Raw genomic sequence first — 202,215 nt, forward strand, 5'->3', positions numbered from 1 at the left:
AGTTCCTGCAGCTCGATCATCCGCGGACCGCCGAGACCACCAGGTCGGCCACCGCGCGCATACCGGCGGCGTTGGGGTGCAGCGGCGCCGGCCGGCCGGGCAGCGGCCAGCCGAACGGGGTGGTCCACGGCCGGGTCGACCACGCATGGTGATCCCGGCTGGCGGCTCCGGCGCGCACCAGCCCGCAGCCGGTCGCGGACGCGGCGTCGGCGGTCAGGTGTTCGAGACGCTCGGCGAGGTGACGGGCCAGCGCAGCGTCGGCCTCCCGGAGCGGCGGCTCGTCGGGAAGGAAGGTCAGGTAGTCGACGAACAGCACGGTCGCCTTCGGTGCGCGCGCCCGCAGCGTCTGCCCCACCTCGATCAACGACTCCCCCAGCTCGTCGATCGCGCGCTGACGCACCTGCGGGTCGAGCAGATCGCGGATTTTGGCGCCCACCAGCGGAATGGACTGCACCCACCGGGGCAGCCCGGCCGCGAACAGCATCGGCACGTACCCGATGTCGTTGCCGCCGATCGTGACCGTCACCAGCGTCTCCGACCCGTCGAGCGCGTCGGCCTGCGGGGGTGCGCCGTTCTGGCGTTCGGTCAGCACGTGCGCGGTGGTGGCACCGGAATACGTCACGTCGACCAGATGCAGCCCGAGCCGCTCGGCGACCAGGTGCGGATAGTTGCGCGCCGACCGGCCCGCCCGGCGGGGCGACCCCGGCGCGCGGGGCCGGATGCCGGGCCCGGCGGCCATCGAACTGCCCAGCGCCACATAATGATCCATCGCTACAGCGCCGGGCTCGAGGCGTGCGCCCAGAACCGCTTGGGAATCCGTCCCGCTTGCCGGGCCAGGTGCCCGGCCCGCACCGCGGCCGCCATGGCGGCGGCCATCGCCGGCGGGTCGGCCGCGCGGGTCACCGCGCTGGCCAGAAGCACGGCGTCGCAGCCGAGTTCCATCGCCAGGGCGGCGTCGCTGGCGGTGCCGATGCCGGCATCGAGGATGACCGGCACGGAGGCGGCCTCGACGATCATCTCGATGTTGTGCGGGTTGGAGATCCCCAGACCGGTGCCGATCGGCGAGCCCAGCGGCATCACCGCGGCGCACCCGGTGTCTTCGAGGCGCCGCGCCAGTACCGGGTCGTCGTTGGTGTAAGGCAGCACGACGAAGCCGTCGTCGACGAGTTGTTCGGCGGCGCGGACCAGCTCGACGGCGTCGGGCAACAGGGTGCGTTCGTCGGCGATCACCTCGAGCTTGACCCAGTCGGTGCCCAGCGCTTCGCGGGCCAGGCGGGCGGTCATCACGGCTTCGGCCGCCCCGCGGCATCCGGCCGTGTTGGGCAGCGGGGTGATGCCGAGCCTGGTGAGCAGATCGAGGACACCGGTGCCGCCGTCGGCGTCGACGCGGCGCATCGCGACGGTGGTCAGCTCGGTCTCCGATGCGACGAGCGCCTCTTCGAGGACGGCGAGGTTGGCGGCCCCGCCGGTGCCGAGGATCAGCCGCGACCCGAACTCGCGTCCGGCGATGCTGAGTTTCGCGGTGGCCTTCGTGGTGGACTCAGCCACCCTGCACCGCCGCCACCACTTCCACCTTCGCGCCGTCGACCAGGGCGGTGTCCCATTCCGAGCGCGGCAGCACCGACCAGTCGACCGCCACCGCGATCCCCTTCTCCGGGTAACCGAGGTGGTCCAGCAGCGCCGCGACGGTGATGCTCTCGGCGACGTCGACGGCTTCGTCGTTGACTGTGACTTTCACGAGGTCACTCCTACTTTCGTTCTCCACTGGTCGTCGACCAGTTCTTCACCACGCAGGTGCGCCGCGATCGTCTCTGCGGTCCACGGCGCCAACAGGAATCCGGACCGGCCGTGGCCCGTCGCGACCAGCGTGCGGTCGTCGAGCCGCCCGACCAGCGGCATGTTGTCCGGTGTCATCGGACGTAAACCCGCGGCGCACTCGGCGAGTTCGTATTCGCCCAGCGCGGGCATGACCGCGCACGCGTCGTCGAGCAGTTCCCGCACCCCGGTCACCGCCGGGGCGGTATCGCGGCCGTGTTCGTACTGGGTCGCACCGACCACCACGCCGTCGGCGCGCGGCACCAGGTACACCTGCCGGCCGTGGACGCGGGCGCGAATCACGCGCTGCGGCACCGGCATACAGCCACGTCGCCACCGCAGCCGCAGGACCTCGCCCTTGACGGGACGCACCGCCAGTCCCGGCCACAGCGCCGGGGCGTCGATGCCGTTGGCGATCACCACCGCATCCGCGTCGGCGGCGTCGTCGAGGGATTCCACCGCCGCAACCCACGTCACGCCGAGCCGCTCGCAGTGCGCGGCCAGCGCGGCCACCACGGCACGGTTGTCGACGGCGAGTTCGGTGTCGGCGATGAAACCGTGCCGGATGCCCTGAGCCAGAAGCGGTTCCACGTCACGCGCGGCTGTCGTCAGCGAGACCGGATGCCCCTGCGCGGACAGCCACTCCCCGACCGTCCGGAGGTCCTGGGCGTCCGCGCGGTCGACGGCGACCACCAGTGAGCTGCGGGCGGTGACCACCGCATCCGGCATGCCGTCGAGAAATCCGTTGCGCCACAGCTGGAGTGACGCCAGGCCCAGCATCAGCAGACGCTCCTCGCCGGGCCAGCCCTCGCTGTGCGGGGCCAGCATCCCGCCGGCCACCCAGGACGCCGCCGGCCCGTCGCCGCGGTGCACCCGGACCGACCAGCCGTCCTGCGCGGCGCGGCGCGCGACTGCCAGGCCGATGACGCCGCCGCCGATGACGGCCAGCGACCCGCGTGCCGAGTCGGGACCTGCGGTGGTCATGGGGTCCTCCCTTCGCCGGCATGACCCGGATCAGGTGTGACGGTCAGAGCCGGCGCGCTCACTCTCAGTCCCCGGACCCGGGACTCCCGTGTGGGTGGTGTCGTTCGGGTACCAGCCTACTGACCGTGCCTGGGCCGGGCTAACGTTCGGGCTGTGCCTGCCGCCGCGTCCCGCCTCCAGTCCTGCCGCCTGTACCTGTGCACCGACGCCCGCCGCGAACGGGGCGACCTCGCCGATTTCGCGGAGGCGGCGCTGGCCGGCGGCGTCGACATCATCCAGTTGCGCGACAAGAACTCCTCCGGTGAGCAGAAGTTCGGGCCACTGGAGGCGCGGGAGGAACTCGAGGCGCTCGAGGTGCTCGCCGACGCGGCGCGCCGCCACGGGGCGCTGCTGGCCGCCAACGACCGCGCCGACATCGCGCGGGCGGCCGGCGCCGACGTGCTGCACCTGGGCCAGGACGACCTGCCGCTGTCAGTGGCCCGCGAAATCGTCGGATCGACGGTGATCGGCCGGTCGACCCATGACATCGACCAGGTCGAACGCGCGATCGCCGAGGATGTCGACTACTTCTGCGTGGGCCCGTGCTGGCCGACGCCGACCAAGCCGGGCCGGCCGGCGCCGGGCCTGGACCTGGTGCGCGCCGCGGCGGCGCGCGACACCGCCAAGCCGTGGTTCGCGATCGGCGGCATCGACGCCCAGACCTTGCCCGAGGTGGTGGCCGCCGGCGCGCAGCGTGTCGTGGTGGTGCGCGCCATCACCGGCGCCGAGGATCCCCGGGCGGCGGCGGCAGATCTGCGGGCCGCGCTCTAGGAGCGGCGCTCGATCGGCAGCGGGATCGACGCGACGACCTCGCGCAGGCGCGCCCAACTGGCCGCGAAACCCGGGTGCAGCGGCAGGTCGGCGACGTCGTCCTCGGCCACCCAGCGCAGCTCGGCGCTCTCCCGGTTGGGCACGGTGTCGAGCAGTTCGTCGGCGTCGGCGATGACCGTGGTGTAGGACCACCCGGTGACTTCGGCGGTCACCACCGTGGTCCGCACCGTCAGACGGTCCGGCGGCAGGCCGGCTTCCTCGATCGCCTCGCGGATGGCCGCCTCCTCGGCGGTCTCGTGGCTGTCACGCGCGCCGCCGGGCAGTCCCCACGTGCCGCCCTGATGGCTCCACGGCGCGCGGTGCTGCAGCAGCACTGCTGCGGTGCCGTCCGGTCGCGGGGCCCGTAACAGCAGTCCCGCCGCGCCGTGCCTGCCCCAGTAGGCAGCACCGTTGGAAGAGACCACCCATCCGTCACCGTCCCCGCGCACGCGTTCAGGATAGGGAACTGAATTCCCACACACCGCACGGTCAGCTCTTAGACTTCTTTCATAGAGTTGGCCGAGTCGGAACCGAGATCGAGACCAAGGTGAGGTCCGCCCAGACGTGACTGTGGAGTTGGCGCATCCCTCGACCGAACCTCTGGCGTCGCGGTCGCCGACGGGCCGAGCCCATCCACGCTGGTGGTTCCTGTGGACCACGCCCGGCCGGATCCTGTCCATCGGGCTGGTGCTGGTCGTCCTCGTCATCGCGAGTGCGTTCGCGACGTCGACCACGATCAACGACCGCCAGCAAGCGTTGACCACGGTGCTCAACCACACCGAGCCGTTGGCGTTCGCCGCCGGGCAGCTCTACACCACGCTGTCGGTCGCCGACGCCGCCGCGGCCACCGCGTTCATCGCCGGCACCGAGCCGCGCGCGGTCCGGCAACGCTACGAGCAGGCCATCACCGACGCCGCGGTCGCGGTCACCCGCTCGTCGAGCGGTCTGACCGACGAGGATCTGGTGCAGTTGCTGGGCCGGATCAACGCGCGCCTGGCTGTTTACACCGGCTTGGTGGAGACCGCCCGGACCAACAATCGCGCGGGCAACCCGGTCGGCTCGTCGTACCTGTCGGAGGCGTCGTCGATGATGCAGCAGGAGATCCTGCCCGACGCGCAGTTGCTCTACGAGGAGACCTCGGCGCGGGTGGACGCCGAGACGACGGCGTCGGCGCGCATCCCGGCCCCGGTGATCCTGGTGGTGGTGGCGACCCTGCTGTTCGGGGTGTTCGCCAACCGGTGGATGGCCAAGCGCACCCGGCGGCGCGTCAACATCGGTCTGGTGGCCGGCGGGCTGGCGGTGCTGATCATGTTGATGTGGGTGGGCACCGCGTTGATCATGTCGACCGGCGACAGCCGCTCGGCCAAGGAGACGGCGGCCGAGTCGCTCAAGACGGTGACCACGATGGCGATCACCGCGCAGCAGGCTCGGGCCGACGAGACGCTGTCGCTGATCCGGCGCGGCGACGAGAACGTGCGCAAGCAGTCTTACTACGAGCGCATCGATTCGATGCAGGAGCAGCTGACCCGCTACCTGGAACGCGAAGACTCGATCGACAAGACCGGCCTGGCCGACGCCCGGGAACTGCTGGACCGGTGGCGCGCCGCCGACGACCGCATCAGCGCCTACATCGCGGTGGGCAACTACCAGGCCGCCACCCAGGTGGCGCTGGGGACCGGGGAGGACGACTCCACCCCGGCGTTCGACAAGCTCGACGAGGCGCTCACCAAGGGCATCGAGCAGAGCCGCAGCCAACTGCGCAACGAGATCCTCAACGCGCGCCGGGTGCTGTCCGGGGCGACGGTGGGTGCGGCGGCGTTGTCCATCGTGGCGGCGATCGCGGTGGCGTTGGGGATCTGGCCGAGGCTCAGTGAGTACAGGTGATGAGCCGCTTGCGCGAAGAACAAACGGGGATGAGGAAGATTTTGGACGCGAGGAAGCTGGGCGCGGTGGTCGCCGCCCTGGTGCTCAGCGGATGCGGGCAGTCCGCCCCGGTGGTGCCGACGCCCAGTGTGACGCTGGCCCCGCCCACCCCGGCCGGGATGGAGGAGCTGCCCCCGGCCCCGGCGCGCCCGCCGAGCACCGACGACGAATCCTGCAACCGCACCGAGAGCCTGCGTCCCTTCGCCACCCGCGCGGAAGCCGACGAGGCCGTGGCCGGCATCCGGGACCGCGGTCGGCTGATCGTGGGGCTCGACATCGGCAGCAACCTGTTCAGCTTCCGCGATCCGATCACCGGGGAGATCACCGGTTTCGACGTGGACATCGCCGCGGAGATCTCCCGCGACATCTTCGGTACGCCCTCGCAGGTGGAGTACCGCATCCTGTCGTCGGCGGACCGCATCGAGGCGTTGCAGAACAACGAGGTCGACGTGGTGGTCAAGACGATGACCATCACCTGTGAGCGCAAGAAGCTGGTGAACTTCTCGACGGTGTATCTCACTGCGCGGCAGCGGATCCTGGCGCCGCGCAGCTCCACGATCCGTCAGTCGTCGGACCTGTCGGGCAAGCGGGTCTGCGTCGCCAAGGGCACCACGTCGCTGGAGCGGATCCAGCAGATCGCGCCGCCGCCGATCATCGTCGGCGTGGTCAACTGGGCCGACTGTCTGGTGGCGCTGCAACAGCGGCAGGTCGACGCGGTGAGCACCGACGACTCGATCCTGGCCGGTTTAGTGTCCCAAGATCCCTACCTGCACATCGTGGGCCCGACGATGAACGAGGAGCCCTACGGTATCGGGGTCAACCTCGACAATCCGGGTCTGGTGCGGTTCGTCAACGGCACCCTGGAGCGGATCCGCCGCGACGGCACCTGGTACACGCTGTACCGCAAGTGGTTGACCGTCCTCGGTCCGGCACCGTCCCCACCGGCGGCGAGGTACTCGGACTGATGGCCGACGACTACAACGACGAGACGACCGGCGACGTCATGCCGGATCCGGGTACCCAGCCCGCCAGCTTCGACGACCTGAACATGGACTCGACGCTTCGGCCGATGGCCACCCAAGCCGTGTTCCGGCCGCACTTCGACGACGACGCCGACGACGATTCCGTGCACACCGGTGACACCGAGCCGCAGGACACCACCATGACGTGGACGCGGGCGTTGTCGCGGACCCGGCGTCTCGGCGGTGGGCTGGTCGAGATTCCACGGGTGCCCGCGCGGGATCCGTTGACCGCGTTGATGTCCGATCCGGTGGTGGCCGAGTCGAAGCGGTTCTGCTGGAACTGCGGCCGGCCCGTGGGACGTTCGACCGGTGGGCAGAAGGCACCGTCGGAGGGTTGGTGCCCGCACTGCGGTTCGGCGTACTCGTTTCTGCCCCAGTTGTCGGTCGGCGACATCGTCGCCGACCAGTACGAGATCAAGGGCTGCATCGCCCACGGTGGGCTCGGATGGGTGTATCTGGCGTTCGACAAGAACGTCAACGACCGACCGGTGGTGCTGAAGGGCCTGGTGCATTCCGGCGATGCGGAGGCCCAGGCCATCGCGATGGCCGAACGCCAGTTCCTCGCCGAGGTCACCCATCCCGGCATCGTGAAGATCTACAACTTCGTCGAGCACGACGACAAGCACGGCAATCCGGTCGGCTACATCGTGATGGAGTACGTCGGCGGCACGTCGCTCAAGCAGGCGATCCAGCAGTCACGCGGGCAACGCAGCCGACTGCCGGTCGCCGAGGCCATCGGCTTCATGCTCGAGATCCTGCCCGCGCTGGGCTATCTGCACTCGCTGGGGCTGGTGTACAACGACCTCAAGCCCGAGAACCTGATGGTCACCGAGGATCAGCTCAAGCTGATCGACCTGGGCGCGGTGTCGCGGATCAACTCGTTCGGATATCTGTACGGCACACCGGGGTACCAGGCTCCCGAGATCGTGCGCACCGGCCCGACCGTGGCCACCGACATCTACACGGTGGGCCGCACGCTGGCCGCGTTGACGCTGCGGCTGCGCACCCGCAAGGGCCGTTACGTCGACGGCCTGCCCGAGGACGACCCGGTCCTGACCGAGTACGACTCGTTCGGACGGCTGCTGCGCCGGGCCATCGACCCGGACCCGCGGCGGCGTTTCCAGTCCGCCGACGAGATGTCGAGCCAGCTGATGGGTGTGCTGCGGGAGGTCGTGGCCAAGGACACCGGTGTCCCGCGTCCCGGCCTGTCGACGGTGTTCAGCCCGTCCCGGTCGACGTTCGGTGTGGATCTGCTTGTCGCCCATACCGATGTCTATCTCGACGGGCAGGTGCACTCGGAGAAGCTCACCGCCGCCGAGATCGTGCGGGCCCTGCCGGTGCCGCTGGTCGACCCGACCGACGTCGGCGCGGCGGTGTTGTCGGCCACGGTGCTCAGTCAGCCGGTCCAGACCCTGGATTCGTTGCGCGCGGCGCGCCACGGCGCGCTGGACTCCGAGGGGGTGGATCTCAGCGCGTCGGTGGAGCTGCCGCTGATGGAGGTGCGGGCGCTGCTCGACCTCGGCGACGTGGCCAAGGCCACCCGCAAGCTCGACGATCTCGCCCAACGGGTCGGACGCCCGTGGCGGCTGGTCTGGTTCCGCGCCGTCTCGGAGCTGCTGACCGCCGATTATGACTCGGCCACAAGGCATTTCACCGAGGTGCTGGATATGTTGCCGGGCGAGCTGGCGCCGAAGTTGGCGCTGGCCGCGACCGCCGAACTGGCCGGGACCGCCGACGAACGCAAGTTCTACAACACGGTGTGGTCGACCGACAACGGGGTGATCTCCGCCGGATTCGGGCTCGCGCGGGCGCAGTCGGCGGCCGGCGAACGGGACGCGGCCGTGCGTACCCTCGACGAAGTACCGGCCACCTCAAGGCATTTCACCACCGCACGACTGACCAGCGCGGTGACGCTGCTGTCCGGGCGGTCCAGCAGCGAGATCACCGAACAGCACATCCGCGACGCGGCGCGGCGCGTGGAGGCGCTGCCCGACACCGAGCCGCGCGTGCTGCAGATCCGGGCGCTGGTGTTGGGTACCGCGATGGACTGGCTGGCCGACAACAACGCCAGCACCAACCACATCCTGGGCTTCCCGTTCACCGAGCACGGTCTGCAGCTGGGTGTCGAAGCTGCCCTGCGCAGCCTCGCGCGGGTGGCGCCGACCCAGGCCCACCGCTACGCGTTGGTGGACCTGGCCAACAGCGTGCGACCGGTCTCGACGTTCTGATACGGATTCCGTCGCCCCTGCCGCGCAAAGTACACGATTGTGCTTCACCGTCGACCGGCACGGCTGTAAGTATTTGCCAAGATTGCAGGTGAGAGCACGGTTTTCGAGGCGGGAACAACCGTATGGTCAAGCCACTGAATCCGTAGTAAGGTGTGTCCACTGGTTGACCCCCAGCCAGTTTCGGTGACGTCATCGGCGACAGCCGCGCAGCGACTGTCGTGGCGGCTTTGAGAATCTAGGGCCCGATCCCCTGACGGCACCCACAGTGCGAATCGGATGCGAATCCAGAACGTTTCGTCTGAGGGAGGCCACCGTGTCCTTGTCTGAATATCGTCCCGCTCCCAGCACACAGCGGGTGTTTCGACCGGACCCCACGTCCTTCGCGTTGCGCGAGGAACACCACCGGGCGACCTTCTCGGCCACCGAGGTCCCGCCGTCCACCGTCCTGGTGACCGTGCACGGGGATATCGACGCAACCAACGCCACCGCCCTGGCCCGCTACGTCGAAAAGCGACTGGGTGCCGCGCGCAGGCTGACACTGGACCTGCAGACCGTCGAGTTCTTCGGCGGCTCCGGATTTGCTGCCCTGACCAACATCGACGTCGCCTGCGAACACGCCGGAGTGCGCTGGACCCTGCTGGCCGGCTCCGAGGTGTACCGGCTGCTGCGAATCTGCGACCCGGACCACGAGCTACCCGTCGCCGCTCCCGCCGCCAAGTACTTCCGCACACGCCCGCGCAATCGCCAGCTCCTCGTCGGTGGGGATCACTAGGACCGTCGTCGGCGCCCCGTCCGGGGAAATCCGTCGCGCCCCCGACGCCGGGCTGGCGTTGAGATGTTCGTCGACCTCGATGCCGAACACCCCCAGCCCCGACAGCGCGTCCCGACGGACCGCAGCGTCGTTCTCCCCCACACCCGCGGTGAAGGTGATGACGTCGGCACCGCCGAGCACCGCCAGATACGCCCCGACGTACTTGCGCAACCGGTGGATGTAGACGTCGTAGGCCAGCTGCGCGGCAGCGTCGCTGGCTTCCATCCGTCGGTGCAGCACGCGGAAGTCGATCTCACCGCCGAGACCCCGGACACCCGACCGGCGGTTGAGCATCGACTCGATGTCGTCGACGCTCATGCCCGCGCTGCGGTGCAGATAGGTCAGCACCCCGGGATCGATGTCGCCGGAACGGGTTCCCATCACCAGACCCTCCATCGGGGTCAGACCCATCGACGTGTCGACCGGTCGGCCACCGACGATCGCCGACGCGGAGGCGCCGTTGCCCAGGTGGAGCACGATCTGCCGCAGCGCCGCCAATGGCCGGTCCAGGAACACGGCGGCCTGTTCGCTGACGTACTGATGCGAGGTGCCGTGGAAGCCGTACCGCCGGATGCGGTGCCGGTCGGCGACGTCTCGGTCGATCGCGTACGTCGCGGCCGCCGGGGGAAGGTCGTGGAAGAACGCGGTGTCGAACACCGCGACGTGCGGCACGTCGGGCAGCGCTTTGCGCGCCACCTCGATACCCAGGATGGCCGGCGGATTGTGCAGCGGGGCAAGCGGAGACAGTTCCCGCAGCCGGTCCAGCAGAGCGTCGTCGACCACCGTCGGGCGGTACAGATCCGGGCCGCCGTGCACGACACGGTGCCCGACCGCCATCAGGTTCTGGTCGGCCAGGCGGATGCCGGCCTCCTCGAACAGGCTGGTCACCGTCCGCAGCGCAGCCTCGTGGTCGGCCACCCGGTCGCCTCGCTCGAGATCGATGGTGCCGGCCGTCAGCGCCGCGGCCGAAGAGTCCTCACCGATGCGCTCGACGATGCCCTCGGCGCGGGACCGGCCCGCATCCGGTTCCAGCAGTTCGAACTTGACCGAGGACGACCCGGAGTTGATGACCAGTACGCTGCCACCCACCGCGCTCACCCCTGGGCCTGAATCGCGGTGATCGCGACCGTGTTGACGATGTCCTCGACCAGCGCGCCGCGGGACAGGTCGTTGACCGGCTTGTTGAGTCCCTGCAGCACCGGGCCGATGGCGATGGCGCCGGCGCTGCGCTGCACCGCCTTGTAGGTGTTGTTGCCGGTGTTGAGGTCGGGGAAGATCAGCACGGTGGCGTGTCCGGCCACCTTGGAGTCCGGCATCTTGGAAGCCGCCACGGACGGCTCCACCGCGGCGTCGTATTGGATGGGCCCCTCCACCAGCAGCTCGGGATCTCGTTGACGCACGAGTTCGGTTGCCTTGCGGACCTTCTCGACGTCGGCACCGGTCCCGGAGTCCCCGGTCGAGTAGGACAGCATGGCCACCCGCGGCTCGATCCCGAACCGGGCGGCGGTGCGTGCCGAGGACAGCGCGATGTCGGCGAGCTGCTCGGCTGTCGGATCGGGCACGATCGCGCAGTCCCCGTAGGCAAGCACCTCGTGGGCCAGGCACATCAGGAAGATGCTCGACACCGTCGACACCTCGGGCTGGGTCTTGATGATCTCGAACGCCGGCCGCACCGTGTGGGCGGTGGTGTGGCGGGCACCGGAGACCATCCCGTCGACCATGTCGTTGTAGACGAGCATGGTGCCGAAGTACGAGACATCGTGGATGATCTCGCGGGCTTCGTCGACGGTGACGCCTTTGTGTTTGCGCAACTCGGCGTACTGCTCGGCGAACTGGTCGCACAGCTCGCTGCGTCGGGGGTCGAGCACGGTGGCCGCCGACAGATCCAGTCCGAGTTCGGCTGCCCGCGCGCGGACTTCGGCCTCCGCACCCAGGATGGTCAGCTCGGCCACGCCGCGGCGCAGCAACCGTCCCGCCGCGGTCAGGATGCGGTCGTCGTCGCCCTCCGGCAGCACGATGTGCTTGCGGTCGGCGCGCGCCTGATCGATGAGCTGGTAGGTGAACATCTGCGGGGTGACCACCGACGGGATCGGAATGGTCAACTGCGCCAACAGTTCTGCGGTGTCGACATGGTTCTCCATCAACGCGATCGCGACGTCGACCTTGCGGTGCGATCCGGAGGTGACCCGGCCGCGGGTGGCCGCGACCCGGCTGGCGGTCTCGAAGGTGCCGAACCTCGTCTCGATCACCGGCACGTTGAGGCCCAACCCGTTCACCAGCGACTCGATGGCCGGATGCATCTGCAGGCCACCGTTGAGGATCACACACGACAGCGACGGAAAGCCCGCTGCGGCATGGGCGCTGAGCACCGCCAGCACCACATCGGAGCGGTCACCCGGAGTGATGACCGCGACACCTTCGGTCAGCCGCTCCAGGACGTGTTCGGCGGTCATTCCGGCCACCAGCACGTCGAGGGCCTCACGTGACATCAGCGCGTCGTCACCGCGCACCCGGGTACCTTCGACCGCGGCTTGCAGTTCGGCCACCGACGGCGCCACCAACAGGGGTTCCTCGGGCAGGACGTAGGTCCGCGGCGTGCAGTCCCGCACCGCCTCCACCAGCGCGTCGAACCGGTCGGGATCGCAGCGGTTGACCACCACGGCGGCGGTGTGCGCGTGCTGGGCGGCGATCTCGTCGACACAGACCTCGACGGCGGCGAGCACCTGTTCGGGTGTGCGTCCCTTGCCCTTCACCGCGAGGACCACCGGGGCGCCGAGGTTGGCCGCGATCCGCGCGTTGGTCGACAACTCGCTCGGGGTGGCGATGTCGGTGTAGTCGCTGCCGACGATCAGTACGGCGTCACACCGGTCGGCGACGTCGTGGTAGCGGTCCACGATCTCGCCGAGCGCCGCGTCACGGTCGTCGTGCAGCTGCTGGTAGCCGACCCCGACACAGTCCTCGTAGGACAGACCGGCGGTGGTGTGTCCGAGCAGCAGTTCGAGGATGTAGTCGCGTTCCTCCCCGAGCCGGGTGATCGGCCGGAACACCCCGACCCGCGCGACCGTGGCCGCCAGCCGGTGCAGGATGCCCAGGGCGATGGTGGACTTCCCAGTGTCGCCCTCGGGGGAGGCGATGTAGATCGCAGTGGTCCCCGACTTGGCGTTCGACGTGTCGGTCGGCGCTGCGGTCACACGGGACAGCGTACTTATCGACCGCTGCCGGTGATGTCCACCGGCACACGCACGGTGGCCAGCAGCGCGCGGTGATCGGCTCCCGGTACGTCCACCGCACGGGTGCTCGACGCGGTGGCGTTGCGCACCAGGATGTGGTCGATGCCGATGAGCGGCGGGATCTTTCCCCGGCCCGGATAGGTGCGGGCGGTCCCGCCGCCGGCCTGCAGCGACACATCCTCGTAGCCCTCGTTCAGCAACGCCCGGAACGGCGCCATGTCGGCGGTGGAGTTGAAGTCTCCGGCCACGATCACCGCCCCGGCGCCCGCGCGGTCGGCCATGTCGCGCAATGTCTCCGGGAACGCCTCGATGTCGTTCTTCCAGTGCCAGATCGGTTGCGGCCACGGCGCGGCGAGATGCACCGAGAGCACGGTGGTGTCCACCGCCACGCCCGGGATCCTGATCCGGGTGCCGAGCATCGGTAGGGAGTACCCGTCGATGCGACCGGAGTGCACGATCGGGTGTCGGCTCCAGATGCCGATCCCCGAGGCCACCGGCGCCGGCAGGATCACGCGATACGGGAAGGTGGCGTCGATACCGGCCGCCGACAGGCCGTCGGCGGCCTCCTGCGTCATCTCCTGCACGGCCACGACGTCGGCCGATGCGTTCGCCTCGGCCACGAAGGCTTCCGAATCAGCCTGCCCCATACCGAGATTGGCGGTCAGAACCCGCACATCGACGGCCGGGACGTCTGGATCGGGCGGGCCCAGGTAGCGCGGGACGTACACCCACAGGGTCGCCAGCGTCACGACGACGGCGACCAGCGTCATCACCCACCGTCGGCTGATGGCCAGCGTCAGCATCGCCACCGGCGCGGCCACCGACGAAAACGGTGCGGCGACCGCGACGATCATCGTGGCGTGCCCGGTGATCGGCAGGTGGCGGGCAGCCAGCGCCACCACCGCGACGGCGAGGGCTGCGATCCCGAGCACCGTCGCGAGAATTCGTGTCATCTCCCGCGGAAACGTCAGCCGAGGCGCCGCAGCCTCGGCTCGAGGTCGCGCTGGAACAGCTCCAGGAAGCGGCGCTGATCGTGACCCGGCGCGTGGAAGACCAGGTGGTTGAGCCCCCAGTCGACGTAATCCTTGACCTTCTCGACGGCCTCGTCGGGGTCCGACGCCACGATCCAGCGTTTGGCGACCTGTTCGATCGGCAGCGCGTCGGCGGCCTTCTCCATCTCGATCGGGTCGTCGATGCTGTGCTTCTGCTCGGCGGTCAGCGACAGCGGCGCCCAGAAGCGGGTGTTCTCCAGCGCGAGGTCGGGGTCGGTGTCGTAGGAGATCTTGATCTCGATCATCCGGTCGATGTCCTCGACGTTGCGGTCGGCCTTCTCGGCGCCTTCCTTCACCGCGGGGATGAGTTTGTCCTTGTAGAGCTCCTCGCCCTTGCCGGACGTGCAGATGAACCCGTCGCCGGCGCGGCCGGCGTACTTGGCCACCACCGGCCCGCCCGCGGCGATGTAGACCGGCACGCCACCCTCGGGGACGTCGTAGATCGACGCGCCCTTGAGCCGGTAGTACTCGCCGTCGAAGTCGACCCGGTCGCCGAGCCACAGTTCCCGCATGAGCTTGACCGATTCGCGCAGCCGCGCGAAGCGCTCCTTGAACTCGGGCCACTCGCCCTCGTAGCCGGTGGCGATCTCGTTGAGCGCCTCACCGGTGCCCACCCCGAGGAAGATGCGGCCGGGGTACAGGCACGCCATGGTCGCGAACGCCTGCGCGATGACGGCCGGGTTGTAGCGGAACGTCGGGGTCAGCACCGACGTGCCCAACGTGAGGTTTTTGGTGCGCTCCCCGACCGCGGTGATCCAGGCCAGCGAGAACGGTGCATGCCCGCCTTCGTGCCGCCACGGCTGGAAGTGGTCGCTGACCGTCGCGCTGTCCATGCCGTGCTCTTCGGCGGCGACAGCCAGTTCGACGAGTTCGCGCGGCGCGAACTGCTCCGCCGACGCCTTGTAGCCCAGTTTCAGTTCAGCCATGACTATGTTTCTACACTCGCCGGATGGCACCGGGCCTGACAGCCGTCACCGATCGCGTCCACTTCGTCGAGACCGACCTGGTGAACTGGACGCTGGTCGCCGACGATTCCGGCGTCCTGATGATCGACGCCGGCTTCCCCGGCAGCCGCGCCGATGTGCTGGATTCGCTGGGCCGGCTCGGGTTCGGACCCGCCGACGTGCGCGCGATCCTGCTCACCCACGCCCACGTGGACCATCTCGGCACCGCGATCTGGTTCGCCGAGACCCACAGGGTGCCGGTGTACTGCCACGCCGCCGAGGTCGGGCACAGCCGACGCGACTATCTCGAGCAGGCGGCACCGCTGCAGATCGCGGCGCACGCCTGGCAGCCGCGCTGGCTGAAGTGGTCAATGGCGATCATGCGCAAGGGCGCGCTGACCCACGGCGGCGTCCCGACCGCGCAGGCGCTGACTCCGCAGGTGGCGGCGGCCCTGCCGGGCGCGCCGGTGGCCGTCCCGACACCCGGACACACCGGCGGGCATTGTTCGTATCTGGTCGACGGGGTGCTGGTCAGTGGTGACGCACTGGTCACCGACCATCCGGTGGCGGCGCGGCCCGGCCCGCAGCTGCTGCCCTCGGTGTTCAACCACGACGAGCCGGCGTGCCTGCAGAGCCTGCAGACGCTGGCGGCGCTCGAGTCGGAGGTCCTGCTGCCCGGGCACGGCCCGCTGTGGCGCGGACCGGTGCGCGACGCGGTGACCGCGGCTCAGGCCAGAGTGTCGTAGCCCAGCAGGAACAGCGCGGTCAGGCACAGGCCGGACGCGATCACGATCGCGGGCATCAGGATCATGATGTCGAGTTCGTCGTCGTCGAGCACGTCGTCGTCGAAGCGGCCGAAGAACACGCGGGCGATCCCGGTGCGGCGGAACACGTGGACCAGACCGCGCACCGCCCGGCTGTCCCGGTACCGGCCGACGAGCACCCGCGACAGCCCGCCGATCACGAATATCAGCGCGGCAGCCCCCAGTAAGAGGACTCCGACTCGCGCCTCGGACACCGTGTCAGCCTATCGACGTCACGGGAGCTCTTTGAGGAATGCGACCGGGTAGTTCTCCTCGCCGGCGGCGGGCAGCGGCTGCGCCAGACGGGTGTAATTCAGGGACTCGTAGAGCGCTACCGCCTCGGGTTGGCGATCGCCGGTCGTCAGGTAGACGCACCGATACCCGGCGTCGGCGATGTCGGCCTCCAGCCGGGACACCAACGCCCGGGCCAGCCCGCGCCGGCGATACCGGCCGTCGGTCCAGATCCGTTTCAGCTCTGCGGTGGTGGCGTCGAACCGGCGGAACGCACCGCCGGTCACGGGTTGCCCGTCGAGCAGGCCGATCAGCAGGGCGCCGTCGGGCGGCTCGAACTCGCTGGGCGGGTAGCTGCGCAGCCACGCATGCACGCGCTCGCGGCGGCCGCCGTAGCGGTCGGCGTATTCGATCGCGAGCTCGTCGATCAGCGGCGCGGCGCGGGGGTCGTCCTGGTGGACCGCCACGAAGTGCAGTTCGTTCGGGAACGGGTGCATCCGCTCCAGTGTCACCCGCCCGCTCCGGGCTTCAGCTAAAAGGGCGGCGGATCGGCACCGAAGCGCATTCGATTTCGGTTGCGCTCCCATTCGATTCGGTACGCGCGCTCGGCCGCGCGGCTGCGACGTCGCAGCGGCATGGCAAGAGTGCGGCGGTCCGCATCAGCAGGAGGGTCACCGCGGAGTACGACCGTTCCCGTGGGTACGGCGAGTTGCGGGAAGAGCAGTGCGCCAAAAGGTTTCGAGACATGGCGCCGACCGGTCGGCGAGATGAATTCCATCGTCCCGTCCGGCAATTGCCTTTCCCGCCACCAGCCGCTGCCCGAAAAGAACGTCTTCACCAGATGATGCCGACGGCAATACAGCTTGCAGTTGGAGGGATGGGTCGGCCCAAACGGATAAGGAATCGTGTGGTCGATGTCGCACCGCGCGGCAGGCGCTCCGCACCCTGGCCACCGGCACGTCATGTCGCGGAACCGCACGAACGCCGCCAGTGCGGCCGACGGCCGGTATTGCGGCTCCTCCCCCAGGCTCTCGGGGTTCGGAAGCTTGCGCACCCGCGCCGTCTTCGCCAGGGCAGCGACGTTCGCAGCGGGCACCGCGCCGACGCCAGGCTGGAACCCGGGCTTGTCGCTGACCCCGTCGACCGTGGCCTGCTCGGCAAGGACGTAGACGACGGTCTGAGACGAGGCCGGTCCCGGGCTCGCCCCTGCCGGGCAATCCTCCGAACCACACAGGCACGGCAGCACCGACACGCCCTCGGTCAGCGCATCGACGGCGTCGGCCCGACGCTGGACTCTCGTGCGGGGATCATCCCTGCAGACGGTGTCGGCGATCTGGTCGAGTTTCTTGTCGAAGGCGAGACCTTGCGGCCCGCGGACTGCCCCCTCGATATACGCCATGCCATCGCGGCCGGGGTTGACGTCGATGTAGCGGTCATCGTCGCTTTGGCGGCCGCGCCGGACCGCTTCCGGGTCGAGATTGGAAACCAGCCAGTCGATCGCCTCAGAGGTCTTGTCCCGGGACAGCGCGTTCCAGGTCGGGGCCTTCGCCGCGAGTTTCTCGTCGAGGAGGGCCAGCACGTGGGGGTCTTCCACGAGACCGGTGCGGTGATCGATCTGGGTGACGACGCGGTAATCCACGTCGCCGTTCCACACCACTTCGGCGAGTTTCGGGAACGCTTCGAGGAGCCGTAACCCGTAGCCCATCTGCGAGGATGCGCGTCCGCGGCTGACACCCAACTCGGCACCGACCTCGGCGGCCACCAGGTCCCAGTTGTCGATGCACCACTGGTTCGTATCTTCGGCGCCCGACTGCGCGATGCGACGCTGGGTCAACCGACCGGCCGCGACCAGCCGACGTCCGACACTCCTGCGCTCGTGACGCAGAGCATCGGACATCTCGGTGAGCAGCGCACCGTCATCGAGATTTGCCAGGGTGTCGAACATGCGTTCGATACTAGAGGCCGGCGCCGACAATCTCGTGGCACGGCCCCTTCCCCGACAAAACTTGACACGTGTAAATTCGGCGGCATGGACAACATCCGCGGCAAGACCATCGCCATCACCGGGGCGGCGCGGGGCATCGGCTATGCGACCGCTGAGCACCTGATCAAACGCGGCGCGCGGGTCGTCATCGGCGACCGCGACGTCGCGCTGCAGGAGTCCTCGGTGGCCAAGCTCGGTAACCTCGGGCCGGTGTCGGGCTACCCGCTCGACGTCACCGACCGCGAGTCCTTCGCGACCTTCCTGGACAAGGCCCGCACCGACGGCGGCGGGCACATCGACGTGCTGATCAACAACGCCGGTGTGATGCCGATCGGGCCGTTCCTGGAGCAGTCCGAGCAGTCGATCCGTTCGTCGATCGAGGTCAACCTCTACGGCGTGATCACCGGATGCCAGCTGGCCCTGCCCGACATGATCGCGCGGCGACGCGGGCACATCATCAACATCGCGTCCCTGTCGGGCCTGATCCCGGTTCCGGGTCAGGTGACCTACGTCGGCACGAAGTTCGGTGTGGTCGGGCTGTCGGCCGCTCTGGCCGACGAGGTCGCCGTCCACGGTGTGCACGTGTCGGTGGTCATGCCGCCGTTCACCCGGACCGAGCTGATCTCGGGCACCAAGGACCCCTCGGCGGTCAAGCCGGTCGAGCCGGAGGCGATCGCGGCGGCAGTTGCCAAGACCCTCGACAAACCCAAGACGCATGTGTCGGTGCCGCCGGCGCTGCGCTTCACCGCCCAGGCCGCGCAGATGCTCGGCCCGCGTGGCCGGCGCTGGCTGAACAAGAAGCTGGGCCTGGACACGGTGTTCCTGGACTTCGACAAGAACCAGCGGCAGGCCTACGAGCAGCGGGCGCAGTCCGCGCTCGGGGTCGTCGAGGACAAGAACTAGGAGAACACCGGCAGGGGCGCACCCAGCCGGTAGGCCTCGATGGCGTCGAGGTGCTCGAAGAGCTCCTCGAGGTTGAACTGGTAGTCGTCGGCCGTGCCGACGAAGACGACGTGCGCGATCTCGCCGCCGTCGTCAGCAGTCAACAGGATCACCGTGACGTTGACGGTCTCGTCCTCGTCGGCGACCTCGGCCTCCGACGGCGGCCAGTACCACGCCACACCGGTGTCGTCTTGGTCGTCGAGCGAGAACTCCCACCCGCGTTCGGTCAGTCGCGCGTCGAAATCCTCGAGCTCCGAGGCGATCTGGAGTTCCTCGGCGACATGGTCGGGAAGCCACGTCTGCTCCCGGGCGGCCAGCCGCTTCCTGCGGCGGGCCTTCTTCTGCTCCGCGGTTCTCCTGTTCTTTCCGCGTCCCACTTATCCCAGCGCCCGGTCCAGGTCGGCGATCAGATCCTCGACACCCTCCAGGCCCACGGAGATCCGGACGACGCCGTCGCCCAGGCCGATCGACGCGCGCCCCTCCGGCCCCATCGCCCGGTGGGTCGTGGTGGCCGGATGTGTGATCAACGTCTTCGAGTCGCCGAGGTTGTTGGAGATGTCCACGAGCCGCAGCTTGTCGAGCACCTCGAAGGCCCGGTCTTTCGTGCCGCCGGTCAACTCGAACGTGATCACGGTGCCGCCGCCGGTCATCTGGCGCTTGGCCAGGTCGTACTGCGGATGCGACTCCAGGAACGGGTAGCGCACCCAGCTGACCGCCGGGTGCTGCTCGAGGAACTCGGCGATGCGTAGAGCCGACGAATTCTGGTGTGTCACACGCAGAGCCATCGTCTCCAGACCCTTGAGCAGGGTCCACGCGTTGAACGGGCTCAGCGCGGGCCCGGTGTGGCGCATCAGTTTCTGCACCGGCTCGTCGATGTACTCCTTGCTGCCCAGGATCGCCCCGCCGAGCACGCGGCCCTGACCGTCGATGTGCTTGGTCCCCGAGTACACGACGGCGTCGACGCCCAGCGGGAAGCCCTGCTGCAGGATCGGGGTGGCGAAGACGTTGTCCAGCACCACCTTTGCGCCAGCGGCATGGGCCATTTCCGAGACCGCGGCGATGTCGACCAATTGCTGCATCGGGTTCGACGGGGTCTCGAAGAACACCGCCTGGGTGGGCACCGAGAGGGCCTGCTCCCACTGGTCGAGGTCGTCGCCGTCGACGAACACCGTCTCCACGCCCCAACGGGGCAGGATCTCGTTACAGACGACGAAGCAGGAACCGAACAGGCTGCGCGCGGCCACAAGTCGGTCGCCGGCGGCCAGCAGCGCACCGAGGGCGGTGAACACCGCCGACATGCCGGTGGCGGTGGCGAAACAGGCCGGTGCGCCCTCGATCAGGCGCAGTCGCTCCTCGAACATCGCCACCGTCGGGTTGCCGTAGCGCGAGTACACGAACCGGTCCACCTCGCCGGTGAACGCCTGCTCGGCCGCACTCGCGCTCTCGTAGACGTAGCCGGAGGTGAGATACATGGCCTCGGCGGTCTCTTCGAAACCTGAGCGCAGCAGACCGCCGCGGACCCCGATGGTCTCCTGACTGACGCCGTCGGGCAGCGGTTGCGGCGTCCGGATGCTCATGACTGCTTCCAGGGGAGGCCGACGGCCTTCCACCCGACGGTGCCGCGATGGCGTTGCTCGTCGAGGTCGCCCTCGAAGCCGTCGAGCACGTTGTAGGACGGTCCGATACCGGCGGCGGTGGCCGCTTCGGCGGCCCCGATGGAGCGGTTGCCGGAGCGGCACAGGAACACCACCGGCCGTTCGCCCGGGGCGATGCCCGCGGCCTTGAGGTCGTCGACGAATCCGTCGTTGCGGGTGCCGTCGGTGCGGTTCCACTCGATGAACACCACGTCGCGCTGCAGGGACGTCAGATCCGGCACCCCGACGAAGCGCCATTCCGCGTCGGTGCGCACGTCAACCAGCGCGGCATCGGCATTCTCGCTCAGCAGCTTCCATGCCTCTTCCGGCGTGATGTCTCCGGCATAACTCACGGTCAGGAGTGTCGCACAGCTAGCTCGGGCCGGTCGAACAGACCTTCCAGGCGCCGTCCTCGCGCACGAAGCTCATCGGTACCTTCTCCTCGGCCTCGGGGTCACCCTCGAAGGAGTAGGTGACCTCGGAGGTGGCGCGGTCGCCGGCGATGCTGACCGCACCCATGTCCTCCAGCACGCGGTTGCCGCGCTCGGCCTCCGATTTGTCTTGCCGCTCAACGAATTCGGCCTCGGTACCGTGCCGGGCCACACACGTGTAACCGCGGTAGGCGGCGTAGTCGCGGCGCTGCAGCGCGTCGTTCTGGCCCACCGCCGCGCGCGCGACCTGCTGCTCGTCGCTGAGTCCCGGTCCCGGACCGGAGAAGACGCTGAACAGCCACATTGCGATCAGGACGGCCACAATGATCGCCAGCGCGCCCAGAATCGGTCCGACACTGCCGCCGGTGTCGTCGTCCTCGGTCACCGAAGCCCTCGCAGAGCGGCCGCGATGCGCCGCACCCGGTCGCGAGCGACGATGACGTCGGGCGCGGTGGCAGCGGCCAGCGACCGCCAGGGACGCCCGGAGGACTGGTCGGATCCGTCGAGCAGCCGGACGTCGCTTTCGGCGACCACGAGGGCCTCGGCCAGGACCTGCCGGCGACGCGCCGCATCGGTGGTCGCGGCGGGCTCGGCGCTGCGGTAGGACACCTCGACAGCGCCCGGCGAGATCATGATCGTGTCGACGGGCAGGCCGAGGATGGCCCGGGCATGCAGCTCGAACTGGGTGAGCCGCTGGGACCGTGACGTCACCATCCCGGTGTCGTGCGGACGTGGGCGGACGTCGGCGAAGTACACCTCGTCGCCGCGCACCAGCAGTTCGACGGCGAACACGCCGCGACCGCCCAGTGAGTTGACGATGCGGGCCGCGATCGACTTCGCGGCGTCGAGTGCCGCGGCGGACAGCTGCTGGGGCTGCCACGCCTCGACGGAGGTGCCGTCGAGTTCCTGGTGGCCGATGGGCTCGCAGAACGACACACCCGGCCCGGCGGGGCCGGTGGTGCGCACGGTCAGCAGGGTCACCTCGACGTCCACGTCGACGACGGATTCGGCCATCACGCGGTGCATGCTCAACCGGCCGCCGGCCACGGCGCGCCGCCAGGCCGGCTCGATGTCCTCGGGCCGCAGCAGGACCGACTGTCCTTCCCCGGGGGCGGCTGCGACGGGCTTGACCACCAACGGGAATCCGGCGTGCGCCGCGATCGCGGACAGCTCGTCGACCGAACCGGCGAACCAGAACGGCGCGGTGGGCAGGCCGAGTTCGTCGGCGGCCAGCCGCCGCAGCCCTTCACCGTCGAGTGCCAACCGCGCGCTGCGCGGCGTCGGGACCACCTCCACCTCGCCGCGCTCGGCGACGGCGATCAACGCGTCGGCGGCCACCGCACCGGTGTCGGCCACCACGATGTCCGGTTTCTCCGCCTCGATTAGCGCGGTCAGCGCCGCGGCGTCGGTCAACGTGAGCACCGCGGACCGGTCGGCCACGGTGTGGGCGGGTGCGCCGGGATACTCGTCGACGGCCAGGACCCGGGCACCGAGCCGCTGGAACGCCAACGTCAGCTCGCGGCTGCGTTCACCGGCGCCCAGCAGCATCACCGACGCCACGCCGGCATCGGCCACGTGTTCGGCGTCCGTGGCGCCGTCCGTCGTGTCACTCATCGACGATCCAGCCTGCCAGACCCGGCCGAACCGTGCGGGACGCCGGGCTCGGGAACGTCTTCGATGTCGGCCCGGAACCGCTGCATCGCGTCGATGAGCGCGTCGAACACGCGGTGCGCGGCCTGCAGATCGTCATCAGAGACCTCCGCCAGGGCCACCGAGGTGTGCTCGGCGAGCGGGGTGAAGAACTCCCGGGCGACGGCGGCGCCGTGGCCGGCCACCCGCAGCAGCACCTTGCGGCGGTCGGCGGGGTCGGACCCGCGGACGATGTGGCCGGACGCGATCATCCGCTCCACGAAATACGTGATGGCCGCGCCGGAGACACCCATGCGCCGGCTCAGTTCGCCCGCGGTCAACGGCTCCCCGGCGGTCTCGGCGACCAGCACGTGGAGCATGGCGCGAAAGTCGTTGGCGGTCAGCGAATGCAGGGCGGCGAAGTCGTGGGCGATCTGATCGGAGGCCAGTGTCAGCGCGCGGACGTCCGCACCGATGAGCGCTTCGAGGTCCTTCCGCCGGCCGTCCACGCCCCAACCCTATCGAACTTCAATTGCTTAATCATTAATTATCTGAAATATTGGGGTGCATGTCGCGTCGCTTGTCGTGGGTCATCGCCCTGGCCATCACCCTCGTCTCCGGAGCCCTGATGGGCCTGCTCGGTGGCGGCGATTCCGCGCAGCAGTCCCCGGTGGCCGTGCCGGCCGGCGCCGAGTCCGCCCGCGCGGACGCGGCACGGGCGGCGTTTCCGGGCGGGGACCGGGTACCCGCAATCCTGGTTGTCACACGCGCCGACAGATCACGGCTCACACCGGACGACCGGACCGCCGTGGACGCGGCCCGCGAGCGCATGTTCGCCGTCGCCGAAGCACCGCCCGCCGGACCGCCGCCGGTGATCTCCGAGGACGGCGCCGCCGCGGTGGTGACCGTGCCGCTGACCACCGAGCTGTCCGGCTTCGCGCTGACCGACAAGGTCGACGAGCTGCGCGCGGCCGCCGACGACGGACTTCCCGGGCAGCTGCGGGCCGAGGTGACCGGCGGGCCCGCGTTCGGCGCCGACATCGCCAACTCGTTCTCCGGCGCCAACTTCACGTTGCTGGCCGTCACGGCCGCCGTGGTCGCCCTGTTGCTGATCATCACCTACCGCTCGCCCGTGCTGTGGTTGGTCCCGCTGCTGGTGATCGCGTTCGCCGACCGGGTGGCCGCCGTCCTGGGAACCGCGATCGCCGACGCGTTCGGCATGACGCCCGACGGGTCGACGTCGGGCATCACCTCGGTGCTGGTGTTCGGTGCGGGCACCAACTACGCGCTGCTGCTGATCTCTCGGTACCGGGAGGAGCTGGGTCGTCGGGAGTCGCACCGGGAAGCGCTCGACACCGCGGTACGCCGCGCCGGGCCGGCGATCATCGCCAGCAACGCGACCGTGGTGCTGGCGCTGCTGACGTTGTTGCTCGGTACGTCGCCGAGCACCCGCAGCCTCGGCGTGCAGGCGGCTTCTGGCGTGGTGGTCGCGGCCGTGTTCGTGCTGCTCGTCCTGCCGCCGCTGCTGGGCTTCTTCGGCCGGAAGTTGTTCTGGCCGTTGATCCCCCGGGTGGGAGCCAAGGCGCTGACCGACACGGGGGTGTGGCACCGCATCGCCTCCGCGGTGGCGCGCCGTCCCGCGGTGGTCTCGGCGGTGTCGATCGGGGCGCTCGCGCTGCTGTGCACCGGCATCTTCGGCACCCCGGTCGGGCTGTCGCAGACCGAGCAGTTCCGGGTGGAGGCCGAGTCCGTCGACGGGTACCAGCGCCTCGCCGAACACTTCCCCAGCGGCGTCACCGACCCGACCCGCGTCATCGCCTCGACCGAGCGTGGCGACGACGTGCAGCGCGCGATCGAGGAAACCCCGGGCGTGGTCTCGGCCGCTCCCGCCGGCACCGCACCCAACGGCCTGAGCCAGTGGTCGGTCGTGCTGTCGGCGGAACCGGCCTCCGACGAGGCGTTCGACACCATCGACGCGCTGCGCGACAACGTCCACGCCGCCGATGCCGAGGCCCTGGTCGGTGGCTCCGACGCGCAGGCACGCGACTCGGCGGCGGCCGCCGCGCGCGACCGCGCCGTGGTCATCCCGGCGATCCTGGTGGTGGTCCTGGCCGTGCTCTACGTGCTGCTGCGGTCGGCGCTGGCGCCGCTGATCCTGGTCGTCGTCACGGTGCTGAGCTCACTGGCAGCGCTGGGACTCGGGGGTTGGGCCAGCGTGCACGTGTTCGGCTTCCCCGCACTCGACGTCACCGCGCCACTGTTCGCGTTCCTGTTCCTGGTCGCCCTCGGCGTGGACTACACGATCTTCCTGGTCACCCGCGCCCGCGAGGAGACTCCGGACCACGGCAACCGGGAGGGGATCGTGCGGGCGGTGTCGGCCACCGGAGCGGTGATCACCAGCGCCGGCATCGTGTTGGCCTCGGTGTTCTGCGTGCTCGGGGTGCTGCCTCTGATCGTGCTGACCCAGATCGGCATCATCGTCGGCCTCGGCATCCTGCTCGACACGTTCGTCGTGCGCACGGTGATCATCCCGGCGTTGTTCACGCTGATCGGCCCCAAGATCTGGTGGCCTGCCCGACGCGAACCGTGATCCCCGTCAGCTAAGGTCTGGCATCGTTGAAGGTCACCTGGTGACCACGAATGCGCGGGGGATGACATGGATTCCGAGCACGGGATGAAGGTGGCCGCGGACCGTGACGTCTGCATTCAGGCCGGCAACTGCGTGATGGTCGCACCCGAGGTCTTCGACCAGGACGACGACGGCATCGTGGTGGTGCTCACCGAGGAGGTCACCGGCGAGTCCATCGAGCGCGCCCGCGACGCGATCAACCTGTGTCCGGCCAACGCGTTGCGCTTCGAGGACTGAACCCGGCTCACGCGGCCGGATCGGCCTCGGCGATCACGGTCCGGTTCCCGCCCGCACCCTTGGCCTGATACATCGCGTGGTCGGCGCGTTCCACGAGCAGCCGTACCGCCTCCCGCACGTCGTGGCCGTCGAGCTGCATCGTCGCGACACCGACGCTGATCGTCACCGGAACCGCGTGAAAGGCCCGATCAGCCAGCTCCTCGTGCAACAGCCGCGCCAGCTGATCCATGGTGGACGGGTCGGCGTCGGCGACGATGACGAACTCCTCGCCGCCGGTGCGGGCGGTCACCGACCGCACGCCCAGTCGCGTCACCGCATCGCGAGCCGCGTCGGCCACCGCCACCAGCACGCGGTCCCCGGCGTCGTGGCCGAAGGTGTCGTTGATCGCCTTGAACTTGTCGATGTCGATGGCCAGCACGCCGATCCGGCCGCTGCCGGTGGGGACCAGTTCGAGCACGTCGATGTCGAAGCCGCGCCGGTTGTACAGCCGCGTGAGCGGGTCGTGCAGCGCGTCGACCGCGCCCATGCGCAGCGCGAGCAGGTAGGACTGCACGATCACCTGCACGCCGATGACCGTCGGCAGCAGCACCAGCAGCCGCACGGTGGTGACCGTCGGTGACGCGGTGCCCTGCCACAGCGCCATCCCGTAGACGTAGGCGAAGGCCACCGCGGTGAACATCAGGTGCGCCAGCAGCGCGCGGGGGCCGTGGACGACCACGACGTAGATGCCGTTGGCGGCCAGCAGCGCCAGACCCGGCATCGCGGTGAATGCGTCGCCGCAGCACACGATCACCGCCACCACCGCGAAGTCGGCGTAGAGCGTGAACGCCGCCGACTGGTGCCGGGTGGGCCACGGACCGACGATCCACAACACCCCGAGCGCGGCCGAACTCAGCGCGATCGCGAGCACGATGAAACCGCCGCCGGGCGGCCCGCCCTCGAGCAGGCCACCGGCAAACGTCAGCGTCGCGGTGACGCCGTAGAGCAATGCGAACGAACCGATGAACACCTGGTGCACGCGCAGCAGACCGCGGGCGCGCAGATGCCTTGCAGTCCAGTCAAAGTCGAACGGCTGCCGCCACCAGAGGGAGAAGAACTCGCGGAAACCTTTCTCCATGGGGGGTCACGGCTGTCCCGGCAGGAGACGGATCATCAGACCGTTGGCCTCGGCGAGCAGACTGCCGTCGGGGTGACGCAGTTCGGCGTTGACGAAAGCCTTGCGGCCCTCGGCCTCCCGCACCCAGCTGCGCGCGGTGAGCGTGGTATCGATCGGGGTGACCTTGCGATAGTCGACGTGCAGGAACGCAGTCCGGCTGATCGGCCGCCCGGTGGCATGGATGACCATCCCGAACATCGAGTCGAACAGCAGCGGCAGCACCCCGCCGTGCACGGCCTTGTTGCCGCCCACCGAGAACCGGCTGAACTGTACTTCCAACTCGACGCCGTCGGCCTCGAACTTGGTGACCCGGTACGGGGGCATGAGCAGGCTGCCGGCACCCGGCAGCGTCGGCACCCGGTTGGCCGGCCCCTCGCCCTCGGCCGCCTCGTGCGGGCCGAGCAGCTCGACCAGTCCTTCCACGAGATCGGCGGCCTCATCCCAGGTGCCCGAGTCCGGATTGGCCGACACCGCAAGGTCCTGCGCGCGGCGCATCGCGGTGAGGAACCGTTCGAAACCCGGACCGGGATCGGCCCGTTCGTAGACGGGGAAACCGCCGTGGCGGTCGTAGTCGGGGTCGACCCGGCGGGGATCCAGGCCGTAGTCGCTGACGCTCACCGGGCCGCCAGGACATCTCGGCGCACGATGGTCTGGTCCCGGCCGGGACCGACACCGATGCACGAGATATACGCTCCCGCAAGTTCTTCCAGACGCAATACGTAGTCGCGCGCCTTGGCGGGCAGATCGTCGAACTCGCGGGCGCCGGAGATGTCCTCCCACCAGCCGGGCATCTCCTCGTAGATCGGCTCGGCGCGGGCGATGTCGGTCTGGGTCATCGGCATCTCGTCGGTGCGCTTGCCGTCGACGGTGTATCCGACACAGATCGGCACCGTCTGCAGGCTCGACAGCACGTCGAGCTTGGTCAGGAAGTAGTCGGTGATGCCGTTGACCCGCGTGGCGTAGCGCGCGATGACCGCGTCGAACCATCCGCAGCGGCGCGCCCGGCCGGTGGTGACACCGACCTCCCCGCCGGTCTTGGCGAGGTACTCGCCGTGCTCGTCGAACAGCTCCGTGGGGAACGGCCCCGACCCCACCCGGGTGGTGTAGGCCTTGAGGATGCCCAGCACGGTGGTGATCCGGGTCGGGCCGATGCCCGAGCCGACGGAGGCTCCGCCGGCGGTCGGGTTCGACGAGGTGACGAACGGATAGGTGCCGTGGTCGACGTCGAGCAGGGTGCCCTGCGAGCCTTCCAGCAGGACCGTCTCGCCACGCTCCAGTGCGGCGTTGAGCAGCAGTCGGGCGTCGGCGATGCGGTGCTTGAAACCCTCGGCCTGCTCGAGCAGGTTGTCGACCACCTCGGCCGGATCCAGCGCCTTGCGGTTGTAGACCTTGACCAGCACCTGGTTCTTGAACTCCAGGGCGCCCTCGATCTTCTCGGCCAGCACCTGGGGGTCCTGCACGTCGGCGACCCGGATGCCGATGCGGGCGACCTTGTCCTGGTAGCAGGGCCCGATGCCGCGGCCGGTGGTGCCGATCTTCTTGCTGCCGGCGTAGCGCTCCACGACCTTGTCGATCGCGACGTGGTACGGCATCAGCAGGTGCGCGTCGGCCGAGATGAGCAACCGGTCGGTGTCGACGTTGCGCTGCTCGAGGCCGTGCAGCTCGGTCAACAGCACGCCGGGGTCGACCACCACGCCGTTGCCGATCACGTTGGTCACGCCCGGGGTGAGGATGCCCGACGGGATCAGGTGCAGCGCGAAGTTCTCCCCCGTCGGGAGCACCACGGTGTGTCCGGCGTTGTTGCCGCCTTGATAGCGGACCACCCACTGGACGCGGCCACCGAGAAGATCAGTAGCTTTCCCTTTGCCCTCGTCACCCCACTGGGCGCCGATGAGGACGATTGCCGGCATGCGTCGTCTCCCGCTGTCTTCCGAGCATTCAGCCCTCGATAATGTGTGCAGCCGGTGAGCTACCTTATCTGATCCCGGCCCTGCCAAGGAGCGGCGTGGACTCCTATCCCCTCGCGGTGCGTTGCGGCGCGGACCGGCGGGTCCCGCGGGCGCTGCGTGATCTGCCCGTGCTGGACTCCGTCGACGACGTCACGAAGTGCCGGCGCGTCCTGGTCGTCGGCACCTACGCCGAGCTCGGCGCGGTGCTGCGCGTGCTGCTGCGCGCGGAGCGACTCGACGTGGAGGTGGCGCACGTGCGCCGCTGGTGGCACGCCCGACGCGCACGTCGGGCGCCCGCGGTGCGCACGCCGCTGATCCGCGACGAGAGCGCGGCCGTCCTGACCCGCGCCGCGTACTGGCTGCCTCCGCCCGACCAGGACACCATCGTCGGGGAGGGCATCGTCGACGACCATCGCCTGTTCGACGGGGACTGCGCCGCCGTGCGGGTCGAACCCACGGGCACGCTGCCCGGTTTGCGCGCAACGGTGTGGCACGGCCGCTGGCGGCCGAGACGATGGGTGGCCGGCCGCGCCGCCCAGCTGGGAACGACCGGCGCCCTGGTGGTGCGCGACGGCGAACCGGGTCCGCGGCCGGTGCGCCGCTCGACGTTCTACCGCCACATCCAGGGCTGGATGCGGGTGCCGACCACGCGGTTCGGCGCGTGACGGTGCCGCCGCTGCGCCGTGCGGTGCGGCCCAGCCCGGTCTTCTGGCTGCTGGTGGCGGTCACGATCGCCGGTGGTGTGCTGGCGTGGCTGTCGGCGCAGCGTGTGCAGCCGCTGGCCTATGCCGGCGTGTTCGTCCTGGTGCTCGGCGGCTGGCTGGTGTCGCTGTGCCTGCACGAGTTCGGGCACGCCTACAGCGCGTGGCGGTTCGGTGACCGCGATGTCGCTCTGCGCGGCTACCTGACGCTGAACCCGCGCAGGTACACCCATCCGCTGCTGTCGCTGGGGTTCCCGGTGTTGGTCATCGCGCTGGGTGGGATCGGGCTGCCCGGCGGGGCGGTGTACCTGCAGACCGCGTCGATGACCCGGCGCCAACAGACGGTGGTGAGCCTGGCCGGCCCCGCCATGAACGTGGTGCTGGGCCTCGTGCTGCTCGTGGCGGTGCGGGTGTGGTTCGACCCGGCTCACGCGGTGTTCTGGGCGGGGCTTGCGTTCCTGGCGTTCCTGCAGGTGACCGCGGTGCTGTTGAACCTGTTGCCGATTCCGGGGCTGGACGGTTACGGCGCGTTGGAGCCGCATCTGAGCGCCGAGACGCGGCGGGCCGTCGCGCCGGCCAAGCAGTGGGGGTTCGTCATCCTGCTGGTCCTGCTGCTGGCGCCGCCGCTGAACCAGTGGTTCTTCGCCGCCGTGTACTGGGTGTTCGATCTGTCCGGGGTGCCCGCCGGGCTGTCGTCGCTGGGCGGTGGTCTGACCCGGTTCTGGTCGGCCTGGCTGTAACCCAGGGGGCGCACCACCCCTTGCTTATATGCGAAACTCTGCATATATTGAGCCGCATGGGTGCGGGTCACGATCACAGCCACGCCGACACCCGGGTCTCCCGGATGGTGCTCGCGGCGATCGTCCTGACCGTCTTCTTCCTCGTCGAACTGATCACCGCGCTGTCGATCAACTCGATCGCGCTGCTAGCCGACGCCGGACACATGCTGACCGACCTGGTGGCGTTGTTCATGGGTCTGACGGCGGTGTTGCTGGCCCGCCACGGCAGCGCCTCACCCGCGCGCACCTACGGCTGGCACCGCGCCGAGGTGTTCACCGCGGTCGCGAACGCGGGCCTGCTGCTGGCGATGGCCGGGTTCATCCTGTACGAGGCCGTGGACCGGATCGGCGACGCGCCCGACGTGCCGGGTGTCCCGCTGATCGTGGTCGCGTTGGCGGGCCTGCTGGCCAACCTCGTCGTGGTGCTGCTGCTGCGTTCCCACTCCGAGCACAGCCTCGCGGTCAAGGGCGCCTACATGGAGGTGCTCGCCGACACCGTGGGCAGCGTCGGCGTCCTGATCGCCGGCGTCGTCACGGTCACCACGGGGTGGCCCTACGCCGACATCGTGGTCGCGGTACTGGTGGCGCTGTGGGTGCTGCCGCGCGCGATCGCCCTGGCCCGGGCCGCGCTGCGGATCCTGTCGGAGACCTCGCCCAGCCACATCGACGTCGAGGAGCTACGGGCGGCGCTGTGCGCGGTCGACGGTGTCACCGAGGTGCACGACCTGCACGTGTGGACCCTGGTGCCCGGTAAGGACATGGTCACCGCGCACCTGACCAGCCGGCGGGACTCCGCCGAGGTACTCGACGACGCCCGCGCGGTGCTCAACGCGCGGGGACTGGCACATTCGACGGTCCAGGTCGAACCGCCCGACGCCGCCGCCGACTGCGAATGCGAGACGCAGACCCGCTGACGTCAGGGCAGGCCCAGCGCGCCGCGCGCGGCCGGGTCGCAGTCGTCGAGCAGGTCCAGGCAGCGCTGGTATTCGTCGACCTCACCGATGGAGTCGGCCGCGCGGGCCAGCGCGGCCACACACCGCAGGAAGCCGCGATTGGGCTCGTGCGCGTACGGCACCGGCCCGAACCCCTTCCACCCGTTGCGGCGCAACTGGTCGAGCCCGCGGTGGTATCCGGTGCGTGCGTAGGCGTAGGCCGTGACGGCCCGGTCCTCGTCGAGGGCCTGCTCCGCCAGGACCGCCCAGGCGATCGAGGCCGACGGGTGCGCCGCGGCGACGATGGCCGGGCTCTCCGCCGCGTCGAGTTCGGCTTCGGCGTCGGGGTCGCCCGGGAGCAACACCGGGTCGGGTCCGAGAAGATCACCCATCCGAGTCATGGCCTCATTGTGCCGTGTGGGCGCGCGCGGACGTCACCGCGGATCGCTAAGCTTCGGCCGTAGCACCGTCAGGGAGGACCGCAGCATCGATGTCGAACCCCACAGGGCCGGAGCATCCGGACAGGCCCTCCGAGGAAGAGGTCCCGCAGGGCGTCGACCCGGTCGGTGACGCAGAGACCGAGGTGCTGCCCGGGTCGGACCACGATCACGAGCCGGTCACCGAGGTCATCAACTCGCCACAGACGCCCGAGCAGGGGTATCCGTCGGACCCGTCGGAGCGGCGCTTCACCGCGCCGTCCGGTTTCGACGCCGGCTCCACCCAGATCATCAACCGCCCCAACGAACCGGCCACCGAGGTGTTCGCGACCCAGAAGAACGCCGGGCCGCAGGTGATCCCGCCTCGCGGGGAGGTTCCGCCACCACCCAAGCAGAAGCGCCATTGGGGGTGGGTGGCCGCGATCGTGGTGATCATCGCGGCGCTGGCGGCCATTGCGATCCTGGGCACCATCCTGTTGACGCGCGGCGGGGTCTCCGGCGCCTCGCGCGAGGAACAGGTCCGCACCACGATCCAGAACTTCGACACCGCCGTGCAGAACGGCGACCTGGCCACCCTGCGCAGCATCACCTGCGGAACGAAGCGCGACAGCTACGTCGACTACGACGACAAGCGGTGGGCCGACATCCACCAGCGGGTCGCCGCGGCCAAGCAGTACCCGGTGGTGGCCAGCATCGATCAGGTCGTCGTCAACGGTGACCACGCCGAGGCCAACGTCACCACCTTCATGGCCTACGACCCGCAGACGCGGTCCACGCGCAGCTTCGACCTGCAGTTCCACGACGACCAGTGGAAGGTCTGCCAGACCGACTGACCGTCCCTCACATCGTGAGGACCATGCGGTAGCGCGCGCGGTTCTCGTCCATCGCGGCGAAGGCTTCGGCGGCCTCGGCCAGCGGACGCTCCTCGACCATGGCCCTCACCCCGGTCTGCAGCGCGAAGTGCAGCGTCTCCTCCACGTCGCGCGCGGTGCCGGACGGGTGACCGGTCACCGACAGTCCGTTGGTGATCAGATCCAGCGGGCTGATCGGCAGGTTCTCGGCGGAGACGCCGATGACGACCAGTTCGCCGGCCGGCCCCAACCCCGCCACCGTCTCCGCCATCGCCGCGGCGCTGTTGGCCGTGGCCAGCACCACCGCCGCGCCACCGAGTTTCTTCAACTCGGCGGCGACATCCTGCGCGGTGGAGTCGATGTAGTGGTGCGCCCCGAGCCGGGTGGCCTCTTCGGCCTTGGCGGCGCCGCGCGCGATCGCGACCGTCTCGAAGCCCATGGCGCGGGCGAACTGCACACCGAGGTGGCCCAGACCGCCGACGCCGAGCACGGCCACCACGTCGCCGGCCTCGGCGCGGGTGCGGCGCAGCCCGTTGAACGTCGTCACCCCCGCACAGCCCATCGGCGCGGCCTCGACGAACGACAGACCTTCCGGGATGCGGGCCAGGGCCGTCGCGGGGACCGTCACGGATTCGGCGTACCCGCCGGGATAGTGCCAGCTGGGGACCTGCAGGCGCTCGCACTGCATGAAGAAGCCGCGCCGGCACGGCACACAGCGATTGCAGTTGCCGCCGAACCAGCCGACGGCCACCCGGTCCCCGGCGGTGAAATCCTGCACCCCGTCGCCGGTCTCGGCGACGGTGCCGGCGATCTCGTGGCCCAGCGTGACCGGCCACTGCAGACCCGGGAAGTGGCCGGCGTGGAACTCGCGGTCGGTGCCGCAGACACCGCACGCGGCGACGGCGACGCGCACGTGACCAAGCGGTGGTGACTCGGTGACGACCTCGACGAGCGCCAGCGGCGCGTTCGCGGACTCCACGTGGACGGCGCGGTGTGTCGGCATGACTCACTGTAAGCGCCGGTACTCTTGGGACCCGTGGTTGTCGACAATCTCGCCCTGATGCCCGATTTTCTGGACCCCATCAATCTTCTGAGCTACTTCGGCACCTGGGCGCTGATCGGCCTGCTGCTGGTCGTGTTCGTCGAATCCGGCGTGCTGTTCCCGATCCTGCCCGGGGACTCGCTGCTGTTCGTCGCGGGCATGCTGGCCGCCGGCACCGCGGCCGCCGCCCAGGACGGCACGGTGCAGGGCAACTTCGAGCTGTGGCAGCTGCTGGTGTTCATCCCGATCGCCGCGGTGCTCGGCGCGCAGGTCGGGTACTGGATCGGCCGCAACATCGGCACCACGATGTTCAAACCCGACGCGCGGTTCCTCAAGCAGAAGTACCTCGACGAGGCGCACCTGTTCTTCGAGCAGCGCGGCCCGTTCGCGATCGTCATCGCCCGCTTCGTTCCGATCGTGCGCACCCTGGCGCCGATCACCGCCGGCGCGGCCCGCATGAACTACGCGGTGTTCACGCTGTACAACGCGGTCGGCGCACTGGTCTGGGGTGTGGGCCTGACCGTCCTGGGTTACTGGCTGGGCCGCTTCGAGATCGTGCAGAAGCTGCTGGAGCCCATCGTCATCGGCATCGTGATCCTGTCGGTCATGCCGATGGCCTACGAGTGGTACAAGCGGCGCAAGACCGCCCGCGCCGCCGGTGAGACACCCGAACCCACCATCTAGCCCCGCGCGGTCTCCAACGCACGGATCAGGCTCGCGGAGTCCCACGGGCCCCGGTGCCGCACCCCGTTGACGAACAACGTCGGGGTCGCGTTGAGGTCCATCTCCTCGGCATCGTCGGCGTCGTCGGTCACCCGGTGCAGCACCGTCGACGAGTGCACCCGCACGTCCTGGTCGAACCGGTCGATGTCGCAGCCGACGGCCACCGCGTACCGGTACATGTCCGACCATTCCAGGTCGTCCTGGTGGGCGAACAGTTCGCGGGCCATCTCCCAGAACCGGCCCTGCAGCGCCGCGGCCTCGCAGGCGCGCGCCGCGTCGAAGGCCCGGGGATGGGCGCGTTCGAGCGGGAAGTGCCGCCACACGTAGAGCAGGTCGTCGCCGAAATGCGCGCGCACCTCGTCGATCATGCCGGTCACGCGACTGCAGAACGGGCACTCGAAATCGCCGTACTCGACGAGCACCAGCGGAGCGTCCGGATTACCCCGGACATGGTCGCGGTCCGGGTCCACCGGACGCAGCAGCCTCTGCCCGACGGGCTCCGGTGGACTGAGTCGGTCGGTGACCCGAAAGATCAGCCACCCCAACAGGAATGCGAGGACCGACGCGGTGAGCACGCCGATGCGCGCCTCGTCCTGGCGCTGGGGTTCGGCGATCGCGATGTCGATGATGAACAGCGAGATGGTGAAGCCGATCCCGGTCAGCGCAGCGCCGCCGGCGACCCGGCGCAGCGACAACCCCGGTGCGAGCTCGCCGAGTCCGGTGCGCGCCATCACCCAGGTGGCCGCGGTGATGCCGACGAACTTGCCCACCACCAGGCCGGCGATCACACCCCACGTCAACGACGACTGCAGCGCCGCCTGCAGGGTCTGCGCATCGAGCCGGACACCGGCGTTGACCAGAGCGAACAGCGGCAGGATCACGAAGGACACCGCGGGCCCGATCGCGGTCTGCATCCGCTCGTTGATCGAGATCGATTCCCGCAGAGAGCGACTGGCCGCCCGGGCGTACTGCGAGTTCGGTGACTGGCGGAACGCGCGGATCTGCTCGACCGCGCGTTCCACCGGCTGCCGTTCCGGGGTGAATACCGGAATCGACAACGCGACCGCGACACCGGCCAGCGTCGGATGGATCCCGGCCAGGTACAGCGCGATCCACAAGGCCACGCCCAACACGGCGTAGGCCGGGCCCCGCACACCGGGCAGCCGACGCACCAGGACCAACGCGGCGATCAACGCCACCGACACCAGGAGCGGGCCCACCTGGATGGCATCGGAGTAGAACACCGCGATCGCGATCAGCGCGCCGACGTCGTCGACGACGGCCAAGGTGAGCAGGAACAGCCGCACCCGCGCCGGGAACATCGGCTTGATCAGCGCCAGCGCACCCACCAGGAACGCGGTGTCGGTCGAGATCACCACACCCCAGGCGTGGGCGTTCGCGCCGGACGGGTTGAACGCCAGGAACACCAGCGCCGGCACCACCAGCCCGGCGGCGGCCGCGACCACCGGCACCGCGGCCCGCGACCGGTCGGTGAGCTCACCGATGGTGAACTCCCGGGTCACCTCCAGGCCGACGATGAAGAAGAAGAACGCCATCAGCGCGTCGTTGACGAGATGCTTGACCGACATGTCGAAGTGCCGGTCACCCACGGCGACGCTGACATGCGTCTCCAGCAACGCCCAGTAGCTCGCCGCCCACGGCGAATTGGCCCACGCGATCGCGATCACCGTGCTGGCCAACAGGACCGCCGCGGCGGTGTTGTCGGAAGTCCTGGTGGCCTTGCTACCGCGGTTGAGCCGGGACGGGAGCAGCGGGAAACCCCGCGGGCCCTCTCGGTCGGTCACACTCACCCGCGGTCAGGCCGCGCCGGACCGGCCGGCTTCGACGGCGTGCGCGGCTTCGAGCACCATCCATCCCGCCAACTGCACCGACAGGTCGCGTTCGGGGATCGCCGAGGAGTGCACGGCCCCGTCGACCGATCGGGCCTCCTGCGCGGCCGCGGTCGGCACCTCGGCCGGACGATCCCAGAACGCACCGAAAAGCGGTGTGCCGTCCACGGTTTGGCGGTTGTCCCAGGCGGCTTGCGCCGAGGTCACGACCAGCGAGCGCGCGGTCTCGCGGGCTGCATCGTCGTCGGGGTCCGCGACCGGCAGGTCGGTGGCCACCAACGCCAGATAGCGCGCCAGGATGCCGTTGAACAGGCCGCCGTCACCACCCCCCGCGCCGCGGATGACGCCGTCGGGTGCCATGTGCTCGGCAACCGCGGCCACCAGCCGGTGCACCCGGCGCCGGTGCCGGTCGTCGTCGGTGCGGGCGGCCAGCTCGGTCTCGAGCCCCAGCACCACGCCCTGGCAGTAGGTGTACTGCGCGCGCACCAGTGACCCACCCTTGATGCCGTCGAACACCAGCTTGCTGTCGGGGTCGATCAGGGTCTCGTCGATCCAGTCGGCCATCTGCTGCGCGCGCCGCAGCCGGTCGCCGTGGCGGGCCAGGAAGATGCCGGCGGGCCCGTTGGCGGGGGCGTTGAAGAACTGGTCCTGCTTGCGCCACGGGATGCCGCCGCCGTCCTCGGGCACCCAGGAACTCAGGAACTGATCGGCGAAGGTGTCCAGCGCTTTGGTCCGGTGCACACCCACCAGTCGACCGCTGCGTTCGAGGGCCAGGGCCAGCCACGCCATGTCGTCGTAGTAACTGTTGGTCCAGCGGCCGAGGTTGCGCAGGCGGTGGCCCCGGATCTGGCGTGCGATGGACTTCAGGCGTTCCGGCTTCGGATCGCGCAGTTGCGCGTCGACCAGGTTGTCCAGCAGGTGCGCCTGCCACCAGTAGTGCCAGGTCCCGAATCGGCGGTGCGCGCCGGTGGCCGGCCACGCGACGACACCCAGTTGGGTCCCGGGCAGGCCCCACAGGCGGCGCAGATGACGCCGGGTGACGGCCGCCTCCGCGCTGGCCGCGCGGTTGGCCCACATCTGATCCATGCGTCGATCCTGCCTCACCCGGCGCCTCGGTGTGGCGGGCCGCAGAGGAATTCGATGAGACATTTTCGTCTCATCTGATCTAGTCTCGTCTCATGGCCGTGGAGCGCGAGGACCTGCTACGGGCCGCGGCGGACTTCCTCGGCCGACGCCCCAACGCCACCCAGGACGAGATCGCCGCCGCCGTCGGGGTCAGCCGCGCCACCCTGCACCGCCACTTCGCCGGTCGGCCCGCTCTGTTCGCCGCGCTCGAGGACCTCGCGATCGCCGAGATGCGCCGTGCCCTCGACGCCGCGGACCTGTCCCGCGGATCCGCTGCCGAGGCGTTGGGCCGACTGGTGGCGGCCTGCGAACCGGTCTCGCCGTTTCTGGCGCTGCTCTACAGCCAGAGCCAGGATCTCGACGCAGAGCATTCCCTGAAGGCGTGGAGGGAAGCCGACGCGGCGATCAACGGGCTGTTCGAACGCGGTCAGCGCAGCGGCGAGTTCCGTCCGGACATGACGGCGGCCTGGCTGACCGAGGCGCTCTACAACCTGATCGCGGGCGCCGGGTGGGCCATCTCCAACGGCCGGGTGGCCGGCCGCGACTTCACCTTCATGATCGTCGAGCTGCTGCTGAACGGAGTGCGCACCGCATGACGCGACGATGGGTTGCGTTGAGCGTCCTCATCCTCGCCGTGCTGCTGGTCGGCATCGACGGCACCGTGCTGGCGCTGGCGACCCCGTTCATCAGCCGTGATCTGGACGCCACCGGCACCGAGATCCTCTGGATCGGTGACATCTACTCGTTCGTGCTGGCCAGTCTGCTGATCAGCATGGGCAGTCTCGGTGACCGCCTCGGGCACCGACGGTTGTTACTCTGGGGCGCAATCGGTTTCGCCGGTGTCTCGGCGCTGACCGCCTACGCGCCGACCGCCGAGCTGCTGATCGCCGGGCGCGCCCTGCAGGGGGTGGCCGGTGCGACGCTGGCGCCCGCCACGCTGGCGCTGATCCGCGGGATCTTCACCGATGCGCGCGAACGTTCGCTCGCCGTGGGTATCTGGGCGGCGACGTTCTCGGCCGGCGCCGCACTGGGTCCGGTGCTGGGCGGGGTCCTGCTGGAGCACTTCTGGTGGGGTTCGGTCTTCCTGATCAATGTGCCCGTGATGGTGCTGCTGGTGATCGGCGGACTGACCCTGGTTCCCGAGCACCGCGATCCCGAGCCGGGCCCGTGGGACCTGCGGTCGGTCGTCCTGTCGATGATCGGCATCCTCGCGGTGGTCTACGCGGTCAAGGAAGCCGCGGTGTCCGGGCTACGCGCCGATGTCGCGGGCGCGGCGGTGATCGGAGCGGTCGCACTCGCCTGGTTCGTCCGGCGGCAGCTGCATCTGCCCAGCCCGTTGATCGACGTGCGGCTGTTCGCCAACCGCGCGTTCTCCGGTGTGGTGTCGGCGAATCTGCTGTCCGTACTCGGGCTTTCGGGTCTGGTGTTCTTCCTGTCGCAGTACTTCCAGCTGGTCAAGGGCTACGGGCCGCTGCAAGCCGGGCTGGCCGAGCTGCCGGCGGCGGTCACCGCCACCGTGTTCGGGGTGCTGGCCGGGCTCGCGGTGCGCTGGTTCAGTCCCCGCTCGGTGCTCACCGTCGGTCTGGCGATGGTCGGGGTGGCGATGGCGACGCTGACGACCATCGAACCCGACACCGCCTACCCGCGGTTGGGTGTGGCGCTGTTCGTCGTCGGTGTCGGTCTGGGCCTGGCGTTCACGATCGCCAGCGACTTGATCCTGGCCAGCGTGCCGAGGGAACGCGCGGGTGCGGCCGCCGCGGTGTCCGAGACCGCCTACGAACTCGGCATGGCGCTGGGGATCGCGCTGCTGGGCTCCATCGTCACCGCGGTCTACCGCGGCCTGGCCGTGCCGGCCGGTGTCCCGGCCGACGTCGCGATACATGCCCGCGAGTCGCTGGCCGCGGCGACCGTCGAAGCATCGGATCTTCCTGCGGTACAGGCAGAACCGCTGCTGGCTGCGGCGCGGGAGGCGTTCACCTCCGGGCTGGCCATCGCCGCGGGTGCGGGCGCGGTGCTGATGCTGGTCTCGGCGCTGGCGGTGTGGCTGGTGCTGCGCGATGCCCGGCTACCAGGCGGCGTCGAGGTCGGCGTGCTGGACGAGCCAGGTGTGCATGGCGATACCGGCGGCGACGGCGGCGTTGATGCTGCGAGTGGAACCGAACTGGGCGATCGACACCGTTAGCGTCGCACCGAGTTTCGCGTCCTCGGTGATTCCCGGACCCTCCTGACCGAAGATCATCAGACAGTCCCGCGGCAGGGCGGTGCGTTCGATCCGTTCGGCGCCGGGGACGTTGTCCACCGCGACCACGGTCAGGCCCTCCTGCGCGGCGTAGGTCAGCAGGTCGACGGTGGTGTCGTGATGACGCAGCCGCTGGTAGCGGTCGGTGACCATGGCGCCGCGCCGGTTCCAGCGCCGACGTCCGACGATGTGCACGGTGTCCACCGCGAACGCGTTGGCGGTGCGCACCACCGCACCGATGTTGGCGTCGTTGCCGAAGTTCTCGATCGCGATGTGCAACCGGTGTCGTCTGGTGTCGATGTCGGCGACGATCGCCTCCCGCGTCCAGTAGCGGTAGGCGTCGACGACGTTGCGGGAGTCCCCGTCGCGCAACAACTCCGGGTCGAACCGCGGGTCGTCGGGAACGTCCCCGACCCAGGGCCCGACACCGTTGCCGTCGCCCCATTCGGTCGGGCCGGGCAGCTCAGCGTCGCTCATCGACCGTCCACAGTGCGGCGTGGGTGCCCACCACCGACACCGTCGCGTACAGCAGGGCCTGGTTGATCTCACCCTGGGCGCACAGAGATGCGTTGACCTGCACGGTTTCTCGCGACGCCTCGGGCAGCACCAGCACCGAGGCCCCGTAGACGCTGCACGCCGGGTTGAGTCCGCGACCGGGCAGTGTGGGACCCACCAGCACCATCAAGGGTCCACCGCGGGAGGCGGACTCGTCGCGGTAGCGTTGCGCCACCGCCTCGGCCTGAAGGCCCATCAGCATGTAGCCGTTGCCTTCGAACGCCGTCGGATCCCCCAGCGCGGGCGGTTCGATCCGGGCGCCGTCGGCGCGGAACGCGTCCAGGCTCGTGGTGCGCAGATTCAGGCCGGTGTCGTTGTCGTTGGTGGGCAGCAACCCGACCGGGAACGCCGCCGGGTAGGCCACCGTGCTGCCGGCGATGCGGTCTTTGGGCGAGTACACGTACACGCCGCGGACCTGCGACTGGTCGCGCAGCGGTCCCAGGCACACGGTGCCGGTCATCCGGTCGGGGGCGGGCGCCGCCAGCGGCTGCACGCCCAGGTCGTCGACGTCGTCACACCCGCCCAGCGCAGGCGCCTCGATGGGGTGCGACAGGGCACCGTAGAGACCGAAGCGGATGTCCTCGGCGGTGACCTGCGGGGCGGCGTCGGCGGACGCCGGGGCGGCGTCCACGTCGACCAGGACGTGGTCCGCCTCGAACCGCAGGTTGGCCACCGACATGTTCCAGCCCAGGATCGCCAGCGACTCCCCGATCGACGCGGTCGCCGCGCCGAACACGTCGGTGCGCGCGTCGTCACCCGAACAGGCGGTCACCAGCGCGAGCGCCGCCAGGACTGCGATCAGCCGCACTGCGCGTCAGGTCCGGTCACGGCCCTTGCCCACGACTTTGGTCATGGCGCGCACCAGGTTTCGCGGCACCATCCGACCGGCGGTGGTCAGCACCTTGTACTGCAGACCGGGGATGATGACGACCTTGCCGGCCGCGATCCCGGCCAGTGTGTCGCGCACGACGTCGTCGACCTCCAGCCACAGCACCGACGGTGTCCCGGCCATGTCGATACCGGCGCGCTGGTGGAACTCGGTGCGCACGAACCCCGGGCACAGCGCATGGATTCCGACGCCGGTGCCGGTCAGACCGTTGGACAGACCTTCGGAGAAGGCCACCACCCAGGCCTTGGAGGCCGAGTACGTCGACCCGCGCCCGGGCAGCAGGCCGGCCACGCTGGCGACGTTGAGCACGGTGCCGCTGCCGGCTGCGAGCATCGCGGGCAGCGCGGCGTGGGTGAGCGCCATGACGGCGGTGACGTTGACGTCGAGTTGCTTCTGCAGCAGCGCGTAGTCGGCGGACCAGAACTCGCCGGACGTGCCGAAGCCGGCGTTGTTGACCAGGACCGCCACCCCGTCGCGCAACCGGTCGGCCACCCTCTGCCGGTCCTCGGCCACCGCGAGGTCGGCGATCAACACCTCTGCCGCGACACCGTGCTGGGCACGCAGCTCGGCGGCCAGGCGTTCGAGGCGCTCGCCGTCGCGCGCGACCAGCACCAGGTCGTGACCGTCGGCGGCGTAGCGGCGGGCGAAACCCTCACCGAGCCCGGACGTGGGTCCGGTGATCAGGGCGACGGGGCGGGACATGCCCGCCAGGATATCTACCGCTGGTAGTTCGGGGACTGCCGACCGGTGGGCGGCATCGGTGCGCGGCGGTTCGGGTCGGGACGGGGCGGCCCGTAGTTCGGGGGCGGCGGAGGCGGAGGTCCGTCACCGCGGCCGGCGGCAGGTGCGGGCGTGAGGGGCCGGCTGGGTGATCCGCTGCGACGGGCGACGGGTGCCGGGGCGCTGGACGGCACCGGCGGCAGCACGCGCAGCAGGTCGTTGAACTGGCGAACCGTGCGCAGACCCTCGTCCCACTGGGCGCGGGTGCTGGTGATCGGCATGCTGATCAGCGTCCAGTTCTGCTCGTTCCACATGATCTCGGCGCAGTCGGGCGCCGTGTGGGCGAACGTCACCATGCGGCGATCGCAGGCACGGCGGGCGGCGTCGAGGTTCGTGGAGTAGACCATCCGCGGCCCGATCGCGCCGAGCAGCCAGATGTCGCTCTCGCGGGGTTCCTTGATGCCCTTGAGCCGCATGTCGACCACGACGTTCGTGCCGACCTTGCGGTGCAGCGCGATGACGGTGGCCACGTCGTCGAGGTCGAAGATGAAGACCGCTTCCCCGCGGATCTGGCCGAGCACGACGTTGCGCGCCGTCACGTCACCCACGGTCGACATCACGCCGCGCTTCCAGCGCTGCAGGATGTCGGTGGACTCGGGTTCGTAGTCGAAACCGTGCGACTTCGCCCACGACTTACGGCGCCGGCCCAGGCCGCGGCGCCGGTCGTGATCGATGTACAGCAACACCGCCGCACCCACGAAGCAGAGTGCGGACAGCGTGAACCAAAGCGGGACCATCGCGCTCCAGACTACTGGCAGGTCGGGTGATCTCCCGAACTCGAGCTGGTCACAAGACGGTATCTGGCCTCACAACCTGCGCGTGGGGGTCCCGCCACTGTTGGCGAGCAGTCCACGAAAGCCCCCTATTCCGCCAGGAAATGGGGGCGTTCGCGGACTGCTCGCGGTAGGAACCTCAGCCCAGCACCAACCCGTCGCCGGTCGGGCTCAGGTTCACCGGCACGATGTCGCCGTCGTGCACCTCGCCGGCCAGCAGCATCTTGGCGAGCTGGTCGCCGATGGACTGCTGGATCAGGCGACGCAGCGGACGGGCACCGTAGAGCGGGTCGAAACCGCGCTGCGCGAGCCACTGCTTGGCCGGCTCCGACACCTCGAGGGTGAGCCTGCGCTGCGCCAGCCGCTTGGCCAGCTGCGCCAGCTGGATGTCCACTATGGACACCAGCTCCTCGGGGTTGAGGCCGTCGAAGATGATGACGTCGTCGAGCCGGTTGATGAACTCGGGCTTGAACGCCGAGCGCACCGCCGCCATCACCTGTTCCTCGGTACCCCCGGCGCCCAGGTTGGACGTCAGGATCAGGATGGTGTTGCGGAAGTCCACAGTGCGGCCCTGACCGTCGGTCAGCCGGCCCTCATCGAGGACCTGCAGCAGCACGTCGAACACGTCCGGGTGCGCCTTCTCGATCTCGTCGAACAGGATCACCGAGTACGGGCGCCGACGCACGGCTTCGGTCAGCTGACCGCCCTGGTCGTAACCGACGTAGCCCGGAGGGGCACCGACCAGGCGGGCCACCGAGTGCTTCTCGCCGTACTCGCTCATGTCGATGCGGATCATGGCGCGCTCGTCGTCGAACAGGAACTCCGCGAGCGCCTTGGCCAGCTCGGTCTTACCGACACCGGTCGGACCCAGGAACATGAACGAACCCAGCGGCCGGTTCGGGTCGGCCACGCCGGCGCGGCTGCGACGGACTGCGTCGGAGACCGCGGTGACCGCGCGCCGCTGCCCGACGACGCGCTTGCCCAGCTCGTCCTCCATGCGCAGCAGCTTGGCCGACTCGCCCTCGAGCATCCGGCCGGCCGGGATCCCGGTCCACGCCGACACGACGTCGGCGATGTCGTCGGGCCCGACCTCCTCCTTGAGCATCACATCCTCACGCGCCTCGGCGTGCGGCAGCGCAGCCTCGAGCTTCTTCTCCACCTCGGGGATGCGGCCGTAACGCAGCTCGGCGACACGCTCGTAGTTGCCGTCACGCTCGGCGCGATCGGCCTCGCCGCGCAGCGACTCGAGCTGCTCCTTGAGTTCGCGCACGCTCTCGATGGAGTTCTTCTCGTTCTGCCAGCGGGTGGTCAGCTGCGCGAGCTTCTCCCGGTTATCGGCCAACTCGCCGCGCAGCTTCTCCAGTCGCTCCTTCGACGCGTCGTCCTCTTCCTTCGACAGCGCCATCTCCTCGATCTCGAGGCGGCGGACCAACCGTTCCACCTCGTCGATCTCGACGGGCCGCGAATCGATTTCCATGCGCAGGTGCGACGCGGCCTCGTCGACGAGGTCGATGGCCTTGTCCGGCAGGAACCGCGACGTGATGTAGCGGTCGGACAACGTCGCCGCGGCCACCAGTGCCGAGTCGGTGATGCGCACGCCGTGGTGCACCTCGTAGCGCTCCTTGAGCCCGCGCAGGATCCCGACGGTGTCCTCCACCGACGGTTCCCCGACCAGCACCTGCTGGAAGCGCCGCTCCAGTGCGGCGTCCTTCTCGATGTACTTGCGGTACTCGTCGAGCGTGGTCGCGCCGACCAGTCGCAGCTCACCGCGGGCCAGCATCGGCTTGATCATGTTGCCGGCGTCCATCGCGGACTCACCGGTGGCACCGGCGCCGACGATGGTGTGCAACTCGTCGATGAACGTGATGATCTGGCCGGCCGAGTTCTTGATGTCGTCGAGGACCGCCTTGAGGCGTTCCTCGAACTCGCCGCGGTACTTCGCACCGGCGACCATCGAGCCCAGGTCCAGCGACACGACCGTCTTGTCGCGTAGGCTTTCGGGCACGTCGCCGGCGACGATGCGCTGGGCCAGGCCCTCGACGATCGCGGTCTTGCCGACGCCGGGCTCACCGATGAGCACGGGGTTGTTCTTGGTCCGGCGGGACAGCACCTGCACCACGCGTCGAATCTCGTTGTCGCGACCGATGACCGGGTCGAGCTTGCCTTCCCGCGCCCGCGCGGTCAGGTCGGTGGAGTACTTCTCCAACGCCTGGTAGGTGCCTTCGGGGTCAGGGGTGGTGACGCGGGCACTGCCGCGGACCTTCACGAACGCCTCCCGCAACGCCTGCGGGGACGCGCCGTGGCCGGTCAACAGCTTGGCGACGTCGGTGTCATTGCTGGCCAAGCCGACCATGACGTGTTCGGTGGAGACGTATTCGTCGTCCATCTCTGTGGCCAGGTGCTGGGCCGCGGTCATGGCCGCCAACGCTTCCCGCGACAGTTGCGGCTGCGTGTTGGCGCCACTGGCGCTGGGCAGCCCGTCGAGCAGCCTCTGGGTCTCGGCGCGCACCGCCGCCGGTGCCACCCCGACGGCCTCGAGCAGCGGCGCGGCGATGCCGTCGTTCTGCGTGAGCAGCGCCATGAGCAGGTGCGCGGGGGTGATCTGCGGATTGCCGGCGGCCGCCGCGGCCTGCAGCGCCGACGTCAATGCCGCCTGGGTCTTGGTCGTCGGGTTGAACGAGTCCACGACAGCTTCCTTTCGTCTGGCCGGAGGACGCGAGACGCCCTCGGAAAATGCTTGTTGCCCTACTCAACGCAGTCAAGGTTGAGTCTGTTCCGCTCAAGTCTGACTATTTCTACCAGATCATCGCGCCCGACACGAGGGTCGTGTGACCCTTGTCCGGCGGGGTGACCGGGCTACCTTCGCGGTATGCCCGATTCAGGTTTCGGTGACTTCGAGTTCGAGCGGAAGTTCTTCGTCGAGGACGTGCCCGCGGTGGCGGCCTCCGATCCGAGTCCCGCCCTGATCGCGCAGGCCTACCTGTTCGCCGCCGACGGCTACGCCGTCCGCGTCCGGCTGCAGGGTCCCGCCCCCGATGACCTGCACGGCACCCCCGCCGAGCTGGTCGCCGCGCTGGGTGAGGAGACGATCGGCACCATGACCGCGAAGGGGCCGGCCGCCGGCGGCACCCGCTACGAGGCCGAACGCGAGATCGATCCCCTGGTGGCCGGTCAGATCGTCGCGCGCGCCGAGCACGTCGTCCTGAAGGTGCGGTCCTCGGTCTGGCTGGGCGAGGACGGATGGATCATCGATCGGTTCCTGGCGGCGAATGCCCCGCTGGTGCTGGCCGAAGTGGAGCGCAACGGTCCCGTGGTCGACCTGCCGATCCCGTCGTTCTGCCGCACCGAGGTCTCCGAGGACGACCGGTTCCGCAACGAGTACCTCGCCCATCACCCGTACGGGACGTGGGCCGACGGCTACCGCCGCGAGCTCGACCTCCTCGGGCCGCGGTTCGTCGAGAACCTGGGCCAGAACCAGTTCGACGGGGCCTGAGTTCCGCTCGAGCTGAGCTGAACCCTTTGCGCAGTCACACGGCGCACGGAAGATAACGCAGCCCACCGGCCTGCGGTGGCACCTTCCCCGCCGAGGAGTTCTCCCGTGTTCCACCCGTCGGATCTGTCCCCCAGCCTCGGGTTCGCCCTGATGCTGGGATTGGGCGCATTCATGTTCGTGGTCGCCTTCACCGTCCGCTCGATGGTGAAGAACACCCACGACTTCGTCATCGCCGACCGCCGCATCGGTTTCGGCTTCGGCGTCGGCTCGGTCATCGCGGTATGGACGTGGTCGATGGCCGTGATGATGTCCTCGGCGCAGGCCTTCACGTTCGGCACCTCGGGGCTGCTCTGGTTCGTCGTCCCCAACGGCCTGGCGGTCATGGTGATGGTGCCGTTCGCGCTGCGCCTGCGCCGCCAGATGCCGGCGGGCTACACGATCGTCGAGTTCATCCGCGAGCGCTTCCAGAACAAGCCCGCCACCACCGTGATGCTGGTCGCGATGCTGCTCGGCCTGCTCGCCGAGATCTTCATCAACCTGTTCGGTGTGGTCCTGGTGATGGGCGTGATCTTCGGGATCAATCCCACCGTGGTGCTGATCGTGACGCTGGCGACCGTCACCGTGTACTCCTACTTCGGCGGGTTGTGGACCTCGGCGATCACCGCGACCTTCAACACCCTGCTCATCACGGTGCCCGCCGCGGTCGTCGTGCTGTACGTACTGCAGAAAGTGGGCGGGCCGGATCTGGTCTTCCGGAAAGTCGAAGCGGCAGGGGCGAATACGCTCGCCGCCTTCGACGGGTCGGCTGCTGCCGCGTTCGGCATCTCGTTGGCGTTGGGCCTGCTGGCCTCGACGATGGCCGACCAGACCTTCTGGCAGAAGGCCTGGGCGCTCAAGCCGGCGACGGCGGGCCGCACCTTCGTCTGGGCCGGCATGTGGTTCTATCCGATACCGATCGTGCTGGGCCTGCTCGGTCTGGTCGGCCTCGGATTCGGGGTCACGCTCGACGATCTCGGTGCCGCGGGACCGGGCGGCATCGGACCGTATGTGATCAGCCACCTCGGCCTGCCGATCGTCCTGATCGCGCTGTACGTGCTGATCATCCTGAACGCCTGCTACTCGTCGATCGACGGCGCGTTCTCCGCGTTGTCGTCGGTGGTCGCGGTCGACATCCTCAAGCGCGCCAAACCCGACATCGCGCCGAAGTCGTTGTTCCGGTACACCAAAGCCTCGATCCTGGTGGCCGGCGTGATCGGCGGCATCGTGGTCAGCTCTGGCATCGACTACGTCGACCTGGTCAACACCGTGTACTTCCTCAAGGCCGCGTTGATCATCCCGTTGGGCCTGGCCATCTTCTGGAAACGCATGACCTCGACGGCATTCGTGGCGAGCCTGGTGCTGGCCATCGCCATCGGCTATCCCGTCCGTGAGTTCGTCGGCGAGCTCCACGGCATCATCACCTTGGAGGCGATTTCTCTCGTGGTTGCAGTCGGCATCAGCCTGTTGTCGAATCAGAAGTTCGACTACGACTTGCTCAAGCGTCGCGGTGAGGCCCTCACCGGCAGCGACGTCGCGTTGGTCGCACCCACCGCTGAACCGGACCCGGTCCGATGACCGCGTTCTGGATCGCCGTGATCGCCGGCATCGTGGTCGGCGGCACCTATCTGACCCTCGGGGTGCAGGCGTTCCTCCGGGTACGCCGCGACCTGTTGGCGCCGACCCCGGCAGAACCCGGCGCTGAGATCGACACCACCGGACTGGAGGACGACAACCGCGCGTTCACCTGGAAAGCGCTTGCCGCGGTGGGCACGTCGACCGCGGTCATCGTCCTGCTCGGGGTGAGTCCGGCGTTCTGGTACCTGCCGGCCGCGCTGGCCATCGGATCGGCGGTGGCCGTGGTGGCGGCGTTCCTGATCGACCGCAGAAGTGCCCGAGACGAACTCGGCGACGGAAAGGTTGCAGCGTGACCAAGAGAAAAGCCCACCTGCTGGGGTTCGTCCAGCACGGCGTGATGAACCACGCGTCGACGATGTGGGCGCACCCCCGCGACAAGGTGGGCTACCACTGGTCGCGCCCGGAGTTCTGGCGCGACCTGGGCCGCACCATGGAACGCGGCCTGTTCGACGCGATGTTCATCGCCGACGAGCTCGCGCCCTACACCACCTACAAGGGCAGCTCGGATCCGGTGGTGAAGTACGCCGGGCAGTGCCCGGTGCACGAACCGGCCACGCTGGTGCCGATCATCGGCGCCTTCACCAAGCACCTCGGCATCGGCATCACCCTGTCGACATCCTTCGTGCCGCCCTACATGATGGCGCGGCACCTGTCGACTCTGGATCACCTGACCAACGGCCGGGTCGGCTGGAACATCGTCACCTCGTACTCCAAGAGCGAGTTCCAGGCGATGGGCAAGGACAACCTCACCCCGCGCGACAAGCGCTACGAGGTCGTCGAGGAGTACATGCAGATCCTCTACCAGCTGTGGGACTCCTGGGACGACGACGCCATCGTCTACGACCGGGAGAACGGCGTCTTCGCCGACCCGGCCAAGGTCCGCGAGATCGACTTCCAGGGCGAGTTCTTCAAGTCCAAGGGCCGCCACTTCGTGGCGCCGTCCCCGCAGAAGCGTCCCGTGCTGTGGCAGGCCGGCTCGTCCGAGCAGGGCCGCGAGTTCGCTTCCAAGCACGCCGAATCGGTGTTCGGCATCTTCCCGACGCCGAAGAGCATGCGCGCCTACGCCGACGACATCCGCACCCGTGCCGACAACCATGGCCGCGACCCCGAATCGGTCAAGCTGATCTACGGCCTGCAGACCGTCATCGACCGCGACAAGTCCCGCGCCAACGACCGCTACGCCGAGTTCGTCGAGAAGGTCCAGATCGAAAGCGCGCTGGGAATCCTGTCCGGGCACACCGGCTTCGACTTCTCCACGCTCGGACTGGACGACAACGTCGTCGACGCCGACGTCCAGGGCATCCGCGGACTGTTCGACGCGATCCTCGAAGCCAAGGACGGCGCGCCGGTCACCGTGCGCGAAGCCGCCCAGATCTACGGCGTCTCGATGGGCGCGCCGGTGGCGGTGGGCACGCCCGCCGACGTGGCCGATCAGATGGAGCAGTACCTCGACGAGGGCGGCTGCAACGGTTTCATGATGTTGGCCACCGACACACCGGGCTGCTTCAACGACATGACAGAGCTGCTGGTTCCCGAGCTGCAGCGGCGCGGCCGGTTCCGCACCCGCTACCCCGGCACCACGCTGCGGGACAGTCTGCAGGAGTACTGATCTCACCTCGTCGAGCTCATTTCCTGGCCTTCATGCAGCACGGGGTGAGCAGTCACTCCGTGGGCATGTGGCGACACCCGCAGGACAAGGTCGGCTGGGATTACGCGTCCCCGCCGTACTGGCAGCATCTGGCCCGCACGCTCGAGCGCGGCCTGTTCGACGCGGTGTTCCTGGCCGACGAACTGGCCCCGTACAACTCGTTCGAGGACAGCTCCGATGCCACGATGCGGTATGCGGTACAGGCACCGACCCACGAGCCGGCGGCGCTGACGCCGATCATCACCGGCGCCACAACGCATCTCGGGGTGGGGTTGACGTTGTCCACGGCCTTCGAGCATCCGTACTCGATGGCGCGGCGTCTGTCGACGTTCGACCACCTCTCCGGCGGGCGGGTGGCGTGGAACATCGTCGGCTCGTACTCGCCGTCGGAGTTCGCGGCGTACGGGCAGGAGATGCCGGACCGCTCCGTGCGCTACGAGCGCATCGCGGAGTACGTCGACCTGTGCTGTCAGCTGTGGGACTCCTGGCAGCCCGACGCGGTGGTCGCCGACCGCGAGACCGGGATCTACGCCCATCCCGAGAAGATTCGCGAGGTCGTGTTCGAGGGAAGGCACTTCCGTTGCCGGGCACGCCATTTCGTCGCCCCGTCCCCGCAGGGCCGCCCGGTGCTGTGGCAGGCCGGGGCCAGCGAGCCGGGCCGGCAGTTCGCCGCGTCCACCGCCGAGGCGATCTTCGCGATCCAACCCACGGTGGCCACCATGCGCGCCTACTCCGACGACATCCGGGCACGGGTGGCCGCGGCCGGGCGCGACCCGGAGGCGGTCAAGCTCTACTACGGCGCGCAGGTCGTCATCGGTGAAACCGAAGCGCACGCCCACGAGAAGGCCGAGTTCCTGCGCTCGCTGTTGCGGCCGGAGGCGTCGCTGGCGATGCTCTCGGGGCAGTTGGGGGTGGACTTCTCCGAGTTCGACCCCGCGACCCCTCTCGACGCCATCCCGGTCCCCGGCATCCAGGGCGTCAAGGATTCGCTGGTGGCCAGCGGCGCCGGCGCGCAGGTGAGCGTGGCCGAGGCGGCGGACACCTACGCGTTCCGGTTCTCGATGCCGCAGGTGATCGGAACTCCGGCGACGGTGGCCGACCAGTTGGAGGTGTTCCTCGACGACGGCGGCGCCGACGGTTTCATGCTGCTGGCCACTTACACGCCAGGGTGTTTCGAGGAGTTCGTCGATCTCGTCGTCCCCGAGTTGCAGCGCCGCGGACGCTACCGCACGCGCTATCCCGGCGCGACGCTGCGGGAGAACATCCGCAATGACTGACTGATCCCGACTCCCCTGTTAGGTTTTGCGCGTGTCAGGTACCTGGGGATCGATTCTGACCGAGTTGATACCGCTCGGTTTGGTCATCGCGTTGTCGCCGCTGACGATCATTCCCGCGGTGCTGGTCCTGCAGTGCCCGCGGCCGGTGCCGACGGGGCTGGCTTTCCTGTTCGGTTGGCTCGCCGGCCTGACCGTCCTGACCGCAGCGTTCTTGGGCGCATCCCACTTCCTCGGCGGCATCGGTGAGCGCCCCCCGAGCTGGGCGTCCTGGCTGCGGATCGTGGTCGGTGGCGCACTGATCGTGCTGGGGGTCCACCGCTGGATCACGCGCAAGCGATCCGAGCACATGCCCGGCTGGATGACGCGGATGAGCACCCTGACCCCGGTGAAGGCCGGCACCACCGCCGCGGTGCTGACGGTGCTGAACCCGAAGGTGTTGTTCATCTGCGCCGCAGCGGGTTTGGCGGTCGACTCGGCCGGCATCGACAGTCCCGCGGTCTGGGGTGCGGTGGCGTGGTTCGTGGCGGTCGCGGGCTGCTCGGTGATGCTGCCGATCCTCGGGTTCGCGTTGTCCCGCGGGCGCCTCGACGATCCCCTCGACCGGCTACGCGAGTGGATGGAGCGTCAGCACGCGGCGCTGATCGCGGTCATCCTCGTCCTCATCGGTCTTCTGGTGCTGTACAAGGGGATTCACGCGCTATGAGCCGGGCAGGCCGAGCTCGGCGGCGTCGGCGGTCAGATAGCGGGTGACCGTCGGCGCCACCAGCCGCACGACGTCCTCGGCGTCCAGCTCCGACAGCGGCGGCACCCCGATCACGTAGCGCACCATCGCGGTGCCCACCAGGCTGCCGGCCGCCAGGGTCGCCCGCAACCGGGCGTGTTCGTCGCCGCCGAGCTCACCCGATACCGCGGTCAGCACGTAGGTGCGCAGGAAGTTGCGGAGCGCGTCGCGGGCGTGGTCGTTGGAGGTCGCCGAGGCGACCATCGCGCGCATGGTCGCCGCGCTGTCCGACGCCTCCCAGAACCCCAGGTAGGTACGGACCATGCGGGTCCCGATGTCGGGTTCGTCCTCGCCGTCCCCTCTCAGGGCGGCGACCAGCAGCTCGGGCTTGATCAGCAGGCTCAGCGAGTCACGGAACAGCTGCTCCTTGGAGCCGAACAGGTAGAGCACCATCGACGGATCGACCTGGGCGTCACGGGCGATGGCCCGCAGCGTGGTCTTCTCGTAGCCGTCGTGCGCGAAGCGCTTCTGCGCCGCCGCCAACACCGCCTCGCGGGACACCGGAACACCCTGGCGACGACCCCGGCGCTTCTCCGTTTTCCCTGGTGGCGGCATGGGCCGACCCTAACATTTCATCAGGTGTTGAAATCATCGGGCTGCCGGTCCTATTCTCGTTCCATCAATTCAACAGGCATTGAAAAGAGCTGACATGACCACCACTGTGCACCGCCACCGCGTCGATGCGCTCTCCCCGGGCACCCGCGCCGCCGCCCTCGTCGGCGTCCTCACCGTGCTGATCGCCCTGGTGGCGATCGCCTTCGCGCTGCCGGCCGCGCGCTCCGGCCCGCACGACGTGCCCGTCGGCGCGGCCGGTCCGCAGGCCGCCGGCGGGCAGATCGCCCAGATGCTCGAGCACCAGGCGCCGGGCGCGTTCGAGGTGTCCTACTTCCCGGGTGAGGACGCGCTGCGCGACGCCATCGCCGACCGGGAGGTCTACGGCGGCCTCGTGCTGCCCGACCGTCCGGGATCGGGACCGAAGATGCTCATCGCCACCGGGGCGAGCCCGGCCGTCGCCCAACTCCTGACCCAGCTCGGCACCGGCATCGGCGCCAAGCTCGGCACCGCGGTGCCGATCGAGGACGTCGCACCACCGACCGCCGACGACCCGCGCGGCACCGGCCTGGCCGCCTCGGCGTTGCCGATCACCCTCGCGGGCATTCTGCCGGCCGTGGCGTTCCTGCTCGTCCTGCCGGGCCGCCCCGTCCTGCAGACGGGCAGCGCCCTCGCGTTCGCCGCGGTCTGCGCGCTCACCGTCACCGCGCTGCTGCGTTACGTCATGGGCTCGATCGACCAGAACTTCTGGGGTGTCGCAGCGGCCCTGACGCTGGGCATCGCCGCGGCGCTGTTGTTCCTGCTCGGCCTCGGGTCGGTGTTCGGGCGGATCGGGCTGGCCACCGGGGTGTTGTTGGCGCTGCTCGTCGGCAACCCGCTGTCCGGACTGACCAGCGCACCGGAGATGCTGCCCGCCGGATGGGGCGACGTCGGGCAACTGCTTCCGCAGGGCGCCACAGCGACGCTGCTGCGCTCGGCGGCGGCGTTCGGCGGCGCCGGTTCCGCGACGGCGATCCTGGTGCTGGCCTGTTGGGCGATCGCAGGCGTCGCGTTGATTGGAGTCGCCGCCCTTCGGACCGCGGAGTTCCGCTCCCGGTGACCTAGTATTCGCGCGTGGGCCTCGAGGACAGGGAGTCGATGCGCATCCTTCGGGATGCGCTCGATCCCGCAGTGGCCGACCCGCTCATCGCCGACATGTACACCCGGTGGTTCGCCGCCGACCTGTCCGCGCGCGACCTGTTCCCGCCCGACATGGCCACCCAACGCAAGGCCTTCGCACACGCCCTGTCCTGGTTGTGCGACGAACTGATCGCCCAGCGCGCCGAGGAGCCCGTCGGGTTCCTCGCCCAACTCGGTCGCGATCACCGCAAATACGGTGTCACACAGCAGCATTACACGACGCTGCAGGAGGCCATGCTCGCCGCCCTGCGGGTGGCACTCACCGAGTACTGGGACCGTCGTCTGGCCGAGGCCGTCACCGACGTCGTGACACTGATCACCGGCGTGATGAGCGGGGCCGCGGACGCGGAGACCACGCCGCCGTTCTGTGACGGCACCGTGCTCGAGCACCTGCGCGTCAGCCGCGACATCTCGGTGATCCGGTTGAAGATGGACCAGCCGCTGAACTACCACGCCGGCCAGTACGTCCCCGTACAGGTACCGCAGTGGCCGCGCCGGTGGCGGTATCTGAGCCCGTCGATCCCGGCCGACCCCGACGGCTACGTCGAGTTCCACGTGCGGTCGGTTCCGGGCGGAATGGTCAGCACCGCGATCGTCGGGGAGACCCGCCCCGGTGACCGGTGGCGGCTGGCCAACCCACACGGAGCGCTGGATGTCGACCGCGACGACGGCGACGTGCTGATGATCGCCGGGCGCACGGGGCTGGCTCCGCTACGCGCACTGATCATGGACATGACCCGGTACACCGACAACCCCCGGGTCCACCTGTTCTTCGGCGCGAAGTATCCCTGCGAGCTCTACGACCTGTGCACGCTGTGGGAGATCGCCTCGATCAATCCCTGGCTGGCGGTGACGCCGGTCAGCGAGCTGAACTTCGACCCACCCTGGGCACGCGAGTATCCCGACGTCACCCCGCCGCGTGGCCTGCACGTGCGCCAGGTGGGGACGCTGCCCGAGGTGGTGACCCAGTACGGCAGCTGGGGGGACCGGCAGATCCTCATCTGCGGCGGACCGCAGATGGTCACCGAGACCAAGGCGGCCCTGTTGGCCAAAGGCGCGCCCGCCGAACGTATCCGCCACGATCCGCTGGCCACATGAGGGCCGTTGCGTGGCAGGATCAGTCGTCATGGACGAGTTCGAGACCGTCACGCTGCGCGACCCGTCGTCCCCGCTGACCGCGACCTACGTCCCGGGTGCGGGAATGGTGGCGACCTCGTTGTCCGACGACGGGGTCGAGCTGCTGGGGCAGCGGCGCGGTCTGCAGGCGTATGTGTCGAACCACAAGACGATGGGGATCCCGATCCTCTACCCGTGGGCGAATCGGTTGAGCAGCATGGGTTACGGCGTCGACGGGGCGGTGGTGACGCTGACGCCCGGCACCGGCGGTGTGCGCACCGATCAACACGGCGTGCCGATCCACGGCACCTTGGGCGGCTACCGGGACTGGACCGTCACCACCCTCTCGGAGTCGCAGTTGACGGCGGAGCTGGACTTCGCGGCGCGGCCGGCGCTGCTGGCGACGTTCCCGTTTCCGCATCTGCTGACCCTCGACGTCACGCTGGCCGACCGCACCCTCACAGTGACGACCACCGTGACCGCCACGACCGGCTCCCGGGTGCCGATGTGCTTCGGGTTCCACCCGTACCTGCAACTGCCCGGCGTGCCACGATCGCAGTGGCGGATCGAGACGCCGGCGATGCGCTATCAGCCCGTGAACGCGTGGGGCATCCCCACCGGGCGGGTCGAGCAGCGCGCCGCCGCCGCCGAGGTGTTGGCCGACAGATTCATCGACGACGGGTTCGACGAGGTCGCCGAAGGATCGGTGTTCGCGCTCTCGGGCGGTGATCGCCGCATCGAGGTGCACTTCGACCAGGGCTACACCGCCGCACAGGTCTACGCCCCGGGCGACGACGACGTGGTGTGCTTCGAGCCGATGGCCGCGCCCACCGACGCGCTGCGCCGCGGCGGCTACCGCGAGGTGGCGCCGGGGGAATCCGCGGTGGCGCAGTTCCGCATCAAGGTCACCTGACGAGAACGCCGGAATTGCATTCCAGCAGCGGAAGTGCGAGAAGACTGCTGCCGGAATGCAATTCCGGCGGCTCTCAGCGCTTGTGGCGCGGCTGCCACACCACCAGCGCGGTGCTCTTGGCGCGAGGCTGCGAGCGCAGCCGCTCGACCTCCTCGGTCAGCTCACGCAACCGCGACTGCAACGCCTCGACCTGATTGGTCAGCTCGATGATGCGCTTGATGCCCGCGAGGTTGACGCCCTCGTCCTGCGACAGCCGTTGCACCTCACGCAACAGCTCCACGTCACGCTGCGAATAGCGCCGTCCCCCACCGGAACTGCGCTGCGGGCTGACCAGACCGAGCCGGTCGTAGGTGCGCAGCGTCTGCGCGTGCATGCCCGCGAGTTCGGCGGCGACCGAGATCAGGAACGTGCGGGCTTCCTCGGCGCGCTCGGATCCACGATCGACGGCCATCAGGGCCCTCGCTTCTTCGCGCAAGCGCTCATCAGGCACCAGCCCATCCGGCCCGCGGATCGAATCCGCTCGCTCGTTCGGCCTTGGCGTAGGCCTCCAACGCCTCGGCCGCCTCGCCCTCCAGGTTCGGCGGTACCGCGACCTTCACGGTGACCAGCAGGTCGCCGTGGCCTCCCGAGCGCTTCGGCACGCCGCGGCCACGCACCCGCAGGATGCGCCCGTCGGAGGTGCCCTTGGGCACCCGCACCCCGACCTTGCCCTCCAGCGTCGGCACCGAAAGCGTTGTGCCCAAAGCCAATTCGTGGAAGCTGACCGGGACCGTGACGGTCAGGTCGTCACCGTTGCGCCCGAACACCTTGTCCGGACGCACGTGCACGGTGACGTACAGGTCGCCCGACGGCGCACCACGCAGCCCGGCTTCACCCTGTCCGGCCAGCCTGATGCGTTGACCGTCCTCGACGCCGGGCGGGATCCGCACGTTGATCGTGCGGGTCCGGGTGGTCACGCCGGTGCCCTTGCACTCGTCGCAGGGGTTCTCGATGATCGAGCCGCTGCCCCGGCACTCGGTGCACGGCTCGGAGAACCCGAACGCACCCTGGTTGCGACTGACCACCCCGGCGCCGTTGCAGTTGGCGCACACCTTCGGGCTGGTACCCGGACGCGCACCACTGCCGTGGCAGTTGGTGCACGGCGCGGGACTGGTCAGCCGCAGCGGCATGGCCACCCCCTTGGTGGCCTCCAGGAAGCTCAGCTCGGTCTCGGTCTCGAGGTCGTTACCCCGCCGGGGCCGACTGGGCCGCGGCTGCTGGGCGCCGCGCCCGAACAGCCCGCCGAACAGGTCCCCGATGTTCGCCCCGCCGGTCTGGCCGGCGGCGTCGAAGAGATCGTTGAGGTTGAACTCCGCGCCGTTGCCCCCACCGAAACCACCGAAACCGCCGCCCCCGCCGTACCGGCCACGACCGAACCCGCCGCCGGCGAACAGGCGGCGGGTCTCGTCGTACTCCTTGCGTTTGGCCGGGTCGGTGAGCACCTCTTTGGCCTCCGAGGCCGCCTTGTAGCGCTCCTCGGCCACCGAGTTGCCGGGGTTCCGGTCCGGATGGTTCTCGGCGAGGATCTTGCGGGCTGCCCGCTTGATCTCTTCCTGGCTGGCGTCGGAGGCGACGCCGAGCTCCTTGTAGAAGTCCTTCTCAACCCACTCCCGCTGGGCCATATCGGGTCACCTCCTCCACCGGTTCGTCGTGTCGTTCGATCAATTCGATTCTGCGGCCTGTCCGGGCTCAGACCCGGCATTGTCGGCCTCGGCTGCGTCGGGGACGGTGTCGACCACCCCGACCATGGCGTGGCGCACCACGTGCTCACCGACGCGGTAGCCGCGCCGCATCACGGTGCCCACCACCGGGTGCGTGCCTTCGCCCTCGTGCTGCACGGCCTCGTGCAGTTCGGGGTCGAAGGGCTCACCCTCCTCGCCGAACGCTGCGAGACCCAGCCCGTCGAGCACGCCGACGAGCTTGTCCGCGACCGCCTTGAACGGCCCGGACTCCAGGTCACCGTGGCTGCGGGCCCGGTCCAGGTCGTCGAGCACCGGCAACAGTTCGGCCAACGCGGTCGCCTTCGCACGGTCGGCGATCAGCTGCTGGTCGCGCAGCGCGCGCTTGCGGTAGTTGTCGTACTCCGCCTTGACCCGCTGCAGGGTCGCCTTGAGCTCGTCGACCTCCGCGGTGTTGCCGCCCGCCTCGCCACCGGACGCCTCCGGCGCCGGCCCCGAGGGGGCCGGGCCGGCAGGCGGGGTGTCACGCACCTGACCGGTCTCGGGATCGATACGCCGCTTGTCGGTGACGGTGATCGGTTCCTCGTGGTCAGCTGCGTTACTCACTTGCGCTCCTGGTCGTCCTCAACAACTTCGGCGTCGACGACGTCGTCACTGCCCGGTGCGGCACCCGCGGACTCACCGCCGGCGGCGCCCTGTTCGGCCTGGGTGGCCTCGTAGATCGCCTGGCCCAGGGCCTGGCTCTCCTCGCCGAGCTTCTCCATCGCGGCCTTGATGGCCCCGATGTCGGTGCCCTCGAGCGCCTTCTTGGCGTCGGCGATGGCGCCGTCGACCTTCGTGAGCGTCTCCTCGGGGACCTTCGATCCACCCTCGGCCTCGCGCTGGTCCTTGACGAACTTCTCCGTCTGGTACACCAGCGACTCGGCCTGGTTGCGGACGTCGGCCTCCTCGCGCCGCTTGCGGTCCTCCTCGGCGTGCGCCTCGGCGTCCTTGATCATCCGGTCGATCTCCTCCTTGGACAGGCCGGAGCCTTCCTGGATCTTGATTGTGTTCTCCTTGCCGGTGCCCTTGTCCTTCGCGGTGACGTGCACGATGCCGTTGGCGTCGATGTCGAAGGTCACCTCGATCTGGGGCACGCCGCGCGGAGCCGGCGGGATACCGGTCAGCTCGAAGCTGCCGAGCAGCTTGTTGTGTGCGGCGATCTCGCGCTCACCCTGGAAGACCTGGATCTGCACCGACGGCTGGTTGTCGTCGGCGGTGGTGAAGGTCTCCGACCGCTTGGTCGGGATCGTGGTGTTGCGCTCGATCAGCTTGGTCATCACGCCGCCCTTGGTCTCGATACCCAGCGACAGCGGGGTGACGTCGAGCAGCAGGACGTCCTTGACCTCGCCCTTGAGCACACCGGCCTGCAGAGCGGCGCCGACGGCGACGACCTCGTCGGGGTTGACGCCCTTGTTGGGGTCCTTCCCGCCGGTCATCTCCTTGACCAGGTCGGTGACCGCGGGCATCCGGGTGGAACCACCCACCAGCACGACGTGGTCGATGTCGCCGACGGCGATGCCGGCGTCCTTGACGACCTGCTGGAACGGCTTGCGGGTGCGGTCGAGCAGGTCCTGGGTGATGCGCTGGAACTCCGCCCGGGTCAGCTGCTCGTCGAGGAACAGCGGGTTCTTGTCCGCGTCGACGGTGATGTAGGGCAGGTTGATCGAGGTGCTCTGGCTGGAGCTGAGCTCGATCTTGGCCTTCTCGGCGGCTTCGCGGAGCCGCTGCATGGCCATCTTGTCCTTGGTCAGGTCGATGCCCGAGCTGGCCTTGAACTTGTCGACGAGCCACTCGACGATGCGGTCGTCCCAGTCGTCGCCACCGAGGTGGTTGTCGCCGCTGGTGGCGCGGACCTCGACGACACCGTCGCCGATCTCGAGCAGCGACACGTCGAAGGTGCCGCCACCGAGGTCGAAGACCAGGATGGTCTGTTCCTTCTCGCCCTTGTCCAAGCCGTAGGCCAGCGCCGCGGCGGTGGGTTCGTTGACGATGCGCAGCACGTTCATGCCGGCGATCTGCCCGGCTTCCTTGGTGGCCTGCCGCTGGGCGTCGTTGAAGTACGCCGGGACGGTGATCACCGCGTCGGTGATGTCCTCGCCCAGGTAGCTCTCGGCGTCGCGCTTGAGCTTCATCAGCACGCGGGCGCTGATCTCCTGGGGGGTGTAGTCCTTGTCGTCGATCTTGACCGACCAGTCCGTGCCGATGTGGCGCTTGACCGAGCGGATGGTCCGGTCGACGTTGGTCACCGCCTGGTTCTTGGCGGGCTGGCCGACCAGCACCTCGCCGTTGCGCGCGAACGCGACAACCGAAGGCGTGGTTCGCGCACCCTCTGAGTTGGCGACGACGACGGGGTCGCCACCTTCGAGCACCGCGACGACGGAGTTGGTGGTCCCGAGGTCGATGCCGACCGCACGAGCCATAGTTTCTGCCTCCTGATAGATGTTTCTGGGGTCACTCTCATTGATCTGAGTGCACCGCGCTCAAGAATGCTCCTCGGGACGCTCCCGTGTCAACTCAGACTTGAGTCTGATTCACTCAACTGTGTCGAAAGGCTCAACGGGGGCGCTCGTAGCTTTGTTCCCCGGCTCCGCAACTTTTTCCGCGGAATAGCGTTCCCGGCCGCAAATGGGCCCCGGTCACGACCTTGAGCGCTCTCTCGCAGATCACGGGAACCACCGGCGAGTCACGCCCGTCACAGGCGTCACATCCTGCGTAGGCTCGACCCGGTGAGGGTTGCACTGACGGTCGCAGGCGGTCTGGCGATCGTCGTCGCCGTGGCGGGCTGTCAGACGACGGTCGAAGGCACCGCCACCCGGGCCCGGTCCGGCGGCGACGGGCACAGCGAGCCGGCGTTCCCGACGCCCCGCCCCACCCGGACCCCGTCGCCGACGCCCGCACCGACGCCGTCGCAGCCGCCCCGCGAGCCGAACGGCGAGGTGCTGCGACCGCAGAACGGCTACGTCTTCATCGAGACGAAGTCCGGCAAGACCCGCTGCCAGATCAACGAGGCCGAGGTCGGCTGCGAATCGGCGTTCACCGACTCACCGGAGATCGAGGGCATGCCGGCCAACGGTGTCCGCTACACCGCCGACGGGCAACTGGCCTGGGTGCTGGGCAACATCGGTGCGATCCCCGCCGTCACGCTCGACTACCGGACCTACTCGGCGCAGGGCTGGACGATCGACGCCCGCGAGGACGGCACGACGTTCACCAACGACCGCACCGGTCGCGGCATGATGATCAGCACCGAGGGCGTCGAGACCTTCTGAGTCCGACACCCCGGAAAACCCGTGATTCCCCGGCCGCCCAGAAGGGAACTCCCGAACCCATGACCGTCGCTCAGCGCGAACGCGCCGCCCTGGTGTCCTCCCTCCGCGACGTCGGTCCCGACGCGCCCACCCTGTGCGAGGGCTGGGCCACCCGGGACTTGGCCGCCCACCTCGTCGTCCGGGAACGCCGCCTCGATGCCGCCCCCGGAATCCTGGTCCCGTTCCTGGCCGGTTACACCGAGCGCGTACAGAACCAGGTGGCCGCGTCCACCGATTGGGACCGGCTGATCGACCAGACCGCGTCGGGACCGCCGCTGTACTCGCCGCTCAAACCGCTCGACGCGGTGGCCAACGTCGCCGAGTTCTTCATCCACCACGAGGACATCCGGCGCGCGCGTCCCGGCTGGGAGCCCCGCCCGCTCGACGACCAGACCACCGCCGCGCTGCGCCGACCGGTGGGGATGATGGCCCGGATGACGCTGCGCAAGGCACCGGCGACGATCGTGCTGGCCACCCCGGCCGGGGACACGCTCGGCACGGTCGGGCGCGGACCCGAGATCGTGGTGACCGGCGACCCCGGTGAGCTGCTGATGTTCGTCGCCGGCCGCGACGAGGCACGCGTGCAGATCGACGGTCCACCCGATGTGGTCGAGCGGGTCAAGCGGGCACGGGCCGGACTGTGAGCGCGGCCATGGTGGATTTCCGCGTCTTCGTCGAACCGCAGCAGGGCGGCACCTACGCCGATCAACTCGCTGTCGCCCGGACCGCCGAGAGCGCCGGCTACACCGCGTTCTTCCGCTCCGATCACTACCTGGCGATGAGTGGCGACGGCCTCCCCGGCCCGACCGACTCGTGGGTGACCCTGGCCGGCATCGCGCGCGAGACCTCCACGATCCGGCTGGGCACCCTGGTCACCTCGGCCACGTTCCGCCACCCCGGGCCGCTGGCCATCGCGGTCGCGCAGGTCGACGAGATGAGCGGCGGACGCGTCGAATTCGGTCTCGGCGCAGGATGGTTCGAGGCCGAACACCAGGCCTATGCGATCCCGTTCCCGCCGCTGGGCGAACGGTTCGACCGACTGACCGAGCAACTCGAGATCCTGACCGGGCTGTGGACCACGCCGTCGGGTGAGACGTTCGACCACCAGGGCGCCCACTACACCGTCGTCGACTCCCCCGGCCTGCCCAAACCCCTGCAGTCCCCGCACCCCCCGATCATCATCGGCGGGGGTGGCGCCAAACGCACCCCGGCGCTGACGGCGCGGTTCGCCGCCGAATTCAACATCCCGTTCGTCGACCTCGACACCCTGACCACCCAGTACCGACGGGTGGCCGCCGCCGTCGAGAAGGCCGGGCGGGCCCCCGACTCCCTGACCTATTCGGCGGCGTTCGTGCTGTGCGCGGGGCGCGACGACGACGAGGTGGCCCGCCGGGCCGCGGCCATCGGCCGCGAGGTCGACGAACTGCGCTCGAACTCGCCGGCGGTCGGCACCCCGGACGAGATCGTCGACAAGCTCGGACCGTTCCTCGAGGCCGGGGTGCAGCGGATCTACCTGCAGGTCCTCGACATGTCCGACCTCGACCACATCGAGTTCTTCGCCGAGCAGGTGCTGCCCCGACTGCGCTGACCCGGCCTTTTCGCGACGCCGCGGCTACTATCGGCAGCCGTGACCGGCCGCCGAGGTGACGACGACGAGGACGACTCCGTCGCGTGGCACAACCGCACGTCCACCCTGCTCGGGGCGAGCATCGCGGCGCTGGCGGCGATCGCGGTGATGGTCTCGGCGGTGATGTATGTGACCCGCCAGTCCGACCCGATCCGGACTCCGATGTACCTCACCGAGACCAGTCGGTCGGCGACGCCGACCAAGACGTCCCGGTCGACGTCCCGGACCACCACGACGCGCCTCACCAGCACCAGCCCGCCGGAAACCACCGACATCGACCCGGCGCTGCCGACCGAGACGGTGTCGGAGTCGGAAACCACCACACCGAGCACCCGGCCGCCCCGCACCCGGGAGGACGACGCCGACGAGGAACGCACCACCACCTCGCGTGTGCGCCCGCGAACCAACGTGACGCGTACACCGGCGCCGTAGGCTTTTGCGCCTACTATCGGGATTCGTGGCCCGCTACGGAGACGACGACCAGAACTACTACCGCGACGACGACCCCACCCAGATGAGCGGGTACGGGTACGACGAGTACGGCCAACAGGTCCCACCCGAGCCGGAAGCGGTGCCGTGGTACCGCAAACCCGTCGCGCTGGTGGCGTTCGGCGCCGTGGGTGCCGTTCTGATCGCCCTGATCGTCTACGGGCTGGCGAAGGTCATCGCCGGGGATTCGACGTCGGAGACCACGACGACGACGTCGCTGACCCCGGTCACGACCACGACCGCACCCGCGGTCGCGCCGCCGGTCACCGTCACCGAGACGGCACCGGTCACCACGACCACCACCGAACCGGTGACCACCACGCCCACCACGACGCCGACGACGACCACCACGACGACGCCGAGCACGACGGTCGAGACCAGCACGAGCACCAGCACCAGCGTGGTGACCCAGACCGAGACCGAGACGGTGACCGAGACACCACCGCCGGCCGAAGAGCCCTGATCAGCAAGGCGTCTCTGACGACTCCTCGCATGCGCTGACCGGCTCGGGCGCGGCTTCGGTGACCGGTGCGGTTTCGGCGACCTGCGCCGGTTCGGCGCTGGGTGCGACCGAAGTCTGCGGCGGCGCGGCGGGTTCGGGACTCGGCGCCTGCGTGGGTGTGGGCGCCTGGGTCGGGCTGGGCGACGCGGTCGGTGTCGGCGCCTGGGTCGGGCTGGGCGACGCGGTCGGTGTCGGCGTCTGCGTCGGGCTCGGCGACGCGGTCGGAGTCGGGGTCCGGGTAGGGCTCGGCGACGCGGTCGGTGTCGGGGTAGGGCTGGGCGACGCACTCGGAGTCGGCGTCGCGCTCGGGCCGGGGGCCACGGGTACCGGCAGGACCACCACCGGCACCGGGGCTGGCGCAGGCACGGGCACAGGGGCGGGAGCCACCGGAACAGATTGTGGCGCAGCCTGTTTCGTGACGGGCAACGGCGGTGGCGGCGCCGGCTGACGTGCCGCCGGGACCGGAGCGGGAGCCGCGACGGTCGCGGTGACCGTCTGCGGCGCCGGGCCGACGGGTTCCTGCACAGGAGGCTCCTGCACGGGTCGCGCGGCCGGCACCTCGATTCGCGCGGTATCGGCGGTCACCTGCTCGGCGGGTCGGGCCTGCGAGGTCAGCACCAGCCCCGTGGTGGCCAGCGCGGCCAGGCACGCCGCTCCGGCGAACAACACGCCGGGCCTGCGGTACCAGGCCAACGTATCGACATCGCCTGTCGCGGAATCGTATTCGTCGAAGTGGACATCCGGTCGGGCATACGCCGCCGCCTCATAGGGGACGGGCTCGACCAGATCGTCGGGCTCGTCCGACCATGCCACCGGCGGTGCCGCCATCGTGTCGTCGGCGGCCGACGTCGGCGCCAGCATCGTGGCCGGCTCGACGACCAGGCGACGGCGGGCGATCAGCTCGGCGCCGGCCGCGGCGACCACCTGCGCCGCCGCGACGGTGACCACCGGCACCCGCATCGCTTGTGAGAGCCGTTCGGTGACCGCCGGGATGCGCGCCCCGCCGCCCACGGTCGCGAGCGCCGACACCCGGGCCGGGGCGACACCGTTGCGGTACAGCGCATCTGCGAGATGGGTGACGAACCGGTCCAGTGGTGCGGCGAGGAGCCCTTCGAGTTCGGAACGGGTCACCCGGACGGTCCGGCCGCCCACGGTCAGACCGGTCGCGGTGTGGGTCGACAGCTGCTCCTTGGCGATGCGGCAGTGGTCGCGCAACTCGACCAGCGCCGCGACCTCGGAGGTGGCGGCGGGGTCGGGTTCGAGTCCGTCGAGGACGTGGCGCAGCAGCGCCTGGTCGATCAGGTCCCCAGAGAACTCGGTGTCGCGCAGCGTCGGCGCCAGCGGTGTCAGTCCCCGGCCGGCGTCGGCCAGCGTGATGCTGCTGCCCGTGGCTCCGAAGTCACACAACACCACCACACCGTGGTCCGGCAGGCCCGGATTGCACTGCAGCGCGGTCAGAGCCGCCGCGGCATCCGGCACCGTCAGCAGGTGCGGCGCGCGGTTGCGCAGTGCGGACACGGTCGCCTCCGACCAGTGCGCCGGCACGGCGACGGCCACGCTGTCGGGCCGCTGCTGCGGGCACACCGTGCGGGTCAGCGCCTCCAGCGCGGCCGCGGCGAGGTCCTCAGCCCGGTGGGTGGATCCGTCGGCGGCCACCAGGGGGATCGGATCCCCGACGCGCTCGACGAACCCCGTCAAGGCCGGTCCCGGCCCGACCGCGACCTCCGTGGGACGCACGGTCGGCCGCCCGTCGACGACGGCGGCCATGCCGGCCGCGCCCAACGACAGACCCAGAGAAGCGCGCATACCTCCTATGTCGCCGGACAGGCACAAAACGTTAAACCGGACGGGACCGCTGTCCGCTGCTGGCGTAATCGGCGACCAGCGCCTCGGCGCTGCGGACCGCGGCCCGGCAGGCGCGGGCGGTGAACGGGTCGTTGAGGGGGTGCTCTGCGCGGCGACGCCACCGTTGAGCCGCGGCGAACGCAGCCCGCGGACCGTCCCCGGGATCGTCGGGACGCAACCCGAGACGACTGGCCGCATCGGTTCCGGACCCGCCGATCAGGCGGCGCAGCGACGCCATCTCGTCGTCGTTGAGGGTGGTGGGCCGCGACCGCAGCTGGCTGAGCAGCCGCAGCTCCTCGAACGCGTGGGTGTCGGCGAGCAGCGGCTCCACGTCGGCGAGGATGCGCGGCGTGGCGTAGATCGGGTGCTGCTGGACGAATCGTCGCAGCGACAGCAACGCGGTATGGGCTTTGAGTAGGTCGGAGCGCTGCGCGAACTGTTGGTCGATGACGTCGCGAAGCGCCACCAGCCCGCTGCGTTCGAGCAGTTCCTCGGCCAGCGCCACCGAGTCGGAGATCCCGGCACGCAGCAGCGCCAGCGAGATCCTGATGCCGAACATGCCGAACCGGTCCAGCAGCGCCGCGCGGGTGGCGGCGTCGACGGGCAGCGCCGCGTCGTCGCGGACGAAGCGGTCCACCGACAGCATCGCCTTGCTCAGGTCGGCGGAGTCGGTGGCGGCCAGCCGTTCCAGGGCCGCGAACTCGCTCTGACGCAGCGTGCGGGCGGTGAACGCGAGCAGACCCGACACCGGGACGACGGCCTGGCAGATGCCGGTGCGGTCCATCTCCGCGGTGAACCGGGCGGCGACGTCGCGCGCCGAGAGCATGGCGTCGATCCGGCCGGCGCCGATCTCGTCGGCCCGCGAGGCCACCCCGATCACGCCGAGCGCCCCGGTGGCGCCGCCCACCAGCTCGCCGATCTGCTTGAGCAGCGCGATGTCCGCGGCGTTGAGGGTACGCAGCAGGAACACCACCGCGTCGACCCGCGGGACGCCGTCGTCGGGTACCAGGAGGCGCAGCGTGCGGGCGGAGACGTCGCGCGACAGCGACGAGGTCCCCGGGGTGTCGATGATCGTGGCGTCAGCCAGTTCGGCGGCCGGCCATTCCACGTCGAGGTCGACGACGTCGTCGGGGTCCAGCGTCGCGAAGTCGAACGTCAGGCCACCGTCCTGCGGGTCGCGGGCGATGGGCACGTTCGAGCGTCGCCCGCCGCGGTGATTGGCCGTCACCCGCGGGGTCGGCCCGTGGCGGAACCAGGTCACGATGCGGGTGGCCTCGGTCGCGTCGGTGGGCGCGATGTTCTCCCCGACCAGCGCGTTGACCAGCGTCGACTTGCCTGCTTTCAGCGTGCCGGCCAGCGCGATGCGGATGGGTTCGTTCAGGCGGCGGCCGATGCGGTCGAGTTCGTGGTGCAGGTCGGGGCGCCCGGCGTAGGCGGGGTCGGCGCGGTAGGCCGCGGCGGTGCCGCCGAGGATCGCTCGCACTCGGTCGCTGGTGTTCAGGGTGGCTGACCCCCGGCTGTGGGACTACGGACCTGTCGAGCTTAGTGACGGTTGCGTCCCGGGATGATCGAGAACCTGCCGCAGGACGTTGCGTTGCCGCTCGAGCTCCCTGATCCGCGCGTTGTGCTCGGTCTCGGCCAGCTTGGCCGCCGCGAGCGTGGCCTGCAGCGACTCGTTGAGCGACCGGGTGATCTGGTCGGCGATGCCGCGGTAGTGGTCGCGCAGTTGCCGCTGGACGCCCTTGAGCCGGTCGCGGGACTCCTTGCTCACCGCGAAGGCGACGTCGTCGACGAATCGGCGCACGTTGGCCTTGGCCTCGTTGCGCACCCGCAGCATCCGGTTCTCCATGTCCTCCTGATAAGCCTTGCGGCCCAGGATGAATCCGGCACCCAGCGACAGCGGATTGAACATGCCGAGTCCGGCGAAGGAGGTCAGCATCCCGAACATCAGCACCCCGCCGTAGGAGCCGCGCATCCCGGTGACGATCTTGTGGCCCAGCTTCAGGGGTTTGGCGTCGAGTTGGGACACCGCCCGGAACTCACCGAGGTCTGCGCCCATCTCGCGGGCATCCAGCGTGGGCATCCGCACCGCGTCGAGCCCGGCTTCTTCGAAGGTGCGGGCCACCTCGGCGGCGAGCGCCTCGGCGCGTTGGTAGGCCCACACGAAGTTGTCGCCGACGGCGGTGGCGATGGCGTCCTCGAGTTCGGCGCCGATCTCGGCCCAGTGCAGGGTGGGATCGCCGGTGTCGATGACGCGTTCGGTGTGAAAGGTGATGGTGCGGAACCGTTGTCGCAGATCGTGGTCGACGTCGGCGGTCAGATCGGCGATGCCGTCGCTGAGCACCTGCTGCCACAGCGCGGTCTGCTGCAGCGCCTCCTGGGCCTCCCGCTTGCGACGCTCCAACTCCTCGGTCAGGCGCTCCCGGGTCTGCGGGTCGGTCAGCGACGAGTGCTCGGCATCGGCGGCGAGCAGAAGGTGCTCGGCGGCGTTGCGGATCTCCGACACCACGGCCTCGCGCACCCGGGTCTGTTGCCGTGCGAGCACCTGCTCGGACAGGAACCGCACCAGCGCAGGGAAATTGGATTCCTCGTTGAGTTCCTTGTCGTTGTGCGACACCGCGTGGGCGCGCAGCGTCGACGACAACGGGATCACCGGGAGGTCGACACCGTTGCGGCGCAGATGCTCGGTGTCGGTGTCGACGATCCGGCGCCAATGCGGGTACAGGTCGGTCTTGGTCGCCACTACCGCCGCAACCGGGCAGATCTCGACGGCTTGGCGCAGGAAGGTCATCTCGGGTTCGGTGAGCTCGCCGCTGGCGTCGCTGATCATCAGCATCGCGTCGGCGTCGGGGAGCAGACCGAGCGTCGCCGACAGATGCGGTTGGCCGTGTCCGCCGACGCCCGGGGTGTCGACGAAGGCCAGGCCCCCTTTGAGCAGGGGGCTCGGTGCGGTCACCTCGACGCGGAGCACCTCGCGACCGCCGGCCTGCGGGGCGCGGCGCAGGTCGGCACCCAGATCGGTCATCGGGATCTCGACGAGCTCGGGCTCCTGTCCCTCACCGCGGGCGACCACCAGACGCGCGGACGGCTGCTCGGCGTAGGACACCACGGTCGCCAGCACCGTCGATTCGTCGTCCCCGACCCTTGCCACCGGCATGTTGAGCAGGGAGTTGAGCAGCATGCTCTTGCCCTGCTTGAGGTGCCCGGCGATCACGACCCGGATCTGTGGGTCGTCGAGCCGCTGCCGCGCCCGGGTGAGCCGCTTGACCAGGTCGCCGCGCTGCCGGGCCTCGGCGATCGTGCGGGTGTGCTCGAGCAACTCGACCAGCGCGTGGTCGCTGCGTTGACCGGTGGCCTGTGTCATCGATGTCGCCTCCGACGTCGGGGTGCTTCAACGGTAGGCGCGCCGACTGGCGGGGACCATGACGATCCCCGCCAGTGGCGTGCCGCGGTGGACTCAGAACGCGTCGAGTCCGGCCAGGGCCGCGTTGTTCGACGCGATGTCGGTGTCGAACCCGGTCGTGGTGTCGATGCCGGTGCTGTTGCCCGAGAACAGGTCGGTCTCGGTGACGTTGCCCGAGCCGATGTTCGACTCGTAGGCCGACGAGTTGTCCTCGACCGAGGTCTCGGTCGTGGTCGAGATGTCGGTCTCCACAGAGGAACTGACCGAGTTGTCCTCGACGTTGCGGCTGCCGTAGTCGCCGTCGATGCGGGTTCCGGTGTTGACGTCGGTGTCGGTGATGACGATGCCGCCACCGTTGCCGCCGGATCCGCCGACCGCGTTGCCGCCACCGATACCGATCAGGCTGCCGCCACCGTCGGCGCCGCCGCCGTTGCCGCCGCTGGTGTCGACGTCGTTGAGCACGGGGGCGTCGTTGTCGGCGATCAGGTCGCCACCGGCGGTCTTGGAGTTGTCCTCGACCTCGTTGTCCTTGCCGACGACGACGTTGGAGCCCGAACCGGCGAGGATGTCGCCGTTGTTCATGGTGTTGCCGTCACCGAGCACCGCGCCGTCACCGCTGACGATGTCGCCGTCGTTGTCCCCGTCGACGACCACGGCGCCGTTGGTTGCGGTGGTGGTGGACTTGTCGCCGAACGTGATGTCACCGAAGCCCAGGTTGAACCCTCCGTTCTGCGCGTTGGCGCCGGCATCCTGGACCGGGCTGGCGACCGGCACGTTGTTGCCGCTGAGCAGATCGGTGTTGGTCTCCGGCGCGAAGGTCGGCGCCCAGGAGGTCTGCGGCGAGAACGGGGACGCGAAGTTGGAGGCCAGCTGGTGATGATCGGCCACCGCGCGCTGCAGGCCGACGATCGGGTCACCACCGCCGAGGGCGTAGCCGGCCGGAGCCGCGGTGGCCGCCACGGACGCGAGTTGTGCGGCCGTGACGTTGGGCAGGCCCGCGTCGCGCAGCGCCCCGTCGGGGTCGACGACGAACGAGGTCGCCGCCGCCGGGCTGCGGAACAGGTCGAGGATGAAGTCGATGAGAGCTTGCATGGCAGTTCCTTTCTGGCTCCGCCGGGCTGTCTCCGGCGATCTGTAGACCACGTTAGGAAGATCCAGGGTGCTCGAAAACGGGGTCCGGACCTATCCCCATAAACCCCTAACTAGGGGTAGATGCGAAATTGTTTTAGGGGGTTAGGGGTTGGGTGGGGCCCCGGGTTCGGGCCACACGAAAAAGACCCGCACGGACGTTGGTCCGTGCGGGTCTGGGGACGTCGGTGGGGGTCAGTCGAAGATGTCGAACGGCGAGGCCGGGTCCTGGTAGGTCGGCAGTTCCTCGCCACCGAGCAGGGCGTCGTCGAACACCGCGTCCTCGATCCCGGCGTCGATCCCGGCGTCGATCGGCGAGGACATCGGGGCGGCCATGCCGGCGTCGTCGAGGTCCACCGTGACCGGCAGGTTCGATTCGACGTCGAACGCATCGGCGCCGACCCGGTCCAGCAGCGGGGTGTCCAGCGGGTCGGGCACCTGGTCGCCGAAGGCGTCGAAGGCCGCGGTGGCGGCACCGGTGGCCCACACATTGTCGGCCGGTTCGGCGCCGAACGGGTCCACCCCGGAACCCGAGAGGTTCATCGACAGCGACTCCGCGACGACCGGGATCAGGTTCTCGACGTCGGCACCGGTCACACCGGCCAGGTTCGCAGCGGCGAGGGTGCCCTCGGGATCCGCCGCGTACCGGGCGGCCGTCTCCGGATCGCGCACCACCGACAGCACGAAATCCAGCAGCGAATTCGCCATCGTCGTCTCCTGTCGGTCGGGTCTTCCGTCGATGGTAGGCAGACGAAGGACAGTGCGGATCGGTGCTCGGCCCACCTCCGCCCCCGTCGCGTTAGGGGGTTGCCCCATAGGGGATCCGCCACACTAGGGGCAGTTGCGCGCCGGTGTCCGGAGCAGCCGCTATCGTGGTCCACGGCCCAGACACGGGAGGCGCGTCATGACCGAACCTTTGGGGTTGTCGATCGGGACGACCAACCTGGTGGCAGCCCGAGTGGGCCGTCCCCCGGTGACCCGGCGCTCGATCCTGCACCTGCACCCCGACCGGGCGCCCGACGTCGGCGACCCCGGCCAACTGCCGGCCGGAGCCCCGGCCGGCGTGGCGCTCGGCGGCTTCGTCGAGCGGGTCGGCGACCCGGTGCCGCTCGTCGCGCCCGACGGATCCGCGCATCGCGCCGAGGACCTGCTCGCCGAAGCGCTGTCGGCGATGGCGCGGACCGTCGACGGCGGCGCACCCGTCGCGGTCGCGGTGCCGTCCCACTGGGGTCCGGCGACGGTCGGTGCGCTGCGCGGCGCACTGCGGTCCCGGCAGAACCTGTCCCCCGGCGGGGTGCCGCCCGTCCTGATCCCCGATGCCACCGCGGCACTGGCGGCGTTGCAGGCCGCGCCCGGGCTCCCCGCCGACGGCGTGGTGGTGCTCGTCGACCTCGGCGGCAGCGGAACCAGCATCTCCCTGGCCGATGCCGGCGCCAACCTCGACGCCGTCGGCCAGACCGTCCGCTTCACCGACTTCTCCGGGGAGGGCATCGATCGGGCTCTGCTCGACCAGGTACTCGCCGGTCTCAGCGATTCCGGCGCGGCCGACACCGCGGGTACCGCCGCGGTCGGACCGCTGCTGCGGCTGCGTGAGCAGTGCCGCACCGCCAAGGAGACGTTGTCCGCCGAAACCGTCGCGGTCATCCAGGCCGAGCTGCCCGGACATCGCTCCGACATCCGCGTCACCCGCCCGGAACTCGAGCAGCTGATCGCCGAACCGCTCGCCGGACTGCTCTCCGCGATCGATGACACATTGCAGCGCAACAACATTGCGCCCGCACAGGTGTCGGCCGTGGCCACCGTGGGCGGCGGGGCCGCCATCCCGCTGATCACCCAGCGGCTCTCGGAACGTCTGCGCGCACCGGTGATCACCACACCGGAATCCCACCTCAACATCGCCGCGGGCGCCGCGCTGGTGGCCAACCAGAGCATCGAGGCCGACGCAGCGACCGGCCTCGCCCCCGCCGCGGACAGCCCGACCGCGATGGCTCCGGCCGCCTGGGCTGCGGGTGCCGCCGGGTTGGGTACCGGTGCGGCAGCCGACGACGGGGCCGCCTCGGCGACGTTCCGCGCGTTGGCGTGGTCGCAGGACGACGAATCCGCCGACGGCGTGGTGCCCTACACCGGCGAGGACTACACCGCCGCGGGTGCGACCGGCGCCCGCCCGCCGGTCGCGTTCGCCGGAGACGAGGAATACGTCGACGAACCGCCACCACTGCCCTGGTACAAGCGGCCCACCGTGCTGTTCGGCGCGGCCGCCGCGGCGGCGCTGCTGGCCATGGGCGGCCTGGCGATCACCCTGACCGGGTCGGACATCGACCAGACGCCCGTCACCGAGACCGCGACCCCGACCTCACCCGACGGCGAACCGGAGCCGCTTCCGCCCCCGGTCACCACGGTGACCGTCGGCCCCGACGGGGTGGCCACCACGACGGTGAGCCAACCGCCGCCGCCCCCACCCACGACGACCACCTCGGACCCGGCGACCACCACGACGTCACCGACCACCACAACGACGACGACCACGACCACCACGACGACCACCACGCCACCGACCACGACGACGACCCGGACCACGACGACGCGGCCCACCACCACCCAGCCGCCGACCACGACAGCCCCGCCGCCGACCACGACCGTCGCCCCGCCACCGACCACGGTCGACCCGCCCGACCCGGTCATCACCACCATCGTTCCCGACGACGGCGCCTGATCCGACGGCCATGACGAGTCCGGCGCCGCCGACGGCTCTTCCACCGGCGTCCCGAGCAGCCGTCGCCGCGGTGCAGGCCGACCCGCAGGCCGCCGTCAAGCTGTTGGTCACCGGCGGTATCGGCACCGGGAAGTCCACGGTGCTGGCGGCGATGCGAAACGCGCTGCGGGCGGCGGGTCGCCCGGTGCGGTCACGGCCGTCCCCGGGCACCGATGCGGCCGTCGTCGTCGACGACGCGCACCTGCTCGGCGACGACGACCTCGACGCGCTCGCCGAATCGATCGCCGACGCGTCGACCACTGTGATCGTGGCGACCGAACCATTGGCGCACGAGCCGCGACTGCGCGCCCTTCGCACCGCGCTGGAACGGGAACACCCGCCGGTGGTGCTCGGGCCGTGGTCGGCCGACGAGGTGGGTCGTGCGGCGACCGCGAGGTGGGGCACGCCCGCGACGCCGGAGCAGGTGCAGCTGCTGATCTCCGCCACGGCCGGGTTGCCGTTTCTCCTGGATGCCGCCCTCGCGGTGGGCGGCGACGGCCCGGCGGCGGTGCGCCGCGCCGCCCGCTTCGCCCTGATCGACCGACTGCGCGGCGCGGACAGCCTCGAGCTGGACACCCTGCTGGTGTCGTCGTTGAGTCCGGGTCTCGGTCCCGACGACGTCGCCGCCGCGCTGCAACTGCCTCCCGACCAGGCGCTGGCCGCCGTCGACCGGGCCTGGGCCGGCGGGTTGCTCGACCCGTCGTTCCCGCCCGAGTTCCGGCAGACGGTGCACGAGGCGGCCTCCCAGATCGTCGGGGCGGCGCGTCACCAGGACGTCGAAATCGCCTTGCTGACCACTCAATTGGAGTTGGGCACGCTGACCGAGAGCTTGGCCCTCCGCCTGGCCGAGCACGGACTGCGCGACGAACGGCTGGCTGTGGTGCTGACCGAGTTCGCGACCCGCGCGGCCGAGCAACCCCCGCACGCCGCGCGCCTGTATCGCGCTGCGGCGGCCGCGGGATCGGCCGCGCCGGGCAGCCATCTCGCCGACGCGTTGGCGCTGACCGGCGACGCCGTGACCGCCGGACGGCTGGCCGACGCACTGCTCGACTCGCCTGACCCCGCCGAACGGACCGCGGCGGTGCGGATCGCGGCCGCGCTGGCCGTGCAGGACGGCAGCGCAGGACACGCGCACGAGGTGTTCGGCTGGCTCGGCCCGGCTTCCGATGCGGTGGTCACGGCGGCGGCGGCCTACACGGCGATGGCCGTCGGTGACGGCGACGGCGTGCGCGCCGCGGCCGCGTCACCGTCGTCCGGACCGCCGACGTCGGTCGCGCTCGCCGCGCGCAGCATCACCGAGGGGCTGCTGATGACCCTCGAGGAGCCCTACCCCGTCGCGGTGACGCGATTGAGCCAGACCCTGGTCGCCGACCATGCGCGGCTGGGCGCGTTCCCCGACACCCCTGCGGCGCTGGTCGCGCTGACCGCGCTGCACGGCGGCGACCCGGTCCGGGCCCGCAGCGTCCTGACCCGGGCCCTGGCCGACGGAGACGCCGACGTCGTCGGCATCCGGCACCGGCTGCTGTTGGACTGGACGCTGATGCTCGACGGTCGGCTGCCCGCCGACCCCGGTCCCGCAGGTACCTCGACCAACCGGCGCGACGCCCTCTGGAGCGCGGCGCTGCAGACCGCCGTGGCCCGCCGCAGCGGTGACACCGGCGCCATGCAGACCCACTGGTATGCGGCGATGGAGGTGCTCGCCGAGTACTCGGTGGACCTGTTCATGCTGCTTCCGCTCGGCGAACTGTGGGTCGCGGCGGCGCGGCTACGCCAGGTGGACCGGTGCCGGTACGTGCTCGACGAGGCCTTTGCGCTGCTGCAGCGGCTGGGCGACCCGCCGCTGTGGGCGGTTCCGCTGCACTGGGCCGGCGTGCACGCAGGGATCCTCGCCAACGCACCCGACGCCGTCGCACCGCACGGGCAGGCATTGACCGCCGGGGCGACCCGGTCGGAGTTCGCGAAGGCATTGGCGGCTGCGGGCCGGACCTGGTTGCGCGTGCTGGCCCGCCACGTCGAGCCGGGCGACGTTGCCGCGGCCGCGCGCGGACTCGCGCAGTTCGGCCACACCTCCGACGCCACCCGGCTGGCCGGCCAGGCGGCGCTGCACACCGAGGACCCGCGGGTGTCGCAGGCGATGCTGCAGCTGGCCCGCGACCTGAAGGACACGGTCGCCGAGCCGACGACACCGGCCTCGGACGCTGCGACGGGTGCGCGACCGGCGCCGCCGGCACGCGGCCGGGCCGCGCTGTCGGACCGCGAGCGGGAGGTGGCCGAGCTGCTGCTGCAGGGCATGCCGTACCGCGAGATCGGTGCCCGGTTGTTCATCTCGGCGAAGACCGTCGAACACCATGTGGCCCGGATTCGGCGCCGTCTGGGGGCCGGGTCGCGCAGCGAGTTGCTGTCGATGTTGCGGGCCATGCTGGCCCCGTCCGGTGAGTTAGGTCAGCCTTCGTAGCGCCACTTCCCTGCCGGATGCAACTATGAGCAGGCCAAGAGCAAAAGTTACTTGCCAGTAACCAAGTCTAAGTTACCCGTCGGTAACTAGAAGACCGGAGGCCCGCGTGGATACGCAGATGCTGATCAGGCTCGTCGTCGGTGTGCTGATGACCCTTGTGGTCGGTGCGCTCGCCGCCAAACGCGTGCTGTGGCTGACGAAGCTCATCCGCTCCGGTCAACCGATGAGCGAAGGCAACAACCGCAAAGACAACCTGCGCAAACGGATCACCACGCAGTTCGAAGAGGTGTTCGGCCAGACCCGTCTGCTGCGGTGGTCGATCCCGGGCATCGCGCACTTCTTCACGATGTGGGGCTTCTTCATCCTCGCGTCGGTCTACCTCGAGGCCTACGGCCTGATCTTCGACCACGACTTCCACATCCCGCTCATCGGCAAGTGGGACGCGCTCGGCTTCCTGCAGGACTTCTTCGCCGTCGCGGTGCTGCTCGGCATCATCACCTTCGCGATCATCCGCATCATGCAGGAGCCCAAGCAGCACGGCCGCGACTCCCGCTTCTACGGGTCGCACACCGGCGGCGCCTGGCTGATCCTGTTCATGATCTTCAACGTCATCTGGACCTACGCGCTGGTGCGCGGCGCCGCCGCGGTCGTCGGCAACCTGCCCTACGGCAACGGCGCCTTCTTCTCCCAGTTCATGGGCTGGATCATGCGCCCGCTCGGCCACACCGCCAACGAGTGGATCGAGACCATCGCGCTGATCGGCCACATCGCGGTCATGCTGGTGTTCCTGCTGATCGTGTTGCACTCCAAGCACCTGCACATCGGCCTGGCCCCGATCAACGTCACCTTCAAGCGGATGCCCGACGGTCTGGGCCCGCTGCTGCCCGTGGAGTCCAACGGCGAGGTCGTCGACTTCGAGGATCCTGCCGAGGACGCGGTGCTGGGACGCGGCAAGATCGAGGACTTCACCTGGAAGGGCTACCTCGACATGACGACCTGCACCGAGTGCGGTCGTTGCCAGTCGCAGTGCCCGGCCTGGAACACCGGTAAGCCGCTGTCGCCCAAGCTCGTGATCATGAACCTGCGCGACCACCTGTTCGCGAAGGCGCCCTACATCCTCGACGGCAAGGAGTCGCCGCTGGAGAACACCCCCGAGGGTGGTCTCGGCGAGGAGGTCCGCGGCGAGAAGCGCAGCGAAAAGCACTCCCACGACCACGTTCCCGAGTCGGGCTTCGAGCGCATCCCGGCCGACGACCCCCGGCAGGCCACCCGCCCGCTGGTGGGCACCGAGGAGCAGGGCGGCGTCATCGACCCCGACGTGCTGTGGTCCTGCACCACCTGCGGCGCCTGCGTCGAGCAGTGCCCGGTGGACATCGAACACATCGACCACATCGTCGACATGCGCCGCTACCAGGTGATGATGGAGTCCGAGTTCCCCGGCGAGCTCGGTGTGCTGTTCAAGAACCTGGAGACCAAGGGCAACCCCTGGGGTCAGAACGCCAAGGACCGCACCAACTGGATCGACGAGGTCGACTTCGACGTGCCGGTCTACGGCAAGGACGTCGAGAGCTTCGACGGCTACGAGTACCTGTTCTGGGTCGGTTGCGCCGGCGCGTACGAGGACCGCGCGAAGAAGACCACCAAGGCGGTCGCGGAGCTGCTCGCCGCCGCGGGGGTGAAGTTCCTGGTGCTCGGCGAAGGCGAGACCTGCAACGGCGACTCGGCCCGCCGCTCCGGCAACGAGTTCCTGTTCCAGCAGCTGGCCGCGCAGAACGTCGAGACCCTCAACGAGCTGTTCGAGGGTGTCGAGCGCGTCGACCGCAAGGTCGTGGTGACCTGCCCGCACTGCTTCAACACGCTGGGCCGCGAGTACCCGCAGGTCGGCGGCAACTACACCGTCCTGCACCACACCCAGCTACTCAACCGGCTGGTCCGGGACAAGAAGCTGGTGCCGGTCCAGTCCGTCGGCGGCCCGGACGTCACCTACCACGACCCGTGCTACCTCGGCCGGCACAACAAGGAGTACAGCGCTCCGCGTGAGCTGATCGGCGCGGCGGGCGCGAAGCTCACCGAGATGCCCCGCCACGCCGACCGCGGCCTGTGCTGCGGCGCCGGCGGTGCCCGGATGTGGATGGAAGAGCACATCGGCAAGCGCGTCAACACCGAGCGCACCGAAGAGGCGATGGACACCGCCAACACGATCGCCACCGGCTGCCCGTTCTGCCGCGTGATGATCACCGACGGCGTGGACGAGGTCTCCGCGGCACGTGAGGTCGAGAAGGCCGAGGTGCTCGACGTGGCTCAGCTGCTGCTGGGTGCGCTGGACAAGAACTCCATCTCGCTGCCCGAAAAGGGTACAGCCGCAAAGGAAGCCGAGGAGCGCGCAGCGCGAGTGGCCGCCGAGGCACCGGCCAAGACCGAGGAGCCCGAGGTCGAGGCAGAAGCCGCACCCGAGCCTGCCGAGGCCAAGACCGACACCGCGACCGAGGCGAAGCCGACGACCGGCCTGGGCCTGGCCGGCGGTGCCAAGCGTCCGGGCGCGAAGAAGTCCGCCACCGATGGCGAAGCCAAGCCGGCCGCCGAGAGTGCGCCTGCCGCCGCGCCGGCCAAGGGCCTCGGTATCGCGGGCGGGGCCAAGCGTCCCGGCGCCAAGAAGAAGGCCGCCGCACCGGCCGAGGCGCCCAAGGCCGAGGCATCGGCGCCGGCTGCAGAGAAGACTGAAGCCAAGCCGGAACCCGAGGTCAAGGGCCTGGGTCTCGCCGCAGGCGCACGTCGGCCGGGCGCGAAGAAGTCGCCGGCGAAGAGCGCCTCGCCCAACGAGGGCGCGGGCACCGTGGTGCAGCCGCCCAACGTCGACCCGGACAAGGCCGACGCGGGCACCGAAGCCGCCGACACCGCCGATTCGGACCGGGGCCTCGAGACCGCCAAGCCCGAACCGAAGGTCAAGGGCCTCGGTATCGCGCCGGGTGCGCGTCGGCCGGGCGCCAAGAAGGCGGCGGCCAAGCCGGCGCAGCCGAAGGCCGAGCCTGCGCCCGAGCCGGCTACGGAACCTGCTCCGGAGCCTGTGTCCGAGCCCGCCGCCGAGACCGCGCCGGCACCCGAACCGGCACCGAAGTCCTCGTCGGACGACGACCGCGTCGTGGGTGACGAACCCCCGGTCAAGGGCCTGGGCATCGCCAAGGGCGCGCGTCGGCCGGGCCGGCGGTAACCAGCTCAGCGAGAGTGCATCCCCGGTCGTGATCGCCGTAGATCAACGACCGTGGATGCACTCTCGCTCATTATTTGATTGGACGGCGGTGCGACCATGGGTGACATGAGTACTCCTCAGGCGCCGTGGCAGACGGCAACCGGCCAGCACACGCGCCCCCGTGAGTTCACGCAGTCCTCGAAGTTGCAGGACGTGCTGTACGAGATCCGCGGACCCGTACACGAGCACGCGTCGCGCCTGGAGGCCGAGGGCCACCGCATCCTCAAGCTCAACATCGGCAACCCCGCCCCGTTCGGCTTCGAGGCGCCTGATGTGATCATGCGCGACATCATCGCCGCGCTGCCCTACGCGCAGGGGTATTCCGATTCCAAGGGCATCGTCAGCGCGCGCCGCGCGGTGTTCACCCGCTACGAACTGGTCGAGGGGTTCCCTCGCTTCGACATCGACGACGTCTACCTCGGCAACGGCGCGTCCGAGCTGATCCAGATGGTGCTGCAGGCACTGCTCGACAACGGCGACCAGGTCCTCATCCCGGCGCCGGACTACCCGCTGTGGACGGCGTGCACGTCGTTGGCCGGCGGCACCCCCGTGCACTACCTGTGCGACGAGACGCAGGGCTGGAACCCCGACGTCGCCGACATCGAGTCGAAGATCACCGACCGCACCAAGGCGATCGTGGTGATCAACCCGAACAACCCCACCGGCGCGGTGTACAGCCGGGAGACGCTGGAGAAGATCGCCGAGCTGGCCCGCAAGCACGAACTGCTGCTGTTGGCCGACGAGATCTACGACAAGATCCTCTACGACGACGCCGAGCACATCTCCATGGCCTCGGTCGCCCCGGACGTGTTGACCCTGACGTTCAACGGGCTGTCGAAGGCCTACCGGGTGGCGGGCTACCGGTCGGGCTGGTTGGTGATCACCGGTCCCAAGGAGCACGCGACCAGCTTCATCGAGGGCATCAGTCTGTTGGCCAACATGCGGCTGTGCCCGAATGTGCCTGCGCAGCACGCGATTCAGGTGGCCCTGGGCGGACACCAGAGCATCGAGGACCTGGTGCTGCCGGGTGGGCGGCTGCTCGAGCAGCGCGACGTGGCGTGGGAGAAACTCAACGAGATCCCCGGCGTGACGTGCGTGAAACCCCGTGGGGCGCTGTATGCGTTCCCGCGCCTGGACCCCGAGGTCTACGACATCGTCGATGACGAGCAGCTGGTGCTCGATCTGCTGCTGCAGGAGAAGATCCTGGTGGTGCAGGGCACCGGTTTCAACTGGCCCACCCCGGACCATCTGCGCATCGTCACGCTGCCCTGGGCGCGCGATCTGTCCGCTGCGATCGAACGGCTCGGTAACTTCCTGGTCAGCTACCGGCAGTGAGGCTGTGGCACACCATCATTCCCACTCGCTGAGCGGGCCGTCCCCGCTGGGGCCGCTGGCCGCCAGGATCGTCGTGGGACTTCTGGTGGCCTGTGCGGTGGCCGTGCTCGCGGGTGCGGCGCTGTTGTGGCCCAGCGGCCGCCAGGCCGAGATCCCGTTGCCGTTCCAGGACGCCGCCGGCGGTGCGGTGACCACCGAGTCCGGCCGGGTCCTGTCCACGGTGACCTCGACGTGTGGCAGCCCGTCGGTCGGCGCAGTGTTGACCGGAGATCCCCGCCCGGCCCGCGAGGGTGCCGCCGAGTGCGTGCAGACGCTGGTGGTCATCGAGTCCGGTCCGAACCAGGGTGCGCGGACGCTGTTGGAGTTCAGCGGCGGTGGCGGACAACCCAGGCTGGTGGCCGGCGACGACATCCGCATCACCCGCCAGGTCGACGCCGCGGGCAGCACCACCTACTCGTTCTACGACTATCAGCGGGGTTGGCCGTTGGCGGTGCTGGCGCTGGCGTTCGCGGTCGTCGTGGTCGCGGTGGCGCGGTGGCGGGGCCTGCGGGCGCTGGTGGGTATCGTGATCGCGTTCGGGGTGTTGGTGGTGTTCCTGCTGCCGGCGCTGCGTGACGGCGCCCCCGCGGTGCCGGTGGCGCTGGTGGCTTCTGCCGCCATCCTGTACGCGGTGCTCTACCTGGCGCACGGCGTCAGTCTGCGGACCAGCGCCGCGCTGCTGGGCACCCTCACCTCGCTGTTGCTGGCCGCCGGACTGTCCTGGGCGGCGATCGAACTGGCACACCTGACCGGTCTGTCGGAGGACCAGAACAACCAGGTGGCGACCTATCTCGGCAACGTGTCGATCACCGGACTGCTGCTGGCGGGATTCATCATCGGCTCGCTGGGCGTGCTCAACGACGTCACCGTCACGCAGGCCTCGACGGTATTCGAGCTGGCGCAACTGGAGGGGGCCGGCCGCCGGCGCGTGTTCGTCGGCGCGATGCGGGTGGGACGTGACCACATCGCCAGCACCGTCTACACCTTGGTGCTCGCATACGCGGGCAGCGCACTGCCGCTGCTGTTGTTGTTCAGCGTCGCCAACCGCTCCCTGGGCGACGTGCTGACCAGTGAGAGCGTGGCCATCGAGATCGCCCGCTCCGCGGTCGGCGGCATCGCGCTCGCACTGTCGGTGCCGCTGACGACCGGTATCGCGGCGGTGCTGGCCACCCCGCGCCGCTGATGCTCGTTTGGGTGCCCCGGCCCCGGGTATCCGGGCACAGTGAGCCAGCCCAAGCACACTTCTGAGTTGACGTTGGTCGTGGACGGCCACACCCGCGAACTCACCGTCGACAACCGCGTCACTCTGCTCGACGCCCTGCGTGAACACCTCGGTGTGACCGCCCCGAAGAAAGGATGCGATCACGGCCAGTGCGGGTCGTGCACCGTCCTGCTCGACGGCCGCCGCACCATCAGTTGCCTGACGTTCGCGGTCGCGGCCGACGGCGCCGACGTCACCACCGCGTCCGGCCTCGGCGACGGTGACCGTCTCCACCCGGTCGCCCAAGCGTTCCACGACGAGGACGCCTTCCAGTGCGGTTACTGCACGCCCGGCCAGATCTGTTCTGCCGTAGGTATGTTGGACGAGCTGAAGTCCGGCTCCCCCAGCTTCATCGCCGACGACCTGGAGGCCTCCCCCGAGCTGAGCGACGACGAGATCCGGGAACGCATGAGCGGCAACCTGTGCCGGTGTGCGGCCTACCCGAACATCGTCGCGGCGATCAGCAAGGCGGCCGGGCAGTGAAACCGTTCGGCTACCACGTCGCCACCAGTCCAGCCGATGCGGTCGCGACGTTGACCGCCCATCCCGACGCGGCCTACCTGGCCGGCGGCACCAACCTGGTCGACCACATGAAACTCGGTGTGGCACAACCCGACTTGTTGGTCGACGTGAGTCGCCTGGACATGACCGAGGTCGACTCCACCCACGACGGCGGGGTGCGCATCGGCGCCAATGTGCGCAACAGCGACCTCGCCGCGCATCCGCTGATCCGGTCGCGCTATCCCGTGCTGGCCCGTGCACTGCTGTCGGCGGCGTCGGCGCAGCTGCGCAACTCCGCGACCACCGCGGGAAATCTGTTGCAGCGCACGCGGTGTGTGTACTTCCAGGACGTCACCACCCCTTGTAACAAGCGTTCGCCCGGCACGGGGTGCTCGGCCGTCGGCGGTTACGTCCGCTACCACGCGATCCTCGGTGCGTCCCCGCACTGCATCGCGGTGCATCCATCCGACATGGCCGTCGCGATGGCTGCGCTGGATGCCGTCGTGGTCGTCGAGGGCGCCGAGGGTTCGCGTCGGGTGCCGATCGACGAGTTCTACCGGCTGCCCGGCGACGAACCGCACCGCGACACCGAGTTGCGCCATGGCGAGTTGATCACTGCCGTCGAACTGCCGGCGCCGCCGCAGAACGTGGTGTCGGACTACCGCAAGGTCCGCGACCGCGCGTCGTTCGCGTTCGCGCTGACCTCAGTGGCCGCCGAACTCGGCGTCGACGGCGACCGGATCGCGACCGCGCGTCTGGCGCTGGGCGGCGTCGCGCACAAACCGTGGCGTGCCCGGCGCGCCGAACAGATCCTCGCAGGGGCGCCCGCCACCGACGAGACGTTCCGTGCAGCAGCCGACGCCGAACTGGCCGACGCAGAACCGCAGCCCGGCAACGGATTCAAAGTCGAGCTGACCCGTCGCACGCTGATCGCCCAGCTGCGCATGCTGACCGAGCGGGGGCGGTCATGACACTGCTCGAACCCCACACCATCGGGACACCGCTGGTCCGGCGCGAAGGCCGCGCCAAGGTGACCGGGACCGCCCCCTACGCCTTCGAGCACCCGGTCGACGATCCCGCCTATGTCCACCCGGTCCAGGCGACCATCCCCCGCGGGCGGGTCCTCGCGATGGACGTCTCGGCGGCGCGCGCCGTGGACGGTGTGCTCGACGTGCTGACGGTGTTCGACGCGCCGCGGCTGGCCGACACCTCGGACGGGGAACTGTCGATCCTGCAGCACGCCGGCGTCTCGTTCCGCGGGCAGCTGATCGGCGGTGTCATCGCCGTCAACGCCGAGATCGCCCGTCACGCAGCGTCGTTGGTTCACGTCGAGTACCGAGCCGAGGACCACGACACCGAGTTGCGCGGCGACCATCACTGCCTGTACACCCCGGAGTCGGTCAATCCGTCGTATCCGCCTGACACCGAGGAAGGTGATGTCGAGGCCGCGCTGGCCTCCGCCGCGTACACCGTGGACCAGACCTACGTCACGCCTCACGAACACAACAACCCGATGGAGCCGCATGCGTGTATCGCGCTGTGGTCGCAGTCCGGCGGGAAACCGGCGGTCACGCTGTACGACTCGACGCAGGGTGTGCATGCCGTCCGCAAGCAGCTCGCGCCGCTGTTCGGCCTGCAGGTGGATCAGATGCGGGTGGTGGCGCCGCATGTCGGTGGGGGTTTCGGCTCCAAGGGTGCGCCGCATGCCCACAACGTCCTGGCTCTGCTTGCCGCGCAACGCCTCCCGGACCGACCGGTCAAGCTGGCGGTCACCCGCCAGCAGATGTTCTCACTGACCGGGTACCGGACACCGACCATCCAGCGGGTGCGGCTCGGCGCCGACAGCGACGGCCGGCTGACCGCGCTGGTGCACGACGCGATCGGGCAGACCTCAGCGGTGAAGGAATTCGCCGAACAGACCGCGGTGACGTCCCGCAAGATGTACGCCGCCCCGAACCGCCGGACCACCCACCGACTGGCCGCGCTGGATGTGCCGGTGCCGTTCTGGATGCGGGCACCCGGTGAGTGTCCGGGGACGTATGCGGCCGAGGTCGCGATGGACGAGTTGGCGGTGGCGGCAGGGATCGACCCGATCGAGTTGCGGATCCGCAACGACCCCGAGGTGGACCCGGAGTCGGGCAAGCCGTGGTCGGGACGCCATCTGGTGGAGTGTCTGCGGACCGGTGCCGAGCGTTTCGGGTGGGCCCAACGCGATCCGCGTCCCGGGGTCCGGGTCGACGGCGAGTGGCTGACGGGCACCGGGGTGGCCTCGGCGACCTATCCGGGCATGGCCATGCCGGGTAACGCCGCCCGCATCACCTACGTTGCGGAGGGCCGGTATTCGGTGCAGATCGGAGCCGCCGACATCGGCACCGGCACCTGGACGGCGCTGACGCAGATCGCCGCCGACGCATTGGGGTGCGATGTCGGCGCCGTCGAGTTGCAGATCGGGGACACCGACCTGCCGGATGCGTCGGTGGAGGGCGGCTCCTCGGGCATCGCGTCGTGGGGTTCGGCGATCGTGGCGGCGGTGCGCCAGTTCCGCGCCGACCACGGAGACCCGCCCACGGTGGGAGCGAGCACGCTGGCCGAGGCGCCCGACCCGGAGACCGACGACGTCACCGTGCAGTCGTTCGGCGCGCACTTCGTGGAGGCGCACGTCAACCGGTTCACCGGCGAGGTGCGCATCCCCCGGATGCTCGGCGTGTTCTCGATCGGCCGGGCGATCAATCCGCGCACGCTGCGATCCCAACTGATCGGCGGTATGACGATGGGGCTGTCGATGGCGTTGCACGAGGAGGGCGTGCGCGATCACCGCTTCGGGCACGTGGTCACCCAGGACCTGGCGACCTACCACATCAGCGCGCATTCCGACGTGGTCGACATCGAGGCGATGTGGCTCGACGAGGCCGACGCGCACTTCAACCCGATGGGGTCGCGCGGCGCCGGGGAGATCGGCATCGTGGGCTCCGCCGCGGCGGTGGTCAACGCCTTCTACCACGCCACCGGCGTGCGGGTGCGTGACCTGCCGGTCACTCTGGACAAGGTGCTCGCCGGACTCGAATGAGTCAGCGCTGCAACAATTCCAGCAGGTACGCGCCGTAGCCGGACTTCACCAGTGTCTGCGCCCGTGCGGCCAGTTGTGCGTCGTCGATGAACCCGACCCGCCACGCGGCCTCCTCGGGCACGCTGATCTTCATGCCCTGCCGCCGTTCGATGGTGCGCACGAAATCGCTGGCGTCCAACAGGGAGTCAAACGTCCCGGTGTCCAGCCACGCGGTACCGCGGGCGAGCACCTCGACGCTGAGCCTGCCCTGGTCCAGATAGGTCTGGTTGATCTCGGTGATCTCGTACTCTCCGCGGTCGGACTTGCGCAGGGACCGCGCGATGTCGACGACGTCGTTGTCGTAGAAGTACAGTCCCGGCACCGCGTAGTGCGATTTCGGGGTGGCCGGCTTCTCCTCCAGCGACAGCGCGGTGCCGTCGGCGGAGAACTCGACCACCCCGTAGGCGCTGGGATCAGCCACCCGGTAGGCAAAGATGGCTCCGCCGTTGACATCTCGGAACCGGGACAGACTGGTTCCCAGCCCGGGTCCGTAGAAGACGTTGTCGCCCAACACCAATGCCACCGAGTCGTCGCCGATGTGGTCGGCACCGATGACGAATGCCTGCGCCAGTCCCTCGGGTTCGGGTTGCACCGCATAGCTGAGGTTGATGCCGAACGCCGAACCGTCGCCGAGCAGCCGCCGGAACGCGTCGGCGTCGTGGGGCGTGGTGATCACCAGGATGTCGCGGATCCCCGCCATGATCAACGTGGACAGCGGATAGAAGATCAGCGGTTTGTCGTACACCGGCAGCAATTGCTTGCTGACGCCTGTGGTGATCGGGTACAGCCGGGTGCCCGATCCGCCGGCCAGGATGATTCCGCGCATCAGCCGGTCAGGTCCTCCTCGGTCAGCGCCGTCGCGGCGAGCGCGTCGTCGACGTTGGCGTGCCGGAAGACCGAGGTGACGTGGTCGCGCACCACGCGGAACGCCGAGGCCGCCGATCCGGTTTCGCCGGTGACGGTGGTGATCTGCTGTTCGACGACCACGACGCCGTCGCGCACGTAGGTGCGGCCGGGTTCGATGGTGCCGTCGACGTCGCGGGCCCAGTCCTGCAGCGCCGCGTGGCCTTGCGCTGCCCCGTGGACGTCGCCGATCTCAATGTCGGGACTCGACAACTTGAGCAGCGTGTCGGTGTCGCCGGCGTTGAGCGCGTCGTGCCAGGCGAGGACGGTGGCCATCTCCGAAGTGGTCATGATCGCGAAGGTACTCGACCGTCAGAACGGGGTGCGTTCGAGCCAGCTGTCCCAGACCGCTTCCTCGCCGAAGAACTCCAGGCCGGATTCGGCGCCGGGGGTGCGGCGGGTGACGGCGAGCAGGAGGTTGGTGGCGGGCCCCCGCACCGCCACACTGGCTTTGCCGTGGTTGTGCGACCACCAGACGCCGTCGTCGTCGTGGATGATCGTCCACTCCCCCGTCGGGCCCAGTTCCTCGTCGGTGGCGTGCAGGTGGATGGACTCCCCGCTGTTCAGCGGCGGCGGATGGCGCTTGTCGACGCAGGTGATCTCGATCCATTCCGACAGGCAGTCGGCGGCGATGTCCGCGGCCAGGTCGAAGTCGGTGCCCAGGGCCAGGGCCGCGTCGGCGCGGTGGACGATGGTCTCGTGCAGCCGGCGGCGCAGCCACCAGCCGGCCGGGCGGGGCCCGACGAACGTCCAGACCCGGGTGTCGCTGCTCGTCCGGTCCACGGCGTCGATGAGCAGTTCGGCGCCGCGCTGCAACCAGGTTGCGGCACCGTCGGGGTCATCAGGTGGGCGTCCGTCGAGGACGTCACGCGGGTCCAGTGGTTCGTTGCGTCGCTGCGTGATGATCTGTGCGGCCCACCGGTTTCCGCGTCCGACGTGCCGGAACAGCTGTTTGAGGTTCCATTCGCCGCAGGTCGGGACCGGCGTGGAAGGGTCTCCCGCCCGGATCAGGTCACCGAAGGCTCGAGTCTGCTCGAGCAGGGCTGCTCGGAAGTCCACGTCACGAACCTAGCGCGGCGCGCGCCGTCCCAAGCGTGATCGGCAATGTTGCCCACCCTCGCAGGACCCGGGTGTCGCGCCGGTGGCCCGCACCGGTGAGGCGGGCGTCGGGGAAGCGTTCGAAGAAGGTGCGCAGACCGACTTCGCCTTCGGCGCGGGCCAGGGCGGCGCCGAGGCAGAAGTGTCGGCCGGCGGAGAACGACAGGTGTCGTCCGGCGTTGTCGCGTTCCAGGTTGATCGTGTGCGGGTCGGTGAACACGTTCGGGTCGCGATTGGCTCCGGCGAGGTGGATGATCACCAGTTCGCCCCGCCGGATCTGTGTGCCGGCGACCTCGACGTCGCGGCGGGCGATACGCGCGCTCATCTGCACCGGGGAGTCCAGTCGCAGGATCTCCTCGACCGCGGTCGGCCACAGGTCGGGTTGTCGCTGCAGCGTTTCGAGGTGCTCGGGGCGCTCGAGCAGCATCCGGATGCCGTTGCCGAGCAGGTTGACCGTGGTCTCGAAACCGGCGGCCAGCACCAGGCCCGCGGTGGCCTGTAGTTCGCGTTCGGAGAGCCGCGCGGAGGGTTCGGCGTCTTGGCTGGCCTGGATGAGCTGGCTCATCAGATCGTCGCCGGGGTGGCGACGCAGGTGGTCCATGTGCCCGGTGAGCCACTCGTTGAAGCCCACGATGCCCTTGTGCACCTGCATGTACTGCGACCAGGACAGCCCGATGTCGAGGCTGGGTGCGCCGAGTTCACCGAACCGCAGAATGTGCTGGCGGTCCTGCTCGGGCACGCCGAGGATGTCGCTGATCACCGCGACCGGCAGCTGCGAGCAGTATTCGGCGACGACGTCTACCGGACCGGTCCGGCCGTCGAGTTCGTCGAGGAGGCGGTCGGCGGTGTCCTGCACCCGATCGCGCAGCGCCGCGACGGCGCGGGGCGTGAACACCGAGGACACCAGCTTGCGGCAGCGGGTGTGGTCGGGTGGTTCGATGCTCAGCAGCGAGGGCGGCTCGATCGGGTGCAGCAGTCCCGGGTTGGTCTTCTCGTTGATCCACCGCAGCGGTGCCGGCAGGCCCGCGCCCAGGGAGGACACCCGGAAGTCCTCGGAGCGCAGCAGTTCGCCGGCGACCTGGTGGTCGACGGTCATCAACACGGCGCGGCAGCGGATGACCGGGCCCAGCTCGCGCAGTTCGTCGGCGAAGGCCGCGGGGTTCTCCCGCACCGACGGATCGGCGATGAGACGCGCCTGCGGGTCGCCGGTGCGGCGTGCCGCGATCTTCGACGATCCACGGATCACTCCGTGCAGAGCCGCCCAGCGCACCCGGTGTCGAAGCTGATCTCCTGCCATCCCACGAGCTTAGGCAGGGTCAGGTCGGGACGCCACGACCCAGTGCGTAGGTCCGCCAGCCCGCGTCCCGCCAGGCCGCCAGATCGAGGCAATTGCGGCCGTCGACAACCACTTTGGTGCGCACCACGGGTGCCAGTGCCGCCGGGTCGAGGTCGACGAACTCGGGCCATTCGGTGAGCACCAACACCGCGTCGGCCTGCTCGCATGCCTCGCGGACCGACGTCGCGTAGTCCAGCGTCGGGAACAGGCGCCGGGAGTTCTCCATGGCCTTAGGGTCGTAGACCGAGACGGTGGCGCCGTGCAGTTGCAGCAGACCCGCGACGTTTAGCGCCGGAGAATCGCGCACGTCGTCGGAGTTCGGTTTGAACGCCGCACCGAGCACGGCCACGGTGGCGCCGAGGACCGATCCGCCGCACGCCGCGGCGGTCAGGTCGACCATCCGGGAGCGGCGACGCATGTTGATGCTGTCGACCTCGCGCAGAAACGTCAGCGCTTCGTCAGCGCCGAGTTCCCCGGCGCGGGCCATGAACGCCCGGATGTCCTTGGGTAGGCAGCCGCCCCCGAAACCGAGTCCGGCGTTGAGGAATCGCCGCCCGATCCGAGCGTCGTGACCGAGCGCGTCGGCCAGCGTCACCACGTCCGCGCCGACCGCCTCGCACACCTCGGAGATGGCGTTGATGAACGAGATCTTGGTGGCCAGAAACGCATTCGCCGAAACCTTGACCAATTCGGCGGTCTGCCAGTCGGTCACCAGGAACGGGACGCCGTCGTCGAGGAGCGGGGCGTAGAGGCCGCGGACCGCGGCCTCGGCCAGCACGGAGCCCGGACCGACGCCGACGACGATGCGGTCCGGATGCAGGGTGTCGTGCACCGCGTAGCCTTCGCGCAGAAACTCGGGATTCCACGCGACCTCGACGGCGACGTCGGCGGCCACGCGGGCCCGCTCGGCCAGCTCGGCGGCGGTGCCCACCGGGACCGTGGACTTGCCGACCAGCACCGAGGGACGCGTCAGCAGCGGGGCCAGGGTGTCGACGACGGCGTGGACGTGCCGTAGATCGGCGCCGTAGTCGCCCTTCTTCTGCGGTGTCCCGACGCCGAGGAAGTGCAGGTCGGCGAAGTCGGCCGCCTCGGCGTAATCGGTGGTGAAGGCGAGCCGTCCGGCATCGATGTTGCGCTGCAACACTTCCGGCAGTCCGGGCTCGTAGAACGGCACCTCACCGGCAGCCAGCTTGGCGATCTTGGCGGGGTCGATGTCGACGCCGAGGACGTGGTGACCCAACTCGGCCATCCCGGCGGCGTGGGTGGCGCCGAGGTAGCCGGTGCCGAAGACGGTGCATCGCATACCGCTTCTCTAAGCGGGCCGGATGACGGGTCCGCCAACCGACACCGAGCGCCGGGCCAACAGCGGGTGACGGTCCTTACCCGCGCCCGCCCTTCGGGGCGCAGAAGATCAGGAAACAGCCGTCGCCGTTGATGTCGCCGGGGACGCGGCTCCCGGAGCCGGGCCGCGACGAGGACCCGCGTCCGGAGTCGCCGTCACCGCGGCTGGAACTCGAGCCGGGCCACTTCGGCTGCTGCGGCTTCTGCGGCACCGCCGGGACCTGTGTGCGGGTGGGCACGACGGTCTGCGTCGGCAGGCTGGGCACGGTGGGTTGCGTCGGAAGCGTCGGCATGGTGGGCCGGGTCGGTCCGTCGTAGTCGTCGTTGTCGCGCGGGGTCTGCGGGCGCGTGGGCTCGACGGTGCGAGGTGCGCGCGGCGGTGTCCACCGGGGCCACTGCCGCGGCATCACGACCACAGGCGGGGGCACCACGACCGGCGGTGCGACCACGGGAACCGGAACGGGCGCGGGAGCTGCCGGCGGCGGAGGGGGCGGCGCGGCGGGCGCGGGCGCGTTCTCCACGAACACGGTGCGCGGCGCCTGCGGCGCCGGTGCCGGCGCCTGCCGTGGCGCCTCCGCAACGACGGGAACCGGCGCCTTGATGGTCTCCGGAGCGGGCGGCGGCGCGACGGGTTCCTTGACCGCCTCCGGGGCCGGCGCCGGGGGCGGGGCGGCCACCTGGCTGGGGACGATCGCGCTCTGCGCCGGGCTGGGCCGCTGATCGGCGGTGGGCCGGATGCTGACGGCCAACGAGATCACCAGCGCCACAACACCGATCACGAAGATGGAGGACAGCGCACTGCCGACGAGCAGGAACGGCTTGCGTTCCTCGCCGGTCTGCCGCATCTCGGTGGGCGCGTACTCGTCGACGACGGCTCCGGCACCGGCGGGAGCCAGTTGCGTCGCGGCCCCGGCCAGGCCGGGGTAGGCCGACCCCGCGGTGGGGCCGTCGTCGGGGTCCTGGGAGTAGGCCAGCCCGGTGGTGCTGGCCTCGAACGGCGGTGCGGCCGCCGACGCCAGCGCGGCGCCGCGGGCGAGCGCGAGGTCGGCGTCCTCGGGCGCGTTCACCGGCAACGACACGAGATGTTCGAGGTGGGCTTTGACCGAGGTGATGTCGACACCCGAGCCGACGACGAACATCCCCTGCGGCGGGGTGGTGTGGGCGGTGACGGCTTCGGCCATCTCGGTCAGGACCGCCAGCGCGTCGGCGCTGTGCAGGCTGCGGTCGAGCACCTTGACCACCGAACCGTCGTCGGTCTGCACCACCGACAACGTCGCGGTGTCGCGGTCGATGAACAGCAGGGCCGTGGTGTCGTATCCGACGGCGCGGCCGGCGGCCTGGGCCAGCGAGGCTGCGGCGTGACCTTCCGAGACGAGCATGACGTCGTCGATGCCGTGGGCGGCGAGCTTGTCGCGCAGCGCCGCGGCCTCCGCGCGGTCACTCCACGCGACGCCGACCGAATGCAGATGGTGGCCGCCGTCCTCGGCGCTCTCCCGCGTCCCCAGGACCGCGGCCACAACCTGGTCGGTGACGTTTGCCGACCCATCGGCCGACGTGACGTCGAACGCGTCGTGGTCGACGGTCACCCCGTCGGCGGACTTGCCCTCGACCAGCACCATGCGGACCGTCGTAGGTGTCATCGACACACCCAGAACGATGTCCACCCGATACCTCCCCATCATTTGCTGCGCTATAGCGTTGTGCGCGTCGGGAAGCCGCCTGGCGAGCCGACACCTCGATCGTTCATCGGCACTGCGGGTCGCGGCGTTACAGCGACCCCGTTAGCTGATGCAGTGCAGCCGCACTTGAGGGTACTCGCGTGACAGCTGTTTCGTCAGTGACGTTTCGGTCAGCTGGACCGAAGGAAATTCTGGTAGGACCGCGACGGTGTGGGACCCCGCTGACCCTGATACTTCGAGCCCGTCGCGGCGCTGCCGTAGGGGTGTTCGGCGGGGCTGGTGAGGCGCAGCAGGCACAGCTGCCCGATCTTCATCCCCGGCCACAGCGTGATCGGCAGGTTGGCGACGTTGGACAGCTCGAGGGTGATGTGACCGGAGAAGCCCGGGTCGATGAACCCGGCCGTCGAGTGCGTGAGCAGCCCCAGCCGACCGAGAGAGGACTTCCCCTCCAGCCGGCCGGCGAGGTCGTCGGGCAGCGTGCACCGCTCCAGGGTGGCGCCCAGCACGAACTCGCCCGGGTGCAGGACGAACGGTTCCCCCTCTTTCGGCTCGACCAGGGTGGTCAGGTCGTCCTGCCGCTGCGCCGGGTCGATGTGGGTGTACCGGGTGTTGTTGAACACCCGGAACAGGTTGTCGAGGCGCACGTCGATCGAGGACGGCTGGATCAGACCGTCGTCGAACGGGTCGAGGCCGAGCCTCCCGGTGTCGAGCTCGGCGCGGATGTCGCGGTCGGAGAGCAGCACCCGACGAGCGTAACGGCGGGCGCCGGTGTCAGGGGCAGGCGGCGGGCGCGTCGTCGCGGACCGGCCGATCCGCGGGCAGCGTGTAGGTGACCACAGCGCGCGAGTCGCCGGGCCCGTCGGTGCGCACCACGTGCGGGACACCGGCGGGGATGAACACCGCCCGGCCGGCCGGGTAGACGATCGGGCGGCAGTCCGGGGCGGTCTGCACGACGACGGCGCCTTCGGTGATCACGGTGTGCTCGGGTCCGGGATGGGTGTGCCAGCCGCTGGTCGCGGCGCCGTGCAGGGTCAGCTCCTGTACGTGGAGCGTGCTGGGCTGACCGATGGAGACAATGACGACCGGTGCGTCGGTGGTCCCCTGGGCGAGGTCGGTTCGTTCGATGTCGCCTTGCGCCGGCGTGGCGCCGGCCGGCACCGGTGAACCCAGCGCCGCCGCCAGCGCGGCGCATGTCGTGGCGACGAGCTTCATGACGTTCATGACGAACCCCCCGTTTGTTCTTGCAGCAGCCTAAACCGCTGGCCAGGTCCGCGGGGGTGACGCCGGAAGTGCTAGCCTTCCTGTTCGAATATGCCGGTGTAGTTCAATGGCAGAACATCAGCTTCCCAAGCTGAATACGCGGGTTCGATTCCCGTCACCGGCTCCACGACGAACTGCGGGCGCTGGTCTATGTGGTCCGAGACGCAGCGGGTACTACGTTGGCATCTCAGCGGGCAAGCGCATAGCGAGCCGCCCGTCGTTCTGACAACTTCTCCTACGCGTCACTGTGGAACATAGCCAACTGCTGTCGCTGGGCCTCGGTGACAGTCAGGACTGGATTGCGCGACCGAGGGTAGATCTCCGCCTCGTCCCAGTGAACTGCTCGCACACTCGTCGCCTCACTGAACTTGACGCCGCGCCTACCGAGATCGACGCGCAGACGCTGTGAATCAAAGAGATAGACAGCGTCGATGCAAAACGGCCGCAGAGCGCCTTTGGACGACATGGCGGCAGATTTCGGACCAGTGAAGACGAGATAGAAATCCAGAGGCGCCGTCGATTTCATATCGAGCAAGCCTTCCTGCTTCCCGTATGTCTTCACGTTGACGGTGCGGCCTGCCAACGGGCCGACCGTAAAGTGCCCATCGATTCCTGCCGCGTTGGCGGCGGTCTCCAGTTTGATGTCAAAGATCCGGGACGCGATCCATTCGCCGATGTGCCCTGTACTCGCCGGACGATTCAACAAACGGCCTAAGCGCGCATCAAGTGCATTGCGTTCACGAAGCAATGCGGCAAGCTCGGCCAGTTCCAGATCATCGCGGTAGTCCACGAAACCCACTTTTCCAGACTGCTTGCGCGACCTGAGCTACGAGCCGCGGCGATTCCAGCAGGATCATCCGGACCAACGACGGCGTCGCGCATCTAGACCGTGCCCGTAGTGCGGGTCGACACTAGCCCGCCAGTCATGGAAATTGACCCGACCCCATCGCTCTTTGTTGCGAGTGACCGTCGGCTGACTCTGAAGAGGGGCTGAAGGCGTCGGCTAGATGCGCAATAGGTCACCGATAGTCGGCCGAGGTCCGCGTTGAACTGCGTCAATCCATCGTCGAGCGAGGAACTATTGCGGACCTTTGATCGGCGATAGTGGGCTCAAGGCGGCTTCCCAAGCTGAATACGCGGGTTCGTTCCGATCGCCCGTTACCGAATTGGCCGGGCAGACCGAGTGATTCGGGCGCGTCCGAGGAACCGCTGGCGCCGACGATTCCGCGCCGGACGCCGTCGTCATCGACAAGTCCCTCGGCGCGGCGGCACAGGGCAGTGACACCATGCGGGACTACTGGGACAGGCGCCGGCCGAGTCCCACACCCGCTGTGATACCCGTCACATCTTCATGCCGATCCGGTACAGCTGTCCCCTCTTCCCGACCGCAAATCAATTGACGCGTGAATTTGGCGAACCATCGGCGGTTGCAGGAGTGACACACGCGCCGTTCCGCGAAGTCGGATCGACAATTGACACCAACGCCAACCAGCGAATTTAGGTTAGCCTAATTAGGTAAGCCAACCCTTACCACCAGGCAAGACTCCGGCCGGTGCGACGCGGCGCGATTTGCTAACTATTGCAAATAATTGTCGGCAGTTGGGCGCTACCTTTTTGCACGGGCGTCAATCGACCCGCGGCCAAAACGAATTCTCGGATCGAGAGACAGTCAGCAACCACCAAGATTTTCTGTGCGAATTCTCAGGTTCCGCGGTCTTCGGGCGTTGCTGACACGGTTGTCCCAGCTGAGAGCAACGTATTGTTCCTCAGGTTTTCTTCAGTTACGTTCTCGGCGCCGAACTCGGCAGCCGTTCAGTTACTTAGACCAGGAGAACAAGTGCACGCAGCTCCCGCCCTCGCGTCGGGTCCGGATACCGCCTCCACGAAGCCTCGCGTCAGCAAGTTCCTTGCTGCCGGTGTGGCCGTGGTCGGAGCCGGCACCCTCGCCATCAGCCCGATCTCGCCGGTCGTCGACGTCCAGGCGCAGCAGGCCCACGCCATCACGCTGACCGCGACCGCCAACCCGACGTACAGCAGCGACACCGGCGAGGTGTACCGCAACCTGTTCAACCAGACCGGCGCCAACTTCGCCAACATCTTCCAGACCATCGCCTCGGATCCGTTCCCGATCACCCGTCAGCTGCTGGCCAACCAGCTGTCCTATGGCGGCAAGGTCCTCAACGGCTTCATCGGCATCCCCGCCGCGTTCAACTCGTGGTGGAACGGCAACAACGGTCGTCCGCTTTTCGAGCAGGCCTTCACCCACTTCCGTAACGGCGAGTTCGCCGACGGCTGGGACCGCCTCAACCGATCCTTCGTCTACGCGCTGAACGTCGGTTCGCCGTTCTACTCGGCGTTCTGGTCGCAGGCCCCCAGCCAGCGGAACCCCAACGGCAACATGGGAATCCCCGAGCAGGTGGCGACCAACATGCTGCAGGTCGTGCAGGCTGTCTTCGACCGCAACTCGATCGTCAACGACATCACCAAGAACGTGCTCGGCCCCTTCCTGGCGATGGGCTTCGAGTTCGCGCTGCTCGCCGACGCTGTCACGGGCGCCCTGCGCGAGGGTGACGGCGGTGCGGTCTTCCGAGCGCTGATCAACGCTCCCGGTGTGATGCTGAACTCGTTCCTCAACGGCTACGTCAACCCGGAGTGCGAGGGCAGCAACTGCGAGCAGTTCCCGGGCCTGATCAACGCGACGAGCGCGATCATCAGCATCTTCTCGACGATCCCCAAGGCGATCGCCGAGGCCCTGAAGCCGGATCCGGTCGAGGGTGCGCCCTGGACCCCGCCGGCCCCGGCACCGGACCCGGCGCCCGCCGCGGCGAACGCCACGGACTCGGCGCTGCTCGTGAGCAACAACACGCTGACGCTCGACGTCGAGCCGGCCGCCCGCCAGGCTGCCGCGACCGAGACCGAGGGTGAGACCGCTCCCGAGACCGCGCCGGTCACCGAGACCGAGCCGGTCACCGAGGGTGAGGCCGTCACCGAGGGCGAGCCGGTCGCCGAGACCGTGCCGGCCACGGAGGAGACCGTCACCGAGGAGGAGACCGAGGTCGTCGTCGAGGCTGACGAGGCCGAGGCGCCTGCCGAGGAGGAGTCCACCGACGAGGTCGAGAGCGACGACAGCACCGAGACCGCCGGCAACTCCGGTGGCTCGAGCAGCTCGTCGGGCTCTGACCGGGCGAAGCGGTCCTCCCGCTAACCGGTAGTACACAGCAGCGGCGGCCCCCTCAACGGCGAGGGGGCCGCCGTCGTGTGTCCCGGCCACGCCACCTGACGTCAATCTGACGTCTGCGTCGATTCTCTGTCCGTGCGCCACTGCCCCCACTACATTGCCGTCCGTGACGTCACGTCGGTGGCTGGTGTGGTGGGTGTCCGCCGCCGCCGGCGCCTGCCTGGCGTGGGGCGTCGGCCACGGGACGGCCGCAGCGGACGCCGACCCGTCGGACAGCAGCCGAACGGCTCGATCCAGTGAGTCCTCGGCGTCGCCGGGCCGGTCGGTACGCACCCAGGACGACGACACCGCAAGCCGCCGCTCACGAAACACGGACGACGGGCCGGAAGCCGTCCCCGCCTCGGTCGCACAACGCGCGACCGGCGCACCGGAGTCGACGGACGAGGATGCCGAGACCTCGCTGAAGCGAGAGGCCGCCACCGACGAGCGCCCCCGCGACACCCGCAGACGTGCCGCGCGCTCCGCGCCGGACGACGCTCCGGCGAACACGCAGCCGCAACAACAGGTTTCGGAGCCGGCAGTGTCCGCTCCGGCCGCCCCGGTCACCGGGGTCAAGACGGGACGCGCGCCGCTGACCATCCCCGTCGGGACGCGGGACTACACCGCCCGCACCGACTGGTACCTGCCCACCCAGGCCGACGGGTCGACGGCCGCCACCGGCGTCATCTGGTTGCAGCACGGCTTCCTCGGCAGCAAGTCGATGGTGTCGGCGCTGGCCCGCACGCTCTCGCAACAGACCAACAGCATCGTGGTCGCGCCCACCCTGCCGTCCCTGCCGGGGTTCTCCTGCTCCGGGTGCTGGATCAACGGCGAACCGATGCAGCAGGCCGTCGCCACGATGTTCCTCGGCGATCGCACGGCGCTGACCAGCAGCGCCGCCGCGGCCGGATATCAGGGTGCGCTGCCGCAGGACTTCGTGCTGTCCGGTCATTCCGGCGGAGGCGGCTTCGCGACATCGGTCGGCGGCTTCTACGCGGCCGATCCGACGAGTTCCGGTGACCTGCGCGGCGTGGTGATGTTCGACGGGGTGGCGTGGCGAGGACGTCTGTCGTCAGCCCTGGACAGCCTGTCGGATCCGTTCGTGCCGGTCTACCAGATCGCGGCGCCGTCGTCGCCGTGGAACTCCTCGAGCCGGACCACCCGTGAGCTGGTGGCCGCCCGCCCCGATCAGTTCGTGGGCGTCACCCTGGCCCGGGGGTCCCACGCCGACGCGGTCATCGGCGGCAACCCGATCCTGGACCTTCTCGCCCAGCTGGTGGCCGGGGTCTCCCCACCCGGCAACACCGCCGCGGCGACCCTCCTGGCCACCGGTTGGACGAACGACCTGTTCGCCGGCCGCGGACCCGACGACGGCGAGGGCATCTACGGCACTCCCGGCCAGTACATCGTCATGGGCGACACGGCCGCGGTCGTGCTGGCTGCCGCCCCGAGCGTCGATCTACCGCGTTACCTGGGCACGTGGTACGAGGTCGGCAGCGTCAAGCAGTTCTTCTCCCTCGGGCTGGTCAACACCACGGCGGTCTACAGCCTCAACCCGGACGGCTCCATCCGCGTGCAGAACTCGGGTAACTACTTCGTCGACAACGGCCCCAGGTCGTCGATCGTCGGGGCCGCCCTGCCCGTCGACCCCGCCGGCAACAAGCTCAACGTGCGCTTCTTCGGCCCGGCTTCAGCCCGCCCGCCAGGCAACTACTGGATCGTCGACCTGGACCCCGACTACCGGTGGGCCGTCGTGACCGATCCGACCGGACGCAGTGGTTTCCTGCTCAGCCGCACCCGGACCGTCTCCGACGACCTCTACCGGGAACTGCTGGACCGCGCGTCGGTCGCCGGCGTCGTCGGGCGCATCACCCCGACGCGCCAGCCCGCGGCCCAGACGACATCCGCGTGAGTAGGCGTCAGGCAGATCGTCGCAGCACGGCCGCCAGGTGGTGCTGCAGCGGCAGATCGACCGCCGCCATCCGCACCGTGTAGTCCAGGGTATCGCCGTCCAGTGTGATCGAACGCTCCATGGAAGCAACATCTTTGGCCGTCGTGCTGCGTCCGATGACCGTGGAGCGCAGTTCCATGTGCAGGCGGTCACCGTCTGCGTCGAGTTGCCCTTCGAGGATCTCGGTGATCCCGGTCGGATGCGCCAGAATCCATTCCACGCGGTCGGCTGCGGTCACCCGCAGATAACCGGTCTCGGCGTGCAGCGGCCGGCCGTCGTCGGCGGCGCGGGTGCGCTGGGCGTAGGCCAGAAACGGTTTGCCGACATGGCCGAACGTGACTTCTTCGAGATAGTCGAACGGTCTGATCGTCGGATACTCGCCCGACCCGGCACCGGACCACGTCCCGATCAGCGGAGCCAGCGGGACGAGGTCGGGATGCTGCTGCGGAGGCGACGAACCCATCCGCCCAGGGTAGGCCGACCGGGACACGCGGCATCGGCGGGTTTTGCAACCGAATCCTCACCGCGGCATCTACGGTGCAGACATGCCAAGCATGGATCGCCGCAGCGCCATGATGATGTTCGGAATCGGCGTAGCCGCCGCCGCGCTGCCCCTCCCTTCAGCTGCCGCCCAGCCCGCGGCCCCACCGAGCCCCGGTGGACCGGACCTACCTGAGATCGCCGAACCCGGCCCCGGGCTGCTGTTCTCCGACGAGTTCAATGCTCCGGCCGGCACCCCGCCGGATCCGGCGAAGTGGTTCATCGTTCCGCAGCGCGAGACCATCCGGAATCCGCACGAGTGGGACAAGCCGTTCAACATGGGCCGCTACGTCACCGACCAGGAGCACGTGTTCCACGACGGCAACGGCAACCTGGTGATCCGCGCGACCCGCGGCGAGGGCGCGAACATCCAGGAGAAGTACGCCAGCGCGAAGATCGTCGGCCACTGGCGCGGCGGCGTCGGCACCACCTGGGAGGCGCGGGTCAAACTCAACTGCCTGACCGACGGGGCGTGGCCGGCGTTCTGGCTGGTCAACGACAATCCGGTGCGCGGCGGTGAAGTCGACATCTTCGAGTGGTACGGCAACCGCGACTGGCCGTCGGGTTCCACCGTGCACGCGCGCCTCGACGGCACGATGTTCCAGACCCACAAACGGCCCGTCGACGGCGCGTGGCACACCTGGCGCATGACGTGGTTACCGAGCGGCATGTACTTCTGGCAGGACTATCAGCCCGGTATGGAGCCGTTCTTCACCGTGCTGTCGAACTCGTTGCCGGACTGGCCGTTCAACGATCCCGGCTTCACGATGACGCCGGTGTTCAACATCGCGATCGGCGGGTCGGGCGGCCGCGAACCGGCCGGGGGAACCTATCCCGCGGACATGCTGATCGACTGGATCCGCGTCTTCTGAAGGACGCGCCGGGGCGAAAGTGTCGCCGGCGTAGTGCCGCAACCGTCCCCGCTGCGCTGAGGGCACTTTCGCGTGCCGCGAAGCCTGTACGGCGGCAGTCGACCCCACTAGCGTGGGCACGGTGAGCGCGAAGACCACGTGCGCGATCGTCGGTGGCGGGCCGGCCGGGATGGTGCTCGGCCTGTTACTGGCCCGTGCCGGCGTCGCGGTGACCGTATTCGAGAAGCATCCCGACTTCCTGCGCGACTTCCGCGGTGACACGGTGCATCCGACCACGTTGCGCCTGCTCGACGAACTCGGGTTGTTCGCGCAGTTCGACCGGATTCCGCACAGTCGGTTGCGACAGGCCTCCTTCGACGTCGGGAATCGTTCGGTCACGTTCGTCGACTTCACCCGGCTGCGTCAGCCGCATCCCTACATCGCGATGGTGCCGCAGTGGGACCTGCTGAATCTGCTGGCCGAAGCTGGGCAGAGCGAGGCGGCCTTCACCCTGCGGATGAGCACCGAGGTGACCGGCCTGTTGCGCGACGGGCCCCGCGTCACCGGTGTGCGTTACGAATCTCCCGACGGCGCTGGGGAATTGCGCACGGATCTGACGGTGGGTTGCGACGGGCGCTGGTCGGTGGTGCGCCGCGAGGCCGACCTGCCGGCGCGCGAGTGGCCCACGAGTTTCGACGTCTGGTGGTTCCGGCTGCCTCGGCGCCCGGAGGACTCCGACTACACGCTGTTCCCGCGCGTCGCGCCGGGTCGGGCGATGATCGTGATCCCCCGTGAAGGTTATTTCCAAGTGGCCCTGCTGATTCCGAAAGGTTCCGATGCGCAGCTGCGGGCCCGCGGCCTGGCTGCTTTTCACGCCGACGTCGTCGAACTGCTGCCGGAGGCCGCCGATACCGTCACCGCCATCACCGATCTCAGCGAGGTCAAGCATCTGGACGTGCGCATGAACCGTCTGCTGCGCTGGCACACCGACGGGTTGCTGTGCATCGGCGACGCCGCGCACGCGATGTCGCCCGCGGGCGGCGTCGGCATCAACGTCGCGGTGCAGGACGGCGTCGCCGCCGCCCGGCTGCTGGCGGATCCGCTGCGTCGCGGCACCGTCACCGGAAAGGACCTGGCGGGGGTGCGGCGACGGCGCATCGTGCCGACCGCCGTGACGCAGGGACTGCAACGACAGCTCGACCGGCGGTTGCTCGGCCCGATCGTGCGCGGCGACACCGCGGCCGGGCCTCCGACATCCGTGCTCCGCCTGGTCGACGCGCTGCCCTGGTTGACGGTGATCCCGGCCTACCTCGTCGGTGTCGGCGTCCGTCCCGAGCGGGCACCCGAGTTCGCGCGACGCGCGTCTGCGTAAGGTCGGACGGGTGAGCGACGCACCCAGCACCGAGAACCCGTTCGATCTGACCGGACACGTCAGCGTGATCACCGGCGGAGGTTCGGGGATCGGCCTCGGTATCGCCGAGGGCCTGGCCCGCGCGGGTGCCTCGGTCGCCATCATCGGCCGCAACGCCGACCGTCTGGACTCGGCCGCCGAGCGGCTGCGTGCCCACGGAGGGTCCGTCCTTCCGGTCGTGTGTGATGTGGCCGACGAGGACGCCACCATCGCGGCGATGGCCCGGATCCGCGGCGAGTTCGGTTGGCTGGATTCATGTTTCGCCAATGCCGGGGTCCGGGGCGTGTTCACCCCGGTACTCGAGACCTCCCTGGCGGAGTTCCGCGAGGTGACGCGGGTGGACCTCGACGGGGTGTTTCTCACGTTGCGCGAGGCCGCCCGCCAGATGATCGAGGCCGGCCGCGGCGGCAGCCTGGTGGCGGTGTCGAGTCTCGGTGCGTTCCAGGGCATGCCGCGTCAACCGGCCTATGCGGCGTCCAAGGCGGGCGTGACCTCGCTGATCGACAGCATGGCCGTGGAACTGGCCCGCCACGGCATCCGCGCCAACACCGTCGCACCCGGCTGGTTCGACACCGAGATGACCTCCGAGGGTCTGGCCGACGAACGGTTCCGCGAGCGGGTGCTGCCGCGGGTGCCGGTGCGCCGCTGGGGCGCACCCGAGGACATGGCCGGTGTCGCGGTGTATCTGGCGAGCCCGGCGAGCCGCTACCACACCGGCGACGTGCTGCGCCTCGACGGCGGCTACCTGAAGTTCTAGAGTCCCAGCGACTCCTGCACCGTTCTCAGCGTCTCGGCCGAGGCGTGCAGACCGTCGGCTTCCGCACGGTCCAGCGGCACGTCCAGGACGCTGCCGGCTCCGTCGGCGGTGACCACCGTGGGCAGTGACAGCGCGACCCCCTCGATCCCGTAGACGCCGCGCTGCACGGTCGACACCGGCAACACCCGGTGCTGGTCCCCGAGTATCGCCTCGACGATCCGGGCGCTCGACAACCCGATGGCCAGGTTGGTCGCCCCCTTGCCGGCGATGATCTCGTAGGCGGCGTTGACCACCCCGGCGGAGATCTCGGCGCGGGCACGCTCGTCGAAGACCGCGACCCCGTCGCGCCGGAACTGCACCGCCGGCACTCCCCCGACGGAGACGCTCGACCACAGCGGGATCTCCGAATCCCCGTGCTCGCCCACGATGAAGCCGTGCACGTTGCCGACCGCCAGATCGGCGCGTTCGGCGATCAGGTACCGAAACCTGCTGGAGTCCAGCACCGTTCCCGAGCCGAAGATGTGACCGGGGGCGGCGTCGACGGCGCGGGCGGCGGCGAAGGTGACCACGTCGACCGGGTTGGTCACGAACACCACCACCGCCTCCGGCGAGTGCTCGAGCAGCGCGGGGGTCAGCGTCTGCGCCATCGCCACGTTGGACGCCGCGAGTTCGAGGCGGCTCTGGCCCGGCTTCTGCTTGGCGCCGGCGGTCACCACGATCACGGCCGACCCGGACGTCACCGCGATGTCGTCGGACCCGGTGATCCGGCAGTGCGGCACGAACTGGCTGCCGTGGTTGAGGTCGAGGGTCTCGGCGCGCACCTTGGCGAGATCGAGGTCGTAGAGCGCCAGGGCTCCGGCCGAGCCCCGGATCAGACAGGCGTATGCGATGGCAGTTCCGACGCTGCCCATGCCCACGATGGAGACTTTGGTGGTCCGCTGTACCGGCACCACGCCATTGTGCCGCCGGACAGCGCTGTTCGATCGGCTGTCCCCTCCGCAGCCGATCGATCAACGCTGCAAACAGTAGGCGGACAGACCCTGCGGAGGAATCGGGGAAATCCCTAATCCTGACCTGGGTTCACGAGTTGTCGGGCACGAGGATCGGGATATCCGGCAAAAACGGAACGTCGAGGTAGGTCGTGGTGATCGGCGGCCGCGTGGGCGCCGGCGCGGTCGTCGTGGGAGCGGGCACGGTGGTGGTCACCACGGTGGTGGTCGGCACGGTGGTGGTCGGCACGGTCGTGGTGGTCGTCGGCACCGTCGTGGTGGTCGTGGTGGTCGTCGGCGTTGTGGTCGTCGTGGTCGTCGTGGTGGTGGTGGTTGTCGTGGTCGTGGTGGTGGTCGGCGACGTGGTGGTCGTCGTCGGCGCGACGGTCGGTGGGGTCGTCTCGACCGGCGGCGGTGGCGGTGCCGGCTCCTCGGTCGGGCGCACCGGCGCGGCCGGGGCGTTGGTGACCGTCACGGTCTGCTCGGCCGGCGGCAGTTCGCGGCTCAGGGGGTTGCTACCGGGTTTCGGCCGCTCCTCGCCGGAGCTGTCCACCGACGTCAATGCCACGGCGACACCGCCGACGGCCACCAGCGCGATCACCGCGACGATGCCCATCAGCGCCAACGGGAGTCGTTCCCAGGGCTTGACCTCAGCCGTCTCGGGCTCGGATTCATGGAGGTGCGGTGCGTAGTACGGGTTGGCGGCCTGACGGGTGTCCGAATCGTCGTCGTAGGGGTCACCCTGATACGGGACGACATCGTCGGTCCCGGCCTCGGCGGCCGACCAGGCCAACGCCTCGGTGCTGCCGGCGGCCGGTGGCATCGCCTGGGTGCCGTCCAGCGCCGGCGCCAACATCGTCGAGGTTTCCGCGCTGCGGCCGTAGGCCGCGAAGAGGGCCGCGCCGACGGCGCCGTCCAGTCCCGGCCGCGGCGTGATCAGCAGCGGCGCGGATGCGTGCCGCATGGCCTCGCGGCCCAGCAGCGGGATGGCGGCCCCACCACCGGCCAGGACGACACCCGAGAGCCGGTCGACCCCGGCCCGGGTCAGCGCCGAATCCAGTGCCGCGAAGAGTCCCCCGAGCGAGGGTGCGATCAGGCTTTCCAGTTCGGCACGGGTGACTTCGACCGGAGTCGGCTGCCCGGCCACGGTGACCGTCACCGAGGTGACCGGTTCGGTGGACAACCGCTCCTTGGCCGCCCGGCATTCGTCGCGCAGCAGAGCCAGCGCGGACACGGCGGCGGTCTGTTCGGCGTCCCCGGCGCCGGCCTTGTCGAGCACCATCGCCATCAGGGCCTGGTCGATCTGGTCCCCGGACAGGTCGCCGTAGCGCACGGTGTCACCGATCGGGGTGAACGCCGAGGTGGCGTCGGCCAGCGTGACGCCGGTGCCGCTGCCGCCGGCGTCGACCAGCGCGACCACCCCGTTGCGGTTCAGGCCGGGGTTGGCGTTCAACGACGTCAACGCCGCCACCGCGTCGGGAACCAACCGTGGCGGCTCGCCGTCGGGTCCGCGCAGCGCACTGGCACCCAGCACCTCGTGCAGGGCCGCGAACTTCGCTGCGGGCCAGTACGACGGGACCGCGACGGCGACGTCGGACGGCGGCGCGGGCAGACCGAGTCCGGCCATCGCCTCCAGCGCCTCGACCAGCAGGTGTTCGGCGGGATAGCTGGATCCGTCGGCGGCGACCAGCGGCACCCGGTCACCGACCCGTTCGACGAACCCGGACAAAACCTGACCACCCGGTTCGGTGCTCGTCGCGCCCACCTGGGTCGGGGCATGACCGAACAGGGTGACCACCGCACGCCGGGTCACCGGAGCCCGCCCCACCCCGGCGGCGACGAGGTTGGTGGTCCCGACGGACAGACCCAGCGCATCGCTCATGACGTGCGCCACCATAAACCGTCTGGTGCGCAGAAGCTCATGAGACACTCATGCGCCATGGGCGACATCGATGAGATCAAGCAGGTCAAGTACCGCTATCTGCGCGCACTGGACACCAAGAACTGGGATGAGTTCGCCGCGACGCTGACCGAGGATGTCGTCGGTCGCTACGGGGAGTCCATCGGCGAAGAGCACCACTTCAGTACCCGCGACGAACTGGTCGGTTTCATGCGTAACTCGTTGGGACCCGAGATCATCACCGAACATCGGGTCAACCATCCGGAGATCTCCGTCGACGGTGACGAGGCGACGGCCACGTGGTATCTGCAGGACCGCGTGATCGCGCCCGATTTCAACTTCATGTTGATCGGTGCGGGTTTCTACCACGACCGTTACCGGCGCACCGAAAGTGGTTGGAAGATCAGCGAAACCGGCTACGACCGCACCTACGACGCGTCGATGTCGTTGGACGCGTTGAACTTCAAGGTCAAGCCGGGCCGCGCGCTGAACCTGTGATCACTGCTCGGTGATCGCGATGAGCGCGCCGGGACGCAGCCAACGCATGATCTTGACCAGGGTGGCGTCGTCGATCGCCACGCAACCGGCGGTAGGCCCACCGTCGGTGCTGTGCACGAAGAACGCGCCGCCCTTGCCGGGGACACGTGCCTTGTTGACGCCCATCACGACCGCGTGCGCGTACTGCGGGATATCGAGGTTCTCGGTGCCCGCACTCAGCGAGGTGTTGAAGCGGCACTGGTCTTTCTTGCAGACCTGCATCGTGTTGTAGGTCGGACTTTTCATGTCCCCGTCCCACCAGTGGTCCGGTCCGACCTGGACGTAACGCAGACCGCCACCGGGGTCGGGTTCGGTGCCGAATGCGAAGTCGAGGGTGTAGATGCCTTTCGGCGTCATCATCGACCCGTCATAGTGGTCGGGCGACATCCCTTTCGCGCCGATCTTGGCCGGGATCGCGATCCCGCCGGTGACGGGTTGCCAGCCGGTGCCGGTGCGTTGCCACACATCGAGTTTGGCGTCGGAGCCGCCGGTGCCGGTCACCGACAGCACCTGGGTGGCAGCACCGACCGAACGCGCGAACCACGGGGTGAAACCGGCTCCGACCGGCGACGCCCCGACGACCGCGGTCGCTGCGAAGACCGTCAGCGCGCACAGCAGAATCAGCGGTCTACGCATGGCGTCCATGGTTGCCCGCCCGGGTACCGGAAGCCGTAAAGATTCGGACTCGATCCGGTCGCGGTTAGGTTGGACGTCATGGACCTACTGCCTGTGCGAACGCGTCGTCGAGGGATCCGCCAAATCGGTGAGGGTCTGGGCACGCTGGACCGCGAGGTGTTCCAGGCGATCGCCAATTCGCCGAGCCCGCTGTTCGATACGGTGATGCCGCGGCTGACCCGTGCCGCCGACCATTCCAAGCTGTGGTTCGGCATCGCTGCTGCGTTGATGGCTTTCGGTGACGGGCCGACCCGGCGGGGCGCCATGCGTGGCGTGGCGACGTTGGCGGTGACCAGCCTGGTGACCAATCAGGGAGCCAAGCGGATCTGGCGGCGCGATCGTCCGAACTGGGTCCTGGTCCCGCTGGCCCGGCAGACGCGTCGGCACCCCACGTCGAACTCGTTGCCGTCGGGACACTCTGCCAGTGCTGCGGCCTTCTCGATCGGCGTCGGACTGGAGAAGCCGTCGCTGGGCCTCGGGCTGTCCTTGTTGGCCGGGCTGGTCGGGATCTCCCGGGTGGCCACCGGTGCGCACTACCCGGGTGACGTGCTGGCCGGTCTCGGCCTGGGGGCGGGCATCGCCGTACTCGGCGCGCGGGTGGTGCCGCCGATCGTCGAACCGGAGCTACCGACGGCTGATCCGCTGCGGGTCGAGACGCCGGGCAGGCCCGACGGCGCGGGTGTGGTGCTGGTGATCAATCCGGCGTCCGGCAGCGGTACCGGCGCTGAGGTCGTCGAGGATGTCCGGGCGGCGCTGCCGCGCGCCGAGATCGTCGAACTCGGTGAGGACGACGACGTCACCGACGTCATGCGGGCGGCCGCCGAACGCGCGGAGGTGCTCGCGGTGGGCGGCGGTGACGGCACCGTGGCGTGCGCCGCCTCGATCGCATTGGACGCCGGAGTCCCCCTGGCGGTCTTCCCGGCGGGAACCTTCAACCACTTCGCCAAGGACATCGGCTGCGACACCGCGGACAAGACCATCACCGCGATCCAGCGGGGCTGGCTGTCGAAGGTGGACATGGTGTGTCTGAACGAGAAGCAGATGCTGGTGAATACGGCCAGCATCGGCGCGTATCCCCGGTTCGTGCAGACCCGCGAGAAGCTCGAGCACAAGATCGGCAAACCGCTGGCCGGTGTGTATGCGATGTTCCACACCTTGCGCCGCAGTGAACCGGTCCGCATCAGTTACGACAACAAGACACTGCAGACCTCGCTGTTCTTCCTCGGCAACTGCGCCTACCTGCCGTCGGGTTTCGCGCCGTCGCGGCGCACCCGGATGGACGACGGCCTGATCGACGTCCGGATCCTGGAGACGGGTCGCAAGCTGGCCCGGTTGCGGATCATGACGGCGGTGGCTCTCGGACGGTTGCAGCGCAGCCCGCTCTATCACGAGATGCACGTGCCGGAGTTCGCGTTCCGCGCCGTCGACGGACCCACGGTGCTGGCCCTCGACGGCGAGGTGGTCAGCGAAGTGGAGGAGGCCACCTTCAGCGTGAAGTACCGGGCGCTGTCGGTGTTTCGTCCGCTTCCGTGACCGGGCGCCGCGGCGGCACCAGCCGCAGGCACAGCAGGTAGTACGCGTAGCCCAGCGCCCAGCCGGCCACCACGTCGGACGGATGATGCACGTTGAGCACCACCCGTCCCGCACCGACCGCCGCGATCAGCGCGACGCCGACCGCGATCAGCACCCACCTCGCTCGGCCGCGCATCAGCGGTAGGGCCACGGTCAGCAGCGCGCACACCGAAACCATCACTCCCAGTGCGTGACCGGACGGGAACGACGTCGAGTGGGCGGTCACGAACGCGGTGTCGGGGCGGGGCCGGTCAGCCAGGTACTTCCCGGTCTCGGTGATCAGGCCGCTCAGTTCGACACTGATCAGCAGGAACATCGCGACCGTCACGTTCCGTCGCGTCAGCGCGACGACGATCACCACCAGGGTGACGATGCGGAAGACGGTCGGACCGAACACCGTGCAGAACACATCCCACGCGGTCACCCATCCGGGATGCCCGTCGCCGATCCGATGCGTCACGCGCAGCGCCCAGGTGTCGAAGGCAACCAGCATCGGCCAGCCGCTGCGGAACCCGATCCACATCGCCGCGTAGATGCCGAGGGCGATCACAGCGGTCACCGCCGCGCTGCGGCCATGTGTCTTCACCCCTCCACTGGTACCTGAGTTACCGTCGTGGGATGGCCGTCTTCCTTCGGAAGCTGTTCCGGATCGGCAAGCTCCCGCGTGAGCTGCGCACTGAGGTGGAAGCCGAAGGCATCCTCGTGTTCGCGGAGTACGTCGCGGTCACCCGCAGGTTCCGCGGCACCGTCCCGGGATTGCGTTCAGGCGGCAGCATCGCGAGCTATGTGGGATCGCTGGTGCTGACCCGGGAACGGGTGCTGGGCACTTTGTCGTCGGTGCCGAAGCTGGCCGGCCGCACCATCGACCTGCGGTGGGATGCGCCGCAGAGCGGCGCGGTGAAGGCGGAGCTGGCCGAGGACGGCCTGACGCTGACCGCCGACGTCGCCGAGATCGACCCGCGGTGCTCGGGGGAACTGTCGCTGCACTACAAGCACCCGATCCCCGCCGAGATTCTGGCACGGTTGCCGCGGCGGTCGCTGGCCTACGACGTGCCCCCGGAGTTCGTGTTCCGCGCCGTCGGCGTGCCCTACGACCCGTAGGCCGGCGGCGACGAGATCCGGGGGCGGTGGCTCAATTCACCTGCGCGACAACGAAGATGCGCCGGAACGGGAAGAACGTCCGGCCGTCGTCGCGAGCCGGATAGGCCTGCGCGAGCAGCGGGATGATGGCCGCGCGGTAGGCCTGCCAGGCGGCGTCCGTCAGTCTCTCCCGGACCGGGGTCAGCGCAGTCCCGGAGATCCAGTCCAATACCGGTGTCTCGCCGCGCAACTCGTGGAGGTAGGTGGTCTCCCACGCGTCGACGCTGCATCCGGCGTCGGTGCATAGGGCGGCGTAACCGGCCGGGGTGTCCACCACGTCGGGATTCGGCCATGGCATGTCGGCCAACGCCGCGGCGAATGGCTCCCGGCGAGCCACCTCACGGATTGCGGCGTGCGACGGCGCGTCGAAGTTGCCCGGCACCTGGAATGCGATCCACGCGCCCGCCGAGAGTTGCCCGATCCAGTCGGTCAGCAGTGCGCGGTGGTCCGGAATCCAGTGCAGAGCGGCGTTGGAGATCACCACGTCGGTGTCGGGGTCGGGTGCCCAGGCCGCGATGTCACCGAGGCGGGCATCGACACCGCGCTCACGTGCCGCGGCCACCATCTCCGCCGACGAGTCCCAGCCTTGCACCTGTGCATCCGGCCAGCGCTGCCCCAGGACGCCGGTCAGATGCCCGGGTCCGCACCCGAGGTCCACCACGAGGCTCGGCCGCTGCGCGCCGACGCGGGCCAGCAGCTCGAAGAACGGTCTGCTGCGATGATCGGCGAATCTCAGGTAGGCGTCGGGATCCCACATACCCGCAGATTCTGCTCCCCCGGCGAAGATGCCATCATCGAGTGGATGGATGAGTCCGAATCGGTCCGCCGGATCTGGCAGGACCTGTCCCTGCCCGGCGTCGTCGACGTGCACACCCACTTCATGCCGAAGAACGTCATGGACAAGGTGTGGCGGTACTTCGACAGCGCGGGCCCGCTGACCGGCCGACCGTGGCCGATCACCTACCGCAGCGACGAGCAGGACCGGGTGCGCACGCTGCGGGCGTTCGGGGTCCGGGCGTTCACGTCGCTGATCTACGCCCACAAACCCGACATGGCCGCCTGGCTGAACCAGTGGGCCGTCGGGTTCGCCGAGGCCACCCCTGACTGCCTGCACACCGCGACCTTCTACCCGGAGCCCGGCGCGGCGGCCTACGTCGGTGCGGCGCTGGACGCCGGGACTCAGATCTTCAAGGCGCACATCCAGGTCGGCGACTACGACCCGACCGATCCGCTCCTCGACGAGGTGTGGGGTCTGATCGCCGACGCCTGCACCCCCGTGGTGATCCACTGCGGCTCCGGACCCGCCCCGGGCAGATTCACCGGGCCGGATCCGATCCGCACCGTCCTTCGGCGCCATCCACGGCTGCGCCTGATCATCGCCCACATGGGTATGCCCGAGTACAGCGAATTCCTGGAGCTGTGCGACGAATTCGATCAGTTGCACCTGGACACCACGATGGCCTTCACCGATTTCGCCGAAGAGTCGATGCCGTTCCCGCCCGGCGAGTACGGCCGACTGCGCGACATGGGTCACCGCATCCTTTTCGGCAGCGACTTTCCCAACATCCCCTACGGCTACGCCCATGCGATGTCGGCGCTCACCGAACTGCCGGGTGTCGACGATGTGTGGCTGCGCAACGTCTTCCACGACAACGCCGTCCGGTTGTTCGATGTATTGCAGACCCCGGCCGGGCTACCATCGACGGGCCGCACAGGAAAGGCCGCGCCGTGACCGAACCGCAGGTGCCCGACGAACCCGTCCCGCCGATTCCCGTCCCCGACGTTCCCGGCGCCGAAGCGGGTCCGCGGGGACTGCCGCGCCGGGTGGACCTGACGTGGCGCCAGCGCGCCATCGTCGACAGCTCGGCCGTGGCCGACCTGGCCCTGCGTACCTCGATCGCGTCGCTGCTCAGCGTGACGATGGTGCCCTCGGTGCTCACCGCGCTGCGCCGTTCGGAAGCCCACGCCGAACGCGAACACCTGGAGTTCTACGCCGGATTGGCTGCGGCGCAGGACCCCGAACGGGCCTTTCCCGCTCCGACGCAGCCGCCGCGGGTGTTCTCCCGGCCGGCCAACCCGGTCGCCGAATGGGTGGCCCAGGGCAACGTCAGCAACATCCGCTTCCAGAGCAGTTTCTCCGCGGTCAATCCTGCGCTGCGCGACCAGTGCGCCGGGTTTGTCCGCAACAACGTCGTGCATGCCCAGCACTGGCGCCACGACGACGGCCCGCGTCCGACGCTGTGCCTGATCCACGGGTTCATGGGGTCGGCGTACCTGTTCAACGGGTTGTTCTTCTCGCTGCCGTGGTTCTACCGGTCCGGTTATGACGTGATGCTCTACACGCTGCCGTTCCACGGCCGGCGCGCCGAGAGGTTCTCCCCGTTCTCCGGCCACGGTTATTTCGCGCACGGGTTCGCCGGATTCTGTGAGGCCATGGCTCAGGCGATACACGACTTCCGTTCCCTGCTGGACTATCTGGAGTTCACCGGGGTCGACCGCATCGCGTTGACGGGGATGTCACTGGGCGGGTACACCTCGGCGCTGATCGCCAGCGTCGACGACCGGATCGACGCCGTGATCCCGAATGTTCCTGTGGTGACACCGGACCGGACCGTCGACGAGTGGTTCCCCGCCAACAAGCTGGTGGCCCTGCGCGAGTGGATCGCCGGAACCGACGACACCCTGACTGACGCCGCGACGATGTACTCGTCGCCGCTGAACTACCGGCCGCTACCGGCCAAGGAACGGCGCCTGATCATCGCCGGTCTCGGGGACCGACTGGCGCCCCCGGAGCAGGCCGAGATCCTCTGGAAGCACTGGGACCGCTGCGATTTCCACTGGTTTCCGGGTAACCACGTGCTGCATGTCAGCCAGCCCGACTACCTGCGGCGCATGACACGGTTCCTCGCGCCCTTCATGTTCGACTGACGGCGCGTCCTGTCGACCACTGCAGGTCCAGTCGCTCGTGTCCACCGGTGGGCGCGCTGAGCAGACGCCGATCCGACCGCGGATGCATCGCGGTCAGCGCCGGGCCGTGGCAGCCGCGTTCGGCGGTCAGTCCCGACACCGGAGCGCCCGGTTCGGGCCGGTCCTGCGTGCGTACCGCGCAGGCGGCCGCGAGCGCGGGCGAGGTTCTGCTGCCGGTGATCTCGACGGCGCTCCACACCTCGACGGCGTCGAGGCCGCGTACCGCATCGAGCGTCTCGGCGAGCTGATCGTCCACCGCCACCCGGTAGGCCGCGACATGTCCCCGGGAGTCGGCCACCGCGCGCCAGGACTCCTTCACCTGCTCGGGAAGCACGACCGCGGGATCCGGGTCGGTAGAGACCTCCCAGCCGAGCTCGCGCAGCTGATCGGCCAACCGACGGCCGGCGAGTTCGACGGTGTCCTGCAACGGGATCCGCGGCGACCGCGCGGTCAGCGCCGCCAGGTTGTCCGCCGCGCCCAGCGTGAGGCTCACCCACGTGGTCCGCCGGTCGGCGACGTCGCGGCTGGTGATCCGCACCTTGTCGAATCGGATGCCGTAGCGGTCGACGTAGCCGGCCAGGACGTCGAGCGGCAGGTCGGCCTTCGCGCCCGGCTCGACACGCAGCACCACCGTGGCGTACTCGGTGCTGCGATGGCTGCCCTCGACACGACCGCGGCGGCGCAGCATCGCGATGCGGCGCCCGATCATCGTGGTGACGAACATGCCACGCCACCAGGCGAACAGGACCACCACCACGGCCACGGCGATGCCGAGCAGCCACCGCGACGCGGGGGTCTCCCACGGGTAGGCCATCGCGGCCGGGATGACGAACAGCAGCGCCAGCGTGATTCGGACGATCATGGCGTCGGGTCCTTCCGTCGGTTGTGCACCACCGCAGCGGTGAGCACCAGCAGCGCCAGCACGCCCACTCCGGTGAACGCGACGATGCGGGGGGTGGGATCGTGCACCGGCGGCGCCGGGGGTGCGGCGACGGGACGCACTGCGGCACCGTCTGTTTCGGTACGTTCGGGCACGTTCCAGGTCAGTGCGGCCACCGGGTCCACCCCTCCGGAACCCACCAGGTTCGACGGGGAGCGCGCGGCACCGTTCGCCGTCGCGGTGAGCCGGTCGACCGTCTCGCGGGCGCTGAGTGCGGGAAAACGGCTGCGCACCAACGCCGCGACGCCGGCGACGTAGGCGGCCGCATACGCGGTGCCCCGCACCGGGGCGAAACCGTGGTCGTTGTCCGGTAAGCCGTTGGCCAGTCCCCCGGCCGGATCGTTGCTCACCGACACGATCCGTTCACCGGGCGCGGCGATCCCCACCCACGGGCCGGCCATCGTCGACGGTGCCGGGCGTCCCGACGCCGACAGCGCGCCCACCGACAACACGTAGGGCTGCCACACCGACGGCATCGACAGGCTCGTCGCGCCGTCCCAGTTGCGGGGATCCGACGGACGCGCCGGATCGGTGAGCGGATTGGATTGGCATGCCGCGCCGGTCGCCGAACCGGCGCCGTTGTCCCCGGCCGCGGCGACGATCACGGCGTCCTTGTCCACCGCGGCATAGCGCAGGGCCGCGCCGAGGGCGCTCTGGTCGATGGCACGGTTGGCGGGCAGGCAGACCGCCGTCGGGATGGTGATGACGCCGGCGCCGGCGTCGGCGGCGCGCACGACGGCGCGGGCCAGCGTCTGCACCTCCAGTGTGGCGCGCGCGAGCTCGGGGTCCTCACCGGCGCTGCGCGGCGAGAAGTGTTGCGATGTCTGCCGGATGGCGTAGATGCGGGCACCCGGGGCCACCCCGGAGAACGCGTCGTCGCCCGGCTGTCCGGCGATGAGTCCGGCGACCAGGGTGCCGTGCCCGTCGCAGTCGGTGGTGCCGTCGGTGGACTCCACGAAGTCCCCGCCGGCCTCGACGTTGGGCAGCCGGGGCCCCGGGGTCACCCCGGTGTCGATCACGGCGACCAGCTGACCGTCACCGCGGCTGTGCCGCCACGCCTCGGTCAGCTTCAGCGACAGCGCATTCGGGTCCGCGGCGGCGGGATCGGTGCCGGCGACCACTCCGCTGGTGACACATGGGCTGCGCTGGCTCATCGCCGCGGCAGGGCCGGCGCTACCGCTCGGTGGGGGTACCGCCGGATCGACCTGCGGGGGCGTGATGGCCCCCGCGGCCGAACCGGTGAACGACAGCGCCAGCACGGCGGCCGCAGCCGCCGCCGCGACCCGTCGCACGTCAGAAGCCATTGAGAACCCACGAGAAGAGCCCGATCACGTACGCCATCACCGGGATGATCGACGCGTCCAGCGCCGAGGCCAGGAAGCCGAGCATGCGCCGCATCGGCAGCGAGTAGGTCTCCGGCTCGGCGATGCCCGGGTTGAGCGCGACCACGGCCCAGGCCGCGGTGATGATCGCCAGCACGCCCAGCGCGGCCCAGGCCGCGGTGTACTGACCGCTGATCGCGAAACCGACCAGCACGACGGTGGTCACGAGCAGCGGATGGCCCAGCAGCCAAGCCTTGCACGCGGCCGAATCCCAGACGCGAGCACGCAACGCCGCGCCGAGAGCGACGGCCACGACCAGATACCACGCCCACGCCGAGGCGCCGCCGTCATCGGTGAGCGCGGGCCACAGCAGGGCGACCGAACCCGCCACCCCCAACAGCACGCCGGCGGCGATGAAACCGGTCTGGTGCGCATCGGTGGCACGAACCCGCCGCGGCAGGTCCTCGAGCACCCGCAGCGGCTGCGCCGCCGGCGCCGGGTCCCCGGGGGCGGGGATGGTCGGCACGGGCAGGCGCGCGCACATCGCCGACAGTTGCGCGGCGGACACGGTGACCAGCAACCCAGCCAGGATCAGCCCACAACCCAGCGCCAGCGGCGTCACGGTCCACAGCGCCGCCGCGCCGGCCGCCAGCAGCACACCGAGTGCCGTGGTGGCCGCCGCGGTGAACACCGCGACCGCACGCTCACCGACGATGATGCTGATGATCGACCAGGCCGCGACGCCGGCGGCCGACAGCACGATATGGGCGGCGCCGAAGTCACCCGGTACGGCCAGCGCGAACGCCCCGGCCACCGGAGCCAGCGCCGTCACCGCCAGGACGGTGGCCAACCGGGCCGACGCGGGACGGGTCAGCAGTGCCCCCAGGACGGCCAGGACCGCGGTGGCCGAGACCACCACGAGGCCGAGCGCGTCACCGGTGACCACGCGGTGGGCCACCGACAGCGCGGTGGCCACCAGGACCAGCCCGAGCACGGCCAGGGTGGCGCCGCGACGGATCTGCCTGATGCCCCACGGCCTTTCCCTGGCCTCGGAGAAGATCATCGCGGCGTCGGCGATGTCCTCGACGATGCGGGGTGCCGGCGGTCCCGCCGGAACCGGCTGCAGCGCCAGCAGATCGCCGTCGACGACGCCGACGGTGGCCAGGGTCGCGTCGAGGCTGAACGGGACACCGCCGATCGGCGCCAGGCTCACCAGGTCCGCCGAGTCGGCCACCGCGTCGGTCGGTGTCACGATGCGCTGGACGGCCGGGATGATCTCGCGCAGCGGCAGTTCGGCCGGCAGTGCGATCTCGGTCAGCCGGCCCGCGTCCTCGTCACCCACCGCGGCGGTGAGCACTGCGACGCGCACGATCGGCATCACCGCGTTGTTGGTGGCTACAGCGTGCTCTGACATTGTTCTTCTTTCTGCCGTCTTCGCTCGGCGGTGTACTCGTCGAAGTCTTTGGTGACTGCCTGGTCGGGGAACCACGGTCCGTCGGGCAGGGCGGCGCAGAGGCGCTCCACGGCCGCCGCGATGGCCAGCGGGGTGCCGGGAGTGAACGTCGAGATCCATTCCCCGTCGAACGCTTTGGTCGGGCTCACCAGGACCCGGCCGGCGGTGGTGTCGACGACGCTGACGCCGACGTCGGTGGCCACCCGGTGCCCGTCGCGGTGCTGCCCGGCCACGATCTCGACATAGGTGCGCGGCTCCTCGAACGCGGCCACCACCACAGGGCGCGCGTTCGGGGGGACCCCGAGGAAATCGAGCATGTCGCGGACCGAGGCTCCGTTGCGGATCTGTTCGTCGGCCTTGGCGCCGGCTTGTGCGGGCAGGGCGAACTCGTCGAAACGGGCGGCGGCGCGACCGGACAGTCCGACCGTGAGCACCGGCACCAGCGCCTGCGGGTGGTCGATGTCCATCGCGGTGAACGTCACCAACTCGGCGCTGCGCAGCGCGACGACGGTCTGGGTTCCGTTGCGGGCCACCAGTCCCCGCAGCATCGACCCGTCCTGGGCGACGAACCGCAGCTCCAGCCACTGCGCCGGGCGGCACACCGCGCGGATCCATCCGGCCACCGACGCGTCGACGACCCCGTCGGCGTCCAGGACGCCCATCGCGGTCAGGCGTTCACGCTGCCCGGCCTCGAACTCCGCGCGGTGCGCGTAGTCGGTGTAGGGCGGCGTGATCGCCAGGACCCACGGGAACGATCCGGCGCCGAGGGTGTCGGCGAGGAACCAGGCGGCCTCCGCACTCAGCTCGACAGCGTTAGCCCGCACGGGATCCGGTCAGCCCCACTTGGCGCCTTCGGCCTGGTCGCGGGCCGCCATCGAGGTGGTGTTCATCTCGTGGGTGCTGGCCATCGCGCGGTAGGCGCGGACCAACTCCTCCAGAGCGGTGTTCCACTGGGCCTGCCACGCCTGGTAGGTCATACCGGTGTCGCCCTGCCAGGCGCCCTGCAGCGCGGCCTGCTCGGCGGCGATGTCGGCGCCGACCGCGTGCATGGCACCGGCGTAGCTCGACATTTCGCCGGCATGGCCGAGCATCGCCGGGTAGTTGTACATGATCTGAGACATCGAGGTGTTCCCTTCGGGAGGTGGTGCGGGTCAGATGGCGGTGTAGGTGCTGGCGGCGGCGGCGTCCTCGGCGACGTAGGACGCTGCGGCGTCACCGATGTTGGCCTGCGCCAGATCCAGCAGCGCGTTGACCTTAGCGGCGGCTTCGACGAACCGGGCGTGCGCGCCCTGGAACGCCGCCGACGCCTCACCCATGTGGAACGCCTGGGACGACTGCGCGGCCTGCTCGGCCTGGGCGATCGTGCTGCGCATCAGCGCGGCCTTGGCGCCGAACGCGCTCTCCGACGCGACGAGCTGGGGGATGTGAGCATCCAAGAGGCTCATGGGTTTTCCTTTCGGTGGTGGTGGGTTTCTTCAGGTGAAGTCTCGTCGGACCCGGACTCCCAGGTCGACGGCAGCATGGGGCTCTTGGGCCCGCCGCCGAAGGAGTCGCCGGCCAGCGTGGTCAGCCCCGCCGCGTCGGCGTCGCCCTTGGTGACGGTGCCCGAGAATCCCATCGGGCCGGCGCCGCGCTGCGACGCGCTGACCCGCGGTTCGGGTTGCGGCGGCGCGCCACGGTCGGGTTCGTCCTCGTAATCGAGGTAGGCGTCGGCGTACTGCCGACCCTCCATCGGGTCCTTCTGCCGCCGACGCCGTTTGCGCCGCTCCGCTGCCGACGCCGCGATGCCCGACGCCGCGGCCGGGATCCCCGACGACGGCGCCTTGGCGCTCGTCGAGTCCCGCACCGTCGGCGAGAACCCTTCGCCCGGATCACGATTGGCGACCACGTACGGGAAGGCCGGAGCAGCGGCAGCCGGGGCCGCGGGTGCGGCCGCCGAACCGCTGACCACCGTGGCGGCCGACGCCGGCGCGGCGGCCGGGGCCGCGGCAGGCGCCCCGGCGGCCACCGGGAACGACTGCTGTTCCGGACGCATCGGCTGGGCCGGCTGCGGGGCCTCCTGCGGAGCCTCCTCGGGCGCCACCGGCGGATTCTGCGTCAGGATGTTCAGACCGACCACACCCAGGGTGATGATCAGCGGGATCAGGAACGGCGCGGCGAAGACCAGCGACCACGTCGTCCAGCCGACGGGCTGGAAGATGGCCTGATACCCGACTGCGAACAACAGCGGGAACCACGTCACCAGCGCCGCAGAGGGATTGGTCATGAAGTCGTTGATCAGCTTGGTGAAGTTGCCGATCGGGTCACGCAGGAAGTCGATCAGCGGCTCGAACAGCAGCCGCAGGAAATCCATGTAGAAGTCGATGATGTTGAACGACGAGCCGGCTTCGGCGGCCTGGGCCTGCGCGGCACTGTTCATCATGTCGGCCGTTGCGCGGCCGGCCTCACCCACTCCGGGGGTCAGCAGCATCGGTGGCGGCACCGATGTCGGGGTCGCGGCCAGCGCGGCACCCGATACGGCCTGGTAGGTGCTCATCGTGGTGGCGGCCTGGATCCACATGCGGACGTAGTCGGCCTCGTTGAGCGCGATCGGAATGGTGTTGATGCCCAGGAAGTTCGTGGCCACCAGCACCGCGTGGGTGGTGTGGTTCAGCGCGAGTTCCGGCAGGGTCGGCATGGTCGCCAGTGCCGTCGAGTAGGCCGCGGCAGCGGTCTCGTGCTGGGCGGCCGCCGCAGCGCTGTGCGCGCTCTGCTGCGACAGCCAGGCCAGGTACGGGGTGTGCGCGGCGACGTACTGCTGTGAGCTGGGCCCCTCCCAGGCGCCGGCCTGCACGGAGGCCAGCACATTGGTCAGTTCGGCTGCGGCCGCGGCGTACTCGGTGCTCAGCGACTGCCAGGCCGCGGCTGCGGCCAGCAGTGAGCCCGGGCCGGGGCCGCTGCTGAGCAGCGTCGAGTGCACCTCCGGGGGAAGTGCCATCCAGACGGGAGCGGTCATGGTGCCTGTCAGCCCCGGGCGATCATGTACGACGTCGCGGCCATCGCGTCGCCGCTGGCGTAGCTGGCAGCCGACTCGCCGACCCCGACCCCGGAGCGGCCCAGTTCGGTGACCCCCTGGGTGGCCACCGTCTGGTGTTGGGCTCCGGCGGCGCTGAATCCGGCGGCGGTCTGCAGCGAGACCGCGTCGGCGGCCGGCGGGATCACGGCGGTCACGGCCGGTGCGGCCGCGGCGTGCACGGCGGCCATCCGGGCCGCCAGCGCCTCGACGGCCGCGCTGGCCGCGGTCAGTCCCTCGGGTACGACGCGCAGTGTCATCGCTGTTCCCCTCCTCGTGGTAACCGGTTGTGTGTCACAGGTGTTCGTTTCGGCCGGTGTGGGCGCCCGCCGTCTCGGCGGCCAGCGGGTTGACCAGCTGGACGTAGGTCGCGGTGTCGCGCTCGTCGATCAGCATGGCCCGGCCCGCGGGCAACCGGCTGAACCGGTGGCCGCGGATCTTGCCGCTGTCCTGCGGGTTGCCGGACATCAGCAGCGTGGTGGCCTGCAACTCGTTGAGCCTGCGCAGCAGCGGCGCCGTCATCACCGCGTGCGCCGCGCCGGAGGCGCGTGCGGTCACGATGACCCGCAGCCCGAGATCGGATGCCTGCGCGAGCAGCCCGATCAGCGCGGTCCACGGCCGCTGCCCGACGAACGGTCCGCTGACCGCCGGCCCGTCGGGGATCTGGTCCACGTCGTCGATGATCAGGTAGTGCAGGTGGCTGTCCTGACCGTTGCGGTAGGACCACCCGGACAGCTGCTGCGGGGTCAGGCCGGCCGGCGGACGGCGCTTCTCCAGCAGTGCCGACAACCCGAGCATCGCCGGCAACACCCGATCGATGTTCGATGTGTACTCGTTGTCCGGGAACAGCGGTTCGTCGACCAGTTGCAGGCGGCGGTCGATCACCGTGAACGCCACCTCGTCCGGACGCGAGTTCTCCCGGATGGTGCGGATCAGATGCCGCAGCAGAGTGCTCTTGCCGCTCTTGGCATCTCCGAACACCATCAGCAGCGGGTTCTCGCCGAAGTCGACGGTGACCGCGGCCAGATCCTCTTCGCGCTGGCCGATGACGACCTGCTCGGGTCCCGGGTAGAGGACCGGCAGCTCCGACGGCGCCAGGTTGGTCGGCAACAGCCGCACCGGCGGTGCCTTGCGGTCGGGGTATCGGGCGTTGATCGCCGGGATGGCGCCCAGCGGCGGGCTGGCGAACAGGAAGTGCTCGGCGGCCATGGTCAGGCCACGGCCGGGCTGATCGGCCGGGACGCTCTCGGCCGGTCGGCGCAGCGCTCCGGCGACCCGCACGTTGCTGTCCTGCGGGTCGTGCAGCCGCAGTTCCAGCCGCAGGCCGAGGCCCTCCCGCATCGCCAGCGGCACCTCCAGCCAGTTCGGCGTCGTGATGACCACGTGGATGCCGTAGGACAGGCCGGTGTTGACCAGCTCGGTGACTTTGGCCAACAACGGATTCCGCGTGTTGAAGGTGTCGGTGTTGTCGCGGCTGAACGCATACAGGTTGTCGATGACGAGGAACACCTCGCCGTAGCCGTCCTGGTAGCCGCCGGAGGTCGCGCCCTGCTGCTGACGGGCCCGCAGCAGGGTCTCGAGCTCACCGAAGGTGCGCCGGATCTTCTCCGGTTCCAGCGGCGAGGCGACCCCGCCGACGTGGACGAGGCGCTCGAGACCGCGCAGCTTCCCGCCGCCGTAGTCCAGGCAGTAGAACGACACGTCGCCGGGAGCGTGCAACGCCGCGGCCGACAGGATGAACGTCTGCAGCGCAGTCGATTTGCCCGACTTCGGTCCGCCGTGGATGACCATGTTGGCCGCGGCCGAGCCGGCGTCGAACACCAGCGGGTCGCGCCGCATCTCGAAGGGGCGGTCGATCTCGCCGAGCGGCCAGCGCCACTGCCGCCCGCCGATCCCGGCGCGGTCGAGCAGTTCCTCCAGCGGGATCTCATCGTCCAGCGGCGGCAGCCACAGCTGCGGTGCGCGCGGACCGTACTGGGCCAGCTGGTCGCCGATGGTGGCGATCAGCTTGCGCGGCGGCAGCACCTCGACGTCGGCTCCGTCGTCGACGATGACGGTGTCCGGCTCGGGTTCCACCCAGCCCGCGGTGAACGGCTGGGGACGCGGAATCGCATGCACCACAATCGATCTGTCGACCCGCGGCGGTTCGTAGATACCGTCGACGTAGGTGCTGCGGAACTTGATCGGGCGCGCGCCCGGTGCCGGCACCAGGAAGCCGACGCCTTTGTGTTCGCGACCGGACTCGATGTGGTAGGCGTCCTCGACCCCGATGATCTGCCGGGACACGCTCGGGCTGGCGACCTTCAGACCGATCCGGTAGGAGGTGTTCTTGTCGATGTCCTTGATGCGTCCCACGTCGAGGGTCTGCGACGCGAACAGCAGGTGGATGCGGAACGACCGGCCCTTGCGGGCAACGTAGTCGAACAGCTCGGCGTACTCGGGATGGTCGGCCAGCATCAGGGTGAACTCGTCGGCCACCACGAAAAGCGTCGGGATCGGGGGCAGATCCGCGCCGGCCTCGGTGTTGCGGGCCGCTTCGTACTCGGTCACGGAATTGAATGCGCTGCCCTGCACCCGGCGTCCGGCGTCCTTGAGCAGCTGCTCGCGGCGCGCGACCTCGCCGCGAAGGGTGTCGGCGAACCGGTCGGCCAGCGACCGCTTCTCGGCCATGTTCGAGATCACGGCCACCACCTGCGGGAAGTGGCGGAATATGTCGGCGCCGGCTTCGCCCTTGAAGTCGGCGTAGATCACGATCAGCCGGTCGGCCGGGTGAGTGGTCAACAGCGACAACAGGATCGACATCAGGGTCTGGGACTTGCCCGAGCCGGTCATGCCGATCATCAGGCCGTGCGGACCCATGCCGCCTTCGGCCTCGTCCTTGAGGTCGAAGATCAGCGGTTCCCCGGTGGCGGTGACACCGATCGGCACCCGCAGCTCGTCGTCGCGGTTGCGCGGCGCCCACAGCGCGGCCACGTCCAGCGCGGAGGCGTCCTCGATGCCCAGCAGCGTGGTGAAGGTGGCCCCGCCGGTGGTGGCCGAGCGGCCGTGGTGCGGGTTGGAATCCCAGCGCGCCAACCGGCGTGCGAGGTGTGCGGCGTCGGCGGTGCTGAGCTGATCGGCGGTGTCGATGAACGGCTTCCAGCCGCCGTTCTGCCAGCGGCTGATCCGGCCGTCGGCGATGCGCAGGATGGGGCGCTCGGGGTCGGCGTACTGGTCGCGGTGGGGGTCCTGTGCGCCGCGGTGGATCACGGTCACTCCGGACAGACCGCGGCCGACGAACTCGGCCGGGTCGGCGTCGGGGTCGTCGAGCACGATCAGCAGGTGCTTGGCGTCCGTTCCGCCGGTGCCGGTGAAGGCTCCGCGGTCGGCCAGCGCCGGGGCCAGCCGGTCACGCAGTTCGGCTGTCGTGGTGGCCAGATACCGGGCCGGACCGACACCGTCGACGGCGTTGGGCACGTCCACGTGCGGCAGCCATTTCAGCCACGACCACCGGGCCGACTCCAGATTCGGTCCGGCGTAGGCGATCCCGAGCACCGACGGGTCGTGCCAGGTCGCCGCCTGGGCCAGCCAGGCGCGCAGGGCGCCGTCGACCTGGCCGGCGTCGCCCGACACGGTGATCCGGGCGAGGCGGGTCAGTTCGAGCCCGGCGGGCGCGTCGTGGAGGGTGCGCTGGGTGTCCAGCAGGCCGCGCAGCGTGGTGTGCGACACCGGTTCGAGGTCGATCTCGCTGGCGATGTCCTTGACGCGCAGCGTCGCATCGAGGTCACGGTCGTGCAGGCCGGCGCGCAGCACCAGGAAGTCGGGGTCCCCCGGGTCGCGCTCCCACTGTCGGCGGGTGCCCGGAATCGCTGCCAGCGCAGCGGGTTCGGGGTGGGACCATTCCAGCGCGGCGCGCTGTTCGTCGGCGTGTGCCCGGATGTTGTCGCGAACCACCGACAGATAGCGCAGGTAGTCGGCGCGTTCGGCGTCGACCTCCTCGGTGCGCATCTTGTTGTCCGACCCGCGGTACAGCGCGGTGGCGGCCAGCAGCAGCACGAACGGGAAGAACAGCGTCGTCGGCGAGATCAGCCGCAGACCGGTGGCCACCAGCGCCACGATCATCCCCACGATCAGAATGACGATCAGGTAGGGCAGCGCGCGGCGCAGCAGCGACGGCGGTACCACCCGCGGCAACTCCGGCGGCGGTTCGATGGTGATGGTGCCTTTGCGCGACACCGGCGGTGTTATCCGCTTGCGGTGCTCGAAGATCAGCCTGCTCACGGGTTCTCCAAACGGGGCGCGGTCTGCAACCGGGCCGGTGCGGGATTGGGTGCCAAGGTGTCGTGGGCCAGCAGCGCATCGGCGCGCGACAACGTCGGCCCGACGGCGTACTGGGACAGCACCGCCGACGGGATCGGCAGCGGGGTGGTGCTCAGACCGAGCGCCTTGACGGTGTCGGTGCCGTCCTCGGAGGCGGTCTCGATGCCGTAGCGCACCCCGGTGTCGCTGAGCCAGAACAGGCCGCTGCCGCTGTCGACGAAGTAGCCCGTCCCGGCGGGAGTGGCCACGCGCGCGGCCGGCCCACCGGGCGCGCCGGAGGTGACCAGGTCCACGGTCTGCACGCCGTCCGGGATCGGCAGGGTCGCCCCGGACAGCAGGGTCAACGATTCCACCTGCGCCCCTTCGGGTTTGGCCCATGCCGCGCAGATCACCGGTTCGGCGGCGGTGTCGACCAGCGTCACGGGCCGGGCCGGGTAGGCGGAGGTGTCAACACCGGTGACCGTCGGCAGCGCGGCGACGGTGTCGGCGCCCAGACGTGGCGGCTGGTCCAGACCGAAGGAGTCGGTGTTGCGCAGGATCGACGCGACCACCGGCGAGATCGGCTGCAGGCCATCGGCCAACACCACGTAGTGGCGCAGCGTGTTGTCGGCCTCGTAGGCGACGACGACCGCTCCGATCGGCGCGGGCACCGGCAGCGGTACCGAGGACGGGGTGCCCGCACCGGGGATGACGGGCGCGGTCAGGGCCGGCGCCTCGGGGATCGCGTTGAACAGCCCGGTGGCGATCGGCTGCACCTGCAGCGGCGCTCCCGCGAGTCCCAGTGCGTCCATCACGGCGCGGTCGTTGATGTCGACGGGGCTGCGCTTGCCGTTCCACAACAGCCAGGTGCGGCCGTCGTTCTCGACGAGCAGCGCCTCTCCGTCGGGTAGCGGCGCAGCCTTCTCGCCGCCGTGTCCCGGCATCCCGGCGATCACGGTGACACCGGTGACCGACCCGGTCACCGCGTCGCACACCGACCAGTACGCATCGGTGGTCGGGTTCGGCGCCATCCGTTCGGGCGCACCCGGGATCCCGAGCATGTTGCCGCGCGCGAACTGGTCGATCTCGGCGGTCTTCACCAGTGACGGGTTGTCCGGTCGGCCGGTGATCAGCCGCGCCGAGGTCAGGTTCAGCACCGGGTGCAACTGGTCGCCGAGGCGGACGTAGAGCGCGGCGGTCTCGCGGTCGGCGAGCACGGCGTCGGTGCCCGCCGAACCACCCGGACGGATCAGCGAGAACAGGAAGCAGCCGATCACGCCGGTGACCAGGATCAGTGCGCCGACCAGCACCGACCGCGACTGCGTCCGCAGCGGGTCGACGAGCATGCGGGTGTCGTGCAGCGCGATACCGGAGGCGATGCGGCGACGCATGAAACGCCACCCGGTGACCTGGTGGCGGGTCACGAAGCCACGCCGGTAGCTCACCTGCTCGGGGTTCTCGTTGACCGGGGTGCGGGACTGGAACGACCGGCGATCGTCGTCGGGCGTGGTCATTGCGGCACCGACAGACCCAGGCCGCGCAGCAGCGGACCGGCGGAGTTCGCGACGTCGGTGGCCGTGATCATCATCAGCTCGTCGTCGGTGAAGTCCTCGGAGTCGGAGTGGTCGAGGCGGTACTCCCGCTCCTCCTCCGAGCGCTCCACGAGGTTACGGACGAAACGGCCGTTGCCGGCGATGTCCAGGCAGCGGCGCTGGACCCCGTTGGCGTCGGCCATGGTGGCCTGCGCGAGGTACTCGAACAGCCGCTCCATGTCGCGGCGGGCCGCGTCCTCGAAGATCGAGTCGCGCTTCTCGGCCATGCGTGTGGCGATTTCGACGAGCTCCTTGCCTGAGTAGGACGGGAAGTCGATGCTGCGGGTGAACCGGGACCGCAGGCCCTCGTTGGTGTCGAGGAACGTGTCGAGGTCCTTGCGGTAGCCCGCGACGATGACGACGAGACGGTCGCGGTCGTTCTCCATGCGGGCCAGCAGTGTGTCGATGGCGACCAGGCCGAAGTCGTTCTTGGCGCCTGTGGACACCAGCGCGTAGGCCTCGTCGAGGAACAGCACGCCGTCGAGCGCGCTGTCGATGATGGCGTTGGTCTTGGCTTCGGTCTCGCCGATGTGCTGCCCGATCAGGTCGGCGCGGTGCACTTCGCGGACGGTTTCTTTCTTCAGAAGTCCGAGCCCGCAGTAGATCTTGGCGACGACGCGGGCGATGGTGGTCTTACCGGTGCCGGGCGGCCCGGCGAACACCAGGTGGTTGGTGCGCTGCGCGACGGTCAGGCCGCGTTCCTGACGCCGGATGGCCATCGCGACCGAACTCTTCAGCCGCGCAACCTGATACTTCACCTCGTCGAGGCCGATGAACTCGGCCAGTTCGGCTTCGGCCTCGATGAGCAGGTGGGCCTTGCGGTCCTTGGCGCCGGGGTCGACGAAGTCGGCCTCGCCGGGCTCGGTGTTCGGATCCCACGGATCCGAGCGCGCCTCGATGCGCGCGGCGGTGGTGGTCGGGATGCCGAAGCTGGTGTCCGACAACGCCTCTTCGATCTGGGCGTTCTCCGGGTTGGCCGCGTAGAGCTCCTGCAGCAGTTCCTGGGCGTCCTCGTCCTCGCCCTGGGCGCGCAGCGCCAACGCCTTGGTCAGGGCGCCGTCGACCGCGGCGACCGCGACCGGGCCCTCGGGCTTTTCCAGGTGCGACAGTGCGGGGGCGAACATCCCGAGCCGCGCCAACGCGAGCCCCAGGGTGATGCGGGCGGCGTGCGCGTACGACGGGTCGATCGACTCGTCAGCCACCACCGGCGTCAGCATGCGGACGACGTCCGACCAGCGGCCGGCCCGGTAATGGATCGCGGCCCGCACCCACCGCGCCTGCAGCCAGCCGGGGCGACGGTCGAGCAGGTCCCCGACCAGCTTGTCCGACGCCGCCCACGACGTGGGACTGTCGGCTACGTCACAGCGCGACACCGCGTAGGCCAACGCGAAGTCGTCGGGGTGGGTCGCGCGAAATTGCAGATACAGCCCGGTGTCGTAGACGAACCCGAGTGCCTCGGGCTCCAGCTCGATCTCGCGCTGCAGCGTCCCGGCGGTCGCCGATGTTTGCCAGATGGCATCGATCACCGCCGGGGAGACGTCCCCGGCGGCGGCCAGGCCGATCCAGGCGTCGCACTGGTCGTGCGCCACCCGGGTCAGCGCGGCGAAGCCTGCGCGCGCGGCGGGAATGTCGGCAGGTCGGCGTCGGTCGTGCACGGACAGGCCGAGCGTGCGGCAGCACGTGGCGAACCTACTCACGATGTCGGGGTCCACCCGGGTCGCCGCGGTCGCAGGAGGCATCAGCGTGTCACTTCGCATTTCCATGAAATAGTCGCGGTGCGGGTGTTCCGGCCGATTTGCCAGAATCCCGGGTCCCCGCCCAACTCCCTCAACATCTGTTATGTATGGCTAAGCTAACTCGCGCTGAAAATTAGCACCGTCTGAGCAAACTGTCGAGACGCACCCTGCGGGGCGGCTCAGTCGCTGGTGAGGGCGTCGAGGCGACGGCCGAGTTCGGCACGGGAGCGGATCCCCAACTTGCGGTAGATCCTGCCGAGATTGTGCTCCACGGTCTTGGGGCTGATGAACAGCCGGGCGGCGATGTCCTTGGTCGCGACGCCGGCCGCGGCGAGCTCGGCGACCCGCCGCTCCGACGGGGTCAGGAGGTGCGCCCCGGGTTCACCGCCCGCCCGGGTGAGTTCGGTCCGGGCCCGATGCGCCCACAGCACCGCCCCCATTCGCTCGAACTCGTCGTGCGCCGCGGTCAACGCCGTCACCGCCGCCTCCTTGCGGCGGCACCGCCGGTGCAGCCGGCCGGACAGCAGCAGCGTGCGAGCGCGCTCGAACGGCATGGGTAGCCGCTCGTGCTGGGCCAGCGCAGCGTTGACGGCCGCGTGTGCGGCGTCCAGGTCGCCCTGGGCTGCCAGCAGCATGGCGCGGCAGCGCAGGCTGGCGGCGAGCATCCAGGCGCGGTCCAGGCGCCGTCCGTTGTTCTCCAGCATCTTGATCAGCGGTTCGGCTTCGTCGAGCCGACCGATCGCGATCATTGCCTCGGCCGCGTCGGGCAGGTACCCGGCGCCCATGATCTCGATCTCGGGAACCAGTTCGAGGCGTTCGATCAGCGGGGTGAAGACCTCGTGGGCGGCAGCGTGCTCTTCACGCGAGACCTCGAGGAAGCCGAGCGTCTTGATGGGCCACTCCTCCATCCGGGGTGAACCGGCGAGGCGGGCCGCGGCGCGCGCGGCGGTCGCGTCGGCGTGGGCGGACTCCACCTGGCCGAGGTGGGCCAGCACCGCCGCGCGCACGCTGAGCGGGATGATCGCGACCGTGTCACCGCCGAGCTGCACCGCTCGTTCGACGGCTTCGTCGGCGAGCAGCCTGGCCGTGTCGAGCTCACCCGCCCACAGCTCGATCAGTGCGGCGTAGGACGCGACCGCCATCATGTTGCGTTCCGAGCCGCGCTCCAGGCAGTTCGCCCGGACGGCGGCCAGCTGCCGGCGGGCCTCGTCGAGGTGGCCGGTCCAGGCGCGCACCAGCGCCGACACGGCCGACGCACGGAACGGGACGGGAACGTCGTCGTCGTGGTCCTCCATCGCGAGGGCGCGCGCGAGCGCCGGTTCGTCCACGCCGTTGCCGAAGAGGAAGTTCGCGTGCACCCACAGGGCCAGGGCCTTGCTGATCACGCCCGGGATGCCGGTCTGTTCGGCGATCTCGGCGGCGCGGCGGGCGTTGCGCAACGAGTCGTCGAACAGCCCGACCTCGGAGGTGCCTTCGGCGAATGAGCCCATGCCCTGGGCGAACGACAGGCTCATCAGCGTCTGCACGAGCACCGCGGGCGAGGCCTCGGCGTCCTGCGCGGCGTTCTCGAGGGCGTCCCGCGCTTCGGTGAACCGGTTGTCGAACATCAGGATGCCGGCCAGCAGGTTCAACGCGATCGCACGCAGCAGCCCCGGACGCAGATCGCCGACGGTGTCCTGCAGCAAGGTCAGTGCGCGGGCGGTGGCGCCGGCCTGGAAGTGATCGCCGGCCGCGCGCACCCGGCGCCAGGGTTTGTCGCCGCCCAGGCCGATCGCGAGCTCGGTGAGTTCGGCGGCCGCGGCGGGGGCGCCCCGGCTGCGGGCGGATTCGGCGGCCGCATCGAGGACGGCCAGCGTCGCGTCGTCGGCGGAGGTGAGTGCCAGCGCCAGGTGACGGGCCTGCACGTCCGGTCGGTCCTCCACCTGCGCCAGGGTCCGGTGGATCTGACGGCGCCGGGCCGGCGCGGTGTCGGAGTACAGACCGTGCGCCAGCAGCGGATGGGTGAACTGCACCCGCCCGGCGTCGTCGACGCTGACGACGCCGTCGCGTTCCGCGGTGGCCAGACAGGCCGCCACGTCCTCGGGTGAGCGGCCGCAGGCGCGCGACAGCAGCGCCACCGTCGGTCGCGGCGCGCACGCGGCGGTCAGCAGGACCTCGCCCGCGTCGTCGTCGAGGCCGCCGGTGCGTCGGCGCACCAGTTCGGTCAACGTGCCGGGCAGGTGCACCTCGGCGCCGGGGGTGTCTTCGTTCATGGTGCGGGCCAGCTCGAGGGCGAACATCGGGTTCCCGGCGGACACCTCGGCAATCCGGGCCAGGCTGGGCGCGGAGAACCGTCGGCCCAGCCGTTCGGCGATCACGGCGTGCAGCGCTGCGGCGGGGAGGGGGCCCAGCCGGATCCGCGTCAGCCGGCCCGTACCGAACTGCATCCAGGACTCCGCGGTGGCCGCGCCCGGTTCGCAGCGCTCGGTGGCCAGCACCGCGACCCGGCCCCGCAGCCGCCGCACCGCGGAGGTCAGCACCACGACGCTGCACGGATCGAGCCACTGCACGTCGTCGATCCCGAGCAGCACCGGCGCACGCGCGCCGAGGGTCTCGATCACCGAGACCAGGCCGGCGGCCACCACCCACTGATCGGTGGGCGGTCCGTCGGAGCCGGCGCGGAACAGCACGCGGTTCAGTGCCAGGCGCTGCAGGTCGGGGAGGGCGTCGAAGACCTCGTCGGAGACGTCGGCCAGCAGATCGGCGACCGCGGCGTAGGCCAGCGCCGACTCAGCCTGCCCGACGCGCGCCGCGAGCACCGCGAAGCCGCACCGCCGGGCCTGTTCCACCCCCGCCCACCATTGGGTGGTCTTGCCTATCCCGGCGTCGCCTTCCAGCAGCAGGCCGGCCGGACCGTCGGCGGCGCGGCGGATCAGCTCGGCAACGGCGTCTTCCGCGTCGACACGCGCGATGACCGCTCCCGCCATCGGTCAATCGTCACACCGGCGAACTCGGCGCGCAGCCCGATCGCCGGAAGTCCGTCAGACCAGCGGGCGGCCGGTGCGCATGCGCCAGTCGAGCTCCTTGAGCAGCACGTTGAACGGGAACTCACGGATGAACTTCGGCGAGATGGTGTTGACGAAGCGCAGGACACCCATCAGCCGATCGAATCGCTTCTGCCGCTCGGCATCCCAGGGCAGCCGCATCTCGTCGCGGAACCGCTGCGGCAGGAAGCCCGTGGTGATCAGCAGGGCCAGCGCCTCGGTGCGTCGTTGCAGCGGCCCGGGCAGCGTCAGACCGCGCAGCCGGGTGGCCGCGATCGGGGTCAGGAACTCGCGCACGGTGTCGTCGATGTGGACCTTCTCGAGCTGGGCCGCCCAGTACCGGTCGAAGGCCGCGCGGTCGGCCGGCCACATCTCGTCGTCGACCTGCAGCATCGTCCCCAGTGCTCGGCCCTGCTCGAAGAGCTGATCGGCCTGTTCCTCGCTGAGGTCGCCACCGAACAGGCGGTGCACGTCGACCACGCCCTTGTACAGGCAGGCCCCGACCCACATCTGCAGGTCCTTGTCGAACGCGTGGTACTTCACCGGGCTCTCCTCGGTGGAGAACACCTGCTTGTGGGCGCCGTTGACGGCGCGGCGGAACGCGAGCTTCTGCGCGTCGGTGCCGCCGGTGGAGACGGCGAGGTAGGTGAAGGTGGTGCGGGCCCGTTTGATTGGGTGTCGGTCGATGCGCCCGCTCTCGACGCGGCTCTCGGCGACGCCGTAGCCGACCTCCGGACGCGCGAGCTGCATGATCACGTTCGCCGGCCCGGCCAGCAGACCGAGTCCGAGCATCCCGTCGACGCTGCGTCGGCGCCACCTGCTGGGCCGCACCTGGCCGGTCAGGTCGCTCATCGGCCGTTCCACCACGGGAAGGTCGTCCGACTCCGTCGGGCGGATCTCCGGTGTGGTCTCGGGCTGCGCTGCCTCGTTGACCGTCACGGCACTCCTCTCAGAACCGTTCATCTAAATTTGCGAACGCGTGTTTCCTGATATTGCTCCCCATTGCCGCGGCTGTCAATATGGACTCATGGCCCAGGCCCGTCCGTACCGCGGGGTCGGCGCGCCCCAGCGCACCGCCGACCGCAAGCAGAAGCTGCTGCAAGCCGGCCTGGACCTGCTCGGAGGAGTGTCGGCGCCCGCGGACCTGACCGTGCGGGCCATCTGCGCCCAGGCCGGGTTGGCGGCGCGCTACTTCTACGAGAGCTTCGAGGACAAGGACGCCTTCGTCAGCGCGGTGTTCGACTGGGTGGTCGCCGACATCGCCGCCACCACCCAGGCCGCGGTGGCCGCCGCTCCGGCGCGCGAGCAGAGTCTGCAGGGCATGGCCAACATCGTGCGCACGATCTCCGAGGACGTCCGGGTGGGCCGGCTGCTGTTCAACATCCACCTCACCAACCCGGTGGTGGTGCGTAAACGCGCCGAGTCCGGGGCTCTATTCGCCCTGCTGTCGGGACAGCACGCCGGCCAGGCGCTGCAGGTGGCTCCCAGTGAACAGATCAAGGCCGCGGCGCATTTCGTCGTCGGCGGGGTGGGCCAGACGCTGAGCGCCTGGCTGGCCGGGGAGGTCACCTTCAGCGGCGAGCAGCTCGCCGCGCAGCTGGCGGCGCTGATCGACCGGCTGGCCGATCCGGCGCTGTACGTGACGCGGGGTTAGTTCGCGGCCGGCACGCGGCGGTCGGCTGCGGTCTTCGGCGTGGTCGCGGTGTCGCTCTCGCCGAATTCCTTGGTCCAGCAGGCGAATTCCAGTGTGATGCCGTCGGGGTCGAAGAAGTAGAACGACCGCACGTACACCCCGGGATGCACCGCTGCCGAGACCTGCATCTCGCTCTCGTCGTGGTTGAGCACCGGACCCACCCGCACGCCCTTTTCTTTGAGGCGCCGGCGATACTCGTCGAACTTCTCCTCGGGGACGTGGAAAGCCAGGTGGTTCATGGTGCTCACGGCGCTGACGATGTCCCCGATGCCGGGGATCGCCGCGGGCGACGAGATGCCCGGCACCCGGTCGGGGGCGTCGGCGAACCAGAAGAACGCGACGCAATCACCGTTTCCGGCGTCGAAGAAGAAGTGCTGGCCCATCCCGCCGGGCAGATCCAGCGACTTGATCAGCGGCATGCCGAGAACACCGCTGTAGAAGTCGACGGTCTTGCGCATGTCCGAGCACACCAGTGCGACGTGGTTGATGCCGCCGAGCTCGAACTCCGGGTTGGTGTTGTGCGGCTTGATCACGATCCCGCCTCCTCCACGCAGGGAACGAATCTAACATCGGGGTAACCGATCAGACTGTTGAACGAGCCACCCACCGACGAGAAGGCCGGAGCATTCCATGACCGACATCAGCCGGGAGTTCATCGGTCTGGATTCCCCCACCGCGCATCAGGCGGGTTCGGGGGGTCATCCCTGCCAGGGTCTCTACCATCGCCCGCTCGGCGGGCGGCCGAAGGTCGCGCTGATCGCCACGCACTACCAGATCGATTTCTCCGAGCACTACCTCGCCGAGTACATGGCCGCCCGTGGTATCGGTTTCCTCGGCTGGAACACCCGCTACCGGGGCTTCGAGAGCAGCTTCCTGCTCGACCACGCGCTGGTCGACATCGGTGTCGGGGTGCGGTGGCTGCGCGAGGTCGCCGAGGTGGAAACCGTGATCCTGCTGGGCAATTCGGGCGGCGGGTCACTGATGGCGGCCTATCAGGCCAACGCCGTGCACCGGCATGTCACCCCGCTGACCGGGCTGCGTCCCGCCGCGGGGCTGGAGAATCTGCCGCCGGCCGACGGTTACATCGCCACCGCCGCGCATCCCGGCCGGCCCGACGTCCTGACCGCCTGGATGGACGCGTCGATGGTCGACGAAAACGACGCGGTGGCAACCGATTCCGACCTTGACCTGTTCAACGAACGCAACGGCCCACCGTATGACGCGGAGTTCGTCACGCGCTACCGCGCCGCGCAGGTCGCCCGTAACGAGGCGATCACCGACTGGGTGGAGGCCGAGTTGTCCCGGGTGCGGGCGGCCGGGTTCTCCGACCGGCCGTTCACCGTGATGCGCACGTGGGCCGACCCCCGCATGGTCGACCCGACCCTGGAGCCGACCGACCGAGTCGCCAACATGTGTTACGCCGGGGTGCCCGCCAAGGCCAACCGGTCCACGTACGGCATCGCCTCAGCCACCACGCTGCGCAACTGGCTGGGCATGTGGAGTCTGCGCCACGCGCAAACCCGCGCCGAACCGCACCTGTCGCGTATCGACTGCCCGGCGCTGGTGGTCAACGCCGAGCAGGACACCGGCGTCTACCCGTCCGACGCGCGGCGCATCCACGACGCGCTGGCCAGTTCGGACAAGATGATGCGTTCGATGGCCACCGACCACTACTTCACAACCCCGGGCGCGCGGGCCGAGAAGGCCGACCTGATCGCCGACTGGATCAGCGCGCGGTGGTGAGGGTCCTCGCGCATTTCGTTGCCACCCCGAAGGTCACGGAATTGCTGGCACCGCACCAAGATTGGCTGGATGTCCGGTTCTGCGCCGAGGACGACGACGACACGTTCTACGCCGAACTTCCTGCCGCCGAGGTGATCTGGCATGTCCTGCGGCCCCTGTCGGGTGACGACCTGGCCCGGGCGCCCGGCCTGAAGCTGGTCCACAAGCTCGGGGCCGGGGTCAACACCATCGACGTCGAGGCCGCCACGGCCGCGGGCATCGCGGTGGCCAACATGCCCGGCGCGAACGCACCGTCGGTCGCCGAAGGCACCGTGCTGCTCATGCTGGCCGCGCTGCGCCGGCTGCCCGAGCTGGACCGCGCCACCCGCGACGGGCGGGGGTGGCCGTCGGACCCCACCCTGGGTGAGACCGTCCGCGACATCGGGAGCTGCACCGTCGGCCTGATCGGCTACGGCAACGTCGCCCAGCGGGTCGAGCAGATCGTCGCCGCGATGGGCGCGACCGTGCTGCACACCCGCACCCGCGACGACGGCCACCCCGGCTGGCGCACGCTGCCCGACCTGCTGGCCGCCAGCGACCTCGTGTCGATCCACGTGCCGCTGACCGACGACACGCACGCGCTGCTGGACGCCGAGACCCTGGCACTCATGAAACCCGGCGCCGTGCTGGTCAACACCGCCCGCGGACCGATCGTCGACGAGGCGGCGTTGGCCGACGCGCTGCGGCGCGGACAGCTGGCCGCAGCCGGTCTGGACGTGTTCGCCACCGAGCCCGTCACCGCGGACAACCCGCTGCTCGACCTCGACAACGTGGTCCTGACCCCGCACGTCACCTGGTACACCGCCGACACCATGGCCCGCTATCTGGAGCTGGCCGTCGACAACTGCGCGCGGTTGCGAGATCGTCACCCACTCGTCAATCTCGTCAACGCTCCGGCGGGGTAATCTCGGCACCAACCAACTGGTTGGGACGACCCCACGACGAAGTGGAAAGGCGCAACAGCTATGCCCATCGCGATCCTTGAGGAGCACAACGACCTCGCCGACTCGGTCCGCTCGTTCGTCGAGCGGGTGGCACCGTCGGAGGTCCTGCACGACGCCCTCGAGAACCCGATCCCCAACCCGCCGCCGTACTGGAAGTCCGCGGCCGAGCAGGGTCTGCCCGGTGTGCACCTGTCCGAGGCGGTCGGCGGGCAGGGCTTCGGCATTCTCGAATCCGCCATCGTGGCCGCCGAATTCGGATACGGGGCGGTCCCCGGCCCGTTCGTCCCGTCGATCATCGCGAGCGCGCTGATCTCCGCCCACGATCCCGAGTCGTCGCTGCTACCCGGTCTGGCCGCCGGAGACGTCATCGCCGCCTACGCCATCGACTCGGGGCTGACCGCAACCCGGCACGGTGACCGGCTGGTCATCCGCGGCGAGGTGCGCGCGGTGCCCGCCGCCGCGCAGGCGGCGCTGCTGGTGCTGCCCGTGGCGATCGAGTCCGGCGAGGAATGGATCGTCTTCGACGCCGATCAACTCGAGATCGAACCGGTCCGCAGCGTCGACCCCCTGCGCCCCGTCGCCCACGTGCGGGCCAACGCCGTCGAGGTCACCGACGACCGTGTGCTGAGCGGGCTGAGCCGCGAGTTGGCGCGCGCACTGATCACGACGCTGCTGTCCGCGGAGGCGATCGGCGTGGCCCGCTGGGCCACCGACACCGCCGCCGCCTACGCCAAGATCCGCGAGCAGTTCGGCCGGCCCATCGGCCAGTTCCAGGCCATCAAGCACAAGTGCGCCGGCATGATCGCCGAGACCGAACGGGCCACCTCCGCGGTGTGGGACGCCGCGCGCGCCATCGACGAACACCTGGCTGACCGTGCTTCCGACAGCGCCTACGAGTTCGCCGCCGCCGTCGCGGCCACTTTGGCCCCGGCCGCCGCGCAACACTGCACCCAGGACTGCATCCAGGTCCACGGCGGTATCGGCTTCACCTGGGAGCACGACACCAACGTCTACTACCGGCGCGCGCTGGTGCTCGTCGCGTCGTTCGGGCGCGGCTCGGACTACCCGCAGCAGGTCGTCGACCTCGCCACCAGCCGCGGGATGCGCACCCTGACCATCGACCTGGATCCCGAGACCGAGAAGCTGCGCGACGAGATCCGCGCGGAAGTCACTGCGCTCAAGGAGATTCCGCGGGAGCAGCGCAACGCCGCGATCGCCGAGGGCGGCTGGGTGCAGCCCCACCTGCCGGTGCCGTGGGGACGTGCGGCCAACCCGATCGAGCAGATCATCATCGCCCAGGAGTTCGCGGCCGGTCGGGTCAAGCGTCCGCAGATGGGCATCGCGGCGTGGATCATCCCGTCGATCGTGGCGTTCGGCACCGACGAGCAGAAGGAGCGGTTCCTACCGCCCACCTTCCGTGGCGAGATGATCTGGTGCCAGCTGTTTTCCGAGCCCGGCGCCGGCTCGGACCTCGCGGCGCTGTCGACCAAGGCCACCAAGGTCGAGGGTGGCTGGCGCATCACCGGTCAGAAGATCTGGACCACCGGTGCCCAGTTCTCGCAGTGGGGCGCGCTGCTGGCGCGCACGGATCCGTCGGCTCCGAAACACAACGGCATCACCTACTTCCTGCTCGACATGGCCAGCGAGGGCGTCGAGGTCAAGCCGCTGCGTGAGCTCACCGGCAACGCGATGTTCAACACCGTGTTCATCGACGACGTGTTCGTGCCCGACAGCATGGTGCTCGGCGACGTCAACCGCGGCTGGGAGGTCAGCCGCAACACGTTGACCAACGAGCGCGTCTCGATCGGCAGCAGCGAGCCGCCGTTTTTGCCCAGCCTGGACAAGTTCGTCGAGTTCGTCGCCGAGGGGCATTTCGATCAGGTGGCCCACCACCAGGCCGGTGTCCTGATCGCCGAGGGCCACGCCGCCAAGGTGCTCAACATGCGTTCGACGCTGCTGACACTCGCCGGGGGCGACCCGATGCCGGCCGCGGCGATCTCCAAACTGCTGTCGATGAAGACCGGGCAGGGCTACGCGGAGTTCGCGGTGGCGTCGTTCGGCACCGACGCGGTCGTCGGCGACCCCGGGCAACCCACCGGGGTGTGGGCCGACTATCTGCTGGCCAGCCGCGCCACCACGATCTACGGCGGGACCTCCGAGGTGCAGCTCAACATCATCGCCGAGCGTCTGCTCGGGCTGCCCCGCGACCCGTAGGCGTTTTTCGGCGGCACATACCCGCAAGCTCGCCGCGATCGTCAGCTCAACCCGATGCGGATGTTCTTGACCTGTTGGAACTCCTGCAGGCCTTCGCGGCCGCCGGTGCGGCCGGACCCGCTCTGTTTGTAGCCGCCGTAAGGTCCCTGCGGGGAGATCAAACTGCCCTGATTGATCCATACCGAACCGGACTGCAGCTGCCGTGCGGCCGTGTGCGCGCGATTCAGGTCACGGGTATGGACGAAGGCGTTCAGCCCGTAGCGCGTGTCGTTGGCGATGCGCACCGCCTCGGCGTCGTCACTGAACCGGATCAGGGAGACAACTGGTCCGAAAGTCTCGGTCTGCGCCAGCAGGCAGCGGTTGTCGACATCGCCCAGCACCGTAGGCTCGAGGTAGTAACCGCCGGCAAGGGCACCGTCGGTAACCCGACGCCCGCCCGTCAGTAACACGCCAGCTCCTTCATCGACGGACCGGTCGACCGCAGAGAGGATGCGCTCGAGGGCCGAGCCGGATATGACCGGGCCGAAGGTAGTGGTCGGGTCAAGTGGATCACCCATGCGCGCCGCGCCGATGACGGCGAGGAACCGCTCGACGAAGGCGTCGTAGATGTCGTCGTGAATCAAGATGCGACTCGCGCATGCGCAGCTTTGACCGGCCTGCATCAACGGGCCCTGGTGCGCCGACCGTACTGCAGCGATGTCAAGGTCGGCATCGGCGAAAATGATGTTGGCCGATTTCCCGCCTAGTTCGGTGACAACCGGGGTGAGGTTCTCGGCCGCTGCCTTCAGTACGGCGCGGGCGGTGTGTCCGCCGCCCGTGAAGTGGATCTTGCCGATGTCCGGTTGCCGCACCAGCGCCTGCGCCCCGGCGGCAGCTGCGGGCACGATGTTCACCAGCCCCGGCGGCAGCCCCGCTTCGAGACAAAGTTCGCCGAGTCGGAGCGCAGCCAATGGCGCCATCTCGGACGGTTTGAACACTACGGCGTTGCCCGCGGCCAGCGCCGGCGCGACGCAGGACGCAGCGACCACCAGAGAGCCGTTCCACGGGGCGATGACGCCCACGACCCCATAGGGCTCACGTTCGATGAAATTGAGGTCGGTGCTGCCGCTGACCGGCGTGCTGGACCCGTGCGGCTTGTCGACGTAACCGGCGAAGTGGCGCAGGAACTGTTCGACCATGATGGCGTTGCCGGCATAGGAAATCGGAACCCCGTAGTCGTGGGTGTTCAATTCGGCAAGCTCGTCGAGGTGGTCGTGCACGACCTCAGCGAGGTCGATCAGCGCGTCGCGTCGTCGATCCACGCCCATCGCCGCCCATCGCCGCTGAGCCTCTCGTGCGGTCGCGACGGCCAGATCCATTTCCTCGGGCCCGGCCAGTGCCACGGTGGCGTTGCACTCACCCGTCCCGGGATAGATATGTGAGTGCCAGGCGACCGACGTCGAGGTGATGCGGTCCGCCCCGATGAGCAACCCAGCGACCCCATCCGGCAGAATGGACGTCACGACTGACCGGTCCCCTCGTCGGCCCATTCTCGAGCGACCCGTTGCTTCTGCTCGGCGACGACCTGGTTGAGATGTGAACCTTTGGGCCAGCCGTAGTGAGCCGCGAAATGCAAGACCACCTCGTCCATTTCGCCGAACGAAACTTCCCTGCTCTTCAAGGCGGCGTAGACGTGACTGACGATCGGGTAGGGGGCGTCCTGGAACGCCACACAGGCCACTGTGATCAGACGCCGCTCCTTCATGCCCAGTCCCGGCCGCAACCACATCTCACCGAACACGAAGTTCAGGATTCCCGCACCCTGGAAGGGATTGTCCCGAGTCGGGGCGTACGGCAGGCAGTTGATGTCCTTGAAGGCCTGCTCACCGATCGCCAGACGCGCTTCGGGGTCACTCGGTGTGCTCAACGGCAACAGCGGCTCGGGCGGAGGCACCGGCAGACCACGTTCACGATGGATGCGCTCCCACTGCTCATCGACGACCATGTTGAAGCGCGACGCCTTTGGCCATCCGCCATACACCGCGAAATGCAGGACAGTTTCTCGCATCTCGCCGATGCTGATATCTCCGCTGTTGAGCGCCGCATACACGTGGTCGCGCAGCGGCCCCTCGGCGTCGGCTGCGGCAGCACAGGGCAGTGTGACGAACCGGCGCTCCCGACGGGTCAAACCAGGACGTCGCCACACCTCGGCGAACACGAAGTCCAGCAGATGCGCTGTCGCCGGCGATCCGTCCTCGGGCGCCGGCACCGTCATGATGTCGGCGTAGGCCCGTCTGCCACGTTCATCGCGCTCGGAAACAACTGTGCTCACGTCTGGCTCTTTCATCTGTGTCGTTGGTTCAAGATCAGCGGATCGTGACGCCGGCATCGACCTTGAACTCCAGGCCGGTGACGTAGCGTGCCTCGTCGGACACCAGGAACAGCACCGCGTTGCTGATGTCGACTGACTCTGCCATCACGATCGGTAGAGCGTTCTGGAAGATCGGCGCCAAGTCCGCGCGCCGGTCGTGCAGAAGGGTGTGCAACGACGCGGGCTGCATCCCGGTGGGCACACCCGTCGGATGCACCGTGTTGACCCGAATGTTCATCGCCGCAAGCTCGTTGGCCAGCGCTCTGCTCATTCCGACGACGCCCGCCTTAGATGCGGTGTATGGCGTGTGCAGGGGTGAGCCCTTGATTCCGGCAGCCGAGCTGATGTTGACGAGGCTGCCGCCACGGTCGGCCAGATGCGGGATGGCGGCTCGGCAGGTGTTCCAGGTGCCGATCAGGTTGACGTCGACGACGGTGCGCCATTGCTGCGCCGTCGTGGTGTCCCACGTGCCCCCGGTCAGCACTCCGGCGTTGGCCACTGCGGCGTCCAGGCCACCCAACCGGGCAGCACCGTCATCGACCGCCGCTTTCAGTGCCTCCTCGTCACGTACGTCGACCACGTGCGCGACGGCTCGCCGGCCGTGCGCTTCTACAAGGCGTGCGGTCTGCGCAAGTTCTTCTGTTGTGGCCAGCGGATATTCGATCGCCGGTATGGGGCTGCAGATGTCGACCAGAACCAGGTCGGCCCCCTCCTCGGCCAGGCGTACGGCGTGGCTGCGGCCCATGCCCCGAGCGGCCCCGGTGACCAGGACGCGCTTACCCTCGACGCGCCCGCTCATAGCTTGTTGCAGAAGCCGGCGTCGACGGGGAAGGTTACCCCGGTGACGTACTTCGCCGCGTCGGAGACCAGGTACGCGACTGCCGCGCTGATGTCCTCGGGTTCGAGCAACGCGACCGGCATCGGATTCTGCAGGTGTGGGCCGCCGTCGGGGTAGTTCTCCAGGAATGCCGTCATGGCCGGGTTGACGGCCATCATCGTGTTGACCGCTGTCGGGTGCACGGTGTTGACCCGGATATTCTGCGGCGCAAGGGCATTGGCCAGGGTTCGCATCAGTCCGACGATGCCGTGCTTGGACGCCGCGTACCCGAGCCCGCCGCCCTGCATTCCGCCGAAACCCTTCAAACCGGCGGTGGAGCTGGTGAACACGATCGACCCGCCCCGCGCGCCGGCGATCAGATGCGGTATCGCGGCTTTGGCGGTGTGGAACGATCCCACCAGATTCACATCGACCACGTCGGTCCACATCTGCAGGTCTTCGTCGATGGTCAGCTCACGAAACGCCATCGCGGCAATGCCGGCGTTGGCGCACACGATGTCCAAGCGGCCGAAATGCTCCACTGCGGTGTCGAGTGCCGACTTGAGCGCGCGAAAGTCGCGGACGTCGGCGACAGACCCCAGCATCTTGCCGCCCGCTGCTTCAACCAGGGCGATCGTCTCGTCGAGTTCGTCGCGCGAGGCCATCGGGTATCCGTTGGCCTCGATGTCGGCGCAGATGTCCACGCCGATGATGTCCACACCCTCGGAGGCGAGCCGGACGGCATGGCTTCGTCCTTGCCCTCGAGCCACACCGGTGATGAAGGCGACCTTGCCCTCCAGTGAACCCATTTGCTCCTCGCTTCGTTGCAGAGACGCCACATCGGCGGCCGCGGGTGTCAGAGTAACCGAATTACTCGAGGTAAGGTAACCGTGTTACCCAAGGGAAGGCAAGGCATGGCCGCGGGTTTTGCACCGCAACGCGACGGTGACCGACTACTCGATGCTGTCGTCGACATATTGGAGTCGGAGGGCTACGAGGCAGTGCAGCTTCGTGAAGTCGCCCGCCGGGCACGCAGTTCGCTCGCGACCATCTACAAGCGCTACGCGACCCGCGACGACTTGATCACCGCCGCGCTGGAGTACTGGATGCAGCAGCACCGCTACGCCGGGATCACCGTCCGGCCACGGGAGGCGGGAGCGACGCTGCACGAGGGACTGATGGGACTGCTACGCACGATCTTCGAACCGTGGGAGCGCCATCCGCATATGCTGACGGCCTACTTCCGGGTACGTTCGTCGCCAAAAGGGAATGAGCTCTTCCGATTCGGGTTGGACATCGTCGCCCCCGCCGGTCTGATGATGCTCGACGATGTCGACGACGAATTCGTTGCGCACCTCGACTCGATCATCTCGAGTCTGATCTACGGATTGCTCGGGCGCTTCTGTGCGGGGGAGATCGCCGTCACCGACATCTTGAGCACTCTGGATCGGACGGTGTACTGGGTGACCCAGGGATATGAGCTGAAGGCGCTCGAGCAGTCCCGGACCGCGACCTCTCGGTCGCTGAACTCTTGACCACCGAGCCGGCGGCGGCCTCGTATCCGTAGGCGTTTTTTCGGCGGCAACTCGGGAACACACGGTCTATGACCAATGACCGTGACTTCGTCGAGAAGCGCCTGTCGAAGCCCGGGGTGGCCCGCGCGGCGATCACCTACGTCGGTGCCGTCGTCGCGGTGGGCGCCGCGGTGTTCGTGTTCTTCCTCGTCGCCGCACGCGACTCGGAGTTCACCGCGTGGCTGGTGCCCGCGGTGTTCCTGTTCGGCGGCATCGGCGCGTTCGTCAAGACCTACCGCGAGTGGAGGGCCGACCGCGGCTGGGCGGCATGGCAGGGCGCGGGCTGGTTCCTGCTGTTGCTCGTGCTGGTGACGCTGGCCGTTCCCGGCATGGCGACGCTGGCCGGCGCCGTCGAGTAATCCCGCCGAAATTGCATTCCACGCGCGTCAACTCGCTACTTGACGCGCGTGGAATGCGAGTTCGACGCTAGTCCACGTCGATCTCGCGCAGTTCGCGCTTGAGGATCTTGCCGGTCGGGTTACGCGGCAGTTCGTCGAGGAAGACCACCTCGCGCGGCACCTTGTAGCGTGCGAGGTTCTCCCGCACGTAGGTCTTGATGTCGTCCTCGGTGATGGTCGCGCCCTCGGCCTTGACGACGAACGCCCGCAGCCGCTGACCCCACTCCTTGTCGTCGACACCCAGCGCGGTCGCCTCGACGACCTCGGGGTGCCCGCTGATGAGGTCCTCGATCTCGGCGGGGAACACGTTCTCTCCACCGGAGACGATCATCTCGTCGTCGCGGCCGCTGACGTAGAGCAGACCGTCCTCGTCGAAGTATCCGACGTCGCCCGACGACATCAGCCCGTCGATGATCTGCTTGTGGCCGCCGCCGGTGTAGCCCTCGAACGGGAAGAAGTTGCCGACGAAGATGCGACCCACCTCGCCGCGCGGCAACTCCTTGCCGTTGTCGTCGAGGATCTTGACCTTCATGCCCTTGACCACCGGACCGACCGTCGCGGGGTTCTTCGAAAGATGTTGCGGCCCAGCGATGGTCGCGAAGGCGACCTCGGTGGAGCCGTACAGGTTGTAGACCACCGGGCCCAGGTCCTTCAGTGCCCGGGTGGCCAGCTCGGCACCGAGCTGCGACCCCGACACGAACACGATGCGCAGCGATGACAGGTCCGGCTTGGGAGTGGTCTTCTCCAGTTCGTCGAGCATGCGCGACAGCATCACCGGCACTACGACGATCGCGGTGACCCGGTGTTTCTCGATGTCGGCCAGCACGTGGGCCGGCTTGAACCGGCGACGCAGCACCAGCGTGGTGCCCAGCATCATCGCGATGGTGGCGTGCAGGAAGCCCAGCGCGTGGAACATCGGCGCGGGTAGTGACGTGACCTCGTTGGCCTTGAACGGCACCGAGGACACGATGCCGCCGATCGGCGCCAGCGACGGCGGCGCGCTGCGGTTGGCGCCCTTGGGGGTGCCGGTGGTGCCGCTGGTCAGGATGATGATCGAGGCGTGCTTGCTGACCTTCGGCGCCGGTGCGGCGTTGGTGCGGGCGACCAGTTCTTGGAGGGTCTCGTCGGTGCTGCCCGACGGCTCGTCCTTGTCGGGGTTGACGCCGAGGGCGCGCAGCTTGCCCAACTCCGGCTCGGCCTGCGAGACCGCCGCGGTGTACTCGTCGTCGTAGATGATCAGCTTGCCACCCTCGCGTTCGGTGACCTCCTTGATCTGCGGACCGGAGAACTCACTGTTGAGCATGATGATCCGAGCGCCCACCCGCGCGGCGCCGTACAGCGCGACCAGAAACCATCGATGGTTGCGCGCGAGGATCGCTACCCCGTCACCGCCTTTGACGCCTTTGGCGCGCAGCGCGTTGGCCACGGCGTTGGCGGCGTCGTTGAGTTCGGCGAAGGTCATCTCGCCCTCTTCGTCGATGACCGCGGCACGATCGGGATAGCGGCGCGCGTTGAGCGCCGGGATCATCCCGATCTCGCCCCAGCGGCGGATGTCGGCGAGCAGCGCGGCGATGTCCTGCGGCGGTTCGAGTTTGAGCGCGCCCGCCTCGAACATCTTGCGCGCGTAGTGCAATTCCGCCGATCCACGGTCGACGTAGGTACTCAGCGACTGGGCAAGCTTGGCTGCGGTCTGCGCGGAGAGATCAGCGAGCTTTGACATGCGACAACTCTAGGGGACGACACGTGCGGTCATTCCCGGAACGGGCGACTGCCCGGCGCCGGCACCTACCATCGAAACCATGGCCGCGGCGCAGGAGTACGACGTCGACGGCATCGCGGTGCCGATCACCAATCCCGACAAGGTGGTCTTCGGCGACCTCGGCATCACCAAGGGCGACCTGATGGACTACTACATCGCGGTCGCCGACGGTGCGCTGCGCGGTGTGCGGGACCGTCCGATGATCCTCAAGCGCTTCGTCAAGGGCATCGACGTCGAGGCGGTGTTCCAGAAACGCGCACCGCAGAAGCGTCCCGACTTCGTCGACGTGGCCGAGTTGAAGTACGCGTCGGGAACCTCGGCCAAGGAGGCGGTACTGCGCAACGCCGCCGGTCTGGTGTGGGCGGTGAACCTGGGGTGTGTGGATCTCAACCCCCACCCGGTGCGTGACGACGACCTCGACCACCCCGACGAACTGCGCGTCGATCTGGACCCGATGCCCGGTGTGGGTTGGCGGCAGATCCTCGACGTCGCGTTCGTCGCCCGCGAAGTCCTCGAGGACCACGGCCTGACCGCCTGGCCCAAGACGTCGGGGTCGCGCGGCTTCCACATCTACGCGCGCATCCACCGCCGCTGGCCGTTCAAGGCGGTGCGCCTGGCCGCCGAGGCCGTCGCCCGCGAGGTCGAGCGACGTGCACCGGAGTCGGCGACCGCACGCTGGTGGAAGGAGGAACGTCACGGCGTGTTCGTCGACTTCAACCAGAACGCCAAGGACCGGACGGTGGCCTCGGCCTACTCGGTGCGCGCGACGCCGGACGCGCGGGTGTCGACCCCGTTGTTGTGGTCGGAGGTCGCCGACTGCCGGCCCGAGGAGTTCACGATCGCGACCGTGCCGCAGCGTCTGGAGCGCCTCGGCGATCCGTGGGAGGGCATCGACGACCACCCGGGCTCACTGGACGCGTTGCTCGAACTCGCCGACCGGTTGGGGCCGGCCGAGAAGGCGCCCAAAGGTGCGCGCCGCACCACCGACGGCCGCCGGCAGTCGACGATGCCGTTGATCGAGATCGCGCGCACCAAGACCAAGGACGAAGCGATGGCCGCGCTGCAGCAGTGGCGCGACAAGTATCCGGGGGCTTCCGAAAAATTGGATCCCGCAGATGTTCTCGTCGACGGCATGCGCGGGCCCAGTTCCATCTGGTACCGCATCCGGATCAACCTTCAGCACGTCCCTGAGGGCGACAGGCCCCCGCAGGAGGAACTGCTGGCCGATTACAGTCCGTGGCGCAATTACACCGGAGCTCAGCAGCCGCCGCGCGACTGAATTCCGGTGAGTTTGCTGCCGGGATCGCCCACACTTCTTACCGAAGTATTAGTCGTTACTCCCAGCGGCCTTAAATTGGCTCATTACCTTGAGTCTTGTATCGCCCGAAGGTGGGCCACGTCAGGACTGGACTCGAGGAGGTCGCCATGTACGGCAATCCGACGTTCGACTGTGGTGGTGGTGCCGATATCCGTGCACACTGTCGCCAGCTGGCCACGGTGGTCCGGATCCGCGGCGAGCTCGACGCGTTCAACATCGAACGGGCGACGGCGTACACGCGACGTTTCGTCATCGCCGAAAAGCCGTTCGTGCTGGATCTGAGCGAAATTACTTCATTTGCCGAGAGCGCAGTTTCGCTGCTGTTCACCATTGACGACGTCTGCGTTGCCGCGGGCGTGCAGTGGTCGATGGTGCCCAGCCGCGCCGTCGAACAGGCGCTGTACGACCTGGGCATCGAATTCGAATCGGCCGGCTCGGTTCCCGAGGCGCTCAACGAGTTCGCCGACGCGATGGTCGCGCGCCGTCAACTGCTTCCCCTGCTCACCAAGACTGCGTAAGGATCACCCGTGTTACTTGATGTTCGTTGGCTCCGGTACCTCCTGCAGCGCCGTCATCGTTCCCACGCCGACCGGCTGGCACTGACCGCCGGCTGAGTCCGGTCCCGAGCCGGATCGGACTGCGTCCGCAGGCCACGCACACCTTGATTTAGTGTGCAGCTATGGCCACTGACGCCGAAAGGGTCGCCGACGCCGCGCGCCGCGTGGTCGAGGAACACGACCCCAAGAAAGTTCCTGTCCAAGAGTTCCTGGGTGCCTGTTTCGACGCGGGTCTGTCCTGGGTCCATTTCCCCGAAGGTTTCGGCGGCCTCGGCGTTTCCCGGGGGTTGCAGGCCGTCGCCGACCGCATCCTGCAGGGCGCCGGGGGTCCCGTCCCGCTGGGCCTGAACCCGATGGGTTACGGCATGGCAGCCCCGACGGTGCGCGAGCACGCCCAGACCGACGACGTGCGCCGGCAGCTGCTGCGTCCGCTGGCGACCACCGAACACATCTGGTGCCAGCTGTTCTCCGAGCCCGGGGCCGGCTCGGACCTCGCGGGTCTGGCGACCTCGGCGGTCCTCGACGGCGACACCTGGGTGGTCAACGGCCAGAAGGTGTGGACCAGCCTGGCCCACCGCGCGAAGTGGGGTCTGCTGCTGGCGCGCACCAACCCCGACGTCCCGAAGCACAAGGGCCTGACCTACTTCGTCATCGACATGCACGGCGAGGGCGTCGAGACCCGGCCGCTGCGTCAGCTGACCGGGCACGCGGAGTTCAACGAGGTCTACATGACCGACGCGCGCATCCCCGATGCGTTCCGCCTGGGCGAGGTCGGCGACGGATGGCGCGTGGCGATGACGACGCTGATGAACGAACGCAGCGCCCTCGGCGGCAGTGGCAGCCGGCGCGGCGCGGGCACCATCTCCGATGCGGTCGCGCTGTGGGCGTCGCGGCCCGATCTGCACACCCCGGTGCTGCGCGACCGGCTGACCTCGCTGTGGCTGCGCTCCGAAGCGCAGCGTCTGACCTCGGAGCGCTCCCGGGCTGCGGCGACCACCACCGGTGGCCCGGGTCCGGAGGCGTCGGTCGGCAAGCTCGTCGGCGCCGAACTCAACCAGCACATCTACGAGTTCTGCATGGATCTGCTCGGTCCGGAGGGCATCCTCTACGACGGCTACGCCATGGACCAGGGCGATCCCGAGGATTACCGCGGACCTCTCCAGCAGCGGTTCCTGCGCAGCCGGGCCAACACGATCGAAGGCGGTACCTCTGAGGTGATGCGCAACATTCTGGCCGAGCGGGTGCTCGGGTTGCCGGGAGATCTGCGGGCGGACGCGGGCATGGCGTGGAAGGAGATCCCGCGTGGCTGAGGAGCGTGCGGATCGCGAGTTCGTGTTCACCGAGGAGCAGGGTGCGCTGCGGTCGGGCGTGCGCAAGTTCTGCGCCGACCATGTCGGCGAGGCCGCGGTGCGCGCGGCGATGGAGTCCGACCCGCCGTTCGACCGCAAGGTCTGGCAGCGCTTGGGTTCGGAGCTCGGTGTGCTCGGCCTGTCGGTGCCCGAAGCCGCTGGCGGGGTCGGCGGCACGCTGGTCGACCAGGCCGTGGCGGTCGAGGAACTCGGTGCGGCATTGGCGCCGGGCCCGCTGTTCGGCACCGTCTATCTCGCCGTGCCGGCGCTGGTCGCGGCGTCGCAACCCAGCCCGCTGCTGGACGGACTGGTCGATGGCAGCCGCACCGCGGCGTTCGCCGTCACCGACGTGGCCGGCGCCTTCGATCCCGATGCCGTCTCCGTCGACGCGTCCGGTGACGGGAAGTCCTGGTCCGTCAGCGGCACCGTGCCGCGCGTGGTGGACGCCGGCGCAGCGGACCTGATCCTCGTCGCCGCGAAGACCGACGGCGGCGTCGGCCTCTTCGCCGTCGAAGCGGATTCGGCTGGGGTGCAACGGAAGCCGTTGGGCACGCTGGACCTGACCCGACCGCAGGCCGACGTCACCTTCACCGATGCGGCCGCCGAGCTGATCGCCGGGCCTGAGGAGGCCGAACGCGTCATCACCCACGCGTTGCACGTCGGCGCGGCGCTGCTGGCCGTCGAACAGGTCGGCGCCGCCCAGCACCTGCTGAACCTGAGCACCGAGTACGCCAAAACCCGCCTGCAGTTCGGTCGTCCGATCGGTTCGTTCCAGGCCGTCAAGCACCGGCTGGCCGACGACCTGGTGGCCGTCGAGCACGCCAGATCCACGGCCTACCACGCGGTGTGGGCGCTCACCCACGCCTCCGACGACGCCGCACTGTCGGTGAGTATCGCGCAGGCGACGTGCTCGGCGGCGTTCGTTCGAGTTGCGGGCGACACCATTCAGGTCCACGGTGGAATCGGTTTCACCTGGGAACACCAGGCGCACCTGTACTACAAGCGGGCGTACACCGACGCCGCCCTGCTGGGCAGCGCCGAACAACACCGGGCGCGGATCGCCGAGTTCGTTCTCGACGTCGCTCCCGAGAAGGACGCTCCGCGCGTCGCCACCGGAACATCGAGCTGAGGGGAACGACGTGGGCCGATCGACGCAACGCCTCGTGCGTTATCTGGCCGCCGCGGCGCTGGTGGCCGCACCGCTGACCGCATGGGTCGGTACACCCGCGAGCACCACCACGGCCCAGTGCCCGCCGGGTGAGACCGGCGTGATCTACGGGTGCTCACCGTTCTGCGTCCCGGGCAAGTACCTCGACACGCAGACCGGTCTGTGCCTGCCCGTCGCGGCCCCGCCGCCGCCCCCGCCCCGGGCCTGAGGCCGCGCATGAACTTCGTGGACCGTTTCTTCGAGATCTCGGCCCGCCAGTCCACCGTGGGCACCGAGGTGCGCGGCGGCGTCGTGACCTTCATCGCGATGGCCTACATCATCGTGTTGAACCCGATCATCCTGTCGGGCTCGACCGATGTGACCGGCGGGCGACTGGACTTCGCGCAGGTCTCCGCGACCACCGCGCTGGCCGCCGGCGTCATGACGATCCTGTTCGGGTTCATCGCCAAGCTGCCGTTCGCGTTCGCCGCGGGGCTGGGCATCAACTCGTTTCTGGCCACCACCGTCGTCGGGTCTTTGACGTGGGCCGAAGCCATGGGCCTGGTGGTGATCAACGGTCTGATCATCGTGTTGCTGGCCGCGACCGGGCTGCGCCGGTTGGTGTTCGACGCGGTACCGATGCAGCTCAAGCTCGCGATCACGGCCGGTATCGGATTGTTCATCCTGTTCATCGGGTTGGTCGACGCCGGGTTCATCGGATCCACCGGTGTGGCGTCGCCACCGGTCGGGCTGGGCGGTGAGGGCAGCGGTTCGATCAGTACCGTGCCGACGTTGGTGTTCGTCGGCACCCTGCTGCTCACCGGAGTCCTGGTGGTGCGCAAGGTGCGCGGCGGCATCCTGATCGGTTTGGCCGTCGGCACGGTCGCGGCGGTGGTGATCGAGGCGATCTGGCATCTGGGTTCGGCGCAGGAGAACCCCGGCGGGTGGAGCCTGTCGGTGCCGGCGCTGTCGGGGTCGCCGTTCGCCCTGCCGGACCTGTCGCTGGTCGGTGAGTTCAGCCTGAACAGCTTCTCCCGCATCGGCATCGTCGCTGCCGTCATGTTGGTGTTCACGCTGGTGTTCGCGAACTTCTTCGACGCCATGGGCACCATGACCGGGCTGTCCCGGGAGGCGGGCCTGTCCGACGAGAAGGGCACCTTTCCGCGGTTGAAGTCCGCGCTGATCGTCGAGGGTGCCGGTGCGGTCGTCGGCGGTGCGACGTCGTCGTCGTCGAACACGGTGTTCATCGAATCCGGGGCCGGCATCGAGGAAGGCGCCCGGACGGGCCTGGCGAACCTGGTCACCGGCGTGCTGTTCCTGGCGGCGATGTTCGTCTCGCCGCTGGCGTCGATCGTGCCAACCGAGGTTGCGGCCGCCGCGCTCGTGGTGGTCGGCGCGCTGATGGCGTCGCAGCTGCGCCACATCGAGCTGACCGAGTTTTCGATCGCATTGCCCGTGGTGCTGACCGTGGCGGTGATGCCGTTCTCCTATTCGATCGCCAACGGTATCGGCGTGGGGTTCATCGCGTGGGTGGTGATGCGCACCGCAGCCGGCAAGGTGCGCGAGATCAGCCCGCTGCTGTGGATCGTGGCCGCCGGGTTCGCGCTCTACTTCGCCCGCACCCCGCTGGAGTCGGTCCTCGGCGTGTGACCTGCGCCGAAATTGCATTCCACGCGCGTCAACTAGCGGCATTTCGCGCAGCAGACGCAATCTCGGCGTTGCCTTATTTACCGTTGGTATTACAGTAATGCCTATGAGTGAGAGCGCCCAGTTTCGGGATGCGCCGATCTTCGACGCCGACCAACACATGTACGAGACGGCCGACGCGCTGACGAAGTACCTGCCCGAGCGGTACTCGCGGGCGGTGCAGTACGCGCAGTTCGGTCGGCACACGCGCATCGTGATCAACAACCGCGTCAGCGACTTCATCCCGAACCCGACCTTCGAGCGTGTCGCCGCGCCCGGTGCCCACGAGAAGTTCTTCGCCGGTGAGAACACCGAAGGCCTGACCCTGCGCGAGATGCAGGGACCGGCCATCGAAGCGCCGCCGGCCACCCGCAACCCCGTCGACCGCGTCGCCGAACTGGATCGGCAGGGTGTGCGCGAGGCGCTGAACTACCCAACGCTGGCCAGCCTCATCGAACACGCCACCGCCGACGACCCCGAGCTGACACTGGCGGTCATCCACGCCTTGAACCAGTGGATGCTCGAGCACTGGACGTTCGACTACCAGGGCCGGGTGTTCTCCACACCGATCATCAACCTCTCCGAGGTCGACGCCGCCCAGCGCGAGCTCGAATACATCCTGGACAACGGCGCCAAGGTCGCGCTGATCAAACCCGGCCCGGTCAACGGCCTGCGCGGCTGGCGCTCCCCGGCGCTTCCCGAGTTCGACCCGTTCTGGCGCGACGTCGAAGCCGCGGGCCTGCCGATCGTGTTGCACGCCAGTTACCCGCCGCTGGACTCCTACGTCAACTCGTGGGAACCACCCCACACCCAGAACTTCATGGCGCAGAGCGCATTCCGGTGGATGGTGCTCGGTCACCGCGAGATCTCCGACATGATCACCAGCCTGATCTGTCACGGCACCCTGACCCGCTTCCCGAAGCTGCGGATCGCATCGGTGGAGAACGGCAGCTCGTGGATCTTCCCGCTGTTCAACGACTTCGAAGAGCTGGCCAAGAAGATGCCGCAGAACTTCCCCGAGCATCCGCTCGACGTGTTCCGTCGCAACATTTGGGTCAGCCCGTTCTGGGAGGGCTGCGTCTCCGACGTCGTCAACACCGTCGGCTGGGACAAGGTGCTGTTCGGCTCGGACTACCCGCACCCGGAGGGGCTGCCCGAACCGAAGGGCTACTGGAAGTACGCCGAGGGCATGGACGTCCGACGCACCTATGACTTCATGGGCGACAACGCCCGGCGCTTCATGGGCATGCCGATCGCGAACCCGGACCCGGCGGCCGCGCAACCGCCGGAGCTGGCCACCGCCTGAGCGGACCGGGCGCGGTATCTAGACTGCCGTTCCATGCCCGAGCGCGCGGTCCAGTTCGTCGGCGCCGGTCCCGGTGCTGCCGATCTGCTGACGGTGCGCGCCGCGCGACTGCTCGCCGACGCCGAGGTGGTGCTCTACCCCGGCACCTACCTCGATCCCGACGTCCTGGCGCACTGCTCTCCCGACGCCGAACTCGTCGACACCGAACACCTCGACCTCGATCAGATCGTCGACCGGTTGGTCGGCGCGCACCGAGCGGGCCGGCGGGTGGTGCGGCTGGTCTCCGGGGACCCGTCGCTGTACTCGGCGGTGTCCGAGCAGACGCGCCGCCTGGACCGTCTCGGGGTGCCGTGGCAGGTGACGCCTGGGGTCCCGGCGTACGCCGCGGCCGCCGCCGCCGTGGGTCGCGAGCTGACCGTGCCGCTGGTCGCGCAGTCAGTGGTGTTGACCCGCACCCAGCAGCGGTCGACGGCGATGCCGGAGACCGAGTCGCTGACCGCGTTCAGCGCCACCCGCGCCACCCTGGTTTTGCACCTGGCCATCACCCGGATACGGGAACTGATGGCCGAGATCGCACCCGACTACGGCCCGGACTGCCCGGTGGTCGTGGTCTACCGTGCGTCGCAGCCGACCGAGCAGATCCTGCGCGGGACCGTCGCCGACATCGCCGACGCCGTGGAAGCCGCCGGTCTGCGTCAGGCGGCGGTCATCCTGGTCGGGCGGGCGCTGGCCGGGCGACCCGACCCCGAGGCCGGCGAGAGCTTCCTCTACGACCCGGCGCGGGAACGGCGGCGCCCGTGACGCTCTACGACGTGATCAACCGCCGCCGCGACACCCGCCGGGAGTTCACCGGCGATCCCGTGCCCGACGACGTGCTCGAGCGGGTGCTGCTGGCCGCGCACGCGGCGCCGTCGGTCGGAATGTCGCAGCCGTGGGACTTCGTGCTGGTGCGCGCGCCGGAGACGTTGCGCGCGTTCCGCGATCACGTGGCCGCCGAGCGTGCGGCGTTCGCCGCCACCCTGTCGGGTGAGCGGGCGGAGACGTTCGAGCGCATCAAGATCGAAGGCATCTGCGAATCGGGGCTGGGCATCGTCGTCGGCTACGACCCTTCGCGAGGCGGGCCTTCGGTCCTGGGCCGGCACGCGATACCCGACGCGGGTCTGTACTCGGTGGTGTGTGCGATCCAGAACCTGTGGCTGGCAGCCACTTACGAGGGCCTCGGCGTCGGGTGGGTGTCGTTCTACCGGGAGGACTTCCTGCGTTCGCTGGTGGGCATGCCCGAGCATGTGCGCCCGGTGGCGTGGCTGTGCGTCGGCGCGGTCGCCGACCTGCCCGACGTGCCGGACCTGGAGCGCTTCGGCTGGCGCGCCCGCTCGTCGCTGGCCACGGTGCTGCACTCGGAGCGCTACGGGTCCTGAGACGCTCGTACGTGCGCTGGCGGCGACGCGCTTCGCCGAGCGTGCGCTGGTGGCGGAAAAACGCGCCAAATCCCGCCCCTACCGCACACTCGACGAACGAGAACCTTGCGCGCGCTCGGGCCGACGCTCGCCCAACGTGCGCTGGCGGCGACGCACTCGCCGAACGTGCGCTGGTGGCGATGCGTCTCGCCGAGCGTGCGCTGGTGGCGGAAAAACGCGCCAAATCCCGCCCCTACCGCACACTCGACGAAGGGGCACCTTGCGCGCGCTCGGGCCGACGCTCGCCCAACGTGCGCTGGTGGCGACGCGTCTCGCCGAATGTGCGCTGGTGGCGGAAAAACGCGCCAAATCCCGCCCCTACCGCACACTCGACGAACGAGTACCCCGTCGGACCGCCCGCTCGAGGCGACGCGCCCCGCCGAACGTGCGCTGGTGGCGGAAAAACACGCCAAATCCCGCCCCTACCGCACACTCGACGAAGGGCAACGCCCCCTCAGAGCCGCAGCACGCGGCCCGCGATCACCAAGTGCACCTCGTCGCACACGTCGGCGACGCGTTGGTTGACGATGCCGAGCAGGTCGCGGAACAGCACCCCGGAGCGGTGCGACGGCACCACCCCGAGGCCGACCTCGTTGGTGACCACCACCGCGTCCGGCACCGCGGCCAGCGCCTCGCACAACGCCTCAAGTCGCGCGTCGACGACCCGAGCGGCCTCCGCAGAACTCGCCTCCCAGAGACCCTCGTCGAGAAGCGCGGTCAACCAGGTGCCCAGGCAGTCGACGAGCACCGCCCCATCGGCGCCACGCAATGCGGCGGCCACGTCGGCGCTCTCCACGGTGTCCCAGTGCGCGGGCCGACGGGCGCGGTGCTGCGCAACGCGGACGTCCCAGTCCGGGTCGCTGCCGTCGGCGGGACGTCCCGGCGCCAGGTAGGTGACGACGCCGGCACTGGCCAGCAGCCTTTCGGCGTGCCGGGATTTCCCGGAGCGCACGCCGCCGGTGACCAGGATCCTCACGTCGTCATCGTAGGGAGGCGCGTACCCAGGCCAGCGCCTCGGCGACGTCGTTGACGGTGGGCACCTCGGCGGCGCGGGCCGGGCGGCGGACGACGACGACGGGCACGCCCAGCTGTTCGGCCGCGTCCATCTTCGGCCAGGTGTGGTCACCGCCGGAGTCCTTGGTGATCAGTACGTCGGCGCGGTGTTCGCGCATCAGTGCGAGTTCACCGGCCAGCTCGTAGGGGCCGCGGCTGGTGATCAGCCGCCACGCCGGGGGCAGCGCGACGTCGGGGGCCTGCACGACGCGCGCCAGCACGGCGTGGGCGCGCAACGCCGGGATGAAGCGCCCGATCTCCTGACGCCCGACCGTCAGGAACGGCCGCCGGCCCAGACCGGCCGCGGTGTCGGCGGCCTCTTCGTGGGTGTCGACCCAGTGCCAGGAGTCGCGGCTGCGCGACCCCCAGCCCGGACGCTCCAGGCGCAGCAGCGGCGTCTGCGGCCCACATGCGGCGGCGGCGTTGGCCGAGATGTTCTTCGCGAACGGATGGGTCGCGTCGACGACGGCGTCGTAATCCCCCAGCACGGCGCGCAGGCCGTCGACACCGCCGAAGCCCCCGATGCGCACCTCCCCGACCGGTAACCGCGGATCGGTGACGCGCCCGGCCAACGACGATGTCACCTCGATGCCGTCGTCGATCAGCAGTTCGGCCAGCGCGCGGGCTTCGCTGGTGCCGCCCAGCAACAGGATCCGCATCACGGCGCTCCGGGGGGTAGGAACGGAAGACCCTCGGGTGCACCGTTTTCCGCGAGGGCGAGCAGCGCGTCGACGTCGATGTGGGTTTCGACGAGGTCACCGAGCAGATCGAGACGACGCTCCCGCGCAGCGGGGAAGGACACCCCGGAAGGCGCCAAACCCAGGGTCTCGGACAGGAACCTGGTTCGCAGCGCATCACCTTCCAGCGAGCCGTGCCACATGGTGCCGAACACCGCGCCGGACCGGGCGCCGCCGAGGAAATCCTCGACACCGGCGCCGCGGGTGATGCGGCCATGGTGGATCTCGTACCCGGACGCCGCGGCCCCCCGCCATACCCCTTCGGGCAGCCGAAGCGTCTTGGTGGCAACGAAATCCGTCTCCACATCGAGCAATCCCAGACCGTCGACCTCGGCAACGCTACCCTCGATGCCGTCCGGATCGCGGATCACCCGACCCAGCATCTGGAATCCGCCGCAGATACCCAGGAGCGGCTTGCCCGCGGCGGCGTGGGCGAGCAGTGCGCGGTCCAGGCCTCGGGAGCGCAGCCACGCCAGATCGGCGATCGTGGACCGCGTTCCGGGCAGGACGATCAGGTCGGCGTCGGCGAGAGCACTTGGGTGCGAGGCGAATACGACATCAAGGTCGGGCTCCAGGCCGAGCGCATCGACGTCGGTGAAGTTGCTGATCCGCGGCAGGCGCACCACCGCGACACGGTGCGCACCCGACCGAGTGGAGCGGCGCCCGGCGAGTTCGAGCGCGTCCTCGGAGTCCAGCCAGATGTCGGGATGCCACGGCAACGTCCCGTAAACGGTTCGGCCGGTAAGGCGTTCGAGATCACGCAGACCGGGGTCGAGCAGCGCCCGATCGCCGCGGAACTTGTTGACCACGAACCCGGCGATCAGTGCCTGATCTTCAGGACTCAGCAGCGCGACGGTGCCGAGGAACGCCGCGAACACCCCGCCGCGGTCGATGTCGCCGACGACGACGGTCGGCAGGCCCGCGTGCCGGGCCAGCCCGAGGTTGACGTAATCGCCTGCGCGCAGGTTGATCTCGGCGGGACTGCCGGCGCCCTCGGCGACGACGACGTCATAACGTGCGGCCAGGTCGTCGTAGGCGGCGTGTGCGGCCCTCCCCAGCGCGCGTCGGCCCTCCAGCCAGTCTGCGGAGTCGACGTGCCCCCACGGCTGACCCATCAGCACGACATGACTGCGTCGGTCGCTGCCGGGTTTGAGCAGCACCGGGTTCATCGCGGCTTCCGGCGTCGCGCGGGCGGCTAGCGCCTGCACCCACTGCGCCCGGCCGATCTCGATACCCTCGGCGCACACCATCGAGTTGTTCGACATGTTCTGCGCCTTGTACGGCGCCACTTTCACGCCGCGGCGCGCGAGCACCCGGCACAGCCCGGTGGTGACCACGCTCTTGCCGGCGTCGCTGGTGGTGCCCGCGATCAGCAGCCCCGCCATCAGGTGCGCCTGACCAGGAACAGGTCCATCACCCAGCCGTCGCGACGCTCGGCAGCGGCACGCGCGTCCGCGATCCGGGGCAGCACCTCAGCCAACGGTCCGTCCAGCAGCTGTTCCCCGGGTGCCCCCAGGTTGGCACCCCACCAGATCGTCCAGCCGTCGAGGCCGGTGAAGTCGAGACGATGCGGAGGCGGGTTGAGCATCGCGAGGATGTTGTCCAGGCCCGCCGCGACGGCTTCCTGCAGACGCCGGCCGGTGGTGAGGTGGACCGGGCGGCCGACCTCGTGCAGCACGATGCGGTGCCGGGCGGCCAGCAGCTGCGGGGCGCTGATGCCGGGCAGCACGTCGTAGTCCAGATCGAGGCCGAGCGCGCGGACCTTCTCCACGATCCGAATGGTCGAGTCGTAGAGCGACGGATCACCCCACACCAGGAACGCCGCGGTGCCGCCGCGGGCCCGCAGCACATCGGCGTACCGGGCCGCGCGCGCGTCGTGCCAGTCGGCGACCGCGCCCTCGTAGCCGCGGGTGGTCAGGCTTTCCGAGCGGTCGCGCGGCGGGTCGGGCACCGCGACCAACTCGGGGTCGCCGTGCCGGCGCAGGATCTCTCGGCGCAGCGCCAGCAACGGGTCGCCATCCGATTTCTGCGCAGCCAGCACGTAATCGGCGCCCCGCAACGCGTCGGCCACCTCGGCGGTGACGTGCTGCGGTCCCATCCCCACACCGAGGATCCGCACCCTGACCGACCCACTCATACCCGCGATTGTTCCTTTCGCCGGTCGGTCATACTGAATCGGCCCGAGAGGACCAGAGCAATTTCGATGAACCGTTCCATACCGGCGGGGTGGCGAAGCCATCGCGGTGGCGGCGCGGCTCTGCATCTCGACGATGCGCTGCGACGCCGGATGCTGATGTCCTACCTGGCCGTGCTGCTGCTGTTGTACCTCTCGGCGGTGGTGCATGCGCAGGTGTTCGACGTGGTGCCCACCGACGGGCGCGGCGAGATCCTGGCGACCTTGCTGACCGGTGTCGGTCTCCTGCTCTGCCTGCGGGCCCCGCTGTGCGGTGCGCGGTACGTCGCCGCGGTGACGTGCCTGGCGACGGCGCCGGTCGCGGCCGTGCTGTTCCACGAGCAACTGGTCGCGCAGGTGTGGTCGGTGGTGCCGCTGATCTTCGTCGCGATCTTCGTCCGGACCTGGCACGACCCGACGACCGCGCGCACGGTCACCGCGGTGATGACGCTCGCGGCGGTGGCCGCGCTCGTCGTCGCACCCGCACCGGTCCCCGCGCTGTACCTGATCATGTACGCCGCCAGCATCATCGGCGCCTGCGAGGTCTTCGGCCTGGCCAACGCCGTCCTGCTCGAGGCGGCGTTCCGGGATCCGCTCACCTCGGTGTGGAACCGCGCCGGCGTCAACCGGCAGGTCCGACGGCTGTTGGCGCAGGCGCGGCGGCGCCGTCACCCGGTCGCGGTGCTGGTGTTCGACGTCGACGACTTCAAGGGTGTCAACGATCAGAGCGGCCATGCCGCCGGTGATCTCGTGCTCAGCGAACTGGCCCGGCGCTGGCGTCTCCGGGCACCGCGGTCCAGCGTGGTCGGCCGGCTCGGCGGCGACGAGTTCGTGATCGTGCTCAGCGGCTACACCGAGCCGCAAGCGCGGAGACTGGCAACCACCCTCGCCGACGGCCACCCCGTCAAGGTCAGCTGTGGAGTGGCCGTGGGATCAGCAGAGACCGCTGCGTTCGAGGACATCCTGGCCGCCGCCGACCGTGATCTCTACGAACAGAAGCGGTCCCGGTCCGCCTGATTCGCACGTCGTCGACGCCGGGGACGCCCTACATTCAGGTCGTGACCGTGCAGACGGGTGTGCGCAACGTGTTCGACGCCGGACTTCCGACCCTCGACTACGACCTGACCGCGACCCCGGCTGACGTCCGTGCGGACCTGTACGCCGCGCAGCAGCAGGCCCCCGTGGCGATCGGACCGGCCGGCCCGGAGGTGCTGTCCTACGAACTGGCCCGGCACGTCCTGCGGGACACCCGGTTCGCGCCGCCGCCGGGCATCAATCTCACGATGGTGGGCGTCACCTCGGGTCCGTTGTTCGACAAGGTGATGGGCTCGCTGCTGTGCCTGCACGGCGAAGAGCACCAGCGGCTGCGTCGGCTCGTCAGCCGGGAGTTCACCCCGCGCGCCGTCGCGCGCCTGCGACCCACCGTCGACGAGGTGGTCAACGGGCTCGTCGACGACGTTGTCGAGGCCGGGCGGTGTGACGTCGTCACCGACATCGCCCGCCCGTATCCGGTGCCGATCATCTGTGCGCTGCTGGGCGCTCCGCGCGAGGACTGGCAGCGGTTCTCCGACTGGACCCACACGGTGTTCCAGGCGTTCAGCTTCAGCACCAACATCGTCGAGAACCAGGACGTCGTGATGGCGGCGTGGAACGAACTCGACGACTTCATCGACGACATGATCGCCCGCCGTCGCCGCACACTGACCGACGACCTGCTGTCCGACCTGATCCGCGCCGAGGAGGACGGCGACCGGTTGAGCACCGCCGAGCTGCGCATGCTCGCCGCGGGTCTGCTGATGGCCGGCACCGACACCACCCGCCACCAGCTCGCGGCGTCGGTGCAGGCGCTCTGCGAGCACCCGGAGCAGTGGGCGCAGCTGCGTGACGACCCGGAGTTGGCGATGTCGGCCGTCGAGGAGACCATGCGCCACTCCCCGGCGGTGTGCGGGACCCCGCGCACGGTCCTGCAGGACGCCGAGATCGCCGGGCTGCGGTTTCCTGCAGGAACATTCGTGCTGGTCAACACCTTCGCGGCCAATCGCGACCCGGCCTGCTACGACGACCCGGAGCGGCTGGACCTGCGCCGCAGCGCCCCACCACCGATCCTGACCTTCGGTGGCGGGGCGCATTACTGCCTCGGCGCCAATCTTGCTCGCCTCGAGTTGGCCCACGCGCTCGTGATCCTGGCCCGGCGGCTCCCCGGCCTGCGGATCGCCGGGGACGCGCCGTGGGATCCGATCCTGGGGATGACCGGGCCGACGACCCTGCCCGTCGAATTCGGCGGGTAGTCAGACCGTTTCGGTCACCGGTTCGCCGTAGCTCTTCTTGACCAGCAGCGTGGTCAGTGCGGCCAGCACCAGCGGCAGCGCCAGGACCATGAAGTAGCCACTGACGCCCAGGCTGCTCAGTAGGACCCCGCCGAGTGCCGACCCGACGATGGTGCCCATCCGTCCGATGCCGATGCCCCAGCCGGTGGCGGTGGCGCGCAGCTGGGTCGGGTAGGCGGTGGCGATCAGGTAGTTCAGCGCCAGCTGCTGACCGCCGATGCCGAAGCCCGCCAGCCCGATCAGCACGAACACGATCGCGAACGACGATCCCGCCATCGCCAATCCGACGGCCACCGCGATGCCGCAACCGAACATCACCAGCAGCAGGTCGCGGGCGTTGACCCGCGGGAGCAGCACCGACAGCGGCAGCGCGAACAGGATGAAGGCGCCGTTGACGGTGACCGTGCCCATCGCTGCGGCCGCCGGCGACAGACCGAGCATGTTCAGCGCGGTCGGCATCCACAGCAGCAGCAGGAACCACGCGATCCAGTTGAGGAAGTAGATGCTGAACACCGCGGTGGTCACCGACCGGAACCGCTCGGAGAACAGTTCGCGTACCGAGCCGCGCGAGGTCTTGACCTCCGACAGCACGAAGGTGGTGTTCTCGTCGAAGCGGGTGCCGAAGTAGCGCTCGGCCAGCACCCGGATGCGTCGTTGGCCGCTCTCGGTTCCCTTGGCCGCCAACAGGGATGGCGATTCGGGCAGCACCAGGTAGCACACCACGGCGAGCACGATCGGCAGCAGGCCGCCGATCAGGAAGATGCCCCGCCACCCGACGATCGGCAGCCAGGCCGCGGCGACCAGGCCGCCGAGCAGCGCACCGCCGGGCAGACCCAGCAGCACCAGCGTCATGAAGGTGCCCCGGCGTTCGCGGGAGCTGTACTCGGCGGTCAGCGCCAGCAGTGCCGGTGTGGCGCCGCCCATTCCGATACCGATCAAGAACCGCAAGGCGATGATCTGTTCGGGTGTCTGGGCGATGCTGCCCAGGATCGAGAACCCCCCGAACACCAGCAGTGCCAGCAGGACGGTGGGCCGACGACCGAACCGGTCGCTGAGCGCGCCCAGGCTCATGGCGCCCAGGCACATGCCGATGGTGCTCGCGGTGATGACCCAGGTCATCTGCGCGGTGCTCAGACCGAAGTCGTTCTTGATCGACGTGCCGATGAACGCGATCGACTGCGTGTCGAAACCGTCGAGCAGCGCGATGACGAAGCACAGCGCGATGACTCCCCAGCGGCGCGGTGTCATCGCCGCGGTGTCGGCCAGGCGGCCGACGTCGACGGCGCGGGTGGCGAATATGGTCACGGTTCTTCCTCAGTCCTGCACCGAGATGTCCGACGGATGCGCCGCCAGCGGTGTCACGTGGATCTTCATGTACGGGAACAGCGGGAGACCCGCCAGCAGATCGTGCAGCTCGTCGGTCGATTCGACGTCGAAGATCGAGTAGTTGGCGTACTCGCCGACGATGCGCCAGATGTGCGGCCACTTCCCGGCACGCTGCAACTGCTGGCTGTACTCCTTCTCCCGCGCGATGAGCTCGGTGCGCTGCTGCGGATCGAGGTCGTGCGGGATCGCGACATCCATGCGTACGTGAAACAGCATGCCGCTCAGGCCTTCACGGGGTCGAGGACGAAGTCGTACGTGACGGACTGGGTGCCGTCGCTGTTGGGCTGCGGATCCAGGACCAGCTCGGGTTTGACCGCGCCGGCGATGTCGTCGTCGTTGTGCGGGTCGCCCGGGAAGTACAGCTGGGCGGTGAGCAGCTCGTGGCCGGGCGCGGACACCTTGACGTGCAGGTGCGCGGGCCGCCACGCGTGCCAGTCGGCCGCGGCGATCAGCTTGCCGCAGGCTCCGTCGGTGGGGATCTGGTACGGAGCAGGCCGGATCGTGCTGATCTGGAAAGCCCCGTCGGGTCCGGTGCTGAAGGTGCCCCGCAGGTTCCACTCGGGCAGGTTCGGGGCGAACTGCGAGTAGAAGCCGTCGGCGTCGGCGTGCCACAGCTCGACCTTGCCCTGCAGCGGCGTGCCATCGATGGAGGTGATGGTGCCGTCCCACACCAGCGGCGTGCCCTGTTCGCCGTCACGCATCGGAATCGTGCCGCGCGCACAGCATTCCGGCGATCCCGGCACATAGTACGGACCCTCGATCGTGCCCTTGTTGCCCGCCCGGTGGTCGGTGGCGACCTCTTCGACGACGTGCTCGACCCAGACGTCGAGGAACAGCGGCCATTCCCCGTCCTCGCCGACACTGATCAGCCACGCTTTGAGGGCGTTGTACTCGTCGTAGGTGACGCGGTGCCGACGGATCGTGTCGTGTACGGCCGAAAGGACCTCGCGGGCAAGGGTGCTCACCCGTTCACACGGGGTGCCGGCAACCGCTTCGAACGGTGACTTGTCGGCGTAGAAGCGTGCGGTGGCCGAGGCGCCTGACGCGGCGGCAGAAGCGACGTCGACCGGGGTCTCCAATGTGGTCATGATGCTCTCTTTTCTCAGGGTGTGGTGATCTTTACGGTCCCGGGCGTGGCTGCGTCCGGGCGAGATTCAGTTGTCGGTGCGGTAGCGCGCGAGCTTGTCGGTGTCGATCTCGACGCCGAGTCCCGGACCCGGGGGCACCTGCAGCGCACCGTCGCGGATGCACAGCGGGACGGTCAGCAGGTCGTCGGACATGTCGAGGAAGTTGGACAGCTCCCCGGCCCGCCGCGAGGTCGACTCGTAGGCTGCGCCGAAGGACACGGCGCAGGCGGTGCCGAGTTGCCCGTCGATCTGGTTGCCCATGACGACCTCGACACCCAGGCCTTCGGCCAGATGGTGCACCCGCCGGGATCCGGTGAACCCGGTGCGGGCGGTCTTGATGCTGATCGCGGTGGCCGAGCCGCCGAGTACCTCGCGGGTCACATCGGCGGGGGTGACGACCGATTCGTCGGCGATGAACGGCACGTCGACCTGCGACACCAACCACCGGCGGCCGAGCACGTCGTCGGCGGGGCAGAGTTCCTCGGCGAACAGCAGGTCCAGGTCGGCCATTTCGCGCATGGCTCGCGCTGATTCGGCGGCCGTCCAGCCGCGGTTGCCGTCGACGTACAGGTCGACGGTGTCGCCGAAGCGTTCGCGCAGCGCGCGCACCACCGCGGTGTCGAGGTGGACCGGCCGGCGTCCCACCTTGACCTTGAACGTCCGGATTCCGTAGGTGTCGACCATGCGCTCGGCTTCGACGACCATCCGCTCCGGGGTATCGAAGCCGAGCATGTGGCTCACCTGCATCCGGTCGGTGTAGCCGCCGAGCAGCGCGGTGACCGAAAGGCCGAGAGTGCGGCCGAGTGCATCCCAGATCGCCATGTCCACAGCGGCTTTGGCGGTCGGGTTGCCGACCGTGCGGGACAGCCGCGCGGTCACGACCTCGCGTTCGGTCAGGGTCAGACCGACCAGTTGCGGCGCGAAGATGTTGCGGATCACCGCGAGGATGCCGTCCTGCGTCTCGCCGTAGGTATAGGGCCGCGGCGGTGCTTCGGCGACGCCGACGACGCCTTCGTCGGTGTGCACGCGCACCAGCACGTGGTCGGCGATGTGCACCTCCCCCGACGCGAACTTCAGCGGCTTGGTGTAGGGGATGGAGAACGGGATGGCTTCGATGGCAGTGATTTTCATGAGGTTTCCTCGGTGGTGACGAAGTCGGAGCGGGGTGCCAGCGCGTCCGAGAGGACCGCCACGACGGCGTCGACGACGGGGTTGTCGGTACCGCGGCGCCAGGCCAGCGCCAGTTCGACGGAACCTCCGTCGACGAGATCGCGAAACACCACGCCACTCAACGGGAGCGCCCGGACCGACGCGGGCAGCACCGCCACGCCCATGCCCGCGGCCACCAGCGCCAGCAGCACCGCGGTGGTGGGGGCACTGTGCTCGCGGTGCGGCACGAAACCGGCGCGCCGGCAGCTGCGCAGCACGGCCTGGTTGACCGCGGAGTCGGGGCTGGCGTATCCGACGAACGCCTCGCTGCGCAGGTCGGCCAGCGACACCACCGGCTCCACGGCGAGGCGATGATCGGCCGACACGGCGAGCACGAGCGGTTCGTCGTCGATCGTGCGGACTTCGATGTCCTCGCCGACGGCCGGTGGACGCAGCACGCCGATGTCGAGCGCGTTGACGCGCAGCCCGTCGCACTGTTGCGGGGTCAGCATGTCGGACTGGATGTCCAAGGCGACCGCGGGCAGTTCGCGGCCGAGGATGCGCGCGATGCGGGGGAGGTGCGAGAACGCCGCGGTACCGGTCAGACCGAGCCGCACCAGCCCGCTGCGCCCGGCTGCGATCCGTCGGACGCCCTGCTGCGCCTCGTCGACGGCGGCCAGGATGCGGGTGGCCTCCCCGCGCAGGAACTCACCGGCCGGCGTCAGCGACACCTGCCGGGTGGTGCGGGTCAGCAGCACCGCGTCCAGTTCGTTCTCCAGCTGGCGGATGGCGTAGGACAGCGCGGGCTGCGCGATGTGCAACTGCTCGGCGGCCTGCCCGAAGTGGCAGGTCTCGGCCACTGCGACGAAATAGCGCAGGTGACGCAGCTCCATGTGATCCTCCCGGTTTTCCGGCCGGATGTGACGGCCGACACCGTTGACGCTAGACCCGCGATAAATAGATCACAAAGACCTAGTTTGCCCTTATTGATTGACCCAGTTGATCAATGAGCACCTAGGTCAGGACTGGGGATATGCCTAGTGTGACGGCCGACACTGCGTGCCAGTGTGCAAGTAGACCTCACACCGCACCGCAAGGAGACGCCCGTGACCGCATTCGCGACCGACCCCGTGAACCACGTCGCCGCCGTGCTGGCCGACGCCGTCGTCGACGATCCCGAAGCCGGTGTGTACCGCGCCAACCGCCGGATCTTCACCGACGAGGAGATCTTCGAGCTGGAGATGAAGCACCTGTTCGAGGGCAACTGGATCTACCTCGCCCACGAGAGCCAGGTGGCCAATCCCGGTGACTACTTCACCACCTACATGGGCCGCCAGCCCGTCGTGATCACCCGGTCCAAGGACGGCACCCTGAACTGCCTGATCAACGCGTGCGCGCACCGCGGCGCCATGATCTGCCGCCGCAAGACCGACAACCGCATGACGCTGACGTGCCCGTTCCACGGCTGGACGTTCCGCAACGACGGCAGCCTGCTCAAGGTCAAGGACCCCGAAGGAGCCGGCTATCCGGACTCCTTCGACGTCGGCGGCTCGCACAACATGACCAAGGTCGCCCGGTTCGACAGCTACCGAGGGTTCCTGTTCGGCAGCCTCAACCCCGACGTGGTGCCGCTGGCCGAGCACCTCGGCGACGCCACCAAGGTCATCGACATGCTCGTCGACCAGTCCCCCGACGGACTCGAGGTCCTGCGGGGCTCCTCGACCTACACCTACGACGGCAACTGGAAGGTGCAGGCCGAGAACGGCGCCGACGGTTATCACGTCACCGCGACGCACTGGAACTACGCCGCAACCACCAGCCGGCGCAACACCGGCGAATCCACCAACGCCACCAAGGCCCTCGACGCCGGCGGCTGGGGCAAGTCCGGCGGCGGCTACTGGTCCTTCCCGAACGGGCACCTCTGCCTGTGGACGTGGGCGGCCAATCCTCAGGACCGTCCGCTGTGGGACAAGCTCGACGAGCTCAAGGCCGTCCACGGGGAGGCCAAGGGCGAGTTCATGGTGAAGGGCTCACGCAACCTGTGCGTGTACCCGAATGTGTATGTGATGGACCAGTTCTCGACGCAGATCCGGCATTTCCGGCCGATCGCCCCGGACAAGACCGAGGTCACCATCTACTGCATCGCCCCCAAGGGGGAGAGCGACTCCGCGCGGGCGGCGCGGATCCGCCAGTACGAGGACTTCTTCAACGCCTCGGGCATGGCCACCCCAGACGACCTGGAGGAATTCCGGTCCTGCCAGTTGACGTTCCGCGCGCAGGCCGCGCCCTGGAACGACATGAGCCGCGGCGCGCAGCATTGGCTGTCCGGACCCGACGAGGTCGCCGAGTCGCTCGGCATGCACGACGTGCTGTCCTCGGGTCTCAAGAACGAGGACGAGGGGCTCTACCCCGTGCAGCACGGCTACTGGCTGTCGGCGATGAAGCAAGCCCTGGCAACGGAATCGGAGAAGTGACCATGACCCACCACGCAGTGATCGACCCCGCCCCCGGCGCGGTCACCATCAGCCAGCACGCGATCGAGCAGTTCCTGTACCGCGAAGCGCGTCACCTCGACGACCGCGAGTTCGAGAAGTGGTTGGACTGTTACGCCGACGACGTCGTCTACTGGATGCCGGCCTGGACCGACGACGACCGTCTGGTCGAGGACCCACAACGCGACATCTCGCTGATCTACTACGCGAACAAGGGCGGCCTCGAGGACCGGGTGTTCCGCATCCGCACGGAACGGTCGTCGGCCACCTCGATCCCCGAACCGCGCACCAGCCACAACATCACCAACGTCGAGATCATCGAACAGCGCGGCAACCTCGTCGACGTCCGATTCAACTGGCACACCATGTACTTCCGCTACAACACGATCGATCCCTACTACGGGACCTCGTTCTACACCATCGATTTCGGCGGTCCGCAACCGTTGATCCGGCGTAAGACGGTCGTGCTCAAGAACGACTACATCCACCACGTGGTGGACGTCTACCACTTCTAGAGGAGACCGCCGTGTCTGCACCCACCGACACCTATTCCGTCGCGCTGTCCTTCGAGGACGGTGTGACGCGCTTCGTGACGTGCCGCGGCGACCAGACCGTCGCCGATGCGTCCTACCGGTCGCGCATCAACATCCCGCTGGACTGCCGCGACGGCGCCTGCGGCACCTGTAAAGCGTTGTGCGAGTCCGGAACCTACGACGGCGGCACCTACATCGACGACGCGCTCTCGGCCGACGAGGCCGAGCAGGGTTACGTGTTGCCGTGCAGTATGCGGCCGCGTTCGGACTTGGTGTTGCAGATCGCCGGCACCTCGGAGTCGGCCAAGACGCAGGCCACCGACTACTCGGGCACCCTGACCGAGTTGGAACGGTTGTCCCCGACCACCGTCAAGATCGGCATCGACATTCCCAACCGCGGCGAGTTGGCGTTCCTGCCCGGCCAATACGTCAACATCAAGGTGCCCGGCACCGACCAGAGCCGCTCGTACTCGTTCGCCAATGCGCCGCACGAGGAACGCCTGACCTTCCTGGTCAAACTCAGCCCCGGCGGTGCGATGTCGGACTACCTGGCCCACCGCGCGACCGTCGGTGACGCGATCACCTTCACCGGTCCGAACGGGTCCTTCTTCCTGCGTGATGCCGATCGTCCGGTGTTGCTGCTGGCCGGCGGCACCGGTCTGGCGCCGGTGCTGTCGATGCTGCGCGCCATGGCAGCCAAGAAGAGCGACCGCCGCGCCCACCTGATCTACGGCGTCAGCACCGACGCGGACCTGGTCGCCCTCGACGAGATCACCGCCGTCGCCGCTGATCTGGAGGACTTCACCTGGGATCACTGCGTGTCGGATCCGAACAGCACAGCGCTCAACCGGGGACCCGACCGCGCCTACGTCACCAACCTGATCGAGACAGATCACCTGCACGACGGCGAGGTCGCCATCTACCTGTGCGGTCCGCCGCCGATGGTCGAATCGGTCCGCACCCACCTGTCCGGCGCCGGCATCGAACCGAGCGGCTTCTACTACGAGAAGTTCGGCCTGGCCACGTCCGCTACCCGCCCTCCAGCGCCCACCGCCCCAGCACACGACGCCCCGCCCGCCGCGGTGGCCGCCCGGCCCGCCCCCGCGCAGCTGGAGAACCTCATCACCGCACCCGAGGCCCGCGCTGTCGCGGGCCAGGTGATGCTGCCGCAGCAGAGCATCGCGCCGCTGACGGTGTATCCGGCGACCACCGGGGACGACGAGACCATCCGTCTGATCGCCGGTCAGGCGCTGTGGCCGGAGCTACCGCCCGTCGAGGCGCCGGTCGTCAGCCCCGACGGCTACCAGATCGGTGAGGAACATCCCGACATGCGGACCTCCGACGCACTGTTCGAGGCCCGCGCGGCACTGGAACTCGGCGCCCTGGAGCTGACGGTGGGCCGGCTGACGAGCGCCCAGCTGGCCGGGTACCGCCTGCTGGCCGAGTCGACGCTGCCGTACGTCGACGGCGAGCGGTTCACCGACCCCGCGCAGTACACCGAGACCAACGCCGCCTTCCACGATTACCTGTTCACCATGACCGGCAACGAGCACCTGCTGCACGCCTATCAGGCCCTCGACGTCAAAGGCCGGATGAGTGAGGTCCTGCGTCGCGCCACCTGGTGCCATCCGCGGTGCGCCACCGACCACGTCGAGATCGTCGATGCCATCGAGGCCGGCGACCGCGACGCTGCCCGCCGGCTGATCGCCGACCACGCCCAACGGTCCATGCAGACCATGCGGCGGGCGATGTCGGATTCGGCGTCGGAGAACCAGCCGGCGTTCGTCAGCCCCGGCCGGTTCGGCGGCAAGGTCGTCATCGTCACCGGCGCGGCGCAGGGCATCGGCGAGCACACCGCCCGGCGCATCCACGCCGAGGGCGGAACGGTGGTGCTGGCCGACCGTTCCGAGCTGGTCAAGGAACTCGCCGACGAACTGTCGGCACCCGGCAAACCGCCGGTGCTGGCGGTCACCGTCGACCTGGAACACGCCGAAGGTGCCGAGAGCCTGGTACGGCAGACACTTTCGACGTTCCGCACGGTCGATGTGCTGATCAACAACGTCGGCGGCGCCATCAACTTCAAACCGTTCATCGAGTTCAGCGCCGAGCAGGTCCGCGCCGAGATCGACCGGTCCCTGATGACCACGCTGTACTCGTGCCACGCCGTGCTGCCGGGCATGGTCGAGCGGGGCACCGGCGTCATCGTCAACGTGTCGTCGGTGGCCACCCGCGGGATCCACCGCATCCCGTACTCGGCGGCCAAGGGTGGCGTCAACGCGTTGACCGCCTCGCTGGCAATGGAATACGCCGACGCCGGAATCCGCGTGGTCGCCACCGCGCCGGGCGGCACCGCCGCCCCACCGCGGCGTATCTCCCGCGGCACGCCGACGCCGACCACCGAGACCGAGCAGGCCTGGTTCGATGCCCACATCGAGCAGACCCTGGCCTCGTCGTTGTTCAAGCGGTACGCGACGCTGGATGAGCAGGCCGCCGCGATCTGCTTCCTGGCCTCCGACGAGGCGTCGTTCATCACCGGCACGGTGTTGCCGGTCGCCGGCGGCGATCTGGGGTAGACCGGGCCTACGATGGGTGCCGTGAGCCCGGCGCCCGCCCCGTTCGTGGGTCGCGCACGCGAAATCGGCGAGCTCGAGCGTCGATTGGCGGCCACCGGGTCCGCTGGTATCGACGTCGTCACCGTGACCGGCCCGGCCGGCATCGGCAAGTCCGCGTTGCTGCGCCGGATGGCTGCGCGCAGCGACGGCAGCCGGTGGGCGACCGCGACCCCGTGGGAAACCGAACTCCCCGGCGGGGTGGTATCCCAGCTGCTGCAGCGTCCCGCACCGACCGACCCGGTGGCCGCGGCCGGCCAACTGTCGCAGACACTGACCCCCGACGCTCCGACGCTGATCGTCGTCGACGACAGCGATCTGGCCGATCAGGTGTCCTTGCAAGCGCTTTCGACGCTGGCACGCCACCACCGTCACCTACCGGTCCTGATCCTCTGCGGCGTCGCCGTCGAACTGCCGGTCGAGCTCCGCGACGCCGTGGCCACGTCGGTGCGGCTGACGGGACTCACCGCGGACGACGTCACCTCGCTGGCGTCTGCACGCGGGCACATCCTGCATCCGACGATGGCCGCGGCGCTGACCCGCCACACCGACGGCCACCCCGGCCACATCCTGGCTCTGCTCGACGAGGTGACCCCCCAGACCTGGAATCAGCCCGACGCTCCGTTGCCCGCACCGCGCCGCGTCGCCGAGCGGGTCGCCGAGGCACTCGAGCTCGCCGGCCCGCACGGGCGGGCTCTGTGTGTCGCGCTCGCGGTACTCGCCGAGGACGCCACGTTGAGCGAGGCCGCGGCACTGGCCGCCCTCGAGGACCCGCTGGCCGCGGTGGAATCGGCCGTCCAGGCCGGGCTGATCCCGTCCGGCGACGCCCTGGCTCCGCGACTGCACGACAGACTCACCGCCGCCGCCGTGCTCGACGTGACCGGACCGAGCGCCGTGGCGGCGGCCCACCGCCGCGCCGCCGACGTCGTCACCGACCCGACGCGCAGGTTGCGTCACCGGGTCGCCGCCACCCCGTTGCCGGACGCGGCGCTGGCCGACGAGGTCGACGCCTTGGCGCACGCATGCGGCGCCGACGGGGCCTGGGCGCACGCCGCCTCGTTGTTCCGCGACGCCGCCCGACTGACCACCGACCCGCTGCTGCGCGACGAACGTCTGACCCGTTCGGTGGATGCGCTGGTGGCCGCGGGTGACTGCCGGGGCGCGGCCGCCTACGTGCCGACCATCGAGAGTCTGCGCGAAACCCCGCTGCGCAACGCGGTTCTGGCCTATCTGGCCATCCTGCGCGGCCGCGCCACCGAAGCCGAGATGCGGCTGTCCCGGGCGTGGGACATCGTCCATCCCGATCGGGACCCCGCCGTCGCCGCGTTCATCGCCCAACGCCACGTCCTGCACACCCTGGTGCGCGGCGAAGGCGAAGCGCTGGTGCACTGGGCCGATCGCGCCCTCGGCCTGGCCGACGAGGACTCCCCCGCGGCGATCGAAGCCGAAGCGATCCGCGGCCTGGGTCTGCTGGCGGCCGGGCATGCCAAGCGGGCGGCCGCGGCCTACGACGACCTCTCTGCGCGGGTGCGGCACGGCGCCCAGGCCCAACGGGTGGTCATGGGCCGCGGCTGGGTGCAGCTAGTCCGCGACGACATCGACGGCGCGCGAGCGAGTTTGGAGAGCGCGGTCACGGCCGCAGCACTGGGCGGCTCCCGGCGGATCACGCTGTGGGCCTACGGTTGGCTGGCGCGGGTCCAGTTCGCCGCCGGCGACTGGGACGACGCGTTGGTCAGCGTCGCGCACGGCCGCAGGATCGCCGCGGACAGCGGGATCACTTTGGTGACACCGCTTCTCGAATGGACCGCCGGCCAGATCGCGGCGCTGCGTGGGCACTGGGGTGACGCCGAGGACGCGGCGCGCGCGGCGGGGTCGGCACCCGGTGAGTACGCGATGATGCGCATCCCGACGGTGCTGCTGCAGGGTCAGATCGCCGAAGCACAGGCTGATTACGCTGCGGTACGCCGGATCGTCACCCCGCTGCGCACCATCGCCGCGGGCACCTCCCTGCAGGAACCGGGTTACTGGCCTTGGCCGGATCTGCTGGCCAACGCCATGGTGCTCGACGGGGACCTCGACGGCGCGGAGGCCTTCCTGCGTCCCCACGAGCAGCGGGCGAAGTCGCGGGGGCACCGCAGCGCCGCCGCGCGGCTGGCCTACGCCCGGGGCCGGTTGCTCGGCGCGCGGGGTGACATCAACGCTGCCCGAAGGGCTTTCGACGAAGCGTTGGAGCGCCTCGACGGTCTCCCGCTGCGCTACGACCTGGCCCGCATCAATTTCGCCTACGGACAGACGTTGCGCCGAGCCGGTAAGCGCCGGGCGGCCGACACGGTGATCAGCGTGGCCCGCGAGCTGTACCTGTCGCTGGGTGCCGCCACGTTGGTGGCCCGCTGTGACCGCGAACTCAAAGCCGGTGGACTCAACCCGCAACGCGACGGCGACGTCGCACTCACGCCTCAGGAGGAAGCGGTGAGTAACCTGGTGGCCCAGGGGCTTTCGAACCGCGAGGTCGCTGCCGAGCTGTACGTGTCGCAGAAGACGGTGCAGTATCACCTCACGCGCATCTACGCCAAACTCGGCGTGCGCTCCCGCTCGGAACTGGCCGCGCTGCGGCGCTGACGGAGGTCGTTGACCGGCGCGCCGGTGGCGGCGACGACGTCGTCGTAGCTGACACCCGGTGCAAGCTCGACGAGCGCGAACTCGGTGCCGGCGACGTCGAGCACACCCAGGTCGGTGATGACGCGGCTGACCGCACCCTTGCCGGTCAGCGGCAGATCACAGCGCGAAACCAGCTTCGGGGAACCGTCTTTGGTGACGTGGTCCATCAGGACGATGACCTTGCGGGCCCCGTTGACCAGGTCCATCGCACCGCCCATGCCCTTGACCATCGAACCCGGGACCATCCAGTTGGCCAGATCGCCGTTGACCGCGACCTGCATGCCGCCCAGCACCGCCACGTCGATGTGACAGCCGCGGATCATCGCGAAGCTGGTGGCCGAGTCGAAGTAGGAGGCACCCGGGACCACCGACACCGTCTGCTTACCGGCGTTGATCAAGTCGGGGTCGACCTCGTCGTCGAAGGGGAACGGGCCAACGCCGAGGATGCCGTTCTCGGCGTGCAGGGTGACCCCCGAGCCTTCCGGCAGGTAGTCGGGGATCAGGGTCGGCAGTCCGATTCCGAGGTTGACGTAGTCGCCGGGGCTCAGCTCCTGTGCGGCGCGCGCAGCCATCTCGTGTCGACTCCAGCTCATGTCAGTGCCTCCTGCGTTGCCTTGTCGCGGTGCGGGATCCGAGGCCGCGTGGTTCGCTTTTCGATGCCCTTGCGGACGGCTTGCTGCGGGCTGAGCTCGACGACCCGTTGGACGAAGACACCGGGCAGGTGCACCTCGTCGGGATGGATCTCGCCGACCTCGACCACCCGCTCGGCCTCGACGACCGTGACGCGCCCGGCCATCGCGGCCGGCGGGTTGAAGTTGCGGGCCGCGGCGTGGAAGACGCAGTTGCCCGCACGGTCGGCCACTGCGGCGCGGACGAGCGCGAAGTCGGTGACGATGGATTCTTCGAGGAGCATCTCGCGGCCACCGAAGGTGCGGACCTCCTTCGGCGGCGAGGCCACCGCCACCGTGCCGTCGGCGTGGTAGCGCCACGGCAGCCCACCGTCGGCGACCAGCGTGCCGACGCCGGTGGGGGTGAAGAAGGCCCCGATTCCGCTGCCGCCGGCGCGTAGCCGTTCGGCCAGCGTGCCCTGCGGGGTCAGCTCGACGGTGAGTTCACCGGCGAGGTACTGGCGTGCGAACTCCTTGTTGTCACCGACGTAGGACGCGATGACCCGGCTGATACGCCGTGCCTCCAGGAGCAGGCCCAGGCCGGCGCCGTCGACGCCGCAGTTGTTGCTGACGATGGTCAGGTCGTCGGCGCCCTGGTCGAGGACCGCTTCGATGAGGAACCACGGGATGCCGGCCAGCCCGAAGCCGCCGACGGCCAGGCTGGAACCCGAGCGGATGTCGGCGACCGCGGTCGCGGCCGAGTCGATCACTTTGTCGCAGGTCATGATTTCTCCAGGTGATTGATGAGGGCAGCGGTGATCTGCGCCGGTTGTTCGGCATTGGCCAGATGCGCGGCGTGGTCGATCACCCGCAAGCCGGAATCCGGGATCAGATCGGCGATCTCGGCGAGGGTGGGCACCGGGGTGGCCGGGTCGTCTGCCCCCGCAATCGCCAGTGTCGGTGATTTGATGTCCGGCAGCGCGGTCCGCAGGTCGAGTTCGGCGATGGCTTCGCAGCAGCCGGCGTACCCCTCGGCGGGCGTGCTCGCGACCATGTCCTCGTAGTGGCGCCGCGCGTCCGGGTGGTTCTGCAGGTAGTCGGGGGTGAACCAGCGGGCGACCACGGCCTCGGCCACCGCGACGGTCCCCTCGGCGCGCACGGTCGCAGCGCGCTGGCGCCACCCGTCGGCCGGCGGAAGCCGGGTCGCCGTGCACAGCACCACCATGCGGTCGACCCGCGCGGGCTCGCGCGCGGCCAGCCGCATCGCGGTCATGCCGCCCAGCGACAGACCGACCAGATGTGCCCGGGGTACGTCGAATCGGTCCAGAACAGCCAGAAGGTCGTCGGCGAGGTCGTCGATGGAGTACGGACCCGCCGGGACCGGGGACGATCCGTGACCGCGAGTGTCGTACCGGATCACCCGGAATCGCTCCTCGAGCGCGGCGAGCTGCGGATCCCACATCCGATGGGTGGACCCGAGCGAGTTGGACAGCACCACCACCGGGCCATCCCGGCGGCCGCTGTCGATCGCGTGGACAGCGGCGGCGGAGTTCTCGGACATGTCTCCAGGTTAGGGACGGAATCCGATATCGTGAAATACCTATTATGCGTTGGTTGATACTTCAGGAGTTTCAATGCCCGAGCTGCGTCACCTGCGCTATTTCCGGGCCGTCGCCGAGGAACTGCACTTCGGCCGTGCCGCGGACCGGCTGCACATCGCGCAGCCGCCGTTGTCCCAGCAGATCCGGCAACTCGAAACGGAACTCGGCGCCCAGCTGCTGACCCGGACCACGCGGTCGGTGGAACTCACCCGCGCCGGTGCGGCCTATCTGCGACGTGTGGTGCGGATTATCGACGACGTCGATTCGGCCGGGCAGGAGGCGCGGCGCATCTCCGACGGCGTGGAGGGACAGCTGACCATCGGCTGCGTCGGGTCGGCGACCTACTCACTGTTGCCGCGGCTGGTGCGCGCGCTGGGTGAGGCGCTGCCCGGTCTGGAGGTCAATGTCCGAGGCGAGATGCTGGCTCCCGCACAGCTTTCCGCGTTGGCCGCCGGCGACATCGACCTGGCGCTGCTGCGTCCGCCCGTCGACCAGCCCGGCATCGCGACGGTGACGGTGCGCCGGGACCGGTTACTGGTGGCGGTGCCGAGCGATCACCGGCTCGGCAGTCGTCGTCACGTCCGCGTCACCGACCTGCGCGACGAGCCGTTCGTGGTGCACGCCGGTCACGGACGTTCGACCATGAGCACCGTGGTGGCCGGCCTGTGCAGCGAGGCCGGTTTCGTCCCGACGGTGCGGCATGAGGTCGCCGAGACCTCGACGCTGGTGACGCTGGTGGCCGCCGGTCTGGGTGTCGCGATCGTGCCGGCGCCGACCGCCGAGCTGGACATCCTCGGGGTGGGGTATGTGCCGTTGTCGCCGGCGTCGTTGACGGTGGACCTGCTGGCGGCTCACGCAACCGCCAACCCGGCGCCGTCGCTGCCGCGCGTGCTGGAGCTGCTGGCCGAGGTGGCGGCGGGGTAACCGACTCCCACCTCGTGGCCCCGCAATGGCTCGTACACGAAGACGTACTCTCCGAGAAACTCGAAGACGGCGGTCAGCACCGTGTCCAGCCATATCGGCCACACCGGCCGGGACGGGTAGCCCAACGGCAGCACGACAGCTGTGGCGGTGCCTGCTGATGTCTCGACTGGGATCACCTCGTGCGGCTCCCCGTAGACTCCGTCGACGCGGGTTCCGGAGAACAGGTCGTTCACCCAGCCCGCGGTGATCAGGCCGGCGGCGTGGATGTTTCGCGGTTGGCTGAATCCGCCGACAACGTACTGCGCGAACTTGATCAGCCGGTTGCCGCCGGTCATGTAGTCGATATGCATCCCACCTTCGAGCCCGACGCCGGTGAACTCGTGCGGCCGGGCCAGCGACAACTTGTCGGCCATGTCGCCGCCACGGCTCCAGAAGTACCGCTGCGAGGAGATCAGGTAGATCGGCCGGTGCGCCTCGCCGGTGAGTTTGGCCAGCGCATCGGACACCAGGCGGGAGCCGGCCGGTTCCACCCCGTCGAGCATGACGATGCCGATCAGGTCATCGATGGCGCCGTTGTCGGCCATGAAGCCCGCGGTGCTGGTGACCATCGTGCCCCCGGCCGAGTGTCCGACCATGACGAACTCAGTGGGCAGAATGACGTCGTAACCTGCTGCTGCGCTGGCACTTTCGTTCAGCGCGGCGCGTTCGCCCGCGAACAGTTCGGCCATCGCGCGATGCATGGTCGACCCGCCGACCCAGGCGGCGTCGGGGGCGAAGAAGTTCGACGACAATGTCGGCGCGACCACGATGCTGTTGGTGCGTTCGGCGAGTTCTGCCGCGGTGTAGCTGTACATCGGCGCACTGGCCAGGAAACCGTGCTGCAGGTAGACCAGTCGCGTAGTGTCGGTGACGGTTTCGGGGAAGTACCAGTCCGCCTGCACCGTACGGCCTTTGCCGATCGGCAACGTCAGCGACGACGTCCGCACCGTCACGGTGCTGTTGGCGGGGACCATCGGAGGACCGTCGATGAGCCGGACCACGGCTCCGATCAGGTTGAGCACCATCGAGCCGACGACGTTGACCAGCGTGGCCCGCCGTTGCGGTTCGGCCCGCGGAGGTGTGCGCAGTGTGGTGACCGCGGTCGTGTGGGTTGCGGCTGCCGCCTCGGTTCGGGCGTGCAGCGACGCCGCCTGTGCCCGGTCGGCTGCCGGGGGCGTCGCGGCCACCGCCGCGGCGGCGTCGCCGACGGGTTGTGCGGGCGGTTGGGCCGGTTCATCGTCCGTTGCCGCAGCAGCGGTTTCGGCCGGTTCGTCGTCGGTTGTCGCAGCAGGCCTTTCGGCAACAGGGCCCGGCGCGTCCGGTTCGACGTTGACGGTCACCGCGCGACGAACCTCGGATACGGGCTCGGCGACGCCGGTTCCGATGCCGGTCTCGAAGTTGGTTTCAAAGTTGGTTCCGGTGCCGGGTTCGGTCTCCCCCGCGAGCGACTCGTCGTCCGCCTCCGCGGCCCGCACCTCGGGCTCCTCCCGTTCGATCCGGGCGGGTCGCCGCTGTTCGCGCTGCGCCGCGCGGTGTGCGTCGCGGGCGCGCGGTTGACTGCGGTCCGCCGACACACTCGACCCCTCGTCAGAGTCCGCCGCGGCGACCGGCGCCGACCCGACCGTAAAGCCCGCCAACGACGCGGCGAGCACGCCCGCCCCGACGAGAGTCGCTACGCCACGCCTCATGAGAGTCCCTTCGTGCCGACGTCCTAAATAGACATCTGTAATTGGATGTCTCTTTATAGCGGTCGCCGGGCCGGAAGGACAAGGGTTCCGCTGCGGCATACTTTGGCCCATTCCCTCACCACAGAGGAGCGTGATGGCCGCACGCGAACCGGCCGCCCGGCGCCGCGGGCGCCCGCCGGGCGGTGGGAACACCGCAGAACAAGCCCGCTCGGCGTTGATCGACGCCGCAGAGCGGTCGATCCTGCAGCGCGGCTACGCGGCCTCCACGATGGAGGTCATCGCCCGCGAGGCGGGGTACTCCCGCGCGGCCATCTACCGGCACTTCCCCACCCGGCAGCGCCTGCTCGAGGCCTCGGTGCACCGCAGGACCCGTCGCGCCCAAGCCGAGATGCTGACCCGGCTACCCACGGACGGCACGCTGGCCGACCTGCTGGTGGAGAGCCTGGTCGTGGTCGCCACCGAGCTGATCCACGACCCGCTGCTGCAGACGCTGTCGGAGAACACCGAGGAGGGCAGCGTCGCCCAACTGATCGCCACCGATCGCTCGTTGCCCGACCTCGTCGAACAGCTCGTCGGCGCTCTGCACACCGGCGCCGCCGCCAGCCAGCTGCGCGTCGGCCTGCAGCCCGGTGACGTGGCCCAGTTCCTGATCACCACCGGACTGACCATGCTGCTGGGCATCATCCCGGGCAGTGACCACCCTGACACGGCGCGGCGCTATCTGCGGACGTTCGTCCTGCCGGCCATCCTGGCCGACCCACCGCCGCCCTGCCCGGTGTTCGAGCAGTGAATCTTAGGCCGACCGGGCGCGCTGCACGTAGTTCTCCGCGGCGCGCGCGATCGAGTGCTCGGTCGGGGCGGGCTGCCAGCCCAACTCGTGGGTGGCCTTGGCGTGGCTGGCCGGCGAGGTGAACTCCAGCAGGAACGCGCTCTGCCGGCTCATCGGAAGATCCTTGCGGAGAACCGATCCAGCGATCTCCGACACCCAGGCCATCCCGCGGATCGCCGCCATCGGGATCCCGAAGCGCGGCCGGCGGGCACCCACCGCGTCGGCCGCGGTGCTGAGCAGTTCGCGGTGGGTCATGAAGCGCTCGGAAACGATGTAGCGCTCCCCGATCCGCCCGCGCACGCCGGCCCGCAACAGCGCGTCGGCGGCGTCGTCGATGCCGACCACCTCCGACCCGACTCCGCGAACGTAGAACGGCAGTTTGCCCAGTGCGGCCATCTGCACGAACACACCTTGCCGCGGCTGCCAGTCCGGCGGCCCGTACGGGTTGGACACGTTGCAGACGACCACCGGCACCCGACGGTCGGCGGCATACGACAACGCGAGGTCCTCCGCGGCGCGGCGGGATGCGATGTAGTTGCCGGCGCGGTCCGCCCAGTTGAACGGCGTGTCCTCGTTGACGGTCTCGCCGTTCTCGCCGACGGCGATGGTGCCGATCGTGGACAGGAACACGAAGCGCTGCAGATCCTTTGCGGCCGCGACCTCCAGGACGGTGCGCAGTCCCTCGACGTTGGTGGCGAACAACGGTGCGGGATCGCGCAACTCGGCGCGGGTGTCGACGATGCAGTAGTAGACCACATCGCGATCGGCCATCGCGGCGGCGACGGTGGCCGCATCGAACGGATCGCCGTAGCAGCGCTCGACGTCGACGCCGTCGATTCCCTTGGTGGAACTGGTCTTCCGCAACAGCACGCGGACATCGGCACCACCGGCGACCAGGTGCCGGGTGACGCAGGCCCCCACGTTGCCGCTGGCCCCCAACACCAGCGCACGCTGTCCCGACACCGTCACCTGTTCACCTGCCGCCATGACGAGGGATGGTAACCGAGGTCGCTACGGTAATGGCGACGGTTCTACCGAACGAGCTGGTTGAGTTCGGCCGACGCGTCCGACGCGGTGTCATAGACCCGCACGACTGCCCGGTCGCCGGGCTTGAGGAAGGTGGACTCGCCGACTTCCGTGTAGCGGGTGGCGCCGATGCCGATGAGCACGGTGGTCGGATGCCCGCTGGCCACCATCAGCGCGCCGACGTCTTCGAGCGGGGTGTCCGGGGACCCCTTCTGGTTGGCCAGCCGCTCGACGATCCAGTCCAGCAGGACTTCGCCATAGTACGAGTAGCCGATCAGCGGGCTATCGACGCCGTAGGCGTGTTCCTCGCCGTCGCTGTGCAGGTGACAAACCAGACGCATGGTCGCGGTCGGGCCGTCCGGGGTGAGGTCGCTGATGTCGAAGAAGGTGGAGGACACCCCCTTCGACGACGGGCCCCAGTTCTTCTTATGGCTGATCTTGGGAGCGCCGGGCCGCCGGATCGAGCAGTCGTTGAAGGCGCCCAGCGCGAACGGCTTCAGCGTCGAGACCGTGTCGCCGTTCCAGACCACCTCGCAGACCAGACCCACCTCGGGCTCGATCTGCAGGTTCAGCGGTCCGGAGTCCTCGGACGGCGGCAGCACGATCTCATCGTTGGACAGCGGGAACTCGCCGAGGAAGGTGTCCGAGCCGGGGGCGTACCACGGGAAGATGCCTTTCGGGGCGGCGCCCTGGCTGGTGACGTTGACGAAGTCGGCGGCCTCACCGGCCTGTTCGAGGTGCCCGGCGAAGTTACCCGCGACGCCGAATCCGAACCAACCGGTCATCTCATCCAGGGCGATCTCGATCACCCTTGGCAGCCTAGTCGCCGACCTGGTCAGCTGGTCAGGGTGTGGACGGGGTCGACACCGTAGCGGCGGCGGTAGAACACCTCGAACGCCTCGACGATCCCGAAGCCCCACCGCGCGGCCACCTCGGCGACCGTCGTGGCAGTCGGGTCGCTGCGGACGAGTTCGCGGTGCGCGTGATGCAACCGGACCTGGCGCAGATAGTCCATCGGGGTGCAGCCGAGGTGGGCGGTGAACATCGCGTGCACGGCCGACGGTGCGACGCGCGCCGCCGCCGCGATGTCGGCCGGCGAGATGTCCGTATCGGCGTGGTCGTCGATGTAGGCGATCGCCCGCTCGAGCTGCGCCTGGTTGGTGTCGTGGTGGTCGTCGGTGGTCGCGGTGTTGGGGAACGCCGCCAGCACACATGCGGCCACGTAGCGGGCCAGCGGCCCGGTGACCAGGGGCTGGTTGAGGGCGTAGGGATTGGACCCGACGCCGATGCGCAGGTGGGAGAGGGTATCGACCAGGTGGCGGTTCGCCTCCGGCGTCACCGGGGACATCGACAACAGCTCCACTGGTTCGCTGCCGTCTCTCCCGAGCGCCACCTCGGCCAGCAGCGAGCGGTCCAGCATCACGACGTCGTAGCGGGCCCGGTCGATGTGGGCGGCGATGCGTTGTCCCACCTGACCACCGAACGCGAGGACCGTACCGGCGCCGTTCAGTTCGAGATCCTGGCCGGGCAGGCGACCGCCGAGCACCCCCGACCGGACGCGGCAGAGCATCACCGCGTCGGTCGGGTCCATGTCGGTGGCCAGCTGGTAGGTGAACTCCGCGTCGTCGAGCGTCAACGGCCCGATCTGGCTGCGGAAGACGCGGGTGCGTGCGGCGACGTTCTCGGGCACCTTCATCAGGCGCATGGCCGAATAGCTCGCGCTGAGCGCCGCCTCGGCTTCACCGACGTCGTCAGCATCGACGAGTACGGTTTCGGCCACCACCACTCCAAACCAGATTCCGCCGCATCGCGGCGATGACGTTATTGACGGCGATTATGCCCGCCGGACGATGGGTCGGGCTAATCCTGGGACCGCTCAGATGAGGAGAATCTCGCACCGAACCACGGTTTTGGGCAGTCATCAGCAAAGACCGCGGCCCGGTCTTGTATACCTATGGTGTGGACGACAACACCGACGGAGGCGACACAGCCGATCCCGTCGCCGCAGCGACCGCCGAATTCTCGATCGACCAGCGGGTACGCGTTCGACCGGGCACCCCGGAGGAGAAGCGCGGCGTGATCGTCGAGGACTTCGGCGCCGAGGCCGGATATCCCGTCGAGGTGGGTGAGACCCGCATCGTCGACCCCAGCCGCCGATGGGCGGTCGCGCTCGATGACGGCGGACTGGAGTTCGTCGACACCGACGATCTGGCGGCCGACGCCGACTGACTTCCGGTGCCACTGGCGTCGGAACTAGGCTGGGCGAGCGCCGCGGACGCGCGCACACACGACTCCGGAAGGCAGGTCCATGGGCACCTACGCCGTCACCGGCGCAGCATCGGGTATGGGAGCCGCGACCGCGGAGCGGCTACGGGCCGCCGGTCATCGCGTCCTCAGCGTCGATGTCAAAGAGGCTGACGTCGTCGCCGATCTGTCCACCGAGAGCGGTCGGCGTGAGGCGTCCCTGCGGGTGCTCACCGCCGCGGAAGGCCGGCTCGACGGCGCCGTGCTCGCGGCCGGGATCGGGCCCAACCGCAGCCCGAACGTCGGCCGGATCGCCGCGGTCAACTACCTCGGATCCGTCGAACTGCTCCAGCGCTGGCAACCCGCGCTGGCCGCCACCGGTCACGCCAAGGTCGTCGTCATCTCGAGCAATTCGACCTCCACCACACCGCTGGTGCCTGCGCGAGCCGTCCGGGCACTGCTGGCCGGTGACGTCCAGCGCGCCGAACGGGCGGTCCGGCTGTACGGGCCCGCCGCCCCGGCGATGATGTACGCGGCGTCCAAGATCGCGCTCACCCGGTGGGTGCGTCGCCATGCCGTGCAGCCCGACTGGGCCGGGGCCGGGATCCGGCTCAACGCGCTGGCCCCCGGCGCGATCATGACTCCCCTGCTCGAACAGCAACTGGCCGATCCGCAGCAGAGCAAGGCGGTGCGCCGTTTCCCGGTCCCGGTCGGCGGGTTCGGTGATCCGGACCAGCTGGCCGAGTGGGTCTGCTTCATGCTCTCCGATGCTGCCGAATTCCTGTGCGGCAGCCTCATTTTCGTCGACGGCGGTACCGACGCCCACTTCCGTACCGACGACTGGCCCAAGCCGGTCCCGGCGCGGCAGTTGGTGCGCTATCTGCGCCGGTTCCGCAACCGGTAGTCCGGTGGGGGCCCGCGCATGACCTCAGACGTCCGGGGACGCTCGCCCGGCCGGCCCCGCGACTCGTCGATCGACGCGCGGGTACTGGAGGTGACGCGGGACCTGCTACTCGAGGTGGGCTGGGACGAACTCAGCCTGCGCCTGGTCGCCGGCCGTGCCGGGGTGGGCCGGGCCAGCTTGAGTCGCCGATGGAAGTCCAAGGCGGAGTTGGTGTTACACGCGATCCTCGGCGATGCACCGGACATGGGCCCGTTCTCGGGCACCGATCTGCGTGGCTGGATCAGCTGGGTGGTGCGCGGCAGCCACGAGCTGTTCGAGCGGCCGGACGTGCAAGCCGCGGTGCCCGGATTGATGCTTGCGCTGACCGAGAACCCACAGTTGCGTACGGCGGTGTGGTCGACGTTCAGCGGTCCCGCCGTCGAGCTCTACCTCACCCACGTGCGCGCGGACACCGAGGCGCAGCGTCGACGTGCCGAGCTCGACGCGCGGGCGCTGCTGACGATGGCGGCCGGGGCCGCCCTGTTCTCGGCCACGATCGCCGGAACCGCGGGCGGAAGTGACGCCGCGCGGCTACGTGCGCGGATCACCGAGCTGCTCACCGCTGCGGTGAGCTAGCTGGAAGCGCACGGACTCGGCGATGGTCTGCCGCGGGTCGCGCCAAGTGATTCCCAGCTCGCGGGTGGTGGTGTGGTCGTCGGTCGGTGTCGCCGAGGTCAGCAGCCAGGCCGCCTCGTAGCTGAGCCCGTCGGTCAGTGGCAGGAAGCGGCCGGCCGCGTCGGCGAAGCGCGCGAAGGTGCGCAGGGCGCCCGGCGCGATCTTCACGCGTCGCACCCGCCGGCCCAGACCGGCCTCGAGCGCGTCGATCATCTCGTCGAACGTCAGCAACTGCCCGCCGCAGACATAACGGTGGGGACCGCGGTTGGGCGCCATGAGCCGGGTGTGGACCTCGGCGACGTCACGCACGTCGACCATCTGCATGCCGCCCCGCACACTCGGCGCGACACCGGCGCGCAGGATGGGGGCCCAACCGCGTTCGGTGACACCGAGATCCGTGTGGAACGGCGGCCCGACCACGCTCGACGGGTAGGTCACCACCACCGGCGCCCCGGCCTCCTGCAGGCGGCGCGCCACCTTGTCGGCGTAGCCCTTGGTCTTGCCGTAGGCACTGCGCCCGGGTGCGGTCGGGGTGTCGGCCGAGATGACGCCGTCGGGTGGGGGGAACAGTGCGCTGTAGCTGCTGACCGAGACGACGGGGTCCAGCCCGGCCTCGACCGCGCGGGTCAGGACGGTTTCGGTGGCGTGGGCGTTGATCTCCCACATCAGCGCGGCCTGGCGGTCGCTGGTGCCGACGACACCGGCTGCGTGCAGCACCGAATCGACGTCACGGAGCAGCTCGGTCACCGTCTCGGCGGACCGCACATCGCCGACGAGGACGTCGGCGCGTCCCAGCGCCCGCAGCTCGGCGACCACGCGGCTGTCCGCCTCGTGGGGCAGCGCCAGCAGTTTCACGTCGTGGCCGGCTTCGAGCAGCGCCCGCACGGTATGCGCGCCCAGATATCCCGTACCGCCGGTGACCGCGATGCGCACGACCGTCGCCTCCTTCTGCTCGGACGCGCCCACATTACGGTGCCAATGGCATCGGAACAAGTCGCTGGGGGCCCGATGGTTTAGTGGGTCCGATGGACTTGAAGGTGCCGACCGGGACGGCCGACGACCCGGACGCGCTGTTCGTCTCCTACAGCGAGTGGGCGGCCGCGGCCGGCACCGCTTTGTACCCGGCGCAGGAAGAGGCGCTGATCGAACTGCTCAGCGGCTCGCATGTGGTGCTGGCGACGCCGACGGGCTCCGGCAAGTCTCTGGTCGCGACCGGCGCGATCTACGCGGCGTTGGCCGCGGGCCGGCGCAGTTTCTACACCGCGCCGATCAAGGCCCTGGTGAGCGAGAAGTTCTTCGCGCTGTGCGACGTGTTCGGCGCGGACAACGTCGGCATGCTGACCGGCGATGCGGCCGTCAACGCCGACGCCCCGGTGATCACCTGCACCGCCGAGGTGTTGGCCAACATCGCGTTGCGCGGCGCGGACGAGATGACCGCAGAGGCGACGGTCGTGATGGACGAGTTCCATTTCTACGGCGATCCGGACCGCGGCTGGGCCTGGCAGGTCCCGCTGCTGGAGTTGCCGCGCGCCCAGTTCCTGTTGATGTCAGCGACTCTCGGCGACGTCAGCACCCTGCGCGCCGACCTGACCCGGCGCACCGGCCGTCCCACCGCGCTGGTGGCCAACGCGGTGCGTCCGGTCCCGCTGTTCTACTCGTATGCCACCACCCCGATGCACGAGACCATCGGTGATCTGCTCGACACCGGACAGGCCCCGATCTACGTCGTGCACTTCACCCAGGCCGCCGCCCTGGAGCGCGCACAGGCGTTGATGAGCGTCAACGTCAGCAGCAAGGAGGAAAAGGCCGCGATCCGCGACACGATCGGCGACTTCCGGTTCTCGTCGGCGTTCGGGAACACGTTGTCGCGATTGGTGCGTCACGGCATCGGTGTGCATCACGCCGGCATGCTGCCCAAGTATCGGCGTCTGGTCGAGCAGCTCGCGCAGGCCGGTCTGCTCAAGGTCATCTGCGGCACCGACACCCTCGGCGTGGGCATCAACGTGCCGATCCGCACCGTGGTGTTCTCTGCGCTGTCGAAGTACGACGGCACCCGGATGCGGCTGCTCAACGCCCGGGAATTCCACCAGATCGCGGGCCGGGCGGGCCGGGCCGGCTTCGATACCGCGGGCACCGTCGTCGTGCAAGCCCCTGACCATGAGGTGGAGAACCTCAAACAGTTCGCGAAGGTCGCGGACGACCCGAAGAAGCGCCGGAAGCTGGTGCGGCGCAAGGTTCCCGAGGGCATGGTTCCCTGGAGTGAATCCACCATGACGAAGCTGGTCGATGCCACGCCCGAGCCGCTGGTCGGCAGGATGCGGGTGTCGACGGCGATGGTCTTGGATGTAGTTGCCCGACCGGGTGATCCGTGCATTGCCATGCGGCGCCTGCTGACCGACAACCATGAACCCCGGAAACGACAACTGTCGTTGATCCGTGAGGCGGTCGGGATCGCCCGCTCGTTGTTGCAGGCCGGGGTGATGGAACGTGTCGACCGTCCGGAGGGGCGAGCATACCAACTGACCGTCGACCTGCCCCGGGATTTCGCCCTGTATCAACCGCTTTCGACGTTCGCGCTCGCTGCCATCGAGTTGCTCGATGCGGACTCGGAAAGCTATGCGCTCGATGTGGTGTCGGTGATGGAGTCGACGCTGGAGGACCCCCGGCAGATCCTGGCCGCGCAGCTGAAGAAGGCGCGCGGTGAGGCGGTGGCCGAGATGAAGGCCGAGGGCATCGAGTACGACGAACGCATCGCGCTGCTCGACGACATCACCTATCCGCAGCCGCTGGCCGAACTGCTCGAGCACGCGTTCGACGTCTACCGCCGCAGCAACCCCTGGGCCGGGGACACCCATCCGTCACCGAAGTCGGTGGTGCGTGAGATGTGGGAACGGGCAAGCACTTTCCAGGAGTACGTCAGTCTGTACGGGTTGACCCGTTCGGAAGGCGCGGTGCTGCGGTACCTGTCGGATGCGGTCAAGGCGCTGCGCTCGGGGGTGCCCACGTCGGCCCGCACCGAGGAGCTGGCCGACATCGTCGAGTGGCTCGGCGAGCTCGTGCGACAGGTGGACTCCAGCCTGCTCGACGAATGGGAACAGCTGACCAGTCCGCAGCCGGAGGTCGCCGCGGTCACCGTGCCGGCGCGGCCGCGGCCGCTGACCGGCAACGAGCGCGCCTTCACCGCGATGGTCCGCAATGCGCTGTTCCGACGGGTCGAGCTGTTCGCCCGGCAGCGGTGGGAGGAGCTCGGGGAACTGGACGGCGATGCGGGCTGGTCGGCGCAGCGCTGGGAGGACGTGGGTGCGGAGTACTTCGCCGAGCACGCCGAGGTCGGGACCGGTCCCGACGCGCGCGGGCCCGCGCTGTTGATCTTCGACCGCGGCCCGGAGGTCTGGCGGGTGCGTCAGATCCTCGACGACCCGGCCGGGGACCACGACTGGGGTTTCGACGTCGAGGTCGACCTGTCCGCATCGGACGAGGCCGGTGTCGCGGTGGTTCGACTCGTGGATGCCGGACGGATGGACTGACGCGCCACGGGGTATCCGCCGGTCACGACCGAAGGAGTGACGATGGCCGACAAGAACGAGACCGCCGACGAGAAGAAGACCGACGAGCCGGAGGGCGGCCGTCCGGGTCCGGAGGATCACGGCCGCGACGGCGGCATGGCCACGCGCGAGTTGGCTCCGGAGCTCACCGAACCCGACAGCTGACCCGCCGCCGCGACCGCTTCGCACCTGACCACCGCGAGCGACAAAGTCGGACTGCACGTAGGACACCTACCGAAGCGCCGACAAAGTCGCTCGCAGTGGGCACTTCCGGAGCCACTTCTCGTAGCGGGATTCGTCCCCCCTTTTCGCGCCGAAATTGGGGTGCGAAAGTTCGCGCCGAAAATTGGGGTGCGAAAGCTCAGCGGCGGCGGTCTCAGCGGCGGCGGCCTCAGCGGCGGCGGAGCCAGATCACCAGCGCGACCGCGGCCACCGCGGCGACCACCGCACCCACCGCAATGGCGGGTTTGGCCTTGGCGGTGTCGACCGCGTGGTGACTGCGTTGCGCGACGGCCTCTTTGGTGTCATTGACCTTCTGCTGGGCGCGGCCCTTGACGTCGAACTTGTCCGACAGCGCACCGACGGTGTCGGCGAGCTCCTCTCGGGTGCGTTCGATGTCGGCCTGGATCTCGTCGACGCCCGCCTCCGGGCCGGGCTCGGGGCGCTGGTCAGGACCGGCCATGACGGGCCTCCTTGATCTCGGTGACGTCACGCTTGACGGACTCGACCGACTCGGCGGCCGGCGGCGGCACCTGCTCGACCTGTTTCTTGCTCACCATCGCGGCGATGCCCGCGGCCGCGAACAGCACGACAGCGACGATCACCGCCGCGGCCCACACCGGCAACACCAGGGCCAGCGCCGCGACCGCGGCAGCGATCAGCGTGGCCAGGCCGAGCACCGCCAGGAGGCCGGCTGCGCCGATGAGTCCCGCGCCGACACCCGCGTGCTTGGCCGACTGCTGGAGCTCCTTCTGCGCCAGCCGCATCTCGTCGCGCACCAGACGTGAGGTCTGCGCAGACAGCTGGGTCATCAATTCCCCGACACTGGGTTCGGCGCTGCGATGCGCCGTGTCGTTCGCCATGTCGTGCCTCCTCATCGGCGGTGCTTCGTGGTCGGGTGCCCACTGTCGAATCTGACAAACACCGTCATCCCCGAGGACCCCGGAACCGTGATGCCCGGGTACTCGTTGTCCTGCCATGACCCGCCGGACCGCGACCGCGCTGGCCGACCGGCTGCTCGACATCCGGCGCATCTACCACGAGCCCGACATCGAACGCTTCCCGCGCGCGCAGCAGGTGCTGGCGCGGTTCCCGCACGCCGAGCGCATCGAAGTGGCCTCCCACCAGGCCATCCCCGGGCTCTACGGCAACGCCGGCAACGTCGGGGACTGGGTGCGGATCAAGCGTGAGGTGCTGGTCCTGGGCGAGAAGAAGAGCCTGGCTGCGCGCCGCAACGAACGCTCCAGCGACTGGATCGCGCCGTCGACGGCCAACGGCTGCGCGATGGCCTGCTCGTACTGCTACGTCCCGCGCCGCAAGGGCTACGCCAACCCGATCACGGTGTTCGCCAACATCGAACGCATCACCGGATACCTGGAACGCCACGCCGCGCGACAGGGCGTCAAACCCGAACCGAACCAGTGCGACCCCACCGACTGGGTCTACGACATCGGCGAGAACAGCGACTGTTCGGCCGACGCGATGGTCAGCGACAACGTCGCCGACCTCGTCGCGCTCTTCGCCCGGCTGCCCAACGCCAAGGCCAGCTTCGCCACCAAGCTGGTCAACCCGGCGCTGCTGGACTACGAACCGCGCGGCGGCACCCGGGTGCGGTTCAGCCTGATGCCCGAGCAGACCTCCCGCGTGGTCGATGTGCGGACCTCGAAGATCAGCGAGCGCATCGCCGCACTCGACGATTTCGTCGACGCCGGCTACGAGGTGCACCTGAACTTCAGCCCGGTCGTCGTGCACGAGAACTGGCTGGCCGAGTGGAGTGAGCTGCTCGAGCAGATCGCCGACAACACCAGCGAGCGCACCAAGCGTCAGCTCGCGGCCGAGATCATCTTCCTGACCCACAACGAAGCCCTGCACGAGGTGAACCTGGGCTGGCATCCGGCCGGCGAGGAACTGTTGTGGCGCCCCGACCTGCAACAGGCCAAGCGCAGCCAGAGCGGCCAGTGGAACGTGCGCTACAAGACCCCGTGGAAAGGCCGCTGGGTCGCCCAGCTGACCGACCTGATCGGTGCGACGTTGCCGGACTGCCGCATCCGGTACGCGTTCTGAGCGGGTTTCGACGCCCTCACCCGCGGGCATCGACATGAGGTGCTGACGGCTGTCCTGTTCGGCGCGGCCGCGTCGAGTTCGCTGGTGATCGGCAGTCTGATCGGTGCCCGCTGGAGTCCTCCGCGGCGGGTCACCGGCGTGCTGCTCGCGTTCGCCAGCGGTGCACTGATCTCGGCGTTGGCGTTCGAGCTGTTCGAGGATGCGTTCCACATGGGCGGTGCGCTGCACTCCGGACTGGGCCTGCTCGCAGGCGCCGCCACGTTCGTGATCGTCGACAGTCTGCTCGACCGTTATGTCGCCGGTTCGGCGAGCCCGGACGGGCGGGAGGTCGCCGCCGCCGGATCGCGCGGCGGGGTCGGGTTGGCGCTGCTGGCAGCGGTGACCCTCGACGGCGTACCGGAGAACATGGCGCTCGGAGTCTCGCTGGTCGGGGGCGCGTCGCTGTCCCTGCTCGTCGCGATCTTCTTCTCGAACCTGCCCGAGTCGCTGGTCGGCGCGGTGTCGATGCGGGAGTCCGGCACCAAGCCCGCCACCGTCGTGCTGACCTGGACGGTCTGCGCGGTGCTGTTGGCCGTCGCGGTGGTGGTGGGCCGGACCGTCGCCGCCGATCTCAGCGATCCCGTGTTGGCGCTGGCGCTGTCGTTCGCGGGCGGCGCGGTCCTGGCCTCGCTCGCCGACACGTTGATGCCCGAGGCGTTCGAACACGGCCGCCCGCTCAACGCGTTCGCCACCGCAGCGGGGTTCTTCCTGTCCTTCGTGCTGGCCGGCTGACGGTTTCGCCGCACGTACCGCGGGGCATCAACGCCGCATGCAGTACCAGACGGCCTCCCCGGTCCCCCCGCCACCGCGGCGCCGGCCGGGCGCCCTGATCGGCGCATTCCTGGCCGGACTCGCCACCGGCGCGGTGACGACGTCCCGGCGCACCCGCAGCGCACCGGCGGCGCCGCAGCATTCGCCACCGCCGGTCCGCGACCACGGGCGGGTACCCGACGAGCCGGCCGATGCGAAGGAGTCGGCGCCACCGCCCGACGACCCGGCCAAGCCGGAGTCCCCGACCGATCTGACCCGCCCGTCGGCGATGTTCGTCCTGCGGCGGACCATTGGCGAGTTCAGCCGTGACCAGTGCATGGACCTCGCCGCCGCACTCACGTACTACACCGTGCTGTCCCTGTTCCCGGCGCTGGTCGTGGTGATCTCGCTGCTCGGTGTGGTCGGCCAGGACGAGCGCACCGTCGACGCGATCCTGCAGATCGTCGCCGACGTCAGCCCCGGCGCCGCCATCGACACCCTGCGCCAGCCGATCGAGCAGATCGTCAACCAGCCCGCGGCCGGGTTGACGTTGATCATCGGCATCCTGGGTGCCCTGTGGTCGGCGTCGGGGTTCGTCGGCGCATTCGGGCGCGCGATGAACCGCATCTACGAGGTCGAGGAGGGCCGGCCGGCGGTCAAGCTGCGGATCCAGCAGCTGCTGATCACCTTCGCCGGGCTGATCATCGTCGCCGCGGTCGCGCTCATGCTGGCGGTCAGCGGGCCGATCGCCGAGGCCATCGGCGGCTACATCGGGCTCGGCTCGACCGGGCTGACCGTGTGGAACATCGCGCGGTGGCCGGTGGTGCTGGTGCTGGTCGTGCTCGGTGTCGCGATGCTCTACCGGGTCAGCCCCAACGTGAAGCAACCGCGGTTCCGGTGGATCAGCGTCGGTGCGGCCGTCGCGATCGTGACGTGGGTGGTCGCGTCGCTGGGTTTCGGCTTCTACGTCGCGAACTTCGGCAGCTATGACCGCACGTTCGGGGCGCTGGCCGGGGTGATCGTGTTCCTGCTGTGGATCTGGATCACCAATCTGGCGTTGCTGTTCGGCGCCGAGATCGACGCCGAACTCGAACGTGGACGTCAGCTGCAGGCCGGGATCCCGGCCGAGGACACCCTCAAGTTGCCGCTGCGCGACACCACCGCCATCGACAAGCTCAAAGAGCAGGGCCGCAAGGACCGCGCCCGCGGCCGGCTGCTGCGCCGCTCCCGCGGCAAGCGCGGCTGATCCGTCAGCGCGCGGCCCCCACCGATTCGGTGTCGACGTGGGCCACCTGCTCGATGCGACGTCCCTCGATGTCGACGTCGGGCAGGATCCGGTCCAGCCAGTCCGGCAGGTACCAGGCCCGTTCCCCGAGCAGCGCCATCAGCGCCGGGATGGCCGTCATGCGGACCAGGAACGCGTCGAACAGCACGGCCACGGCCATCGCGAAACCGACCGACTTGGCCACGGTTTCCGGCGAAAGCATGAACGCCGCGAAAACCGAGATCATGATCACTGCGGCCGCGGTGACGACGCGGGCGCCGTGCCGGAATCCGACCCGGACCGCGTCCAGCGCGCCCTCGCGGGTCTGCGGACCGTGGATGTAGGCCTCCCGCATCCGGGTCACCAGGAACACCTGGTAGTCCATGGCCAGCCCGAACACGATGCCGATCAGGAACACCGGCAGGAAGCTGATGATCGGGCCGGGATCGTCGACGATGCCGAACCAGCCCAGCTGGAACACCGCCACGGTGGCGCCGAAGGTGGCACCGATGGACAACAGGAAGCCCAGCGTCGCGGTCAGCGGCACCAGCAGCGACCGGAACACCGTCATCAACACCAGATAGGCCAGCCCGACGATCACCAGCAGATACGGCAGAAGCGAATTCAGCAGCGCCTCGGACAGGTCGGCCAACACGGCGGTCTGCCCGGTGACGCCGAACGCGATACCCGTCCGATCGGTGAAACCCGCTTCCAAATCCCGGATCTGGTGCACCAGGTCCTGTGTCGCCGCGCTCGTCGGCCCGCTCTGCGGGATCACGGTGATCAGGGCACCGGAGCCGTCGTCGTTGGGTTGCGGCGGGATGACCATCGCGACGTCGTCCTGGCCGCCGATGGCCGCGGCCAGCTCGCTGTAGGCCGCGCCCGGGTTGGCGGCGTCGGCCGCGTCGACGACCACCACCAGCGGACCCAGGACGCCTTCACCGAAGCCCTCGCCGATGAGCTCGACGGCGCGCTTCTGGTCGGCCGGGGTGAAGTCCATGCCGAGTTCGAGTTTGGTCACCGGCAGCGCCACTACCCCGAGCGCGACGACCGCGCCGACGAGGACCGCGACCGGGTGGGCGACGACCAGCTTCGCCCACCGCGCGCCGCGCGAGGTGTCGGTGTCGGCCGCGCGCGGATGCAGCCCCGGCACCCGCGCGGCGAACACCCGCCCGCCGAACCAACCCAGCAGCGCCGGCAGCAGCGTCGTCGCGACCAGCACGGCGATGATCACGGTGACCGCCGCGGTGTAGCCCATGATCGACAGGAACGGAATGTTGACCACGCGCAGCGCGACCAGCGCGATCACCACGGTCAGACCGGCGAACACCACCGACGACCCCGCGGTGCCGACCGCCGTGCCGACGGCGTGGGCCCGGTCGTCGGTGTCGTCGAGTGCGCTGCGATAGCGGGACATGATGAACAGCGAGTAGTCGATCGACACCGCGATGCCGATCATCGAGGCGATCAACAGCGCGGAGGTGTCCATGTTCACCAGCGCTGTGGCGCCGGTGATCAACGCGACCGAGGTGCCCACTCCGACGATCGCGGTGATGATCGGCACCGTCGCCGCGACCACCGACGCGAACGCGATGATCATCACGATCAACGCCACCCCGAAACCCATCGCCTCGCTGAGGCCCTGTTGCGGCGGCTGGCCGTTGAACAGCGTCCCGGTCGCCTCCACGGTGAGCCCGCCGTCGCGGCCGACCTGTAGCGCCTGCTCGAACGCGTCGACCGTCTCGGCGTCGATCTCGGTGAACGCCTGGTCGAACGGTACGTCGACGTAGGCGATCGTGCGGTCGGGATTGACCTGCGCGGCCATGGGTGGCGTGGTGACCGGATTGACGATCGCCTGCGGCGCCGCGAGGTGGTCGAGTTCGCGCAGTTGTCCGACCAATGCGTCCAGTGCCGCGGTCGACGCGGGGCCGTCGAGCCGCTGCCCGGGCGGCGCCTGCACCACCACCTTGGCCGCGGCCATCTGATCCATGTCGCCCTGTCCCGGAAAGTGCTCCTCGAGCATCGCGGCGGCGCGTTCGGTTTCGGTGCCCGGCAGCGAGAAGTCCATCTGGTACGGCTTGGCCAGCAGCGTCGACGCGCCGGCGGCGAACAGCACCAGCACCCACACCGCGACGGTGAGCAATCGGTGACCGAACGCGAACCGGCCGATCCGGTAGAGCACTGCCGACATCGACGCACCAGCCTTTCGCAACACAAGAGTTGTGGTGGGCTAATTACCCACCCGCGCCGGGTGAAACCTCACGTGTCAGCGTTTGCCGGCCTCAGACCCCGGGTACGCCCGTGCAATTGCGTTGAAAGGAGCCCACTTCCGTGAGCGTCACAGGCCGAGCCCGTTCCTGGACCCGTAAGGGACTGAAGGTCCAGCGCCGCGTCGCGTTGGCGCAGATGATGTTCTGGCCGACCGTGCTCGGCGCCGCGGGCCTGCTCGGCGCCGGGGTGCTGCTCGCCCGGCGCCGCGACGTCGCGCCCGACCAGGCCGCCAACCCCGCGGCCGTCGTGGGCTGAGCCGTCGTGCGCATCGTCGTCACCGGTGCGTCCGGAAACGTCGGCACGGCGCTGCTGCGCCGGCTGACCCGACACCGGGGCGTCCACGACGTGGTGGGGGTGGTGCGTCGCCCACCGCCTCCGAGCGGGGTCTACGAGCACGTGCGGTGGCACAGCATCGATCTGGCCGCCGACGACGCCGCGACCCAACTGCGCCCGGTGTTCGACGGCGCCGACGCCGTGGTCCATCTGGCCTGGGGATTCCAGCCCACCCGCAACACCGAGTATCTGCACCGTGTCGGGGTCGGCGGCACGGCCGCGGTGCTGGAGGCTGCGCATGCCGCCTCGGTCGGGCACCTGTTGCACATGTCGTCGGTGGGCACCTACGCCGCCGGCAGCTACGGCACGCCCGTCGACGAGTCCTGGCCCACCTCCGGCATCCCGTCCTCGCCCTACAGCCGGCACAAGTCCGAAGCCGAGGCACTTCTCGACGACTACGAGCACAGCCACCCCGACACCGGAGTGCCGATCACCCGGATGCGGCCCGGGTTCATCGTGCAGCGCGCCGCCGCCAGCGGGCTGATGCGCTACGCGCTGCCCGGGTTCGTCCCGATGATGGTCGTGCCGCTGCTGCCGGTGCTTCCGCTCGACCGTGACCTGTGCATCCCGCTGGTGCACGCCGACGACGTCGCCGCGGCCTACACGGCCGCGCTCGAACGCAAGGCCACCGGCGCGTTCAACCTGGCCGCCGAACCCCCGATCACCCGCGCTGAACTCGTGAAGATCACGCACGCCAAGGCAATTCATGTGCCGTCTGGTCTGCTGGGCGCTCTGGTGGATCTCAGCTGGCGGACCCGGTTGCAGCCGATCGACCGTGGCTGGTTGGACATGGCGTTCACGGTGCCCCTGCTCAACTGCACGCGTGCCCGCGCCGAACTGGACTGGCGGCCCCGATGGTCGGCGACGGCCGCGCTGTCGGACGTGCTGATCGGCGTTGCGCAGCAAGCGCATACCGACAGCCCGCCCCTGCGGCGGCGTTCGCTGCTCGAACAACTGCGCCGCGACCTGACCGAGGGTCTGCTGACCACGCGTCATCTGCCGTGACGGTGCGCGAAGACGTCGTCGTCGTCGGCGCCGGTCCGAGCGGGCTGGCGGTGGCCCGCCAACTCCGGCACGAGCAGGGCATCGATGGGGTGATCCTGGACCGCGCCGACACACCGGCCTCGGCGTGGCGCAGCCGCTATGACGGCTTCCGGTTGAACACCTGCGGCTTCTGGTCCCATCTGCCGGGTCAGCCCATCCCTGTGCGGCACGGCCGCTGGCCGGGACGCGACGACATGGTCACCTATTTCGACGACTATGTCCGTCGTCAACGCTTGCACGTCCGCCTCGGTGTCGCGGTGACGCGCATCGACCGGGCGGGCCCGGGTTGGCTCGTGCACACCGACACCGAAACCCATTTCGCGGCAGCGGTTCTGGTCGCCACCAGCAACTACCACACGCCGTGGGTACCGCCGTGGCCCGGCCGCGCCGGTTTCCCCGGAGAACTATTGCATTCGGCCGACTACCGCTGTAGCGCGCCGTTCGCCGGCCGCGACGTGCTCGTGGTCGGCGCGGGGAACTCGGCCACCGAGATCGCGCTGCAGTTGTGCGACGGCGGCGCGGCTCGCGTACGGATGTCGGTGCGCACACCGCCCCACCTGGTGCCGCGCGCTGCAGCCGGCATACCGATCGACACATTCAGCCCGGTGTTCAGCCGCCTTCCGGCTCCGGTGCTCGACCGGGCGGCAGATGTGCTGCAGCGGTTGCGCTTCGGCGACCTCCGCGATGTCGGATTGCCGCGCCCGCGGGACGGCATCTACACGGCGCTGCTGCAAGAACACCGCATCCCCACCCTCGGTGACCGACTGGTGCCGCGCATCAGGGACGGCAGCATCGAGGTGGTCTCCGCGGTGACGGGTTTCGACGGCGCCCGGGTATTGCTCAGCGACGGCACCGCTGTGCGGCCCGACGTCGTGATCGCCGCCACCGGGTACCGCAGGGGCCTCGAACCGTTGGTCGGGCATCTCGGCGTCCTCACCGGCGATGGACTTCCGGTGCGCAACGGAACCCGCAGTGCCGCAACGGGTCTGTGGTTCCTCGGGTACGAGGAACCACTCGTCGGACCGTTGCGCGCACTGCGCGGGCAGGCCGGTCCGGTCGCTGCGGCGATCGCCCGGCACGTGCGCTCGGTCAGGTCGTCGGAGCCGGAATCCCGAACGCGAGCAACGCGACATCGTCCTCGACGAACGCGCCCAGATCGGCCAGCAGCTCCACCAGCGCGGCGATGATCCCGTCGGCCGACGACGGGGCGTGCTCGGCGACGAATCGCCGCAACCCGCCGACGTCGTCGAAGCGTGCAGTGCCCACACCGGTGCGGGCCTCGGTCAGCCCGTCGGTGTAGAGCAACAGGGTGTCCCCCGGCCGCAACACCAGATGCGCCTCGACGAACGAGGCTGCAGCGGTGATGCCGACGGCCTGCCCGCCTCGGGTGTCGACTTCGGTCACCTCTCCGTCGGCCCGCAACAACAGCGCCGGCGGGTGGCCGCCGGCGGCCAGCCGGACCTCGACGCCGTCGGCGGTCATCCGCAGCGTGCCCACGATGACCGTGGTGAGCACGAAGCCTTCGTCGATGGCCTGTTGCAGCAGCACCGTGTTCAGCGTGTGCAGCACCAGCCCGGGGTCGTCGTCGACGACGGCGGCCGCACGCAGCGTGTAGCGGGTCAGCGAGGTCAGCATGGCCGCCGACGCTCCTTTGCCGACCACGTCGCCGAGGAAGAAGCCGTACAGATCCGCGGCGAGCGGATAGAGGTCGTAGAAGTCCCCGGTCACATCGTCGGTCGCGGCGTGGTAGTGCGCGGCGGCTTCCACGCCCGCCGGGGCCGACACCGACGGCGGCAGCAGGGATCGGCGCAGCGTCGCGGTCAGCTCTTCGGCGCGGCGGCGCTCGGCCAACAGTTCCCGCTCGTAGGACCGACGGCCGCGGGCGTCGTGCAACGCCATCCGGATCAACGAAACGGAGCCGTCGCCGGTGGCGTCCAGCGCTGCGCTGACCAACACCGGGAACCGAGACCGGTCCGCCGCGACCAGATCGACGGCGAACTCCGAGATGCGCCTGTTGATCCTCAGCAGCGGCGCGAAGTGGGTCTCGTAGTGGATGCGTGCACCCGCACTGAACAGCTCGGTGAACGGCCTCCCGAGCAGATCGTCGGGACGGTACTGCAGCCAGTCGGCCAGGGTGCGGTTGACCGCGATGATGCGGCGGTCGGCCGTCGCGGTCAGCAATCCACACGGTGCCCGATCGAACGATTCCTCGGCGTGCCCGGGAGGGTACGCGCCGGTCACGACGCCCCGTCGACGAACGCGACGATCGCCTCCACCGTTGCCTCGGGTTCGCTCACGTGCGGGCAGTGACCACTGGTGTCCACGGTGCGCAGCACGCTGCCCGGGATCTGGTCGGCGACGAACGCGCCGACACCTGCCGGGGCGATGGCGTCGTCGGCGCACTCCAGGATCAGCGTCGGCACACCGACGGTGGCCAAATCGGCACGGTTGTCGGACAGAAAGGTGGTGCGCGCGAAGACTTTTGCGCATGCGGGATCCGTGCGACAGAAACTCTCGGTCAGTTCCTCGGCGAGTTCCGGTTGCTCCGGCGCCCCCATGATGGTGGGCGCGATGGCCCGCGCCCACCCCAGGTAGTTGCTGTCGAGCGATTCCAGCAGGTCCTCGATCTCCTCGCGGCTGAACCCGCCGCGGTACCCCTCGTCGTCGAGATAGCAGGGCGACGGCGCAAGCAGCACGAGTTTGGAGAACGCGTCCGGACGTCGGTTGACTGCGAGCACACCCATCATCGCGCCGACCGAATGGCCGACGTAGACGACGTCGGTGAGATCCAGCCCGTCGACCAGGTCGAGGATGTCCTCGGCGTAGGCGTCGAGACGGGCATAGCGTTCCGGGTTCCAGTAGCGGGTGTCGGCCCCGCCGGAGCCGACGTGGTCGAACAGCACCACGCGGTAACGCTGCGCGAGCGGGCCGGTGATGCGCCGGAACAGCGTCTGATCGCAACCGAAGCCGTGCGACAACAGAAGCGTCGGGCCGGTCGGCGGCCCGAGGATCTGCACGTTGTTGCGTGCGCGCACGTCCACGTTCTTCCTTATACAGGCAGACGCGGCCCCGGTGGGCCAGTGCCGGGGTTTGAGGGAATCGCGACGGGAAATGCAAGAGCGATGAGCGAATGGGAGTGCATCGTCGTCGGTGCGGGCGCCGCCGGACTCAGCGGCGCGTTGGTTCTGGGACGGGCCCGGCGGCGCACCCTGGTGCTCGACGCCGGTGAGCAGAGCAACCTCGCGGCCACCGGCATCGGAGGCCTGTTGGGCCACGACGGGACCTCCCCTGCCGAGTTGTACGCGGCGGGCCGGCGGGAACTGGCGGCCTATCCCAGCGTCGAGTACCGCCGCGCCGTGGCAGTGCGCGGCGCCGTCGTCGACGGTGGCCATGCGATCGAACTGGACGACGGACAGACGGTCTACGGTCGCCGGATCCTGTTGGCCACCGGCATGACCTATCAGCCACCCGCGCTGCCGGGGCTCCCGGAATTGTGGGGCACCTCGGTGTTCCAGTGCCCGTTCTGCCACGGCTGGGAGGTGCGCGATTCCCGCCTGGCCGCCTTGGCCGCCGGCGAGGAAGGCGTGCACGCCGCATTGATGCTGCGCGGATGGAGTGACGACGTCGTGCTGTTGACCGACGGTCCGGCCGGCCTGGACGGCGACCAGCAGCGATTGCTGGCCGGAGCCGGTGTCACAGTCGACGAGCGCCGGGTTGCCGAACTGATCGGCCGCGACGGTCGGCTCGCCGAGATCGTGTTCACCGACGGTGACCGCATCGCCCGCGACGCGCTGCTGGTCGAAGCCCCGCTGGAGCAGCGGTCGCGGTTGGCCGAGGAGCTGGGTGCGGCGTGCACGCCGGGCCCGTTGTCGGTCAACACCATCGGGGTGGATCCGTTGCACCGCACCAGCAGTGCAACGGTGTTCGCTGCCGGTGACGTCTGCACCGAGCAGCCCTACGTCGCCGGCGCCGCGGCCGGCGGCGCGCAGGCCGCGATGATCATCGTGCAGAGTCTGCTGGCCGAAGAGTTCGGTCTGCCCTATCCGCCGACGTGACGCCCGGGCCGCCCGGCGTGCTTAAGTGAACGGGTGCACCCCGGACTGCTGACCGTCGCGACGGGCTTCGCCACCGCGCTCGCGTTGATCGCGGCCATCGGCGCGCAGAACGCTTTCGTGCTCCGGCAGGGAATCCGCGGCGAGTACGTCGTGCCGGTGGTGGCGATCTGCATCTTCGCCGACATGGCGCTGATCTTTGCGGGCATCGCCGGACTCGGCGCCCTGATCGCCGCGCACCCCGGCGTCCTCACGGTCGCCACATACGGTGGGGCCGCGTTCCTGATCGGCTACGCCGTGCTGGCCGCCCGGCGCGCGCTGCGTCCCGGCACGCTGACCCCGGCCGACTCGGCGCCGGCGGGACTGACCGGTGCGGTGCTGACCTGTCTGGCGTTGACGTTCCTCAATCCGCACGTCTACCTGGACACTGTGATCCTGCTGGGCGCGCTGGCCAACGACCACGGCAGCCAGCGGTGGTGGTTCGGCGCCGGCGCCGCGGCGGCCAGCGCCACCTGGTTCGCCGGACTGGGCTTCGGCGCGACCCGGCTGCGCGCCCTGTTCGCCGCGCCGACCACCTGGCGGGTGCTCGACGCCGCGATCGCGGTCACGATGCTGGTCCTGGCGGGTTTGCTGATTCTGCGCTGACCGACACGCAATCCTTGTCGGCATCGTCAATAAGCACGGCGCGGGCGGTCAACCTGGGGAAGAATCCCGATATGGCCGATCCACCGGTCCCCGCCCGAATGGGGTTGCGCGAGCGCAAGAAGCGCCAAACCCGCGAGGCCGTCCGCTCCGCGGCCTTCGAGCTCTTCGAACGCAACGGGTACGCCCACACCACCGTCGAGCAGATCGCCGAGGCGGCCGAGGTCTCTCCGCGCACCTTCTTCCGCTACTTCCCCAACAAGGCGGCGCTGCTGATCCCGGACCACATGATGGACCCGATCATCGACGCCTTCATCGACGCTCCTGCCGACCTGACACCCATCGCGGCCTACCGTTACGCCCTCGAGCAGGTGTTCGCCGGCATCTCGGACCCCCATTGGGTGCAGGAGATCGCTCGCCAGCAGCTGATGTACACCCTGCCCGAGGCCGCCGGCGCGCTGTACAACGAATACATCCACGTCATCGAGGTCATCACCGACGCGCTGGCCCAGCGACTGCGCCTGCCGGCAACCGATCCTCGCCTGCGCGTCACCGCCAGCGCACTCACCGGCGTCCTGATGGGCGCGCTGCACAACACCCCGATGGACCCCGTACGGCTGGTCCAGGCACTCGATTTCCTCGACGCCGGCCTGCCGCTGACCGCGGCCCAGGCGACCGAAACCCGGCACCCCGACCCCGGAACCATTAGCCTCTCCTGATGGCCTTCTCGCCCCGCATCCCGGCGACTTCGCGCGTCGCGACGGCCGCCGCGGCCCTCGCTGCCGGCGTCGCCCTCCTGGGCGCCGGACCGGCAGGAGCGCAACCGGCGCCTCCGATCGAACCGCCGCCCGCGCCCGGGGCGCCCGCGCCCGAAGCTCCCCCGGTGTTCGTCTACACGCCGCTGGCTCCCGGTGAGATCCCCCCGCCGGCCCCGCCGCCGGTGGGCGCACCCCCGGTACCGCCGGTGCCGAACGCGAACTTCGGCAACACCGGGCAGTTCGACTTCCTGCGTGAACTGTGGAACATGCGTAACTCGCCGGAACTCTTCCAGACCGTGGGGCCCGGCACCATGGACCCGGCCACCTGGGTGCCCCCGACCCCTTACGGCACACCGCCGCCCGGCGCGCCTCCCGCCCCGGCGTCTGCCCCGCCACCGGTCTGGCCGCCGGCCGGGATGGTGCCGACCCTGGTTCCCTGACCCCCGCCGTGGAGTTGCGCTCTCGGTGAGCGCAACCGGTGACCTCACCCCGGGCCGACCGTACGGTCGCGTCCCATGGCTGATCAGCAGGACGCCACCCCGCCGCGCCGTCTCGACGAGGACTGGCTGGCCGTCGTCGTCGGATTGACCTTGCTCGCGCTGGTCCTCGTCGGCGCCATCCCGGGCAGCGTGATCCCGTGACCGAGCAGACGGCCGACACCGCCGCATCGGTGCCGCCCGCCCGGACGAGGGGCATCGGGTACGCCGTGGCCGGTGTCGTCGTCGTGCTCGTGTTGGGCGCGTTGACCCGCTACCTGGAAGCCCAGGTTCCCCGGTGGGCCGACGGCACCGGGTTCGCGCGCGTCGCCAAATCCATCGAGTTCCCCGTCTACGCCATCGCGCTGGGACTGCTCGGCAACGTGGTGCTGTCGCGGCTGGCCCTGCGCGACGCGCTGGCCGCCGGTTTCCGCACCGAGTTCTTCATCAAGACCGGTCTGGTGCTGCTCGGCGCGTCGATCAACCTCAAGGTGTTGGTCACCGCGGCCGGGCCGGCGATCGTGCAGGCGCTGCTGCTGATCACGATCGTGTTCGGGTTCACCTGGTGGCTCGGCGGCCGACTGGGCATCGAGGACAAGCTGCGTGCGCTGCTGGCCTCGGCGGTGTCGATCTGCGGTGTCAGCGCGGCCATCGCGGCCGCGGGCGCGGTGCAGGCCCGACGCGAACAGCTCGCCTACGCGGCATCACTGGTGATTGTGTTTGCGCTGCCGTCGATCTTCCTGCTGCCGTGGCTGGTCGGCGTATTCGGACTCTCCGACGCGGTGGCAGGTGCCTGGATCGGCGGCAACATCGACACCACGGCGGCGGTGGCCGCCTCCGGTGCGATCGCCGGCGAGGATGCCCTGCAGATCGCCACGATCGTCAAGACCACCCAGAACGCATTGATCGGCATCGTCGCGATCGCGTTGACCGCGTACTTCGCGCTGAAGGTGGAGCGCAACGCGGCGGCACGGCCCACCGTCGGCCAGTTCTGGGAGCGGTTCCCCAAGTTCGTGCTCGGTTTCGTCGCCGCGTCCGTCATCGGGACCCTCTACCTGCAGTGGGGCGGGGACAAAGCGGACATCAGCACCGTCAACGACCTGCGCACGTGGTTCCTGATCTTCGCGTTCGTCGCGATCGGACTGGAGTTCTCGCTGAACGGCCTGCGGGAGGCCGGGTGGCGCCCGGTGGCGGTGTTCGCCTCGGCCACGGTGGTCAACATCGTCGTCGCCCTGGGCCTGGCGCTGCTGCTGTTCGGCAACTTCGAGGTCAACGCCGCGTCCTGATCTAATGGGCGCGTGACCGAGACGACCGCCGCCGACGACCGCATCGCGTTCGCGCGCGTCGGCTCGGCGTACTACCCGGTGCTGGTCGCGGTGTTCACCGCACTGGTGATCATTTCCAACGTCACCGCCACCAAGGGCGTGGCGTTCGGGCCGCTCATCACCGACGGCGGGTTCCTGGTCTTCCCGCTGACCTACGTGATCGGCGACGTGCTCAGCGAGGTCTACGGCTTCCGTGCGGCGCGCCGCGCCATCCTCACCGGCTTTGCGATGAATGCGCTTGCGGCATTGGCGTTCTGGATCACGGTGTACCTGCCCGCCGCGGACTTCTACGCCAACCAGGAGCATTTCGCCAACGTCGTCGGCGCCTACACACAGCTGATCGTGGCCGGGTTGGCCGGGTTCCTGGTCGGCCAGACCCTCAATGCGTGGGCGGTGGTGCGGATCAAGCAACGCACCAAGGAGAAGCACCTGTGGGCGCGCTTGATCGGTTCGACGTTCGTCGGCCAACTCGGGGACACCTTGGTGTTCTGCGCGATCGCCGCGGGCGCGATCGGCATCACCAGCATCGGTGACTTCGTCACCTATGCCGCGCTGGGCTGGCTGTACAAGACCGCCGTCGAGATCGTGGTGCTGCCGGTCACCTACCGGGTGATCGCGTTCATCAAGCGCCGCGAACCGAGTTACCTCGCGGCGGCTTGATCTGCGCCGCTCGCGGGTAGCGTGACACCATGCGGTCCGGTGTCATCCGTGAGTACGGCGACTGCGCGCTGCTGGTCGAATTCTCCGACACCGCTGAGGTGTTGGCGTTTCACGAGGCCCTGCGTACCGCCGCGGTGCCCGGCGTGGTCGACATCGTGCCCGCCGCGCAGACCGTTCTGGTCAAACTCGCCGACCGCAGCGCCGTGGCCCCGACGCGCAAGCACCTGGCCGGCCTGGTCGGCCGTCCGGGTGCCCTCGCCGCTGCCCCGGCCCCGGCGCCCGGGAGCGCCGACGTCGTCATCGACGTCCGGTACGACGGAGAGGACCTCCACGAGGTGGCCGAGCTGACCGGGCTGACTCCTGACGAGGTGATCGCCGCGCACACGGGCCGGCCGTGGCGGGTCGGGTTCAGCGGTTTCGCTCCCGGGTTCGCCTACCTGATCGGCGGCGACGACCGACTGGCGGTGCCCCGCAAGACCGAGCCCCGCACCCGGGTTCCGGTCGGTTCCGTCGGGTTGGCCGGCGAGTTCAGCGGTGTGTACCCACGCGAGTCGCCGGGCGGGTGGCAGCTGATCGGGCGCACCTCCGCGGTGCTGTGGGACGTGCAGCGTCCGTCTCCGGCGCTGCTGACGCCGGGCCTGTGGGTGCAGTTCCGGGCGGTGGACGCGTGAGCCCGGGCGGGGCATACCTGGAGGTGCTGGCGCCCGGCCCGCTGGCACTGGTGGAGGACCTCGGCCGGCCGGGCCTGTCCCACCTCGGCGTCACCCGATCCGGGGCCGCCGACCGGCGGTCGCACGCGCTGGCCAACCGCCTGGTGGCCAACCCGGACGGCCACGCCACCGTCGAGATCACCCTCGGCGGCTTCACCGCGCGCCTGCACGGCGGCGGACGCGAAGGGATCGCGATCGCCGTCACCGGCGCCGACGCCAACCCCTCGGTCGACGGTAAACCTTTCGGCAGCAACAGCATTCATCACATGCATGACGGTCAGGTGATCGCGCTGGACACCCCGCGCGCCGGTCTGCGGTCCTACCTGGCGGTGCGCGGCGGCATCGACGTGGAGGTCGTCCTCGGGTCGCGCAGCTTCGACGCGCTGTCGGCGATCGGTCCCGCGCCGCTGCGCCGCGGCGACGTGCTGCCGATCGGCGCCCACAGCGACGACTTCCCCGAGGTCGAGTTGGCGCCGGTGGCCGCCCTGTCCGACGACCCACTCGACCTCGACGTGGTGCCGGGGCCGCGCGACGACTGGTTCGTCGACCCCGACATCCTGGTGCGCACCAACTGGCAGGTCACCGATCGCAGCGACCGCGTCGGAGTGCGACTGGTCGGAATGCCACTGGAGTACCGGTCGTCGGACCGTCAGCTGCCCAGCGAGGGCGCCACCCGCGGTTCGATCCAGGTCCCGCCGAACGGGTTTCCCGTCATCCTGGGCCCCGACCATCCCGTCACCGGGGGCTATCCGGTGATCGGCGTGCTCACCGACGACCACGCCGACCGGCTGGCCCAGGCCCGGCCCGGTCAGACCATCCGGTTGCACTGGTCGCGTCCGCGGCACCCGCCTGACACAGTGGACCGTTGACAGGGGCGCTGGTAGAACCACAGGTGTGCGTGCACGTCTGGTCCACACCTCCGATCTGGATGCCGAAACCTTCGACAATGCCCGCTCGATGGTCGTCGAGGCGTTCGGCGGCGAGTTCCGCCCTGCCGACTGGGAACACGCCCTGGGCGGTATGCACGCGCTGATCTTCCGGTACGGCGCGCTGATCGGGCACGCCGCCGTCGTACAGCGCCGCCTCTACGTCGGCGACGTCGCCCTGCGGTGCGGATACGTCGAGGGGCTGGCGGTCCGCGCGGATCATCGCGGCCAGGGCCTGGCGACGGTGCTGATGGACGGGGTCGAGCAGGTGCTGCGCGGCGCCTACCACCTGGGCGCGTTGAGCACCACGGAGCTGGGCCAGCCGGTCTACGAGGGCCGCGGTTGGACTCCGTGGACCGGCCCCACGTCGGTGCTCGGGCCCGACGGGCCGGTGCGCACCCCCGACGACGACGGCGCGCTCTACGTCCTGCCGTGCGCGCTGCCCGACGGACTGGTGCTCGACCCCGCGGCGCCGATCGCGTGTGACTGGCGCAACGGAGATGTGTGGTGATCTCACCGGCGCCCGATCCGTCGGGTGAGCGGAATTTCACCGCCTGAGCGGCAGCGATACTGCCGGGCAATCACCGGTTAATCAGCGCGAAACACGCACTGCATAGACAGGTGGGCATGAGTGAGCCGGAATGGGCGCCGCTCACCGGGTTTCGTGTCGCGGTGACGTCGGCGCGGCGAGCCGACGAGCTGGCCACGCTGCTGCGCCGTCGCGGCGCCGCGGTGACCAGCGCCGCGGCCATCGAGATGGTGCCGCTGCCCGACGACGACGAACTGCGCCAGCACACCCAGGCGCTGATCGCCGACCCGCCGGACATCGTGATCGCCACCACCGGCATCGGACTGCGCGGCTGGATGGCCGCCGCCGACGGGTGGGGTATGGCCGGCGACCTGACCGACGCGCTGGCCGGCGCCCGCATCGTGTCGCGGGGGCCCAAGGCCACCGGGGCGCTGCGCGCGGCCGGACTGCCCGAGGAATGGTCCCCGGAGTCGGAGTCCTCCCGCGAGCTGCTGCACTATCTGCTCGAGGGGGGCATCGCGGGCACGAGGATCGCGGTGCAGTTGCACGGCGCGACCGCCGACTGGGACCCGTTTCCCGAGTTTCTCGACGAATTACGTTCTGCCGGAGCGGAAGTGGTCCCGATCCGGGTGTACCGCTGGCATCCCGCCCCCCGCAACGGGGAGTTCGATCAGCTGGTGGCCGGCATCGCCGAGGAACGGTTCGACGCGGTCAGCTTCACCTCCGCCCCGGCGGTGGCCTCGGTGCTGCTGCGAGCCACCGAGATGGGATTGGAGGCGCAGGTGCTCTCGGCGCTGCGCACCAGCGTGCACGCGATGTGTGTGGGTCCGGTGACCGCGCGGCCGCTGGTGCGGCTCGGGGTTCCGACGTCGTCGCCGGAGCGGATGCGGTTGGGCGCGTTGGCCCGTCACATCACCGACGAGCTTCCGTTGCTGCAGTCACGCACCATCCGGGTGGCCGGTCATCTGCTCGAGATCCGCGGCACCTGTGTGCTGGTCGACGACGCCGTGCGGCCGATGTCGCCCGCGGCGATGGCCACCATCCGCGCGCTGGCCCACCGGCCGGGCGCGGTGGTCTCCCGGGTCGATCTGCTGCGGGCGCTGCCCGGTAGCGGCACCGACACCCACGCCGTCGAGACCGCGGTGCTGCGGTTGCGGAATGCCCTGGGCGACAAGAAGATGGTGTCCACCGTGGTCAAACGCGGCTACCGGCTGCCGGTCGACGAGGCGTGTGTGTCGTGAGCTACGTGCTGGTCGCGCACGGGACCCGCAAGCAGCGCGGTGTCGCGTTGATCGCCGACATCGCCGACGCCGTGTCCGGGGCCCTGGACGCGCCGGTCCGGGTGGCGTTCGTCGACGTGTTGGGACCCACTCCGGCAGAAGTGCTCGCGGTGCGACGCGACGAGCCGGCCGTGCTGGTGCCGGCGTTCCTGGCGCGCGGCTACCACGTCGGGGTGGACATCCCCGGCCATGTCGAGGCCAGCGGCCACGACGACGTCACCGTCGCCCCGGCGCTGGGCCCCGACCCTCAGCTGGCCCGGGTGCTGCTCGATCGTCTCGTCGAATCCGGTTGGCGGCCCGACGATTCGGTGATCCTCGCGGCGGCCGGAACCTCGGATCGGGTTGCACAGCGCGACCTTCACACCACGGCGACCTGGTTGTCGGCGACACTGGGGTCGCGCGTGGAACTGGCCTTCGCCGCCACCGGTGAGCCATGTGTCGCCGACGCGGTGGCCGCCGCCCGCCGCACCGGCCGGCGCGTGGTCGTCGCGTCCTATCTGCTCTCCGACGGACTGTTCCAGGATCGGTTGCACGACAGCGGCGCCGACCTGGTGACCGCCCCGCTGGGCACCCATCCCGGCGTGACGCGGCTGATCGTCAGCCGATTCGTGCGGGCCCGGTCAGGGGTGCGGAGTCGTTGATTGCGGCAGCGCCGCCACCAGCGGGGTGTCGGCGCCCACCCGGCCCAGCCTGGCCGCGCCGCCCGGATCTCCGAGAGGGGCGTCACGGCCAGGCAGGACCATCGTGAAGAACGCGGCGTTGTCCCCCAGAAACGCGGCTTCTTCATCAGGTAAGTCTGTCTCGTAGTAGATGGCGTCCACGCGACACGCGATGCGGCACGCACCGCAGTCGACGCACTCGTTGGGGTTGATGTACATCGCCCGGTCACCCTCGTAGATGCAGTCCGCCGGGCACTCCTGCACGCAGGACTTGTCCACGATGTCCACACAGGCGCTGCCGATCACGTACGTCATGACTGCGAGGTTATGGAAGCTGACGTGTCCCCGGCAGGGGCCGAAAGTCCCTTCTTTGATCCCGCCGAAATTGCATTCCACGCGCGTCAAACGGCCTTGATGTCAAGTGGCTATGACAACGATTAGGCGGCTTGGCTAAGAAGTTGGGTCATGCGTTGGGCGGGTGTGTCCA

Annotated in this window: 192 protein-coding genes, 1 tRNA gene and 1 riboswitch (1 of these 194 cut by a window edge); of the genes, 95 read left to right on the forward strand and 98 right to left on the reverse strand. The window is 69.5% G+C overall.

Annotated features, from left to right (window positions below):
- The 5 genes from ACAG25_RS10010 to thiO all read right to left on the reverse strand — a co-directional run.
- On the reverse strand, window positions 1-20 hold the beginning of the coding sequence (locus ACAG25_RS10010) for an ABC transporter ATP-binding protein (RefSeq protein ID WP_370488211.1). Its footprint begins 886 nt before the window's first position; the window shows 20 of its 906 coding nt (coding positions 1-20); its start codon is at window positions 18-20; its stop codon lies off the left edge, out of view.
- Window positions 17-769 (reverse strand): SGNH/GDSL hydrolase family protein, encoded by a 753-nt coding sequence (locus ACAG25_RS10015; RefSeq protein ID WP_370488212.1) that lies wholly within the window; start codon window positions 767-769, stop codon window positions 17-19. Before ACAG25_RS10015 ends, ACAG25_RS10010 begins: the two co-directional genes overlap by 4 nt.
- 2 nt (window positions 770-771) lie before the next feature.
- The gene (locus ACAG25_RS10020) at window positions 772-1,548 is read right to left on the reverse strand and encodes a thiazole synthase (RefSeq protein WP_370488213.1); all 777 of its coding nucleotides are present in this window, start codon (window positions 1,546-1,548) and stop codon (window positions 772-774) included.
- Window positions 1,541-1,738 carry a sulfur carrier protein ThiS gene (thiS, locus tag ACAG25_RS10025; RefSeq protein WP_370488214.1) on the reverse strand — a complete coding sequence of 66 codons (198 nt, stop codon included), beginning with the start codon at window positions 1,736-1,738 and terminating at the stop codon, window positions 1,541-1,543. Before thiS ends, ACAG25_RS10020 begins: the two co-directional genes overlap by 8 nt.
- Entirely contained in the window at window positions 1,735-2,799 is a 1,065-nt protein-coding gene (gene thiO, locus ACAG25_RS10030) for a glycine oxidase ThiO (RefSeq protein ID WP_370488215.1), read from the reverse strand. The genes thiS and thiO overlap by 4 nt, the downstream gene beginning before the upstream one ends.
- Window positions 2,790-2,889, reverse strand: a riboswitch (TPP riboswitch). It overlaps the preceding gene by 10 nt.
- 63 nt (window positions 2,890-2,952) lie before the next feature.
- On the opposite strand from thiO, the gene thiE reads away from it, so the two are divergent.
- Window positions 2,953-3,609 (forward strand): thiamine phosphate synthase, encoded by a 657-nt coding sequence (gene thiE, locus ACAG25_RS10035; protein ID WP_370488216.1) that lies wholly within the window; start codon window positions 2,953-2,955, stop codon window positions 3,607-3,609.
- Here thiE and ACAG25_RS10040 read toward each other — a convergent pair.
- A complete protein-coding gene (locus ACAG25_RS10040) occupies window positions 3,606-4,097 on the reverse strand; it encodes an NUDIX domain-containing protein (protein ID WP_370488217.1) in 492 nt (163 codons plus the stop codon). The two genes, thiE and ACAG25_RS10040, sit on opposite strands and share 4 nt — an antisense overlap.
- Before the next feature lie 115 nt (window positions 4,098-4,212).
- Here ACAG25_RS10040 and glnX point away from each other — a divergent pair, with 115 nt between their 5' ends.
- The 4 genes from glnX to ACAG25_RS10060 all read left to right on the forward strand — a co-directional run bounded on the left by glnX (window position 4,213) and on the right by ACAG25_RS10060 (window position 9,593).
- Window positions 4,213-5,532, forward strand: a complete 1,320-nt coding sequence (gene glnX, locus ACAG25_RS10045; protein WP_370488218.1) for a protein kinase G-activating protein GlnX — start codon at window positions 4,213-4,215, stop codon at window positions 5,530-5,532.
- Window positions 5,533-5,561: 29 nt separating this feature from the next.
- Window positions 5,562-6,536, forward strand: a complete 975-nt coding sequence (locus ACAG25_RS10050; RefSeq protein WP_370488219.1) for a transporter substrate-binding domain-containing protein — start codon at window positions 5,562-5,564, stop codon at window positions 6,534-6,536.
- 38 nt (window positions 6,537-6,574) lie between these two features.
- Window positions 6,575-8,821, forward strand: coding sequence for a serine/threonine-protein kinase PknG (locus ACAG25_RS10055; RefSeq protein ID WP_370488404.1), 2,247 nt, complete (start codon window positions 6,575-6,577; stop codon window positions 8,819-8,821).
- 355 nt (window positions 8,822-9,176) lie between these two features.
- Window positions 9,177-9,593, forward strand: a complete 417-nt coding sequence (locus tag ACAG25_RS10060) for an STAS domain-containing protein (protein WP_370488220.1) — start codon at window positions 9,177-9,179, stop codon at window positions 9,591-9,593.
- Here ACAG25_RS10060 and ACAG25_RS10065 read toward each other — a convergent pair.
- The 4 genes from ACAG25_RS10065 to fgd are packed head-to-tail and all read right to left on the reverse strand — an operon-like array spanning window position 9,513 to window position 14,840.
- A complete protein-coding gene (locus ACAG25_RS10065; protein WP_370488221.1) occupies window positions 9,513-10,721 on the reverse strand; it encodes an acetate kinase in 1,209 nt (402 codons plus the stop codon). The genes ACAG25_RS10060 and ACAG25_RS10065 overlap by 81 nt on opposite strands.
- Window positions 10,722-10,726: 5 nt before the next feature.
- Window positions 10,727-12,823: a phosphate acetyltransferase gene (gene pta, locus ACAG25_RS10070; RefSeq protein WP_370488222.1), complete on the reverse strand. Its 2,097-nt coding sequence runs from the start codon at window positions 12,821-12,823 to the stop codon at window positions 10,727-10,729.
- A gap of 14 nt (window positions 12,824-12,837) precedes the next feature.
- Complete coding sequence (locus ACAG25_RS10075; protein WP_370488223.1) at window positions 12,838-13,815, reverse strand: endonuclease/exonuclease/phosphatase family protein; 978 nt, start codon at window positions 13,813-13,815, stop codon at window positions 12,838-12,840.
- Between the two features lie 14 nt (window positions 13,816-13,829).
- Window positions 13,830-14,840, reverse strand: coding sequence for a glucose-6-phosphate dehydrogenase (coenzyme-F420) (gene fgd / locus ACAG25_RS10080; protein WP_370488224.1), 1,011 nt, complete (start codon window positions 14,838-14,840; stop codon window positions 13,830-13,832).
- 23 nt (window positions 14,841-14,863) lie between these two features.
- On the opposite strand from fgd, the gene ACAG25_RS10085 reads away from it, so the two are divergent.
- Window positions 14,864-15,604: an MBL fold metallo-hydrolase gene (locus ACAG25_RS10085; RefSeq protein ID WP_370488225.1), complete on the forward strand. Its 741-nt coding sequence runs from the start codon at window positions 14,864-14,866 to the stop codon at window positions 15,602-15,604.
- Here the strand turns inward: ACAG25_RS10085 and ACAG25_RS10090 are convergent.
- From ACAG25_RS10090 to ACAG25_RS10100, 3 genes are read right to left on the reverse strand one after another with little or no spacing between them, the layout of a single operon-like run.
- On the reverse strand, window positions 15,586-15,876 hold the full coding sequence (locus ACAG25_RS10090) for a hypothetical protein (RefSeq protein ID WP_370488226.1): 291 nt from the start codon (window positions 15,874-15,876) through the stop codon (window positions 15,586-15,588). The two genes, ACAG25_RS10085 and ACAG25_RS10090, sit on opposite strands and share 19 nt — an antisense overlap.
- An 18-nt stretch (window positions 15,877-15,894) precedes the next feature.
- Window positions 15,895-16,389 carry a GNAT family N-acetyltransferase gene (locus tag ACAG25_RS10095; RefSeq protein ID WP_370488227.1) on the reverse strand — a complete coding sequence of 165 codons (495 nt, stop codon included), beginning with the start codon at window positions 16,387-16,389 and terminating at the stop codon, window positions 15,895-15,897.
- Window positions 16,390-16,424: 35 nt separating this feature from the next.
- Window positions 16,425-17,837: an HNH endonuclease signature motif containing protein gene (locus ACAG25_RS10100; protein ID WP_370488228.1), complete on the reverse strand. Its 1,413-nt coding sequence runs from the start codon at window positions 17,835-17,837 to the stop codon at window positions 16,425-16,427.
- Between the two features lie 84 nt (window positions 17,838-17,921).
- On the opposite strand from ACAG25_RS10100, the gene ACAG25_RS10105 reads away from it, so the two are divergent.
- Complete coding sequence (locus ACAG25_RS10105; RefSeq protein WP_370488229.1) at window positions 17,922-18,779, forward strand: SDR family oxidoreductase; 858 nt, start codon at window positions 17,922-17,924, stop codon at window positions 18,777-18,779.
- On the opposite strand, the gene ACAG25_RS10110 is transcribed toward ACAG25_RS10105, so the two are convergent.
- Genes ACAG25_RS10110 through ACAG25_RS10135 form a run of 6 tightly spaced genes read right to left on the reverse strand, consistent with a single transcriptional unit; the run spans window position 18,776 to window position 23,021 of the window.
- Complete coding sequence (locus ACAG25_RS10110; protein ID WP_370488230.1) at window positions 18,776-19,195, reverse strand: hypothetical protein; 420 nt, start codon at window positions 19,193-19,195, stop codon at window positions 18,776-18,778. The two genes, ACAG25_RS10105 and ACAG25_RS10110, sit on opposite strands and share 4 nt — an antisense overlap.
- Window positions 19,196-20,395, reverse strand: coding sequence for an O-succinylhomoserine sulfhydrylase (locus ACAG25_RS10115; protein WP_370488231.1), 1,200 nt, complete (start codon window positions 20,393-20,395; stop codon window positions 19,196-19,198). It lies immediately after the preceding gene.
- Window positions 20,392-20,805 carry a rhodanese-like domain-containing protein gene (locus tag ACAG25_RS10120; RefSeq protein WP_370488232.1) on the reverse strand — a complete coding sequence of 138 codons (414 nt, stop codon included), beginning with the start codon at window positions 20,803-20,805 and terminating at the stop codon, window positions 20,392-20,394. Before ACAG25_RS10120 ends, ACAG25_RS10115 begins: the two co-directional genes overlap by 4 nt.
- Window positions 20,806-20,824: 19 nt before the next feature.
- Window positions 20,825-21,268, reverse strand: coding sequence for a lumazine-binding protein (locus ACAG25_RS10125; RefSeq protein ID WP_370488233.1), 444 nt, complete (start codon window positions 21,266-21,268; stop codon window positions 20,825-20,827).
- Complete coding sequence (purT, locus tag ACAG25_RS10130) at window positions 21,265-22,497, reverse strand: formate-dependent phosphoribosylglycinamide formyltransferase (RefSeq protein WP_370488234.1); 1,233 nt, start codon at window positions 22,495-22,497, stop codon at window positions 21,265-21,267. The genes ACAG25_RS10125 and purT overlap by 4 nt, the downstream gene beginning before the upstream one ends.
- Window positions 22,494-23,021, reverse strand: coding sequence for a MarR family winged helix-turn-helix transcriptional regulator (locus ACAG25_RS10135; protein WP_370488235.1), 528 nt, complete (start codon window positions 23,019-23,021; stop codon window positions 22,494-22,496). The genes purT and ACAG25_RS10135 overlap by 4 nt, the downstream gene beginning before the upstream one ends.
- 59 nt (window positions 23,022-23,080) lie before the next feature.
- On the opposite strand from ACAG25_RS10135, the gene ACAG25_RS10140 reads away from it, so the two are divergent.
- A complete protein-coding gene (locus ACAG25_RS10140) occupies window positions 23,081-25,102 on the forward strand; it encodes an MMPL family transporter (protein ID WP_370488236.1) in 2,022 nt (673 codons plus the stop codon).
- An 84-nt stretch (window positions 25,103-25,186) separates the two neighbouring features.
- Entirely contained in the window at window positions 25,187-25,378 is a 192-nt protein-coding gene (locus tag ACAG25_RS10145) for a ferredoxin (RefSeq protein WP_370488405.1), read from the forward strand.
- 7 nt (window positions 25,379-25,385) lie between these two features.
- Here ACAG25_RS10145 and ACAG25_RS10150 read toward each other — a convergent pair whose 3' ends face one another.
- The 3 genes from ACAG25_RS10150 to ACAG25_RS10160 are packed head-to-tail and all read right to left on the reverse strand — an operon-like array spanning window position 25,386 to window position 28,444.
- Window positions 25,386-26,495 (reverse strand): diguanylate cyclase domain-containing protein, encoded by a 1,110-nt coding sequence (locus ACAG25_RS10150; RefSeq protein ID WP_370488237.1) that lies wholly within the window; start codon window positions 26,493-26,495, stop codon window positions 25,386-25,388.
- A 6-nt stretch (window positions 26,496-26,501) separates the two neighbouring features.
- A complete protein-coding gene (locus tag ACAG25_RS10155) occupies window positions 26,502-27,152 on the reverse strand; it encodes a PaaI family thioesterase (RefSeq protein WP_370488238.1) in 651 nt (216 codons plus the stop codon).
- Window positions 27,149-28,444, reverse strand: coding sequence for an adenylosuccinate synthase (locus ACAG25_RS10160; protein ID WP_370488239.1), 1,296 nt, complete (start codon window positions 28,442-28,444; stop codon window positions 27,149-27,151). The genes ACAG25_RS10155 and ACAG25_RS10160 overlap by 4 nt, the downstream gene beginning before the upstream one ends.
- A gap of 95 nt (window positions 28,445-28,539) precedes the next feature.
- Here ACAG25_RS10160 and ACAG25_RS10165 point away from each other — a divergent pair, with 95 nt between their 5' ends.
- From ACAG25_RS10165 to ACAG25_RS10175, 3 genes are read left to right on the forward strand one after another with little or no spacing between them, the layout of a single operon-like run.
- Window positions 28,540-29,148 (forward strand): peptidase M50, encoded by a 609-nt coding sequence (locus tag ACAG25_RS10165; RefSeq protein ID WP_370488240.1) that lies wholly within the window; start codon window positions 28,540-28,542, stop codon window positions 29,146-29,148.
- Entirely contained in the window at window positions 29,145-29,924 is a 780-nt protein-coding gene (locus ACAG25_RS10170; RefSeq protein WP_370488241.1) for a site-2 protease family protein, read from the forward strand. Before ACAG25_RS10165 ends, ACAG25_RS10170 begins: the two co-directional genes overlap by 4 nt.
- Window positions 29,925-29,980: 56 nt before the next feature.
- Window positions 29,981-30,877 carry a cation diffusion facilitator family transporter gene (locus ACAG25_RS10175; protein WP_370488242.1) on the forward strand — a complete coding sequence of 299 codons (897 nt, stop codon included), beginning with the start codon at window positions 29,981-29,983 and terminating at the stop codon, window positions 30,875-30,877.
- 2 nt (window positions 30,878-30,879) lie between these two features.
- Here the strand turns inward: ACAG25_RS10175 and ACAG25_RS10180 are convergent, their stop codons facing one another.
- Entirely contained in the window at window positions 30,880-31,296 is a 417-nt protein-coding gene (locus ACAG25_RS10180) for a DUF3151 domain-containing protein (protein WP_370488243.1), read from the reverse strand.
- Between the two features lie 89 nt (window positions 31,297-31,385).
- On the opposite strand from ACAG25_RS10180, the gene ACAG25_RS10185 reads away from it, so the two are divergent.
- Window positions 31,386-32,165 (forward strand): DUF4878 domain-containing protein, encoded by a 780-nt coding sequence (locus ACAG25_RS10185; protein ID WP_370488244.1) that lies wholly within the window; start codon window positions 31,386-31,388, stop codon window positions 32,163-32,165.
- Between the two features lie 7 nt (window positions 32,166-32,172).
- Here the strand turns inward: ACAG25_RS10185 and ACAG25_RS10190 are convergent, their stop codons facing one another.
- Window positions 32,173-33,186 carry an alcohol dehydrogenase catalytic domain-containing protein gene (locus tag ACAG25_RS10190; protein ID WP_370488245.1) on the reverse strand — a complete coding sequence of 338 codons (1,014 nt, stop codon included), beginning with the start codon at window positions 33,184-33,186 and terminating at the stop codon, window positions 32,173-32,175.
- Window positions 33,187-33,243: 57 nt separating this feature from the next.
- Here ACAG25_RS10190 and ACAG25_RS10195 point away from each other — a divergent pair, with 57 nt between their 5' ends.
- Window positions 33,244-33,909: a DedA family protein gene (locus tag ACAG25_RS10195; RefSeq protein ID WP_370488406.1), complete on the forward strand. Its 666-nt coding sequence runs from the start codon at window positions 33,244-33,246 to the stop codon at window positions 33,907-33,909.
- Here the strand turns inward: ACAG25_RS10195 and nhaA are convergent.
- Together nhaA and ACAG25_RS10205 are read right to left on the reverse strand one after the other, a co-directional pair.
- On the reverse strand, window positions 33,906-35,753 hold the full coding sequence (gene nhaA, locus ACAG25_RS10200) for a Na+/H+ antiporter NhaA (RefSeq protein ID WP_370488246.1): 1,848 nt from the start codon (window positions 35,751-35,753) through the stop codon (window positions 33,906-33,908). The two genes, ACAG25_RS10195 and nhaA, sit on opposite strands and share 4 nt — an antisense overlap.
- Before the next feature lie 12 nt (window positions 35,754-35,765).
- Entirely contained in the window at window positions 35,766-36,884 is a 1,119-nt protein-coding gene (locus ACAG25_RS10205; protein WP_370488247.1) for a glycoside hydrolase family 76 protein, read from the reverse strand.
- 92 nt (window positions 36,885-36,976) lie between these two features.
- Here ACAG25_RS10205 and ACAG25_RS10210 point away from each other — a divergent pair, with 92 nt between their 5' ends.
- On the forward strand, window positions 36,977-37,519 hold the full coding sequence (locus ACAG25_RS10210; protein ID WP_370488248.1) for a TetR/AcrR family transcriptional regulator: 543 nt from the start codon (window positions 36,977-36,979) through the stop codon (window positions 37,517-37,519).
- On the forward strand, window positions 37,516-39,105 hold the full coding sequence (locus ACAG25_RS10215) for an MFS transporter (protein ID WP_370488249.1): 1,590 nt from the start codon (window positions 37,516-37,518) through the stop codon (window positions 39,103-39,105). The genes ACAG25_RS10210 and ACAG25_RS10215 overlap by 4 nt, the downstream gene beginning before the upstream one ends.
- Here ACAG25_RS10215 and ACAG25_RS10220 read toward each other — a convergent pair.
- The 5 genes from ACAG25_RS10220 to clpB all read right to left on the reverse strand — a co-directional run bounded on the left by ACAG25_RS10220 (window position 38,989) and on the right by clpB (window position 44,845).
- Window positions 38,989-39,639: a TrmH family RNA methyltransferase gene (locus tag ACAG25_RS10220; protein WP_370488250.1), complete on the reverse strand. Its 651-nt coding sequence runs from the start codon at window positions 39,637-39,639 to the stop codon at window positions 38,989-38,991. The two genes, ACAG25_RS10215 and ACAG25_RS10220, sit on opposite strands and share 117 nt — an antisense overlap.
- Entirely contained in the window at window positions 39,626-40,525 is a 900-nt protein-coding gene (locus ACAG25_RS10225) for a hypothetical protein (protein ID WP_370488251.1), read from the reverse strand. Before ACAG25_RS10225 ends, ACAG25_RS10220 begins: the two co-directional genes overlap by 14 nt.
- A 6-nt stretch (window positions 40,526-40,531) precedes the next feature.
- Complete coding sequence (locus tag ACAG25_RS10230; protein ID WP_370488252.1) at window positions 40,532-41,308, reverse strand: SDR family NAD(P)-dependent oxidoreductase; 777 nt, start codon at window positions 41,306-41,308, stop codon at window positions 40,532-40,534.
- Between the two features lie 14 nt (window positions 41,309-41,322).
- A complete protein-coding gene (gene ttfA, locus ACAG25_RS10235; RefSeq protein WP_370488253.1) occupies window positions 41,323-42,123 on the reverse strand; it encodes a trehalose monomycolate transport factor TtfA in 801 nt (266 codons plus the stop codon).
- 175 nt (window positions 42,124-42,298) lie between these two features.
- On the reverse strand, window positions 42,299-44,845 hold the full coding sequence (clpB, locus tag ACAG25_RS10240) for an ATP-dependent chaperone ClpB (protein WP_370488254.1): 2,547 nt from the start codon (window positions 44,843-44,845) through the stop codon (window positions 42,299-42,301).
- Between the two features lie 183 nt (window positions 44,846-45,028).
- Here clpB and ACAG25_RS10245 point away from each other — a divergent pair, with 183 nt between their 5' ends.
- The 6 genes from ACAG25_RS10245 (at window position 45,029) to ACAG25_RS10270 (ending at window position 50,954) form a co-directional block, all read left to right on the forward strand.
- Entirely contained in the window at window positions 45,029-45,652 is a 624-nt protein-coding gene (locus tag ACAG25_RS10245) for a hypothetical protein (protein WP_370488255.1), read from the forward strand.
- Between the two features lie 105 nt (window positions 45,653-45,757).
- Entirely contained in the window at window positions 45,758-47,266 is a 1,509-nt protein-coding gene (locus ACAG25_RS10250) for a sodium:solute symporter (RefSeq protein ID WP_370488256.1), read from the forward strand.
- Window positions 47,263-47,619: a hypothetical protein gene (locus tag ACAG25_RS10255; protein WP_370488257.1), complete on the forward strand. Its 357-nt coding sequence runs from the start codon at window positions 47,263-47,265 to the stop codon at window positions 47,617-47,619. The genes ACAG25_RS10250 and ACAG25_RS10255 overlap by 4 nt, the downstream gene beginning before the upstream one ends.
- A complete protein-coding gene (locus ACAG25_RS10260) occupies window positions 47,616-48,935 on the forward strand; it encodes an LLM class flavin-dependent oxidoreductase (RefSeq protein ID WP_370488258.1) in 1,320 nt (439 codons plus the stop codon). The genes ACAG25_RS10255 and ACAG25_RS10260 overlap by 4 nt, the downstream gene beginning before the upstream one ends.
- A 32-nt stretch (window positions 48,936-48,967) precedes the next feature.
- The gene (locus ACAG25_RS10265; RefSeq protein WP_370488259.1) at window positions 48,968-50,251 is read left to right on the forward strand and encodes an LLM class flavin-dependent oxidoreductase; all 1,284 of its coding nucleotides are present in this window, start codon (window positions 48,968-48,970) and stop codon (window positions 50,249-50,251) included.
- Between the two features lie 31 nt (window positions 50,252-50,282).
- Window positions 50,283-50,954, forward strand: coding sequence for a GAP family protein (locus tag ACAG25_RS10270; RefSeq protein ID WP_370488260.1), 672 nt, complete (start codon window positions 50,283-50,285; stop codon window positions 50,952-50,954).
- On the opposite strand, the gene ACAG25_RS10275 is transcribed toward ACAG25_RS10270, so the two are convergent.
- Window positions 50,949-51,587, reverse strand: a complete 639-nt coding sequence (locus tag ACAG25_RS10275; RefSeq protein ID WP_370488261.1) for a TetR family transcriptional regulator — start codon at window positions 51,585-51,587, stop codon at window positions 50,949-50,951. The genes ACAG25_RS10270 and ACAG25_RS10275 overlap by 6 nt on opposite strands.
- Window positions 51,588-51,681: 94 nt before the next feature.
- On the opposite strand from ACAG25_RS10275, the gene ACAG25_RS10280 reads away from it, so the two are divergent.
- The 3 genes from ACAG25_RS10280 to ACAG25_RS10290 are packed head-to-tail and all read left to right on the forward strand — an operon-like array spanning window position 51,682 to window position 54,792.
- Window positions 51,682-52,683, forward strand: a complete 1,002-nt coding sequence (locus ACAG25_RS10280) for an ABC transporter permease (protein WP_370488262.1) — start codon at window positions 51,682-51,684, stop codon at window positions 52,681-52,683.
- Window positions 52,684-52,697: 14 nt separating this feature from the next.
- On the forward strand, window positions 52,698-53,861 hold the full coding sequence (locus ACAG25_RS10285; RefSeq protein ID WP_370488263.1) for an FAD-binding oxidoreductase: 1,164 nt from the start codon (window positions 52,698-52,700) through the stop codon (window positions 53,859-53,861).
- A 28-nt stretch (window positions 53,862-53,889) separates the two neighbouring features.
- Window positions 53,890-54,792, forward strand: a complete 903-nt coding sequence (locus ACAG25_RS10290) for an aldose 1-epimerase (protein WP_370488264.1) — start codon at window positions 53,890-53,892, stop codon at window positions 54,790-54,792.
- A 73-nt stretch (window positions 54,793-54,865) separates the two neighbouring features.
- Here ACAG25_RS10290 and ACAG25_RS10295 read toward each other — a convergent pair whose 3' ends face one another.
- From ACAG25_RS10295 to dnaK, 4 genes are read right to left on the reverse strand one after another with little or no spacing between them, the layout of a single operon-like run.
- Window positions 54,866-55,243 carry a heat shock protein transcriptional repressor HspR gene (locus ACAG25_RS10295; RefSeq protein WP_370488265.1) on the reverse strand — a complete coding sequence of 126 codons (378 nt, stop codon included), beginning with the start codon at window positions 55,241-55,243 and terminating at the stop codon, window positions 54,866-54,868.
- Between the two features lie 31 nt (window positions 55,244-55,274).
- Window positions 55,275-56,453, reverse strand: coding sequence for a molecular chaperone DnaJ (gene dnaJ, locus ACAG25_RS10300; protein WP_370488266.1), 1,179 nt, complete (start codon window positions 56,451-56,453; stop codon window positions 55,275-55,277).
- A 39-nt stretch (window positions 56,454-56,492) separates the two neighbouring features.
- The gene (gene grpE, locus ACAG25_RS10305; protein ID WP_370488267.1) at window positions 56,493-57,116 is read right to left on the reverse strand and encodes a nucleotide exchange factor GrpE; all 624 of its coding nucleotides are present in this window, start codon (window positions 57,114-57,116) and stop codon (window positions 56,493-56,495) included.
- The gene (gene dnaK, locus ACAG25_RS10310) at window positions 57,113-58,972 is read right to left on the reverse strand and encodes a molecular chaperone DnaK (RefSeq protein ID WP_370488268.1); all 1,860 of its coding nucleotides are present in this window, start codon (window positions 58,970-58,972) and stop codon (window positions 57,113-57,115) included. The genes grpE and dnaK overlap by 4 nt, the downstream gene beginning before the upstream one ends.
- A 306-nt stretch (window positions 58,973-59,278) precedes the next feature.
- Here dnaK and ACAG25_RS10315 point away from each other — a divergent pair, with 306 nt between their 5' ends.
- From ACAG25_RS10315 to ACAG25_RS10335, 5 genes are read left to right on the forward strand one after another with little or no spacing between them, the layout of a single operon-like run.
- Window positions 59,279-59,821 (forward strand): hypothetical protein, encoded by a 543-nt coding sequence (locus tag ACAG25_RS10315; protein ID WP_370488269.1) that lies wholly within the window; start codon window positions 59,279-59,281, stop codon window positions 59,819-59,821.
- A 59-nt stretch (window positions 59,822-59,880) separates the two neighbouring features.
- A complete protein-coding gene (locus ACAG25_RS10320) occupies window positions 59,881-60,504 on the forward strand; it encodes a TIGR03085 family metal-binding protein (RefSeq protein WP_370488270.1) in 624 nt (207 codons plus the stop codon).
- Window positions 60,505-60,512: 8 nt separating this feature from the next.
- Entirely contained in the window at window positions 60,513-61,448 is a 936-nt protein-coding gene (locus tag ACAG25_RS10325; protein WP_370488407.1) for an LLM class F420-dependent oxidoreductase, read from the forward strand.
- Window positions 61,449-61,487: 39 nt separating this feature from the next.
- On the forward strand, window positions 61,488-61,919 hold the full coding sequence (locus ACAG25_RS10330; protein ID WP_370488271.1) for a hypothetical protein: 432 nt from the start codon (window positions 61,488-61,490) through the stop codon (window positions 61,917-61,919).
- Between the two features lie 25 nt (window positions 61,920-61,944).
- Entirely contained in the window at window positions 61,945-62,439 is a 495-nt protein-coding gene (locus tag ACAG25_RS10335; protein WP_370488272.1) for a hypothetical protein, read from the forward strand.
- Here the strand turns inward: ACAG25_RS10335 and ACAG25_RS10340 are convergent, their stop codons facing one another.
- The 5 genes from ACAG25_RS10340 to ACAG25_RS10360 all read right to left on the reverse strand — a co-directional run bounded on the left by ACAG25_RS10340 (window position 62,440) and on the right by ACAG25_RS10360 (window position 69,562).
- Window positions 62,440-64,284 (reverse strand): Hsp70 family protein, encoded by a 1,845-nt coding sequence (locus ACAG25_RS10340; protein WP_370488273.1) that lies wholly within the window; start codon window positions 64,282-64,284, stop codon window positions 62,440-62,442.
- Window positions 64,285-64,315: 31 nt separating this feature from the next.
- Complete coding sequence (locus ACAG25_RS10345; protein ID WP_370488408.1) at window positions 64,316-65,824, reverse strand: dynamin family protein; 1,509 nt, start codon at window positions 65,822-65,824, stop codon at window positions 64,316-64,318.
- A 24-nt stretch (window positions 65,825-65,848) separates the two neighbouring features.
- Window positions 65,849-67,687 (reverse strand): dynamin family protein, encoded by a 1,839-nt coding sequence (locus ACAG25_RS10350; RefSeq protein WP_370488274.1) that lies wholly within the window; start codon window positions 67,685-67,687, stop codon window positions 65,849-65,851.
- 93 nt (window positions 67,688-67,780) lie between these two features.
- The gene (locus ACAG25_RS10355; RefSeq protein WP_370488275.1) at window positions 67,781-68,818 is read right to left on the reverse strand and encodes an IniB N-terminal domain-containing protein; all 1,038 of its coding nucleotides are present in this window, start codon (window positions 68,816-68,818) and stop codon (window positions 67,781-67,783) included.
- 231 nt (window positions 68,819-69,049) lie between these two features.
- On the reverse strand, window positions 69,050-69,562 hold the full coding sequence (locus ACAG25_RS10360) for an Rv0340 family IniB-related protein (RefSeq protein WP_370488276.1): 513 nt from the start codon (window positions 69,560-69,562) through the stop codon (window positions 69,050-69,052).
- A 196-nt stretch (window positions 69,563-69,758) separates the two neighbouring features.
- On the opposite strand from ACAG25_RS10360, the gene ACAG25_RS10365 reads away from it, so the two are divergent.
- The 8 genes from ACAG25_RS10365 to ACAG25_RS10400 all read left to right on the forward strand — a co-directional run bounded on the left by ACAG25_RS10365 (window position 69,759) and on the right by ACAG25_RS10400 (window position 83,511).
- Window positions 69,759-71,567, forward strand: a complete 1,809-nt coding sequence (locus ACAG25_RS10365; RefSeq protein ID WP_370488277.1) for an Hsp70 family protein — start codon at window positions 69,759-69,761, stop codon at window positions 71,565-71,567.
- 10 nt (window positions 71,568-71,577) lie between these two features.
- Window positions 71,578-74,061, forward strand: coding sequence for an isoniazid response ATPase/transcriptional regulator IniR (iniR, locus tag ACAG25_RS10370; RefSeq protein WP_370488278.1), 2,484 nt, complete (start codon window positions 71,578-71,580; stop codon window positions 74,059-74,061).
- 106 nt (window positions 74,062-74,167) lie between these two features.
- Complete coding sequence (locus tag ACAG25_RS10375) at window positions 74,168-77,269, forward strand: heterodisulfide reductase-related iron-sulfur binding cluster (protein WP_370488279.1); 3,102 nt, start codon at window positions 74,168-74,170, stop codon at window positions 77,267-77,269.
- Window positions 77,270-77,365: 96 nt separating this feature from the next.
- Window positions 77,366-78,643: a pyridoxal phosphate-dependent aminotransferase gene (locus ACAG25_RS10380; protein WP_370488280.1), complete on the forward strand. Its 1,278-nt coding sequence runs from the start codon at window positions 77,366-77,368 to the stop codon at window positions 78,641-78,643.
- Window positions 78,644-78,647: 4 nt separating this feature from the next.
- Window positions 78,648-79,865: a YibE/F family protein gene (locus tag ACAG25_RS10385; RefSeq protein ID WP_370488281.1), complete on the forward strand. Its 1,218-nt coding sequence runs from the start codon at window positions 78,648-78,650 to the stop codon at window positions 79,863-79,865.
- Window positions 79,866-79,904: 39 nt separating this feature from the next.
- Window positions 79,905-80,426 (forward strand): 2Fe-2S iron-sulfur cluster-binding protein, encoded by a 522-nt coding sequence (locus tag ACAG25_RS10390; RefSeq protein ID WP_370488282.1) that lies wholly within the window; start codon window positions 79,905-79,907, stop codon window positions 80,424-80,426.
- Window positions 80,423-81,415, forward strand: coding sequence for a xanthine dehydrogenase family protein subunit M (locus ACAG25_RS10395; RefSeq protein WP_370488283.1), 993 nt, complete (start codon window positions 80,423-80,425; stop codon window positions 81,413-81,415). Before ACAG25_RS10390 ends, ACAG25_RS10395 begins: the two co-directional genes overlap by 4 nt.
- Window positions 81,412-83,511 carry a xanthine dehydrogenase family protein molybdopterin-binding subunit gene (locus ACAG25_RS10400; protein WP_370488284.1) on the forward strand — a complete coding sequence of 700 codons (2,100 nt, stop codon included), beginning with the start codon at window positions 81,412-81,414 and terminating at the stop codon, window positions 83,509-83,511. Before ACAG25_RS10395 ends, ACAG25_RS10400 begins: the two co-directional genes overlap by 4 nt.
- 1 nt (window position 83,512) lies before the next feature.
- Here the strand turns inward: ACAG25_RS10400 and rfbA are convergent, their stop codons facing one another.
- The 8 genes from rfbA to ACAG25_RS10440 form a co-directional block, all read right to left on the reverse strand.
- On the reverse strand, window positions 83,513-84,376 hold the full coding sequence (gene rfbA, locus ACAG25_RS10405; protein WP_370488285.1) for a glucose-1-phosphate thymidylyltransferase RfbA: 864 nt from the start codon (window positions 84,374-84,376) through the stop codon (window positions 83,513-83,515).
- On the reverse strand, window positions 84,376-84,744 hold the full coding sequence (locus ACAG25_RS10410) for a nuclear transport factor 2 family protein (RefSeq protein ID WP_370488286.1): 369 nt from the start codon (window positions 84,742-84,744) through the stop codon (window positions 84,376-84,378). Before ACAG25_RS10410 ends, rfbA begins: the two co-directional genes overlap by 1 nt.
- Before the next feature lie 21 nt (window positions 84,745-84,765).
- Complete coding sequence (locus ACAG25_RS10415) at window positions 84,766-85,512, reverse strand: maleylpyruvate isomerase family mycothiol-dependent enzyme (protein WP_370488287.1); 747 nt, start codon at window positions 85,510-85,512, stop codon at window positions 84,766-84,768.
- Between the two features lies 1 nt (window position 85,513).
- A complete protein-coding gene (locus ACAG25_RS10420) occupies window positions 85,514-86,848 on the reverse strand; it encodes a cytochrome P450 (protein ID WP_370488288.1) in 1,335 nt (444 codons plus the stop codon).
- A gap of 19 nt (window positions 86,849-86,867) precedes the next feature.
- A complete protein-coding gene (locus ACAG25_RS10425; RefSeq protein WP_370488289.1) occupies window positions 86,868-88,190 on the reverse strand; it encodes a UDP-glucose/GDP-mannose dehydrogenase family protein in 1,323 nt (440 codons plus the stop codon).
- 76 nt (window positions 88,191-88,266) lie between these two features.
- Entirely contained in the window at window positions 88,267-89,892 is a 1,626-nt protein-coding gene (locus ACAG25_RS10430; protein WP_370488290.1) for a hypothetical protein, read from the reverse strand.
- A 185-nt stretch (window positions 89,893-90,077) separates the two neighbouring features.
- Entirely contained in the window at window positions 90,078-90,650 is a 573-nt protein-coding gene (dcd, locus tag ACAG25_RS10435) for a dCTP deaminase (protein ID WP_370488291.1), read from the reverse strand.
- Between the two features lie 28 nt (window positions 90,651-90,678).
- The gene (locus tag ACAG25_RS10440; protein ID WP_370488409.1) at window positions 90,679-91,119 is read right to left on the reverse strand and encodes a cupin domain-containing protein; all 441 of its coding nucleotides are present in this window, start codon (window positions 91,117-91,119) and stop codon (window positions 90,679-90,681) included.
- 101 nt (window positions 91,120-91,220) lie between these two features.
- On the opposite strand from ACAG25_RS10440, the gene ACAG25_RS10445 reads away from it, so the two are divergent.
- Window positions 91,221-91,294: transfer RNA gene (locus ACAG25_RS10445), tRNA-Gly, on the forward strand.
- Window positions 91,295-91,402: 108 nt separating this feature from the next.
- Here ACAG25_RS10445 and ACAG25_RS10450 read toward each other — a convergent pair.
- Complete coding sequence (locus tag ACAG25_RS10450) at window positions 91,403-91,966, reverse strand: hypothetical protein (RefSeq protein WP_370488292.1); 564 nt, start codon at window positions 91,964-91,966, stop codon at window positions 91,403-91,405.
- A gap of 1,038 nt (window positions 91,967-93,004) precedes the next feature.
- Between ACAG25_RS10450 and ACAG25_RS10455 the strand changes: the two genes are divergently transcribed.
- A complete protein-coding gene (locus ACAG25_RS10455; protein ID WP_370488293.1) occupies window positions 93,005-94,372 on the forward strand; it encodes a hypothetical protein in 1,368 nt (455 codons plus the stop codon).
- Window positions 94,373-94,511: 139 nt separating this feature from the next.
- Window positions 94,512-96,296 (forward strand): lipocalin family protein, encoded by a 1,785-nt coding sequence (locus ACAG25_RS10460; RefSeq protein WP_370488294.1) that lies wholly within the window; start codon window positions 94,512-94,514, stop codon window positions 96,294-96,296.
- 7 nt (window positions 96,297-96,303) lie between these two features.
- Here ACAG25_RS10460 and ACAG25_RS10465 read toward each other — a convergent pair whose 3' ends face one another.
- Window positions 96,304-96,798 carry a peroxynitrite isomerase gene (locus ACAG25_RS10465; RefSeq protein WP_370488295.1) on the reverse strand — a complete coding sequence of 165 codons (495 nt, stop codon included), beginning with the start codon at window positions 96,796-96,798 and terminating at the stop codon, window positions 96,304-96,306.
- A 91-nt stretch (window positions 96,799-96,889) separates the two neighbouring features.
- On the opposite strand from ACAG25_RS10465, the gene ACAG25_RS10470 reads away from it, so the two are divergent.
- From ACAG25_RS10470 to ACAG25_RS10480, 3 genes are all read left to right on the forward strand, one after another.
- The gene (locus ACAG25_RS10470) at window positions 96,890-97,747 is read left to right on the forward strand and encodes a family 16 glycosylhydrolase (protein ID WP_370488410.1); all 858 of its coding nucleotides are present in this window, start codon (window positions 96,890-96,892) and stop codon (window positions 97,745-97,747) included.
- 121 nt (window positions 97,748-97,868) lie between these two features.
- Window positions 97,869-99,098, forward strand: coding sequence for an FAD-dependent oxidoreductase (locus ACAG25_RS10475; protein ID WP_370488296.1), 1,230 nt, complete (start codon window positions 97,869-97,871; stop codon window positions 99,096-99,098).
- Window positions 99,099-99,108: 10 nt separating this feature from the next.
- Window positions 99,109-99,894, forward strand: a complete 786-nt coding sequence (locus ACAG25_RS10480) for an SDR family NAD(P)-dependent oxidoreductase (protein ID WP_370488297.1) — start codon at window positions 99,109-99,111, stop codon at window positions 99,892-99,894.
- On the opposite strand, the gene ACAG25_RS10485 is transcribed toward ACAG25_RS10480, so the two are convergent.
- Together ACAG25_RS10485 and ACAG25_RS10490 are read right to left on the reverse strand one after the other, a co-directional pair.
- Window positions 99,891-100,844: an L-lactate dehydrogenase gene (locus ACAG25_RS10485; protein ID WP_370488298.1), complete on the reverse strand. Its 954-nt coding sequence runs from the start codon at window positions 100,842-100,844 to the stop codon at window positions 99,891-99,893. The two genes, ACAG25_RS10480 and ACAG25_RS10485, sit on opposite strands and share 4 nt — an antisense overlap.
- Window positions 100,845-100,974: 130 nt before the next feature.
- Window positions 100,975-102,765: an Hsp70 family protein gene (locus ACAG25_RS10490; protein WP_370488299.1), complete on the reverse strand. Its 1,791-nt coding sequence runs from the start codon at window positions 102,763-102,765 to the stop codon at window positions 100,975-100,977.
- Window positions 102,766-102,822: 57 nt separating this feature from the next.
- On the opposite strand from ACAG25_RS10490, the gene ACAG25_RS10495 reads away from it, so the two are divergent.
- Window positions 102,823-103,281 (forward strand): nuclear transport factor 2 family protein, encoded by a 459-nt coding sequence (locus ACAG25_RS10495; protein ID WP_370488300.1) that lies wholly within the window; start codon window positions 102,823-102,825, stop codon window positions 103,279-103,281.
- Here ACAG25_RS10495 and ACAG25_RS10500 read toward each other — a convergent pair whose 3' ends face one another.
- A complete protein-coding gene (locus ACAG25_RS10500; protein WP_370488301.1) occupies window positions 103,282-103,956 on the reverse strand; it encodes a L,D-transpeptidase in 675 nt (224 codons plus the stop codon).
- Window positions 103,957-104,034: 78 nt separating this feature from the next.
- Here ACAG25_RS10500 and ACAG25_RS10505 point away from each other — a divergent pair, with 78 nt between their 5' ends.
- Entirely contained in the window at window positions 104,035-105,528 is a 1,494-nt protein-coding gene (locus tag ACAG25_RS10505) for a diacylglycerol kinase family protein (protein ID WP_370488302.1), read from the forward strand.
- On the opposite strand, the gene ACAG25_RS10510 is transcribed toward ACAG25_RS10505, so the two are convergent.
- Window positions 105,482-106,153: a phosphatase PAP2 family protein gene (locus ACAG25_RS10510; RefSeq protein WP_370488303.1), complete on the reverse strand. Its 672-nt coding sequence runs from the start codon at window positions 106,151-106,153 to the stop codon at window positions 105,482-105,484. The genes ACAG25_RS10505 and ACAG25_RS10510 overlap by 47 nt on opposite strands.
- Window positions 106,154-106,185: 32 nt before the next feature.
- Between ACAG25_RS10510 and ACAG25_RS10515 the strand changes: the two genes are divergently transcribed.
- Window positions 106,186-106,668 carry a hypothetical protein gene (locus ACAG25_RS10515; RefSeq protein ID WP_370488304.1) on the forward strand — a complete coding sequence of 161 codons (483 nt, stop codon included), beginning with the start codon at window positions 106,186-106,188 and terminating at the stop codon, window positions 106,666-106,668.
- Window positions 106,669-106,699: 31 nt separating this feature from the next.
- On the opposite strand, the gene ACAG25_RS10520 is transcribed toward ACAG25_RS10515, so the two are convergent.
- Window positions 106,700-107,464, reverse strand: a complete 765-nt coding sequence (locus ACAG25_RS10520) for a trans-aconitate 2-methyltransferase (protein WP_370488305.1) — start codon at window positions 107,462-107,464, stop codon at window positions 106,700-106,702.
- Window positions 107,465-107,509: 45 nt separating this feature from the next.
- Between ACAG25_RS10520 and ACAG25_RS10525 the strand changes: the two genes are divergently transcribed.
- On the forward strand, window positions 107,510-108,439 hold the full coding sequence (locus ACAG25_RS10525; protein ID WP_370488306.1) for an amidohydrolase family protein: 930 nt from the start codon (window positions 107,510-107,512) through the stop codon (window positions 108,437-108,439).
- Window positions 108,436-109,635 (forward strand): alpha/beta hydrolase family protein, encoded by a 1,200-nt coding sequence (locus ACAG25_RS10530; RefSeq protein WP_370488307.1) that lies wholly within the window; start codon window positions 108,436-108,438, stop codon window positions 109,633-109,635. The genes ACAG25_RS10525 and ACAG25_RS10530 overlap by 4 nt, the downstream gene beginning before the upstream one ends.
- Here ACAG25_RS10530 and eccE read toward each other — a convergent pair.
- The 13 genes from eccE to ACAG25_RS10595 all read right to left on the reverse strand — a co-directional run bounded on the left by eccE (window position 109,622) and on the right by ACAG25_RS10595 (window position 127,922).
- Window positions 109,622-110,536 carry a type VII secretion protein EccE gene (eccE, locus tag ACAG25_RS10535; RefSeq protein ID WP_370488308.1) on the reverse strand — a complete coding sequence of 305 codons (915 nt, stop codon included), beginning with the start codon at window positions 110,534-110,536 and terminating at the stop codon, window positions 109,622-109,624. The two genes, ACAG25_RS10530 and eccE, sit on opposite strands and share 14 nt — an antisense overlap.
- Window positions 110,533-111,918: a type VII secretion-associated serine protease mycosin gene (mycP, locus tag ACAG25_RS10540; RefSeq protein WP_370488309.1), complete on the reverse strand. Its 1,386-nt coding sequence runs from the start codon at window positions 111,916-111,918 to the stop codon at window positions 110,533-110,535. The genes eccE and mycP overlap by 4 nt, the downstream gene beginning before the upstream one ends.
- Window positions 111,908-113,350 carry a type VII secretion integral membrane protein EccD gene (gene eccD / locus ACAG25_RS10545; RefSeq protein WP_370488310.1) on the reverse strand — a complete coding sequence of 481 codons (1,443 nt, stop codon included), beginning with the start codon at window positions 113,348-113,350 and terminating at the stop codon, window positions 111,908-111,910. The genes mycP and eccD overlap by 11 nt, the downstream gene beginning before the upstream one ends.
- On the reverse strand, window positions 113,332-114,213 hold the full coding sequence (locus ACAG25_RS10550) for an ESX secretion-associated protein EspG (protein WP_370488311.1): 882 nt from the start codon (window positions 114,211-114,213) through the stop codon (window positions 113,332-113,334). The genes eccD and ACAG25_RS10550 overlap by 19 nt, the downstream gene beginning before the upstream one ends.
- 9 nt (window positions 114,214-114,222) lie before the next feature.
- Window positions 114,223-114,510, reverse strand: coding sequence for a WXG100 family type VII secretion target (locus ACAG25_RS10555; RefSeq protein ID WP_370488312.1), 288 nt, complete (start codon window positions 114,508-114,510; stop codon window positions 114,223-114,225).
- A 30-nt stretch (window positions 114,511-114,540) separates the two neighbouring features.
- Complete coding sequence (gene esxG, locus ACAG25_RS10560; protein ID WP_370488313.1) at window positions 114,541-114,834, reverse strand: type VII secretion system protein EsxG; 294 nt, start codon at window positions 114,832-114,834, stop codon at window positions 114,541-114,543.
- Window positions 114,831-116,384 (reverse strand): PPE family protein, encoded by a 1,554-nt coding sequence (locus tag ACAG25_RS10565; protein WP_370488314.1) that lies wholly within the window; start codon window positions 116,382-116,384, stop codon window positions 114,831-114,833. The genes esxG and ACAG25_RS10565 overlap by 4 nt, the downstream gene beginning before the upstream one ends.
- Window positions 116,385-116,392: 8 nt before the next feature.
- Entirely contained in the window at window positions 116,393-116,701 is a 309-nt protein-coding gene (locus ACAG25_RS10570; protein ID WP_370488315.1) for a PE family protein, read from the reverse strand.
- A 34-nt stretch (window positions 116,702-116,735) separates the two neighbouring features.
- Window positions 116,736-120,701, reverse strand: coding sequence for a type VII secretion protein EccCa (gene eccCa / locus ACAG25_RS10575; protein WP_370488316.1), 3,966 nt, complete (start codon window positions 120,699-120,701; stop codon window positions 116,736-116,738).
- A complete protein-coding gene (gene eccB, locus ACAG25_RS10580; RefSeq protein WP_370488317.1) occupies window positions 120,698-122,233 on the reverse strand; it encodes a type VII secretion protein EccB in 1,536 nt (511 codons plus the stop codon). Before eccB ends, eccCa begins: the two co-directional genes overlap by 4 nt.
- Entirely contained in the window at window positions 122,230-124,074 is a 1,845-nt protein-coding gene (gene eccA / locus ACAG25_RS10585; RefSeq protein ID WP_370488318.1) for a type VII secretion AAA-ATPase EccA, read from the reverse strand. Before eccA ends, eccB begins: the two co-directional genes overlap by 4 nt.
- Window positions 124,075-124,226: 152 nt before the next feature.
- Window positions 124,227-127,013 carry a LuxR C-terminal-related transcriptional regulator gene (locus ACAG25_RS10590; protein WP_370488319.1) on the reverse strand — a complete coding sequence of 929 codons (2,787 nt, stop codon included), beginning with the start codon at window positions 127,011-127,013 and terminating at the stop codon, window positions 124,227-124,229.
- 54 nt (window positions 127,014-127,067) lie between these two features.
- Window positions 127,068-127,922: an oxygenase MpaB family protein gene (locus ACAG25_RS10595; RefSeq protein WP_370488411.1), complete on the reverse strand. Its 855-nt coding sequence runs from the start codon at window positions 127,920-127,922 to the stop codon at window positions 127,068-127,070.
- A gap of 175 nt (window positions 127,923-128,097) precedes the next feature.
- Between ACAG25_RS10595 and ACAG25_RS10600 the strand changes: the two genes are divergently transcribed.
- On the forward strand, window positions 128,098-128,724 hold the full coding sequence (locus ACAG25_RS10600; protein ID WP_370488320.1) for a TetR/AcrR family transcriptional regulator: 627 nt from the start codon (window positions 128,098-128,100) through the stop codon (window positions 128,722-128,724).
- Here ACAG25_RS10600 and ACAG25_RS10605 read toward each other — a convergent pair.
- Window positions 128,721-129,296 (reverse strand): VOC family protein, encoded by a 576-nt coding sequence (locus tag ACAG25_RS10605; protein ID WP_370488321.1) that lies wholly within the window; start codon window positions 129,294-129,296, stop codon window positions 128,721-128,723. The two genes, ACAG25_RS10600 and ACAG25_RS10605, sit on opposite strands and share 4 nt — an antisense overlap.
- A 97-nt stretch (window positions 129,297-129,393) precedes the next feature.
- On the opposite strand from ACAG25_RS10605, the gene ACAG25_RS10610 reads away from it, so the two are divergent.
- From ACAG25_RS10610 to ACAG25_RS10620, 3 genes are read left to right on the forward strand one after another with little or no spacing between them, the layout of a single operon-like run.
- Complete coding sequence (locus ACAG25_RS10610; RefSeq protein ID WP_370488322.1) at window positions 129,394-130,506, forward strand: alpha/beta hydrolase; 1,113 nt, start codon at window positions 129,394-129,396, stop codon at window positions 130,504-130,506.
- Entirely contained in the window at window positions 130,503-131,450 is a 948-nt protein-coding gene (locus ACAG25_RS10615) for an NAD(P)-dependent oxidoreductase (protein ID WP_370488323.1), read from the forward strand. Before ACAG25_RS10610 ends, ACAG25_RS10615 begins: the two co-directional genes overlap by 4 nt.
- 60 nt (window positions 131,451-131,510) lie before the next feature.
- On the forward strand, window positions 131,511-133,703 hold the full coding sequence (locus ACAG25_RS10620) for an acyl-CoA dehydrogenase (RefSeq protein ID WP_370488324.1): 2,193 nt from the start codon (window positions 131,511-131,513) through the stop codon (window positions 133,701-133,703).
- Window positions 133,704-133,744: 41 nt separating this feature from the next.
- Here ACAG25_RS10620 and ACAG25_RS10625 read toward each other — a convergent pair whose 3' ends face one another.
- From ACAG25_RS10625 to ACAG25_RS10640, 4 genes are all read right to left on the reverse strand, one after another.
- Window positions 133,745-135,232 (reverse strand): aldehyde dehydrogenase, encoded by a 1,488-nt coding sequence (locus tag ACAG25_RS10625; RefSeq protein WP_370488325.1) that lies wholly within the window; start codon window positions 135,230-135,232, stop codon window positions 133,745-133,747.
- Window positions 135,202-135,957, reverse strand: coding sequence for a carboxymuconolactone decarboxylase family protein (locus ACAG25_RS10630; RefSeq protein ID WP_370488412.1), 756 nt, complete (start codon window positions 135,955-135,957; stop codon window positions 135,202-135,204). The genes ACAG25_RS10625 and ACAG25_RS10630 overlap by 31 nt, the downstream gene beginning before the upstream one ends.
- 91 nt (window positions 135,958-136,048) lie before the next feature.
- Window positions 136,049-136,852 carry a mycofactocin-coupled SDR family oxidoreductase gene (locus ACAG25_RS10635; RefSeq protein WP_370488326.1) on the reverse strand — a complete coding sequence of 268 codons (804 nt, stop codon included), beginning with the start codon at window positions 136,850-136,852 and terminating at the stop codon, window positions 136,049-136,051.
- Complete coding sequence (locus ACAG25_RS10640) at window positions 136,849-137,679, reverse strand: mycofactocin-coupled SDR family oxidoreductase (RefSeq protein ID WP_370488327.1); 831 nt, start codon at window positions 137,677-137,679, stop codon at window positions 136,849-136,851. The genes ACAG25_RS10635 and ACAG25_RS10640 overlap by 4 nt, the downstream gene beginning before the upstream one ends.
- A 105-nt stretch (window positions 137,680-137,784) precedes the next feature.
- Between ACAG25_RS10640 and ACAG25_RS10645 the strand changes: the two genes are divergently transcribed.
- Together ACAG25_RS10645 and ACAG25_RS10650 are read left to right on the forward strand one after the other, a co-directional pair.
- Window positions 137,785-138,405: a TetR family transcriptional regulator gene (locus ACAG25_RS10645; RefSeq protein ID WP_370488328.1), complete on the forward strand. Its 621-nt coding sequence runs from the start codon at window positions 137,785-137,787 to the stop codon at window positions 138,403-138,405.
- Between the two features lie 68 nt (window positions 138,406-138,473).
- Window positions 138,474-138,803 (forward strand): hypothetical protein, encoded by a 330-nt coding sequence (locus ACAG25_RS10650; RefSeq protein ID WP_370488329.1) that lies wholly within the window; start codon window positions 138,474-138,476, stop codon window positions 138,801-138,803.
- Between the two features lie 67 nt (window positions 138,804-138,870).
- Here ACAG25_RS10650 and fadD2 read toward each other — a convergent pair whose 3' ends face one another.
- Window positions 138,871-140,562, reverse strand: a complete 1,692-nt coding sequence (fadD2, locus tag ACAG25_RS10655) for a long-chain-fatty-acid--CoA ligase FadD2 (RefSeq protein ID WP_370488330.1) — start codon at window positions 140,560-140,562, stop codon at window positions 138,871-138,873.
- A 79-nt stretch (window positions 140,563-140,641) separates the two neighbouring features.
- Here fadD2 and ACAG25_RS10660 point away from each other — a divergent pair, with 79 nt between their 5' ends.
- The 9 genes from ACAG25_RS10660 (at window position 140,642) to bluB (ending at window position 149,382) form a co-directional block, all read left to right on the forward strand.
- Window positions 140,642-141,880 carry a DNA polymerase domain-containing protein gene (locus ACAG25_RS10660; protein WP_370488331.1) on the forward strand — a complete coding sequence of 413 codons (1,239 nt, stop codon included), beginning with the start codon at window positions 140,642-140,644 and terminating at the stop codon, window positions 141,878-141,880.
- 146 nt (window positions 141,881-142,026) lie between these two features.
- Entirely contained in the window at window positions 142,027-142,437 is a 411-nt protein-coding gene (locus ACAG25_RS10665) for an STAS domain-containing protein (RefSeq protein WP_370488332.1), read from the forward strand.
- A 161-nt stretch (window positions 142,438-142,598) separates the two neighbouring features.
- Window positions 142,599-143,786 carry an acyl-CoA dehydrogenase family protein gene (locus ACAG25_RS10670; protein WP_370488333.1) on the forward strand — a complete coding sequence of 396 codons (1,188 nt, stop codon included), beginning with the start codon at window positions 142,599-142,601 and terminating at the stop codon, window positions 143,784-143,786.
- Window positions 143,779-144,954 carry an acyl-CoA dehydrogenase family protein gene (locus ACAG25_RS10675; RefSeq protein ID WP_370488334.1) on the forward strand — a complete coding sequence of 392 codons (1,176 nt, stop codon included), beginning with the start codon at window positions 143,779-143,781 and terminating at the stop codon, window positions 144,952-144,954. Before ACAG25_RS10670 ends, ACAG25_RS10675 begins: the two co-directional genes overlap by 8 nt.
- A gap of 10 nt (window positions 144,955-144,964) precedes the next feature.
- Window positions 144,965-145,201, forward strand: a complete 237-nt coding sequence (locus ACAG25_RS10680; RefSeq protein ID WP_370488335.1) for a hypothetical protein — start codon at window positions 144,965-144,967, stop codon at window positions 145,199-145,201.
- Between the two features lie 8 nt (window positions 145,202-145,209).
- The gene (locus ACAG25_RS10685; RefSeq protein WP_370488336.1) at window positions 145,210-146,622 is read left to right on the forward strand and encodes an NCS2 family permease; all 1,413 of its coding nucleotides are present in this window, start codon (window positions 145,210-145,212) and stop codon (window positions 146,620-146,622) included.
- Between the two features lie 103 nt (window positions 146,623-146,725).
- Window positions 146,726-147,964 carry an amidohydrolase family protein gene (locus tag ACAG25_RS10690; RefSeq protein WP_370488337.1) on the forward strand — a complete coding sequence of 413 codons (1,239 nt, stop codon included), beginning with the start codon at window positions 146,726-146,728 and terminating at the stop codon, window positions 147,962-147,964.
- Between the two features lie 33 nt (window positions 147,965-147,997).
- Window positions 147,998-148,765 (forward strand): precorrin-4 C(11)-methyltransferase, encoded by a 768-nt coding sequence (gene cobM / locus ACAG25_RS10695; RefSeq protein WP_370488338.1) that lies wholly within the window; start codon window positions 147,998-148,000, stop codon window positions 148,763-148,765.
- Window positions 148,762-149,382, forward strand: a complete 621-nt coding sequence (gene bluB / locus ACAG25_RS10700) for a 5,6-dimethylbenzimidazole synthase (protein ID WP_370488339.1) — start codon at window positions 148,762-148,764, stop codon at window positions 149,380-149,382. Before cobM ends, bluB begins: the two co-directional genes overlap by 4 nt.
- A 493-nt stretch (window positions 149,383-149,875) precedes the next feature.
- On the opposite strand, the gene ACAG25_RS10705 is transcribed toward bluB, so the two are convergent.
- Genes ACAG25_RS10705 through cobF form a run of 4 tightly spaced genes read right to left on the reverse strand, consistent with a single transcriptional unit; the run spans window position 149,876 to window position 153,348 of the window.
- The gene (locus ACAG25_RS10705) at window positions 149,876-150,397 is read right to left on the reverse strand and encodes a bifunctional adenosylcobinamide kinase/adenosylcobinamide-phosphate guanylyltransferase (RefSeq protein WP_370488340.1); all 522 of its coding nucleotides are present in this window, start codon (window positions 150,395-150,397) and stop codon (window positions 149,876-149,878) included.
- A gap of 4 nt (window positions 150,398-150,401) precedes the next feature.
- Window positions 150,402-151,133 (reverse strand): cobalt-precorrin-6A reductase, encoded by a 732-nt coding sequence (locus tag ACAG25_RS10710; protein WP_370488341.1) that lies wholly within the window; start codon window positions 151,131-151,133, stop codon window positions 150,402-150,404.
- Window positions 151,133-152,596: a cobyric acid synthase gene (locus ACAG25_RS10715; protein WP_370488342.1), complete on the reverse strand. Its 1,464-nt coding sequence runs from the start codon at window positions 152,594-152,596 to the stop codon at window positions 151,133-151,135. The genes ACAG25_RS10710 and ACAG25_RS10715 overlap by 1 nt, the downstream gene beginning before the upstream one ends.
- Window positions 152,596-153,348 carry a precorrin-6A synthase (deacetylating) gene (gene cobF, locus ACAG25_RS10720; protein WP_370488343.1) on the reverse strand — a complete coding sequence of 251 codons (753 nt, stop codon included), beginning with the start codon at window positions 153,346-153,348 and terminating at the stop codon, window positions 152,596-152,598. The genes ACAG25_RS10715 and cobF overlap by 1 nt, the downstream gene beginning before the upstream one ends.
- 66 nt (window positions 153,349-153,414) lie before the next feature.
- Between cobF and ACAG25_RS10725 the strand changes: the two genes are divergently transcribed.
- Together ACAG25_RS10725 and ACAG25_RS10730 are read left to right on the forward strand one after the other, a co-directional pair.
- On the forward strand, window positions 153,415-154,401 hold the full coding sequence (locus ACAG25_RS10725) for a diguanylate cyclase domain-containing protein (RefSeq protein ID WP_370488344.1): 987 nt from the start codon (window positions 153,415-153,417) through the stop codon (window positions 154,399-154,401).
- A gap of 41 nt (window positions 154,402-154,442) precedes the next feature.
- A complete protein-coding gene (locus ACAG25_RS10730; RefSeq protein ID WP_370488345.1) occupies window positions 154,443-155,672 on the forward strand; it encodes a cytochrome P450 in 1,230 nt (409 codons plus the stop codon).
- Here ACAG25_RS10730 and ACAG25_RS10735 read toward each other — a convergent pair whose 3' ends face one another.
- The 5 genes from ACAG25_RS10735 to ACAG25_RS10755 all read right to left on the reverse strand — a co-directional run bounded on the left by ACAG25_RS10735 (window position 155,673) and on the right by ACAG25_RS10755 (window position 160,266).
- The gene (locus ACAG25_RS10735) at window positions 155,673-157,016 is read right to left on the reverse strand and encodes an MFS transporter (protein WP_370488346.1); all 1,344 of its coding nucleotides are present in this window, start codon (window positions 157,014-157,016) and stop codon (window positions 155,673-155,675) included.
- 9 nt (window positions 157,017-157,025) lie between these two features.
- The gene (gene catC, locus ACAG25_RS10740; RefSeq protein WP_370488347.1) at window positions 157,026-157,313 is read right to left on the reverse strand and encodes a muconolactone Delta-isomerase; all 288 of its coding nucleotides are present in this window, start codon (window positions 157,311-157,313) and stop codon (window positions 157,026-157,028) included.
- A gap of 5 nt (window positions 157,314-157,318) precedes the next feature.
- A complete protein-coding gene (gene catA, locus ACAG25_RS10745; RefSeq protein WP_370488348.1) occupies window positions 157,319-158,185 on the reverse strand; it encodes a catechol 1,2-dioxygenase in 867 nt (288 codons plus the stop codon).
- Window positions 158,186-158,251: 66 nt separating this feature from the next.
- On the reverse strand, window positions 158,252-159,355 hold the full coding sequence (locus ACAG25_RS10750) for a mandelate racemase/muconate lactonizing enzyme family protein (RefSeq protein ID WP_370488349.1): 1,104 nt from the start codon (window positions 159,353-159,355) through the stop codon (window positions 158,252-158,254).
- Entirely contained in the window at window positions 159,352-160,266 is a 915-nt protein-coding gene (locus ACAG25_RS10755; protein WP_370488350.1) for a LysR family transcriptional regulator, read from the reverse strand. The genes ACAG25_RS10750 and ACAG25_RS10755 overlap by 4 nt, the downstream gene beginning before the upstream one ends.
- A 213-nt stretch (window positions 160,267-160,479) precedes the next feature.
- Here ACAG25_RS10755 and benA point away from each other — a divergent pair, with 213 nt between their 5' ends.
- Genes benA through ACAG25_RS10775 form a run of 4 tightly spaced genes read left to right on the forward strand, consistent with a single transcriptional unit; the run spans window position 160,480 to window position 167,626 of the window.
- Window positions 160,480-161,847, forward strand: coding sequence for a benzoate 1,2-dioxygenase large subunit (benA, locus tag ACAG25_RS10760; RefSeq protein ID WP_370488351.1), 1,368 nt, complete (start codon window positions 160,480-160,482; stop codon window positions 161,845-161,847).
- 2 nt (window positions 161,848-161,849) lie between these two features.
- Window positions 161,850-162,380: a benzoate 1,2-dioxygenase small subunit gene (gene benB / locus ACAG25_RS10765; RefSeq protein ID WP_370488352.1), complete on the forward strand. Its 531-nt coding sequence runs from the start codon at window positions 161,850-161,852 to the stop codon at window positions 162,378-162,380.
- An 11-nt stretch (window positions 162,381-162,391) separates the two neighbouring features.
- On the forward strand, window positions 162,392-164,971 hold the full coding sequence (benC, locus tag ACAG25_RS10770; protein ID WP_370488353.1) for a benzoate 1,2-dioxygenase electron transfer component BenC: 2,580 nt from the start codon (window positions 162,392-162,394) through the stop codon (window positions 164,969-164,971).
- Window positions 164,972-164,992: 21 nt separating this feature from the next.
- The gene (locus tag ACAG25_RS10775; RefSeq protein ID WP_370488354.1) at window positions 164,993-167,626 is read left to right on the forward strand and encodes a LuxR C-terminal-related transcriptional regulator; all 2,634 of its coding nucleotides are present in this window, start codon (window positions 164,993-164,995) and stop codon (window positions 167,624-167,626) included.
- On the opposite strand, the gene ACAG25_RS10780 is transcribed toward ACAG25_RS10775, so the two are convergent.
- From ACAG25_RS10780 to pcaD, 3 genes are read right to left on the reverse strand one after another with little or no spacing between them, the layout of a single operon-like run.
- Window positions 167,572-168,258 (reverse strand): 3-oxoacid CoA-transferase subunit B, encoded by a 687-nt coding sequence (locus ACAG25_RS10780; protein ID WP_370488355.1) that lies wholly within the window; start codon window positions 168,256-168,258, stop codon window positions 167,572-167,574. The two genes, ACAG25_RS10775 and ACAG25_RS10780, sit on opposite strands and share 55 nt — an antisense overlap.
- Window positions 168,255-169,058, reverse strand: coding sequence for a CoA transferase subunit A (locus ACAG25_RS10785; protein ID WP_370488356.1), 804 nt, complete (start codon window positions 169,056-169,058; stop codon window positions 168,255-168,257). The genes ACAG25_RS10780 and ACAG25_RS10785 overlap by 4 nt, the downstream gene beginning before the upstream one ends.
- Window positions 169,055-169,834, reverse strand: coding sequence for a 3-oxoadipate enol-lactonase (pcaD, locus tag ACAG25_RS10790; RefSeq protein WP_370488357.1), 780 nt, complete (start codon window positions 169,832-169,834; stop codon window positions 169,055-169,057). The genes ACAG25_RS10785 and pcaD overlap by 4 nt, the downstream gene beginning before the upstream one ends.
- Window positions 169,835-169,907: 73 nt before the next feature.
- Between pcaD and ACAG25_RS10795 the strand changes: the two genes are divergently transcribed.
- Complete coding sequence (locus tag ACAG25_RS10795; RefSeq protein WP_370488358.1) at window positions 169,908-170,798, forward strand: LysR substrate-binding domain-containing protein; 891 nt, start codon at window positions 169,908-169,910, stop codon at window positions 170,796-170,798.
- Here the strand turns inward: ACAG25_RS10795 and ACAG25_RS10800 are convergent.
- Window positions 170,726-172,525: an alpha/beta hydrolase gene (locus tag ACAG25_RS10800; protein WP_370488359.1), complete on the reverse strand. Its 1,800-nt coding sequence runs from the start codon at window positions 172,523-172,525 to the stop codon at window positions 170,726-170,728. The genes ACAG25_RS10795 and ACAG25_RS10800 overlap by 73 nt on opposite strands.
- A gap of 133 nt (window positions 172,526-172,658) precedes the next feature.
- Here ACAG25_RS10800 and ACAG25_RS10805 point away from each other — a divergent pair, with 133 nt between their 5' ends.
- The gene (locus tag ACAG25_RS10805; protein ID WP_370488360.1) at window positions 172,659-173,315 is read left to right on the forward strand and encodes a TetR family transcriptional regulator; all 657 of its coding nucleotides are present in this window, start codon (window positions 172,659-172,661) and stop codon (window positions 173,313-173,315) included.
- A gap of 3 nt (window positions 173,316-173,318) precedes the next feature.
- On the opposite strand, the gene ACAG25_RS10810 is transcribed toward ACAG25_RS10805, so the two are convergent.
- From ACAG25_RS10810 to ACAG25_RS10820, 3 genes are read right to left on the reverse strand one after another with little or no spacing between them, the layout of a single operon-like run.
- The gene (locus tag ACAG25_RS10810; protein ID WP_370488361.1) at window positions 173,319-174,341 is read right to left on the reverse strand and encodes an NAD-dependent epimerase/dehydratase family protein; all 1,023 of its coding nucleotides are present in this window, start codon (window positions 174,339-174,341) and stop codon (window positions 173,319-173,321) included.
- 44 nt (window positions 174,342-174,385) lie between these two features.
- Complete coding sequence (locus ACAG25_RS10815) at window positions 174,386-175,189, reverse strand: DUF5718 family protein (RefSeq protein WP_370488362.1); 804 nt, start codon at window positions 175,187-175,189, stop codon at window positions 174,386-174,388.
- Between the two features lie 26 nt (window positions 175,190-175,215).
- Window positions 175,216-176,160, reverse strand: coding sequence for a helix-turn-helix transcriptional regulator (locus tag ACAG25_RS10820; protein ID WP_370488363.1), 945 nt, complete (start codon window positions 176,158-176,160; stop codon window positions 175,216-175,218).
- Window positions 176,161-176,339: 179 nt separating this feature from the next.
- On the opposite strand from ACAG25_RS10820, the gene ACAG25_RS10825 reads away from it, so the two are divergent.
- From ACAG25_RS10825 to ACAG25_RS10835, 3 genes are all read left to right on the forward strand, one after another.
- Complete coding sequence (locus tag ACAG25_RS10825) at window positions 176,340-176,609, forward strand: hypothetical protein (RefSeq protein ID WP_370488364.1); 270 nt, start codon at window positions 176,340-176,342, stop codon at window positions 176,607-176,609.
- Between the two features lie 79 nt (window positions 176,610-176,688).
- A complete protein-coding gene (locus tag ACAG25_RS10830) occupies window positions 176,689-177,528 on the forward strand; it encodes an SDR family oxidoreductase (protein WP_370488365.1) in 840 nt (279 codons plus the stop codon).
- A gap of 18 nt (window positions 177,529-177,546) precedes the next feature.
- On the forward strand, window positions 177,547-178,143 hold the full coding sequence (locus ACAG25_RS10835) for a helix-turn-helix domain-containing protein (RefSeq protein ID WP_370488366.1): 597 nt from the start codon (window positions 177,547-177,549) through the stop codon (window positions 178,141-178,143).
- On the opposite strand, the gene ACAG25_RS10840 is transcribed toward ACAG25_RS10835, so the two are convergent.
- Window positions 178,099-179,115: an NAD-dependent epimerase/dehydratase family protein gene (locus tag ACAG25_RS10840; RefSeq protein WP_370488413.1), complete on the reverse strand. Its 1,017-nt coding sequence runs from the start codon at window positions 179,113-179,115 to the stop codon at window positions 178,099-178,101. The two genes, ACAG25_RS10835 and ACAG25_RS10840, sit on opposite strands and share 45 nt — an antisense overlap.
- A gap of 92 nt (window positions 179,116-179,207) precedes the next feature.
- Here ACAG25_RS10840 and ACAG25_RS10845 point away from each other — a divergent pair, with 92 nt between their 5' ends.
- Both ACAG25_RS10845 and ACAG25_RS10850 read left to right on the forward strand, forming a co-directional pair.
- On the forward strand, window positions 179,208-181,709 hold the full coding sequence (locus tag ACAG25_RS10845; RefSeq protein ID WP_370488367.1) for a DEAD/DEAH box helicase: 2,502 nt from the start codon (window positions 179,208-179,210) through the stop codon (window positions 181,707-181,709).
- A 42-nt stretch (window positions 181,710-181,751) separates the two neighbouring features.
- Window positions 181,752-181,892: a hypothetical protein gene (locus tag ACAG25_RS10850; RefSeq protein ID WP_370488368.1), complete on the forward strand. Its 141-nt coding sequence runs from the start codon at window positions 181,752-181,754 to the stop codon at window positions 181,890-181,892.
- Window positions 181,893-182,118: 226 nt separating this feature from the next.
- On the opposite strand, the gene ACAG25_RS10855 is transcribed toward ACAG25_RS10850, so the two are convergent.
- Both ACAG25_RS10855 and ACAG25_RS10860 read right to left on the reverse strand, forming a co-directional pair.
- Entirely contained in the window at window positions 182,119-182,409 is a 291-nt protein-coding gene (locus ACAG25_RS10855) for a DUF3618 domain-containing protein (protein ID WP_370488369.1), read from the reverse strand.
- Complete coding sequence (locus ACAG25_RS10860; protein WP_370488370.1) at window positions 182,396-182,809, reverse strand: phage holin family protein; 414 nt, start codon at window positions 182,807-182,809, stop codon at window positions 182,396-182,398. Before ACAG25_RS10860 ends, ACAG25_RS10855 begins: the two co-directional genes overlap by 14 nt.
- Before the next feature lie 115 nt (window positions 182,810-182,924).
- Here ACAG25_RS10860 and ACAG25_RS10865 point away from each other — a divergent pair, with 115 nt between their 5' ends.
- The 3 genes from ACAG25_RS10865 to ACAG25_RS10875 are packed head-to-tail and all read left to right on the forward strand — an operon-like array spanning window position 182,925 to window position 186,045.
- The gene (locus ACAG25_RS10865; RefSeq protein ID WP_370488371.1) at window positions 182,925-184,010 is read left to right on the forward strand and encodes a spore photoproduct lyase family protein; all 1,086 of its coding nucleotides are present in this window, start codon (window positions 182,925-182,927) and stop codon (window positions 184,008-184,010) included.
- A gap of 39 nt (window positions 184,011-184,049) precedes the next feature.
- Complete coding sequence (locus tag ACAG25_RS10870; RefSeq protein ID WP_370488372.1) at window positions 184,050-184,781, forward strand: ZIP family metal transporter; 732 nt, start codon at window positions 184,050-184,052, stop codon at window positions 184,779-184,781.
- A 37-nt stretch (window positions 184,782-184,818) separates the two neighbouring features.
- Entirely contained in the window at window positions 184,819-186,045 is a 1,227-nt protein-coding gene (locus ACAG25_RS10875) for a YihY/virulence factor BrkB family protein (RefSeq protein WP_370488373.1), read from the forward strand.
- A gap of 4 nt (window positions 186,046-186,049) precedes the next feature.
- Here the strand turns inward: ACAG25_RS10875 and ACAG25_RS10880 are convergent, their stop codons facing one another.
- Complete coding sequence (locus ACAG25_RS10880) at window positions 186,050-188,254, reverse strand: MMPL family transporter (RefSeq protein WP_370488374.1); 2,205 nt, start codon at window positions 188,252-188,254, stop codon at window positions 186,050-186,052.
- A 140-nt stretch (window positions 188,255-188,394) separates the two neighbouring features.
- Between ACAG25_RS10880 and ACAG25_RS10885 the strand changes: the two genes are divergently transcribed.
- From ACAG25_RS10885 to ACAG25_RS10895, 3 genes are read left to right on the forward strand one after another with little or no spacing between them, the layout of a single operon-like run.
- Window positions 188,395-188,589, forward strand: coding sequence for an LPXTG cell wall anchor domain-containing protein (locus tag ACAG25_RS10885; protein ID WP_370488375.1), 195 nt, complete (start codon window positions 188,395-188,397; stop codon window positions 188,587-188,589).
- Window positions 188,590-188,595: 6 nt separating this feature from the next.
- Complete coding sequence (locus tag ACAG25_RS10890; protein WP_370488376.1) at window positions 188,596-189,672, forward strand: NAD-dependent epimerase/dehydratase family protein; 1,077 nt, start codon at window positions 188,596-188,598, stop codon at window positions 189,670-189,672.
- A complete protein-coding gene (locus ACAG25_RS10895; protein ID WP_370488377.1) occupies window positions 189,669-190,898 on the forward strand; it encodes a flavin-containing monooxygenase in 1,230 nt (409 codons plus the stop codon). The genes ACAG25_RS10890 and ACAG25_RS10895 overlap by 4 nt, the downstream gene beginning before the upstream one ends.
- On the opposite strand, the gene ACAG25_RS10900 is transcribed toward ACAG25_RS10895, so the two are convergent.
- Both ACAG25_RS10900 and ACAG25_RS10905 read right to left on the reverse strand, forming a co-directional pair.
- Window positions 190,801-191,952 carry a PP2C family protein-serine/threonine phosphatase gene (locus tag ACAG25_RS10900; protein WP_370488378.1) on the reverse strand — a complete coding sequence of 384 codons (1,152 nt, stop codon included), beginning with the start codon at window positions 191,950-191,952 and terminating at the stop codon, window positions 190,801-190,803. The genes ACAG25_RS10895 and ACAG25_RS10900 overlap by 98 nt on opposite strands.
- Window positions 191,949-192,752, reverse strand: a complete 804-nt coding sequence (locus ACAG25_RS10905) for an alpha/beta fold hydrolase (protein ID WP_370488379.1) — start codon at window positions 192,750-192,752, stop codon at window positions 191,949-191,951. Before ACAG25_RS10905 ends, ACAG25_RS10900 begins: the two co-directional genes overlap by 4 nt.
- A gap of 81 nt (window positions 192,753-192,833) precedes the next feature.
- Here ACAG25_RS10905 and ACAG25_RS10910 point away from each other — a divergent pair, with 81 nt between their 5' ends.
- From ACAG25_RS10910 to ACAG25_RS10965, 12 genes are all read left to right on the forward strand, one after another.
- Window positions 192,834-193,766 (forward strand): NAD(P)/FAD-dependent oxidoreductase, encoded by a 933-nt coding sequence (locus ACAG25_RS10910; protein ID WP_370488380.1) that lies wholly within the window; start codon window positions 192,834-192,836, stop codon window positions 193,764-193,766.
- A 33-nt stretch (window positions 193,767-193,799) separates the two neighbouring features.
- Window positions 193,800-194,408 (forward strand): LysE/ArgO family amino acid transporter, encoded by a 609-nt coding sequence (locus ACAG25_RS10915; protein ID WP_370488381.1) that lies wholly within the window; start codon window positions 193,800-193,802, stop codon window positions 194,406-194,408.
- A 71-nt stretch (window positions 194,409-194,479) separates the two neighbouring features.
- The gene (locus ACAG25_RS10920; RefSeq protein WP_370488382.1) at window positions 194,480-195,124 is read left to right on the forward strand and encodes a TetR/AcrR family transcriptional regulator; all 645 of its coding nucleotides are present in this window, start codon (window positions 194,480-194,482) and stop codon (window positions 195,122-195,124) included.
- A complete protein-coding gene (locus tag ACAG25_RS10925; RefSeq protein WP_370488383.1) occupies window positions 195,124-195,603 on the forward strand; it encodes a hypothetical protein in 480 nt (159 codons plus the stop codon). The genes ACAG25_RS10920 and ACAG25_RS10925 overlap by 1 nt, the downstream gene beginning before the upstream one ends.
- A 75-nt stretch (window positions 195,604-195,678) precedes the next feature.
- On the forward strand, window positions 195,679-195,804 hold the full coding sequence (locus ACAG25_RS10930; protein ID WP_370488384.1) for a hypothetical protein: 126 nt from the start codon (window positions 195,679-195,681) through the stop codon (window positions 195,802-195,804).
- Entirely contained in the window at window positions 195,801-196,925 is a 1,125-nt protein-coding gene (locus tag ACAG25_RS10935; protein ID WP_370488385.1) for a YeiH family protein, read from the forward strand. The genes ACAG25_RS10930 and ACAG25_RS10935 overlap by 4 nt, the downstream gene beginning before the upstream one ends.
- A gap of 12 nt (window positions 196,926-196,937) precedes the next feature.
- A complete protein-coding gene (locus ACAG25_RS10940; RefSeq protein WP_370488386.1) occupies window positions 196,938-197,624 on the forward strand; it encodes a queuosine precursor transporter in 687 nt (228 codons plus the stop codon).
- 29 nt (window positions 197,625-197,653) lie between these two features.
- On the forward strand, window positions 197,654-198,295 hold the full coding sequence (locus tag ACAG25_RS10945) for an allophanate hydrolase subunit 1 (RefSeq protein ID WP_370488387.1): 642 nt from the start codon (window positions 197,654-197,656) through the stop codon (window positions 198,293-198,295).
- Window positions 198,292-199,203, forward strand: a complete 912-nt coding sequence (locus tag ACAG25_RS10950) for a biotin-dependent carboxyltransferase family protein (RefSeq protein ID WP_370488388.1) — start codon at window positions 198,292-198,294, stop codon at window positions 199,201-199,203. Before ACAG25_RS10945 ends, ACAG25_RS10950 begins: the two co-directional genes overlap by 4 nt.
- On the forward strand, window positions 199,184-199,771 hold the full coding sequence (locus tag ACAG25_RS10955; protein WP_370488414.1) for a GNAT family N-acetyltransferase: 588 nt from the start codon (window positions 199,184-199,186) through the stop codon (window positions 199,769-199,771). The genes ACAG25_RS10950 and ACAG25_RS10955 overlap by 20 nt, the downstream gene beginning before the upstream one ends.
- A 116-nt stretch (window positions 199,772-199,887) precedes the next feature.
- Window positions 199,888-201,030, forward strand: coding sequence for a uroporphyrinogen-III synthase (locus tag ACAG25_RS10960; RefSeq protein ID WP_370488389.1), 1,143 nt, complete (start codon window positions 199,888-199,890; stop codon window positions 201,028-201,030).
- Window positions 201,027-201,710, forward strand: coding sequence for a sirohydrochlorin chelatase (locus tag ACAG25_RS10965; RefSeq protein WP_370488390.1), 684 nt, complete (start codon window positions 201,027-201,029; stop codon window positions 201,708-201,710). The genes ACAG25_RS10960 and ACAG25_RS10965 overlap by 4 nt, the downstream gene beginning before the upstream one ends.
- On the opposite strand, the gene fdxA is transcribed toward ACAG25_RS10965, so the two are convergent.
- On the reverse strand, window positions 201,690-202,043 hold the full coding sequence (gene fdxA, locus ACAG25_RS10970) for a ferredoxin (protein WP_370488391.1): 354 nt from the start codon (window positions 202,041-202,043) through the stop codon (window positions 201,690-201,692). The two genes, ACAG25_RS10965 and fdxA, sit on opposite strands and share 21 nt — an antisense overlap.
- Window positions 202,044-202,215: the final 172 nt, after the last annotated feature.

The organism is Mycobacterium sp. pV006, from assembly GCF_041287115.1.
GTDB lineage: Bacteria > Actinomycetota > Actinomycetes > Mycobacteriales > Mycobacteriaceae > Mycobacterium.

Excerpts from the sequence above, each read along its gene's own strand:
- ACAG25_RS10075 (WP_370488223.1), bottom strand. The coding sequence starts at position 13,815 with ATGACACGAATTCTCGCGACGGTGCTCGGGATCGCAGCCCTCGCCGTC.
- ACAG25_RS10355 (WP_370488275.1), bottom strand. The coding sequence starts at position 68,818 with ATGCAAGCTCTCATCGACTTCATCCTCGACCTGTTCCGCAGCCCGGCG.
- ACAG25_RS10115 (WP_370488231.1), bottom strand. The coding sequence starts at position 20,395 with ATGAGCATCCGGACGCCGCAACCGCTGCCCGACGGCGTCAGTCAGGAG.
- ACAG25_RS10015 (WP_370488212.1), bottom strand. The coding sequence starts at position 769 with ATGGATCATTATGTGGCGCTGGGCAGTTCGATGGCCGCCGGGCCCGGC.
- ACAG25_RS10360 (WP_370488276.1), bottom strand. The coding sequence starts at position 69,562 with ATGGCGAATTCGCTGCTGGATTTCGTGCTGTCGGTGGTGCGCGATCCG.
- cobM (WP_370488338.1), top strand. The coding sequence starts at position 147,998 with ATGCCCGAGCGCGCGGTCCAGTTCGTCGGCGCCGGTCCCGGTGCTGCC.
- ACAG25_RS10845 (WP_370488367.1), top strand. The coding sequence starts at position 179,208 with ATGGACTTGAAGGTGCCGACCGGGACGGCCGACGACCCGGACGCGCTG.
- catC (WP_370488347.1), bottom strand. The coding sequence starts at position 157,313 with ATGCTGTTTCACGTACGCATGGATGTCGCGATCCCGCACGACCTCGAT.
- ACAG25_RS10180 (WP_370488243.1), bottom strand. The coding sequence starts at position 31,296 with ATGACTCGGATGGGTGATCTTCTCGGACCCGACCCGGTGTTGCTCCCG.
- ACAG25_RS10190 (WP_370488245.1), bottom strand. The coding sequence starts at position 33,186 with ATGCCGACACACCGCGCCGTCCACGTGGAGTCCGCGAACGCGCCGCTG.
- ACAG25_RS10650 (WP_370488329.1), top strand. The coding sequence starts at position 138,474 with ATGACCAATGACCGTGACTTCGTCGAGAAGCGCCTGTCGAAGCCCGGG.
- ACAG25_RS10920 (WP_370488382.1), top strand. The coding sequence starts at position 194,480 with ATGGCCGATCCACCGGTCCCCGCCCGAATGGGGTTGCGCGAGCGCAAG.
- benB (WP_370488352.1), top strand. The coding sequence starts at position 161,850 with ATGACCCACCACGCAGTGATCGACCCCGCCCCCGGCGCGGTCACCATC.
- ACAG25_RS10525 (WP_370488306.1), top strand. The coding sequence starts at position 107,510 with ATGGATGAGTCCGAATCGGTCCGCCGGATCTGGCAGGACCTGTCCCTG.
- ACAG25_RS10810 (WP_370488361.1), bottom strand. The coding sequence starts at position 174,341 with ATGGCGGCAGGTGAACAGGTGACGGTGTCGGGACAGCGTGCGCTGGTG.
- ACAG25_RS10320 (WP_370488270.1), top strand. The coding sequence starts at position 59,881 with ATGACCGTCGCTCAGCGCGAACGCGCCGCCCTGGTGTCCTCCCTCCGC.
- ACAG25_RS10625 (WP_370488325.1), bottom strand. The coding sequence starts at position 135,232 with ATGGGCCGACGAGGGGACCGGTCAGTCGTGACGTCCATTCTGCCGGAT.
- ACAG25_RS10785 (WP_370488356.1), bottom strand. The coding sequence starts at position 169,058 with ATGACCTGCGACAAAGTGATCGACTCGGCCGCGACCGCGGTCGCCGAC.
- ACAG25_RS10945 (WP_370488387.1), top strand. The coding sequence starts at position 197,654 with ATGCGGTCCGGTGTCATCCGTGAGTACGGCGACTGCGCGCTGCTGGTC.
- ACAG25_RS10855 (WP_370488369.1), bottom strand. The coding sequence starts at position 182,409 with ATGGCCGGTCCTGACCAGCGCCCCGAGCCCGGCCCGGAGGCGGGCGTC.
- ACAG25_RS10595 (WP_370488411.1), bottom strand. The coding sequence starts at position 127,922 with ATGAGCGACCTGACCGGCCAGGTGCGGCCCAGCAGGTGGCGCCGACGC.
- ACAG25_RS10100 (WP_370488228.1), bottom strand. The coding sequence starts at position 17,837 with ATGTTCGACACCCTGGCAAATCTCGATGACGGTGCGCTGCTCACCGAG.
- ACAG25_RS10710 (WP_370488341.1), bottom strand. The coding sequence starts at position 151,133 with ATGCGGATCCTGTTGCTGGGCGGCACCAGCGAAGCCCGCGCGCTGGCC.
- catA (WP_370488348.1), bottom strand. The coding sequence starts at position 158,185 with ATGACCACATTGGAGACCCCGGTCGACGTCGCTTCTGCCGCCGCGTCA.
- ACAG25_RS10265 (WP_370488259.1), top strand. The coding sequence starts at position 48,968 with ATGCAGCACGGGGTGAGCAGTCACTCCGTGGGCATGTGGCGACACCCG.
- ttfA (WP_370488253.1), bottom strand. The coding sequence starts at position 42,123 with ATGGTCCCGCTTTGGTTCACGCTGTCCGCACTCTGCTTCGTGGGTGCG.
- fgd (WP_370488224.1), bottom strand. The coding sequence starts at position 14,840 with ATGGCTGAACTGAAACTGGGCTACAAGGCGTCGGCGGAGCAGTTCGCG.
- ACAG25_RS10140 (WP_370488236.1), top strand. The coding sequence starts at position 23,081 with ATGTCGCGTCGCTTGTCGTGGGTCATCGCCCTGGCCATCACCCTCGTC.
- ACAG25_RS10230 (WP_370488252.1), bottom strand. The coding sequence starts at position 41,308 with ATGTCCCGCCCCGTCGCCCTGATCACCGGACCCACGTCCGGGCTCGGT.
- ACAG25_RS10280 (WP_370488262.1), top strand. The coding sequence starts at position 51,682 with ATGACCACCACTGTGCACCGCCACCGCGTCGATGCGCTCTCCCCGGGC.
- ACAG25_RS10665 (WP_370488332.1), top strand. The coding sequence starts at position 142,027 with ATGTACGGCAATCCGACGTTCGACTGTGGTGGTGGTGCCGATATCCGT.
- purT (WP_370488234.1), bottom strand. The coding sequence starts at position 22,497 with ATGAGTGACACGACGGACGGCGCCACGGACGCCGAACACGTGGCCGAT.
- ACAG25_RS10590 (WP_370488319.1), bottom strand. The coding sequence starts at position 127,013 with ATGGCGGGAGCGGTCATCGCGCGTGTCGACGCGGAAGACGCCGTTGCC.
- fadD2 (WP_370488330.1), bottom strand. The coding sequence starts at position 140,562 with ATGTCAAAGCTCGCTGATCTCTCCGCGCAGACCGCAGCCAAGCTTGCC.
- ACAG25_RS10830 (WP_370488365.1), top strand. The coding sequence starts at position 176,689 with ATGGGCACCTACGCCGTCACCGGCGCAGCATCGGGTATGGGAGCCGCG.
- ACAG25_RS10910 (WP_370488380.1), top strand. The coding sequence starts at position 192,834 with ATGAGCGAATGGGAGTGCATCGTCGTCGGTGCGGGCGCCGCCGGACTC.
- ACAG25_RS10865 (WP_370488371.1), top strand. The coding sequence starts at position 182,925 with ATGACCCGCCGGACCGCGACCGCGCTGGCCGACCGGCTGCTCGACATC.
- ACAG25_RS10795 (WP_370488358.1), top strand. The coding sequence starts at position 169,908 with ATGCCCGAGCTGCGTCACCTGCGCTATTTCCGGGCCGTCGCCGAGGAA.
- ACAG25_RS10600 (WP_370488320.1), top strand. The coding sequence starts at position 128,098 with ATGGCCCAGGCCCGTCCGTACCGCGGGGTCGGCGCGCCCCAGCGCACC.
- ACAG25_RS10185 (WP_370488244.1), top strand. The coding sequence starts at position 31,386 with ATGTCGAACCCCACAGGGCCGGAGCATCCGGACAGGCCCTCCGAGGAA.
- ACAG25_RS10440 (WP_370488409.1), bottom strand. The coding sequence starts at position 91,119 with ATGAAGCTCGTCGCCACGACATGCGCCGCGCTGGCGGCGGCGCTGGGT.
- ACAG25_RS10640 (WP_370488327.1), bottom strand. The coding sequence starts at position 137,679 with ATGGGTTCACTGGAGGGCAAGGTCGCCTTCATCACCGGTGTGGCTCGA.
- ACAG25_RS10095 (WP_370488227.1), bottom strand. The coding sequence starts at position 16,389 with ATGCACCCGTTCCCGAACGAACTGCACTTCGTGGCGGTCCACCAGGAC.
- ACAG25_RS10145 (WP_370488405.1), top strand. The coding sequence starts at position 25,187 with ATGAAGGTGGCCGCGGACCGTGACGTCTGCATTCAGGCCGGCAACTGC.
- ACAG25_RS10750 (WP_370488349.1), bottom strand. The coding sequence starts at position 159,355 with ATGAAAATCACTGCCATCGAAGCCATCCCGTTCTCCATCCCCTACACC.
- ACAG25_RS10725 (WP_370488344.1), top strand. The coding sequence starts at position 153,415 with ATGAACCGTTCCATACCGGCGGGGTGGCGAAGCCATCGCGGTGGCGGC.
- ACAG25_RS10875 (WP_370488373.1), top strand. The coding sequence starts at position 184,819 with ATGCAGTACCAGACGGCCTCCCCGGTCCCCCCGCCACCGCGGCGCCGG.
- thiO (WP_370488215.1), bottom strand. The coding sequence starts at position 2,799 with ATGACCACCGCAGGTCCCGACTCGGCACGCGGGTCGCTGGCCGTCATC.
- dnaK (WP_370488268.1), bottom strand. The coding sequence starts at position 58,972 with ATGGCTCGTGCGGTCGGCATCGACCTCGGGACCACCAACTCCGTCGTC.
- eccD (WP_370488310.1), bottom strand. The coding sequence starts at position 113,350 with ATGTCAGAGCACGCTGTAGCCACCAACAACGCGGTGATGCCGATCGTG.
- ACAG25_RS10295 (WP_370488265.1), bottom strand. The coding sequence starts at position 55,243 with ATGGCCGTCGATCGTGGATCCGAGCGCGCCGAGGAAGCCCGCACGTTC.
- fdxA (WP_370488391.1), bottom strand. The coding sequence starts at position 202,043 with ATGACGTACGTGATCGGCAGCGCCTGTGTGGACATCGTGGACAAGTCC.
- ACAG25_RS10880 (WP_370488374.1), bottom strand. The coding sequence starts at position 188,254 with ATGTCGGCAGTGCTCTACCGGATCGGCCGGTTCGCGTTCGGTCACCGA.
- ACAG25_RS10850 (WP_370488368.1), top strand. The coding sequence starts at position 181,752 with ATGGCCGACAAGAACGAGACCGCCGACGAGAAGAAGACCGACGAGCCG.
- ACAG25_RS10860 (WP_370488370.1), bottom strand. The coding sequence starts at position 182,809 with ATGGCGAACGACACGGCGCATCGCAGCGCCGAACCCAGTGTCGGGGAA.
- ACAG25_RS10670 (WP_370488333.1), top strand. The coding sequence starts at position 142,599 with ATGGCCACTGACGCCGAAAGGGTCGCCGACGCCGCGCGCCGCGTGGTC.
- ACAG25_RS10150 (WP_370488237.1), bottom strand. The coding sequence starts at position 26,495 with ATGGAGAAAGGTTTCCGCGAGTTCTTCTCCCTCTGGTGGCGGCAGCCG.
- ACAG25_RS10275 (WP_370488261.1), bottom strand. The coding sequence starts at position 51,587 with ATGCCGCCACCAGGGAAAACGGAGAAGCGCCGGGGTCGTCGCCAGGGT.
- ACAG25_RS10255 (WP_370488257.1), top strand. The coding sequence starts at position 47,263 with ATGACCGCGTTCTGGATCGCCGTGATCGCCGGCATCGTGGTCGGCGGC.
- ACAG25_RS10380 (WP_370488280.1), top strand. The coding sequence starts at position 77,366 with ATGGGTGACATGAGTACTCCTCAGGCGCCGTGGCAGACGGCAACCGGC.
- ACAG25_RS10470 (WP_370488410.1), top strand. The coding sequence starts at position 96,890 with ATGGATCGCCGCAGCGCCATGATGATGTTCGGAATCGGCGTAGCCGCC.
- eccE (WP_370488308.1), bottom strand. The coding sequence starts at position 110,536 with ATGATCGTCCGAATCACGCTGGCGCTGCTGTTCGTCATCCCGGCCGCG.
- ACAG25_RS10685 (WP_370488336.1), top strand. The coding sequence starts at position 145,210 with ATGAACTTCGTGGACCGTTTCTTCGAGATCTCGGCCCGCCAGTCCACC.
- ACAG25_RS10215 (WP_370488249.1), top strand. The coding sequence starts at position 37,516 with ATGACGCGACGATGGGTTGCGTTGAGCGTCCTCATCCTCGCCGTGCTG.
- ACAG25_RS10340 (WP_370488273.1), bottom strand. The coding sequence starts at position 64,284 with ATGCGCGCTTCTCTGGGTCTGTCGTTGGGCGCGGCCGGCATGGCCGCC.
- ACAG25_RS10495 (WP_370488300.1), top strand. The coding sequence starts at position 102,823 with ATGGGCGACATCGATGAGATCAAGCAGGTCAAGTACCGCTATCTGCGC.
- ACAG25_RS10555 (WP_370488312.1), bottom strand. The coding sequence starts at position 114,510 with ATGTCTCAGATCATGTACAACTACCCGGCGATGCTCGGCCATGCCGGC.
- ACAG25_RS10800 (WP_370488359.1), bottom strand. The coding sequence starts at position 172,525 with ATGAGGCGTGGCGTAGCGACTCTCGTCGGGGCGGGCGTGCTCGCCGCG.
- ACAG25_RS10160 (WP_370488239.1), bottom strand. The coding sequence starts at position 28,444 with ATGCCGGCAATCGTCCTCATCGGCGCCCAGTGGGGTGACGAGGGCAAA.
- ACAG25_RS10410 (WP_370488286.1), bottom strand. The coding sequence starts at position 84,744 with ATGACCACTTCGGAGATGGCCACCGTCCTCGCCTGGCACGACGCGCTC.
- eccA (WP_370488318.1), bottom strand. The coding sequence starts at position 124,074 with ATGGAAATGCGAAGTGACACGCTGATGCCTCCTGCGACCGCGGCGACC.
- ACAG25_RS10635 (WP_370488326.1), bottom strand. The coding sequence starts at position 136,852 with ATGAGCGGGCGCGTCGAGGGTAAGCGCGTCCTGGTCACCGGGGCCGCT.
- cobF (WP_370488343.1), bottom strand. The coding sequence starts at position 153,348 with ATGAGTGGGTCGGTCAGGGTGCGGATCCTCGGTGTGGGGATGGGACCG.
- eccB (WP_370488317.1), bottom strand. The coding sequence starts at position 122,233 with ATGACCACGCCCGACGACGATCGCCGGTCGTTCCAGTCCCGCACCCCG.
- ACAG25_RS10925 (WP_370488383.1), top strand. The coding sequence starts at position 195,124 with ATGGCCTTCTCGCCCCGCATCCCGGCGACTTCGCGCGTCGCGACGGCC.
- ACAG25_RS10365 (WP_370488277.1), top strand. The coding sequence starts at position 69,759 with ATGACCGAACCTTTGGGGTTGTCGATCGGGACGACCAACCTGGTGGCA.
- ACAG25_RS10490 (WP_370488299.1), bottom strand. The coding sequence starts at position 102,765 with ATGAGCGATGCGCTGGGTCTGTCCGTCGGGACCACCAACCTCGTCGCC.
- ACAG25_RS10565 (WP_370488314.1), bottom strand. The coding sequence starts at position 116,384 with ATGACCGCTCCCGTCTGGATGGCACTTCCCCCGGAGGTGCACTCGACG.
- ACAG25_RS10050 (WP_370488219.1), top strand. The coding sequence starts at position 5,562 with ATGAGGAAGATTTTGGACGCGAGGAAGCTGGGCGCGGTGGTCGCCGCC.
- ACAG25_RS10690 (WP_370488337.1), top strand. The coding sequence starts at position 146,726 with ATGAGTGAGAGCGCCCAGTTTCGGGATGCGCCGATCTTCGACGCCGAC.
- ACAG25_RS10660 (WP_370488331.1), top strand. The coding sequence starts at position 140,642 with ATGGCCGCGGCGCAGGAGTACGACGTCGACGGCATCGCGGTGCCGATC.
- ACAG25_RS10210 (WP_370488248.1), top strand. The coding sequence starts at position 36,977 with ATGGCCGTGGAGCGCGAGGACCTGCTACGGGCCGCGGCGGACTTCCTC.
- ACAG25_RS10245 (WP_370488255.1), top strand. The coding sequence starts at position 45,029 with ATGCCCGATTCAGGTTTCGGTGACTTCGAGTTCGAGCGGAAGTTCTTC.
- ACAG25_RS10780 (WP_370488355.1), bottom strand. The coding sequence starts at position 168,258 with ATGAGCTGGAGTCGACACGAGATGGCTGCGCGCGCCGCACAGGAGCTG.
- mycP (WP_370488309.1), bottom strand. The coding sequence starts at position 111,918 with ATGGCTTCTGACGTGCGACGGGTCGCGGCGGCGGCTGCGGCCGCCGTG.
- ACAG25_RS10175 (WP_370488242.1), top strand. The coding sequence starts at position 29,981 with ATGGGTGCGGGTCACGATCACAGCCACGCCGACACCCGGGTCTCCCGG.
- ACAG25_RS10500 (WP_370488301.1), bottom strand. The coding sequence starts at position 103,956 with ATGCGTAGACCGCTGATTCTGCTGTGCGCGCTGACGGTCTTCGCAGCG.
- esxG (WP_370488313.1), bottom strand. The coding sequence starts at position 114,834 with ATGAGCCTCTTGGATGCTCACATCCCCCAGCTCGTCGCGTCGGAGAGC.
- ACAG25_RS10610 (WP_370488322.1), top strand. The coding sequence starts at position 129,394 with ATGACCGACATCAGCCGGGAGTTCATCGGTCTGGATTCCCCCACCGCG.
- ACAG25_RS10425 (WP_370488289.1), bottom strand. The coding sequence starts at position 88,190 with ATGCGATGCACCGTCTTCGGCACCGGCTACCTCGGCGCCACCCACGCC.
- ACAG25_RS10195 (WP_370488406.1), top strand. The coding sequence starts at position 33,244 with ATGCCCGATTTTCTGGACCCCATCAATCTTCTGAGCTACTTCGGCACC.
- ACAG25_RS10960 (WP_370488389.1), top strand. The coding sequence starts at position 199,888 with ATGAGTGAGCCGGAATGGGCGCCGCTCACCGGGTTTCGTGTCGCGGTG.
- ACAG25_RS10930 (WP_370488384.1), top strand. The coding sequence starts at position 195,679 with ATGGCTGATCAGCAGGACGCCACCCCGCCGCGCCGTCTCGACGAGGAC.
- ACAG25_RS10055 (WP_370488404.1), top strand. The coding sequence starts at position 6,575 with ATGCCGGATCCGGGTACCCAGCCCGCCAGCTTCGACGACCTGAACATG.
- ACAG25_RS10755 (WP_370488350.1), bottom strand. The coding sequence starts at position 160,266 with ATGGAGCTGCGTCACCTGCGCTATTTCGTCGCAGTGGCCGAGACCTGC.
- ACAG25_RS10515 (WP_370488304.1), top strand. The coding sequence starts at position 106,186 with ATGGCCGTCTTCCTTCGGAAGCTGTTCCGGATCGGCAAGCTCCCGCGT.
- ACAG25_RS10645 (WP_370488328.1), top strand. The coding sequence starts at position 137,785 with ATGGCCGCGGGTTTTGCACCGCAACGCGACGGTGACCGACTACTCGAT.
- iniR (WP_370488278.1), top strand. The coding sequence starts at position 71,578 with ATGACGAGTCCGGCGCCGCCGACGGCTCTTCCACCGGCGTCCCGAGCA.
- ACAG25_RS10290 (WP_370488264.1), top strand. The coding sequence starts at position 53,890 with ATGGACGAGTTCGAGACCGTCACGCTGCGCGACCCGTCGTCCCCGCTG.
- ACAG25_RS10400 (WP_370488284.1), top strand. The coding sequence starts at position 81,412 with ATGACACTGCTCGAACCCCACACCATCGGGACACCGCTGGTCCGGCGC.
- rfbA (WP_370488285.1), bottom strand. The coding sequence starts at position 84,376 with ATGCGCGGAATCATCCTGGCCGGCGGATCGGGCACCCGGCTGTACCCG.
- ACAG25_RS10620 (WP_370488324.1), top strand. The coding sequence starts at position 131,511 with ATGCCCATCGCGATCCTTGAGGAGCACAACGACCTCGCCGACTCGGTC.
- ACAG25_RS10105 (WP_370488229.1), top strand. The coding sequence starts at position 17,922 with ATGGACAACATCCGCGGCAAGACCATCGCCATCACCGGGGCGGCGCGG.
- ACAG25_RS10630 (WP_370488412.1), bottom strand. The coding sequence starts at position 135,957 with ATGACGGTGCCGGCGCCCGAGGACGGATCGCCGGCGACAGCGCATCTG.
- ACAG25_RS10505 (WP_370488302.1), top strand. The coding sequence starts at position 104,035 with ATGGACCTACTGCCTGTGCGAACGCGTCGTCGAGGGATCCGCCAAATC.
- ACAG25_RS10835 (WP_370488366.1), top strand. The coding sequence starts at position 177,547 with ATGACCTCAGACGTCCGGGGACGCTCGCCCGGCCGGCCCCGCGACTCG.
- ACAG25_RS10205 (WP_370488247.1), bottom strand. The coding sequence starts at position 36,884 with ATGGATCAGATGTGGGCCAACCGCGCGGCCAGCGCGGAGGCGGCCGTC.
- ACAG25_RS10520 (WP_370488305.1), bottom strand. The coding sequence starts at position 107,464 with ATGTGGGATCCCGACGCCTACCTGAGATTCGCCGATCATCGCAGCAGA.
- pcaD (WP_370488357.1), bottom strand. The coding sequence starts at position 169,834 with ATGTCCGAGAACTCCGCCGCCGCTGTCCACGCGATCGACAGCGGCCGC.
- ACAG25_RS10805 (WP_370488360.1), top strand. The coding sequence starts at position 172,659 with ATGGCCGCACGCGAACCGGCCGCCCGGCGCCGCGGGCGCCCGCCGGGC.
- ACAG25_RS10350 (WP_370488274.1), bottom strand. The coding sequence starts at position 67,687 with ATGACACAGGCCACCGGTCAACGCAGCGACCACGCGCTGGTCGAGTTG.
- ACAG25_RS10570 (WP_370488315.1), bottom strand. The coding sequence starts at position 116,701 with ATGACACTGCGCGTCGTACCCGAGGGACTGACCGCGGCCAGCGCGGCC.
- ACAG25_RS10220 (WP_370488250.1), bottom strand. The coding sequence starts at position 39,639 with ATGAGCGACGCTGAGCTGCCCGGCCCGACCGAATGGGGCGACGGCAAC.
- dnaJ (WP_370488266.1), bottom strand. The coding sequence starts at position 56,453 with ATGGCCCAGCGGGAGTGGGTTGAGAAGGACTTCTACAAGGAGCTCGGC.
- ACAG25_RS10420 (WP_370488288.1), bottom strand. The coding sequence starts at position 86,848 with ATGGCAGGAGATCAGCTTCGACACCGGGTGCGCTGGGCGGCTCTGCAC.
- ACAG25_RS10465 (WP_370488295.1), bottom strand. The coding sequence starts at position 96,798 with ATGGGTTCGTCGCCTCCGCAGCAGCATCCCGACCTCGTCCCGCTGGCT.
- ACAG25_RS10715 (WP_370488342.1), bottom strand. The coding sequence starts at position 152,596 with ATGGCGGGGCTGCTGATCGCGGGCACCACCAGCGACGCCGGCAAGAGC.
- ACAG25_RS10325 (WP_370488407.1), top strand. The coding sequence starts at position 60,513 with ATGGTGGATTTCCGCGTCTTCGTCGAACCGCAGCAGGGCGGCACCTAC.
- ACAG25_RS10085 (WP_370488225.1), top strand. The coding sequence starts at position 14,864 with ATGGCACCGGGCCTGACAGCCGTCACCGATCGCGTCCACTTCGTCGAG.